The sequence below is a fragment of the Pseudomonas sp. G1002 genome (genome assembly GCF_013385455.1).
Classification (GTDB): Bacteria; Pseudomonadota; Gammaproteobacteria; order Pseudomonadales; family Pseudomonadaceae; genus Aquipseudomonas.
Window position 1 is genome coordinate 354 of the sequence record NZ_JACAPY010000029.1, and the last position, 207,255, is coordinate 207,608.

Genomic DNA, 207,255 nt, shown 5'->3' on the forward strand with positions numbered 1-207,255 from the left:
GACCTTTTGGTTACTTTTGGCTAGGCCGGCATTCCGGGCGTTTGCCAAAAGTGACCCGCTGTAAGAGCGGAACCATAAGTGGCCGTTACCGCAGCAACGGATATGTACCCAATACAGCTACCGCGCCAGCACCATGGCAAAATACCCAAACACCGTGAGCAAAATCCCCGACACCGCATACGCCACCGGAAACCCAATCCACGGCACCGTACTATCAATTTCCTTGGCCGCCTCCCGCGCCGGCCCCGAGTGACTCCGCGCCCCCGCAACACCGCCCATGAGAATCGCCGGGTTGATCTTGAACACATGAAAACCCACAGCCCAAACAATAAACGGTGGAATCGTACAAGCCACGAACCCAAGCAAAAAGATCTTCAACGCAATGATCGCGCTAATCTGCGAAACCAGGTTAGCCCCCGCATTCACCCCCACAATCGCGACAAAGAATATCAACCCCATGTCCTCGAGAATGTTGCGCGCCGCATTCGGTGTATTGCCGAAAAACCGCACCCGCGACACCAGCGACGAGACGATAATCCCCGACACCAGCAACCCGCCCGCATTGCCCAGCCCCACCGCCGCACCGAACGCCGGCACCTGAATCAGCCCGATCAACAACCCCAGCACCATACCCAGCGACAGCGTCAGCAAATCCGTCGCCGTACTCGCCCGCCCCGCCTTGCCCAGCAACGCCGTGGCCTTGTCGATGGCACTGCGCAAGCCAATCAAGTGCATCACATCCAGGCGCTGCAACCGCGTTTCCAGCCCCACCGGAATCGGCGCTCCACCTCGCTCAATCCCCACCAACTGCACCTGACCGGCAATCGGCGACTGGCTGAATTCCTTGAGCGCCCTGCCCACGGCATCCTTGTGAGTCACCAGAATCACCGCCTCATCCAGCGGTATATTCAACGCTCGGGCATCAGGTACTTCCGGCCCGATCAGGCCCATGTGATCGGTCAGCGCATCCAGGCTGCCGCCCAGGGCGACCACATCGCCCAGCTGCAACACCAGCGTCGGATCAGCCCCCAGCAACTCTTCACCACGCTCGACGTTCTCGATCTGGTACAACGCAAAGCGCTGGCGAAACTGCGCGATGCTCTGCCCCACCAGCTCCGGGTTCACCAGGCGATAGGCCCGCAGGTCAAACGGCCGATACCCACTGAGCCCGGCATCGTCGACGTTCGGCACACCGTGCTCCACCTCGAATGCCTTGGCCGCCTTGCGCGCATCCACACCCCACCAGCGCGGCAGGTATTTGCAGATCAGGATGATGCCGACCGTGCCCCAGATATAGGTGATGCCGTAAGACAGCGCGATCATCGCGGTGGCCGCCGCCGCCGTGGTGCCCGGTGGCAGCGGCACCACGCCCGAGGTAATCGCCTGTTCGGCGGAGCCAATCGCCGCCGACATGGTTTGCGAACCGGCAAGAATCCCGCCCGCCGCGCCCACCGGCAGGGATAACAGCCGAACGCCGAGCACCACGATACCCAGCCCGAGGAACGAGGACAGGATCGCCAGGAAGGTGAATTTCAGGCCATCACCCTTGAGACTGTTGATGAACGAAGGCCCGACCCGCAGCCCGACGCCGTACATGAACAGGTAATAAAACAGGCTCTTGGTAAAGTTATCGAGTTCGAAATGTACGCCGTAGTACGACGCCCACGTCGCAATCGCGCAGCCGATCACGATGGCCCCGGCCACCGCGCCCAGGCCATAACCCTTGATGGTGCCGCGCCCGACCCAGACGGACAGGCCAACCACCAGGAACAGCAGGATGTAGGGGTTGTCATGCAGGAAAGTAAAGAAGGCAGTCACGATGATTCGTACCTGGCGATGCAACGCTAAAGGCACCGGGCCTCGAGGCCCGGCGGGTGTTCAGTGCGTTCAGTCGAGGTTCGGGGTGTCGGCCGGGATGACCGGGTCGGCGATGGCGCCATGGCTGAAGCTGGGGCCCGCGTCGGAATGCTCCACCGGGTTTTTCTGCAGGTGGGCAACGGCCTTGCGCAGGTCTTCCAGCAGCAACGCCACCAGGTCACGGCTCACGCCATGCCGTACGAGGATGCGCTGTACCACGACGTTCTGCCGATCGGACGGCAACGGGTATGACGCGATCTGCCAGCCGCGCATGCGCACGCGCTCCGACAGGTCGTAGAGGCTGAAGCCGTGGTCGACGCCGTCCTTGAGCTTGTAGCAGACCGCCGGCAGCCCATCCTTGCCGTCGTACACCAGTTCCAGCGGGGCAAACTTGGTGATTTCCGAGGCCAGCCATTGCGCCGTGTCGGAGCACGCTTGTTGAATCCGCGTGTAGCCGTCGCGCCCCAGCCGCAGGAAGTTGTAGTACTGGGCAATGATTTCACCGCCGGGCCGGCTGAAGTTCAGGGCAAAGGTCGCCATGTTGCCGCCCAGGTAGTCGACGTAGAAGATCAACTCTTCCGGCAGGTCTTCGGTGGAGCGCCAGATAACCCAGCCGACGCCCAGCGGCGCCAGGCCGTACTTGTGGCCGGAAGCGTTGATCGACTTGACGCGCTCGATCACAAAATCCCATTGCAGCTCTTGCTGGATGAACGGGGCGATAAACCCGCCGCTCGCCGCGTCGACATGGATCGGGATATCCAGGCCGAGGTCACGTTGCATCGAGTCCAGCTCGGCCGCCAGGGCTGCGACCGGTTCGTAGATCCCGGTGAAGGTCACGCCCAGGGTCGCGACGACACCGATGGTGTTTTCGTCGCAATATTCCCGCAGGTCGGCCGGGCGCAGGCCCAATGCGTCACCGCGCAACGGCACTTCGCGAATTTCCACATCGAAATAACGGGCGAATTTCTTCCAGCAGATCTGCACCGGGCCGCACACGAAATTCGGTTTGTCGGTGGGCAGCCCCGCCGCTTCCCGGCGTTTCTTCCAGCTCCACTTCAGTGCCAGGCCGCCAAGCATCGCCGCCTCGCTGGAACCGGTGGTGGAGCAACCCACGGTTTGCCACGACTTCGGCGCGTGCCACAGGTCGGCAATGATGTGCACGCAACGGTTTTCGATCTCGGCCGTCTGCGGGTACTCATCCTTGTCGATCATGTTTTTGTCGAGGGCATCGGCCATCAACTGCTGCACTTCGGGCTCGACCCAAGTGGTGCAGAAGGTCGCCAGGTTTTGCCGGGAATTGCCGTCCAGCAGCAGTTCGTCGCGCACCAGGTTGTAGGCGGCCGACGGCGTGGTCGAGTGGTCCGGGAGGCGGTATTTGGGCAGTTTGTGCTGGGCGGAGCCACTCGAATAGACGTCTTCGATGGCTTGGTCCTGGGTCTCTACGGTTCTGTGAAGTGCCATGAAATCCTGCTCTTGAATGAGGGAAATGGCGTAGACGTTGATCGCGACAAATGCCGATCAGGCTGCGTCAGGAAACGAACGATGGAGCGGTGGCGCCGAATATCACACGCACGGCGGCGCAGGAACGTGACCCAGATCATTAAAGGCGTGGATAAGCAGGCAGACGTGCCGGGGGTGCCTGGCAGTGACCTACTGGCTCAGTGCTTCGTTCAATATCAGGCTGCGATAGTGCCCGGGGTTGGAGCCCGACCACTTGCGAAACGCCTTGTAGAACGAGCTGGCATCGGCAAACCCCAGGCGGGTGGCGATCTCGGCAAAGCTGATGTCGGAATCGGCCAGCCAGACGATCGCCAACTCCTTGCGCACGCTGTCCTTGAGGCCCTGGTAGGTCTGCCCTTCTTCCGCCAGGCGCCGGCGCAGGGTCGAGGCCGAAATGCACAGGGATGCGGCCAGGCCTTCGGTTTCCGGCCAGGTGTCGGCGGGCATGTGCCGCAGGTCGGTCTTGATGCGGGTGGCAAGGCTGTCCGGGTCGCGGTATTTGACCAGGATGTTGGCGGGCGCATGGGCCAGGAAGCGCTTGAGCTCCTCCGGGCTGCGCTTGATCGGCAGGTCGAGGCAGTCGGCGGAAAAGATCATCCGGGTACGCGGCCGGTCAAAGCGCAGGTTGTCGGAAAACATCACCTGGTAGTCGTCGCAGAAGTCCGGCTGCGGGCAACGCAGTTCAATCGCCAGGATCGGGATCCGGCGCCCCGCCAGCCAGCAGGCGACGCCGTGGACGATCATCCAGTAGGCGAAATAGGTGAAGGCGCGCCTGGGTGCGGGCTCCGGCTCCAACAGTACGATTTCCGCGAGGCTCTGCTGGCGCACCAGTTGCGCCGGCATGCGCTCGAGCATCAGCGACAGGAACCCCAGGCCGGTTTCCAGCGCAGTGGCCAGGCTCGGTTGTGCCATGGAGGCCCGGCAGAGGAACTCCAGGCTGCCGGATTTGAGCTTGCGCGGGTCCATGCCAAAGAATTCATCGTCCATTCGCCGTGCCAGCAAGCGCCATAAGCGTGCGTAAGCGGTTGCCGGGACGCGTGCGGTTGGCTGGCCCAGCAGTGCTGGATCAATCCCGACCTTGGTCAACACTTCATCGGTCGCCGCACCCGGCGCACAGCTCTGCAACAGGGCTTCGCGGACCAGTTGGATGGAAATCGTGTCTTTTTCCGACATGGGGAATGGCGCAATCCGGTGGCTGGGACGATGCCGCGCATTCTAGTGTCGGATGCGGTTTGCCACCACCGTTCAGTCAAGGTTCAGTAAAGGTCAATATTCCCTGTTTAGTAATGAGTATCATTATGTTACAACTTAGCATCCTATCTAGTGACGATTCGGTGCCGAATGCTTGTTCCCTTTTTAATCATGCTGCGCGAAGGCATAGAAGCCGCCTTGATCGTTGGCATTATTGCCAGCTATCTCAAGCAAACTGGCCGTGGCCAGTACATGCCCGCAGTGTGGATCGGCGTATTTCTGGCAGCGGCCCTCGCGCTGCTGGTCGGCGGTGGCCTGGAACTGGTGAGTGCCGAATTCCCGCAGAAACAACAGGAACTGTTCGAAGGCATCGTCGGCCTGGTGGCCGTGGGCATTCTCAGCTCCATGGTGTTCTGGATGCGCAAGGTCGCGCGCTCCATCAAGCATTCCCTGCATGAATCCCTCGATCATGCCCTGGCCGGCTCCAAACACCAGGTCACCGCGCTGATCGCCATGGTGTTTTTCGCCGTGGCCCGTGAAGGCCTGGAAACCGTGTTCTTCCTGCTGGCCGTGTTCCAGCAAAGCGAAGGTCCGGGCGCGCCGATTGGCGCCCTGCTCGGCCTGATCCTGGCGATCATCGTCGGCTTCCTGATCTACACCGGCAGCATGCGCCTGAACCTCGGTGCGTTCTTCCGCTGGACCGGCCTGTTCATCCTGGTGGTGGCCGCCGGCATCCTCGCCAACTCGGTACAAGCCCTGCACGAAGCCGGGGTATGGAACCACCTGCAAACCGTACTGTTCGATTTCAGCGCGACGCTGCCGATGGATGGCCCGCTGGGCTCGGTGCTGGCCGGCATGTTCGGCTATCAGGACGCCCCGACCATCAGCACCCTCGGTGCCTACCTGATTTACCTGGTGGTGGCCCTGGTGATGTTCTTCCTGCCGGCGCCGCCGAGCAAGCCGGCTACCCGCACAACCTCTTCCGTTTCCAGCCAGTAAGGACCGCCTCTTGTCCAACCAAACCCCTCAACCGGCTCCGCCCTCCCGCGCCTTGCGCTGGGCGGTGGGCGGCTCGGTGGTCGTGATGATCGCCGCCGGTGGCCTGTTCTACTACGCCTCGCAACTGGCCGCCTCCAAGCGCCAGGCCAACCACAATGAAATCGCCGTCACCATCCACGCCCACAGCTGCGAGCCGAATGCGCTGACGGTACCGGCCGGACGCGCCAGCTTCCGCATCATCAACCGCTCGGACCGTGCCGTGGAATGGGAAATCCTCGACGGCGTGCTGGTGGTCGAAGAGCGCGAAAACATCGCCCCCGGCCTGAGCCAAGTGATCAACGCCAACCTGCTGCCCGGCGACTACCAGATCACCTGCGGCCTGCTGAGCAACCCGCGTGGCACCTTGAAGGTGACACCGACTGCCGAGTCTGACGCCCAAGCCAAGGCCAAGCCGTCGATGGTCGCGTTTATCGGCCCGCTGTCGGAGTTCCGCGTGTACCTGAGCAGCCAGGGTAGCGCCCTGGTCAAGGCCGTTACCGCGCTGGACCAAGCCATCGAAGCCGGCGACCTCGCCCAGGCCCAGGCGCTTTACGTACCGGCCCGCGAGGCTTACCAGCGCCTGGCCCCGGCCTCGCAACGCCTGGCGGAACTGGACAACGCGATCAACGCCCGCGCCGACTACTTTGAAAAGCGCGAGCAGGACCCGGCCTTCAGCGGCTTCCACCGTCTCGAATACGGCCTGTTCCAGCAACGCAATCTCGACGGCCTGGCGCCGATTGCCCAGCGCCTGGTCACCGACGTCACCAGCCTCAAGCAACAGCTGCTGGCCCAGTCGCTGCCGCCGGAGCAACTGGTGAGCATCGTGGTGCGCAACCTCAACAGCCTGGCCGACGTACGTGCCGCCAGCGGTGAGGAAGAACGCTACAGCCATACCGACCTCAACGGCTTCGCCGCCAACCTGGACGCCGCCCGCAAAGTGGTCGACCTGATGCGCCCGCTGCTGACCAAATCTGCCGCGCAATTGCTGCCGGGGATCGACAGCGCGATCAACGCCCTCGATGCCGAACTCAACGGTTTGAAAGTCGATGGCCGCTACGCCTCGTATGACAGCGTTACCGCCGATCAGCGCAAGCAGATCGCCGACAAGGCCAAGGCTCTGGCCGTTGCACTCGATGGAATCGACCCCGCCCTTGGCCTTTCCGGCCTGAAGTGAAGACGACCGTAGACATGAGTGATTCAGAACAATTTTCCGCCCAGCGTCGTCGTGTATTGCTGGGTATGGCCGCCACTGGCGCGGCCATTGCCGGCAGCAGCCTGAGCTGCCCTGCAATGGCTGCCAACGCGGCGGCACAGGTGACCACCGCGCCAAGCAGTGAAAAGACCCAGGACCACCACGATTTCCATGGCAAGCACCAGACCGGCATCGTCACTCCGCGCCCGGCCTGCGGCATGTTGGTGGCATTCGACGTGTTGGCCAGCGACCGCGAGGACCTGGAGCGGCTGTTCCGCACCCTGAACGAGCGCATCGCATTCCTGATGACCGGCGGCACCGTGGTGCAAGTCGACCCGAAACTGCCCCCCACCGACTCCGGCATCCTCGGCCCGGTGGTGACACCGGACAACCTGACCATCACCGTATCGGTGGGCGAGTCGCTGTTCGACGAACGCTTCGGCCTGGCCGCGGCCAAGCCCAAGCGCCTGATCCGCATGGTCGGTTTCCCCAACGATGCACTGGAACCGGCGCAGTGCCACGGCGACCTGAGCCTGCAGTTCAGCTCCAACACCCCGGACACCAATATCCACGCCCTGCGCGATATCGTGAAAAACCTGCCGGACCTGCTGCTGGTGCGCTGGAAGCAGGAAGGCAGCGTGCCGCCCCAGGCCCCTGCCCGCCCCGGCGAGCCGGCGCAAAGCGCGCGCAACTTCCTCGGTTTTCGCGACGGTTCGGCCAACCCGAACTCCAACGACAACAAGGCGATGGATCAGATTGTGTGGGTCCAGCCAGGCAGCGACGAACCGGCCTGGGCCGCCAACGGCAGCTACCAGGCGGTGCGGATCATCCGCAACTTCGTCGAACGCTGGGACCGCACCCCGCTGCAAGAGCAAGAAAGCATCATTGGCCGGATCAAGACCAGTGGCGCGCCCATGGATGGCCAGAAAGAAACCCAGGTCCCGGACTACAGCAAGGACCCGGAAGGCAAGTTGACCAAGCTCGATGCCCACATCCGCCTGGCCAACCCGCGTACTGCACAGACCCAGGCCAACCTGATCCTGCGCCGGCCGTTCAACTACTCCAACGGCGTCAACAAAAACGGTCAGCTGGACATGGGGCTGTTGTTCATCTGCTACCAGGCTGACCTGGAGAAAGGCTTTATCAGCGTGCAAACCCGGCTCAACGGCGAGCCTCTGGAGGAATACCTGAAGCCGGTTGGCGGCGGTTACTTCTTCACCTTGCCAGGCGTCACCGGGGCCCAGGATTTCATCGGGCGCACGCTGCTTGATGCGACACATCCACAAACCACTGCCAAAACCTAAAACAAACCCCAGAGCGGAAATCGTCCCATGAAGAAGTCGTCTCTCGCATTGTCGTTGTTAATGAGCCTTTCGCCGCTGGCCGCCTTCGCCGCCACCGCGCCGCTGGACCTGGTAGGGCCGGTGTCAGACTACAAGATCTATGTCACCGAAGAAATCGGCGAGCTGGTCACCCAGACCCAGGCGTTCACCGACGCCGTGAAAAAAGGCGACCTGGCGACCGCCAAGAAGCTGTACGCGCCAACCCGCGTGCACTATGAGTCGATCGAGCCGATCGCCGAACTGTTCAGCGACCTCGACGCCTCCATCGACTCCCGCGTGGACGACCACGAGAAAGGCGTGAAAGCCGAAGACTTCACCGGCTTCCACCGCATCGAGTACAGCCTGTTCTCCGAGAACACCACCAAAGGCCTCGACGCCCTGGCGGACAAGCTCAACAGCGACGTACTGGACCTGAAAACCCGCGTGGACGGCCTGACCTTCCCGCCGGAAAAAGTCGTGGGTGGTGCTGCTGCTCTGCTGGAAGAAGTCGCCGCGACCAAGATCTCCGGTGAAGAAGACCGCTACAGCCACACCGACCTGTATGACTTCCAGGGCAACATCGACGGCGCGAAGAAAATCGTCGACCTGTTCCGTCCGCAGATCGAGAAGCAAGACAAGGCCTTCGTTGCCAAAGTCGACAAGAACTTCGCCACCGTGGACAAGATCCTGGCCAAGTACAAAACCAAGGATGGCGGTTTCGAGACCTACGACAAGGTCAAGGAAGCCGACCGCAAAGCCCTGGTTGGCCCGGTCAATACCCTGGCGGAAGACCTGTCCACACTGCGTGGCAAGCTTGGCTTGAACTGATCCAGACGCTGCATGCTCTCGCCCGGCCTGCCGGGCGAGAGCCTTCCTCAGGCTGACGCCACCTGCACTCCGTCCGAAGGCCGCAAGGCATCGCGGATAGTCCGCAGCTTCAAGCACGTTTCCTCGTACTCACTCCCGGGATCCGACTCGGCGACAATGCCGCAGCCGGCGAACAGGTGCGCCTCACAGCCTCTGATCAACGCCGAGCGCAACGCCACGGCAAATTCACCATCACCCTGCGCATTCATCCAGCCCACTGGCGCTGCGTACCAGCCACGGTCGAGCTGCTCGTGCTCTCGGATATAGGCCATCGCCTCACGTCGCGGCAAGCCACCCACCGCCGGCGTCGGGTGCAGGGCCTGCACCAGTTGCAGCAATTGCACCTGGGGATGCAAGCGGCCCATCACCGGCGTCAACAGGTGCTGCACGTTGGCCAGCCGGTGCAACTGCGGCTGGCTGGCAATGTCGAGCATCGCGCAATAGGGCTGCAATGCTTCGCGCAGGGTTTGAACCACCAGGGTGTGTTCGTGGCGGTCCTTGGGGCTGTCCATCAAGGCCTGGCCAAGTTCGGCATCGTGCTGCTCGTGACGACCACGCGGGCAAGTACCGGCCAACGCCACCGTGTTCAGCGTGCCACGAGTCACCCGCACCAGCCGCTCCGGCGTTGCGCCGAGAAAGCAGCTGTCACCACGGCTGAACGCAAACAGGTACGCCTGGGGATAGGCCGCCTTGAGGTTTTCCAGCAGCGGGCCACAGGGGATCGTCCGTGAGGTGGTCAACCGCACTTCGCGGGCCAGCACCACCTTGCGCAGGTCGCCGGCGTTGATGCGCTGCACGGCCGTCGCCACGGTGTCTTGCCATTGCTGCGCGCTGATGGTGTTTTCGTCGCTCGGTGTGCCGAGGGGAATCTCCTGGCGTGGCGCACTGGCGTAGCGGGACAGAAGCAACGTCCACTGGGTTTCCAGGCTCTGGGCGCAACGCACCGCGTCCGCCCCGGGCTCCAGCCACTGGCTGAAGATCACATGATGTTGCTCGGCTTCCCGCAGCAGCAGGATGCGCGGCAGCACCAGGGAGGTGGCGGCGAATGACTGCCATTTGAGCGAGCGTGGGCCCTTCGGGTCAAACGCAAAGCCGCCACACAGCAACGGCTGGCGCGGCCCCACCTGATGGGCCTGGCTGAGCAACGCCTGCCACGCCAGGGCACTGGCGTTGAAGCGGTCATCGGCCCCGGGGCTGATTTCCTCGGTACAACCAAAGCCGGCCATGGCCAGTGCGCCCCGGTCACTTGACCAGAACAGGCTTTGCCCGAGTACCTGGCGGTTGGCGGCAAATAACCGCAGCGGGTCCAGGCGCTCCGAGGCCAGGCTGAACACCACCAGCACTGCGCCGCCCTTCTCGCGCGCCAGGCGTTCGCCCTCGGTCAGCGCCTGAAGCAATCCCGGCAGACGTTCACTCATGCTCCGCTCCTTGATGCTGCTGGCGCCAGTGGCGCACTTGCTGGTCGATATTCCATTGGATGATCTGCGCAAACAGCGGGACCACGAACATCGGGTCCAACCCTTCGCGCTCGGCCCAGCGGCGGCGATGGGGCAGCATGGCGGCCACCCGCTCGGGGGCGGCGATGCTGGCTTCGTCAGGCTTGAACTGCGCCGCAGCTTTCACATAGGCCAACCGCTGGCCGAGAGCGCGGATGATCTGTTCGTCCAACGTGTCGATACCCAGGCGGACGTCTTCCAGCCCGCTGCACTGCTCAGGTGTTTTCATAGGATTCTCCGGTCATGGGGTCGACGGCCAGCACTGCCACGCCGGTTCGGCGGGGCTGCCCAGCAACAGTTCCAGGTGCTCGATCAGGTCGGCCTGGCTGTCGCGCAGGTAAAAATGCCCGCCGTTGAAGGTTCGAAAGTCGGTGACCTGGCGCGTCACTTCCGACCAGGCATGGGCTTCCTCCCGATCGACTTCGCGGTCGGTGCTGCCCAGGCATACGCTCACGGGCACGTCCAGCAGCTCGCTGATATCGCCGCAGTAGTTTTCGATCAGGCGGTAATCATTGCGCAATGCGGGCAGGTAAAGTGCCTGCATCTCGGGTTCGTCCAGGGGTGATGGCGCACCACCCGACAGGCGCCGCACATCCGCCAGCAGACCGGCATCCGGGCCCTGGTGCAATTGGCTGTGACGTTGCCGGTGAGGGGCCGGATGGGCGGAGACGATCAGCCGTTGCAGGTCCTTGCCCTGGCGGTTCAGGCGCCGCGTCACCTCATAGGCCAGCGCCGCACCCATGCTGTGGCCGAACAGCACCAGCGGCCGGTCGGACAGGTCCCACAGCGCCCGGGTAATAGTGCCCGCCATCCATTCCAGGCTGCCGGGCCAGGTTTCACTCAGGCGCTCTTCGCGGCCGGGGTATTGCACGCTGACCAGTTCGATGTCAGCCGGCAACAGTGCCTGCCAACCGCTGAAAAATCCCGCGCTGCCGCCGGCGTGGGGCAGGCAGACCAATCGGCAACGCGGCGTTTGATGCTGCGGGTAACGTCGCAGCCATGGGCTGGGGATTTTCTTCATAACACGCCCTCCTCCAGTTCAGTGGTGACGTGGATCCGGGTCTGCGGCAACCAGCGCAGCACCTGGCGCAAGCAGTCATCGGCGTCCATCACCTGGGCAGCGTAGTGCGTGCCTTCGGGCAGTTTGGCCAGTTGCAGGGCGCAGATTGCCGCCACTGTGCCGGTCAACGCCGAGCCGTCGGCGGCACGCAACCAGGCGGTGGCCTGCTGCGGTTCGCCGTGTTGCAGGCCTGCCATTTCGACTGCGAGCAACTGGTAAGGCGTGCGCCCTGCCAGGTCCAGCGCACTGGCCTGTACCAGGGCGGCAATGTTCTCTGCCGTGTGTCGCAGAGCCGGTGGCGAGCCCTGAATGCGCCCGAGTGCGGCCCGCAGGTGGCCGCCGTCGAACAGGTTGTAGGCCTGGGCTTCGCGCACCCGCAAGTCAGTAAACAAGCGCTGTTGCTCAGTGGTTAGATACGGGTGGGCCGTTACGGGACCGCCCACCAGCCAGGGCCGCTCGAAGTGTTCATCGACGAGTACGGCGGACTTGATTGCACGGCCATCGCACCAGCCCATCGAGGCCTGGCCATAGCCGTTGCCGAGGCTCAATAGAAAGTCCTCGGCCGCCGTTGTCGACAACCGCCCAAGTCCGACGGCATAGCAATGCACGGCATCGACGCGCTCGAACGACGCCGCAAGCACCTTGGGAAACAACCCCGACAGCCCGGGCAACATGCCGGCTGATAACACCACACGACGACCCGGCGGCAACTGAGCGGGCAGCAGCTGATGCAGCGGATCATCGCCGCCGACATCGATGTAATCGGCGCCACTGGCCAAAGCGGCCAGCGCCACCCGGTCGAGCACCTGGTAGCTGGGGCCCGCGCAATTGATCAGCAGGTCGCAGCCGCTGCAAAACGCCGCCAGGCTTTGGGCGTCCCACAGGTCCACTTCACGGATCTCGGCCTGCCCGTTCAACTCGCCGTCGTTAAAACGCTGCCCTTGCCCAGGGTCGCGACCGCCCAGGCGCAAGCGGCAATGACCGACCAGCACCCGCGCAACCTGCCGACCGACATGCCCATAGCCGCCTACAATCCCGACTCTCACGCCGCCACCTGCGCCAGCCGTTCGAACGCGCGGGCCACGGCTTCGACCTGGGGGCTCTGCATGCAGCTGAAGTGGTCGCCCGGCACGTCCACCACCTGCAATTCGCCAAGGCACAGGGCCTGCCAGTATTGGCTCATGTCGCGGTGCATGCCGGGCAGTACCTGGACTTCACCGCACTGGCGGATAAACACCATGTCACCGTCGTAAGGCGTGGCCTGATGCAAGGCGACGGCGGCCAGGCTGTGGCGCAGCACCTGCAGTTGCTCGCGCAGCCAGTCCAGGTCGCTCAGTTGCGAGCCGGCGTGGCGCATCGCGTCTGCAATTGCCTGCAAGCGCTCATCTGCCGACTTGGATGCCAGGGCCCGCAGGCAGGCCAGGGCCGTGGCACAGTCGGGCTCATCCTGCAGCGCCAGCAACGCACCTTGGGGCACGCGGCCCGGAGTTTGGCGCAGCACCTTGGCAATCGCCCGCTCCATCGCCTGTTCATCCACCGGGTAACCCAGGGTGTGCGGGTCGGCCTGCATCACGCGGGCGAACACGTACTCCGCCAGCAGGTCATCCTCGATCATGAACGGCACGCGGTAGCTGCTGATCACTGTCAGTTGCAGCACCTCGATGTCCCTCGCCGCGAGGCATGACGCCAGCTCCGTCGCCAGCAACCCGCCGAGGCAATAACCGACGATGCTCACCTGGCGCCGGCCTTCGGCGTGCAAGGTGTCGGCATAACGCTCGGCCAGTTCACGAATCGCCGTAGCCGGTGCCAGAGCCAGGTAACCCGGTACATCATTGAGCACCAGCCCCTCCAGTGGCGCTTCTTCCCCGAGTGCAGCAAACAGCGCGCGATACGGTGCCAGGGTGCCGCTGCCATCATGGACAAAGATCCGCGCCGGGCCTTGCGCCTCCTCACGAATCCGCACCAGCGGCGACAGGCTCTCGCTGCCCTGCCCCCGCAGGTAATCCGCCAGGGCCGCAACGGTGGGCTGGTTGATCAACTGGCGCAGCAAATCCCCCCAGGGCACGTTACGGGCCTGGGGCAGGCTTTCCCGCAGGCGACCAACCACCTGCGCCACCAGCAATGAATCACCGCCCAACTCAAAGAAGCCCTGTTCACGGCCCACACTGGGCACCCGCAACAGGGTTTGCCAGACCTTTGCGATACTGCGCTCCAGCGCATCCAGCGGTGCAGCCCCGCTGTTGGCCTGTTGCGTGGCCTGGGCCATGCCGAGGTTGGCCAACGCCTGGCGGTCGACTTTGCCGTTGACCGTCAGCGGCATTTCATCCAGTACCCGCCACTCGGTGGGTACCATGTAATCCGGCAGGCGCTGGCCCAGATGCGCGCGCAACGCCTCCGGCTCAAGGGTCTGGCGCTCGGTCTTGAAGCGCGTGATGAACAGGTGCTGGCCGATCTGTGACATCGCATCGTCAGCTGCCGGCATGCACAGCGGCGTCTGCGCGCCGGCTTCCTGCAACAGTTGCTGCCACTGCTCGCGGCGGATGAACGTGGTGTCCTGCTCGGCGCGGAAATCCTCGAACGCGGTCAGGCCCTCCTTGAACTCCATGGACGCCATGATCTGGTAGGTGTCGCGGGTGGCTTCGATAAAGATCAGCCAGCCGCCGGGGGCGAGCATTTCCCGCAGCCGGGCGAGTACCTGGCTGGCATGCCGCGAGTTGTGCAGCACGTTGGCACACAGAATCACATCCAGGGAGTTGGCGGCGATGCCTTGGGCCCAGTGGTCGAGGTTCAGGTCAAACAGCCCGTAGCTGACCCACGGAAACTCGACGAAATGCTCCCGCGCTTCGTTGAGGAAAAACTGCGACAGGTCGGTGAACTGGTAGTCCACCGCCAAGCCGTCCAGGGCCGGAATCAGGTCGGCACTGGTGCCGCCCACGCCTGCGCCGATTTCCAGCAACTGCAGACGCCAGCCCGCCGGTTGCAGTGCGGCGATTTCCTGCACCGCCGCACACACCGCCTGGTTCAGGTACTGGCTGATCAGGTTCTTGCGATAGGCGCCTTCGGCGGTGTCGGTACGGCCTTCGGGAAACAGCAAGTGCAACGGGTCGAGCCGGTCGCTCATCAGGGCAGGCAATTGCTCCTGGCTTTCCCGCAGGTAGCGCAGCACTTCACCGCCCCAGCCCACACTCGGTTCCAGCGCCTCGATGCGCTGCCACAGCTGACGGTATTCAGCACCCGAGACCCGCAGTGACGAATAGGCGCCGGTGCCTGGGTTGCGGTCTACCAGTTGTTCGCGATGCAGCGCTTGCAGCCAGCGGCGGATCAGCCGTTCGTTGCGTGGCGCCACTTCGCACAGGCTCATGATCTGGGCCAGGTCGTGCTCGACGCCCGGTTGATCAAACAGCCCCGGGCGTTGCAGGGCCAGGCCCATGGAGAGCAACGCGGCACGCTCGACGCAATCGGACATCTGCGTAATCAGCGCTTCCGTCAGTTGGCCTTTCACGCCGTTGGCCGCCGCCAAGGCGTTGGGTGCCAACCGGGTCGGCCAAGGCAATGGAGTATCACGCAAAGTCCCGCGCACGCAGGCCTGCAAACGCCGCTCGAACGCGCCCTCGCCCGCAGCGACCACCACGGCCGATTCGACATGAGGATGACTGAGCAAGGCACTTTCGACTTCCGCCAACTCGATGCGATGCCCGCGAACCTTGACCTGGAAATCCTCACGGCCAAGGAACTCAATCAACCCGCTTTCAAGGTAGCGCCCCAGGTCGCCGGTGCGGTACAGCCGCTCGCCGCTGTGGGCATGCTCGATAAAACGCTCGGCGGTTTTCTCCGCGTCCCCCAGGTACCCCATCGCCAACCCCGTGCCGGCGATGAACAGCTCACCGGCAACGCCTTGCGGGCGATCGCGGCCTTGTTCGTCGAGCACCATGAAGCGTTGATTGGCCAGCGGCGCGCCGTAGGGAATGCTGCGCCATTGTGCGTCCACCTCGGTGATTGGATAGGCAATCGACCAGATCGCCGCTTCTGTGGCGCCGCCCAGGCTGATCAGTTGGAGCTCAGGCAACAACGCAGCGATTTCGGCGGGCAGGTTCAGCGGGATCCAGTCGCCGGACAGCAAGGCCAGGCGCAGGCTCTGAGGTGCCGCGGCCGGCACGGCTTGCAGGTAATGGGCAAGCATCTGCAACTGCGCGGGCACCGAGTTCCACAGGGTCACACCGTGCTCGCGGGCGCATTCGGCCCAGTGGGACGGGTCGGCGCGGCGTCCGGCGTCGGGCAACACCAGGGCGCCACCTACGGCCAGCAGGCCGAAGATGTTGTACACCGAGAGGTCGAAGCCCAGGCTGGCCAAGGCGAGTACCCGGTCTTCGGCGCCGATGGCGAAGCGCTGATTGATATCCACCACCGTGTTGAGGGCCGCCTGGTGACTGATCATCACACCCTTCGGAATCCCGGTGGAGCCGGAGGTGTAGATCACGTAGGCAAGTTGTTGCGGTGTCACCTGCGGCGCCGGCAGTTCACGTCCGGCACTGGCTGCGGCCTGATCAACGGGTATGCACTGGGTCACCTGGGCGGGCCAGGCCACGTCCTCGCTCAACCACGACTGGCTGAGCACCCGGCTGACCTCGGCGTTCTCAAGAATCAACGCGCGCCGCGCCATCGGCTGATTAGTGTCCAGCGGCAGGTACGCCGCGCCGGCCCGCAAGATCCCGAGTACACCGACCACCTGGTCGATGCCTTTTTCCATGCATACCGCGACCCGCTCGCCGGGCTGGCAACCGCCATCCAGTAACTGCTCGGCAATCGCCTCGGCACGGGCGGCGAGTTGCGCGTAAGTGAGCTGTCGCGCGCCCTGGATCAGGGCGACACGTTGGGGTTGCGCCCGGGCCTGGCGAAAGAACGGTTCATGCAGCAAGCCTGGGGGAATCGGCTGCGCCGTCTGGTTGATCAACTCCCGCACCAGTCGCTGGGGTGCCGGCAGTTCAAGGCAATCGTCCAGGGTCCAGGCCGAAGGCTCCCGCGCCAAGCGCTTGAGCAGACGTTCGAAGGTGTCGAACATCGCTTCCAGCATGGCCTCATTGAACACGCCCTGGCGAATGTCCCAATTGATGAACAGGCCGTTGTCGCGCTCGCTGACCTGGCAATCAATCAACACTTGCGGGGTCTGGCTGATGCCGTGCACCAGTTCTGCGCCGGGCATAAATGCCCCGCCGCCACTTTCGCCACCGGCGCCCAGGGTGCTGGTGAAGGCATAGGGCATCAAGGCCGCATCACGGCCTTTGCGCCGCGCCAGTTCGCGCAGTACTTCAATGCCGGAACACAGGCGGTGGTCCATGTCTTGCCACAGTCGCTCCTGCAACTGCTGGCTGCGTTCACCAAAGCTGCCGCCTTGCAGGGTCTGGACTTCCAGCAATTCCACCGAGCTGAAATCCCCCACCAGCCGATCGACCTGCGGGTGCAGCGACAGGCGATTGAGCAAGGTCAGGCTCAAGCAGAAATGCCCCTTGCGGCTCCAGCGCCCCAGGGTTTCGGCATAGCAGGAAAGAATCGCCGCCGACGCACCCACGCCGGCCGCCGCTGCATTCAGGCGCAGGGCGTTGAAATCCCGGGCCTCCAGGTTCAGGGCGCGGCGCTCGAAACGCGGTCCGCTGGGAGCGCCCTGCATGGGCAATTCCGGAGCACCGGGCAGGCTGTCGACCCGCGCCCACCAGTACTGGCGGTCACGCTGGTAACGCGACTGTTCCCGCAACCGGCGCTCGCCCAGTACGTAGTCGCGAAAACTGATGGGCGCCGCCGGCGGCAAGGCTTCGCCACGATAGACCTGCTGCAACTCGGCCAACAGCATGCGCACGCTCTGGTAGTCGCACACCAGCAGATCCACTGAGAGATGCAGGCGCGCATGTTCACGGCCCTGGCTGACGCACAACTCGATCAGCGGCCACTGCTGGGGCGACGCCAGGCGAATTTCCATGCGTTCGCGCAGAGCGGCCAGTGCACGGCCGTCGTCTTCGCGCAGGTCATGCCGGGCGATCAGGTAATGCGGCACCTGGGGCAGGATTTGTTGGTAGCCGTCTTCCAGCACCACCGCCCGCAGCATGTCGTGACGCGCAATCAGATGGTTCCATGCCTGCTCCAGGCGCGCCGGGTCCAGTTCCCTGAGTTCAAATTCCAGGTAACCGTGGCACGCCACCCCGCCGTAGCTGAATGCCTGGGTGCGGCCCATCAGGTAAGCGGCCTGCACGTCGGTCAGCGGAAACGGTTCGCTGCGGGCAGCCAGGTCGGCCGAGACGGTGGGCATCACCGGTTCCATCAATTGCTGCAACAACGCGTCCTTGTGTTCGCGCAATTGTTGCAGGCGGCCTTCATCCATCACCCCGGCGGGCGCCCGGTAGCGCAGGCGGCCCTGCTCTTCCCAGAGTTCCACACCCAGTGCTTCGAGGTCCTGTTGCAGTTGCTGCAGTGTCATAGCGCACCCTCCACCATTGCGTTCCGGTTGACGTGGTCCTGTTCTCGTCGGGCGACAAGCCATTGGGCCTGGCGGGCGACGGTGGCCGCGTTGAAAAAGTCCTTCAGCGACAGTTCGACGTCGAACTGTCGGGCGATACGTTCGATCAGGCGAGCGGCCAACAGACTGTTGCCGCCGAGGGCGAAAAAGCCCTGGTTGCGTCCCACCAGGGGAATGTCGAGCAATTCGCGCCAGAGCCCGGCCAACAGTTGTTCGGCTTCGCCTTGAGGCGCGTCTTCATGCTCGGGTCTGGCGCCCTGGCGTTGCTCCTGCACCAGCCACAGCAGTGCGGCGCGGTCGACCTTGCCGTTGGCGCTCAGGGGCAGTTCGGTGAGGTTCAGCCAGTGGTCCGGCAACATGTGTTCCGGCAACCATTGGCAGAGCCACTGGCGCATGGCTTCGGCATCCGGCAGCGCGTCGCCCATCAGGGTTGCTGCCAACTGCGGGTTGGCCCCGGGCAACACCAGGGTGACGGCACGACTGACGGCCGGATGGCGTTCCAGGGCCACGTCGATCTCACTGAGTTCGATGCGGAAGCCACGGACCTTGACCTGCTGGTCCATACGCCCGAGAAATTCGAGGCTGCCGTCGGGCCAATAACGGCCCTGATCCCCGGTGCGGTACCAGCGTTGCCCGGCGTGCTCGACGAAGCGTTGGGCGCTGAGATGCGGCAGGCCACGATAGCCCTGGGCAACCCCGGCGCCGCCGATCCACAACTCCCCCGCCACCCAGTCCGGGCAATCGCGGCCCTGGCTGTCGACGACTCGAAAGCTTTGGTTATCCAGGGGTTTGCCGTAGGGAATCGAGAGCCAGTGAGCCGGCACTTCGTCGACGTCCTGGACGTTGGACCAGATGGCCGCTTCAGTGGCGCCGCCGAGAGCGGCGAACCGGGCGCTTTCGCCGGCTGCCAATCGCAGGCGGCGTGGCAGGTCCAGCCCGACCCAGTCACCCGAGACCATCGCCAGGCGTAATCCGCTCAGGGCATTCGGCTCGCGGGCCTTGAGGGTCAGCATGTCGAGCAACGCCGGTACCGAGTTCCACAGGGTCACGCGCTGCTGGCGGATCAGCCGCAACCATTCGGACGGCTCCTTGCGCCGCGCATCCGCTGGCAGCACCACGGCGCCACCGACACTCAGCAGGCCAAACAAATCGTACACCGACAGGTCGAAATCGAGGGCGGAAACCCCGAGCACACGGTCATCCGCGCCCACCTGATAACGCCGGTTGATCGCGGCGACGGTGTTCAGCGCCGCCTGGTGGGAAACCTCGACGCCCTTGGGTTCGCCGGTAGTGCCAGAGGTAAAAATCACATAGGCCAGTGCGTCCGGCGCCACCTCGATCGGTTGTTTCAGGGCCCTGGCCGAACGCGCCTGGGCCAGGTCCACCACTTGCAAGTCCGCCAGCCATACACCGCGATCACGGTGGGCCGTATCGGTGATCACCACCTTGGCTCCGGCGCGTTGATAGATCATGTCGCGACGGGCTGCCGGCTGTTCGATACCCACCGGCACATACACCGCGCCCGCCGCCAATATGCCGAGCACCGCAACGATTTGCGCCTGGCCTTTGGGCAAGGTGATCGCCACCGTATCACCCGGTTCAATCCCCCACTGGCGCAGGGCATCTGCCACTTGCAGGGCCTGGGCCGCCAGCTCGGCGTAACTCAACTCAGCGTCCTCGGTGATCAATGCCACCCGCTGCGGGTGCACCTGCGCCTGTTGGAAAAAGCCATCGTGCAGCAAGCCTTTGTCATAGGCCCAGGGCGTGTGGTTGACCGCTGCACGGACCTCTTGCTGGCCTTGGGGCAACGGCAGCGGCGCGGGTTGGCGCCAGTCACCGGTACACAGCCACGCCAGCAGGTCGCCATAGGCGGTGAACATTTCGTCCAGCAGGCCTTCGGGGAACAGCGCATCTACCCCGTCCCAGTTGAGCAACAGGCCATCGGGCAGCGGATAGCTCTGGTGGTCAAGCCACACTTGGGGCGTTTGCGACAAGGCCCAGCCCGGTTCGCCCAGGTGCTGCCGGCAAGTGGCGTCGACAAACGCTTCGCCAAGGTTGCAGGCAAACACTACGGGGGCGCCGCCTTGCCGGGTGCGGGACAACTCACGCAGCACTTCCACACCAGGCCAGGCGCTGTGGGCGATGTCGCGGTGCAGTTGGCGTTGCAGGGCTTGCGCCTGCTGCGCGAAAGAACCCGCCTGGCGCTGGTCGATCTCCAGCAGCACCAGGTTGGAAAAATCCGCCAGCAGATGCGGGACGCAGGGGTGCAGCTCCTGGCGGTTGAACAGCGGCACGTTCAACAGGAAATGCTGGCTGGCGCTCCAGCGGCCCAGCACTTGGGTATAGGCGCAGCACAGCACGCTGGCCAGGGTCAGGCCGTGTTGGCGGGCCTGGTCTTCCAGGGCTCGCAACTGCGCGCGGCCGAGGCGCATCGCCAGGCGACGAAAACGCGGCGGGCCGAGGGATTGCGGCTCGTGTGCCGAGGGGAGTTGCGGGCCGTCGGGCAGGTCATCCAGACGTTGCAGCCAGTAGTCCCGCGCGCCGGCATCGCTGGTTCGGGTGGCGCCCAGGTAGTGGGCAAAATCCCATTCCAGACGTGGCAGCTGCGCCTCTTGCCCGCTGTAGATCAGCGCCAGATCCCGCAGCAGTACGCTGATACTCAGGACGTCCGCCACCAGCAAATCGATGTTCAGGTGCACCCGGCTGCGGCCGTCGGGCAAGCGGCTGAGTTGCACATCAAACACCTCGCCCTGGCGCACATCCAGGCAGCGGTGGGCCAGGCGCTCACGCAAGGCCAACTCATCCGGCCGTTCATGCACGGTCAACCCAGGCCACGGGCTGGTCGGCAGCACGCGCTGGCAAGTGGCGTTCGGGAAACAGGCGCGCAGCATGGGATGGCGGTGAGTCAGGCGCATCACCGCGCTTTCCAGGCGTTGAGCGTCGACCTGATACCCGTCCAGCTCCTGATACAGGTGACAGCCAACGCCCCCCAGCGGCATGGCCGGGTCGCGACCAAACCAATAAGCCTGCTGCAACGGTGTGAGGGCGAAATCGTTGTCGGCGGCGACGGGCTTGAGGTGCGTCGCCTGCCCGCGACGGCGGTCGATCAGCAACCACCAGGCCTCAAGGGTCGGCTGCTCAATCAGTTCGGCAAAGCTCACCTGCACACCTTCGCGGGCGAGCAAGGCCGGCAGGCGCATCATGCTCACCGAGTCCAGGCCCTGCTCGATCAGCGAGGCATCGGGCTCCAGGTCCTGGGGGGCATAGTCGAGCAACTGCGCGACACCGGCGCACAGCGCCTCGGGGCTGTGTGCGAGGCCGCCGGGTGCAGGATGAACGCATGCCAGTGATGGGTTATCGGTCATGGGGGACGGTCCTTTGGGGAACGGTAGGGTCTGGGCGCAAGCGCCAGCGATTGATCGCTTCGCGCTCGTGGAACAACTCGCGGTAACGGCCGGGCGTGGCCATCAACGCGTCATGGCGGCCGACCTGGGCCAACTGGCCGTGGTCGAGCAGCAGAATCTGGTCGGCATGGGGCGCCAAGGTCGGTTTGTGGGTGACCAGCACCACCGTGTGCCGGCGGGCCAGTTGCAACAGGGTCCGATTGACCCGCGCCTCGCTGATGGCATCGAGGGCGGCGGTCGGCTCGTCCAGCAGGATCAGCGACGCGTCCTTGAGCAACACCCGCGACAACGCCAGGCATTGGCGCTCGCCGCCGGACAGGCTGACGCCCTGCTCGCCCAGCACGGTGTGCCAGCCCTGGGGTAGGCGCTCGGCGAGGCGGTCGAGGCCGGTGGCGCGGGCGGCGTGCTGCCATTGCTCTTCGCTGGCGTCGGGGCGGCCCAGCAGCAGGTTGTCCAGCAGGCTGCCCGGCAACAGCGGGCTGTCCTGGAACATCAAGGCGACCTGGGTATCTCGGGCCAGGGCCGACAGTTGCCGCAGGTCGACACCGCCGAGGTGAATCGCGCCACTGCTTACATCGCTGAAGCGCGCCAGCAGGCGCAACAGGCTGGACTTGCCGGAGCCGGACGCCCCCACCACCAGGTTCAGCGAACGCTCCTGCAACGTGAAGTCGATGCCTTGCAAGATCGCCTGGCCCTGGCGGACCAGTCCTACGTCCCGCACTTGCACGTCGTAACCCAGGGCAGGTTGGGGTTCGAGAGGCTCAGGCAACCCCGGCATCTGCAGCAGGTGGCGCAGGCGATTCAAGCCGTGGCGGGTCTGGCGCAACGTGGTACCGAGGTTGACCAGCGCGCCCATTGGCTCCACCAGGCAGGTGGCGAGAATCGCCAGCGCCAGGAACTTCGCCGCATCGAGGGTGCCACCCAACACGGCATACAGGCCGCATAACAGGATGGCGCTGTAGCCGGCCTGCAACACCACCGCCAAACCCAGCGCGGCGGGAAAAGTGCGCCAGTGGGCGTGACGCTGTGCCTGTTGCTGCTGGGCCAGGGCCTCGGTGAGCAGGTCGAAACCTTGCTCGGTGCGCCCGCTGGAGCGCAGCAACGGTTGCTGGCGCAGAAACTCCATCACCCGGGCCGCCGCTTCATTGGCTGCGGCTTCGCTCAGTGCTTCAGCTTGCCCGCCCCAGCGCACGCCCCAGTGGTACACCAGCACCAGCAACGGCAACGCGGCCAGTGCCGCCAACGCCATGGAGCGGTCGTAGAAAAACAGCGCCAGCAGGAGTGCCAAAGGCGTCAACAGCGCATTGGCCATTGGCTGCAAAAGGTGCGCCGGGGTGCTCATGATTTGCAGCACGGTGTGAGTCACCAGGCGATTCAGTTCAGCGCTGCGCCGCTCCACAAACCATTCCAGCGGCAGTTGCACCAGCTTGTCACCAATGCGTCGGTTCAACGCCTGGGCTGCTTCGGCACCGGCGCGATAGCCCGCCAGCTGGGCATACCGGCGCAGCCAGAGGCACAACAAGGCCATGCCGGTGAAACCGATGGCCCAGGCCCAAGGCGTGGTGTTGCCGAACCACTGGGCAAAGGCCATCGGCAACAACGCCAACGCTGCGCCCTGGGCCAACGCACTCAACGCCATCGCCATCAGCGCACGCCGCAACAAGCCGGCTTCACGGGGTTGCAGGCTGCGTAACAGCGCGCGAATCATGCCCGTGCCCTCTTCAGTGCGGCCGCCGAAAACTGCTCAGCGGCCCACAGCCCGGCGTAAGTGCCCTGCTGGTCCAGCAAGCCGTGATGCGTACCGCGCTCGACAATCCGCCCGCCTTGCAGCACGACGATCTGGTCGGCGTCCTGGATGCTGCTCAAGCGGTGGGCGATTACCAGCACCGTGCGGGCACGGGCCAGGCGAGACAGCGCCTGCTGGATCGCGGCTTCGGATTCAGGATCACTGGCGGCGGTGGCTTCATCGAGAATCAAGATCGGCGCTTCACTGAGCATCGCCCGGGCAATGCCCAGGCGTTGCACTTCACCGCCGGACAGTTGCACGCCGGCTCCGAGGACGGTGTGATACCCCTGGGGCAGCGCGAGGATGCGCTGGTGAATCTGCGCGGCCCGGGCGGCGGCTTCCACCTCGATTTGCGTGGCGTCGGGGCGCGCCAGGCGCAGGTTGTCGAGGACGCTGGTGCGCAGCAGGCGCACATCCTGGAACACAAAGGCGACCTGGCGATACAAGGTGGCGCTGTGCATGTCCCGCAGGTCGACGTCGCCGATGCGGATCGCCCCGGCACTCACATCGGCAAAGCGCGCAAGCAAAGTGGCCAGGGTGGATTTGCCGGCGCCCGAGTCGCCCACCAATGCGGTCAGCGTGCCGGGCGGTAGATCCAGGTCAATGTCATGCAGCACCTGCGTGCCGTCGGGGTAGCGAAAGTCCACGCCTTCAAAGCTCACCTGGCGGCCCTTGGGCTCGCGGGATTCGCGAGGTTGCGTCAACGTCGCGCTGTTGAGCACGGTGGCGATACGGCTGGCGGCCATGCGGCCCTGCACCAGTGCATCCGCACCATGCCCGACGGCCGCGACCGGCGCTGCCAGGGCCGGCCCCAGCAGCAGGAACGGCAGCAGTTGCACCGGCATCAGCCAACCGCCAGCCACCAGCGACGCACCGCCCAACAGCACCAGGGCCAGCACCAGCAACGGCGAAAGCAGCACCTCGACACTCGCCCCAAGCCCGGCCCAGCGTTGGGCCCAGCAGGAAAAGAAACTGGCGAAACGTTCCACCGCACCGAAGAACTTTGACTGCACCCGATCGGCCCGGCCGAATGACTTGACCATGGCGATGCTCTGCACAAACTGCTGGGTGGCCAGGGACAGGTTGCCCAGCGCGGCGCCCAGTGCCTTCTGGTCATCCCGATAAGCCTGGGAGCGCAAGGCTCGCAGTCGCCACAGCGCCAGCGCTGGAGGCAGCAGCACCACAACGGTCATCGGCACACTTACCGTCAGCAGGTACAACAGGCACGCCAGGGGCGCCACCAATGCGGCGGCGAGGTTGTTTGGCAAGTGCGCCACCAGTTGATGCAGCGCACCTACGTCGTCGAGCAAAACACGGTCGACTTTTTGCCCACCACGGGCGCTGAACCAAGCCAGCGGAACCCGCGCCAAATGCGCGGCCAGCCGTTGGCGAACCTGGCGTTGCAGGTCGCTGTCGGCCAGGTGGGTCATCTGCAAGGCGGCAGCCAGCCCGAGCATGCGCAACAGCAAAGCGCCCGCACCGGCCAACAACCACCAGAACCCATCGTGCAGATCGAGTTTTCCGTCCAGCAACGACGGCGCCAACTCCGCCACCGCGATCAACGGCAGCAGGCCGATCAGGGTCGCCAGGGCTTGCAGCAGCATGGCGCAGATCAACCGGCCACGTACAGGCGCGAGCAGTTCACGCAGCGAGTCTTGATCAGCCACGGGCGGCGCTTCCCTCAGGTTGTTTTGCCCCGAAATACAGCTGCTGGATAGCCTCCCGCAGGTGCTTGCGGCTGACCTTGCCCACGCCGGTTTGCGGGAAACCGGGGATAAATTCGAAGCGGTCCGGCAGCTTGAAGGCCGCCAACCCTTGCTCACGCAGATGGCGCAGCAGTTCCGGCGGGCGCGGTGCCGTGCCACGGGGAATCACGAAGGCGCAGGTGCGTTCGCCGAGGTAGGCGTCCGGCATCGCCACCAAGGCCACATCGGCGACGGCAGGATGGCTGAGCAGGAGGTTTTCGACTTCTTCGGCGGCGATCTTTTCGCCGCCACGGTTGATCACGTCCTTGTCGCGACCTTCGACCATCAGGTAGCCGTCGTCGGTGAGCATTACCCGGTCGCCGGTGCGGTAGAAACCGTCAGTGGTAAACGCCTGGGCGTTGTGCGCAGGGTGGCGGTAGTAACCGCGAATCGTGTACGGACCACGGGTCAGCAATTGGCCGACCTGGCCCTGTATCACGTCCTGTTCGTTGTCGTCCACCACCCGGATTTCGTCGCCCGGGGACATGGGTTTGCCCTGGGTGTGCAGGACTCGTTGCGGTGGGTCGTTGGGGTCGGTATAGCAAATCAGCCCCTCGGCCATGCCGAACACTTGCTGCAAGCGGCAGCCGAGGGTGGGTTCCACGCGGCGGGCAGCCTCGAAGCTCAGTTTGGCGCCGCCGACTTGCAGCAGTTGCAATCCTGGCAGGCCCTGCCCGCGCGCCTGGGCGGCATCCAGCCAGACCAGCACCAGTGGCGGCACCAGCGCGGTATGGGTCACGCGTTCATGCTCGATCAGGGCGAAGCAGGTTTCGGCGCTTGGCGAGCCGCTCAGCACCACACGGCCGCCCATCAGCAAGGTGCCCATGAACCCCGGGCAGCACATGGGAAAGTTATGGGCCATGGGCAGCGCGGCGAGGTACACCGTGGCGTCGGTCAGGCCGCAACGTTCGGCGCTGGTCCGCACGTTGTAGAGGTATTCATTGTGGCGACGCGGGATCAGTTTCGGCACGCCGGTGGAGCCACCGGACAACTGGAAACACGCGACGGCATCCGCGGGCGGCGCAGAAAAGGTTGGCTGCGGGTCGTCCAGATAAAGGTCTTCGAGCGCGATGAATTCTTCAGCCTCACCGGCCACGATCACCCACGCAAGGTCGCCATGGGCCGCCTTCAAGCCACGGGCCATGCCCCGATAATCAAAACCTGCCGTGACGTCAGCGCAGAGGTATGCCCTGGCCTGGGCAAACTCGCAGAAGCGGCCGATTTCCAGATGACGATGGGCCGGTAACGCAAAGATTGGCCGTACGCCGAGGCGATACAGGGCGAAGCACACTTCGACAAAACCCACGCAGTTCGGCAGTTGCACCACCACGTTGTCCCCTGCCACCAACCCCAGCCGGGAGAACCCGCCGGCCAGTTGATCGACCCGTTGATCCAGTTGGCGATAGCTCACCCGCAGCGTTCCATCGGTGATCGCTTCACGCTCGCCAAAGGTGCGGGCGGCGTTGCGCAGCAGGTCGCCAAAGGTCTCGTCGCGCCAATAGCCTGCGTCGCGATAGCGTTGGGCAAACGCTTCGGGCCAATCGGGGCAGTCGTCAATGATAGTCATGGGGTCTCCAGAGTTTTTTTCGGCAATAAGGGGCCGATGCCGTGAACAAAAGGCCTGCGGGGCAAGGGTGAAAAGGGCTAGGGAGAATGGGTCATTGAGCGGTTCATCCATGAGTCGCCAAGGGCTGCGGAAATGAGAGTGATTATTAATAGGCAAAAGCCGCAGCACGGCAACCGGCAGGACATTCGTTTGCGCGGCTTTTTCTTTTGATTGCGCTACAGCGTGAGTTTCTGCGGCCTGCAGCGATGAGGCGTGGTCCGGGCTTTCGGCTAAAGGATAATCATTCTTAATTACAGGTAAGAAATTTCCTGCTAGCGTATGCCCCTCTTTTCCGGTTCACAGGGAGTCCGCCATGCTCAGCCCACACGCTGCGCCGCTACCGACCCAAAGGGATTTCACCCTCAATTTTCCCAACGCTTTGAACACGGGTGCCGCCACCGTCGTGCCGGAAATCACCCTGTCCGCCGGGACTGTGTTGATGGACAGCCAGATGTGGATGCAAGAGCCGCTGTGGCAAGGTTTGAAGATCATCCTGGTGCTCAGCGGCCAGCTCAATTGCCGGGTCGAAGGCCAGCAGGAAGTGGAGATTCGCGGGCCGACCCTGTGCGCCGTGGCCAACCAGGGTGAACATTGTGGCGATCACCTGTTCGCCAGTGGTGTGCCGGTGCGCTACACCACCGTGCAGCTGGATTTCCCGTCGATCCGCAGCGTCGGCCTTGAGCCTGAGCGCCTGCTGGATAAACGCGGCGGCGGGCCGATGATGTTCTGCCAGCCCGCGAGCAAACCGTTGCTCGCCCTTGCCCAACAGATTTTCACCTGCCCGTTGCAGGGCCCTGCCCGCTCCTTCTATCTGGGCGGCAAGGCCCTGGAGCTGACAGCGCTGGGGGTGGAGGGAATTCTCGCGCAAACCGAGTCGCGCCCGGTGCAGGACGCCCATTGCAACTCAGCGGACATCGAACGCATTCATGCCGCCCGCGACCTGTTGCTCGGTTCGTTGCAGGCTTCGCCGTCATTGGCCGAGCTGTCTCGCGCAGTCGGCCTCAACCCGCGCAAATTGACCGCGGGCTTTCGTCAGGTATTCGGCACCAGTGTCTATGTGTACTTGCAGGAACAGCGCCTGGCCGAAGCCTATCGCCTGCTCGCCAGCGGTGAGACCAATGTGTCCAGCGCCGCGTACCGCGTGGGTTACAGCCCGGCGCATTTCTCCACGGCGTTTCGCAAGCGTTTCGGGGTTTCGCCCAAGGCGTTGCGCTGACGGGTTGTGAAAGTTCCGCCCTGCCCCGCAAACGAAAGAAATGATCGCTCGACCCAAAGCAATAGCCCTGCGTCACAACGCCTGGATGAGATACGTTTGCATTCGCATTGAACACCTCATCATGGAGTGAAGCATGGGCACCCGCGTTCTGTACCGAGACACCCCAGGTTTGCCAATCGATACCGCAGTCCCGCACTTGAAAACCAGTCGCAAGCCCTTGGCAACCCTGATCCATGGCGTTGCCCTGGGCCTGTCGCTGACCCAGATGAACCTTGTGCAGGCCGCCGAGGCGGACACCGATCACGCCCTGGTGCTCGACAGCAGCGTGGTCACCGGGACCCAAGCCGACAGCCCCACCGGACAACAGGCCGGCTACGTGGCCAAGCGTAGCCTCAGCGGGACCAAGACCGACACCGCGCTCAATGAAATCCCCCAGTCGATCTCCGTAGTGACCCGCGACCAGATGGACGCGCAGCAAGTGCAATCGGTGAGCGAAGCGTTGCGCTACACGGCCGGCGTGCAGGCCAACACTACCGCCGCCAGCCAGCGCTTCGACAACCTCTCGATTCGCGGCTTCGACGTGACCAGCACCGGCATGTTGCGCGACGGCTTACGTGGCACCACCACCCAGGCCTGGCCAAAAGCCGAAGCCTATGGCCTGGAACGCATCGACGTGCTCAAGGGCCCGGCCTCGGTGTTGTTCGGCCAGAACGCACCGGGCGGTGTGGTCAACCAGATCAGCAAGCGGCCACTGGACCAGTCGTTCCATGAAGTGCAGCTCCAGGGCGGCAGTTTCGACCGCGCCCAGGGTCAGTTCGACTTCAGCGGGCCACTGGATGACCAGAGGCAATTCCTCTATCGGCTGGTGGGCCTGGAGCGCAGCAGCGGCACCCAGTTCGATCACATCAAGGACGACAAAACCTTCATCGCGCCGTCGTTTACCTGGCGGCCGAACGACGACACCAGCCTGACCGTACTGGCCGATTACTCGGAGGATGAATTCGGCGCGCCCCGGGTGTTCCTGCCGACGGTGGGCACGCTCAAGCCGAACCCGAATGGCAAGGTCAAACACAACGTATTTCTCGACGAACCCGGCCTGGACAACGGCCGCACGCAATACTCGCTGGGCTACCTGTTGGAGCACCGGATCAACGATGTGTGGAGCCTGAATTCCAGCGCACGTTATGGCCACGTCAACCTGCTGACCAACACCGCCAGCGGCATGTCCCTGGCGCCGGACCTGCGCACCTTGAACCGGTCGGCCTACCGCTTCCGCATCGTCGGCGACGTGTACTCCCTGGACAACAATGCCCAGGCCCGCTGGAACCTTGGCGAGGTGCAGATGGTGTCGCTGCTGGGGGTCGATTACCGGCGCACCCGTGAAGACTATTACCTCAACGGCGGCGCGGCATCGTCGATCGACATCTACAACCCGGTGCACGGGGGTGTGTTCGCGCCGAACACCCCGTTCGCCAGCACCTTGCAGCGCGCCGACCAGACCGGGCTCTACGCCCAGCAGCAGATGACGTTCAACGACCGTTGGGTACTGACCGTCGGCGGTCGCCAGGATCATTCGAGTGCGCGCACCGACAACCGCCTGACCGACACCGGGCAGAAGCAGGACGACAACAAGTTCACCTACCGTGCAGGCCTCGTTTACCTGGCCGACAACGGCCTGTCGCCGTACATCAGCTACGCCACCTCGTTCGACCCGGTGCTCGGCACTGATTTCTACGGCACCAGCTTCAAACCGAGCACCGCCAAGCAGTCGGAAGTCGGCATCAAGTACCAGCCGCCCGGGATCGACAGCTACATCACCCTGTCGCTGTTCGACCTGACCCAGCAGAACGTCAAGACCACCGACCCGAGCAACCCGCTGAACAGCGTGCAGACCGGTGAGGTCAACGTGCGCGGCGTGGAGCTGGAAGGCAAGGCCAGCCTCGCCAAGGGCCTGGACCTGCTGGCAACCCTGACCTACAACGACGCCGAAGTCAGCAAGAGCAACAACCCGCTGGAAAAAGGCAACCGCCCCACCGACACCCCGGAAAAAATGGCGTCGTTGTGGGCTGACTACACCCTGCCCTTTGGCCCGCTCACCGGGCTCGGATTTGGCGTCGGCGTACGCTATATCGGTTCCACCGAGGCCGATGCTGCCAACACTGTGAGCGTGCCCTCCTACACCTTGCTCGACGCGGCGGTGCACTACGATTTCGACAAGCTGATCCCGGCGGCCAAGGGCCTGCGCCTGGCGGTGAATGCCACCAACCTGACCGACAAGCACTATTACGAAGGCTGCTCCCTCTCCAGCTGCAGTGCCGGGTATGACCGCAGTGTCATCGCCAGCCTGCGCTATCGCTGGTAACTGCCATGCGTGGGTGGTGGCTTCGTGTGCATCGATGGCTGGCGCTGAGCGTCGGCCTGCTGCTGGCGCTGATTGGCTTGAGCGGTGCGCTGCTGGAACTCAAGGGGCTGATCCTGCGCTGGGAGGTCGGCAGCCAGGCCTTGGACCTGGCTCCGGTTGAACACGGCGCACTGCTGGATGACGCGCAGTGGATCAGCGCGGCACTGGGTGCCTACCCGCAATTTCAGAAAGTCTTTGGCGCCGCAAAACCGCGCCAGGGTTTCCTGGAATCGGACAACGCGATCGTCTTCGGAGCCCTGGAGGATCGGCCCGGCATCGGCATTGCGATGATCGATCCCTACAGTGCCGAGCCACGGGCATTTTTTGTGTTCGATGACCTGTGGCTGGCGAAGCTGGTGGCGCTGCACCGGGCACTGCTGTTGCCGCCGCCCATTGGCGCCGTCGCCCTGTTTGCCTGTGGCCTGGTGCTGCTGGGCTCGGTGGGCAGCGGCCTGTACCTGTGGTGGCCGGGGCGGCGCAGCTGGTGGAAAGCCGCCAGCTTGCGCCCGGGCAGCCAGGGCCTGCGCCGCCTGCGGGAATGGCACAACGTCGCAGCCGCCTGGCTGTGCCTGCCGTTGGCGGTGATTGCCGGCAGCGGCGCCTGGCTGGCCCGGCCCGACTGGTTCTTCGCCAACCCCGCCGCGATCAAACCGCTGTTCTCCGCCGCCCACGGCCACCTGTTGCTCGGGTTGCCCGGCGCGGCCCTGGCCTTTCTTTGCGGCCTGGCATTGCCGCTGCTCTATCTCACCGGGCTGTTGTTGTGGTGGCGCAAACGCGTCCGCCACGTGCGCCCAACTGTTCAAGGAAATTGTTCATGAAACACCCTCTGTTGTTGCAACGCGGCCTGCTGCTCGGTCTTGGCCTGTTAATGAGCGGCCTGGCCTGCGCCCACACCGTCACCGACCTGGCGGGGCGCAAGGTCGACGTACCGGACAAGGTCTCGCATATCCTGCTGGGTGAAGGCCGGATGATCTACTCGCTGTCGCTCCTTGAAGGCAAGAACCCGTTTACCCGCATCGCCGGCTGGCAAGGGGATTTTCGCGGCCTGGACGTGCAGGGTTACGCCGCGTTCCAGAAGCACTTTCCCGAAGCCGACAACGTACCGTTGGTAGGCGGCACCTCCGCCGAAACCTTCAGTGTGGAAAAGGCCCTGGCGGTACACCCGGACCTGGCGATCATGGCCTTGAGCGGCGGCCATGGCCCGAGCCCCGACAGCGAGGCGGTCAAGCAGCTGGAAGCGGCCGGCGTGGCGGTGATTTTCGTCGACTTCAGCGACCATCCGCTGAGCAACACGGTGCCGAGCATGCGCCTGCTGGGCAAGGCTCTGGACCGTAATCAACAAGCCGAGGACTACATCGCGTTTTACCAGGCCTCGCTGGCCAAGGTCACCGATACCCTGGCCAAGGCCGGGACGGTAAAACGGCCGAAGATCTTCATCGACATGCTCGCCGGCCTGCAGGATTGCTGTGGTTCGCCGGGCACCGGCAACTTCGGGGAAATGATCAAGCTCGCGGGTGGCCGGAACATCGCCGACGGGCGCATTCCCGGCCCGATCGGCACATTGAACGTCGAATACATTCTGTCCAGCGATCCGGATGTGTACGTCGCCACCGGCGTATTCGGCCACGGCCAGGGCGGTGTGACCCTCGGCTATTCGGCCACGCCGCAGCAGGCCAACGACAGCCTCAAGCAAGTGTCCCAGCGCGCGCCGCTGAATGAACTGCGGGCGGTACGTGAAGGCAACGTGCATGGCCTCTGGCATATTTTCTATGACTCGCCGGAACACTTGATCGCAGTGCAGGCCCTGGCCAAGTGGCTGCATCCTGAGTTGTTCGCCGACCTGGATCCGGAACAGACCCGAGCCGAATTGTACCGGCGCTTTATGCCAATTCCGGCCAGCGGCGTATTCACCACGAGCCTTGTGCCGTGACGCAGGTGCAAGCCTGTGCGAGCGCCGATGGCGCAGGTGAGCGCTATCGCCACCGCCATGGACGACGGGTATTGCTGTTGTCGGCGCTGGCGTTGGCATTGGTGGTTTCCCTGGCGGTGGACATCACCACCGGGCCTTCCGGCATGAGCCTGACGCGCCTGTTGCAAGTGCTGTGGGACCCGGCTTCGATGCCGCGGGTGGAGGCGGTGATCGTATGGAATGTGCGCCTGCCTTACGCGTTGATGGCGGTACTGGTGGGCGCGGCACTGGCCCTGGCCGGCGCCGAAATGCAGACGGTGCTGGATAACCCGCTGGCCAGCCCGTTCACCCTCGGCGTTTCCGCCGCCGCCGCCTTCGGTGCAGCCCTGGCCATTGTGCTCGGGATGGGCATTCCTGGCGTGCCGGCGCAGTACCTGATTTCGGCCAACGCCTTTCTGTTCGCACTGGCATCGGTGGCATTGCTGTATCTGTTGGCACGCTGGCGTGGGTTTGGTGTGGAGAGCCTGGTGCTGTTCGGGATTGCCCTGGTGTTTGCGTTCAATGCGCTGGTGGCACTGCTGCAGTTTGTGGCGAGCCAGGACAGCCTTCAGCAACTGGTGTTCTGGACCCTGGGCAGCCTGGCCCGGGCGTCCTGGGAAAAGCTCGCGATCCTCGCTGCGGCGTTGCTGCTGTGCCTGCCGTTTTCCCTGCGTCAGAGTTGGGCGTTGACTGCCCTGACCCTGGGCGAGGAACGCGCCCGCAGTTTCGGGATTGATGTCGGCCGCCTGCGGGTGCTGTCGTTGCTGCGCATCAGCCTGCTGTCGGCGCTGGCGGTTTCGTTTGTCGGCACTATCGGTTTTATCGGGCTGATTGCTCCGCATATCGCGCGGCTGTTGGTGGGTGAAGATCACCGCTTGTTCCTGCCAGCGAGCGTGCTCAGCGGTGGCTTGATCCTGTCGATGGCGTCGATTGCCAGCAAGGCATTGATGCCCGGCGTGTTGATTCCGGTGGGGATTGTCACCGCACTGGTGGGAATTCCGTTTTTCATGGCGATTGTGATGCGTAACCGCCGAGGTGCTCTGTGACCGGATTAAGCACACAAGCATTGAGCATGCACTACGGCAGTCGCAGCGTGCTGCAGGACATTCATCTGCCGGCGTTGCTGCCCGGCACCATCACCGCGCTGATCGGCCCCAACGCTGCCGGCAAGTCGACCTTGTTGCGTGGCATCGCCGGACTGCACAAGGCGCACGGCCAGATCTGGCTGGAGGGTGTCGATCTCAATCGCCTGCCGCAAGTCGAGCGCGCGCAACAAGTGGTGTACCTGCCTCAGAGCCTGCCGGAGCGTACGCGCCTGTGCGCCTTCGAAGCGGTACTGAGTGCGGCCATGGCCGGCCATCGCGGCGCGGGTTTTGCGCCTGGGCGGCCGAGCCCGACGGTGCTCAAGGGCGTGGAAAAAATCCTCGCCGACCTCGACCTGACCGCCCTCGCCGACCGCCCGATCGATGCACTTTCCGGTGGCCAGCGCCAACTGGTGGGCCTGGCCCAGGCCCTGGTGCGCCAGCCTCGGGTGTTGCTGCTGGACGAACCCACCAGCGCCCTGGACCTGTATCACCAGTGCCAGGTGGTGGAAGCCATCACCCAGGCCACCCGCGAACGCAACCTGATCACCCTGGTGGTGGTGCACGACATCAACCTCGCCCTGGGCTTCAGTGATCAGGTGGTGGTGTTGCACAACGGTCAGTTGGCCGCTGCCGGGCCACCGCAAGTGGTGATCAATCAGGCGTTGCTGAAAAACGTCTATGGTGTGAGTGGCCGCCTGGAACAGGTGCATGGCCGCCCGCTGGTGATGGTGGATGCACGACTGCCCTTTTCTCCTGCCCTTGGATAACCGATGAACAGCTCCCAAGACGCTGCACTCGCGACTTTGCACACTGACCGCCCATTCAACCTGAGGCCGCTGCTGTTGGCCAACATGGCCTGCACCATGGCGATGATGGCATTTGTCTCGCTGATTGGCCCGATCGCTCGGGTGCTTGGCCTGGCCACCTGGCAGGCAGGTGCGGCGGTCACCGTGTCCGGGGTGATCTGGATGCTTCTGGCTCGTCCATGGGGCCAGGCCAGTGACCGACTGGGCCGGCGCCGTGTGCTGCTGCTGGGCACCGGTGGTTTCACCCTGGCCTACTGGGCGCTGTGCGTGTTTATCGATGCGTCCCTGCAACTGCTGCCATCGGCCATGTTGGCGTTTATCGGGCTGATTCTGGGTCGTGGCCTGATCGGCGTGTTCTACGCTGCGATACCGGTGGGCGGCTATGCGCTGGTGGCCGACAACATTGAGCCTGAGCACCGCGCCAAGGCCATGGCTTCCCTGGGCGCCGCCAACGCCTGCGGCCTGGTGCTGGGCCCGGCGATTGCTGCGCTGTTGGCGCGTCACAGCCTGAGCCTGCCGTTTTATGCGATGGCGGTGTTACCGCTGTTGGGATTCTTGTTGCTGCTGGCCAAATTGCCGCGCCAGGAGCTGCACCTCAAGCAGCCGCCCAAGCCGGTCAACCTCTCGGACCCACGCCTGCGTCGACCGTTGGTGGTGGCGTTTGTCGCGATGCTGTGTGTGTCGATCGCGCAGATAACCGTGGGTTTTTTCGCGTTGGATCGCTTGAAGATGAACCCGGCCGATGCGGCACAAACTGCCGGTATCGCCCTGACCATGGTCGGGCTGGCGTTGATCTGTTCGCAACTGGTAGTGCGCAAACTGGAGTGGCCGCCGCTGCGGATGATTCGCATCGGTGCGGTGGTGTCAGCCCTGGGATTTGCCGGCAGCATGTTCGCTGATACGGCCTGGATCCTGTGGCTGTGCTTTTTTGTGTCCGCGGCCGGCATGGGCTGGATCTTCCCGTCTTTCGCGGCGCTGGCGGCGAATGCGGTGGATGCGTCGGAGCAAGGCGCCACGGCAGGTTCGGTGGGTGCGGCCCAAGGCCTGGGCGTGGTGGTCGGGCCGTTGGCCGGGACCTTGATCTACGCGATCGAACCTCGCCTGCCCTACTTGGTGGCGGCGGCGCTGCTGCTATTGATCGCGTGCTGGCCGGCGGCACGGCAACCAGGTAACACCCCAGGTTGAGCTACCTGTTATTTCTGACAGTAGACGTCCATCCCTGAAAAGCCTCTGATAAAGCGCGTGGCCACAGCATTAGCTGAGGCCACCTACCTTTTCTGGAGACAAGCACCATGAGCGACGACCTGAATGACTTGACGACATTTACTGACAGAAATTGGAATGGCTGGCACCCGGACCGCCCAGACACCGCAAAGCTTGAGCCACGGACGCCTGGGAACGATCACGAGTTCTACCTCACCAATGCATCCGATGCGGTTCATGAGATGGGTATCTCCAAGTCCTACTCATTCATAAAGGGCACTGAATACACAGTGATCTTTGAATACCGGACCCTATCGGAAACGGACATCATCGTGTTGGCGGGAGGCTTGGAGCAAGCATACGGGCCACATCCACCGTCTCCCGGCTGGACGCGCCTGACTGTCCCTCTTCCGTACGTGAAAGAGGACGGAGGCACTCACCCAATCTCAATCAGACTCTGGTCAAGAAGTGCAGGCAGCGAACCCCATCGCTACGACTTGGACAACATTCTTGTCAGGTCGATTCCGGATTAACCTGCAAGGTCACGGGCCCTACAAAATCCGATACAGCAAACGCTCGATCCGCACCCGGCTGACCCGGCGCAAGAACTTGCCGACCGCCGCCGGGTACTCCACGAGGGTTTCCAGCTGCTGGTAGCGTTCAATACGCGAGGTGTGCTGGAAAATCTCGGCAAGCTCGGTGCGCCGTGGCCCTACCCACTCACCCTTGGGATCATCGATCAGCAAGGCGTTTTCCAGGTCGAGGCGAAACGCTCGTGGGTTGATGTTGTTGCCGGTCAGCAAGGTGTAGCGCTGGTCGACCCACATGCCCTTGAGGTGGTAGGTGTTGTCGCCGTCGCGCCACAGGTGCAGGTTCAGCTGGCCGCTGTCGATCATGCGCTGGTGGCGCTTGGCGAAGCGACGCAGGCTTATTTCGTAGAGATACGGCAGCGCGGCGATGACCTTGAACGGCTCGCTCGGCGGGATGTAGAAGTCGTTGGCAGTCTTGTCGCCAACAATGATGTCAATCTTCACCCCGCGGGCCAGGGCGCGGTTGATTTCCCGGGTCACCGGCAGCGGCAGGTTGAAGTACGGCGTACAGATAGTCAGCTGGTGCTGGGCGCTGGCAATCAGCTCGCAGATCACCCGGCTCAGGGGGTTGTTCTTGCACACGCCCAACAACGGACTGACCGTCAGGTTGCCGTTGGGCAACTGCCCCGCCGAGGTGTCATACACCGCGTGTTTGAGGCGGCTGCGCAGGTCGCCGATGTCGTTGCGCAGGCTGCGGGTGGTCGGCGGGTTGGGCAGGTCCAGGCGATGCACCGCCTTGGCGGCCACCAGGCCGTGCTCCACCAGGTGCTGCATCGAGTCGGCCAGCGCCTTGTTGTGGATCAGGTGATAACGGTCATAGCGGTACTTGTCGAACTTGTGCAGGTACACGTTATTCAGGCTGGCGCCGCTGTACAGCACGCTGTCATCGATCACGAAGCCCTTGAGGTGCAGCACGCCGAACAGTTCGCGGGTTTGCACCGGCACCCCATACACCGGCACTTCGGTGCTGTGGGACTCGGTCATGGCCTGGTACCAGGCGCTGTTGCCAGGTTGCTTGCCGGCACCGATCAAACCGCGCTGGGCCCGTAGCGAGTCGACCACCACCACGATATCCAGCCCGGGCCGGGCGGCCTTGGCAGCGTGCAACGCGTCGTAGATCTCTTGCCCCGCCTCATCCTGCTGCAGGTACAACGCTACGATGTAGATGCGCTGGGTGGCCTGGGAAATTTTCTCCAGCAGGCAACGGCGGTACTCGGCGGCGCCGGACAGCACCTCGATCGCGTCGGGCGTGAGGGGAAAACCGCGCAGCTTGGGCAACAGGGAGCGTTTGAATAACGACGGCATAGGGCTCGCAATGGGTCGAATCCGAAGGACTCCAGAGCTTACACCATGGGCTGGCTCAGGTCTTCCCGCCCAGGGTTAAAAATAATTAATTGACCAAGGAGAACGATCGTTCTACTGTAATCTCCATGAACGATATCACTCGCGACATTATCCTCGACGTTACCGAAAAGTTGATCTACCGAAATGGCATCGCTGCCACCGGCATGGATCTTCTGGTGAAAACCGCCGGCGTCTCCAGAAAGAGCGTCTACCGCTACTTCGCCAACAAGGACGAACTGGTGATTGCCGCCCTGCAACGCCGCGACGAGCGCTGGATGCAGTGGCTGCGCAGCGAAGTTGAACACCACTCCACCACGGGCGAGCGCCTGCTGGGTGTGTTCAGCGCGTTGAAAACCTGGTTCGGCTCCGATGACTTTCGCGGCTGCGCCTTCATCAACACCAGCGGCGAGACCGGCGACCCGCACAACCCGGTGCGCCAACTGGCCAAGGCCCATAAACAGAAACTGTTCGAGTACGCCCTCGAACTGTGTCAAGCACATGGCACCCCCGACCCGGAACGCCAGGCCGCGCACCTGCTGATCCTGATTGATGGCGCCATTACCGTTGCCCTGGTGATGGGCAACACCACCGCTGCCGATAATGCGCAATCCATGGCGCGAACCCTATTGCAACTTTGACCTGACTTTTAAACCTGTTAAGGAGCCGTCCCATGTCATCCAACGCAGAAATACGCCCGCCGTTGCCGCCGTTTACCCGTGAGTCGGCGATTGAGAAAGTTCGCCTGGCCGAAGACGGCTGGAACTCCCGGGACCCGCAACGGGTGTCCCTGGCCTATACCCTGGATACCCAATGGCGCAACCGTGCCGAGTTCGCCCACAACCGCGAAGAGGCCAAGGCCTTCCTGACCCGCAAATGGGCCAGAGAGCTGGATTATCGGTTGATCAAGGAGTTGTGGGCGTTTACCGGCAACCGCATTGCGGTGCGCTATGCCTATGAATGGCATGACGACTCCGGCAACTGGTTCCGCTCCTACGGCAACGAGAACTGGGAGTTTGACGAGAACGGCTTGATGGCGAACCGGTTTGCCTGCATCAATGACATGCCGATCAAGGAAAGCGAGCGCAAGTTCCACTGGCCGCTGGGGCGGCGTCCGGATGAGCATCCGGGGTTGTCGGAGCTTGGGTTGTAGGCTCGACGCTACACAACTGTGGGAGCAGGCTTTTTTGTGGGAGCTGGATTGCCTGCGATGCAGACACCTCGGTGTATCAGGCACATCCAGTTGATGCCATCGCAGGCAAGCCAGCTCCTACACAACTCCGGTGGTGTCCGTCAGTCCTGGTTCAAACCCACCCGATACAACACGCCGTTATCTTCATCCGTGAGCACATACAGGTAACCATCCGGGCCCTGGCGCACATCGCGGATTCGCGCTTTCAGGCCACCCAGCAGTCGCTCTTCGTGGATGACCTTGTCCCCATCGAACTGCAAGCGAATCAACTCCTGGCTGACCAATGCCCCGATAAACACGTTGTGCTGCCAGGCCTTGAACCGGTCAGCGTCGTAGAACGCCATGCCGCTCACACCCGGTGATTTTTCCCAGACGTGGTGCGGTGCAACGGTGCCTTCGACTGTCTTGCCCTTGGCCTCGGGAATCGGCGTCAGGGAATAGTTGATGCCATGGGTCGCCAGCGGCCAGCCGTAGTTTTTCCCTCGTTCAATGATATTGATCTCATCCCCGCCGCGCGGGCCATGTTCGTTTTCCCAGAGTGTGCCGCTCCACGGGTTGAGTGCCGCACCCTGGGGGTTACGCTGGCCGTAGGACCAGATTTCCGGCCTCACGCCTTCCTGGCCGACAAAGGGGTTGTCTTCAGGTATACGACCGTCCGGGAAGATCCGCACGACTTTGCCTTGCAGCTTGTCGAGGTCCTGGGCGGTGGGGCGGTCGTTGTTTTCCCCAAGGGTCACAAACAGGTAACCATCGCGGTCAAACACCAGCCGCGAGCCGAAGTGGTTGCCCGTGGACAGCTTGGGCTCCTGACGCAGGATCACCTTGAAGTCTTGCAGGCCGCTCAGGTCATCGCTCAAGCGCCCACGCCCGACTGCGGTGCCTGCGGTGCCATTCGTGCCGCCGCCCTCGGCGTAGGACAGGTACACCAGGCGGTCCTCCTTGAAGTCCGGCGACAGCACCACGTCCAGCAGGCCGCCCTGCCCTTTGGCAAACACTTTCGGCACGCCACTCAGGGGCGCGGACAGTTTGCCGTCCGGGCTGACAAACCGCAGGTTGCCGGGACGTTCGGTGACCAGGAAGCCTTGCTTGTCCGGCAGGAACGCCACCGCCCACGGGTGATCGAGGCCCTTGGCAATCGGGGTGACGGTGATACTCCCTTGCTCGCTGGGAAACTGTTGGGTGGCGGCCGCCGAGACAGGCAGCGCCAGGGGCAGCAAGGCGGCGGCGCAGAAGGTCGCTAGAAGGGTTTTGCGTAACAGCATACGGTGGGTTTCCTTGTCGTCTTTACACACTCAATCGCCGCGATTGCCATTGGCGTCACGGGTGGGAGCCTTGGGCTGGATAGCCGGCGGGGTCTGCGCGCCGTCACGGCGCTGGACGCTGTTGCCGATACCGCCGTTTTGCAGGGTCGGCGGCCTCTGTGCCGGCGGAATATAGGTGCCTCGCGCTGCCGGCGCGTTGGGCTGGGTGCCCTGCATGCTGTTGGGATTGGCCTGGTGGATGGGGCCGTTGTAGGGGTTGTTGCTGGTGCCGGGCAGGTTTTGCGCCTGTGCCAACGAACTCAAGGCCAGGCCCAACGCCAATACGGCAAGGTTGCGCAAACGGGTGTTCATGACAAAGCCTCTCTGGGCGCAAGTAATACGTGCTTTCGATAACACGCTACGCCTTGGGTTCGGCTTTGGTAACTAAATAGTTTCTCATCAGGTGTAACACAATCTGTCTGAAACCCTGGTGCCAGCCGGCTGGCCAGGGAAACTTTTGCCGAATCCGCCCTGTCACCTGAAGACCACACACTTCAGGAATACCGACATGCCACGGGCTATCTGGAAAGGCGCAATCAGTTTTGGCTTGGTGCACATCCCCGTGTCACTGGTCTCGGCCACGTCCTCCCAGGGCGTCGACTTCGACTGGCTGGACAAACGCAGCATGGACCCGGTGGGTTACAAGCGCATCAACAAGACCACCGGCAAGGAAGTCACCAAGGAAAATATCGTCAAGGGCGTGGCCTACGAGAAAGGTCGCTACGTGATCCTCAGCGAAGACGAAATCCGCTCGGCCCACCCCAAGTCCACCCAGACCATCGAAATCATCGCGTTTGTGGCCAGCGACCAGATCCCGTTGCAGAACATCGACACGCCCTACTTCCTGGCCCCCGACAAGCGCGGCGGCAAGGTGTATGCCCTGCTGCGCGAAACCCTGAAGAAAACCCGCAAGGTCGCCCTGGCCAACGTGGTGCTGCACACCAAGCAGCACCTGGCGGCACTGATGCCGCTGGAGTCGGCGCTGGTGCTGGTGATGCTGCGCTGGCCTGCCGAAGTGCGTGGCCTGGACGAGTTGGAATTGGGCAGCGACGTGACCAAACCGACATTGGCCAAGGGCGAACTCGACATGGCCAAGCGTCTGGTGGAAGACATGAGTGCCGACTGGCAGCCGGACGAATACCGCGACAGCTTCCAGGAAAAGATCATGGCGCTGGTGGCGAAGAAGGCCAAGGCCGGCAAGATCGAAGACGTGGAATCCAGCGAAGGTGTCGACGAGCGCAAATCTGCGGACGTGATCGACCTGACGGAGTTGCTCAAGCGCAGCCTGGCCGGCAAGCCCGCGACCAAGGCTGCAGCCAAGAAACCTGCCGCGAAAAAGACCAGCAAGGCTTCATGAGGTAGACCGCCATGGCCAAGCCCCTGAGTGAATACAACGCCAAGCGCGACTTCGACGTGACCGCCGAACCCGCCGGCAGTGCGCCTCGCGCCAGGAACCGGGCGCATGCCCTGTCGTTCGTGATTCAAAAGCACGATGCGCGCAACCTGCATTATGACTTTCGCCTGGAACTCGACGGCGTCCTCAAAAGCTGGGCGGTGCCCAAGGGCCCAAGCCTCGACCCGAGCCAGAAGCGCCTCGCGGTGCATGTGGAAGATCATCCATTGGGCTACGGCAGTTTCGAGGGCAGCATTCCGGCAGGCCAATACGGCGCTGGCGATGTGATCGTGTGGGATCGCGGTGTATGGCAGCCCCACGATGACCCGCACAAGGCCTACGCGGCCGGCAAGCTCAAGTTCAGCCTGATCGGCGAAAAACTGGCAGGCGACTGGACGCTGGTGCGCACCCGACTCAAGGGCAGCGGCGACAAGGAGCAGTGGTTGTTGATCAAGGAGAACGATCAGCAGGCACGCCCGGTGGCTGACTACGATGTGGTCCAGGCTGAACCGAAAAGCGTGCTGAGCGACGCAACGGTGGGGGCTGCGAAAAAGCCCGCAGCGCCGAAGAAAGCCAGGCGCAAGCCCTCAACCGACCTGCCCGATCAACTCGCGCCACAGCTGGCGACACTGGTGGACCGTGCACCGGAAGGCGATTGGGTGTACGAGATCAAATTCGACGGCTATCGCATCCTCGCACGGATTCGCGATGGCGAAGTTCGGCTGTTCACCCGCAATGGCCATGACTGGACCGATCGCCTGCCACGCCAGGCCAAGGCCCTGGAAGCCCTGAAGCTCAAGGACAGTTGGCTCGACGGTGAGGTGGTCAGCCTGAACGCCGACGGGCTGCCGGATTTCCAGGCGCTGCAGAACGCCTTTGATATCGGCCGCAGCCTGGACATTGTCTATTACCTGTTCGATGCGCCGTTCCTGGACGGCCGCGACCAGCGCGAAGCCGCTGTCGAAGAGCGCCGCACCGCACTGAAGGACGCGGTTAGCCGCAGCAAGAGCAAGCTGCTGCGCTTCTCCGAGTCCTTTGCTGCCAACCAGCGGGATATCTTCGAGAGTGCCTGCGACCTGGCGCTGGAGGGCGTGATCGGCAAACGTGCCGGCAGCCCGTACGTTTCCAGGCGCAGCCCGGACTGGATCAAGCTCAAGTGCCGGCTGCGCCAGGAATTCGTGATCGTAGGGTTCACTCGCCCGCAAGGTTCGCGCAGCGGGTTTGGCGCGCTGTTGCTGGCGGTCAATGATGACAGCGGCCTGGTGTATGCCGGGCGCGTAGGTACCGGATTCGATCAGGCCGCGCTGAAAAAGATCAGTGCACAGTTGAAGGCGCTGGAACGCCAGACTTCACCGCTGGCCAAGCCCCTGACCAGTGCCCAGGCAAGCGGCGTGCACTGGGTCGAGCCGCAGCTGGTGGGCGAAGTGCAATTTGCCGAATGGACCCGCGAAGGTGTGGTGCGCCAGGCGGCGTTTGTCGGGCTGCGCACCGACAAGCCGGCGGAGCAGATTGTGCATGAGCAGCCGCGGACGGCCAAATCGCTGAAGGAAAAACCCCGCAAAAAGACGGCGGGCACCGGCGCCGTGGCTGGGGTCAGGATTACCCATCCGGACCGAGTCATCGATGCCCAGAGCGCTACACAGAAACTGCAACTGGCACAGTTCTATGAGGGCATCAGCGAATGGCTCCTGCCCTTTCTGCGCAACCGGCCGGTGTCCTTGCTCAGGGCACCGGAAGGCATTGCCGGCGAACAGTTTTTCCAGAAGCACTCCGAGCGCCTGGCGATCCCGAATATCAAGCAACTGGACCAGGCCCTGGACCCGGGCCATGCGCGGCTGATGGAAATCGACAGCCCGGCCGCGCTCATCGGTGCCGTGCAGATGGGTACCGTCGAGTTGCATACCTGGGGCGCTACCGCTGACAAGATTGAAACCCCGGACCTGTTTGTGCTCGACCTCGACCCGGACCCGGCACTGCCGTGGAAAAGCATGCTTGAAGCGGCGCAACTGACCTTGTCGGTACTCGATGAACTGGGGCTTGAAGCGTTCGTCAAGACCAGCGGCGGCAAAGGCCTGCACCTGGTGGTGCCGCTGGCGCGCCGCGACGGCTGGGACTCGGTAAAAGCCTTCGCCAAGGCCATCGCCCAGTTCATGACGCTGCAGTTGCCTGAACGCTTTACCGCAACTTCGGGCCCGAAGAATCGCGTGGGCAAGATCTTCATCGACTACCTGCGCAACGCCCGGGGCGCCAGCACGGTAGCCGCCTACTCGGTGCGGGCGCGGCCCGGCCTGCCGGTATCGATACCGGTGAGTCGTGATGAGTTGAAGAGTTTGCACAGCGCCCAACAATGGACGGTGGCTAACCTGCACGAGCGTTTGCAGGGTTTGAAGAAGGACCCGTGGGCGGGTTATGCCAATCGGCAGAAGATCAGCAAGAAGATGTGGGAGAAGCTGGGGGCGCATCCGCCAGGCTGATGCGCTCCGCTGCCCGGTTCAGATGAGGATGAAGATCGCGGCCAGGCCGGCAAAGATCGCCCACTTTTCCAGGTAGTAACGGGTGCGGTTGCGTTTCTTCAACTCCTTGCCCCGCAGGCGAATCTTGTACAGGCGGGTAAACGCACGGTTCAGGCCGCCGGTCTTGTCACCGGCATCGTTGGGCGAACCGGCCGCGGCCATCACATTGCGGCTGAACCAACGGTTGAACGCGGCCGCCCAGCGGTACTTCATCGGGCGTTCGATATCGCAGAACAGAATGATCCGGTTCTGCTCGGTGGTGTTTTCGGCGTAGTGGATGAAGGTCTCGTCAAACATCACCGGTTCACCGTCGCGCCAGTAGTAGTTTTCACCGTCCACGTTGATGTAGCAGCCCGGGGAGTTGGGCGTGTCCAGGCCCAGGTGGTAACGGTAGGAACCGGCATACGGGTCACGATGGCGTACCAGCTTTGAGCCCGGTGGCAGCTCGGCAAACATCGCGGCCTTGATCGAGCCGATGCTTTGCACCAGCTCGGTGGTGCGCGGGCACAGCTTCATCGCCGAAGGATGGCTGTCGCCGTACCACTTCAAATAGAAACGCTTCCAGCCCGACTTGAAGAACGAATTGAAACCCACGTCATTGTACTGGTCGGAGCGCTTGATCTCGCCTGCGCGCAGCAGGTTCTGGCCTTCCTCGCGGATCTCTTGCCAATGCTCCTGAAGCGGGCTCAGGTCGGGAAAGTCGCTGGGGGACAGGTACGGTCGGCTGGGCAGTTTGGAAAAGAGGTAGAGAAAGCAGTTCACCGGAGCCAGGAAGGTCGAGTGATCGCTGAGCTGGCGCCCCAGCTTGTGGCGCACCCGGCCACGCAGGTGGACATACGCAATAGAGGCAACGTAGAGAGCAACAATGATGAGTTTCAAGGTATTCGTCACAAGTCAGAAGAGAACAGGCTGCTCCCGCGTGCCCACAACGGCCGAGGATTGAAGATGCAGCACCTGAAATCACAATTCACAAAACCGGCAACACGAACGGCTGGGTGACAATCCGGTCGTGGCCATTGGCAGCTATTTTAGCCACACTTTGTAACCAAAGGTTAATCAAGATTTGTGAAAAGGTGTCCAGTGAGTGTGCCAGGAAGAGCAGCAGCGGGCTTGCCGGGCGGCCTGCCCGCTGCTGAAGGCGTCAGATTTTCGGTTCATCATCCTTGCGTGTACGCAGAGAAAGCCGATATTCATCCAACTCCGAGTAGGGCACGGCTTCGCGTCGTGCCAGCAGATGGCGGCCCAGCGCAATCAGTACACCCACGGTCAACCCTGCCAGCAGGCTCAGTATCATAACCAGGGCTTTCTTGGGCTTGATCGGGCTCAGCGGCTCTTGGGCACGACGGTCAATGGTTACCAGCTTGAGGCCACTCATGTCGATATTCAGGCCTCGCAAACGCGCGACTTCCGCTCGTAACGGTTCAACATCCTGCAAGAAAATGTCTTCATTCCCGCGATTTTTCAGCACCTCCACTTCACGGTTGACCTCCAGCATCTGCAACTCTTTGCCAATCTGTGCAATGCGGCTGTTGGTAAAGTCGTCGCTCGTACGCGCCTGCAACGCGGCACGTTCCGCCTCAAGCGCCTCTGTACCGAGGAAGTACAGCGGGATTTTCTGGTTGTTGACCTCGGTGCGCATTACTTGATTCGAGCCGCTACGCGAGGCATCTGCCATGGACGAAGGAGTGGTCGGGGTCTTGATGCCCATCGACTTGGCGATGGAAATGGCCTCCGCCAGCTCTGCCAGCCGGTCCGTGCGCTCCATTTTCATCTGTAAGCGCAGGGCACCCAGTTCGTCCTCCAGCTTGGCCCGTTTGAGCCTGTCGGCTTCAAGCAGCTTGGCAATCTTCGATTCCTTGTCGGTTTCGTAATTGGAGCGCGCCGCGTCGATTTTGCCCTTGAGTTCGTTCAAGCGGTTATTGACGATCACTTTAAGGTCAGCACCGACCTGGGCACGTTCCGAATCAATTGCGTAGTCTACAAAGCCGTTGAGAATCGCTACCCCGTCGATGTCTGCCGGGTATTCCAGCTCAAGCTTGATATAGCTGCTCAGGGAGTCGGACTTCTTGGGATCGGGCAGGCTCAGGTTGATGGCGTTTCGATTGAATTCTTCAAAACTCTGCTCGAGGCTTTGCCCGGTTTTCTGGAACGCCTTGAACAGGTCCTCATGGGACTTGAAAAACCCCAGGCGCGCTTCGTATGAGTCCAGTTGCGCCCCCACTTTGTTCAGGGCGTCGGCCGGCGGCAACTTATAGACTTCGGAGCGGTTCAGAGCATCCAGCTCATTGATGGCAGCCGGGCGCAGCACACTGCTGACCTGATACTCCCGCGGGGCCAGAAAAGCGTAGCCCGCCCCCAGCACCCCCGCCAGAATCGTACACCCCAGCACCAACTTCTTTTGCCGCCAGATACCATGACACAGTTCAAACAGATCAATTTCGTCCGATGCCGCATGAGCGTGGAGCCGAGGAGTTTTATTCAAAACTGATGCACCTTAAAAAGTCGACAGTCAGCGGTCACACATATTCATCAAATACTGAATGGCCGCTTGAAAATCAGGGACAACGCCCTGTACACAAGACACGAACGGTCTACCGATGGTCATCGGACCACCTCGGTCATGGAAAAATCCCACATCACCGTAGATTGTTTTCGTTCAGATTACGCAGGAGCCCCTACCCTGGTGCTGAGCGTAGACGAACTTGTAAAGAACCGTTTCCGAATCAACGCACAAAATGGCGCTAAATACCCGTGAATACTGGGAAAATTCGTACGCAACAAAGAGAAACCAGACAATTCTCACAAAATCGATTCAGCTTATCCGTCAGGCATCTACGCACCAAGGTATTGACTGCTCGTTTTTTAACCAAAAAGGAATTTATATGACACCTGCTTCAAATGCGGATTTCCAGGCGCTCCAGGGCGCATGGGAGCAAACGGCACTGGAAGACAATGGCGCGCTCAATCCCACGGATGAACACAGCGCGCCAGGCGCGATCACGACAATCTCGGGCGATCAATTCCAGGTGGTGACGGTCGACGGCGAGGTTTTACTGGCAGGCAGCTTCACGCTCGATGCCAGCACGGCACCCAAAAGCATTACCTGGGTTGACTCGATGGGAGAGGATGCCGGCAAGCAGTTACCCGCGAGTTACCGGCTGGAAGGTGATCACTTCGTGTTTATTGCGGCAGATGAAGGCATGCCCCGCCCTACCCGCTTCAGTACCGGCCCAGGGCAAACCATGCGCACGTTCGTGCGCAAACCCTGACACGGAGATACATCCGTTCCTGCGACATGGTTTTCACATGGCCTTCACGTGTTGACCTATAGGGTGAAGGCTACCTACTCCAGTGAACACCTTGGCCCGTCTACCCCACGGGCCTTTTTTTGCCTGCACAGCAGCCAATCAGCACGGGCGCTTGATGGCGGTGGGGGTGTAGCACGGGGCAGCTGAGCGGGCTGGTTTTGATACCTGGGCTGACAGCATGTCCATTGCGTCTCCAATATGTTCCGGTCATTGCGACAAAAGAAGTCCGCCCTACACCGAAAGCCTCGCCATCCTTGAACCGGTAAAGAGCCTTCACTGTAGGGCGAACGGACGGAAAATAAGCCAGGCTTATTGGATGTTCAACTGTTAACAATAAAAAGCCCTGAAAAAGCCTCGATCAGCGCTATTTTTCGATGCAAATGGCTCCACTTTGTAAATGTTTTTGCTTGTATTGCCATACGAGTGCAACGCCGCCTTCAGAAACTATACCTTCACGCCATGGGTCACTACTGCTACCGACCTCTTGCCTGAAGACCGTGCCATGGCTACTCGCTCTGACCTGCGCAACACCCTGTCCCTGGACAGCCTGAACTTCTTCCTGGCGGACGTGCGTGACGGACTGGGGCCGTACCTGGCGATTTATCTGCTGGCCGTGCACCACTGGGACCCCGCCAGCATCGGCGTGGTCATGACCCTGGCCGGCATCGCGGCCCTGCTCACCCAGACGCCGGCCGGCGCATTGATTGACCGAACCCGCAGCAAACGGGCAGTGATCGTGATCGCCGCGCTGCTGGTGACTGCCAGTTGCCTGCTCCTGCCCTTCGTCAGCTCCTTCAGCCTGGTGGCGCTGACCCAGGCGGCCAGTGCAGCGGCGGCCTCGGTGTTTGCGCCGGCCATCTCGGCGATTTCCCTCGGGATCACCGGGCCGCGCGCTTTTACCCGGCGCACCGGCCGCAATGAAACCTTCAACCACGCCGGCAACGCGGTGGCGGCCCTGCTCGCTGGTGGGTTCGCCTACCTGTTCGGCCCGGTGGCGGTGTTCTATCTGATGGCAGTCATGGCTGCGGCGAGTGTCATCGCGGTCAGCTGCGTGTCAGCCCAGGCAATCGACCACGAAGTCGCACGGGGTTTCGACCCTGCGCATGGCACCGGCCATGAACAACCGTCGGGGTTGGCCGTGCTTCTGGCGAACAAGCCCTTGATGCTGTTTGCCATCTGCTGCGCGCTGTTTCACCTGGCCAATGCGGCCATGCTGCCGCTGGTCAGCCAGAAGCTGTCGCAGATCAACCTGCAGATGGCCACGCCGCTGACCTCGGCCTGCATCGTCGCGGCCCAGTTGGTGATGGTGCCGGTGGCCTGGCTGGTGGGCGTGAAGGCCGACGTGTGGGGGCGCAAGCCGTTGCTGCTCGCCGGTTTCATGATCCTGCCGCTGCGGGGCGTGTTGTATACGCTGTCCAGTGATCCTTATTGGCTGGTGGCGGTGCAGATGCTTGACGGGGTCGGTGCCGGGGTGTTCGGCGCGCTGTTTCCGGTGATCGTCAAAGACCTCACCCAGGGCACCGGACGCTTCAATGTCAGCCTGGGCGCGCTGTCCACGGCATTCGGCCTCGGGGCGGCCTTGAGCAGCAGCCTGGCAGGTTTTGTCGTGCAGTGGGCGGGTTACAACGCCGCGTTCCTGACCCTGGCCGGCGTGGCGGCCGTCGCATTGGGGCTGGTGTGGGTGGCAATGCCGGAGACTCGGGCGAATCCATCCGTGCAGCGCCATACAACTCCCGCCTGACATATGCGACAATGCGCGCCAAATTCCAACATGCACCCATTTTTCTGCTCAGCGACTGGGCCCCAAGCCTTGATGTCGCTGCCGACGTATGCCCGTTGGCCTGGGCCACAAAATGGGCCCGGCTCAAATTAGCGCACTCCAAGCTATTGATAGGTAAAGTAATTGATCTCCACAGCTAACATCACCATGCAGTTCGGCGCCAAGCCGCTATTTGAGAACGTTTCGGTCAAGTTCGGCGCAGGCAACCGTTATGGCCTGATCGGTGCCAACGGTTGCGGCAAGTCGACTTTCATGAAAATCCTCGGTGGCGACCTCGACCCGTCGGGCGGCCAGGTCATGCTGGAGCCGAACGTGCGCCTGGGTAAACTGCGCCAGGACCAGTTCGCCTACGAAGAATTCACCGTACTCGACACCGTGATCATGGGTCACGAAGAGCTGTGGAAGGTCAAGGCCGAGCGCGACCGCATCTACTCGCTGCCGGAAATGACCGAAGACGACGGCATGGCCGTGGCCGAGCTGGAAACCGACTTCGCCGAGATGGACGGCTACACCGCCGAATCCCGCGCCGGTGAGTTGCTGCTGGGCCTGGGTATCGGCATCGAGCAGCACAACGGCCCGATGAGTGAAGTGTCACCAGGCTGGAAGCTGCGTGTATTGCTGGCCCAGGCACTGTTTTCCGATCCGGAAGTGTTGCTGCTCGACGAGCCAACCAACCACCTGGACATCAACACCATCCGCTGGCTGGAAAACATCCTGACCCAGCGTAACAGCCTGATGATCATCATCTCTCACGACCGTCACTTCCTGAACAGCGTCTGCACCCACATGGCCGACCTGGACTACGGCGAGCTGCGCCTGTTCCCGGGCAACTACGACGAATACATGACCGTGGCGACCCAGTCCCGCGAGCAGTTGCTGTCGGACAACGCCAAGAAGAAAGCGCAGATCTCCGAGCTGCAATCCTTCGTCAGCCGCTTCTCGGCCAACGCCTCGAAAGCCAAGCAGGCCACTTCCCGTGCCAAGGCGATCGACAAGATCCAGCTGGCCGAAGTCAAGCCATCGAGCCGCGTCAGCCCGTTCATCCGCTTCGACCAGACCAAGAAGCTCCACCGTCAGGCGGTCATCGTCGATCGCATGGCCAAGGGCTTTGACGGCAAGACGCTGTTCAAGGACTTCAGCTTCCAGGTTGAAGCCGGCGAGCGCGTGGCGATCATTGGCCCGAACGGTATCGGCAAGACCACCCTGCTGCGTACCCTGGTCAACGAACTGACCCCGGATGCCGGTACGGTCAAGTGGACCGACGCGGCTGAACTGGGCTATTACGCCCAGGACCATGCTTCGGATTTCGAAGACGAGTCCAACCTGTTCGACTGGATGGGCCGCTGGACCAAGGAAGGCGAGCAAGTGGTTCGCGGTACCCTGGGCCGCATGCTGTTCTCCAACGACGAGATCCTGAAGTCGGTGAAGGTGATTTCCGGTGGCGAGCAAGGTCGCATGCTGTTCGGCAAGCTGATCCTGCAAAAGCCGAACGTGCTGATCATGGACGAGCCGACCAACCACTTGGACATGGAGTCCATCGAGGCGCTGAACCTGGCGTTGGAGAACTACCCGGGTACGCTGATCTTTGTCAGCCATGACCGGGAGTTTGTGTCGTCCCTGGCCACCCGCATCATCGAGCTGAGCCCGAGTGGGGTGATCGACTTCAGCGGGACTTATGACGATTACCTGCGTAGTCAGGGTGTGGTTTTCTAAGAGCCGCCGGTAGTTTGAAATGCGAAAGCCCCGTCCAGTGTGATGGGGCTTTTTTTTGGGATATGGCTCTGCTTTTCTGTGGGAGCCGTCGAGCTTTAGCGAGGCCGCGATAGCGGTGTGCCAGGCAACATCTTTATTGACCATGCCGCCGCCTTCGCAGCCTCGCTAAAGCTCGACAGCTCCCACACTTTACCGCGTCCGCTTTAGTCGTCCCGGGCCAGGGAGGCCCCATGGATCCAAAGCCGGATAGGCACGGGCCGCAATATCATCAAATATAGTTAGCCTGCTTCCTTTTACCCCAAGCCCTTGCCATGATGCCCTCACCGCCCGCCCGCGAACGAGTCCCCATGCCTGCCACACAGCCCGCCACCCCCAGCTCCTTGTCGATCACCCTGCAGATCGTCTCCATCGTTTTCTACACGTTTATCGCGTTTATCTGTATCGGCCTGCCGATTGCCGTCATCCCCGGCTATGTCCACGGTGAGCTGGGTTTCAGCGCGGTGGTCGCCGGGATAACCATCGGCTCGCAATACCTGGCCACGCTGCTCAGCCGCCCCATGGCGGGGCGCATGTCGGACAACGTCGGCACCAAGCGCGCTATCGTGCTGGGCCTGAGCGGGATTCTGCTGAGCGGGGTGCTGACGTTCATCGCCACGCTGGTGCAAAGCTTGCCGTTGCTGAGCCTCGGCATATTGATTGTCGGCCGGCTGTTACTCGGCGTCGCGCAGGGCCTGATCGGCGTCGGCACCATCAGTTGGTGCATGGGCGCGGTCGGTGCCGAACATACGGCACGATCGATCTCGTGGAACGGCATCGCCTCCTACGGTGCGATTGCCATTGGTGCCCCACTTGGGGTGGTGATGGTTGCCGACTACGGCTACACCAGCCTCGGAATCGCCCTCACGATACTTTCCGCCCTGGGCCTGTTGCTGATTCGCAACAAACCTTCGGTGCCCGTGGTGCGCGGCGAGCGGCTGCCCTTCTGGGCGGTATTCGGGCGTATCGCGCCGTTCGGCGCCAGCCTGTGTCTGGCATCGATTGGCTACGGCACCCTCACCACGTTTATCACCCTCTACTACTTGAGCCGGGGCTGGACCGGCGCAGCCTGGTGCCTGACGGTATTTGGCGTGTGTTTCATCCTGTCACGGCTGGTGTTTATCTCTGCCATCAACCGCTTCGGCGGCTTCACCGCGGCGATTGCCTGCATGACCATCGAAACCCTGGGCCTGACGCTGCTGTGGCTGGCACCGTCCACCGGCGTGGCCTTGATAGGCGCCGGGCTGACCGGCTTTGGTCTGTCGCTGGTGTACCCGGCGCTGGGCGTGGAGGCGATCAAGCAGGTGCCCAACAGCAGCCGGGGCGCCGGGTTGAGTGCATATGCGGTGTTTTTTGACCTGGCGCTGGCCATTGCCGGGCCGGTGATGGGTGCGGTGGCGCTGAACCTGGGCTACTCGTGGATCTTCTTCTGCGCCGCCCTGCTCTCGGTCACCGGCCTGGGCCTGACGTTGCTGCTCAAGCGCCGCGCTTACTGATCAGCCGTCTGCAAGCCCGCCCGGGTGGATTGCCCGAGGGTGTGATTAAAGAACCGCCCGGCCTCGGAAATCAGGTCGCGGTGGATGCTTTCACGGTCAACTCCGTCGGCATCGGTGCACATGGCGGGCATCGCGGCCAGTTGGCTCTCGTCGCAAGGCGCCATGAACACAAAGTGCCCTGCCCCGGCCAGCAGCTTGAAGTCCGGCGGCTCCGGCAGTTTGCGCGCCAGGGCCTCGGCGTTCTTGTCCACGGCCACCAGCTTGTCGCCGTCGCCGCTGTAGAGCAGCACCGGTACATGCACGTCCGCCAGGGTGTGGCGGCCAAACATCAGGCTCAACGGCGCCATCAACATCAAGGCATGGATACGCGGGTCGGCCTGCGGTTGCAGGTCGTCGCGGTCGACGATCAACTCGCCCTTGGTGGTGCAGGCGTCGCGATCTTCCGGGCGCTGCTGGCAGTAGCGGCGCAGGCGGTCGAGGTCCGGCTTGGCGCCGGCGAGGATCAGCGCGGTTTCGCCACCGGCCGAATAACCGATGACGCCTACCTGGTCGACGTTGACGAATGGCGACAGCATCGGGTCGCCGAGGGTGGCGGTGATCGCTTCGGAAATCTGGATCGGGCGCCCGTACAGGTTGCTCAAGGTGCCCAGCCGGCTGTGATCCTTGTAGTTGTCGCCAGGGTGCAGCACCGCCACCACCACAAACCCCTTGCGCGCCAGGGAGGTGGCGAGGTCGTGCAGGGCCAGGGGCGTGCCGGTATTGCCGTGGGACAGCATCAGCATTGGAAAGCGGCCGATGGCGATTTTCGAGTCTTCAGTGGCGGCGATGTGATAAGCGCCCACCTGGGTGGTGTGTTCCAGGCCGGTGGACGGGTAGAACGCGACGGCTTTCATCGGCTGCAGATCCAGCGGGTCGAGAAAAGTCATGCGGTGGAAGCCCACACTCCAATGGGGGTGCGGCGCGGGCGCGGCTTGCACTGAAATCAGGCCGCCGAGCAGGGAGAGAACCAAGACTGCACAAAGACGCATCATGGGGATGTCCACCTTTGTTGCGTAAGCCCGCGTAGCTGTTGAAGTATCCATGGTTCAGGCGCTCGGACTGGCAGGGTTTACCCATGCGTGCATAACCTGGGCCAAAGTAGTGACAGCGGGTAAACGAAAAAACTCCGTACTCCGATCGCTTTTCAGGCGAGCAGAATACAGAGTTTAGGCGCCTCGAATCAGATTGATATCGAGGAACAGCAAAATTTACACAAGTCTTACGCTGCGGCGAACAATTGTTCGTTGATCACTGCGTTGGCGTCGCTGATCGCCTTGCTGCGCACTTCATCGCCATAGCCCAGGCCGTGGGCGCGGACGATTTCGATGTCGGTGATGCCGAGGAAGCCCAGCAGTACTTTCAGGTAGTCTTCGTGAGCCACACCGGTAGGCTGGCCAACGTGCAGGCCGCCGGAGGTCGACACGATGATGACTTTCTTGCCACCGGCCAGGCCTTCAGGACCGTTTTCGGTGTAGCGGAATGTCTGGCCGGCGACGGCGATACGGTCGATCCAGGCCTTGAGTTGGGTCGGGATGGTGAAGTTGTACATCGGCGCAGCCAGGACGATGGCGTCGGCCGCGAGGAATTCGGCGAGGGTGTTGGCGCTCAGCTCGGCTTCATGTTTCTGTACGGCATCACGCAGCTCGGCAGCGGTGCCCAGTGCACCCAGGGTCACGCCGGAAAAGTGGTTGATGCCTTCGCTGGCCAGGTCACGGTAGGTCACTTCAACGCCTGGCTCGGCCGCCTGCCAGGTCTTGACGACACCTGCGCTCAACTGACGGGAAACCGAGTTGTCGCCGAGGATGCTGGAATCGATATGCAACAGTTTCATGGTTAATCTCCAAGTAAGCATCGCCAAGGGCGACGGAATGGAAATAAGCCTACAGATGAAACCAATCAGCGATTAGTCAGGCAATATGCGATTATTCGTCCCACTGACAGGACAATAGGCCGACCATGCAAGATCTGAATGACCTCTACTACTTCGCCAAGGTGGTGGAAGCCGGCGGTTTCGCCGCTGCCGGGCGACTGCTGGGGATTCCCAAGTCGCGGCTGTCGCGGCGCATTGCCGAGCTGGAAGAACGCCTCGGCGCCCGCTTGCTGCAACGTACCACCCGCCAACTGACCCTCACCGCCGTGGGTGAACGCTACCTGCGGCACTGCCAGGCAATGCTGCTGGAGGCGGAAATGGCCGATGAGGCAGTGGCCAGCATGTCCAGCGAACCCCGCGGTCGGCTGCGGGTCAGCAGCCCCGTGGGCCTGGCTCACCAATTCCTGCAGACCGTGGTGGCGGAGTTTCTCACCGCCAACCCGCTGGTGCAGTTGGAGATGAACCTGGTCAACCGCCGCGTCGACCTGGTGGCCGAAGGCATTGATGTGGCCTTGCGCGTGCGCGAGCTTGGGGATGAAGACCCGCTGCTGGTGACCAAGCGCCTGCGCCAGGCCCAGACCGCGATTGTCGCCAGCCCCGACTTTGTGCGTGAGCGGCAGATCGACACCCTGGAAGACCTCAAGCAACTGCCGGTGCTGGGCGCCCTGGAAGCAGACCGCATGGTGCACTTACGCATGCTCAGCCCGGAGGGCAGCAGCCACGACCTGGTGATGGAAGCGCGGCTGGGGATCGATGATTTCCTGGTACGTAAGGCCTGCGCCCTCGCCGGCCTGGGGTTTACCGTGCTGCCGATGATGTATTGCGAGGAGGAATTGGCCAACGGCCAATTGGTGCAGCTCTTGCCGCAATGGTCATTGCCGGGTGGCTGGTTGCAGGCGGTGTACCCACATCGGCGCGGCGTGTTGCCGGCCGTGCGGGCCTGGATCGACCACCTGGATAACGCCTTCAAAGGTTGCGGAGACCGTTTGCTATGAGAATGACCGAAGAACAAGTCGCCACGTTTTGCCTGGGCTTGCCCGGCGCGCGGGAAGATTACAAATGGGGCGGCGTGCGGGTGTTTTCGATTGCCGGCAACAAGATGTTTGCCTTGCAGAACCTGCGGGGTGACTCGCTGGCGTTCAAGGTCGACAAGGAGCTGTTCCTGGGCCATGTGGATCGCCCCGGCATCCACCCGGCGCCGTACCTGGCGCGGGCGCAGTGGATCATCATGGAAACGCCCTACCCGCTGGGCGCCGAGGAACTGCGTGGCCTGTTGCAGCGTTCCCACCAGTTGGTGGTGAGCAAGCTGCCCAAGCGCACGCAGGTCGGCTTGTTGCTAGAAGATCGAGAGTAGCGTGCCACCCAGGAACAGCTGATCAATCCAGAACACCTGGTGCAGCAACACGATCAGCCAGAACACCACCTGATAAGACACCTTGCGCGTCTTGTGGCGGAACACCTGCTGGGCAATCAACGCCCCCGGCCAACCGCCTGCCAGCTCCACCGCGTGCAGGACGTTTTCAGGGGTGCGCCAGCTGTCTTCGCGCGCCTTGCGCTTGTCGCTCCAGTACAGCAGGAACGCCACCACGCTGACCACGCCATAGGCCACCAGCGGGATCAGCGAAACCCCGCGGTACCCCAGCAGCGCCGCACCAAACAGCGGCGCGGCGCACAACAGTGCAAACACCAACGCCTTGAAGCGCGGATGCTGGATGATCATGGCTTGACGGCCGACCAGTCGATCCAGCCGAACTGCCAGGTGGCCAGGATCACCAGGCCGAAGGCGATCCGGTACCAGGCGAACGCCGCGTAGCTGTGGCTGGCGATGAACTTGAGCAGCGCCTTGACCGCGATCATCGCGAAGATGAACGAGGTGACAAAGCCGATGGCAAACACCGGCAGGTCATCCGGCTGGAACAGGTGACGGTACTTGTAGCCCGAATACACCGCTGCGCCGACCATGGTCGGCATCGCCAGGAAGAACGAGAACTCGGTGGCGGTCTTGCGTGACAGGCCGAACAACAGGCCGCCAATGATGGTAGCGCCCGAGCGCGAGGTGCCCGGGATCATGGCCAGGCACTGGGCGAAGCCGACTTTGATCGCGTCCTTCCAGGTGATGTCGTCGACGGTTTCGGCGTGCACTTCATGCTGGCGGCGCTCGGCCCACAACATGATGACGCCGCCCACCACCAACGCCGCCGCAACGGTGATCGGGTTGAACAGGTAGTGTTTGATCAGGTCGGAGAAAATCACCCCCAGCACCACCGCCGGCAATACGGCAATGATCAGGTTGACGGTGAAACGCTGGGCATTGCGCTGGGTCGGCAAGCCAATGACCACGTCGAGGATCTTGCGTCGAAACTCCCACACCACCGCCAGGATCGCGCCCAGCTGGATGATGATATTGAACGCTTCAAAGCGTTCGCCACCGAAGTTGATCAAGTCGGCCACGATAATCTGGTGCCCGGTACTGGAGATCGGCAAAAACTCCGTCAGCCCCTCTACAACGCCGAGTATCAGTGCCTGTACGGCGGTCCAAAGATCCATCGATTCCCCCAAAGGTCATGCCCACGGCATGCCTCGTTGATATTTTTTAGACGTTCACTAACGAAGAGTGCGCTGCAAGCACAGCGCAAATAATCAAGGCCGAACTGCGAAAATTCCGTGAAAAATCAGGCAGGACTCAGGTTTTTTGATTCTGGGCCGAAAGCCTATCAGACAAGCCGGAAATGTCGATGCAGCACCCAAAATTATAAGAACACGGAGTGACAGGACCATGAACAGTTTGCGCAATATGTCTATCAGCCGGCGCCTCTGGCTGATCCTGATCGTCGCCGTGCTGATGCTGCTAACCCTCGGCCTGCTTATGCTCAAGCAGATTCATGGCGACCTGTACCAGGCCAAGAGTGAGCAGACCCAGCGCGTGGTGCAAACCGCCAGCGGGATCCTGACTTATTATCACAGCCTCGAAACCAGCGGCGTCCTGAGCCGTGAAGCGGCGCAGAAGCAAGCCTTGAGCGCGGTACGTGGCTTGCGCTACGGAAAGGACGACTACTTCTGGATCAACGACCTCACGCCCGTGATGATCATGCACGCGGCCAACCCCAAGCTCGACGGCCAGAACCTGTCGGCCATCCGCGATCCGGACGGCTTTGCGGTGTTCAACGAGTTCGTGATCCTGGCCAAGGCCAAGGGCGCGGGGATGGTGAATTACCGCTGGCCCAAGCCCGGCGCCGATGCGCCGGTGGCCAAGACCTCCTATATCCAGCTGTTCGAACCCTGGGGCTGGATCATCGGTTCCGGCGTGTATGTCGATGACGTGCAAGGCGAGTTCCGCGGCCAGGTGTGGAAAGCCTCGGTGGTTGGCCTGGTGATCGCGCTGATCATGGCCCTGCTGGTGGTGCTGATCGCCCGCAGCATCGTGCGCCCGTTGCAGCAGGCAGTGAATGCGATGGCCAATATCGCCAGTGGCGAAAGCGACCTGACCCGCACCCTCGACACCCATGGCCAGGATGAAGTCACTCAATTGTCGCGGCACTTCAACAGCTTTACCGCCAAGCTGCGGCAGGTGGTGGGCCAGTTGCAGACCTGCGCCAACGCCTTGGGCCAGTCGTCCACCGAGCTGGGCAGCAACGCCAGCGATGCCCATGACCGCAGCCAGCAGCAATCGCAGCAGATGGAACTGGTGGCGACGGCGATCAATGAAGTCACCTATGGCGTACAGGACGTGGCCAAAAATGCCGAGCATGCCGCCAGCGAAATGCGCGACGCCCAGGTGCAGGCCGAACAGGGCCAGCTCAATATCGATGGCAGCCTGCAACGGATCGACCAGCTCTCCGGCACCATCAGCCAGGCCGTGGAGGTGATCCGTACGCTGTCGACTGAAAGCACGCAGATTGGCGGCGTGCTGGAAGTGATCCGCTCGATTGCCGACCAGACCAACTTGCTGGCCCTCAACGCCGCCATCGAAGCGGCCCGCGCCGGGGAGCAAGGCCGTGGTTTTGCGGTGGTGGCCGACGAAGTACGGCTGCTGGCCCAGCGCACGCAAAAATCTACGGCAGAGATCCAGGCGATGATCGAGCGCCTGCAAGGCCATTCGGAGGCAGCGGTCAAGGTCATCAGCGACAGCCACCAGGCCTCGCAACTGACCATCGAACAAGCAGGCCAGGCGGGCGCGAGCCTGACTGCCATCGGCCAGGCGCTGCGTAATCTCAACGGGCTGAACGCCTCGATTGCCAGTGCCACGTTGCAGCAGGCGCATGTGGTGGAAGACATCAACCAGAACGTCACCCAGGCAGCCGGCTTGTCCCACAGCACCGCGCTGGCGGCGCAGCAGTCCAGCGTCGCGAGCGCGCACTTGAAAGGCCTGAGCGAACAACTCGACAGCCTTCTGCGCCAGTTCAAGGTCTGACGCCGATGATCGTTCCCACGCTCTGCGTGGGAACGCATTCTGTGACGCTCTGCGTCACCGTTGCGCAGAGCCGGGACGCGGAGCGTCCGGAACTGCATTCCCACGCAGAGCGTGGGAACGATCTATCGTCGCACCGCCGCTCCCACATTGGTTACAATCAGCGCCCTCTTCGACTCCCCCAAGGAACCGCCATGTCCGGGCTTGAACTGTTTGCCGCCGCCCTGGGGGTGATCGCTGTCTGGTTGACGGTTAAACAGAATCCGTGGTGCTGGCCCATCGGCCTGGTGATGGTGCTGCTGTACACCTGGATCTTCTTCGATGTGAAGCTCTACTCCGACATGCTCCTGCAAGTGATCTACGCCGCCCTGCAACTCTACGGCTGGTGGCAGTGGACCCGCGCCGGTGAGGTCAAGCAAGGCCGGCAAGTCACCAGCCTGGGCCTGCAACCGATCCTGCAAGGCCTGGCTGTGGGTGCTGTGGGCAGCCTGTTGCTGGGCGCAGCCATGGCCCACTGGACCGACGCCGCCCAACCCTGGCTGGACGCGGCCCTGACCGGCTTCAGCCTGGTGGCGCAGATGTGGATGGCGCAAAAACGCGTGCAGTGCTGGCCGTTGTGGATCACCGTGGATGTGATCTTCGTCGGGCTGTTCCTCTACAAAGGCCTGTACCTCACCGCCGCGCTCTACGCCTTGTTCACCGTGATCGCCGTGCAGGGCTGGCGTGAATGGCGCGCCGACCCGGCGCTGCACGCATGAAGGTGGTGGTACTGGCCGGCCCGGAATCCAGCGGTAAAAGCTGGCTGGCCGCCCAGTTGCAGGCACATTTTGGCGGGGTGATGGTGGGCGAATACGTGCGTCATTTCATCGACCACCACCAGCGCGATACCACCCTGGCGGATATCCCGGAGATCGCCCGGGGCCAGTTGGCCTGGGAAGATGCCGCCCGCGCCGCGCAGCCGGCATTGCTGATCCTCGACACCAACCTGCTGACCAACAAGCTGTGGAGCCAGACCCTGTTTGGCGACTACCCGGCGTGGCTCGACAGCGAACTGCTTGCCCGCCACTACGACCTGCACCTGCTGCTGTCTCCGGAAGACGTGGAGTGGACCGCCGATGGCCAGCGCTGCCAGCCGGAGTTTGCCGATCGCCTGGCGTTTTTCCAGGCCAGTCGTGACTGGCTGGAGCAACATCATCTACCGCTACGGGTCATCCGTGGGGATTGGCAAGCACGCCAGGACCAGGCCTTTTCAGCTGTGGAACAACTGCTGGATTGACCGGCGGGGACGGTTTTCATGCACCGCTCGTTAGGCATGGCCCACTTTCAACGCTCTGGCGCGCAGGGCTGAAGACCGGTTATCGGGTCAACGCAGTCCTCTACCCGGGGCACAGGTCAATCCTTAAAAGGAGATTGGCCTATGAACATGCGCATCGTTGCCCGCTTGATCAACTTGCCCGAAGACCGTGGCGTTCGTGTTGAAACCGCCGCCCATCACATCCTGCTGGTGCGTTCGGGTAGCGAGGTTCGTGCCTATCAGGCGGATTGCCCCCACGCCGGGGCGCCCCTGGAGCAAGGCGTGGTCTGTGACGGGAGGATCATTTGCCCGTGGCACAAGGCGGCCTTCCGGGTGGATGACGGCCAGGTCTGCGAGCCGCCCGCGCTGGTGCAGCTCAAGCAGTACCCGGTGGAGATTCACGACGGCGTGGTCAGTGTGGGCGACGAGGCACTGCCCTCGCCCGTTGCCCCGCACACCAACGATTCGCGCTGCTTTATCGTGATTGGCGCCGGTGCAGCCGGTTCGGCGGCCGTGGCCACGCTGCGCCGCAAGGGTTTCAGCGGCCGGTTGTTGTGGATCGACCAAGAACAGGACCCCGCCTACGACCGCACCGCCCTGAGCAAATTCGTTATCTGCGGCGAGATGCCGCCGCAGGAAACACCGCCCTTGCTGGACGAGGCCACCTGCCACGCGTCGCGGATCCACGGCGAAGTGCGCCATCTCGACCCTCAAGCCAAGCGCCTCGAGCTTGCGGACGGTCGCCATTTCGACTACGACGCCGCACTGCTGGCCACCGGCGGCGAAGCCAGGCCGCTGGATATTCCGGGCACCGTACTCAACAACGTGTTCGTGTTGCGCTCCCGGGACGATGCGGCGCGTATCGTCAAGGCGGCTCAACCGGGCTCGTGCGCAGTGATCATCGGCGACAGTTTTATCGGCCTGGAAGCCGCGTCCGCGTTACGCAAGCGCGGGCTGACGGTGCAGGTGGTGGGCCGTCACGAGATTCCGCTGGCGGCCCAACTGGGCAAGCGCATCGGTGCCTCACTGCGCCAATTGCATGAAGCCAACGGCGTGATATTCCACACCGCCAGCGAGCCTGCACGCCTGGAAGGCCACATGGACGTGACGACGGTGGTGCTGAAAAACGGCCACAGATTGGCCGCAGACCTGGTACTGATAGGCGTCGGCGTCACGCCTGCCACGGGGTTTGTCGAGGGGCTGGAAAAAGCCGAGGACCAGTCGCTCAAAGCCGATGCCGGTTTGTCTGTCGCGCCCGGACTATGGGCGGCGGGCGATATGGTGACCTTTCCATGGAACGGCCAACCCGTGCGCATCGAACACTGGCGTGTGGCGCAGCAACTCGGGGTGCTGGCGGCGCGCAATATGCTGGGCGCACAACAGGTGTTTGCCGATGTGCCGTTCTTCTGGACGTATCACTTCGGCAAGACCTTTGAACTGCTGGGCCACCCCCGCCACTGGAATCAGCTCCACGTGGAAGGCGACCTGCAGCGCCACGACTTCATCGCCCTGCTCTGCCAGGGCGACGAAGTGGAAGCGGTAGTTGCCTGTGAACATCAGCGGGCCATGGCGCTGCTCTCGCAACGCCTGAAGCACCCGCTGAAGAAGGCCGAGGTGCTGGAGCTGATCCGCGGGCTTTAGTAGCCCAGGGACAACCCGGTATTGCGTCGAGGGTCGTTGGCCCCATAGAAACGGTTATTGCCCACCGGCTTGCCGTCCAGGGACGGCGCGCCTACCAGGATCGCCGCCAGGTGGTTGGCGTCCTGCGGGCCGGCAAACTTGTGGCCCCAGCCTTCGAGGATTTTCTGGGTGTCGGGGCTCAGGGCAAAGCGCTCGATATTGGTCGCCTCAGGCAGCCATTGCTGGTGGAAACGCGGGGCGTCCACGGCTTCCTGGATGTTCATCTTGTAGTCGATCACATTGAGGATAGTCAGCAAGGTGGCCGTGATGATACGGCTGCCACCCGGCGTACCCACCACCATCACCGCCTTGCCATCCTTGGTGACGATGGTCGGGCTCATGGACGACAGCGGCGTCTTGCCCGGAGCAATGGCGTTGGCTTCGCCCTGCACCAGGCCGTACATGTTCGGCACGCCGATCTTGGAGGTGAAGTCGTCCATTTCGTCGTTGAGGATCACCCCGGTCTTGCTCGCCATCACGCCCGCGCCGAACCAGTCGTTGAGGGTGTAGGTCACCGAGACCGCGTTGCCCCACTTGTCGACGATGGAGTAGTGGGTGGTGTTATTGCCTTCGTGGGGCGAAACGCCCGGCTTGATGTCCTGGGAGATCCCGGCTTTCTGCGGGTCGATGGCAGCGCGCAGTTTGGCGGCGTAATCCTTGTCCAGCAGGTGCTCGACCGGGTTCTGCACGAAGTCCGGGTCGCCGAGGTAGCTGTTGCGGTCGACGTATGCGTGGCGCATGGCTTCGATCTGGTAGTGCAGGCCCTGGGCCGAGTGATAGCCGAGGTCGGCCATCGGGTAGCCTTCGAGGATGTTCATGATTTCGCAGATGACCACCCCGCCCGAGCTCGGTGGTGGCGCGGACACCACGTGGTAGCCACGGTAGTCACACTCGATGGGCGCCAGTTCGCGGGTCTTGTATTTGTCCAGGTCGGCCTGGGTGATGATGCCTTTGCCCGATTGGCTGGAATCCACAATCGCCTTGGCTACCCAGCCTTTGTAGAAGCCATCGGTGCCCTTGGCGGAGATTTCCCGCAGGGTTTTCGCCAGGTCTTTCTGCACCAGCTTCTGGCCCACCAGCATCGGCTCGCCGCCGTGCAGGAAGATGCCGCGCAGGTCTTTGTCTTTCTTGAATTCGTCGGTGGCGGTGTGCAGCAGGTCGACATCGCCCTGCTCCAGGGCAAAACCGTCTTCGGCCAGCTTGATCGCCGGGGCGATGACCTGGGCGCGCTTGAGGGTGCCGTATTTGCTCAGCGCCAGTTCCATGCCCGACACAGTGCCGGGAACGCCGACCGCCAGGTGGCCCTTGGAGCTGAGGTCCGGGACCACGTTGCCGTCCTTGTCCAGGTACATGTCGGCGGTCGCGGCCAGCGGGGCTTTTTCGCGGAAGTCGAGGAAGGTCTTGCGGCCGTCGGCCAGTTGCACGGTCATGAACCCACCGCCGCCGAGGTTGCCGGCTGCCGGGTACACCACGGCCAGGGCGTAGCCCACCGCCACCGCCGCATCCACGGCGTTGCCGCCGGCCTTGAGCACATCCACGCCCACATGGGTCGCCAGATGCTGGGCGGTGACCACCATGCCATTTTCGCCAGCCACCGGGGCCTGGGAGGCCGCCTGCACGCCGCTGACAGTCAGCACCAGCGCGGTGGCAATCAAAGTTCGGGTAAACGGTTGGTATTTCATCCCTGGCTACTCTGTTTATTAGAAGAACTCGAAAGTAATACTTTTCCGATCCAAGCCCCAGCGTTATGCCGCGTTTGTGACAGACCCTGTCGGTAACGGAATAATGCCCATGCTATATTCCGGGCCTTTACGCCGCGCAGCAGAGGCTTTTCGATGGTGATCAAGAAGACCGGTATCCGCGCCCAGCAAGCCGACCAGACCCGCGCGCGGATTCTCCAGGCGGCGGTCAAGGTCTTCACCCGCGACGGCTATTCCGGCGGGCGTGTGGAAAGCATTTCCCGCGAGGCCGACTCCAACGACCGCATGCTGTATTACTACTTCGGCAGCAAGGAGCACCTGTTTGTGTGTGTGCTGGAGCACACCTATGAACAGTTCAACAAGGCCGAAAGCAAGCTCAAGCTCGACCTGACTGCACCGGTGCAAGCGTTGCAGGCGCTGGTGGGGTTTATCTGGAATTACTACGTCAAGCATCCCGAGTTTGTGGCGATCCTGAGCATCGAGAACCTGCACCAGGGCAAGCATGCGAAGCAGTCGGGTGAACTGCGGCGGTTGTCCGGGGAGGCGGTTGGGGTGTTGCGGCCGATCATTGAGGCGGGCCAGGCCCAGGGGCTGTTTCGTGAAGATGTGGACATCAAGCATGTGTACTTGATGATTGCTTCGTTGTGCTACTTCTATAACTCCAACCAGCACACGCTGAGTTCGTTTTTGGGGGAGGATTTGGCGGATAAGACCCAGCAGCGGGATTGGCTGGGGTTTATCAGTGATCTGGTGTTGCGCGGGGTATGCGTGACACCGCCCATCCAACGGTAGAACCTGGATCTAAATGTGGGAGCGGGCTTGCTCGCGAATGCGGTGTATCAGTCAATATACTTGGCGACTGACGAACCGCTTTCGCGAGCAAGCCCGCTCCCACATTTTTTGACCGTGTGAATCAATGGGTACCGGGATTGGCTCGCAGGTGTGCCACGGTTTGCTCCAGGCCTTCCCACTGCGGTGCATGGGGTGCGAAGCGCCCGCGCAGGTAGGCGGCCAACTCCGCCACTTGGGTGTTCGACAAACTGTCCTTGAACGCCGGCATGTAACCCAGATCCTTGGTCGCCGGAGTGCTGATCCCTTGCAAAATCACCTTGATCAGGTTGTCCGGTTGATCGCTGTGCACATTGGTATTGGTCGCCAGTGATGGGCTGACGCCGAACAGCTTCGGGCCCTGCCCGTCGGCATGGCAGGCCTTGCATGAACCTTCGAATACCCGTCGCCCATTGGCATTGGGTACCGTCGCAGCTGCCACCACCTGCGCTTCGGCGGCGCCGCTGTCGTTCAGCGAAGCCAGGTATACCGCCATCGCGCGGATGTCGGTCTTGGGCAGTTTCGCCAGTTCAGTCACGACCGGTCCCATCGGCCCCGTTGCCACGCCATGGGCATCGGAATAACCAGTGCTCAGGTAGCTGAACAATTGGTCTTCGGTCCACGGCGTCGGCGCCTTGGACAAGCCATTCAAGGCCGGCGCTTCCCAACCGTCCACCCTGCCGCCCGCGAGGAACGCCTTGCCGCCCTTCTCCGCCCCCATCAGGTTGCGCGGCGAATGGCACGCCGCGCAGTGCCCCAAACCGTTGACCAGGTAAGCGCCACGATTCCATTGCTCGCTGCGCTGGGGCTGCACGCTGATTTCCCCACGGCGCAGGAACAGCGCATTCCAGCCGGCCATCAACGGCCGGATATTGAACGGAAACTTCATCGCATTCGGCACCGGTGCCTGGCTCACCGGCGCCTGGGACATCAGGTAGGCATACAGTGCCTGCATGTCGGCATCGTTGATATTGCGAAACGCCGTATAGGGAAACGCCGGGTACAGGTTGCGCCCGTCGCGGCCAATGCCGTCGCGCATCGCCCGCTCGAACGCCGGGTAGGACCAGTTGCCAATCCCGGTTTTCTCATCCGGGGTGATGTTGCTGCTGTAAAGGGTGCCGAACGGCGTATGCATCGCCAGCCCGCCGGCATTGGTGGCACCGCCCGGTGCCGTGTGGCACACCGCGCAATCCCCCACGGCAGCCAGCAAGCGCCCGCGCTCCAGGGTGGCCTTGGACCAGGTGCCTGCACTGGGCGGTGCAATCGGGGCAATTTCGCTGTGAAACGGCCACGCGGTAGCAGCCATGCCCAGCACCGCGCCAAAGGCGGCGAACAATGAGCCGAACAACCATTTGCGGCGCTTTTCCGGGGACTTCGCCGGCTCGCCCAGGGTGCCTGCATTCAGCGCCGCCAATACCCGCTCGGGGGTAATCGGCAGCTCGCGAAAACGGATGCCGGTGGCGTCATAGATCGCATTGGCAATCGCCGCCGCGCTGGGCACCGAGGCCGACTCACCGGCGCCCATCGGGGGCTGGTCCTGGCGCGGCATCATCAGTACGTCGATCTGCGGCACTTCCGGGAAGGTCAGGATCGGATAACCGCCCCACTCCTTGCTCGCCACGGTCGACTCTTCAAAGGTCACGCGTTCCTTGAGCACACGGCTGGTGGACTGGATCACATTGCCGTGGATCTGATGCTGCACCCCTGCGGGGTTGATCATCATCCCCGAGTCATGCCCGATCACCACCCGCGTCACCGAGACATCGCCGGTCTGCTTGTCGATGGCCACGTCCGCGACCCACGCCGCCCACGCCGCACCGAAGCCGGGGAACTTGCTGTGGATGTAACGCGCGTAGGCAAAGCCCCGACCACGCAGCAGGTGGTCCTCATTCGCGGTTTGCATCGGCGCGGTACGCGGTGCCCAGTTGGCGCGTTCGGCGGTGGATTTCACCAGGTCGATGGCGCGCTCGTCCTTCAGGTAACGCAGGCGGTACTCCACCGGGTCGACCCCGGCGGCAAACGCCAGTTCGTCGATATAGGATTCATGAGCGAAGGTGTTGGGCAACGCCGACACACCGCGCATCCACGAGGCGCGAACGATCGGCGCCATGTCGTTGATGGTGACGCGCATGTTCGCGATGTCGTAGGGCGGGATCGAGGTGCGGTCGCCCATCTCGAACATCGCGGCCACCGGCTCGACCCGGCCGGTCAACAGCAGCGCCAGGGTGGGCGCGCCGTTGGACGGGTAGCTGGTTTCAAAGTCATAGGCGGCGATGCTGCCGTCGGCGTTCAGGCCGCCGTCGACATCCATCAATTGCGCGGTGCCCTTGGGCTCCCACAGGTGCTCCTGTTCGCGGGTCAGTTGCACCCGCACCGGCTTGCCCACCGCACGCGACAGCAGCAAGGCGTCGGCGCATACATCATCGGCGCAGTTGCGGCCGTAGCAGCCGGCGGCCTCCATGCGAATCACGTCGATGGACGCTTCCGGGCATTCCAGCAACCAGGCCAGGTCGGCCCGCAGCAGGTGCGGGTTCTGGCTGCCCGACCAGATGCGGCTGCCACCGGGCTGATAATCCGCCACGCCACAGGACGGGCCGATGGAGCCGTGCATCTGGTATGGCCACAGGTAGGTGCGCGGCATGCGCTGGCTGGCGGCGGCCAGGGCTGCGTCGACGTTGCCCTGGTCGAGCACGGTGCGGCGTACCCGCGGGTTGTCGCGGATTGCCTGCTCCACATCGCTCATGTCCGGCAGTGGGTGGTTCCAGGGTTTCCAGTGCACCTGCAGTTCCTGGGCGGCCTTGATTGCCTGCTCTTCGCGCACGGCCACCACGCCGACAAAATCACGGATCACCACCACCGCAACAATGCCCGGGATATGGGCGATGGAAGACTCGTCGACCTTCAGCAGGCTGTTGCCGACAAAGTCACCGCAATCCAGGCCCGCATACGGTGGGCGGATCACCCGACCGTGGAGCATGTCCGGCACGCGCATGTCGTGCACGTACGTCAGTTCGCCGGTGGCCTTGCCCGGGATATCCACCCGGGCTGCGCCCTTGCCCACCAGGCGGTAATCAGCGGTGGCCTTGAGCGGTGCATCGCCGCTGATGCGCAGTTGGTCATGCTCGCCCGTCACCAGTTCGCCATAAGTGATGGTGCGCCCGTCTTCGCCGCGGATAACGCCTGCGTCGACCTTGAGACTTTGAGCATTTACGGACCAGCGTTGCGCCGCCCGCGCCAGCAGGAAACGCCGGGCTTCGGCGGCGGCATTGCGCAGCGGAATCGCGGAGATCTGCAAGGTTGCGCTGGCAATGGTCGCGCCCTGGTTCGGCGCACGCTCGGTGTCGCCCAGCACCATGCGCACCTGGTCCATGGTCAGGTCCAGTTCTTCAGCGACGATCTGCGCCAGGGAGGTGCGAATGCCGGTGCCCAGGTCCACGTGCCCGTTGAAGGCGTACACCAGCCCGTCATCGTTCACTGCGATAAACAGCCCCAGCTCCTTGGGCTTGACCGTCGGTGTGCCGCCTTTGGCCACCGGCCCCGAAGGTGGCAGCACATCGTCGACGATCAGCAGGACGCCGGCCTTGGCCAGCCATTGGTCGCGGGAAGGGATTGCGTCAGTCATGGTCATCGATCCACGTTCAAGGCGTTTGGCGGGCGGCACGCAGCACCGCGCGGAGGATTTCGATATGGGTGCCACAGCGGCAGAGGTTGCCAGACAGTTCGCTGCGCACCTCGGCTTCGCTGGGGTTGGGATTGCGGTCGAGCAAGGCCTTGGCGGTCATGATCATGCCGTTGAGGCAGTAGCCGCACTGGGCGGCCTGTTCATCGATGAAGGCCTGCTGCACCGGGTGCGGGGTCTGGCGGGTGCCGAGGCCTTCGAGGGTGACGATGTTGCGGCCCACGGCACCCGACAGGGGGAAGACGCAGGAGCGTGCAGCCACGCCGTCGATGATCACCGTGCAGGCGCCGCACTCCCCCAGGCCGCAGCCGTATTTGGGGCCGTTGAGTTGCAGGTCATTGCGCAGGATCAACAACAGCGGGGTGTCGGCCATTGCGCTGACTTCGCTGGTGTGGCCGTTGACCTCAAGCGTTACCGTGATGTTCTGGCTGGTCATTCGCTTCGCCCGTTGGATTTGGTGAAGTGTCCACTACATCAAACAGTCAAAAAAAAGCGTCGCGTACCTGGGGTCTCGCGACACACTTGACGGGTGAAGTGGTTACTACATCAACGTAGAGCAAAAACGGTGCCAGAAGATGGATGAATAGCTGTGGCGAGGGAGCTTGCTCCCGCTGGGTTGCGAAGCGACCCCAAAAGATGGGCCTGCTGCGCAGTCCGGCGGGAGCAAGCTTCCTCACCACAGGGGATCGGGGTCAGGTTTGGGGGTCTTCGATCATTTTGCGTAGCAGGAAGAGTACGGCGACGCGTTCGGCGGGGTTGAGGTTGCTCAGGGTCAGTTCGGTGATGGTGGCGGCGCAGGGCACGGTTTGCTGCACAAGGGCGGCGCCGGAGTCGGATAGGTTGACCACGACTTTGCGTTTGTCCTGCGGGTCGGGTTCGAGGGTGATCAGTTCGCGGGCCTTGAGGCGTTCGACGATGCCACGGATGGTCGCCTGGTCGACGGCGGTGGCCTTGACCAGTTCGGTGAGCGAACTTGCACCGTGATCGCGCAGGGCGCACAGAGTGACGAACTGCACGGCGGTGAGCTGGGAGTCGCCGACGTTCTGCTGGAAGATTGCCAGGTGACGCTGGTAGGCCTTGCGCAGCAGGTGGCCGACTTGCTCGGAGAAAACGTAGGAATCAGGCACGGCGGGCTCGGGAAGGCGGTGGTCGATGGGGTGGCATGATGGCGGGGTTGTGGAAATGACTCAAGGATCTCATTGCCGGAACGCGGTTGAAATGTGGGAGCGGGCTTGCTCGCGAATGCGGTGTGTCAGGTGGCGCATGTGTGACTGACGTACCGCATTCGCGAGCAAGCCCGCTCCCACATTGGATGTTTAGTGGGCCAGGGAGGCCTTGGGGGCTACGACGTCGCCGGCGATGACTACGGCCTCATCATCGAGGTAGACGTCGCAATTGCGCAGCGGGATGTCCATGTGGCACGGCGTCTTGCGGGTGCCGCCGACTTCGGTGTTCGGGCCGGTGGAGAACAGGAAGTTGCCGTAGAACGCGCGGGCGTCCATGCACATGCCGTCGTTCTTGTCGTGCAGGCCCATGGCCGTCCATTGCGCCCGTGGCTGCAGGCCCCAGCCGATGTGGGAGATGCCATATACCTCGGGGTCGTTGAAGTATTTCATGTAGTCGCGCAGGTATTCGGCCTCGAAACCACCGTGGATTCTGGTGATGAAGCCCTTCTCGATCTCCAGGGTGATTTTCTCCCGGGTGTAGGTCTTGAACGGCAGCAGGATGTCGCCGATATCCAGCACCAGCACGCCCTCTGCAGTTTCCTCATTGGGCCAGGAGAACAGGAAGCCGCTCGGCCAGTGGTCCCAGCGCCCCGGTTCGTCGGCAAAGCCGTATTCGGTGACGGACGGGTATTGCCCCAGCGCCGCCCGGAAATCACTGCCGGCGCGGGATTTGACGTGGATCGAGCGGGCTTTTTTCAGCAGTTCTTCAGCGGCCAGCACGCGCACTTTGTCCTCTTCGGTCGGCAGCATGCGCGCCAGCACTTCCGGGGGTTCAACCGCCAGCAGGATGCGCGTGCCGGTCTTGAGGATCTGCTCCTGCTCCGGCGAGTGCAACAGCATCATGGTGTCGACGATCAGGTCGGCCGCTTCCAGCGCCCGCTGCGCCGCGATATTGCCGGTCAGGGCAGTGTCGCCACAGTAGGCGGTCATGTCATTGCCCATCGCCCGGGGATGGTTGAACGACGGCAACTCCACCGCATACACCTTGGCCCCCAGGCGCTGCGCAGCGTCCATCGCGGCGCGCACGGTGCGCGGGTCGGAGTAATGGCTCTTGAGCACGGCGACGCTCTGGGTCGGGTCGACCTTCGAGAGCTTCAACACATGCTCAAACATCTGGGTCAGTTCGCAATCACTTACCGGCATTTCCTGTCTCCTCAGCTGCTGCACCAAGATCTTGCAGGGCGCTTCACTCTAGTGCGTTTTTATAGCGTATACGCCAATTAATCACGATAAGAACTGATTTCATCATGGACTGCAAGCACCACGCCAAAACGTTACGAATCCACACAAACCCAGTGATATATGGAGATAACCGGTTACAGGGGATCGAAATGGCCAAAAAAACAATTTTTCAGGCGTGGGCTTTTCATTTGAAAAAATGAGCGTATACACTTTAAAAACCTTGCGGACAGACCCCGCCGGCCATTATTCGAAAAAGAGGACCACGCCCCATGGGAAGCACACAAAAAATCGCAATCGTCGGCGCCGGCCTTGGCGGTGCCGCCGCTGCCACCCTGCTGCAACAGGCAGGGTTCGACGTGGACATCTACGAGCAGGCGCCGGAGTTTTCCCGCCTGGGTGCCGGGATCCACATGGGCCCCAACATCATGAAAATCTTCCGCCGCATGGGCATCGAAAAACAGCTGGACCTGATGGGGTCGCACCCCGAGCACTGGTTCAGCCGCGATGGTGAAACCGGCGACTACCTGTCACGCATTCCCCTGACTGGCTACGGCGCGTCCTACATCACCGTGCACCGCGGCGATCTGCACGCGCTGCAGATGTCCACCCTCAAGCCCGGCACCCTGCACTTCAACAAGCGCCTGGAAACCCTTGAAGAAACCGATACCCAGGTGCGCCTGACTTTCGCCGACGGCGAGGTAACCTACGCCGACATCGTAATCGGTGCCGACGGCATCAACTCGCGCATTCGTGAAGAGCTGCTGGGTGCCGAAAAACCGCTGTACAGCGGCTGGGTCGCGCACCGTGCGCTGATCCGTGGCGACCAGTTGGCCAAGTACGACCTGAAGTTCGAAGACTGCATCAAGTGGTGGACCGAGGACCGGCACATGATGGTCTACTACACCACCGGCAAGCGCGACGAGTACTACTACGTCACCGGCGTGCCGCACCCGGAATGGGACTTCCAGGGCGCCTTCGTCGACAGCAGCCGGGAGGAGATGTTCGACGCCTTCAAGGGCTACCACCCGACCGTCCAGGCCCTGATCGAATCCACCGAAAGCGTGACCAAATGGCCGTTGCGCAACCGCAACCCGCTGCCGTTGTGGAGCCGTGGTCGCCTGGTATTGCTGGGCGATGCCTGCCACCCGATGAAACCCCATATGGCCCAGGGCGCCGGCATGGCCATCGAAGACGCCGCGATGCTGACGCGCTGCCTGCAGGAAACCGGGATCGGCGACTACCGCACCGCGTTCGAGCTGTATGAAGCCAACCGCAAGGAACGCGCGTCCCGGGTGCAGGCCGTGTCCAACGCCAACACCTGGCTGCGCACCCAGGAAGATCCGGACTGGGTCTACGGCTATGACCTCTACGCCCAGCAACTGAAATCGGGGGTGGCGGCGTGAGCAGCTTTCTCTATGGCGGCAATGTCCAGGCCAACGGTATCCGCCAGCATTACCTGCGTTACGGCGGCAAGGGCCCGGCACTGATCCTGATTCCCGGCATCACCAGCCCGGCGATTACGTGGGGTTTTGTCGCGGAACGCCTGGGTTTGCACTTCGACACCTACGTGCTGGACGTACGCGGTCGCGGCCTGTCGTCCACCGGACCGGAACTGGACTACAGCGCCGACACCTGCGCCGATGACATTGGCGCGTTTGCCGACGCCCTGAAGCTCGACAGCTATCACCTGGTCGGCCACTCCATGGGCGCGCGGTTTGCCGTACGCAGTGCGGTGCGCCATCCACAAGGTGTCAACCGCATGGTGTTGATCGACCCGCCGATGTCCGGCCCGGGTCGCCGCGAATACCCAAGCAAACTGCCGTGGTACGTCGATTCGATTCGTCAATCCCAGGTCGGCATGGATGCGGAGGCGATGCGCGCCTTCTGCGCCACCTGGACCGACGAACAACTGCAACTGCGCGCCGAATGGCTGCACACCTGCTACGAGCCGGCGATCGTGCGTGCGTTCAATGACTTCCATACCGTCGATTTCCATCAGGACCTGCCTCACCTGGAGGCTCCTGCCCTGCTGATTGTTGCCGGACGCGGCGGTGTAATTCAGGCCGAAGATGTCGCGGAAGTCCGACAGTTACAGCCGACCCTACAGGTCGCCCATGTGCCAAATGCAGGACACATGATCCCCTGGGACGACCTTGAAGGCTTTTTCGCTGCCTTCGGCGACTTCCTCGGCCAGCCCCTGACTGCATAACGGAGACCATCATGCTCAAGCCTTATCGCATCGGCCAGATCGTGCCGAGCTCCAACACCACCATGGAAACCGAGATCCCGGCGATGCTTAACGCGCGCCAGGCGATCCGCCCGGAACGTTTCACCTTTCACTCCAGCCGCATGCGCATGAAGCAAGTGCGCAAGGAAGAACTGGCGGCCATGGACGGTGAGTCCGACCGTTGCGCCATCGAACTGTCCGACGCCAAGGTCGACGTGCTGGGCTACGCCTGCCTGGTAGCGATCATGGCCATGGGGCTGGGTTACCACCGCAAGTCCGAGCAACGCCTGCGCAAGGCCACCGCCGACAACGACGCCAACGCCCCGGTGATCACCAGTGCCGGCGCCCTGATCGAAGGCCTTAAAGTCATGGGCGCCAAACGCATCGCCATTGTCGCGCCGTACATGAAACCGCTGACCGAACTGGTGGTGAACTACATCCGCGAAGAAGGCTTTGAAGTGGTGGACTGGCGCGCCCTGGAAATCCCCGACAACCTTGCAGTGGCCCGCCACGACCCGGCCAACCTGCCGGCGATTGTTGCCGGGATGAACCTGGAAGGTGTCGACGTAATCGTGCTGTCGGCCTGCGTACAAATGCAGTCGCTGCCCGTGGTCGCGAAGGTCGAAGCCCAGACCGGCCTGCCGGTACTCACCGCCGCCATCGCCACCACCTACGCCATGCTCAAGGCCCTGGACCTGGAACCCATCGTCCCCGGCGCCGGCGCCCTCCTGTCGGGAGCCTACTAAAAACGCTTTTGTGGCGAGGGAGCTTGCTCCCGCTGGGGTGCGAAGCGCCCCCAAAAAAACAGGCCTGCTACGCAGCCCAACGGGAGCAAGCTCCCTCGCCACAGGGTATGTGCACTGTCCATTACCGAGGACTGAAAGATGAGCGAACAATCCGCCGACGCCAACTACCAGGGCGTCTGGGGTAACCGAATCGGCTTCGGCAAAAAATCCGCCCTGCTGATGATCGACTTCATGCAAGGCTATACCACCGAAGGCGCGCCACTGTTTGCCCCCGAAGTGCGCATCGCCGTGGCCGAAAGCGTCGAGCTGCTGGCCTGCGCCAGGCGTCACGGGATCAGCGTGGTGCACACCAATATCCGTTACCATCCGGGCCATTTCGCCGACGGCGGTATCTGGGTAAAAAAGGCTCCGGTGATGAAAGACATGGTCGAGGGTAACCCCCTCGCCGCCTTCTGCACCGAAGTGCTGCCCCTGGCCAATGAAGTGGTCATCACCAAACAATACGCCAGCGCGTTTTTCGGCAGCAGCCTGGCCCCGATGCTGCACGCCCAGGGCATCGACACCGTGGTGCTCGCCGGCTGTTCCACCAGCGGCTGCATCCGGGCCACCGCAGTGGATGCGGTGCAACACGGGTTTCGTACCATCGTCGTGCGCGAATGCGTCGGCGACCGCCACCCGGCGCCCCATGAAGCCAACTTGTTCGATATCGACAGCAAGTACGGCGACGTGGTGAGCAAGCAGGAGGCGATGAGCAAGTTCAAGGAGCAATAACGCGTCAACAGGAACCACGACAAAGAGCGTGGTCCGGAAAAAACTGAGCGCCCACGCTGGAATGCAGTCGAATGTGGGAGCAAGCCCGCTCCCACACTTGATCACCTCCAACAGGGCCACCTCAGTCTTCTGTCACTGCCTTTGGAAGTCGCTTTCACAGCACTCCGAAGTGCTGAAAAAGCGGCCGTATAAAAACCATAAGTCACCGCCAGGAGACACCCCAATGCCCATTGCGAATGCAGCGCCCGCGACTACGGTCGCCGATCCGGTCCACACGCTCTACCACAAGATCACCTGGAAGCTGATTCCGTTCCTGTGTTTCTGCTACCTCGCGGCCTACCTGGACCGCATCAATATCGGCTTCGCCAAACTGCAGATGCTCGACCAACTGCACTTCAGCGAAACCGCGTTCGGCCTCGGTGCCGGGCTGTTCTTTGTCGGCTATATCATCTTCGAAGTCCCCAGCAACCTGATCCTGGAAAAGGTCGGGGCGAAGATCTGGATCGCCCGCATCATGATCACCTGGGGCCTGCTTTCGGCCTGCACCATGCTGGTCACCTCCACCACCCAGTTCTACATCCTGCGGTTCCTGCTGGGTGCGGCCGAAGCCGGGTTTCTGCCGGGCGTGCTGTATTACCTGACCACCTGGTTTCCCACCCATCGCCGGGGGCGGATCATCGCCCTGTTCATGATCGGCCTGCCGCTGTCCAGCGTGATCGGCGGCCCGTTGTCGGGCTGGATCATGGGCCACTTCGACAACATGGCCGGCCTGCGCGGCTGGCAGTGGCTGTTCCTGATCGAAGCAGTGCCCAGCGTGCTGCTCGGTGTGTGGACCTTCTGGGCGCTGCCCAATACCTATCAGCAAGCCAAGTGGCTGTCGCCGGAAGAAAAAAACCTGCTGGAAAGCGAACTGCGCAAGGACGACGCCGACGGTGCCGGCAGCAAACACAGCTTCCGCGACGGCTTCTTCAACCTCAAGGTGTGGATGCTCGGCGGTATCGACTTCTCGATCCTGCTCAGTGCCTATGCCATGGGGTTCTGGATGCCCACATTCATCCGCAACGCCGGGATTACCGACACCTTCCACATCGGCATCCTCACGGCCCTGCCCAGCGTAGCGGCACTCTTGGGCATGCTGCTGATCGGCGCCAGCTCCGACAAACACCGCGAACGCCGCTGGCACATCATCGTGCCGTTCTTCATCGGCGCGGCGGCGATGGCTACCAGCACGTTCTTCACCCATAACGTGGTCGCCACCGTGGCGCTGTTTGCGATTGCCTCGGCGGCGATCATCGGTGCGGTGCCGGTGTTTTTCAGCCTGCCGGCGACCTTCCTGAAAGGCACCGCAGCGGCCACCGGCTTTGCCCTGGCCTGCTCGCTGGCGAACATCGCGGGCCTGGTGAGCAACTCGTTGATGGGCGTGGCGATTGACGTCACCGGCAGCAGCGCAGGGGCCTTGTGGTTTTTTGCCGGCTGCCTGATTCTCAGCAGCTTCCTGGTGATCGCCTTGCCGGCGAAGCTGGTAAACCGTTAACAACAACAATTTTTCGGGTGAGTCTCCATGCAAGGTTTCATCAAGCGCTGTGCCCTGCTTGTCGCCGTGGGCCTGTGTGCCGGTACGGCGCAGGCCGCAGAAAAGGTCATCTTCGACACCGACTTCAACGTGCTCAACGATGACGGCCAGGCCTTTATCATGCTCGCCCAGCTGCACGGGCAAAAACGCATCGACCTGCTGGGCATGACTCTGGTCAGCGGCAACGCCTGGGTCGACCAGGAACAGGTCGACGCCCTCAAGGCGGTGGAACGCATGGGTGTGGAGAAGGAAGTCGGCGTGTATTCCGGCGCCGCCTACCCGCTGCTGCATGACTACGCCACCTATGAGGCGGAAAAAGCCCTGTTCGGTTCCGGCTGGCCGGGTGCGTTCAAGAACCCGCGGCCAACCAGTGCCTCACAACTGGTCGCGCCACCGGACGGTCTGGCGACCCACACCAGGCTGCGCAAGGAAACCGCCGCCCAGTTCATCGTCGACAGCGTACGGGCCAACCCCCACGAGGTAACGATCCTGGCGGTCGGCCCACTGACCAACATTGCCCTGGCGATTCGCTCGGCCCCGGACATCGTGCCGCTGATCAAGCGCATCGTGTACATGGGCGGCGCGCTGGAGATTCCGGGCAACACCACGCCGGCGGCGGAGTTCAACTGGTGGTTCGACCCGGAGGCCGCGAAGATCGTGTTGCGCTCGCCCATCGAACACGTGATTTTTCCCAACGATGTCTGTGAGAAAGTCACCTTCGACAAGTCGGTGTATGAGCGGGTGATCGCACACAAAGGCCCGATTGCCGACCTGTACAAGCACGAGTTCGGGCCACTGTTCGCCAAGGACCCGGCTTACCACAGCTTCACCTGGGACAGCCTGCCGGCACTGTTTCTCGTGAACCCCGGGATCGTCACCGAATCCCGCGAGCTGTGGGTGGACGTGGATGCCACCTTCGGCGCCGACTATGGCCGGGCACTGGGCTACAAGAAAGGCGCGCCGGTCGGCACGCAAAAGGCCAAGGTGGTCTTCGCGGTGGACCAGAAGCAGTTCTGGGACGGTTATGTAGGGTTGGTGACGCTGCCGACGCCGGTCAACATCTTCCGCTGAGTGCGCCGGAACTTGAGGGGCTGTGGTTTAATTGCGCGCCTTTGCCCAGCCCTTCAAGGAATCCGTTGTCGATGAATCAGCCCGCCACCAAAGTCCTGGTCATTGGCTACGTCTGGCCAGAGCCTCGCTCCTCGGCGGCCAGCGGGCACATGATGCAGATTCTGGAGAGTTTCCTGGCCCAAGGCTGGGACATCACCTTCAGCAGCCCGGCGGTCACCGGCGAACACAAGGCCGACCTGCCCGCCCTGGGCATTCGCGAATGCGCGATCGAGTTGAATAACAGCAGTTTCGACGCGTTTATCCAGCAATTGGCTCCGGATATCGTGCTGTTCGACCGTTTCATGATGGAAGAACAGTTCGGCTGGCGCGTGGAAAAATCCTGCCCGAATGCTCTTCGGGTGCTGGAAGCATCCGACCTGCAAAGCCTGCGGGACGCCCGCCACCAGCGCCTCAAGGATTTCCTGAAGGCGCACCCCGAAGCTGATGACTTCGACGCGCTGTTCAGCCGGGACCTGGCCGCCGAATTCGATGACATGGCCGACACCGACCTGGCCAAGCGCGAGATCGCCGCGATCTACCGCTGCGACATCAGCCTGATGATCTCCGACGTGGAAATCCAGTTGCTGACCGAACACTTCAAGGTGCCCGCTGCCCTGCTCCACTGGTGCCCGTTGATGCTGGCGCCGCCCACCGAAGCCTTTGCCCCCTTTGAGGACCGTGCCCACTTCCTGAGCATCGGCAATTTCCGCCATGCGCCGAACTGGGATGCGGTGTTGTGGATGAAGAACAGTGTGTGGCCGCTGATCCGCCAGCAATTGCCCGGCGCTCAACTTCACGTGTACGGCGCCTATACGCCACCCAAGGCCACCGCCCTGCACAACCCGGCCCAGGGCTTCCACGTGATGAATTGGGCCGAGGATGCATTGCAGGTCATGAGCGCTGCGCGTATCTGCCTGGCGCCACTGCGCTTTGGTGCCGGGATCAAGGGCAAGCTGGCCGACGCGATGCTCTGCGGCACACCCAGCGTTACCACACCGATTGGCGCCGAAGCCATGGGCGAACCGTGGCCCGGCGTGGTCGAACACAGCGCCATTGCACTGGCGGCTGCGGCGGTTGCGTTGTATCAAGACCCGCCACGCTGGACCCAGGCCCAGGAAGATGGCCGGCAGTTACTGGCCCGCCGTTACGCCCACGACCTCCACGGCCCGGCCCTGGTGGAGCGCCTGGAGCAGTGCCGCCGCCAGTTGGCCGAGCACCGTCGGAACAATTTCACCGGCAGCATGCTGCGCCACCACCTGCACAAAAGTACCCAGTACATGGCGCAGTGGATCGAGGCGAAAAACCGTACGCTGTAGACACAGACGCTGGCGAGGTGGCGCGCAAGGGGGCATTATCCTTTTCGCAACCACAATAAAGCGACTGCAGCATGACCCGAGCAGCGAGAATCACCGATCCTTCCTACGAGCTGATGGACGATCACAACGGTCTGTCCATCATCTATCGCCAACACGGCTTCCCGTGCCCGTTGGTGCGCTGGCATTTCCACAAGGAATACGAGCTGCACCTGATCGTTGCCAGCTCCGGCAAGGTGTTTATCGGCGACTACATCGGCAACTTCTACCCGGAAAGCCTGTTCCTCACCGGCCCCAACCTGCCCCACAACTGGATCAGCCAGGTGGCCGAGGACGAAGTGGTGCCCAAGCGCGACATGCTGGTGAACTTCACCGACGAGCTGTTCGACGGCGGCAGCCATGTCTTTGCCGAGCTCAAGACCCTGGCGCCACTGCTGGAACGGGCGCAATACGGCATCGAATTTCGCTGCAAGAAAACCATCGCCCAGGCCATGACCCTGATGCAGCGCATCGAGGACGCACAAGGCATGGCGCGCCTGGGGCACTTCTTCATCCTGATGGAAGTGCTGAGTGCCTGCGAGGACTACCAACTGCTCTCCGGCGTGACCACGCCGCAACTGGCGGATGAACACAGCATCGACCGCACCAACCGCGCGGTGGACTACATTTTTGCCCACTACGCGCGGGAGCTGTCCCTGGAAGAGGTGGCCGAATACCTCGGCATGAAACCCACCTATTTCTCCCGCGTATTCAAACAAGCCACCGGCCGCACCTTCATCGAATTCGTCAACCGCCTGCGCATCAGCAAGTCCTGCGAGCTGCTGGCCGATGGTGACAAAGCCGTGACCGATGTGTGCTTCGAGTCAGGCTTCAACAACATCTCCAATTTCAACCGGCGGTTCCAGCAGCTCAAGGGCATGACCCCCTCGCACTACCGGCGCCTGGCGGTGCAGCGGTTAACCGAGCAGAACCTCGCCTGAAAACGCGCGTTCCTGTGGGAACCCGCTTGTGTGGGAGCGGGCTTGCTCGCGAATGCAGTGTGTCAGGCAGCGCAAATGTCGGCTGATTCACCGCCTTCGCGAGCAAGCCCGCTCCCACATTTGCATCGCGCTCACGCAGGAAGCCGATCGCTCCCAGCGAATCGTTTCAGCAATTTTCCGATGCAGTGCAAAAAAGTATCAGTAAAAGTGCTCTCAAGGATTTGTCAGCACGTCAATTGAAGGCTGTAATCAACGCACACTCTTCCAGCTGTCGTGGAAGACACAACAACAATAACTGTCCTTCTGCAGCCCCTGGGCGCAGAAATGGAGTGCGCGATGAAGTTCACAGCCAAAGCTCTGCTTGCCTGCACCTGCATGACCCTCAGCGCCGTCAGTCTTGGCGCGCAAACCCTGACCATTGCCACCGTCAACAACAGCGACATGATCCGCATGCAAAAGCTCTCGAAAACCTTCGAGACCGAGCATCCGGAGATCAAGCTGAACTGGGTGGTACTCGAAGAAAACGTCCTGCGCCAACGCCTCACCACCGACATCGCCACCCAGGGCGGACAGTTCGACGTGTTGACCATCGGCATGTACGAAGCTGCACTCTGGGGCGCCAAAGGCTGGCTGGAACCGATGAAGGACCTGCCTGCTTCCTACGACCTGGACGACGTTTTCCCTTCCGTGCGTGACGGCCTTTCCGTCAAGGGCTCGCTGTACGCCCTGCCGTTCTACGCCGAAAGCTCCATCACCTACTACCGCACCGACCTGTTCAAGGACGCCGGGCTGACCATGCCCGAGCACCCGACCTGGACCCAGATCGGCGAATTCGCCGCCAAACTCACCAACAAGGACAAGGAACAGTACGGCCTGTGCCTGCGCGGCAAAGCCGGTTGGGGCGAGAACATGGCGCTGATCACCACCCTGGCCAACGGCTACGGTGCACGCTGGTTCGATGAGAAGTGGCAACCGGAATTCAACGGGCCAGAGTGGAAAGACGCACTGAACTTCTACGTCGACAACATGAAGAAATCCGGCCCGCCGGGCGCTTCCAGCAACGGTTTCAACGAAAACCTGGCGCTGTTCAACAGCGGCAAGTGTGCGATCTGGGTCGACGCCAGCGTCGCCGGCTCGTTCGTGACCGACAAGACCCAAAGCAAAGTGGCTGACCACGTCGGCTTCACCTTTGCCCCGCACGAGAAGACCGACAAAGGTACTTCGTGGCTGTACTCCTGGTCCCTGGGGATTCCAACCAGTTCCAAAGCCAAGGACGCTGCCAAGGTGTTCACCACCTGGGCCACTTCCAAGGAATACAGCCAGTTGGTCGCCAAGACCGACGGGATTGCCAACGTACCGCCAGGTACCCGCAAATCGACCTACAGCGACGAATACATGAAGGCCGCGCCGTTTGCCAAGGTGACGCTGGAATCGCTGAAAGTCGCCGACCCGAAAGACCCGTCGGCCAAGCCGGTGCCGTATGTGGGCATCCAGCTGGTGACCATTCCTGAATTCCAGGCGATTGGTACCCAGGTCGGCAAGTTCTTCTCCAGCGCACTGACCGGTGGCTCCACTGCCGAAAAAGCCCTGGCGGATGCACAGACCTTCACCGAACGCGAAATGAAGCGGGCCGGTTATCCCAAGTAAAGCGGTCTCACCACACTGAATGTGGGAACCCGCTTTATGTAGGAGCCGGGCTTGCCCGCGATGCAGACAACTCGGTCTGTCAGTTTCACCGAGGCGCTCTCATCGCAGGCAAGCCAGCTCCCACATTTGACCGCACTCCGACCCGCATTCCGCATGTACCTGACTGGTCCTGATCACCATGAATACCACCACTGCCCAAGTGCAAACCGCTACGCCGGACAAGCCGCGTAAAAGCCGCCTGATCAACCCCGGCTGGTTCCTCGTCAGCCCCTCGGTGGCCTTGTTGCTGCTGTGGATGATCGTGCCGCTGGGCATGACCCTGTACTTCTCGCTGATTCGCTACAACCTGCTCTACCCCGGCGAAAACCAATTCGTGGGCCTGGAGAACTTCACCTACTTCATCACCGACTCGGGCTTCCTGCCCGGCGCCACCAACACCCTGTTGCTGGTGGGCAGCGTGTTGCTGATCAGCGTGGTGTTTGGCGTATTGATCAGCGCCCTGCTGGAAGCCAGCGAGTTCTTCGGTCGCGGCCTGGTGCGGGTGTTGCTGATTTCACCGTTCTTCATCATGCCCACCGTCGGTGCGCTGATCTGGAAGAACCTGATTTTCCATCCGGTGTCGGGGATCCTCGCCTACGTGTGGAAGCTGTTCGGCGCCCAGCCGGTGGACTGGCTGGCCCATTACCCGTTGCTGTCGATCATTATCATCGTGTCCTGGCAGTGGCTGCCCTTCGCGATCCTGCTGCTGATGACCGCCATGCAGTCCCTCGACCAGGAACAGAAGGAAGCCGCCCGCCTCGACGGTGCCGGCGCCATCGCGATCTTCTGGCACCTGACCCTGCCGCACCTGGCACGTCCGATTGCCGTGGTGGTGATGATCGAAACGATCTTCCTGCTCTCGGTGTTCGCCGAAATCTTCACCACCACCAACGGTGGCCCCGGCTACGCCTCGACCAACCTCGCCTACCTGATCTACAACCAGGCGCTGGTGCAGTTCGACGTGGGCATGGCCTCGGCCGGCGGCTTGATTGCCGTGGTCATCGCCAATATCGCGGCGATCATCCTGGTGCGGATGATCGGCAAAAACCTGACTGACAAGCCTTGAGGGCCGCGCCATGACGCTTCAACAATCCCGCCGCCTGCAAAGCGTGTTGCTCGGCACCCTGGCCTGGGCCATCGCGATCCTGATTTTCTTCCCGATCTTCTGGATGGTGCTGACCAGCTTCAAGACCGAAATCGACGCGTTCGCCACGCCGCCGCAGTTCATCTTCACGCCGACGCTGGAGAACTACCTGCACATCAACGAGCGCAGCAACTACTTCAGCTACGCCTGGAACTCGGTACTGATTTCCTTCAGCGCCACCGCCCTGTGCCTGCTGATCTCGGTACCGGCCGCCTACTCCATGGCGTTCTACGAGACCAAGCGCACCAAGGGCACACTGCTGTGGATGCTCTCCACCAAGATGCTGCCGCCGGTGGGCGTACTGATGCCGATCTACCTGCTGGCCAAGAGCTTCGGCCTGCTGGATACACGCATTGCGCTGATCATCATCTACACCCTGATCAACCTGCCGATCGTGGTCTGGATGGTTTACACCTACTTCAAGGACATCCCCAAGGACATCCTCGAGGCCGCCCGCCTGGACGGCGCCACCCTGTGGCAGGAAATGGTCCGGGTGCTGCTGCCGATCGCCAAGGGCGGCCTGGCCTCCACGGTGCTGCTGTCGCTGATCCTGTGCTGGAACGAGGCGTTCTGGTCGCTGAACCTGACCTCGTCCAACGCCGCGCCGCTCACTGCATTGATCGCCTCCTACTCCAGCCCCGAAGGCTTGTTCTGGGCCAAATTGTCTGCCGTGTCGACCCTGGCCTGTGCGCCGATCCTGATCTTTGGCTGGATCAGCCAGAAACAGCTGGTCCGCGGTCTGTCCTTCGGCGCCGTGAAATAACGGCCAAACCACACCTCTGTAGGAGCCGGCTTGCCGGCGATGGCGATCTCAAGGTCGCCGCAAGGCTCAAGGGCCTCATCGCCGGCAAGCCGGCTCCTACAGCTGACGTGTTTGGCTCTAGCGAATAACAACAAGCGGAGGCCCATCATGGCCAACCTGAAAATCAAGAATCTGCAAAAAGGCTTCGAAGGCTTCTCCATCATCAAGGGCATCGACCTTGAGGTGAACGACAAGGAATTCGTGGTGTTCGTCGGCCCGTCGGGCTGCGGCAAATCCACCCTGCTGCGCTTGATTGCCGGCCTTGAAGAAGTCACCGAAGGCACCATCGAGCTGGATGGCCGCGACATCACCGAGGTCACCCCGGCCAAGCGCGACCTGGCGATGGTGTTCCAGACCTACGCCCTGTACCCACACATGAGCGTGCGCAAGAACATGTCGTTTGCCCTGGACCTGGCCGGCGTCGACAAGAAGATTGTCGAGAGCAAGGTCAACGAAGCAGCACGTATCCTGGAGCTGGGCCCTTTGCTTGAGCGCAAGCCAAAGCAGTTGTCCGGCGGCCAGCGCCAGCGTGTCGCCATTGGCCGTGCGATTGTGCGTAACCCGAAGATCTTCCTGTTCGACGAACCCCTGTCCAACCTCGATGCCGCCCTGCGGGTGCAGATGCGCCTGGAGCTGTCGCGCCTGCATAAAGAGCTGCAAGCCACGATGATCTACGTGACCCACGACCAGGTCGAAGCCATGACCCTGGCCGACAAGGTTGTCGTACTCAACAGCGGCCGCGTGGAACAGGTGGGCTCGCCGCTGGAGCTGTATCACCAGCCGGCCAACCTGTTTGTGGCGGGCTTTTTGGGCACGCCGAAAATGGGTTTCCTCAAGGGCAAGGTCACTCGCGTTGACCCACAGAGCTGCGAAGTCGAACTGGACGCCGGCGGCCGCATCAGCCTGCCCCTGAGCAGCGCGACCTTGAGCGTCGGCAGCGCCGTGACCCTGGGCATTCGCCCGGAGCACCTGGAAATCGCCGCGCCGGGGCAAGCCACCCTGACCGTCACCGCCGACGTCGGCGAGCGCCTCGGCAGCGACACCTTCTGCCACGTGATTACCGCCAGCAAGGAGCCGTTGACCCTGCGGATCCGTGGCGACATGGCCAGCCAATATGGCGAGACCCTGCAGCTGTACCTGGACCCGACCCAATGCCATCTGTTCGACGCTGAGGGTGTTGCCGTGGCCCGCCCACTGCGCGCCGCCGCCTGATTTCGCGAGAATTTCCCGATGAAACTGAACAAGCAAAACCTCACGCAACTGGCGCCCGAAGTGCAACTGCCGGCCTATGCGATTGCCAATACCAGCCAGGGCATCGCGCACATCGGCGTTGGCGGGTTTCACCGCGCCCACCAGGCGTATTACACCGATGCCTTGATGAATACCGGCGTGGGCCTGGACTGGAGCATTTGCGGCGTGGGCCTGCGGGCTGAAGACCGCAAGGCGCGGGACGACCTGGCCGGCCAGGACTACCTGTTCACCCTGTATGAACTGGGCGACACCGACGACACCGAAGTGCGCGTGATCGGCTCCATCAGCGACATGCTGCTGGCCGAAGACGGCGCCCAGGCGTTGATCGACAAGCTGGCCAGCCCGCAGATTCGCATCGTCTCGCTGACCATCACCGAAGGCGGCTACTGCATCGACGACAGCAACGGCGAGTTCATGGCCCACCTGCCGCAGATCCAGCATGACCTGGCCAACCCGGGCTCGCCGAAAACCGTGTTCGGGTTTATCTGCGCGGCGTTGACCCAGCGCCGGGCGGCCGGGGTGCCGGCGTTTACCGTGATGTCCTGCGATAACCTGCCCCACAACGGCGCCGTGACCCGCAAGGCGTTGCTGGCCTTCGCCGCGCTGCATGACGCCGACCTGCACGAGTGGATCAAGGCCAACGTGAGCTTCCCGAATGCGATGGTCGACCGCATCACGCCAATGACCAGTACCGCGCACCGCCTGCAATTGCATGACGATCACGGCATCGACGACGCCTGGCCGGTGGTCTGCGAGCCGTTTGTGCAATGGGTGCTGGAAGACAAGTTCGTCAACGGCCGCCCCGCGTGGGAGACGGTGGGCGTGCAGTTCACCGATGACGTGACACCGTATGAAGAGATGAAGATCGGCCTGCTCAACGGCAGCCACCTGGCATTGACGTACCTGGGCTTCCTGAAGGGCTATCGCTTCGTCCACGAGACCATGAACGACCCGTTGTTCGTGGCCTACATGCGCGCCTACATGGACCTGGACGTCACGCCCAACCTGGCGCCGGTTCCGGGTATCGACCTGACCGAATACAAGCAGACCCTGGTGGACCGCTTTTCCAACCAGGCGATTGCCGACCAGCTGGAGCGCGTGTGTTCCGATGGTTCGTCGAAGTTTCCCAAGTTCACCGTACCGACCATCAACCGCCTGATTGCCGATGGTCGCGAGACCGAGCGTGCTGCGCTGGTGGTGGCGGCCTGGGCGTTGTACTTGAAAGGCGTGGATGAGAATGGGGTGATCTATCGCATTCCAGACCCTCGCGCCGAGTTTTGCCAGGGGCTGGTGACGGAAGATGCGTTGATCAGCAAGCGGCTGCTGGGGGTGGAAGAGATTTTTGGTACGGCTATTCCCAACTCGCCCGAGTTTGTGGCAGCGTTTGAGCGGTGTTTCGAGAGCCTGCAGGATGTGGGTGTGAGCAAAACGCTGGAGCGGCTGCTCGCCAATCTCAACTGACGGAACCGAATCAAAAATGTGGGAGCGGGCTTGCTCGCGAAAGCGGTGGATCAGTCAATATTTGCATAACTGACACACCCTATTCGCGAGCAAGCCCGCTCCCACACTGACCGAGTTCTCCATAACAATGTGCTGAGCGACCTACCATGACCCAGCAAAACCTCTACCTCGGCATCGACTGCGGCACCCAGGGCACCAAGGCCATCGTGCTGGACGCCAGCAGCGGCAAAGTCCTGGGCCTGGGCGCCGCCAGCCACACGCTGATCAGCGGTGCCAATGGCCGCCGCGAACAGTACACCCAGGAGTGGCTGGACGCGTTTACCGAAGCCACTCACCGCGCCTTGCAACAGGCCGGGGTGGACGGCCAGGACATCCTCGCCATCGGCGTTTCCGGCCAGCAACACGGCCTGGTGTTGCTGGATGACCAAGGCCAGGTGCTGCGCCCCGCCAAGCTGTGGTGCGACACCGAAACCGCGCCGGAAAATGATCGCCTGCTGCAACACCTGGGCGGTGAAAGCGGCTCCCTGGAACGCCTCGGCGTGGCCATCGCGCCGGGCTACACCGTGTCCAAGCTGCTGTGGACCCGCGAACAGCACCCGGAGGTGTTCGCACGGATCGCGCATATCCTGCTGCCCCACGACTACCTCAACTACTGGCTCACCGGCCGCGCCTGCGCCGAATACGGCGATGCCTCCGGCACCGGCTATTTCAACGTGCGCACCCGTGAATGGGACCTGGCACTGTTGCGCCACATCGATCCCGACGGGCGCCTGGAAGCTGCGCTGCCCGAATTGATCGAGGCCAACCAGCCAGTGGGCGCCATCCTGCCAGCCATCGCCGAGCGCCTGGGCATCAACCCGAACGCCCGGGTGTCCAGCGGCGGCGGCGACAACATGATGGGCGCCATCGGCACCGGCAATATCGCCCCCGGCGTGATCACCATGAGCCTGGGTTCATCCGGTACCGTGTACGCCTTTGCCGATCAGGCCAACGTCAGCCCGCAGGCGTCGGTGGCGACTTTCTGTTCATCCAGCGGCGGCTGGCTGCCGTTGATCTGCACCATGAACCTGACCAACGCCACCGGGGTCATCCGCGAGCTGTTCGACCTGGACCTGGCGGCGTTCAACGCGCTGGTGGCCCAGGCACCGATCGGCGCCGACGGCGTGAGCATGCTGCCGTTCCTCAATGGCGAGCGGGTGCCCGCCCTGCCCCACGCCACCGGCAGCCTGCACGGCCTGACGATGACCAACCTGACCCGCGCCAACCTGTGCCGCGCCGTGGTCGAAGGCACCACCTTCGGCCTGCGCTACGGCCTGGACCTGCTGCGCCAGACCGGCCTGCAAAGCCAGAGCATCCGCCTGATCGGTGGCGGCTCGAAAAGCCCGGTGTGGCGGCAGATGGTCGCGGATATCATGAACACCGAAGTGGTCTGCACCGAACAAAGCGAAGCGGCGGCCCTGGGTGCGGCAATCCAGGCCGCGTGGTGCCAGTCCGGTGAAAGCCTGGCGCAGTTGTGCCAGCGCTGCGTGAGCGTCGACGCAGCCAGCCGCACACTGCCAAATGCCGGCAGCGTCAGCGCCTACCAGCAGGCTTATGAGCGTTATCAACAGCACGTGGCATCCCTTTAAGAGCGAACGAATATGTATTTGGTATGTGGCGAAGCGCTGTTTGATTTTTTCAGCGAGGACGATGCCAGCGGCAAGGCATCCAGGGTCAATTACAAGGCGATTGCCGGCGGCTCGCCGTTTAACGTCGCAGTAGGTTTGCGTCGACTGGGAATCGATGCGGGCTTTTTCGCCGGGATCTCCGACGACTATCTGGGCCGACGCCTGTTGCAGGTGCTCAAGGACGAAGGCGTGGGCGAGGATTACCTCGTGGAATTCTCAGCGCCCACCACCCTGGCAATGGTCGCCGTGGGCGCCAACGGTTCACCGCAATACAGCTTTCGCGGTGAAGGCTGCGCTGACCGCCAGTTGCAACTTGAGCATCTGCCCGTGTTGGGTGACGAAGTGCGTGGCGTGCACATCGGCTCGTTCTCACTGGTGGTGCAGCCGATTGCCGACACCCTGCTGGCCCTGGTCCGCCGGGAAAGCGGCAAACGCCTGATCAGCCTCGACCCCAACGTACGCCTGAACCCCGAGCCGAATATCGAGCTATGGCGCGCCCGCGTGGCCGAGTTGGTCAAGCATGCCGACCTGATCAAGGTCAGCGACGAAGACCTGCACCTGCTCTACCCCGGCCAGGCTCCGGAAAGCATTCTGCAAGGCTGGTTGCAACACCGTTGCCAACTGGTGTTCCTGACCCGTGGCGGCGACGGCGCGACGGTGTTCAGCCGCCAGCACGGCAGCTGGTCGGCGCCGGCGGCCAAGGTCGTCATGGCGGACACGGTTGGGGCTGGCGATACGTTCCAGGCCGCGTTGATTGCCTGGCTGACCGAGCAGCAACTGGACTCGGTAGAGGGCCTGCAACGGCTGACCCGCGAGCAGATCAGCAGCATGCTCACCTTCGCCATCCGCGCTGCCGCACTCACCTGCAGCAAGACCGGGCCGGACCTGCCCTACCGCCAGCAATTGAACTAGCCCCGCCTGCCCCCGCGCGCTGCGGGGGCAACTCATTTACTCCTTTCTCCTTTCCTCCACAACCTGTCAACTTTGACAGTTGTCAGTCGTGGTTTTCGGGTCAAGACTCCGGTTACGCCTCGTGCGCAAGGAAGTGGCGCTGACGTCATTGTGTTGCCGGGAGATTTTATGAAAAACATCAAGATTGGCTTGTTCGTAGGGATAGTGTTGGCCACGTCGGTTGCTCGCGCAACGCCACTGGATACCACGACAGACCTGAAGTCTATTGCATGGGAATATGTGTCCATTGAGTCTGTAGCACCCTATGCCCCATTGAAAACTTTGAGCCCAGAAAAGAGCGCCACTCAACCCGGATTCCCTCCGGGTTTCTGTAACGGCACCTCTGAAAATGGGATCAGTTGCCGCACGGGAGCGAGAAAAGCTGTCGGATATACACGCATAGGGGTGAATTTGCACTATTGAAGTGGCCAGCATGAGCCGGACACTTGGTTTGCGCAGCACGGGATCGTGTTGGCCACGTTGGTTCCAGGCGCAACGCCCGTCGACACAAAGGCAATTCTGGAAGATGTGAGGAGACCCAGTTGGACATCTATACGCTGGAGATTTCAGCGGTAATGCGCAGGTACGCATGAGCTGGTAGGCTCACGCTTCCCTAGCGCGGGTAACCGCCCGGGCAACGATGGCGCCCACCACCGCACCCGCTATCGGTGCCGCCCAGAATAGCCACAACTGCATCAGGTATTCCCCGCCGGCAAACAATGCCGGCCCGGTGCTGCGCGCCGGGTTGACCGAGGTGTTGGTGACGGGGATGGCCACCAGGTGAATCAGCGTCAGGGTCAGGCCAATGGCAATCGGCGCAAACCCGACAGCCGAACCCGGGCCGGTGACACGCATGATGATGAACACAAAAAAGAACGTCGCCACCGCCTCGACCACCAACGCGGCCAGCAGGCTGTAATGCCCGGGGCTCAATTGGCCATAGCCGTTGGCGGCGAAAGCGCCCACTTCAAACCCCGGACGACCACTGGCGATCAGCGCCAACACGGCGGCGGCGACAATCGCACCGGCGACTTGGGCAATGATGTACGGCACCACGTCAACGCCCGGCATCCGGCGCCCCACCCATAGGCCGATGGTCACCGCCGGGTTGAAGTGTGCACCAGAAATACTGCCCACCGCGTAGGCCATCGTCAGCACCGTCAAGCCAAAGGCCAGGGCGACACCGGCGAAGCCGATCCCGAGTTCCGGAAACGCCGCGGCCAGTATCGCGCTGCCGCACCCGCAGAAGGTCAACCAGAACGTCCCAAGAAACTCTGCTGCGATTTTCTTTTGCAAACCAACTCCACCCAATGCCAACGCCATCCGATTGATGGGCCTGGCGGCGACGGTAGCAAAAGCGATTAACTTGGCTGTATCAGACTTGTCCGGTAAACCGGTGAGCCTTTTTCTATGGCAGCGTTGCAACGACTGCATCGTCGGTGCCCGTGCTGTCTTCAGCACCGCCTGCCACATAAGTGCCGTTTGGGGATATCGCCGTCAGACCGCTTTCCTGACCGCCGCCGAACTGTGGAATGGCCACGGTTCCCGTCGCAGAAGTCCAGGTGGCGGCCTGGTGATGCTCGCCGGCATTTTCGCTGGTCAGTGCCACGACGTCGTTATCACTCAAATCCACGAAGCCTATATGTGTGCCGCCTGCCAACGGCGGAATCAACTGAGTGCTGCCCGACGAAGGCGTCCAGAAGGCCAACAGATGATGGCCATTGCTGTCCTGGTACGACACAACGGCATGCCCGTTATTGTTCAACCGCAAACCGGTGATTCGAGATGCCCCCGATACACCGCTGATGCTGCTCAACTGAACCGGCGTGGCGCTTGGATTGGGCCAGTAGACGGCTTGGGGCACATCCGGCGCCGAGAAGTGGCAAGTGCCCAGCAACTGCACTGCATTGTTTACGCTGCTTACGCTGCAGCCCGTGCTACCGGCAGGTGTGGTCAAGGGCGTCGTGACCAAGGTGCCCAGTAGCCCGGTTTTCTGCACGACTTTGGCGACGGTGTTGCCAGACGCAGGATTCGGGCAGTCGAGCGCAACGGTGGGCACACCGTTTATAGGCGTGTTGTTGATGTCGGCGGGAAAGCAGTTGTCGTGCAGGGCGGACACTTGAAGCGGGGCTGTACTCCCGGAAAACCACAACACTGCCGTTGCGTCACCGGTACCGCTTAAGCTCGCCCCGGCCAATACATCGCTCTGGTTGAAGGCACTAATGACAGTGCGCGCCTCAGGCAGTAATCCAGTGCCCAATACCGAGACGGCTTGCAACGCCACCGGCGCAGCGCCCGGCGTAGCGCTGTTCCAGATGACGGCGGTGGCTCGATTGTCTGCCATTTTGCATGAGCCCGCTATTTGTCCGTTATTGTCTATAGCCACGGCGGTGCAGCCTTGGCCACTCACCAATGGCGGTAGCGGAACTTCAGTGCCTGCCGTGGACGCGACCCACGCCACGGATGGCCCCGAAGTAGTGCCCGGGGTACAGGTACCCACCACAACGCCCGAGTTGTTGACCGCCAAGGAAACACATTGCTTCCCGGCAGCCGTGCCTTCACCGACGAATGTTGCTGCGCTGACAGCGCCTGTATAGGCAGTTGCACCCGCCATCGCGAGAACCAGCGTGCGGTTGATCAAATTGTTCATGGCTATTCTTTCCTTGGAGGCCAGTTTGATGGCCGGCGGGTGAGACGTTTCAAGCGCCGGGGCAACCTAGTTATGGCACAGTTCCCAGGACAGACAACTGTCAGAGTTGACAGGTTGTGAGGTGATAAAAAAAGGCGTAATAGATGCTTCCCTCACGCAGCCCACGCCCCCATGAAGATGAAGCTTTTGTCAGTAAAGCCTCACTTAATCGATGGTTAATCCCCCGGGAAGACAGTTGATTCGACCGCACTCGCACGGCTCCAACCGTTGCCCAGGGCGGCCGCGGCTCATCACGTTGTTGAGCCTGCGAACGACTTGCGGAGAAACACCATGAAACTGCGTACGTTAATGCTCGGTGCTGCACTGGCCCTGACGGCTGTAACGGGGATGGCGCAGGCTGACACCGCACCCGTCGTCACGCCTTATCACTACGGCGAGAAGATGGATGTGCAGAAGGTGCTTGCCATGCATGAAACCGATACCAATGAATGCAAGGTGATCAAGGCCGATATCAAGTTCGTGGACAGTCAAGGGAAAGTCCAGGACGTGGGCTATCGCAAACTGTCGGAAGCCTGTGATTTCCAGAATTGAACCGATCGGCTTTTTTGTAGGAGCGAGCTTGCTCGCGAAAGACTCCAGCGAAACGCGGGCATCCTGAATGTACGCGGGCCTTGCGTTCTTCGCGAGCAAGCTCGCTCCTACAGGGGTATCCTTGAGCGCTCGTTACGGCTGAAAGGATTCGCCATGCAAGTGCACTTCCGTCCCCTCGCTACCTTCACTGCCCTGCTGTGCTTTGCCCTCGCGCTGATCTGGGGTTTGCGCCCGGACCTGCTCCTGTGGGTGTGGAGTGTTGAATACTCCAGTGCCACCGGCCTGGTCGCCCGACGCAACGCCGCGCTGTTCCTGGCCATTGGCATCATGTTTTACCGCGCCCGCCATTCCCCACCTGATGCGACACGGCATGCCATGACCTCCGGCTTTGCGATCGGCTGTTTTGTGCTGGCGATGTTGGGGATCAGCGAATGGATCAGCGGCCATGCGGGCCCGGGGATTTTGCTGGCGGTGATCACGGAAACGGCGTTGGGCCTGGCGTTTCTCCAGGCCCGCAAGTCTTCACTGATTGAAGCTCAACCGTCCGTTTAATAGACGTCCGTTTAATAGAAAGGACGCGCACCGGCTCGTTTGAGGGCCGGGGCATGGGTGTGGGTGTGCTTGAGGTCTTCACGCAACTCGGTAATCAAATTGCAGATCGCCCGACTGCTGTCGAGCTTGTTCGCGCAAATGCCGGTGACCACCAAGTCGACCCGGTCATGGTCGATCTCGTGATAAACCTTCACCGTCAGCGAGGCGTCTGGCGCCTTGGTGACTTCACAGCGCTTAGGCAGAAAACTTCCTTCAATAATGCCGCGTAATTCCAGATCCGAAAGCATGGCCGACCTCTCCTTTTATGAGATTGCCAATCGATTGTTATCAATATTCTTTATTCGTACGGCTGGCGAACGCGGTGACACGCTCGCCGTTTGCGCCTGACCAGCCCTGGCAGACGGCTTTGCTTACCCAGCGTACTAGGCTCGCTCGAAATGCGTTGGATCCTTTCCTCATAAGCGACGACATTACTTATATAAGTTACGTGGCAGACCGCCATCAACCCTCCCGTTTGAGGTATGAACCGTCGTGCTTGTAGCTCATTCAGAGTTGTAACAGGATCTTATAAAGCATTAAACGTGCCGCCATACGCACTGCCCTGCGCCCCAGACAAATCGGGGCTTTCGGACAAAATTACGTGCCGTCGATTCATGCGTCTTGCAATGAGCCTCCCTTGGCATCATGCAAATTGAAAGACCGCTCGCTATAAGTGCCCGCAACAAACTTTTTGACGCCTTCATAACCACTATCCAAACGGATGAATGTAACTAAATTAAACAGTCTTTAGGTTAAACGTTTAACCTGTCTGAGCAGCCACTCGTTCAGCAACATGCCGCAAACTATCGAAGTTGATATTGGCCCCGGAGTTGATCGCCACCCATGTTTGCCCCTGGAGGCCAGTCTTCCCGACATACTTGCGGATACCGGCGACAGCCAGGGCACCTGAAGGCTCAGTGATCGAGCGCGTATCGTCGTAGATCAGCTTGATGGCACTGCACAGTTCGTCATTGCTGACGGTGATCACTTCATCCACATGGTGCCGGCAGATTTCAAAACCATAGGCGCCGATCTGGGCCACGGCCGTGCCATCGGCAAAGCTGTCGACACTCGGCAACACCACCCGGCTCCCAGCGCGCAAGGCTGCCAGCAGGCAACTGGAGCCTTCGGGCTCGACGCCGACGATGCGCACTTCGGGGCGCAGGTATTTGACGTAGGCCGCGATACCGGCGATCAATCCGCCGCCGCCCACGGGAACAAAGATCGCGTCCAGCGGGCCCTGCTGTTGGCGCAGCACTTCCATGCCCACGGTGCCCTGCCCGGCAATCACGTCCGGGTCGTCGAATGGCGAGACAAAGGTACTGCCTGTGGCCTCGGCCAGTTGCAACGCGTGGGCCAGGGCAAATGGAAAGCTCGCCCCGTGCAACACTGCCTCGCCGCCTCGGGAGCGCACGCCCAACACCTTCAGCTCCGGGGTGCTGCACGGCATGACAATCGTCGCCTTGATCCCCAACTCCCGCGCCGCCAATGCCACGCCCTGGGCATGATTACCCGCAGAAGCAGTGATCACGCCCCGCGCCTTTTGCTCGGCACTGAGCTGCATCAGTTTGTTGTAGGCGCCACGAATCTTGAAGGAAAAGGTCGGTTGCAGGTCTTCGCGCTTGAGCAGGATCTGATTGCCCAGCAATGCCGACAGCGCCGGCGCCACCTGCAACGGCGTACGCACCGCCAGGTCGTAGACCGGAGCGGCCAGGATCTTCTTCACGTAGTGCTCAAGCAATCCCGAATCCTGGGGCTGGCTCGCGGGGCGGGTACTCATGGATGTCTCCTGGGTGTTTGCAGGGCCCTGGAGACGGAAAAACAAAACCCGCCTCTAGGGCGGGTTTGGGTACAGCCGAGCGCTATCCCGCCAAATGAGGAATGGCGGTAATAATGCTTGGCTGGCAACGAAAGGTTTGAAATGTCATGAATCAAAATTAACCGGCGCCACCGGGCAAGTCAATGGCGAAACGCCAGGCTTTACGTAGAGCATACGAAACGTATACGCTTTGTATATCAACTCTGCACAGTGAAGCTCATGGGCATCGTCAAGATCACCGACCAATTGCACGAACAACTCCGTCTGGCCAGCGCCACCATGGACCGTTCCATCAACGCCCAGGCCGAGTTCTGGATCAAGATCGGCCTGCTCGCCGAACTCAATCCACACCTGGCCTATAACGACCTGATCAACAAACTGTTGCTGGACAAGCCCGACCTGATCCGGGGGCGCAGCGAATGATCAAGACCACCGAACAACTTGCCGTGATGCGCGAATCCGGCCGCCTGTTGGCCCAGGTGTTTACCATGCTCGATGGTTTTGTCGCCGCCGGCCAGTCGACCCTGGAGATCGACAGCGCGGTGGAAGCCTTCATCCGCAATGACCTGCAATCGCGACCGGCGAGCCTGGGCCAGTACGACTACCCCTTCTGCATCAATACCTCGATCAACGAGGTGGTGTGCCATGGCATGCCCAGCGCCAAGGCCGTGCTCAAGGACGGCGACATCGTCAACATCGACATCACCCTGGAGAAAGGCGGCTATATCGCCGACTCCAGCAAGATGTACATGATCGGCAATGTCTCGCCCAAGGCCCGGCGCCTGGTGGAAATGACCTTCGAAGCGATGTGGGCCGGCATCCGCCAGGTCAAGCCCGGTGCACGCCTGGGGGATATCGGCTACGCCATCCAGAACCATGCCCAGAGCAACGGCTACAGCGTGGTGCGTGAATATTGCGGGCATGGCATTGGCCGCGAGATGCACGAGGACCCGCAGGTCCTGCACTTCGGCCGCCCCGGTACCGGGCTCGAACTGCGTGAAGGCATGGTGTTTACCATTGAGCCGATGCTCAACCAGGGCAGCGCCAAGGTGCGCAGCTTGAAGGATGGCTGGACGGTGGTGACGCGGGACAACAGCTTGTCGGCACAGTGGGAACATACGGTGGCGGTGACGCAGGATGGGTTTGAGGTGCTGACGTTGCAGCCGGACGTCTGAATGGCGCACATCCCCTGTGGGAGCGGGCTTGCTCGCGAAAGCGGTGTGACAGTCGCCATCTACAGTGACTGATCCACCGCTTTCGCGAGCAAGCCCGCTCCCACATTTAGACCTCAGTGATATTCAGGATTTTAGTCATACTGCCTTGTCGCCACTCCCCGCAATCCGCTTCAACCCCAGCACCATCAACCCCGCCCCGAGTCCCATCGCGGCCATGAACAACGGGTACGAAATCCACCACGGCGTGCCCGCCGTCATCATGCTGAACTCCGACATCCCGCCCACGCTGGCGATCAGGTTCAACGGCAGGAACACCACGTTGATCAGCGTCAGCTTGCGCAGCAGGTTGTTCATGCTGTTGTTCATCAGGTTGCCCCGGGCGTCGATCAGCCCGGAGAACACGTTGGAGTAAATCTCCGCCTGCTTGTAGCACTGGTTGTTCTCGATAATCAGGTCATCGATCAGGCCCAGTGTTTCAGCGCTGAAATGTTCCTTTTCCCCATGGTTGCGCAGGCGCGTCAGCACCGCGCCGTTGCTGTGCAGGGCGTTGATGTAATAGATCAGGCTTTCGCTGAGGTTGAACATCTGCATCAGGTGGCGATTGCTCATCGATGCATTGAACTGCTGCTGCAGTTCCCGGGCGACCATCTTGATCACCTTGAGGTGGCCCAGGTAGTGATGGATGTTGTTGAGCAGCAAGTCCAGCAACACATCAAGCGGCGTGCGCAATGGCCGGCGCGCACCCAGCCCGGAGAGCTGGCTGTCGTCGGTGGCGATCACCAGGAGTTGGTCCCCGGAAAACAGCAGGCCGCAGGACGCCACTTCAAACACCAGGTTGCCGCCGCCCGAATAGTTCTCCGGGCGCTTCCAGATCAGGAACAGGTTATCGGGGTGGAACTCGATGCGCGACACTTCGTCCGGGTCCAGCGCCGAGGCCAGGGCATGTTCATCGAGCTTGTAGCAGTCGCGCAGGTACTTGCGCTCGTGGGGGTCAGGATTGCTGAACAGCAAGACATCCCCGCCGTCCCCCAGGCTGTTGTACAACTTGCCATCGGTTAATTCAAAGCGCTGGATCATCGCGCGTCACCACACCTGGCCTTGACGCTTCAACTCCAGGCGTCGCACGAACTCTTCCAGTACCAGGGAATACAAGTCGTCTTGCAGGTAGGCATCTTCGATGCCGGCGTCCATGTTGGGGTTGTCGTTGACCTCGATTACCACCACCTTGTCGCCGGACTGCTTGAGGTCTACGCCGTACAGGCCGTCGCCGATCAGGTTGGCGGTTTTTACCGCCAGTTCCACCACCGCCTTGGGGGCTTCGTGAACCGCCAGGGTGCGGCACTCGCCGTTGATGTCCTGGCCGATGGCCTTGTGGTTGTAGATCTGCCAATGCCCCTTGGACATGAAGTACTGGCAGGCAAAGATCGGTTTGCGGTTGAGGACGCCGATGCGCCAGTCGTACTCGGTGTAGAAAAATTCCTGGGCCAGCAGCAACACGGAATGCTCGAACAGTTCGGCGGTGGCGGTCAGCAGCGCTTGCTGGCTTTCGACCTTGATCACGCCGCGGGAGAAACACCCGTCGGGGATCTTCAGCACCAGCGGGAAGCCGAGGCGCTCACCCACCCGTTCGAAATCTTCGGGTCGCTCCTTGTAGAGAATTTCGGTGGCGGGCATGCCCAGTTGATGGCTTTTCAGCAGGTCCGTGAGGTAGACCTTGTTGGTACAGCGCAGGATCGAGGCCGGGTCGTCCATCACCACCAGCCCTTCGCTTTCGGCCTTTTTCGCGAAGCGATAGGTGTGGTTGTCGACACTGGTGGTCTCGCGGATCAGCAGGGCGTCGTATTCGGCCAGGCGGGCGTAGTCCTTGCGTTCGATCAGTTCCACGTCGATGCCGAGCCCCTTGCCGACCCGGACGAAATTTTCCAGGGCGCGGGCGTTGGACGGCGGCAGTTGTTCCTGCGGGTCGTGCAGGATCGCCAGGTCATAGCGGGCCAGACGGCGGGAGCGCGGTTGACGCCAGATCTTGCGGCTGAAGTTGTCCAGGGCATTCGCGAATTGGTCTTCCTGGTCATCACGCAACTTGTGCAATACGCCAGACTTGATGCCTTCGATGTGCCAGCCGTTATTCTTGCGAAACTCAACTAACAGGATCGGACAGGGAAACGCTTCAAACAATTGGCGGGCCAGATCCTGCAAGGGTTCAATATTGGTCCGGCCAAAGTAAAGTGTCAGGGTAAAGCCTTCGGTGTTGCTGTAGAGATGATGACTCAAGGCTTTATCGAGGGTTTTATCCAGGTCATCCAGGGCCAGGCCGTACAGGGACTTTTTCGTCAGTTCGCTGATGGTGCGCACCGACGGAATCACCTTGTGCCCCCGCGCCTCGGCCAGCAGCGAGCAGTAATAGCCGTGCCCCAGGTACTTGTAGCTGCGGCACAGGTTGATCACCTGCACGCGCTTGCCCGTCTCGTTTTCCCGGGTTTGCTCAAGGTATTCCTGGGCGGTGACGATGTCTTCGCTGGGGAAGTACGAGGCCCAGTCTTCCTTGCGCTCGACAATGATCACGACTTGACTTGCACTCTTGGGAGGGCTGGAAAAATAACCGTTGGAAGTTATTGTCGCCACCACTGTTTGCTCGGATACTTCACGCCAATGACCTTGTACCGCTGACATATTGATTGATCCGCTTTAGAGAACTAGACCTTTTCTATTAAGCACGATCTTTTAGAGAAGTCCCGTTTCGTTACGCAACTTTTACGGCGGTCACATGGCTCTTTCCTTTCGCGTTGCAACACCCGATGACGTGCCTGCATTGGTGGCATTGGAACAGCACTGTTTCACCACGGACCGGCTCTCCACCCGCAGCTTCCAGTGGATGGTCAGTCGCGCCCACGGGCAACTGCTGGTGGCAGAAAAACACGGTGAATTGCTGGGCTACGCCCTGGTGTTGTTCCACCGTGGCACCTCGTTGGCGCGCCTGTACTCCATCGCCATCGCCGAGTCTTCCCGGGGCCTGGGCCTGGGCAAACAACTGCTGACGCGCATCGAAGCCTGTGCGGTGGAGCATGACTGCGCCTACCTGCGCCTGGAAGTGCGTACCGACAACCCCGGCGCCATCGCCCTGTATGAGCGCAACGGCTACCGGCGCTTTGCCCTGGTCAACGACTACTACGAAGACCACGCCCCGGCCCTGCGCCTGGAGAAACGCATCCTCCAGCACCAGGACGCGCGCGCCTTGAGCGTGCCCTATTACCAGCAAACCACCGACTTCACCTGCGGCGCCGCCAGCCTGCTGATGGCCATGGGTGCCCTGGAACCTGCGCGGGTGGCCCAGCGCCGGGAAGAACTGCAGATCTGGCGCGAGGCAACCACCGTGTTCATGACCGCCGGCCATGGCGGCTGCAGCCCCCAGGGTTTGGCGCTGGCCGCCTGGCGCCGGGGCTTTCGCGTGCGCATGCAGGTCAATGTCAGCGGGCCGTTGTTTCTCGACGGGGTGCGTGATCAGCATAAAAAAGACGTCATGCGTTTGGTGCATGACGCCTTCGAGGAAGAGTTGGCCTTGAGCGACGTTGAGCAAGTGCTCGGCGGCCCGCTGGATTTACCCCAGGTGCTGCGCGAAGGCGGCCAGCCGCTGGTGTTGATCAGCAGCTACCGCCTGACCCGCTCCAAGTCGCCCCACTGGGTAATCGTCACCGACTGCGACGAAGACTTCGTGTACCTGCACGACCCGGACGTGGATCACAGCCAGCACCGCCAGCCCATGGACTGCCAGCATCTGCCGGTCAGCCATGGGGAGTTCGAGCGAATGTGCCGGTTCGGCAATAACAAATTGCGGGCAGCGGTGGTGGTGTTCAGGCGACTTGCTTGATCCCGGCCTTGGCTTCCAGTTCGCGCACCAGCGGTAATACACGCTTGCCGAAGTATTCCACTTCTTCCTGAAAGTGCAGGAAGCCGGCCAGTACCAGGTCCACGCCGACCGCCTTCAAGGCGACGATGCGCTCGGCAATCTGCTGCGGGGTGCCGATCAGGTTGGTCTTGAAGCCGTCGTTGTATTGCACCAGATCCTCGAAGGTCGACTTGGCCCAGTTGCCCTCACCTTCCGGTGACGCCTTGCCCGCCTGTTTCGCCGCATCGCCAAACGCGTTGACGGCTTCCGGGTCGGCCTGTTCGATGATTTGCGCGAGCACGGCGCGGGCTTCTTCCTCGGTGTCGCGAGCGATCACAAACGCATTCACACCGACTTTCACCGAATGGTTATTGGCCGCCGCCTTGGCGCGAATGTCATCGACCTGGGCCTTGATGCCTTCCGGGGTATTGCCGTTGGTGAAGTACCAGTCCGACACCCGTGCCGCCATGTCCCGCGCGGCCCGCGAACTGCCACCCTGGAAGATTTCCGGGTGGGGCTCGCCCAGTGGCTTGGGCTTGAGGCTGTAGTTGTCGAAGCGGTAGAAATCACCCCGGAAGGTGAAGTTGTCCTGGGTCCAGATGCCTTTCAGGGCGCGTATGAATTCCTCGGAACGGCGATAACGCTCGTCATGCTCCAGCCAGTGTTCGCCGATGGCCTGGAACTCGCCCTTGAACCAGCCGCTGACGATATTGACGGCAACGCGGCCGTTGGTGAGTTGGTCGATGGTTGCCAGTTGCTTGGCCGCCAGCGCAGGTTGCCAGGGGCCCGGCAGGATTGCCGCGATCACCTTGAGCTTGGTGGTGGCCGCCAGCAACGCGTGGCTGAACGCGACCGACTCATGCTGGTATTCGGCGCCATAACCGGCGGTGAAACGAATCTGTGTCAGGGCGTATTCAAAGCCGGCTTCTTCAGCCAACTGCGCCAGCTTGCGGTTGTAGTCGATGCCCCAGTGGGTGCGCTGTTCGATCTTGCTGACCACCAGCCCCCCGCTGACGTTGGGCACCCAGTAGGCAAATTTGACGGCTTGCTGACTCATTGGACTGTACCTCGCGGATTGGCATGTACGAGGTGTGGAGCAGCAACTGTGCCAGTGGGCGTGAGAGGCCCGCACTACCGGCCTTCGAGCGCGGAAACAGGCGAAAAGCAGCCTGTTCCGAGCTGTCATGGATTGCAGCGGTTTGTCGTTTTGCTGTTGCAGGAACAACAGTTGAATCGGCACCCGTCCCGTAAATACGTGCCTTCGCGCCCGGCATGGACCGTGCAATAGCTCACCTATCTCACTGCCCAGGAACCGTCCCCATGACCGAACATCACGTGATCAATCCACTGTCCACCGGCGTCGATTATCACGCCCTGGCCGAACGCTTCCGGCCGATTTTCCAGCGCATCGCCGAGGGTGCCCTAGAGCGCGAACAAACCCGCGCCCTGCCCTACGAGCCGATCCAATGGCTCAAGCAAGCCGGCTTTGGCGCCGTGCGCGTCCCGGTGGAATACGGCGGTGGCGGCGCCTCCCTGCCCCAGCTATTCGAACTGCTGATCGAACTGGCCGAAGCCGACTCCAACGTGCCCCAGGCCCTGCGCGGGCACTTCGCGTTTGCCGAAGACCGCCTGAATGCCGCCCCCGGCGCGGCGCGAGACCTCTGGTTCAAACGCTTTGTCGACGGTGACATCGTGGGCTGCGCCTGGACCGAAATCGGCAGCGTGGCCATCGGCGATGTCGTCACTAAAGTCAGCCCCGACGGCGACAAATGGAAACTCAACGGTGAAAAGTTCTACAGCACCGGCAGCCTGTTTTCCGACTGGATCGACGTCTATGCCCAACGCAGCGACACCGGCGGCGATGTGATTGCCGCCACCCGCACCCGCCAGCCCGGCGTGGCGCAAAGCGATGACTGGGACGGCTTTGGCCAACGCACCACCGGCAGCGGCACCTCGCGTTTTACCGATGCGGTGGTGGAGGCGGAAAACGTCATCGACTTTGCCACGCGCTTCAAATATCAGACTGCGTTCTATCAGTTGGTGCTGCTCGCCACCCTCGCCGGCATCGGCCGCGCGGCCCTCAAGGATGTGGCGCATCAGGTGCGCAGCCGCAAACGGATCTACAGCCATGGCAATGCCGCCCATGTGAGCCAGGACTCGCAGATTCAGCAGGTGGTGGGTGAAGTTGCAGCGCTGGTGTATGCGGCCGAAGCCAGCGCATTGAAAGCCGCAGTTCCAGCGCAGCGGGCTTATGTGGCGCGGTTCGGTGGGGACGATGCCGTGGAGCGCGAAGCCAATGTGGCCGCCGAAATCGAATCAGCCACGGCGCAGGTGGTGGTCTCGGAACTGATCCAGCGCGCCACCACTGAACTGTTCAACGCACTGGGGGCTTCGGATGTGCGCCAGGGCAAAGCCCTCGACCGGCACTGGCGCAACGCCCGCACCGTGTCGTCCCACAACCCGGTGATCTACAAGGCGCGGATTGTCGGCGACTGGGTGATCAACCGCACCGAGCCGCCGTTCGTGTGGCAGATCGGCAATGGGCCGGCGCGTTAAAACGCCAGCTTGAAGCCGATCATCACCAGCATGAACGCCAGGCAAGGACGCAATATCCCGTCCGGGACCTTGCCGGCCATGTGGCTGCCGACATAAATCCCCGGCAGCGAGCCCAGCAACAGGAAGCCCAACAGGGTCCAGTCCATGTTGCCCATGCTGGCGTGGCCGAGGCCGGCGACCAGGGTCAGCGGCACGGCGTGGGCGATTTCGGTACCCACCAGGCGCTTGGTGGCCAGGAACGGGTACAGGATAAACAGCGCCACCGTGCCCAGGGCACCGGCGCCGATGGAGGTCAGGGCCACCATGGTGCCGAGGACAGCGCCGGTGATGATGGTCAGCGCATTAAGGTTGCGCGGCGCCATCTTGTAGTCGTCGCCGGCATGCCGCTGGGCAAAGGCCAACAGCTTGTTCTTGAACAGGATCGCCGTGGCCGTCAGCAGCAAGACCACGCCCAGGGACTGCTTGATCACCGCGTTCAAGGCGGCGGGGTCGGTGTCCAGGCTCTTGAGAAACCACAAGGTCAGCAACACGGCGGGCACGCTGCCCAGGGTCAGCCAGCCGGTGATGGTCCAGTCGATGTTGCGATTCTTGCTGTGGACCAGCACCCCGCCGGACTTGGTGATGGCGGCGTACAACAGGTCGGTACCCACGGCGGTGGCCGGGTTGATGCCGAACCAGAGCAGGATCGGCGTCATCAACGAGCCCCCGCCTACACCGGTCATTCCCACGATAAATCCAACAATCAGGCCAGCAATCGAGAAACCAAAATTACCTGCATCCATTACCACTACCTGCGGCCTTATAAAATTCTGGCCGCAGCATAGCGATTTTTCTTATAACTACTTATATCAAAACGATCTGACTTTATGCCTTTCCGGTCAGGCGCTGGCTGCGATAAGCCTGGGTCTGGTACGGAAACGCAACCGTCTCACGGCCGCGCAAGGCCGGATGCGTGTTGATCAGCGACTGCAACTGCTCAGTCACCTGCGCCTTTTCTGCCGGTGGCAATGCGGCGATAAAGCTCACGGAAAGGAAGCGGTCCATGATCACTTCCTGGGGGCTGCCGACATGGCTGTAGGGGAAGCAGGTCATTTCGGGGGCGGAAAAATACTCGCCGGTAAAGGCCTCGCGCCAACGTCCGGTATGAAAGCGCGGTGTGTCGCCCTCGTAGGGCGTGATGATTTCGGTGATGGCCGCGACCCAGTCCACCGACTCATCCCGCACATTCCAGATCAACCCCAGGCGACCGTCCGGCTTGAGCACCCGGTGAATTTCCGCCAGGGCCGCTTCCGTGGAAAACCAATGGAACGCCTGGGCGCACACCAGGGCATCAGCGGTGGCCGCCTCCAGGGGGATGGCTTCAGCGGTGCCCGACAGCAGGCGCACCTGGGGCAGCAGTTTGTGCAACTGCGCCCCCATTGCCTCCACCGGCTCCACTGCGATCAACGTCGGCGCCACGGTGCTGAGCAAGCGGGTGAACTTGCCGGTGCCGGCGCCCAGGTCGATGACCGTGGAGTGGGGATTGATCTGCAGGGCGTCGGTGAGCCAACCCGTGAGTTGCCGTGGATAGTCCGGCCGGCCTTGGGCGTACGTGACGGCCTGAGTAGAGAAACCCTGTTGAGCAGACTTGTGAACACCGGTCATCGTCAATCTCTCCTCTGGTAGTGCGGGGGCCCACAGTGTGCGCCCTTGAAGATTTATTTTCTAATCGCTGCATCCGTTTGCGCGTGCCGTGGGTAGTACAGGTAGCAGCGCCTTGCTGCCCTTATGGAGAGACACCGATGAACGCCAAAGCCCTGTTCTGCGTGACCTGCCTGTTCACCGCTGCACCGACTGCCTTTGCCCAGACCGGTTTACCCGACAGCATCAAGGTGCCGGACGGCCACAAGGTGACCATGGAAACCACCGGAGTCGGCGAAATCACCTACGAATGCCGGGACAAGGCCAATGCTGCCGGCCAGACCGAATGGTTTTTCGTCGGGCCCAAGGCGGTGCTCAATGACCGCAGCGGCCAGCAGGTCGGTAGCTACTTCGGCCCGCCGGCCACCTGGCAGGCCAAGGATGGTTCGAAAGTCACCGGCACCCAGTTGGCCGTGGCGCCGTCCAGCCCTGGCAACCTGCCTTATCAACTGGTCAAGGCCAACCCCGCCGAAGGCAAGGGCGCGATGAGTGGCGTCGCGTATATCCAGCGGGTGGCCCTCAAGGGCGGCGTTGCGCCAGGCACGGAATGCACGGCGGCCAACAAGGGCAAGCAGGAAATGGTCAAGTACCAGGCCGACTACATCTTCTGGGCGGCCAACTGACCAGATTCGTCTACGCTGCTGCCAAAGCGCCCCGGGCTCACCGCCGGGGCCTCCACCTGGAAACCTGTCTTTGCCTGAAGCCGATTTTGACTATCAAGCCTGCCTGCTGGCCTGCGCCCGTGGCGAACAACCGGCCTTGCGCCGGCTGTATCAACAGGAAAGCAGCCGGCTGCTGGGGGTCGCGTTGCGCATCGTGCGTGACAAGGCGGTGGCCGAAGATATCGTGCATGACGCCTTCATCAAGATCTGGAACGGCGCGGCCAGTTTTGACCCGCACAGAGGCTCGGCCCGCGGCTGGGTATACAGCGTGACCCGGCACCTGGCGCTAAATGCCGTGCGCAGCAATGGACGCGAGGTGCCCCTCAGCGAAGAGCATGAAAGCGCAGAGCGCGCTGACACCTTCGACTATCAGGCGCACTCGGCGCGGATCTACAGCTGCCTCGAACAACTCGACCCGGCCCGCCGCAACTGCATCCTGCATGCGTATGTAGACGGTTATTCCCACAGCGAAATCGCGCACAAACTCGGCACCCCGCTGGGTACCGTGAAAGCGTGGATCAAACGCAGCCTCGCGGCATTGCGTGAGTGCATGGCATGAACAGCATCGACGAACTGGCCAGCGAATATGTGCTGGGCACCTTGCCCACCGAGCAACGCACCGAGGTGGAACAGCGCCTGGCCACCGATGCCGACTTGCGTGCGGCAGTGGACGCCTGGGAACAGCGCCTGCTGCCACTGACTGGACAGGCCGCCCCGGCAACGCCTTCGGTGTATTTATGGCGACGCATCGAGCGCAGCCTGGGGCATTCAGCCACCCGGGACTCGCCGGTCTCATGGTGGAACAGGCTGGCGTTGTGGCGCGGACTGGCCGGCGCCGGCATCGCGGCGAGCCTGGTATTGGCGACACTGCTGTTGACCCGTACGGCCGCCATCAACCCGACCGCGTATGTGGTGGTGCTGGTAGCCCCGCAAAACCAGGCCCCGGGCTGGGTAATCCAGGCGAGCAATACCCAGGAAATCCAGCTGATTCCCCTGGGCATCATGGAAGTACCGGCAGACAAGACGCTGCAGTTCTGGACCAAGGGCGAAGACTGGCAAGGCCCGGTGTCGCTGGGCTTGGTCAAGCCTGGGCAGACCTTGTCTGTGCCCCTGGACAAACTCCCGCCACTGGCGCCGAACCAGCTGTTTGAACTGACCCTGGAAAATCCCGGCGGGTCGAAAACCGGCAAGCCGACAGGTCCGATTCAGGCAATTGGCCGGGCCGTTAAAGTAATCTGAACGTAATGCAATGTTGTGGAAGGCCAGTTCGCGCATGTGCATTACATCTCGGGGCTATGGCGTCACCATTGCGCTATAGAATCGGGCTCGAAAACCCGGCTCCCTGGACCCTTCATGCCCTCAAAAACCCGTTCGCTGCTGATTCTCGCACTTGTCGTCATCTTCACCGGCATCGGCGCCGGCCTGGGCGGCATGCTCCTCGCCTTGCTGCTGCACGGCATCCAGCATCTGGCCTACGGCTACAGCCTCGACAGCCTGATCAGCCATGAAACCTTTTTGCTCGGCGTCACCGCCGCCGCGCCCGAACGCCGGGTGCTGGTGCTGATCACCTGTGGCCTGGTGGCCGGTGTGGGTTGGTGGTTGATCTACCGCTATGGCCGCCCGTTGGTGAGCATCAAGCAAGCGGTCTCCGCCCAGGCACCGATCATGCCGCCCAAGACCACCCTCGCCCACGCCGTGCTGCAAATCATCACTGTGGCCCTCGGCTCGCCATTGGGCCGTGAAGTGGCGCCACGGGAAGTCGGCGCGCTGGCCGCCACCTGGTTGTCACAACGGGCGCGACTGGCGCCGGACATGCACCGGCTGATCGTCGCCTGCGGTGCAGGCGCCGGGCTGGCGGCGGTGTACAACGTGCCGTTGGGCGGCGCGGTGTTTGTGCTCGAAGTGTTGGTGGGTGTGTTCAGTTGGCCGGCGGCAGTGATTGCGTTGGCCACCTCGGCCATCGGCGCGTCGGTGGCCTGGATTGGCTTGGGCGCAGAGGCGCAATACGTGGTGCCGCACTTTGTGCTCAGCCCTGGCTTGATCGCCTGGGCGCTGGGCTGCGGGCCGGTGTTTGGCCTGGCCGCCTACGGATTCACCCGGTTGACCGGCGCGGCCCGCAGCAACGCCGCCCGTGGCTGGCGGTTGCCGGTACTGTCGTTGATCAACTTCACGATCATCGGGGGCCTGGCGATTTTCCTGCCGCAGATCCTCGGCAACGGCAAAGGCCCGGCGCAACTGGGCTTTGACAATGAGCTGACCATCGGCCTTGCCGCGGTGCTGCTGGTGGTCAAGGTACTGATCACTGCGAGCAGCCTGCGCGCCGGTGCCGAAGGCGGTTTGCTGACCCCGGCGCTGGCCAACGGCGCGTTGCTCGCGATCATCCTCGGTGGCGCCTGGAACCTGCTGTGGCCCGGCGTGCCGCTGGGGGCGTTCGCGATCATTGGCGCGGCAGCGTTCCTGGCATCGAGCATGAGCATGCCGTTGACGGCGATTGTGCTGGTGGCGGAATTCACCCGCATCGACCATGACTTCCTGGTGCCGATCATTCTCGCGGTGGCGGGTTCGATGTGCATGAGCAAGCTGTGCGTGTTGTGGGAAAAGCGTTGAAGAAGCTGGATTAAAACCCCTACACGCGCCATCCTCCGCGCTTTAAGCCGCCCCATCAGCGGCGTTCTACGCACAAAGGATATGCCCATGCACGACCAACCCCTCGCCCCCGCCGATTTCGAGTTCATCGACCAAACCCTGCTCAAGTACGGCGACGACCATTCGGTGCTGAACCTGGCGGAACTCGACGGCTACTTCACCGCACTGGTTTCAAGCCCCGCGCAGGTGGAGGTTGCCGAATGGTTTCCCGGTATCTTTGGTGGGCAGAACCCGAATTGGGAAAGCCCGGAAGAAGCCGGGCAGTTCCTTGAGCTGTGCGTGCGCCATATGAACGCCATTGCCACGCAACTGGCGACCGATGCCCAGGGTTTCAAGGCACGTTTCGAGGAAACCGAGCATCAGGACCAGCCACTGACCCTGGCGGAAGAATGGTGCTTTGGTTATATCCGTGGCGCCGCTATCGGCAACTGGCCAGAGCTGCCTGCCGAACAGGCCGGGCAACTGGAAAAGATTTCCTGGTGCGCCGAGCAGGACAACTTTGAACTGCCGGCAGACCTGGATGTAAATGCCCATCAGCAACGGGTAGCCGCTATCGAACCGGCCGCCCGTGCGTTGCACGACTACTGGTTGGCCCAGCGCTGAACGCAACACCTGTGGCGAGGGAGCTTGCTCCCGCTGGGGTGCGAAGCGCCCCCGATTTTTAGGGCTGCTCCGCAGCCCAGCGGGAGCAAGCTCCCTCGCCACATTTTTTTGTTTTGCCTCCGGGTTCAGTTGCCGCTAGTTGAAATCGACGTCAAACGCCTGATAGAACGCATTGCCGGTGTTGGCCACGATCCACATCAACACCAGCACATGCCGGCCCTTCTTGCCCTTGGGCAATGTCACCTGATGTTCAACCTTGGCCTTCAGTTCAGCCGAGTGCTGGTAATACGGCACCTGGGTATAGAAGTCCTCGAAGAACGGTTTGGGCTCCAGTTGAGCGCGGCTGATGCGCTGCTTGGGGTCCCAACCGTCCTTGGTGATCAACCAGCGATAGCCACGGGTCACGTGCGCGGCGGTGTAAGCCCACTGCACCTTGAATACCTGGCCGGCTTCAACATTCAACAACGGCCAGTTAAACGGGGTGTTGAGCTTCTTACCCATTTCTTCGTCGGTGAAGTTCACGCAGTCGCGGGCATCGGTCTTGCCGCCGCTGAGGATGTGCCCGTCGGCGGGGGGCGTGACGCTCTGATCGTCAGTTTCGTAAGGTGCCGGAAACGGGCCGGCGTTGAGGGCCGGGAAGTTCTTGCCGCCTTCCATTTCGTTGACTTGCCAGTTTTCCAGCAGGCCACGCTCTACCGCCACCGAGCCACGGCTGGCGGGTGTCACGACGCGACCATGCCTGAGTTGAGTCTGGGGTTTGTTCATTTCAGTCACTCCTTGATTGAAGACTTCCCCTCATGGGAAGCGCCTTGAACTTAGCCCACCTCGCCGGGTTGTCTACCCGACGTTTCTGTCAGACAAATCGCGTCAAGTCCTTGTTTTGCAGAGTTTTCGCGCTGGTCTTGCACCAGAGTTATCGTCGGTCCTACCCTGCGACAGGCGATCGGACTACAGCCGCCGTCCATGAACGCCTGGCCTCAGGTGTTGAGGATCATCTCAAACCCGCCATAGATCATCCGTTGCCCATCAAACGGCATCGGATTGACGTCTGCCTTCAGGCGCGGGTCTTCCATCACCTTGCTCATCCCGGCGTCACGCACCTGCCGCGACGGCCAGACGATCCAGGAAAACACCACGGTTTCATCCTCCTTGAGCTTGACCGCCATGGGAAACGAGGTCACCTGCCCCTGAGGTACATCATCGCCCCAGCACTCGATGATATTCAGCGCGCCATGGTCCTTGAACACCACGGCGGCGGCCTTGGCATGCTGGATGAATTGTTCGCGGTTCGCGGTGGGCACCGCGATGACACAGCCATCTACGTAAGACATGATCACTCTCCTGATTCGACGGGTTGTTGTGCCTGTAGTCGATCCATCAGGCGCTCAATCGACATCAACGTGGGAAATGTCGACCAGTGGTGTGTTATCGATTGCGATGCCGGGCCGATTCTTGATATGACAGGCGCCTTCAACAACAAAGCCCACTCAAAGGACTGACCCGCCATGACCGCCCACGCTACCGCCTTCCACGCCCTGCACCATGCTCAACTGTTTATCCTGCCCAACGTCGCCGATGCCGGCGGCGCGCGCCTGGTGGCGCAACTGGGCAGCCAGGCCGTCGCCACCAGCAGCGCGGCCGTTGCCTGGACCCACGGCTACAAGGACGGCAATCAGCTGCCGCTGCCGCTGCTGGTCAGCACCGTGCAATCCATCGCCCGGGTGATTGACGTGCCGCTGAGCGTGGACATCGAGGCCGGTTATTCCGACGACCCGGAGCACGTGGGCCGGGTGATCAAGGCCGTAATCGACGCGGGCGCCATCGGCGTCAATATCGAGGACGGTGCCGGCACCCCTGAACTGCTGGCCCGCAAGATCGAAGTCGCCCGTCGTGTGGCGGACAGCTGTGGCGTGAAGCTGTTTATCAATGCCCGCAGCGACGTGTATTTGAAAGGATTGGCCCCGGAGCCACAGCGCCTTGAAGAACTCCTCAAGCGCGCCGCGTTGTACCAGGGCGCAGGCGCCGACGGGCTGTTTGCCGCCGGCATCCACCTGGAGCACGAAATCCAGCAGCTCTGCCAGGCGACCAACTTGCCGGTCAACGTGCTGGCCTGCGCCGGCCTGCCTGCGCCCGAGACGCTGCAAGCCTTGGGCGTACGCCGCCTCACGGCCGGGTCGAGCATCGCCGAATTCCTGTATGGCGCCATGCACAGCCTGGCCGAAGGTTTCCTGCGAACCGGGAAGCTCGATACCCATGAGCTGAAGTCGTTCACCTACGGCGACTTGAATGGCCGCATGCCGGGTTAAGACGTCCCACGTACCAACGGCATATTGGCGACAATAAATTCGATAAACACCCGCAGCTTGGGCGGCACCTGCCGCCCCGACGGCCACAGCAGGTTGAACTGGCCACCCTCCCAGGTGTAATCCCCAAGCACCTCCACCAGATGCCCGGCCGCCAGCGCCTCGCGCACCACGAAGTCGGCCGCATAAGTCAGGCCTTGGCCTTGCACCGCCAGCTCCATGCGCCCTTCCACCGAATTGCAGATCATCGAGCGCGGCAGCTCAAGCTCCAGCGCTCGCTCGTCGCGGCGCATCTGCCAGGCCTGGAGTTTGCCGGAGGCGGGAAAGCGGAAATGGATGCAGCGATGTGCGTGCAGGTCTTCCGGGCAACGCGGCGTTCCGTTCCGCGCCAGATAATCCGGGGAGCCAACGACCAACATTCGATAAGTGCCCAGCGGACGCGCCGACAGCCCGGAATCCTTCGGCGCACCGCTGCGGATCACTGCATCGAAACCTTCGGCGATCACGTCAGCCAGACGGTCGTTGAAATCCAGGTCCAGCTGGATCTGCGGGTACAGCGCCTGGAACTCGCCGAACATCGCCAGGAACGGCCGCGCAATCATCGGCAGGCCAACCCGCAGCGGGCCCTGGGGCGCGACAAGGGTTTGCGACAGCTCTTCACCCGCCACTTCCAGCTCCGCCAGTACCCGCCGGCAGCGCTCGACAAACTGCGTGCCCTGGGCCGTGAGGGTGATGCTGCGGGTGCTGCGATGAAACAGCCGCACACCAAACTTTGCTTCCAGCCGGGCGATGCTCTTGCTCACCGCCGACGCCGAGATGCCCAGCGTCCTGCCAGCGCCGACAAAACTGCGGGCTTCAGCTGCCGCGACAAACACGCCGATGGCATTCAGGCTTTCCATACGCTTACCCATTAAGGACTCTGGAGTCCATTCTAAACAGAACTAAGGCCTGTTTTTCCGCTAATTGTTCACGCCTATGGTGGTGGCTCGTTCCCCAGCCACAGGCTTTTTCCCATGAAGATTTTCCTTACCGGTGCCAATGGTTTCGTCGGCGGCAGCGTTGCCCATCACTTGATCGCCCAAGGGCACAGCGTGCGCGGCCTGCTGCGCGACCCGCAGAAAGCCGGACGCTTGCAGGCCCAGGGCATCACCCCGGTGATCGGCAGCCTGGATGACCGCCAATTACTGATCGACGAAGCACGCCAGGCCGACGCTGTGATTGATGCCGCCAACAGCGACCACGCCGGTGCCGTCGACGCGTTCATCGACGCGCTGCGTGGCTCGGGCAAACTGCTGATCCACACCAGCGGCTCCAGCATCATCGGCGATGACGCGTTGGGCAATACCTTGTCCGAACACATCTTTGACGAAGACACCCCCTTCATCATCGAGGCCCCCAAGCAAGCCCGCTACGACATTGACCTGCGCATGATGGCTGCCGCCGACCAAGGTATTCGCAGCGTGGTGATCTGCCCGAGCAACATCTATGGCGTGGGCCATGGATTGACCGATCACAGCTTCCAACTGCCGTTCCTGATGGCCCGTGCCCGGGAAACCGGGGTGATGCGTATCGTCGGGGCCGGGGTCAATCGCTGGTCCAACGTGCACATTGATGACGTCGCGCAACTGTTCCTGCTGGCCGTGGAAAAAGCCCCGGCCGGCGCGTTTTACTTTCTGGAAAACGGTGAGGCGTCGTTTATCGATATGGCCGCCGCACTGGCCAAGCGCATGAACCTGGGCGCGGTGCAGTCATGGCCAGCCGAAGAAGCCGAGCAACATTGGGACCCGATGCATGTGCATTACACCTTCGGCACCAATAGCCGGGTCAAGGCCAAGCGCGCTCGCGCCGAGCTGGGTTGGGCGCCGCGTCACGCTTCGATCCTCGACTGGATCGGCAGCGAGATGCCGCTATGAGCCGAGTCTGGATGATTACCGGCAGCGCCGGCGGCCTGGGTGCCGGCATCGCCCGCGCGGCGCTGGTTAACGGCGACCAGGTGGTAGCCACCGACCTTGACCTGGCCCGTCTGGACCAGACCTACAGCAGCGACCAGGTGATGACCGCCGCGCTGGACATCCGCGATGAGCAACAGGCCCAAACGGTGGTGACCGCAGCAGTGGCGCGATTCGGACGCATCGATGTGCTGGTCAATAACGCAGGCTACGGACAGTTCGGGCCATTCGAGGAAGTCGAGCCCGAGGCCATCGAGCGTCAGTTCGCGACCAACGTGTTCGGCACCTTCAACGTAACCCGCGCAGTGCTGCCGGTGATGCGCCGCCAGCGCAGCGGGCACCTGGTGATGATGTCGTCCAATGGCGGCTTCAAGGGCGTGCGTGGGGCCTCGATGTATTCGGCGTCGAAGTTTGCGATCGAAGGGTTTTCCGAAGCCCTGGCCGAGGAAGTCGCCGAGTTCGGCATCCGCCTGACGCTGCTGGAGCCCGGGGCGTTTCGTACCGACTTTCTTGACAGCCGCATGCTCAAGCTCGGCACTCGGGCCCTGGAGGATTACGCCGAATTTCGCGCCCGCACGCTGGCGGTCTTCGAGGCGCGTAATCACCGGCAAATCGGCGACCCGGATCGACTCGGCCTGGTGGTTGTGCAATTGGCGGCTCTGGCAGCACCGCCGTTGCGCTTCGTCGCTGGCAGCGATGCGCTGAGTGTCGTCGAAGCCAAGCTGGACCAGGTTCGCGCCGATCTTGAACGCTGGCGCTCGCTGTCCACCTCCACCGATTTCCCTCAATAAAGGCCTCTGTCATGACCGACCTCATCGCCCGCGTAGAACAGCTGGAAACCCGCTTCGCCCTGGAGCGCCTGATCAATGAGTACGCCCACGCCTTCGACGCCCGCGACGAAACGCTGCTGCGCAGCATCTGGCACGACGACGCACGGCTGGACCTCGGTGCCGCGTTCGGCTGCCATGACGGCGTCGCCGCGATCATTGCTTCCGCCCACCTCAACTGGGCAGCCATGCCGCATATGCATCACTGGATGGCCAACCCGCTGATCGACATCAGCGGCGATACCGCCAGCGCGAGGGTTGCGGTGGATTGCGTGTGCACCCATAACGAACTGGGGCAGGTGCAGATCAGCGGTCTTTATCACGACCGTTTCGAACGCCGGCAAGGGCAATGGGCGTTCAGCGAGCGGCGCTTTGAGCTGCACTTTCTGACGCCGCTGGCAGGCTGGAAGCCGGTGGCGGGGCTTGAGGCGTAGATCCATGCTCGACAAGGGTGGCGTGTTTGGCCGATTATTCGTGTCCGCCAAACGCCACCCGCCTTGAAGCAGGAGCCTTGTACCTTGAGTTCGCAGAAAACCGTGACCGTTACACCGCCCAACTTTCCATTGAACGGCAAGGTAGCGCCCCCCGGCTCCAAATCCATTACCAACCGTGCCTTGCTGCTGGCGGCCCTGGCCAAGGGCACCAGCCGCTTGAGCGGCGCGCTGAAAAGCGATGACACTCGCCACATGTCGGTGGCCCTGCGGCAGATGGGCGTGGTGATCGATGAACCGGACGACACCACGTTCGTCGTCACTAGCATAGGCAAGCTGCAATTGCCGGCGCAGCCGCTGTTCCTCGGCAACGCCGGCACGGCGATGCGCTTCCTCACCGCTGCCGTGGCCACCGTGAAAGGCACCGTGGTGCTGGACGGCGATGCCTACATGCAAAAACGCCCGATCGGCCCGCTGCTGGCGACCCTCGGCCAGAATGGCATCCAGGTCGACAGCCCAACCGGCTGCCCACCCGTGACCGTCCATGGCACTGGCCGCGTGCAAGCCAAGCGTTTCGAGATCGACGGCGGCCTGTCGAGCCAGTATGTGTCGGCGCTGCTGATGCTGGCGGCGTGCGGCGAAGCCCCGATTGAAGTGGCACTGACCGGCAAGGACATTGGCGCCCGTGGCTATGTCGACCTGACCCTGGACTGCATGCGCGCCTTCGGTGCCCAGGTGGACATCGTCGATGAAAGCACCTGGCGCGTGGCCCCCACCGGCTACACCGCCCACGATTACCTGATCGAACCTGACGCTTCCGCCGCCACCTACTTGTGGGCTGCCGAAGTGTTGACCGGCGGCCGCATCGACCTCGGTGTCGCCCCGCAGGATTTCACCCAGCCCGATGCCAAGGCCCAGGCAGTGATCGCGCAGTTCCCGCAGATGCAGCCGGTGGTTGTCGGTTCGCAGATGCAGGACGCAATCCCCACCCTCGCCGTGCTCGCCGCGTTCAACAACACCCCGGTACGCTTCACCGAACTGGCCAACCTGCGGGTCAAGGAATGTGATCGGGTGCAGGCCCTGCATGACGGCCTGAATGAAATCCGTCCGGGCCTGGCGACCATTGAAGGTGATGACTTGCTGGTAGCCAGCGATCCGGCCTTGGCGGGTACCACCTGCAACGCGCTGATCGACACCCACGCCGACCACCGCATCGCCATGTGCTTTGCCCTGGCGGGACTGAAGGTCTCGGGGATCAGGATTCAGGACCCGGACTGCGTCGGCAAGACCTATCCTGAGTACTGGAAAGAGCTGGAAAGCCTTGGGGTCCATCTGACCTGGTAAGCCGCCGGCGCCGGTAACGGGAGGGAGACTGCATGACGATTCGCCAACCCTGCCCACCCGGCGTCTGCGACTGCAATCGTGAGCAACTGCTCGACCTTCCCGGCGCCGATGCGCGCATACTGCAACTGACCCGCCAGGAAGAAAAACGCCTGCTCGAACGCCTCGAAAACCTGCAAAGCCTGCCCGACCTTGAGCGCATGCAACAGCTGATGTACCAGCAACTGGGCATTCGCGTGCATATCGCGCCGGGCCATACGGAAGTGAAGACGATGCGCGGGATTCAGATCGCTATCGATGACTTGCCGGGGTTGTGTCGCAAGACCCGGCAGTCGATTCCGGCGGCGATTCGCAAGGGCATGGAGAAGCGCCCGGAGATTGCGTATCGGTTGCTGGATGCTCATGACTTGTTTCGCGAGGGTTGAGGGCCGCCTTCCATTTGCGGCGATTTTCTCGCTTGAGTCTGCGGGCCTGTTGGTATTCGAGGCGAGCCTGGGCCATCTCCTGAGTACGCGGGGGCCGAAAACCGGCTTTGTAACGCTTGCGTTCGTGGCGAAGTAGAACGAGTTCTGCGCGCATTTGGCGGTGGCGTTTAGTATTCAGGAGGTAGAGGCCTAGAAGCGAGAACAAAAGCCCTGTCGAGAAAGTAAAAAGATCTGGTGTGTGGCTGATAGTGAACATCACCGCAGAAAAGCTCAGCACACAACAGCCAACCATTATCCAGACTCCCCACGCTCGCCCTCGCACAACAAGAGCATTTCCCACCGACAAGATCACTGACATTACGCCCATATCAAGACCCGAGTAATTGCGGTAACCAGAAATCCGATGTAGATAGGTGCTGCCCAAAAGCGCGCTCGCCATAACAAGCGCAAGAAGCGCGCAAAAAAAAGCACCAATAAAAACCGGGCCATACCGAGCCAGAAAGGCCTGACGTGAATGCCTCAATTCCATCATTCAAACTCTTCGTATAGGCCGATGGCCAATGTCCCGATATTCCCGGAGACGCCGCTGCCTATGACACTCATGGTTGCACCCACTCCTGCCCCCGCAATCGCCGGGTCAGCATCGATCGCGGCAAACAACCGGCCGAGGTCGATACTGCCTTCGATCCGTTTGCGGGTGGTGCGATAGGCAGCTGGAAAACCGTCCTTCAAGACGCTGGAAGTCATTCCTTTACTCCTGGATTCCACGAGAGCGCAAAGAGTAAGACTGAGCCGCCTGAAAGGTTGTCAGAAAGGTCCTCCTTTCCAGACTGACATTTCCCGATCACCTCTCCATACCTTGTGGGCAATCATTCCAATTGGAAAAGTACGCCCGTGCTACTAATTCCCTCTTCCCCCCGCAAACGACCACTCATCCGCCGCCGTCGTCGTAATCACCACCATCACATCCTCAGGGCTCAGCCCAATCGCAGCCTCCAGCCGCTCCACCAACACCTGGTAAAACCGCCGTTTGGTCTCGGTATCACGAGGTTTACCGCCCGTGATCGCGATAAGTACATAGTCGTGGCTGCGCGGGCCGCCCAAATAGTTGGGGTCGATGATCATCTCGCCAATTTCGTGCTGGTGGATCACGTGGAAGCGATCCGCGTCAGGAATCTTGAAGCTCTCAACCAGGGCGTCATGCAATCCCTGTGAAAGCGCTTGCAGATATTCAGGGGATTTCCCGCGATGCAGGGAGATTCGGGCGTAAGGCATGGTGGTTACTCCGCAGGATGGATGTCTGCCAACAGGTTCAGCGCCGACGCCGCTGTCGGCCAGCCGGAGTAAAACGCCAGGTGAGTGATGACTTCACCCAGTTCCTCGACGCTCAAGCCATTGCCAACCGCCCGCTGCAAGTGAAACGGTAGTTGCTCCAGACGGTACATCGCCACCAGTGCCGCCACGGTGATCAGGCTGCGCTCCCTGGGCGACAGGTCCTCGCGCTCCCAGATATCGGCGAACAGCACGTCGCGGGTCAGCTCGGTAAATTTGTTGCTCATGGACGCTCGCTCCGACAATTCAGTTGACGGGCAAAAACTAGCAAGCCAGGATCATTCCGAATATCAGATTTAATAGAATCCACCATCCCGTTTTAATGGACCATTCAATGCGCCGCCCCACCTTCGACCTTGATGTACTGCGCACCTTCGTCACCGGCGTCGAGCTGAACAGTTTTGCCAAGGCGGCGGATCGCCTGGGCCGTTCGACCTCAGCCGTCAGCGCGCAATTAAAGAAACTCGAAGAACAGGTCGGCACGCCGGTGCTGAGCAAATCCGGGCGCGGGCTGGTGCTGACGCCGGTGGGTGAAGCGCTGCTCGGCCACGCCAGGCGGTTGCTGGACCTCAATGACACTGTCTTCAGCAGCCTTAACGAAACCCAAACCGCAGGCACTTTGCGCCTCGGTTTGCAGGAGGATTTCGGCGAGCATGTGCTCAGTGACATCCTGCGGCGCTTCGCCAGGCTTTATCCGATGATCAGCCTTGAAGTGCGGATAGGCCGCAATGTCGAGCTGTTGACCCTGATCGACAGCGCGAGCCTGGACCTGGCGCTGACCTGGGAAACCGGTCAGACATCGTCCTGCCGCACCCGCCTGGGGCAAACCCCCATGCACTGGATCGGGCCCCGGGACAAACCCCAACTACCGCGCGCCGAGGACGCACCGCTGCCGCTGGTGATGTTCGAGGCACCCTGCGTATTGCGCAGCGCCGCCACCGAAGCCCTGGACCGCGCCGGCATTGCCTGGCGCATTGCCTTGACCAGCCCCAGCGTGGGTGGGATCTGGGCGGCGGTCGATGCCGGGTTGGGTGTGACCTTGCGCACCCGTATCGGTTTGCCTGCGCACCTACGTGTACTCGACGGTCTGCCGCCGGTGCCGTCCCTTGGCTATGAATTGCATTGCAGCCATCCAGCGCCAGGCGCTGCGGTCGCACAGCTGGCAGCGCTCATACAGAGCAGCCTGGTTTAGGCGGTTTCGCAGGGTTGCAGGGTGACGAACAGTTGTCGCCCCAACTTCGCCGCCGTCTCCAGATGCTGTTCGGCAGCGCCGCTTTCCGAGTCCAGCAGCAGCTCGGATGTCAGCACTTTCGCACCGCAGTAATCAAAGATCCCATGGTCGATTTGCGTGCGCATGGCGTCGGCATAGCCGTGGCGTTCAAACACCCCTTCGTCCGCCCCGCCAACGCCCAGTAAGTGCACCTGCAAGTGGCCGAGTTTTTTCACCACCTTCGTCTCAAGGCTGTAGTCGATCGCCCAACCGTTGACGAATACCCGGTCGATCCAGCCCTTGAGCAAGGCCGGCATCGACCACCAGAAGATCGGGAACACCAGCACCAAGGCATCGGCGCGGTCGAGTCGGGCCTGTTCGGCCAGTACGTCGGCCGGCGGCGTGGCGCGGGTGCGGTGCACTTTATGGTCGGCGGCGTTGTAGCGTGGGTCGAAACCTTCGGCGGCGAGGTCGGCGATCTCGAAGGTGTGCCCTGCGGCAGTGATGCCGGCAGCAGCCTGTTTGGCGAGGCTGTGGGTGAGGGATTGTGGGTCGTGATGGGCAACAACGATCAGCGCGTGCATGGCAATGACTCCTTCGGGGGGTGGCGATGAGCAGGCAAATTGAGTAGGCTTGAGCTAAGTTACCGTTGGTAAGTTACTTTTGGTATATAAGCATGTCAAGCGATCAATCCCCTGCCCCTCGCCGTCGCCTGTCCCGGGATGACCGGCTACGCCAGCTGCTCGACGTGGCCTGGCAACTGGTGCGAGAAGAAGGCACCGATGCCCTGACCCTCGGGCATCTGGCCGCGTTGGCCGGCGTTACAAAGCCGGTGGTGTATGATCATTTCGGCGATCGCGCGGGGCTGTTGGCCACGCTGTATGAAGATTTCGACGCCCGTCAGAACCAGGTATTTGCCGCCGCAATCGAGGCCAGCGAACCCACCCTGGACGACCGTGCCTGGGTGATCGCCTCGTGCTACGTCGATTGTGTGTTGCTACAAGGGCGGGAAATTCCGGGAGTGATTGCGGCCCTGGCCGGCAGCCCGGAACTGGAGACCATCAAGCGTGAGTACGACGCAATTTTCCTTGGCAAGTGTCGCGATGCCCTCTCCCCCTTTGCCGTGGACGGTGTGATTGGCCAGCCCGGTTTACGCGCAATGCTGGGCGCGGCGGACGCCTTGTCCCATGCTGCGGCCAGCGGGGAGATCAGCCCGCTGGAGGCGCAAGAGGAGCTGTTTGCGAGCATCAAGTCGATGGTGAGTCGAGGAGCGCGTTAGCCCAGCCTTGCGTGCACGAACATCCGAGCCTTGTGGGTCATCTGGTCGAAGTGACGATCACGCTGTTTTTCGGCATCGACCATCGCCCGCTTGCCGTGCTTTTGCAGGAGGTAGGTGTGGATCTGCCGCACCTCCAGCGAGCTGTAGATCGACGCCACATCCAGCAACCCCATCAAGCCGTCAGTGCTGTAGTCGCGGGTGTTCATCAACACTTGGGTACCGCGCACACCGCGCAGTTGAAAGCCCATGGACTCGAACGCCGGGACCTTCTCCACTGCGCAGGTCAGTTCGGCATGGGGGTAGCGGGCCAGCATGTCCTGCATCATCGCCCGCGCCACGCCTTTGCGCCGATGGCTGGCGTGCACCGCCATGTAAGCCACGCCGCACGCCTCGAGATCGTCCTTCACCGGCAGGTACAGCAGGAAGCCGATCACCTGCTCCTGCGCGTCCAGCGCGACGATCAATTCCACCGCAATGCCCTTGGACCCGCCCAGCGCTTCCAGGTACAGGTGCACCTCGTAGCCGATGGCGTACTGGTAGACGTTGTACAGCAGGTTGCTTGGCGGGATGGCGACCATGCTGATGTCCGTCAGGTAGTCGACCACCATCTGCAGGATCTGCGCGTTGATCGGCTCGGGGCATGGGGTTTCGTAATGGGTAAGGCTGAACATTTGAATTCCTGGTGTTTCATTTAAGGCCCGGCGGATTGTACCTGCTGAAGGGCCGCCGTGGACCCGCAAGCACCCATTGTGGCGAGGGAGCTTGCTCCCTCGCCACAGGGGGGGCTGGATGTCCGGCCTCGGCTCATTGCGCACATACCTCCCGCAGGCAACCGCGCAGCCAGCGATGGGCCAGGTCGGCGTCCAGGCGCGGGTGCCAGAGCATCGATACGGTGAAGTCCGGGAACACGAACGGCAGCGCAAAGCGGTAGAGGTCGCTGTGCAGGTTGGCGGTATGCCGCTCCGGCACGCTGGCGATCAGGTCGGTGCTGCGGGCCAGGGCCAGGGCGGTCGAGAAGCCGGCGACGATGGTCACCACGTCCCGGGTCAGCCCGAGCGCTTCAAGGGCTTGATGGATCTGGCCTTGATCACGGCCACGCCGGGACACGTAGATGTGCTGGCCTTCGGCGAAGCGCTGCGGCGTGACTTCGCCCTGGCTGAGCGGATGGCCCTTGCGCACCACGCCGATAAACCGGTCGCGGAACAGCGCCTGGGTCAGCACCTCGGGGCTGGCGCTGCTGTCGACCACGCCGGTTTCAAGGTCGACACTGCCATCGCGCAGCGGCGTGCTGCCTTTGTCCGGCTTGTGCACGAAGCGCAACCGCACGCCAGGCGCTTCCCGGGCGGTCCGCGTCAACAGCGCCGGGCCGAAGTTTTCAACAAATCCGTCGCTGGTGCGCAAGGTGAAGGTGCGTACCAGTTGGCTCACATCCAGCGTCGCAGCGGGTCGCAACACCGCTTCGGCGTCCTGCACCAACTGGCTGACCTGTTCGCGCAACGCCAAAGCGCGCGGCGTGGGTACCAGGCCGCGGCCGGCACGGACCAATAACGGATCGCCGGTGGTTTCCCGCAGTCGCGCCAGCGCCCGGCTCATCGCCGACGGGCTCAGGCGCAAGCGTTGAGCGGCACGGGCGACGCTGCCTTCGGCGAGCAACACATCCAGGGTGACCAGCAGATTGAAATCAGGTGTCGACACGGCAAACCTCATAGGGCGTTTGGCGCACGTATAAAGTGCAAATGCTGCGCCTTCCGCCATGTTAGGTGACGGCGTAGATTTCTGACAGCGGTCAAACCCAGGAGCCTCTTGATGAAATCACCTGCACCCCGTGGCGCTCTCGTCGCCCTGTCACTGTCCATGTTGCTGGCGTCCTTGGGCACCAGCATCGCCAACGTCGGCCTGCCGAGCCTGGTGCAGGCGTTTGATGCATCGTTCCAGGCGGCGCAGTGGGTGGTGCTCGCCTACTTGCTGGCGATTACTGCGGTGATCGTCAGCGTCGGGCGACTGGGTGACCTGATGGGCCGCAGCCGCCTGCTCTTGGCCGGGTTGTTGCTTTTCACCGTTGCCTCGGCCCTGTGCGGCATGGCTCCGTCCCTCGGGCTGTTGATTGCGGCCCGCGCCCTGCAAGGCCTGGGCGCGGCGATCATGATGGCGATGACCATGGCGCTGGTGGGCGAGACCGTGGCCAAGGAACGCACCGGCCGCGCCATGGGGTTGCTGGGCACGATGTCGGCCATGGGTACCGCGCTGGGGCCAAGCCTTGGCGGGGTGTTGATCGCGGGGTTTGGCTGGCGCGCGCTGTTTTTCATCACCGTGCCGCTGGGTTTGCTGACATTTGCCCTCGCCCGGCGCTATCTGCGCGTCGACCGCCATGGGCTACAGCCCGCGCAATCCGGGTTCAGTTTCTTGTCGACTTTACGGGATTCAACGCTAAGCGCTGGCCTGGCCATGAGCGCGCTGGTATCGGCGGTGATGATGGCGACCTTGGTGGTCGGGCCCTTCTACCTGACCCACGGTGCAGGCCTCGACCCCGCCTGGATGGGCCTGACAATGGCAGTCGGGCCCTGCGTTTCGGCATTCACGGGCATCCCTGCGGGACGCTTGACCGACCGTTTCGGCTGCGGCCCGATGACCATCGCCGGGCTGCTGGCGATGCTGGCGGGGTGCCTGCTGCTCTCCCTGGCGCCGCTGAACCTTGGGGTTGCCGGGTACATCGCCCCGCTGATCATCCTCACCCTCGGCTACGCCCAGTTTCAAGCCGCCAACAACACCGCCGTGATGAGCGACGTACTGGCAGACCGCCGTGGCGTGATCGCCGGCTTGCTTAATCTGTCGCGCAATCTGGGCCTGATCGCCGGGGCTTCGGCCTTGGGCGCAGTGTTTTCGCAGGTTTCAGGTGACCTCGCCACAGCCACTCCCGGCGATGTGGGAAGTGGGATGCAAGCCACGTTCGGTGTGGCGTTGGCACTGATTGGTGCAGGTCTTTTCCTGGCCCTGCGCACCCGCCTCGACACCACAGCTGCCTTGACAAGATAAAATCGTAACGACTATTGTCTGACAACCTGATTACCAAGGTTTTCCCATGCTTGAGCTCCAGCGCCCTGATTCGCTCGTTATGCGCGTTGTCAGCGCCATTCGTGCAGAAATCGATTCCGGCCAACTGGCGCCCGAAGCGCGCCTGCCCACCGAACAGCAACTGGCTGAACAACTCAATGTCAGCCGTTCGGTGGTGCGCGAAGCGATTGCCCAGCTCAAGGCCGACGGCGTACTGACTGCGCGGCGTGGCCTGGGCTCATTTATCTCGCAAACCCCGGCCGGCACCGTGTTCCGCTTCCCGGAAAAAAACGGTCGCCGCCCGGACCTGGCGCAAATGTTCGAAGTGCGCCTGTGGATCGAAACCCAGGCCGCCTCGATTGCCGCCCAACGCCGCGACGCCGCCGACCTGCAGCGCATGAAGACCGCCCTGCAGGAAATGCACGACAAACGCGCCGACTTCGACGCCGCCGCCCTGGCCGATGTGGAATTCCACCGCGCCATCGCCGAGGCCAGCAAGAACGACTATTTCGTGGCCTTCCATGACTTCCTCAGAAGCCAACTGGCCAGCGCCCGCAAGACCGCCTGGGAAAACTCCGCCACCCGCTTTGTCAGCGGCTCGGCCGATGCCACCCAGGAACACACCGCGCTCTACCAGGCCATCGTCGACGGTGATGCCCAAGGCGCCGCCGCCTGTGCCGAGGCTCACTTGCGCGCCGCAGCAAGGCGCCTGCATCTGGAACTGCCCGCTATCAATTGACCGATCCGAACCCTTTTAAAGCGTGCCGATGGCGCGCTGTTTTTTTAACAAAACCATTAGTCTGACAACCTGATAAGCAGACTGAAATGCGTAGGTACCCAAAACAATGATTTATGACTTTTGCATCATCGGCGGCGGCATCGTCGGTTTGGCCACCGCGATGGAGTTGCTCAAGCGCCAGCCCAACGCCTCGCTGGTGATCCTGGAAAAGGAAAGCCAGCTGGCCAAGCACCAGACCGGCCATAACAGCGGCGTGATCCATGCCGGCATCTACTACGCGCCGGGCAGCCTCAAGGCCGACTTGTGCAAACGTGGCGCCGAAGCGACCAAGCAGTTCTGCACCGAGCACGGGATCAAGTTCGAGGTGTGCGGCAAGTTGCTGGTGGCTTCGACTGATCTGGAAGTACAACGGATGGAAGCGCTGTACGCCCGCTCGCAGCTCAACGGCATGAAAGTCGAACGCCTGGACGCCGACCAGTTGCGCCAGCGCGAACCGAACATCGTCGGGCTGGGCGGGCTGTTTCTCGACGCCACCGGCATTGTCGATTACCGCGAAGTCTGCGAAACCATGGCCCGGGTGATTCGTCGCGCCGGCGGGGAAATCTGCCTGGAACGCACCGTCACTGCGATCGTCGAGGACACCGACAAAGTCACCGTCAGCACCCGGGGCGAAAGCTGGCAGGCCAGGCATCTGGTGGTGTGTGCAGGATTGCAATCGGACCGCCTGGCCGTGATGGCCGGCGTCAAGATCGACCACCAGATCATCCCGTTCCGTGGCGAATACTTCCGCTTGCCGGAATCGAAGAACACCATCGTCAACCACCTGATCTACCCGATTCCCGACCCGGAGCTGCCCTTCCTCGGCGTGCACCTGACCCGCATGATCGACGGCAGCGTCACCGTTGGCCCGAATGCCGTACTCGGCCTGGGTCGCGAGAACTACCGCAAATTCTCGGTGAACTGGCGCGACGTGGCGCAGTACGCGAGCTTCCCGGGCTTCTGGAAAACCATCTGGCAGAACCTCGGTTCGGGCAGCGTCGAGATGAAGAACTCGCTGTTCAAGTCCGGCTACCTGGAGCAGTGCCGCAAGTACTGCCCATCGCTCAACATCGAAGACCTGCTGCCTTATGAAGCCGGCATCCGCGCCCAGGCCGTGATGCGCGACGGCACCCTGGTGCACGACTTCCTGTTCGCCCAGACCCCGCGAATGCTCCACGTGTGCAATGCACCCTCACCCGCTGCCACCTCCGCGATTCCCATCGGCTCGATGATCGCCGACCGCATGTTCAAGCCCCACTGACGCACCGCACCACGCCTCACTTTGACAATAAATATAATGACTCATAAGGAAGTACAGAATGACGGCTACAGCCCGCACCCCGGACGTTGAAACCCCCGAGCAAACCAGGAAACGCCTGCGCAAAGTCGCGGCCGCGACGATCTTCGGTTCGATGCTGGAGTGGTATGACTTTTACCTGTACGCCACCATGGCGGCGATTGTGTTCTCGAAGATTTTCTTCGATAACAGCGACCCGAAAGCCGCTACGCTGATGGCGTTTTCCACCTTTGCCATCGGCTTCATCGCGCGCCCGTTCGGCGGCATTCTGTTTGGCTACCTGGGCGACAAGTTCGGGCGTAAACAAGTGCTGGTGCTGACCTTCTGCATGATGGGCGTGTGCACCACGTTGATCGGGCTGATCCCCAGCTACGCCTCCATCGGCATCTGGGCGCCGATCGTGCTGGTGTTTATCCGCATCATCCAGGGCCTGGGGGCCGGTGCCGAACTGTCCGGCGCGGCGGTTACCTCCTACGAGCACGCCTCAGAAGGCAAGCGCGGCAGCCAGGGTGCATGGCCGGCGCTCGGGCTGAACCTGGGCTTGCTGCTGTCTTCGCTGACCGTGTACCTGCTGACCATCAACGGCAATGAATTCCTGCTGGCCGGCGGCTGGCGGATTCCGTTCATTTGCAGCATCGCGCTGGTGGGTGTGGGCCTGTGGGTGCGCAACAGCATCCCGGAAACCCCGGAATTCAAGGAACTGAGCAAGGAAACCGCAAAGGCCAAGGCGTCGCCGCTCAAGGCGCTGTTCAAGAACGACCTCAAGGGCCTGGCCGTGGTGTTCTTCGTGGCGATTGGCTACAACGCGTTGAGCTACATCTTCAAGACCTTTTCCCTGGCTTACCTCACCCAGTTCAAGGGTGTCGATGTGCACGTCACGTCGCTGTCGGTGACCATTGCCAGCCTGATCGCCATCGTCGCCGTGCCATGCTTCGGCTGGTTGTGCGACAAGTGGAGCAGCAAGACCGTGCTGATGCTCGGCGGCCTGCTGTCGCTGCTGTTTGCCTACCCGTTCCTTGCGCTGCTCAATACCGGTGAAAGCCTGATGATCTACGTCGCCATTGGCGTGGGCACCGGCATCCTCGCGCCGATGATGTTTGCGCCGCAGGGTTCGTTCCTGAGCCGCCAGTTCCCGACCCAGACCCGCTCCTCGGGCTTTGGCACCGGGCGGGAAATCGGCACCGCGATCGCAGGTGGCCTGGCGCCATTAGGGGCGTTGTCGATGGTGGCGGCGTCGGCCACTCACTCCACTGATGGCGTTGTGATAATCCTCGCGATCTCGTCCCTGCTGGTGGTGGTGTTCGCCTTGTGCGATCAGGGCCGTAAACACTCGGCATTCAAGAACTGAGGCAAAAAGTTCGGACCAACGGGTGCATGGATGCCCCTTCATCGCGCATCATGGGCACTTTCAAGCTCAAGGGAAACGTCCATGCGCGTTCTGTCATTGATGATGGGTCTTACGACGCTGGCCGCCAGTCTGGTGTTTACCGCCCAGGCGCAGGCGGGTGAAGAAAGCCTGTTGGTCGACTCGATCAATCAATACCGCAGCCAGGTCCAGCGCTGCGGCAACCAGGGTTCCCAGGAATTGCCACCGCTGGCCAGCGACACGCGGCTGGTGTTGCCGGTCAACAGTGTCGGCGACTTGCAGCAGGCGCTGGCGAGGGCGGCGTACCCGATGGTCAACGTCCAGGCCATCAGCCTGTCCGGGCCCAGGAACGCCGAAGCCGCGATGAAAGCCGTGCGCGAAAGTTTTTGCCGGGTGGTGCTCGACCCGCAGTTCATTGATATCGGCGTGAGCAACAGCGGCCAGGACTGGCGCATCGTGCTGGCCCGCCCGCTGCTGACCAGCGGCCTGGGCGAGACCCAGACCGAAGGCAAGAAGGTGCTCGACCTGATCAACACCGCCCGCCAGCAACCACGCCAATGTGGCGCCCAGGCCTTTGCCGCCACCACACCCCTGAGCTGGAACGAAGCACTCGCCAACGCCGCCGCCGGCCACGCGCGCAACATGGCCAACGGCAACTTCTTCGATCACCTGGACCACGATGGCCGCACCCCGGGTGACCGGGCTGAACTGGCAGGCTACATCGGCCAGCAGATCGGCGAGAACATCGCCGCCGGCATGGACACCCCACGCAAGGTGGTCGACGGCTGGCTGGCCAGCCCCGGGCACTGTGCCAACCTGATGAACCCGCAGTTCCGCGAAATGGGCGCCGCCTACGCCATGGACCCGAAAAGTGATGCCGGCATCTACTGGACCGGGTTGTTTGGCGTGCAGCAGCAATAACGGTTTGTATCCCAACGTATCTTCCCGGCGAGGCGACACACTGCGAGGTGCAGGCCCCCGGCGATGACACATTGCGGATACGCCGGCGCGGTTTCCTGTGCACACCGGCCCACCCCGGGCCACTTGCGAGGAAACCGTCATGTCCCAGAACAGCACCGTGCTCTACACCGGCAGAACCCACACCACCGGCGGGCGTGAAGGCGCGTCCCACAGCGATGACCTGCACCTGGACATCAAGCTGTCGCCGCCCGGCTCCAAGGCTCCCGGCACCAACCCCGAGCAACTGTTTGGTGCCGGCTGGTCCGCCTGCTTTATCGGCGCAATGGGCAAAGCCGCACAAACCCTTCACATCCGCCTGCCCGCCGACACGGCAGTGAGTGCCGAAGTGGACCTGGTGAACAGCCCGGAAGATGGCTATTACCTGCAGGCGCGCCTGCGGGTCAGCCTGCCGGGTATCGAACACTCGGCCGCCCAGGCACTGGTGGACCGTGCCCACCAGACGTGCCCGTATTCCAAGGCCACCCGCGGCAATATCGCGGTAACGATTACGGTGGCCTGAAGGGAGCTCAGCAAAGCATTATCCGGCCGAGACACTAAAGTGCCATCTAGTGGATAATCCCGCTGAACTGGCTGAGTCCCGGGATGTCTGTAGCTTGGCATCCCTACCTCAGCGAACCGTGGCAAGAAGGCGTTCACCGAATGACAAACTGGCTGCAAGGCGGCGGCGAAATGGCCGAACGGGTCCGGCATCACGACTGGGCCAATACGCCATTGGGGCCTTTGGAACACTGGCCGGACGTACTGAAGACCACCGTCGCCCTGTGCCTTGCCTCCAGTTTCCCCCAGGCGATCGTCTGGGGGCCTGCGCTGATCACGCTTTACAACGACGGGTTTATCCCGATTCTCGGCGACAAGCCTGATGCCCTCGGGCGGCCATTCAACGAGATCTGGCAGGAAGCCTGGCCCCAGATCAGTCCGATCGCGGATGCCGCCTTCGCAGGTGAAGCCACCTTTATCGAAAACTTCCCGCTGACGATCGAACGCGGCGGCGCGCCGGAGCAGGCGTACTTCACCTTCTGCTACAGCCCGATCCGCGACGTACAGGGCAAGGTGGTCGGCATGCTCGACACCGTGACCGAAACCACCGCCACCGTGGTTTTGTCCCAGCGCCTGGCCGAGCTGAATGCAAGCCTGGAGCAGCGCGTCACCGAAAGGACCACCCTGCTGACCCAGACCGAAGCCGCCTTGCGTCAATCGCAAAAGCTTGAAGCCATCGGCCAGTTGACCGGTGGCGTGGCCCACGACTTCAACAACCTGCTGACCATCATTCGCTCATCCGTCGACTTCCTGCGGATGCCGAGCCTGTCCGAAGAGCGTCGCCAGCGCTACATGAGCGCGGTCACCGACACCGTGGACCGGGCCGGCAAATTGACCAGCCAGTTGCTCGCATTTGCCCGGCGCCAGCCGCTGAACCCGGAAGTGTTCGATGCAGGCCTGCGGGTGAAAAACATCGGCGAGATGCTCGAGACGGTGACTGGCGCGCGGATTCATGTGCACGTCGAACTGCCCGGGCAGCCATGCTACATCCGCGCCGACTCCAGCCAGTTTGAAACCGCCCTGATCAACATCGCCCTCAACGCCCGGGACGCGATGAACGGCCAGGGCAGCCTGACCCTGCGACTGGACGCCGATCAAGCACTGCCGAGCATCCGTGGTGACGCCGGTTCACGCCAGGCGTTCATCGCCATTTCACTCACCGACACCGGCAGCGGGATTCCCGGGGAGACGTTCGAGCGCATCTTCGAACCCTTCTTCACCACCAAGGAAGTCGGCAAGGGCACCGGCCTGGGACTGTCCCAGGTGTTCGGCTTCGCCAAGCAATCGGGCGGCAACGTCGATGTGGCCAGCCAGGTCGGCCAGGGCACGGTGTTTACCCTGTACTTGCCGCAAGTGGTACCTGAAGAGAGCTTCCAACGAGACACCCCGGACACCTGCGGGTTGATCACCGAATGCGCCCAGCGCCATATCCTGGTGGTGGAAGACAACCTGGAAGTGGGCCGCTTTGCCAATCAGATCCTCCAGGACCTCGGCTACCGGACCACCTGGGCAACCAATGCCGAACAGGCGCTGGAACTGGCCGGCGCAGACGCGTTGGGGTTCGATGCAGTGTTTTCAGATGTGGTGATGCCCGGCATCACCGGGGTGGCCCTGGCCAGGGAAATGCGACGGCGCCGGCCCGGCCTGCCGGTGGTACTGACCTCGGGCTACAGCGAGGAGCTGGCGGAAAGCGGCTATGAAGGCCTGGTGTTCCTGCCCAAGCCCTACTCGGCCGACCAGGTCTCACAGGTGCTGGCCAAGGCGCTGCTCAAGGGCTGAGGCCTATTCCGCGACGGCCACCTGGTTACGCCCGAGGGCCTTGGCGCGGTACAGCGCCTTGTCTGCGGTGTTCATCAGGCCGTGCAGGTCCTGGTCCACCGCGCGGGCCCAGGCCACGCCGAGGCTGGCGGTCAACCCCTGGACCGGCTCGCTGGTCAGCCCGGCGATGGCCTTGATCAACTGCTCGGCGATGTCCCGCCCGGTCTCCAGCGACGTATCCGGCAGCAGCACCGCAAACTCCTCGCCCCCCAGCCGCCCATACACATCGGCCTGGCGAAACGACGCGCTGATCACCCCGCCGATCTGACGCAGCACCTGGTCCCCGGCCTGGTGCCCGTAGGTGTCATTGATGGCCTTGAAGTGGTCCATGTCCATCATCAGCGCGCACAACGGCTGCTGGTTATGCCGGCACTGTTCGTAGAGCAACTGCGCGTGCTCGAAAAACGCCCGGCGGTTCATCAGGCCGGTGAGTTCGTCGGTTTGTGCGGCGCGGGTGGAGATGTTGTGGGCACGCTCCATTTGCCGGGTCAGGCGAAAGGCTTTTTCCAGGGCATCCGACAGCTTGCGCGTGGCGCCACCGACAAACGAAGAGAACACCAGCACCGCCAGGGCCATGCCGACTTGCATCGACGACGGTTGAAACAGCAGCCACAGGGTGCACGGCAGCAGTACCAGGCCCATGGAGACCAGGGTCATGTAGCGATAGGCCGAATAACACGAGACTGCGCTGACCGACATGCCCACGGTGAACAACATCACCAGGGCCTGGGACAGGCGATCGTCGGTGGGCATCAGGACGAATGCGCCGATGCCCCAGACCCCGGCCGACAACATCAACGTTACCCAATAGCGCCGCTCCCAGCGCGCGGGGGTGCGTTCACTGTTGGGGCAGCGAAACCAGTCCATGAACATCCACACCCGCAGCAACGACGTCCCGGCCAATACCACCAGCCAGACCAGCATTACCCGGTGATCAAAACGTTCCCAGCACAGCCAGCACAGCATGGCGGCCGCCATATAACTGCCGAACACTGCAGAGAATGACTGGCGAAACAGCTGGTGCAATCGATCTGTTCGTACCTGCTCCTCGATGAAGCAATCCTGGTCCTGCCCACGCCCAAGGCCATTCATTTGGTCCGCCTGATCTTACTGCCGCGACAAAGTGCCATTGTGGCATCCTGCCAGTAGCCCTAACAACTGAATCAAGCGTGCTAGAGCGCCGAAAGCAGGATAAATATAGGTGAACACCTTCTCGCTCGCTCCAAGGATCAGAGTCCACCCATGAATACCCACCCGATTACCACCGAACGCCTGATTCTCAGGCCCGCAGCGGCCGACGATGTGGCCAGTGTATTTGCCATTTATGGCGATCCCGAGACCAACCGCTACAACCCGGCAGGCCCCTTTACCGATCTGGGCCAAGCCGAGGCCGCCCTGGCTCGCTGGCTGCTGCACTGGGCAGAACATGGTTTTGGCCAATGGGCGATTGCCACACAAGAGGCGCCGGGCTGCGTGATCGGCTTTGGTGGCATCACCTTGTACCCCTACAACGACGTTGAGCGGATCAACCTCGGCTACCGCTATGCGGTCAGCGCCTGGGGACAGGGCTTTGCAACCGAGCTTGCCAGGGCGGCGTTGCAGTTTGCCTTTGTCGCGCTGGACCAGCCGCAGGTGTACGGCGTGGTGCGTCCGGGGCATACAGCGTCGATCAAGGTGCTGGAGAAAATCGGCATGCAGTACATCGATGAGCTGGACGATGTACCCGGTCAGGCGCCGAGCCTGGTGTATGTGGCCCGGCGGGCCCTCTGACCTTTGTATCGCAGTGTGTCCAAACACCCCTGCGATACAAAACCTTTAACCCAACCGCTTTCTCGAAACAGACGGGATACACAACTACGTTCAACTGTGAGCCAGGCACACCACCCGCCGCCGGAGACTCACCATGCACACACAGTTGAACACCCCACCCCGCCGCCTGATGGGCGCGTCGCTGCTGGCCTTTGCGCTGTTGCAGTTCGGTGCCCTCGGCGTCGCCAGTGCACAGGACGAGCAAGCACCGGCGGCTGCCAGCGCAACTGCCCACAGCGCGCTCGGCCCGTTGAAGCATGTGAAAGCCGGCTTGCTGGATGTGGCCTACGCCGAAGTCGGCCCGGCCGATGGCCCGGTGGTGATCCTGCTGCATGGCTGGCCCTACGACATTGACAGCTACTCCGAGGTAGCGCCGCTGCTGGCCGCCCAGGGCTACCGGGTGCTGGTGCCTTACGCCCGAGGCTATGGCGATACCCATTTCCTGTCGGCAAAGACCCTGCGCAACGGCCAGCCGGCCGCCCTCGCCGTCGACCTGATCGACTTCATGGACGCGCTGAAGATCAAGCAGGCCGTGCTCGGCGGCTATGACTGGGGTGCGCGCACCGCCGACATCGTCTCGGCGTTGTGGCCTGAGCGGGTCAAGGCGCTGGTATCGGTCAGCGGCTACCTGATCGGCAACCAGGCCGCCGGCAAGAACCCATTGCCGCCCAAGGCCGAGTTGCAATGGTGGTACCAGTTCTACTTCGCCACCGATCGCGGCGCCGCCGGCTATGCGAAAAACACCCACGACTTCGCCAAGTTGATCTGGCAGATCGCCTCGCCAAAATGGGCATTCGACGACGCCACCTTCGACCGCAGCGCCAAGGGCCTGGACAACCCCGACCACGTCGCCGTATCGATCTTCAACTACCGCTGGCGCCTGGGGCTGGTGCAGGGCGAGAAAAAATACGCTGCGCTGGAGCAGAAACTCGCCACCGCCCCGTCCATCAACGTGCCCACCATCACCATGGAAGGCGACGCCAACGGCGCGCCGCACCCGGCCGCAGAGGACTATGCCAAACGCTTTACCGGCAAGTACGAATACCGGCTGATCAGCGGCGGCATCGGCCACAACCTGCCGCAGGAAGCACCGCAAGCCTTTGCCAAGGCTGTGATCGATGCGGACCACCTGTGATGAAGCGCCTGCATCTTGCTGCACTCGTCGCTGCAACAGCTGCCGTGGTGGCCACCGCTACCGGGTTCGCCTTTGGCGGCCCGGCTACCAGCGAGCCTTCGCCGATCTACGGCGTGACCATTCCCGACGGCTACCGTCAATGGGAGCTGATCGCGCCGGCCCAGGAAGCCGACCCGCTGAATGAACTGCGGGTGGTGCTGGGCAATAAAGTGGCGCTCAAGGCGTACCGCGAAGGCACGCTGCCCTTCCCCGACGGCACTGTGCTGGCGAAACTGGCCTGGAAGCACGTGCAATCGCCCGAGTTCAAGACCGCGTCGATTCCCGGCGCGGCGACCACCGTGCAGTTCATGGTCAAGGACTCGAAGAAATACGCAGCGACCGGAGGCTGGGGCTTTGGACGGTTCATCAATGGCAAGCCGGTGGACCAGGCGCAGCATGAGACATGCTTTGCCTGCCATCAGGCGCTGGTGAAGAACCATGATTATGTGTTCACCCGGCTGGCGCCTTAGCGCAATAGCCTTTTTCAACAACAAACGCCGCGGCAACCGGGCATCCCGTAGCAGCTGCCTCGCTTGGGCTCGACAGCTGCTACGTTGTGTGGGGTTTTATCAGGCCGGAACGCCCAGGATGATATGGGACGCCTTGATCACCGCCGTGGCGCTCACGCCCGGCTTCAACCCCAGCTCGGCCACCGCGTCGCGGGTCACGATGGAAAACACCTTCGAACCACCCGCCAACTCGATCACCACTTCCGCATTCACCGCGCCGTCATTCACGCTCAGCACCTTGCCTTCCAGGCAGTTGCGGGCCGACAGGCGGATGTCGCTGGATTCGGTCATCAACATCACCCACGGCGCCTTGATCAGCGCGACCGCTTCCTTGCCTACGGCAATGCCCAGGTTGCGGATGCTTTCCAGGGTCACCACCGCTACCAACTGCTCGCCACCGGGCAGGGTCAACACCACTTCGGCGTTGACCGCGCCGTCCTGGACCTGGCTGACCTGGCCTTTGAATACGTTGCGTGCACTGACTTTCATGGGAACGGTCCTTTTCTTGACTTATAGGTTAGGAATTGCCGCGCATGATTAAACGTTGCGTTGTGTAAAAACAACTATAGCGCCCTGCCCTGCCTGGAACCCCACGCCAATAAAGAAGGCCGCCCAATGGGCGGCCTTCATCTGGAGCAGTTACCGACGACTGATTAAAACAGCGCGTAGGTATAGTTGAAGATCAGGCGGGTCTGATCCTGGTCGGCGGTGCCGGTGTTATGGCCGTGGTAGCTGCCGGTACGGAACGTAGTACCGAAGCCTTTCAGCGGGCCTTCCTGCACGACGTAATCAAGACGGAAATCGGTTTCGCGTTCCGACTGATCGCTGCCACCGGCAACCTTGGCCTTGATGTCGCTGCCGTTCAGGTAGGCAATCGAGGCTTTCAGGCCCGGCACCAGGGTTCTGAAGTCATACAGGTACTGACCGAAATTGACCTGCTCGCCCGCACGGGAGAACTGGCCAACCACCGCGTCGGTGAACAGGTAGAAGTCGGAACCGGCCGCGCCTTGGGCGGTTGGATCGGCGATGCTGCCCTGGTTGACCCAGACGAAGCCACCGTCATCACTCACGCCGATATGGCCGAGCATCAACTGGCTGCCGCCCAACTGATAGGTGAAGGCAGCACTGTAGGTTTTGTTGTCGACTTCACCGGCGTGCTTGGCATAGCCGCCGTTGTTGTTGAACGCATAGCCGGCCGAACCGTTTTTGCCGTCGCTGGTGCTGTCGAAATAACGCAGGTCAGTCTTGAACGACTGGTCATTGCCCAACGGCAATACGTGGACCAGGCCGAAATAGTTCTGTTTGTAGAAGTCTTCCAGGTTGGCGTAGTAGTACTGCAACGTCAGGTTTTTAGCGATGACGTTGTCAGAAGAACCAAACGGCTGGTAGTCGACACCACCGAAACGGAAGCTGTCGCTGTCGCGAGTGGCACCGGCCACGCTCAAGCCCGTGGAGTTGCTCGATGCACGACCTTCAGCCTTGTTCAGCTCGCCGCCGGTGAAGGTGACGTTGGGAATGTCCTTGGAAGTCAGGATGCCGCCGTCAAAGGTCTGCGGCGCGGCACGGCTGTCGTTGGACACCAGGATCGGCAGGATCGGCGCCAAACCACCGCCCACGTGCAATTCAGTCTGGGAAATACGGAATTTAACGTTGCCGGCTGCGCGACCGAAGCTGTCAGCAGGCTCGGTGCCATTGTTCTTCACCGGGAAGAAGCTGTTGCCGTTACCCGACAGGCCATTGCCCGCTGCGTGGCCATCGCCACCGTCCAGACGCAACGCGCCGAAAGCCATCACGTCGAAACCTACGCCGACGGTGCCCTGGGTGTAACCGGATTTATAGTCGAAACGCAGTACTTGAGCCGCTTCCCGCAGGTCGTTCGCCGTGCCGGAGTGAACGTCGGCGTTGTAGTACATGGTGCGCGAACTGATCGAAGAATGACTGTCTTCGAGGAAGCCGCTATGGCCGTCACCCGTGCCGAGTGAGCCAAGACCAAAGCCGTCTGCGCTGGCGTGTTGTGCAAGGACAGCCGCCGTGATGGCCAACGCTAATGTAGAGAGTTTCATTTACTGCGCCCCTGTGAACATTATTTTTTTACTGTCCTTCGAGCGAATACCGTTGCGGCCCTGCAAACGCTGCGGATTGTGGCATGGGGCCGATGGCGCAGATTGTGAAATTTTTGTCATGTACCGATGAAAAAACCGTCATGAAAAGGCCGTACAAGCCGGCCTTTTTCGAGGGTTGAATGGCCTGCAGTTGTACGACAACCGCTACAGCGCCGTGCGTTGATCAGGCTGGAGTCGGTGGCGAAAATGCGAGAAATGGTAGGCAACCGCCAGCCACATAAACCATGCAGGCATCACGCAAAGGGCCAGGCGGGTATCTGGGCGAAGTGCCAGTAGGCAAAGTACGAACGCCAGGAAGCCAAGTGAAACCCACGCCAACGGTACGCCTCCGGGCATTTTGTAGAGGGATTTTTCATGTAGCTCCGGGCACTTTTTCCGATAGGCGATGTAGGACGCCAGGATGGTCGACCAGGTAAAGATCACCAGGATCGCCGAAACAGTGGAGACGATGGTAAAGGCCGTCATCACTTCCGGGACTATAAACAGCAGCAACAAGCCCAGCAGCATCAGGAAGGTGGTAAACGCCAGGCTGATAAACGGCACGCTGTTTTTCGACAGTCGTCGGAATATCCCGGGTGCGTCTCCCAGGTCCGCCAGGCCGAACAACATACGACTCGCCGAAAACACCCCGCTGTTGGCCGAAGAAGCCGCTGAGGTCAGTACCACGAAATTCACAATCCCGGCGGCGGCGGGAAAGCCGGCCACCAGGAACAGCTCGACAAAGGGGCTCTTGCTGGGCGACACCTGCTCCCAGGATGTCACCGCAATGATGCAGGCCAAGGCCAGCACGTAGAACAGGATGATCCGCAGCGGAATCGAGTTGATTGCCTTGGGCAGCGTCTTCTCCGGCGAACGGGTTTCGGCCGCCGCCGTGCCGATCAACTCGGTGCCGGCAAACGAGAAGATCGCCATCTGGAACCCGGCAAAGAAGCCGAACACGCCATTGGGAAACGCCGCCTGTTTATCCAGCAAATGATTCAGGGAAGCCGTGACGCCGGTGGGCGACACAAACGAGCTGGCAATCAACACCACGCTCACACTGATCAGGGTCACCACGGCGATGATCTTGATGATCGCAAACCAGAACTCCACCTCGCCGAACAGCCGCACCGTCAGCACATTCAAGGCAAACAGGGTCAGCAGCATTGCAATCGCCGGTATCCAGGCCGGCACGTGCGGGAACCAGTACTGGAAAAAGCCCCCGACCACCACCGCATCCCCCACCACCGCCACGCTCCAGCTCAGCCAGTACGACCAGCCGAGAAAAAACGCCGCACGCGGCCCCAGGTAGGCACCTGCAAAGTCGGCGAAGCTCTTGAAGTTCAGGTTGGACAGCAGCAGCTCACCCATGGCGCGCATCACGAAATACACAAACAGCCCGATGATCATGTAGATCAGGATGATCGAGGTGCCGGACAGCGCGATGATCTTGCCCGAGCCCATGAACAGGCCGGTGCCGATCGCACCGCCCATGGCCATCAGTTGGATATGGCGGTTGTTGAGGGTGCGTTGCAAAGCGGGCTTTTCAATCAGCCCGGGCACGGTTGTTTTCATCACAAAACCTCTTGTTATGTTTTTGAGTTTTGGCAGAAAAAAGTCAGGCGTTGTTTATTGTTGGAATGGCATCGGGGTCAGGCGTGTTTGTTCTCGAAACCGTGCAGCACGTTGACCGCGTTGATGCCGATTTCATCGACCATGTAGCCGCCTTCCATCACAAACAGCGTGGGCACGCCGACGCTGGCGATGATCTCGCCGATGCCGAGGAAGTCGCGGCTTTCCAGCAGGAAATGGCTGATGGGATCGTCCTTGAAGGTGTCGACGCCGAGGGAAATCACCAGCACTTGCGGCGAGAACGTTCTGAGTTGATTGCAGGCGTCGAGCAACGCTTCTTTGTAGGTGCTCCAACCGGTGTTTTTCGCCAGCGGGTAATTCAGGTTGAACCCCTCGCCCGCCGCGGCACCGCGCTCGGCACTGAAGCCCGAATAGTAGGGATACGACACGGACGGATCGCCATGCAGCGAGACGAACATCACGTCATTGCGGTTGTAGAAGATGTTCTGCGTGCCGTTGCCGTGGTGGAAATCCACGTCCAGCACCGCGACCCGTTTGGCGCCTTGGGTGATCGCCTGTTGCGCGGCAATGGCTGCGTTATTCAGGTAGCAATAACCGCCCATGTATTCCCGCGCCGCATGGTGGCCCGGTGGCCGGCACAGGGCGAAGGCGCTGTCGTGGCCTTCATCAATCAATGCCAGGCCGGTGAGTGCGATATCGGCGCTGGTCTTCACCGCTTCCCAGGTGGTGCTGGTGATCGGTGAACCGGCATCCATCGCGAAAAACCCGAGCTTGCCGTCGATGAATTCCGGCACCTGCTCATTGGCCAGGTCCCGCACCGGCCACACCAGCGGCAAGGCGTCATGGGCACGGCCAATCGCCGTCCATTCGGCCCAGGCGGTTTCCAGGAAGGACACGTAGCGTTCGCTGTGGGCATTGACGTAACAGGCCCGGTCGAACGTGCGCGGCACGATGATATCGCCCAGCCCAACGTGCTTGACCCGATCACGCACCGTGTCGGCGCGGCTGGGTTGTTCGAAGGACGGCTTGAGCACGCCATCCTTGAGTTCGGTGCCATGGTGCAAACGATGAGAGTCGCTGAAAACAGTCAACATGAAAGACATCCACCCGTGAAAGACAGGTGATTATTTTGTTCTGGCTGCGGTGGGCTTTCTTTGCTTTTACGTGCGCCGATGCTAGCGTAATAGGGATTTTTTACCCCAAAGAGCCGCCATGAAGAAAAATAAAACCAGACAGGTCGCACTTGACGACACCGATCTCGCCATCCTCGCCTTGCTGCAGGAAGACGCGAGTATTTCCAACGCAGAACTCAGCGAGCGGCTGTCACTGAGCCTCACTCCATGCTGGCGACGGCGCAAGCGGCTGGAGGAAGAAGGCGTGATCAAGGACTACCAGGCCAACCTCGATCGCAAGATGCTGGGCCTGGAGATCATGGCGTTTGTGCATGTGCGGTTTGCCGTGCATTCCGACCATACGCCAGAGGACTTTGAGGCGGTGATCAAGGAGCTGCCACAGGTGCAGTCCTGCCACAAGATCACCGGGGATGCGGATTATCTGCTGCAGGTGCTGGCGGAGGATCTGGATGCCTACAGCGATTTTGTAGAGAGCGTGTTGCGGCGGCAATTGGGGATTGCGTCGATTCAGTCGAGCCTGGCGTTACGGGAGGTGAAGGCGACAAGTCGGGTGGCCATTCCGGGGCGGGTGGGGAAGTGATCCAATGCAAATACCATTGTGGCGAGGGAGCTTGCTCCCGTTGGACTGCGTAGCGGTCCTGTCGTTGGAGGCGCTTCGCACCCCAGCGGGAGCAAGCTCCCTCGCCACGGGTTAGTGGTTTTCTGACAGTGCAGTGGCGTTTGGCGGATTGCCGGGGCTGCTGCGCAGCCCAGCGGGAGCAAGCTCCCTCGCCACAGGCTGTGTGTTGTCCGAAGACATCTGACGGCTAGCGCAGTGACTGCTGCAGAAACTCACTGATCAAGCTGAGTACCTGCTGCTGGATCTGCGGCTTGGGACGAGCACCCTTGGCACCCAGGCAAATGAAGCCTTCGCCGGGGTCGCTCTGTTCAATCCGCTCCACCGCGCCCGGCTTGCAGATGGGCAGGAAGCTGAAGTGCGTGGCGTCGCTGATTTCCACGTAGCGCGAAGTCTTCTGCGGCAGGCGCTTGGCCAAGTCGGCCGACTCGAGTGCGGCGGGCAATTCCGGCGATGGCGTGCCCGCCGCAATCACCAGCGTGGGGCGGTTCAGCGCCGCGAGGCTGGCATCGCTGAAGCCGCGGGCGAATCCCAGGTCCAGGGAAACAATGGCCGCCACGCGCGGGTCGCTCAAGTCACCGGCCAGTCGCTGCCTCGCCTGCTCGGTGCGACCAACCTCAAGTTGTTCGTAGGCCTTGCAAGGGGCAATTTCCGGATGCAACTTGCAGTCCTCGGTAAAGCGCTGCGGATCAAAGCGGGCACCGCCGACTTCGAGTGCGGTCCAGCCACCGAGGGAGTGGCCGACGACGGCGATCTTGCGTTGGGCCACCGCGCCGAAGCGTTTCGGCTGGGCAATCACGGCATCAATCACCCGATGGATATCGAGGGGCCGTTTCCACAGCTCGGAAGCGGCCGGCTGTGTGCGGTCCTTGCTGGTGGTGCCGGGGTGGTTGGGCGAGGCGACGATATAACCCTGCCCGGCCAACGCACTGGCGAGCCAGGACTGGTTGATCCAGTTGCCGAAGATGCCGTGGGAGATCACCACCAACGGATGCTCGCCGGCGGCCGGTGCGGCGTCCTTCAAGGCCGGCGCGCCGACAAACACCGGATTGTCAGCAATCAGTTCTGGTGTGCCGGAAGCATGGGTCGGGTACCACACCGCCACCTGCAACGGCCTGCCGTGCTCCGCGTCGGGAATCACTATTTCCTGGAAGCCGATCCGAACCTCATTGGCCTGGGCCAGACCGGTTACAACCGTCAACAACAGCGCAGCACACAGCGTTTTCATCCTTGAGTTCCCTAAGTGGCTAAGCGCCATATTCTGGCATGGCCGTCATGGGAAAGCAGGTGGGAAATCAATGCGCGTATAAATCATCAGGCTATGGCAACTATCCGAATGGTACGACTACCATGTAGTCACACTCCTTTCAGATAGCCCCCAATGATCAAAGCCAGCCTGCGTAGTCACCTGACCCTCTGGTTTGCCGGTTTGTCGCTGCTCACCCTGGTGAGCGTAGGGTTCTACGTTGGGCACATCGCTACCGAGCAACTGAAACTGGCCAGTGGCAATGCCTTGTTGAGCACTGCCCGCTCCACCGCCGCGCTATTGGCGGTGCAGCTGCGTGAACGCCAGCTCGAAGTGTCGCTGCTCAGCCGCGCACCGCTGTTCAGACGGGGCAACCTGGACGATCCGGACATACTGACCTCCATGGAACAACGCACCCAGTCCCGCGCCGAGTACGCGTGGATGGGCGTCGCCGACACCGACGGGCGTGTGCGCCAGGCGGTGAATGGGCTGCTGGTCGACCAATCCGTAACGGCACGGCCCTGGTTCCAGGCCGGTTTGCAGGGCAACTACACCGGCGATCCCCACGAGGCGGTACTGCTTGCCAAGTTGCTGCCGGGCTCCAACGGTGAGCCCTGGCGCTTCATCGACTTTGCCGCACCGATTCGCAATGCCGGGGGCCAGGTGATCGGCGTACTGGGGGCTCACGCCCATTGGACGTGGGTGACACAAATTGTCGAAGCGGCCAAAGGCAATACGCCGGACATCGAGGCGCTGATCATCGACAACGACGGCAAGGTGCTCTACCCGGAACAACTGGCCGGCCAGCAACTGCCCCAGGACCGCCTGGCCAATGACACCGGCTGGTCGGTCGACAACGGCTACGTGACCAGCGCCGTGGCGGTGCCCAGCCCGTCGAATTCCAGCCTGACCTGGTACATCGTGATGCGCCAGCCGCTGGAAATCGCCCTGCACCCTGCCCGCGTACTGCTCTACAAACTGCTGCTGTTGGGCGTCATTGCCGCGGTGATTTTCGGCTTCGTGGCGTATTACCTGGCGTCGTACCTCAGCCGGCCCATCGAAGAACTCGCGCGTTCAGCCAAGCAGGTCCAAAACCAACAGCCTGGCGCGTATTTCCCTCAAGACCATTTCGTACTGGAAATCGCCCAGCTCGGGCGCTCCATCAAGGGCATGACCCAATCGCTGCTTGGCAAAGAGCGCGAACTGCAGGACACCAATGCGTCCCTGGAAGCCACCGTCGCCCAGCGTACTGCCGCCCTCACCCAGGCCAATGCCGAGCTGTTGAACCTGGCCAGCCATGACGCCCTGACCGGCGTCTACAACCGTCGGCGCTTCGATGAAAAACTGGCGGAGTACAGCCTGCTGTTCCAGCGCAGCGGGCGCGCGTTTGCCTTGCTGCTGATCGACGTTGATCATTTCAAGCGGATCAACGATACCCATGGGCATGCCGTCGGGGACGATGTACTGCGCCAGCTCGCGCAGTTGATTCAGGACGCCACCCGCGCCACTGACTTCGTCGCCCGTTACGGCGGTGAAGAGTTTGCGGTGCTGTTGCCGGAAATCGAAGCGCCGGACAGCCCGGATGTGGTGGCCGAGAAGATTCGCGCGGCAATTGCCGGAGCGCATTTCGAGACCGTTGGGCAGGTCACGGTGAGTATTGGCGTCGGGCTCGTTGAAGCTTCGGACAGCGACACCACAGTGCTGATCAAGCGTGCGGATCAGCAGTTGTATCGGGCCAAGTCGTCGGGGCGTAATCGCGTGGCGTGACGGTGTAGTGCGTCATGAGCCTTTCCAGAAAGCCACAACGCTCTTGATTAAATATCGACAGCCGCGCGCCCATGACCGTAATCTGCCCCACGAACGATGAACACAACGTATGCAGGTCATCAATGGCTGAGGTGCTGGACCGTTTCGACCAATGGCTGGCTCGGTGCGGCAAGCGTTAGGTTCATGTGGACTCGGGAGATGACGATTTCCAGGGCTTTATCATCGATGCTGAACAGGTCGCGGCAACCATCGAGCTGGCGCGTTTCGCCGGTATCAACGCCAGTCTTGAGAGTTTCTGATTTCAGGTAAATATCCATGTCCATCACCGACAACCTGCTCGCCTTCACCTTCGCCGCCACGTTGCTCACGTTGACGCCCGGACTGGACACGGCCCTGGTATTGCGCACTGCAACGGTGGAGGGCAAGCAACAAGCCTTGCGCGCCACCCTGGGTATCAATGCCGGCTGCCTGCTGTGGGGTGCAGCGGTGGCCTTTGGGCTGGGCGCGTTGATTGCCGTGTCCGAGGTGGCCTTCAACGTATTGAAGTACTGCGGCGCGGCTTACCTGGCGTGGCTGGGCTTGAACATGCTGGTGCGTCCGCGCGGTTCGCTGGCGTCCGTCGAGGCCGATGGAAAGCCCGGCGCCAACTGGTTCCTGAAAGGCATGATGGGCAACGTGCTCAACCCCAAGATCGGGATTTTCTACGTGTCTTTCCTGCCGCAGTTCATTCCCCAGGGGCATCCGCTGGTGGCGTGGACGTTCGGGCTGGTGAGCATCCACGTGGTGATCAGCCTGGCCTGGGCACTGATACTGATCGGTGCCACGCAGCCATTGGCCGGTGTGCTGCGGCGTGAAAAGGTGATCAAGTGGATGGACCGCACCACCGGCATGATATTCGTGCTGTTCGCGGCCCGGCTGGCCTTCAGCAAGCGCTGAAGTCAGCGCCGGTCCCGATGCCGTACCAGGCCTTCCAGGGTAAACCGCGCCTGCATCAGCACCACATCCCGCACCAGTTCCATTTCCTTCTGGCTCACTTCGGTCCAGTTCAAGGCGGAGAGCAGCTTGGGTTTCTGCACCCGAAACGCCAGGCCCTGGGTGAACAGCGCCATCGAGTGGATCACCGTGCGTTCGTCGTCAACGGCAAGGCCGGCAACGCGCGCGATCAGCAGGCGGATCACGTTGGCGATGCGCGCCTTGAAGCGTTCCTCGAACGCCATGGTCGCGCTTTCAGGGCAGAGCCCGGCTTGATGGCGATCAAGAAACGCTCGCCACGCGGTGGTCTGGGGACTGTCCTGGATCGTTGAAACCACCGCGCCGAGAATGCCCAGTGAGGCGTCGATCAACCTCTGATCGTCGACCCCGGGATCGGCCAGCGCACCTTCTGCGGCTTCAACGGTAGGCGCCATCTTCTGCCACAACAGCGCGATCAAGTGCTCGACGCATTCCAGGTACACGCCTTCCTTGCCATCGAAGTAGTACTGGATCGCGGGCGCATTGACGCCGGCGGCATTCGCGATGTCTCGCGTGGACGCGCCGTCGTAGCCACGCTCGCCAAATACCTCGACAGCCGCCTCGATAATGCGTGCGCGGGTTTCTTCACCCCGCTGATAACCCCCTTCGGCGGCCGGTTTGTGTCGTGCCATGTGCCACTCCATTTTTTTAACGTAACCAAAATATACCAGTTGACAAAAATTCGCGAAAAAACGAATTTATTCCAACTGATATAAAACTGGAGTGACTTGATGTCCGCTGCACCTCCCTCTCCTCAGGTCATTCCTGAAACCACCGTCAACGGCCAACGTGGCAAAGCCCGACGGATTCTACTGTCACTCGCCGGCGTGGCGCTGTTGGCCGGGCTGGCGTGGGGCGCCTGGTGGTGGCTCACCGGGCGCTTTATCGAGACCACCGACGACGCCTATCTGCAAGCCGACAGCATCAGCGTGGCGCCGAAAATCAACGGCTACGTCGCCGAGGTGCTGGTGGCCGACAACCAGAACGTGAAGCGTGGCGACGTGCTGGTGCGCCTGGATGCGCGCAAATACCAGGCAGTCAGTGACGAAGCCTCGGCGACGATTGCGGCCCGCGAGGCCGACTTTGCCAAGGCCCAGGCCGACCTCGTGCAACAGGACTCGACCATCGCCGAAGCCCGCGCCCAACTGCAAGGCGCCCAGGCCGACGCCCAGCACGCGCAAACCGAAGTCGCACGTTATGCGCCGCTGGCGCGTTCCGGGGCCGAGCCGGAAGAACGCCTGGCGCAGCTCAACAACCAGCTCGCCCAGGCCCGCAGCACCGTGGCCGCCAAGCAGGCCGCGTTGCGCTCCAGCCAGACCCGCTACGGCACCCTCGAAGCCCAGCTCAAGCAAGCCCAGGCGCAACTCGGCGTGGCCAAGGCCAGCGAAGCCCAGAGCCAGCTGGACGTGGACGACGCGGTGATTCGCAGCCCGCTCGATGGCCGCGTCGCTGATCGCGGTGTACGCGTCGGCCAATACGTGCAGCCAGGCACACGCTTGTTGACCGTGGTGCCGGTGAGCGCGATCTACCTGACCGCCAACTACAAGGAAACGCAGATCGGCGAGATGCGCGCCGGGCAGACCGTCACCGTGCATGTGGACGCACTGCCAGGCCATGATATTCAGGGCCATATCGACAGCCTGTCCCCAGGCACCGGCGCACAGTTCGCGTTGCTGCCGCCGTCCAACGCCACCGGCAACTTCACCAAGATCGTGCAGCGGGTGCCGGTGCGGATTTCCCTGGATGTACCGGATGACGACGTGCGCCAGGCACTGGTGCCCGGCTTGTCCGCCACCGTGGAAGTCGACACCCGCACCCACAAGGCAGACGCCAACCATGGCTGAAGCCATCTTGACCGAAGTGCCCGCGGACAAACCGCGCAACGCTTCGCTGACCGACTGGATCGCAGTCGCCGCCGGCTCGCTGGGCGCCTTGCTGGCGACCCTGGACATCTCGATCACCAACTCGGCGCTGCCGCAGATCCAGGGCCAGATCGGCGCGACCGGTACCGAGGGCACGTGGATCGCCACCGGTTACCTGATGTCGGAAATCGTCATGATTCCCCTCGCCGCCTGGCTGACCCGGGTATTCGGCCTGCGCCGGTTCCTGATCGGCACCGCGTTGATGTTCACGTTTTTCTCGATGTTCTGCGGGCTCTCCTCAAGCCTCGGCGCGATGATCGCCGGGCGTATCGGCCAGGGTTTTGCCGGCGGCGCGATGATCCCGACCGCGCAGACCATCGTGCGCACCCGCCTGCCTGCCCATCAGTTGGCAATCGGCACCACGATGTTCGGCATGACGGTGATCCTCGGTCCGCTGCTGGGCCCGGTGATTGGCGGCTGGCTCACGGAAAATATCAACTGGCGCTGGTGCTTCTTCATCAACCTGCCCGTCAGCATCACCTTGATCACCTTGCTGATCACCGGCCTGCCCAGCGACCGCATGAACCTCCAGCAATTCATCAAGGCCGACTGGCTGGGCATCATTGGCCTGGCCATGGGCCTGAGTTCACTCACCGTGGTGCTGGAAGAAGGCCAGCGCGAACACTGGTTCGATTCGCAGTTGATCATCTGGTTGAGCATCACGATGGTGATCGGCTTCTTCCTGATTGCCGTCGGGCAAGTCCGCTCGAGTACGCCGATCCTGCGCCTGCAACTGGTGCTCAACCGCAGCTTTGGCAGCGTGCTGCTGATCGCCACGGCGGTCGGCGCCGGGCTGTATGGCACGGCGTACCTGGTGCCGCAGTTCCTCGGCATCCTGTCGGGCTATAACGCGCAACAGTCGGGTTCGATCATGTTGCTGTCGGGGATTCCGGCGTTCCTGCTGATGCCGATCCTGCCGCGAATGCTTGGCCGCCTGGACCTGCGGATGATGGTCGGCGTGGGTTTGTTGATGTACTGGGCCAGCTGTTTTCTCGACACCCAGCTCACCGCCCAGAGTGTCGGCCATGATTTCTACTGGTCGCAGATCCTGCGGGGCTTCGGGCAGATCCTGGTGATGATGCCCCTCAGCCAACTGTCGATGCGCTCGGTGGAAACCCGCGATGCGGGTGACGCGGCCGGGCTCTACAACATGTCACGCAACCTCGGCGGTACCTTGGGGCTTGCGCTGCTCGGCGTACTGATGGACCGGCGCAGCCACTTCCAAGACGACATGTTGCGCGAAGGCATCCAGGCCAACACCCAGTTGACCCAGGATCAAATGGCGAGCGATACCGCCAGCTACCTGGCGCAAACCGGCGACCCGTCCACCGCCTCGCTGCAGGCCCTCAGTCATCTGGCCAACGACATCGCCCAACAAGCGGCGGTGATGGCCTACAACGACGCGTTCTACGTGCTGGGACTCGCCATGCTGGCGTGCCTTCCCCTGATCTTCATCCTGAAAAAGCGCGCGGCGCAGGCAGGCCAACGAACATGATTTATCGCTCACTTCCCTTGCTCTTCACCGTCGGCCTGCTGACGGCGTGTACCGTGGGGCCGGACTACCAGGGCGCGCCGGATGCCGCGCCAAAGACCCTCGCGGCCGGGCACTTGCCCCACGCCGACATAGGCCTGCCGCGTACGCCCGCGGTCGCCCAGTGGTGGCAAGCCCTGGGCGATCCGCAGCTCAACCAATTGGTGGCCCAGGCCCTGCAAAACAGTCCGGACATGGCGACCGCCCAGGCGCGTATCAAGCAGTCGCGAGCCAGCCTGAGTGGCGCCAACGCCAACGCCCTGCCCAAGATCACCGGCGATGCAGCGATGCTGAAGCTGCGCTCCCCCGACACCTCGGCGCTGGGTGGCAGCAGTGGCGGTGGTCGCGGGCCATTGAGCCTTTACCTCGCCGGCTTTGATGCCAGCTGGGAGGCCGACCTGTTCGGCGGTACCCGGCGTGCAATCGAGGCGGCCCAGGCGGAAAACGACGCCTCGCAGGCGCAACTGGCCGATGCCCAGGTGCAACTGGCAGCCGAGGTGGTGCAGACCTATGCCGACGTGCGTGACCAGCAGGCGCGACTGGCACTGGTGGACGCCAGTGTCGAGATTGAGGAACAGGCGCTGGACCTGACCCAGCAGCGACGCAGCCGTGGCGTGGCCTCGCAGTTACAGCTGGAGCAGGTCCTGACACAGGCCGAAAACACCCGGGCCCAACGCCTGCCGCTGCAAGCGTCAATCGTCGAGGCGATTGACCAGTTGAACCTGCTCTGCGGCCTGGAACCGGGCGAGTTGGACGCGAGCCTCAACACTCCTCGCGCCCTGCCCGCTATCCCTAGCCAGGTGCCATTTGCCGACCCGGCGGCGATCCTGAAAGCACGCCCGGATATCCGGGTGGCCGAGCGCCAACTGGCTTCCAGCAACGCGCAGATCGGCGAGAAAACCGCCGACTGGTTTCCCAAGCTCAGCCTGATGGGCGACTTGTCGTTCTCGGCGGCCGATCCCGGGCACCTGGCGCGCAAGGACAGCGGCACCTGGCTGCTGTTGCCGCGGCTGACCTGGAACGCATTGGATTTCGGCCGGGTGGCGGCCAGTGTCAAAGGTGCGCAAGCCGGGCGCGACGAGGCCCTGGCCCATTACAAAAGCGTGGTGTTGAGTGCGTTGCGTGATGCGGATGTGGCCCTGGCGCGGTATGGCAACCAGCGGCAGAACGTGGTGCTGCTGCGTAACGTGGAATCTTCGGCAGTACGGGCTGCGGACCTGACGCGCCAGCGTTATAAGGCAGGTACGGCGAGCACGCTGGATTGGCTGGACGCGGAACGTACGCGGTACCAGGCGCAGGAAAGCCGGATTTCCGGGGATGCGCTGTTGCTCAAGGACTTTGCGTCATTGCACAAGGCGCTGGGGTTGGGATGGACGTTGTGACAAATAACCCGAGTGACCACTGACCTGTGGCGAGGGGGCTTGTCCCCCGTTGGGCTGCGCAGCGGCCCCAAAAAAGAGGGACTGCTACGCAGTCCAACGGGGGACAAGCCCCCTCGCCACAACAAGCCCTCTCACCACAGGTACGGTGTCAGCTTTTAATTGGCCGTATTGGCCCGCGCCGCGTGCAGCTTCTTGTAGCTGTCGATCAACCGCAGGTGCCGGTCCAGCCCTTCCAGCTTCATGCTCGTCGGCGTCAAACCATAGAACCGCACACTGCCATTCACCGACCCAATCGCCGCGTCCATCCGCTCGTTGCCAAACATCCGGCGGAAATTCACTTCGTAGTCCGCCAGTTCCAGGTCTTCGTCCAGCTCCATCTCCAGCACCGCATTCACAGCCTGATAGAACAAGCCGCGCTCGACGGTGTTGTCGTTGTACTGCTGGAACATCTCCACCAGTTCCTTGGCTTCTTCGAACTGCTGCAGGGCCAGATAGATCAGCAGCTTCAATTCCAGGATGGTCAGTTGACCCCACGCCGTATTGTCATCGAACTCGATGCCGATCAAGGTGGTGATGTCGGTGTAATCGTCCAGTTCGCTTTCCACCAGACGCTCAACCAACCCCTTCAATTCCGCTTCGTCGAGACGATGCAGGTTCAGGATGTCTTCGCGGAAAAACAGCGCCTTGTTGGTGTTGTCCCAGATCAGGTCGTCGATCGGGTAGATCTCCGAATAGTCGGGCACCAGGATGCGGCAGGCGGTCGCGCCGATGTGCTCGTACACCGCCATGTAGACTTCCTTGCCCATGCCTTCGAGGATGCCGAACAAGGTGGCGGCTTCCTCGGCGTTGGAGTTTTCACCCTGGCCGGAGAAGTCCCATTCGACGAACTCGTAATCCGACTTCGAGCTGAAGAAGCGCCACGACACCACGCCGCTGGAGTCGATGAAGTGCTCGACAAAGTTGTTCGGTTCGCTCACCGCATGGCCTTCAAACGTCGGCTGCGGCAAGTCATTCAGGCCTTCGAAGCTGCGGCCTTGCAGCAGTTCGGTGAGGCTGCGTTCCAACGCCACTTCCAGGCTGGGGTGCGCGCCGAACGAGGCGAATACGCCGCCGGTGCGTGGGTTCATCAACGTCACGCACATCACCGGGAATTCACCGCCCAGGGACGCATCCTTCACCAGTACCGGAAAGCCCTGGGCTTCCAGGCCCTGGATACCGGCCAGGATACCGGGGAATTTCGCCAGCACTTCCTGCGGTACATCCGGCAGCGCGAATTCACCTTCGATGATTTCGCGTTTTACCGCGCGTTCGAAGATTTCCGACAGGCACTGCACTTGCGCTTCGGCCAGGGTGTTACCGGCACTCATGCCGTTGCTGAGGTACAGGTTCTCAATCAGGTTGGACGGGAAATACACCACCTCGCCATCGGACTGGCGCACGAACGGCAGCGAAACAATGCCGCGTTCTTCGTTGCCGGAGTTGGTGTCATAGAGGTGTGAGCCGCGCAGCTCACCGTCACGGTTGTAGATGTGCAGGCAATGCGCGTCGAGTATCTCCGGTGGCAGTTCGTCCTTGCGGCCCGGCTTGAACCAGCGCTCGTCCGGGTAATGCACAAACGCCGCGTTGGCGATGTCTTCACCCCAGAACTGGTCGTTGTAGAAGAAGTTGCAGTTCAGCCGCTCGATAAACTCGCCCAATGCCGACGCCAATGCGCCTTCCTTGGTCGCGCCCTTGCCGTTGGTAAAGCACATCGGCGAGTGCGCGTCGCGGATATGCAGCGACCATACGTTGGGCACGATATTGCGCCACGAAGCGATCTCGATCTTCATGCCCAGGCCCGCGAGAATGGCCGACATGTTGGCGATGGTTGTTTCCAGCGGCAGGTCCTTGCCCGCGATGTAGGTGCCCGCGTCGGACGCCGCGCTCGGCATCAGCAATGCCTGGGCATCGGCATCCAGGTTTTCCACTTCCTCGATGACAAACTCCGGCCCGGCCTGCACGACTTTCTTCACGGTGCAGCGGTCGATGGAACGCAGGATGCCCTGGCGGTCTTTATCGGAGATGTCCGCCGGCAATTCGACCTGGATCTTGAAGATCTGGTTGTAGCGGTTTTCCGGGTCGACAATGTTGTTCTGGGACAGGCGAATATTGTCGGTAGGGATGTTGCGGGTTTCGCAGTACAACTTCACAAAGTAAGCCGCACACAACGCCGACGACGCCAGGAAGTAATCGAACGGACCGGGGGCCGAGCCATCGCCCTTGTAGCGAATAGGCTGGTCGGCCACCACGGTGAAGTCGTCGAACTTGGCTTCAAGTCGAAGGTTGTCGAGAAAATTGACCTTGATTTCCATGCGGGATTACCAGAATAGCGAGCAAAATATGGCCGCCATTATCCGGGTTTCGAGGCGTAAGTCTTGTGCTTTCGGGCCTGGCCGATCGTTGGCGATGGGTATCAGCCGTGTTGAAAGTCCGCAATCTGCTGCCACATCGCGATCGGGTTGGAGTACATCGGGAAGTGCCCGCACCGGGCAATCGGCGCCAACCGCACGCCTTGCGCCTGGATATGCGCCAGGTACGACAAATGGGCATTCTGCTCGCCGTACATGAACATGCGCGGGCATTCCAGGCCGAGGAACTTGCCCATCAAGTCGGCGTTATCCGACAGTTCGACCATCGACTGGAAGATCCCCCGCACCGCCCCGGCACGCACCTTGTGCCGCAGGCTCGCCGAATACAGCGCGCTGGCGTAGGCCGGTGCCTGCCGGGTGCGCTCGATAAAGGCGCTGAAAAACGCCTCGGGATCATCCGCCGGGTAGTCGACGATCTGCCGGCTGAGAAAGCAGTCTTCCGGGGCGATATTGCCTTCGATATCGACAAAGCTCAGCACCCTGCCCGGGAACTGGTGCGCCAGCATCAGAGCGGTGAGCCCGCCCATGGAGTGGCCTACCAGATGGAAGCGCTCGATATTGAAGTGGTCAAGCACTTGCTTGGCGGTTTGCAGCAGGAACGGGATTGAGATCTTCGACAGGTCGCCGCACTGGCTTTCACCGCAACCGGGGGCGTCGTAGGCCACAAACGGGTGACCGTCGAATGCAGGTTGCTGGACGATGTCGGCGTAGTCTTCCTTGGTGGAACCAAAGCCATGCAGGAACACGATTGGCGCCAGGGTACCCGCGCGGTGGATCGCGGCGATGTTCAACGGTACGCCGTCGACGGTCATGGGGAGCTGGGTATGGATGAATGGCATGGTGAAGACTCCCTGAAGAAACCGGATCAGCGGCTCAAAAAACCGCTAATGTCGACGGCATTCAGCTTTCTGTAAATTCCTGATTCAAGAAGGGATTCATAGCCTGATCGTATGCATCACTGAATCACCGCCACCGCCTCGGCAAACTGCGCATCGCTGACATCAGCGTTACCGCCAGCGCTGCGAAAACTCAGCAGCGCCTGTTCGAAATACGCGCCACGAATCTCGCCGTCGGACCCTACAAACGCCAATGCGTCATTCTTGGCCGAAAGAAAGCTGCCCGGGCGCGTCGTCAGTTCCGACGTCAGCAAGGTGAAGGTGGAGAACCTCAGGCATGACCAGCCCAGCGGATCGTCGGCAAAGGAGATGCCGTCTTTGGCCTGGGCGGAGGTGGTGACGAGTAAGGCAAAGATGAACGCGAAGATTCTCAACGATCAGCCGCCAGTTCACAGACAGCCGTGCCCTTTATACCCGAGGCTTGCATGCTGACGTGCCGCACGGAAAAGCCGGGGTGCGTCACCGTTTTCTTTTCAGACCATGGCCCACCACTGGCGACCTGGTAGCTGATGGAGCCATCGGCGGCCCAAGCCAGGCGCAGTGAGTAGACCCCGTTGTGATCGGGAGTGGTCAGGACCAGGCTATCAGTGACCCGCTGTGCCTTGTTGAACAGCCGCAGTTGGAAAGCCCGTTGGTCGTCGGTACCTAGCGGGTAGCTGGAGAGAAACAGGATATTGTCCTGGGCATCGTCCTCGCCCGCTCCGAGAATGACCGAAGACACCCATTCCTCACCGAGATTGTTTTTTTCAGTGGTCACGTTGCAGGTCAACTGCCCGTGATTTCCGACTTTCTGCTTGAGGTAGTTGCCGTAATAACCGTGTGGCACATTGAACTTCAGCGTTTGCACAGGCCCGGTGCTGCAGCCGAACAGCAAGCTCAATAGCGATAGCCCGATCACTCCTTGAAAAACCTTCACACGCGCTTCCTTCCTTGAAATGGCTGATGACATCGGAGCGCAAGGCTAACCGTCTTGCCGGATGTGTACAACATCGCCAAGTACCTGGACCATGGTCCTGCCGTGTTCCAATGGAAACACGGCAGGGTTGTTGGCTTACGCCGTGGCCTCACGATGACGGCTCAAGTCGACAGCCATATCGGTATCACCTTCGCATCCGAACAGGCGCAGGTTTGGAAGCCCGGCGCTAATCAGCGGGCGTACGTTCTGGGCGAAGGCATAACCGTTACAGATATCGAAGTACAAGCTGCCGCTCCACCCTCCCGGCGGGTTGGCCAGCAATGCGTCAGCGAACTGACGAGGGGTGAAGTCGGTGAAGTTGACCCCTTCTTCGCCGAAGGCTTGCGGGGAGCCGTGCGCGGTGATGACCAGGACATCGCCATTGCGCAAGCGCCCGAGTGTCTGCGGCAGGGCGGCGCGGCGGCAGCCGCTGTAGCGATAATCAGCGCGAAAATTACGCGCGGCGGCGGTTAGCTGGCTGTCATCACGGCACCAGCAAAGCAGGGTTGTGCTCATGGTCTTGCTCCTTGCATGAGGTTGCGAACATTGAGAGAGGTTGCGTTCACATCTATTCCCCTTTTAAAGGGGATGGCGCGGTTGCGCCCTTCTCCCGCGCCTCGCAGCGCAGGAAGGCCTTAAACGGGGTTAACTCATCAGCAGCCACTTGGCTCGCTCAAGGTAGGCCATTCGATCGGCAAGGCCATTGGCGCCGCCGTTGATGAGTCGCGTGACCTCCTTCACATTGTCGGCATCGGCCTGGTCGTTGAGGTTCCTGCTGGACCAGAACCAGCCCGCAACGTCTACCGACAGGTCGGGGTCTGTGCCCACCTGCCCAGGCGCATCAGTGCCCTCGAAATCCCGGTGGCAGGCCAGGCCGTACTGGCGATAGTTGGCACGGCCCGTGAGCTGGATCAGCCCCCGGCCCTTGAACAGCTTTCCATCGCCTGGCTTCGTATTGCCAAGGTCTTTGCGCCCTTCGTAAGCAGCACCAGAAGCGATTTCTTCGGTGTAAACCAGGCAGCCACTTTCGTGGGCGATCTGCGCCAGGAAATGTGCAATGCGCAGCGGTGTATTGATCTTGTAGCGATTGAGCACATTGACAATCGGCTGGAAAAACTCGGCAACGCGCGAGGCGCTGGCGGTGGTCATGATGATGCGCAACTTTTCTACCGTCAGGCCTGGTGGCAGCCCCCTGCGCAGCGCCGCCATCGTCTGGTCACACGGCGCTACCAGAGCCCCCGGAGTAACCCCTGCACCTTGCTGGAAAGTCTTCAGCGCCCCACGGGACCCGCTCCCCCACGCCCCATCAGTGGCGAGGTTGCAGACCAGGCCATGTTGGCCGCTGTTGAGGTTGAGCAGAAACTGAAGGCCGCGTACATCTGCCGGAATATTCTTGCCGCTGTCGCCGACTGTATTGCTAATGCACATGGTTTGCTCCTTGCTGCAGGCACACGTTTCCCGTCAGGCGACGGGAAACGTGCCTTGCATCAGTGTGTTCTGAAGGTGGAACTCAGGAAGCGGGCGTTGTCGCTACTTGCCCGGGGGATCGAGCTTGACGGTGTAGAGGGGGCTCTCTTCACCGCGTTTAAACAACTCAATGACGACAGCACCACCAGCGCCGCGTCTGTGCAGATAACCATTTTCCAGTGGCGCACAACGGCCCTTTGCCGGCCCGCCCAAGGCGTAGAAATCTACTTTCTGCTCATCCGTCGTGACGAAATTGAGCGTGAGATTGCAGGCCCAGCTGCCTGCGACGCGCAGATCTCCAGCCGGGGCAGACGGTGTGGCGCTGGGGAGCGTCAGGGCAACCCGAACATAGTTGCTACCGTCGAGGATGGTCCCCGCCAATTGTTCATCGGCAGAAGCCGGCAGGATGCCTGCCAGCAACATCGCGCCAGCGAACAGGGATGCTGTTTTTTTCATTTTGACTCTCCTTGTTAAGTGACTGTCTAGAACCACAACGCCAACAAACGACTCGCCAGCTGCACAATCTCCCTCGCCAAATCGGGCTTGACCATCCCGAGCACCACCACCGCGAACAGGAAGGCAACACCCAGCCCGCATAACACGCGCCTGCGCATCAACATGCCCGCTGGCGGCTCGACGTTTGGCTTGATGATGCCTCGCAATGTCTTCGTCTCCTGTTCAGACAGGGTCAACAACATCGAACGGTCAGCGCGCCTCTTCATCGCCATGCCCCCGGTAGCGCCCAAGCAGGTTGCCATCGAGGCGAACGGTGATCGCTTCAGCCCCATCGCCCGGCACCTCGATACACAGTTCATGAGCGGTTGCCTTACCCCGCGGTGCACGCCCGATCCGCAGCGCCAGCGCCCCGCATGCAACCCGCTCCACCGTGGCGGCCACAACCACCTCCATGCCTGCCACGTAAGTACCCGGCCACAATCGACTGGAGGCCACCTGCGCCAGGTGCATTTCGCCGCCCAATGCCCGGATAAACTCCTCCAGGCGGATCATCACGACTGCCCTTCGTCATCGGGCAGCCAATACGGCTTGCGGGCAAAACCCAGGTGGTAGATAAGGGCCTGCAATACCACCTGGTGCTCGCCAATATTGAGCAGCGTGAAATTCTTTTCGATGCCGACAATCCGCCCCTTGGGGGTTTCGGTCAGGCAGCGATTGAGCAGCGCGGCTTGTGCCTGCACCACCGCTTCGGGAGTCAGCTTTTCCGGATCGGTACTGCCGACCACGATGCGCTTTACGTATCCCACGTCCGTCAGGTCGAACATGATGGGTCTCCTTTCCGGAAAAGCCTGACGACCAGCGCCGGGTTAATCCCCTATAGCCGCTGGCTGTTAAGCACTAGCGATGCCGGCTTACGCCGCCGCCTGGGTGATCGCCTTGGGCGCGACGGACTGGGCGATCATGTCGAGCACCCGGGCCAGGCCTTCAGGCATGCCGTCGTCACTGGCATGCACCTCGACGTGGTACTTGGCCGACTGGTCGCTTGATCGGGTGTTTTCCTTGTGAGAAGACACCGAGCCCGAGATGTTCACCTTGGCGCTGAACGGGCCCCAGCCGATCTTCGCCTCGGCCGACAACGCCGCTGCGGAGTCGCTGGACTCGCGGGATTGCTCGGAGTTTTTAACCTCCATGTCGAAGCTGATGTCGACCTTGTTAATGGACAAGTTCGGCACCTTCACCACGGCCAGAAGCGGCACTTCTAGCTCCACCGTTTCCATCGGGTTGGCCCCGCCCGTGCCCGGGTTGGTCTGTGAAGGTCGATCGAAACGGAACATCACTGTTCGCACGCCACCGACCGCGTTGGGATCGTCGTCGGTCGCGGGCGGCAGAAAGCCAATCACCTTGATGAAATCAGCGGTGGCATTGGCCAGGCGTACCTGGGCATCGCAAGCGGCGGTCAGGGGACCGCCGATCAAGTCACCCATGGGAAGGCCGCGGAATTGGTCACCCATCGAGAAGTTAGGCATAAGTCATCTCCATTTGTACTCAGATCAATTTATCGAGGTTTTGAACCAGCCGAGCCATCCCCTTGGACGAGGGTTGGGTTTCGACTCTGAGGGTGACGCGCGCGAGTGGCCCGCCTTCCCCATTACGGCGAGCGCCAAGATCGACGCTCAAAGGCTTGTGGGATTCAGTCGGCCATGGGGAATCGGCATCGCCTGAGTCAGGCGCTTCGCTTTGCACAGGGCTCAGTGCACCACTCTCATCCGCGTTGAGGCCAACCTCGAAAGAGATTTCCATGTCCTTCACGGCGAGCAGTCGTGAGCCTACGAGGGAAAGCAGCGGCACGGAGACCACGCGTTCCTCACCTTCCAGTGCGCCGGGGGAAGTGGATGGCAACCGGACCTCGATACTGACCGGCCGGTTATCTTCATCGAAATACTGGCGCACCGTGGACACCTGGAAACGCTGGATCTTGTCCTGCGCCTCGGCGACGGCCCCGGCGATGCTCTGGATGAGAAGGTGCAGAGATTGGTTCGCCACGTGAGACGCTCCTTGTCAGATGCCAGTGCCAATGCAGAGTGCTGTGCCTGGCAACGCCACTTGCTGATGGGTTGGTTGGTGAGTCGAGGTTAGGCCTGGAGTCCCGGTGCTGTCTGTGGACGTGCGTCCCGAAAACCTGGATGCGCGTCCCAAAAAAAGGCCGTTCGGTTAAACGGCCTCTGGCGGATTCAGCTGCTGATCAATTCCCGGACCCACTTCGCGAGCCCGGGCACGTCGCCAGCGTGTGGCACCAAGTGAGAAAAACCCGGCAGATCGCCGCGCTGCATGGCGGTTTTGGCAGCCCGTGGCGACAGGCCGAAGACCTTGCGAAACAGCCGGCTGAAATGCGCTTCATCGGCGAAGCCGTGGTCGTAGGCGAGGTCAGATATGCGCCGGGCGGCATTACCCGGGTCACCGAGTGCGAACAGGCACCGGCGCAGGCGACGTTGCTGGACGTAGTGGCGCACACCGCCAAATTTTTCAAACTCGCGGTACAGCTGGCTGCGCGAAACGCCCAGCTCCTTGGCAAGCGCACCCGGGGTGAGGTCATCGCGCTGCAGATTCTGCTCGATGTAAAGGCGTACCCTGCGGCCAAGATGGGCGGGGCCGGAACGCGGCGCCGCGGCTGTGCGGGCTGCTACCTGAGCCAGGCAAGCCGCGACCATGCCGAGTATGGGCAGCGTGAGCCTGAACGCCTCGTCCAGTGAAAGCTTCGGCACAACGAACGCCAATGAAGACAACAGTTGCGCCAGCAGTGCACCGGATGCGCTCTCCCGACGCAGCACCAGGCCATGCAACTGGTCCATGTCATACAGCAAGGGCGACAACGCCGTACGCGGAATCAGCAGGCTAACGCCCTCACCCTGCGCCATGGAAAAATCCGCCGGTTGCGACAGATCAAGCACCACCACATCCAGCCGGCGCACCCGCAAACCGTCGCCGCACACCAGGCCTCTGTGCAAGGGCAGATGAAGCAGGTAGTGATCGAGGTCACACCATTTCAATCGTGCCCGGTCCCGGCAGTAGCGGGCGCCATCCAGGCGACCACTGCAAAACAGAAAGCGGTTGAAATGGTAAACCGTCATTGAGGCTGAAAAATCATGAGTTTCGAGAGCGGTTGCATCAAACAGGAGTTCGATGGTCTGTCGCCAAATCAGGAAGCCTTGATTGCCGGGAGAGCCCACCGTTGTACTGTGGAAACTCGGAATTGCTGTGAAACCCTGTCCTTCGTTGTCGCTAGAACCCTTAGCAGAATAAAACTCCATCGTACCGACCCATCCATAGTTGAGTCGGTAAAGGGCTTAGAAGGGGAATCGGGAAGTCGCCACTAATTTGGCATCATGCTCATAGAAATAAAGTCCCATAGTCGGGCCCTGTCAATCCGTATGACCGACGCTCAACCCCCACAACACATCCAGCACGTGCTGCGTCGGCCGTTCGACGTTTCCGGCACGATGCGCGATACCCAACTGGCGCCACAACAACGGCTGCAATGGCCGCATCACAATCCGGCTGTCGGTCAACGGCGTGGACGCTTCATGGGGCAACAACGTCGCGCCATAACCGGCGGCCACCAGGCTTTTGATCGCATCGTTGTAGTTCAGTTGAATACGCGGTGTGGGCTGCAATCCTTCACTGGCAAACCATTCGGCGGTCAGGCGCGAAAGCCGGGTGGTGTTGTCATTCAGGATTAGCGGCTGGGCAGCCAGCCAGGCGGGTGTTACCACCTCGGGGCATTCCCGGCGCGCCGGCAAAAATGCCATGACCGGGTCGCGCCGCCAGGGCTCGATCCGCAAGCCCTTCACCGGTGCCTGGGGCAGCGCCACCAGGCCAATCTCCAGGGCGCCCTCGGCCAGCTTCTTCAATGTGTCCTGCGACGTGAGCACCGCCACCTGCACATCAATGGCGGGATGATGTTGGCTCAAGGTTTCCAGGGCTTGCGGCAGCAACTGTGCGATGGCTCCGGTTGAGGCTCCCAGACGCACCCGCCCCGCCAGCCCCTGCACCTGTCGCTCCACGTCTTCAAGCGCCTGCTCGGCATCCGCCAACAAGCGGCGCGCGCGCTCCACCAGGGTTTCGCCAATCGCTGAAGGCTGCACCCGCCCACGGGTACGCGATAGCAGCTTGCCGCCCACTCGCGCCTCCAGGTCGGCGATATGCAGGCTGACGGTGGGTGGCGCCAGGTTGAGCATGCGGGCTGCCTCGGCGAACGAACCGAGGTCGGCAATCGCCACCAACGTACGCAGGCGGTCCAGGCTGATTTCGCGCATGGGTCAATCCTCGTTCATAAAAACTGAACTTCATCGCTTGGAAATTCAACTTTTCCTATCCTAGCGGCTGGCCGAAGATTGGAACACCTGATTTCCTATCCGAGTGCATCCCATGGCAAATCCTCTTGTATTCATCGACGGCGACCAAGGCACCACCGGGCTACAGATCCATCAACGCCTGCGCGACCGCACCGATCTGCAACTGATCACCCTCAGCGCTGAACACCGCAAGGACCCGCAGCAGCGCGCCGAGATGATCAACGCCTGCGATATCGCGATTCTCTGCCTGCCTGACGACGCCGCACGGGACGCCGTCGCCAGCATCCACAATCCGGCCGTGCGGGTGATCGACGCGAGTTCGGCACACCGCACTCATCCCGACTGGACCTACGGTTTCGCCGAGATGACCCCGCAACAGGCGCAACGCATTGCCACGGCGCAGCGGGTGAGCAATCCCGGTTGCTATCCCACCGGTGCGATTGGGTTGCTGCGCCCGTTGCTTGAGGCCGGGCTGCTGCCCGGGGACTACCCGACGACCATTCATGCCGTCTCGGGCTATTCCGGCAAGGGCCGCGCCGGGGTGCAGGAGCACGAGGGCGCCGACGCTTCACAGGCGCCCGCGTTCCTGGTGTATGGGCTGGGACTGGCACACAAGCATGTGCCGGAGATTCAGCAGCAAAGCGGGCTGACGCAGCCGCCGCTGTTTGTGCCGGCCTACGGGGCGTTCCGCCAGGGCATCGTGCTGACCATCCCGCTGCAACTGCGGCTGTTGGCCCCGGGCGTGGACGCGGCGCGGTTGCATGCCTGCCTGACGCAGCACTACCGCGACACCCGTCACGTACAGGTGCTGTCGATGCAGGCTGCGAGGGAGTTGACCTACCTCGACCCTCAAGCGCTGAACGGCACGGACGATGTGCGTTTGATCGTGCGTGAAAACCACGAGACGGGCCAGGTCCTGCTGGCGGCGGTGTTCGACAACCTCGGCAAGGGCGCCGCAGGTGCCGCCGTGCAAAACCTGGATTTGATGATCAAGCCGAGACCGTAGCGATAAAGGCGCGCAGGTCCGCCAGCATCAACGCCGGCTGCTCCCAGGCCGCGAAGTGACCGCCGGCGGGCATCTCGCTCCAGTGCACGATGTTGAAGGTCTTTTCGGCAAATGAGCGCGGCGGCGGCACGAACACCGGATCACGAAAGGCGGCAAATCCGGTCGGCACCTGGATGCGGGTGCCGGCCGGGAATTTTGACGATCCCTCAAGGCGCTTGCCGTGATACATCCACGTCGCGGTGACCATGGAAGATGGCGCGAGATACAACATGATGTTGGTCAGCAGTTGCTCCTCGGTAAAGGTGCCCCAGAGATCCGGGCTGCCATCGGCGGTAGTGGGCAGATCGGCCCATGTGCCGATTTTTTCGAGGATCCATCCCGCGGCCCCCACCGGGCTGTCGGCCAGCGCGACACCCAGGGTCTGCGGGCGGGTTTCCTGCTGGTGGTTGTAGCCGGTTTCCCAGTCGATCAGCACGTCACGCCGGGCGACGAAAGCCTCCTCCTCCGGCGTGGTCGCAACGGTGCCCTGGGCCAGCAGGTCGGCCATGTTCAGGTGAATCCCCAGTAACGCCTCGGGCCGATCGTGGGCCATCCAACCGGCGATGCCCGAACCCCAGTCACCGCCCTGAACGATGAAGCGGGTTGGCCCGAACAGCCGGGCCATCAGCCCATGCATGAGTTCGCCCGCCCGACGTGGGCCAATCACTCCGGTGATCGGCCTGGAGAATGCAAACCCCGGAAGCGACGGCACGATCACATCGTGTCCGTCAGCCGCCAGCGGTTCCAGCAGCGCCTCGAATTCCAGGTACGAACCTGGCCAGCCATGGAGCAGCAGGATCGGCGGCCTGGAACCGTCGCCCCGCACATGGACGAAGTGCAGGTGCTCGCCCTCAATCTCGGTGATGAAGTTGGGCAGTTGGTTGAGGTGTTTTTCGACCCGGCGCCAATCATAGGATTCCAGCCAGTAAGCGACCAGGCGCTGAAGGTCGCGCACGCCAACGCCCGACTTCCACCCTCCCAAATCGGGAAGCCGGGTCCAATCGTAGGCGGCGACTTTGTCGCGGATGGCCACAAGACGTTCGTCGGGGACATTGATGGTGTAGGGCAAGATCATGGGATTCTCCTGGTGAGTTTCCGTATTACATTGCTTTACGCAATACTGAACCCGACAAAAACCGATGTGAACCCCATTACGCCGCTAAAGGCCTTTGCGAAAAACGCACAAGTGAGTTTCCCGTGGACATAACGGACGAACTGGAAATCTTTACCCTCGTGGCCGAAACCGCGAGTTTCTCGGCGGCCGCGCGTCGCTTGAACCTTGCGCCCTCCTCCATCGCGCGGGTGCTGGACCGCATGGAGGCCCGGCTGGGCGTACGCCTGTTGCTGCGAACCACGCGCTCACTGACCGTGACCCCGGAGGGTGCCGCCTACCTGTCGTGCGCCCGGCGGATCCTCACGGACCTGCGGGAAACCGAACAGCAGATTACCGACCAGAGTTCACCCCGCGGGCGCCTGCGGGTCAGCAGTTCGCTGCTGTATGGCAGGACCTTCGTGATCCCGTTGTTGGGCGAGTTCATTCAGCGTTACCCGGACATCCTGGTGGACATCAACCTGACCGACACCGTGGTCGACATCGCCGCCGGGCAAGCCGACGTCGCAGTGCGATTGGGCCCGCTGCCCGACAGCAGCCTGACGTCCCGCCGGCTGGGCGCCACCCACAAGGTCATCATTGCTGCGCCGAGCTATCTGGCACGACGCGGCACGCCGCAGGTGCCGGAAGACCTGCTAGATCACGACTGCATCGGTTTCAACTTCAAGCGTGCGGCGCCCACCTGGCCGTTTCGCAAGGATGGCCACGACTATTCACTGACGATCAAGGGCCATGTCGAAACCAATAACGGTGACACCCAGGGCCAATTGGCGGCCGAGGGCATCGGCATCGCGCGGGTCTGCGCCGAGACCGTGGCGGACGCCATTCAGGCGGGTCGGCTGGTGCCGCTGCTGGAGGCATTCAATCCAGGCGATGGCGAAGAGATCCATGCCGTGTTCCTCGGCGGTACCCACACGCCGGCGCGGGTCCGGTGTTTTGTCGACTACCTGGTTGAGCGGTTCCAGTAGGCGCGAAATTGCATGATTACTCGGCAACGAGTTCGACGTAGCTCGACTCCCCGCCTCCCGTCGCGCCCGACAACCAGCCCCAGACGAAGGCCAGGGTGGTACGCCCGGCGTCATCCACGCCTAGCGTGCCCCGGGACCAGCCGGCAAGAATCTCGCCCTCGGTGGTCAGGCACTGGTACAGCAACTCGATGGTATCGGGGCCTGTGGCGCGCCCGACTTGATTGCCCATGCGAATCCGGCCGCCCTGGTAGGTGCCCCATATGGCGTTTTCATCGACGTGGTAATGAAACACGGTGCCTGTACCGGACACACCATGGGTGTTGCCCGCGACGATAAACCGGCGGTTGTCCAGGCGTTCGCTGATTTGGCAAAAGGCATTTGGCATTGACAGGCGCTTCCTTGGTCGAGAGGGTCCATTCCGGGGCGCCCAACCTACCTCATATGGCTTTTGTCGGTCATGTAAAACCTGCACAATTGTGGGCTTTCCCGCGACAGGACGTCCCTTCATGCAACGCATCGTGATTCTCGGTAATGCGGGCAGCGGAAAATCCACCCTCGCCCGCGCCCTCGGACAACGCCTGGGCCTGCCCGTGGTGCACCTGGACACCCTGTTCTGGTCGCCCGGCTGGGTCGAGCCCGACGCCGAGCAGTTCCGTACCCGCGTGCGCGACGCCGTTGCCGCCGATGGCTGGGTGTGTGAAGGCAACTATGCGCGGCGCACGTTCGACCTGCGCCTGCCCCGTGCCGATTTGATCATCTGGCTCGACACGCCACGGCTCACCTGCTTTACCCGGGTGATCCTGCGCAGTGCGCTGAACCGCCCGCGCCCGGATATTCCCGCCGGCTGTACCGAGAAACTCGACCGGGAGTTCCTGACATTCCTGAAGTACGTGTGGACGTTTGATCGCGGCCACCGGCCAGGTATCGAGGCGGTGCGGTTGGCGGCAGGCCCGTCGGTGCCCGTGGTGCACTTGCGCGGTGGCCAGCAGATCGCCGAGTTTCTCGAGCGCTTGCCCGCAGCATCTGAAGGCTGCCTTGAATAGAGGGAGCAGGAGCGTTGGCCGCGATAGTGGGTCGTCTTGCCAGTGAAGAAATCATTGATGGCAAGACTTCCACCGCCCTCGGGCCATGCCGTCCTGACAGGTTTTTTCAACTGTAGGATCTTGTTGGCAGCCGCTCCCTCGTGCGACCCGAAGAAGCCTCTATCTGGATCTCAAGTACCGATAGAGCGTCTGCCGACTGATTTCAAAATCACGCGCCAACTTGGATTTACTTTCTCCAGCAGCGGCCCGGTCAATCAAGTTTACAACCTGATTGTCAGACAGTTTTTTCTTGCGACCTCTATAAGTCCCACGATTCTTTGCACTGGCAATTCCCGCCGCCTGTCTTTCCCTCATCGCAGCGCGCTCGAACTCTGCAATCAGCTCCATTACCGCAATGATCGACTCCACGACTTCAAGACAGTCATGCCGGAAAACCAGGTTTTCGTTCAAACACTCCAGCGTGACCTGCTTTTCAATCAACCGGCGAATGATGGCGCACAGCTGCTCCGTGCTTGAAGTCAGCGCTGCCATGCTGTCCACCACCACGGTATCCCCGCACTGCAGGTAGCGGAGTAGCCTTTCCAGGCCTGCAGGATTCGCGGCATTGTCTGCCGGCTCATCGCAAAACACGGCATCAAATACATCGTCGCTTGTTATTTTCTCTACGCCACCCTCGGGCTCTTTTAGAGCGCGCCGGAAATATTTGATGCGATGCAATCTCATGGTGCCTCCTTGGCAATACTTGTACAGCGTCATTTTATACTTGTACAAACTGTAACTAAATCATCAATTCCTTACACCGCACTTGTAACACTGAACCCACCCAAAATACACAGTTGCAAAAAGTTGAACTTCCCTTATCATTTTGAAGCATGGAATTCTAACAAGCTTTTCGCAAAAAAGTCGATTTCGTATTCCTTGAATGCCCCGTGCAATTCAAGCAACCCATATGAGTATCTACTGTTTTACAGCTCAAATAATTGACATGAGCGGCTTGACGCGACTGTTAATTTCTCGATGCAATCAGAGGATGAATGGATGAATGTCTTGGAAGGCGCCATCGAAATTGATCGCCCAACTACCGATCAGGAAAAGATTGATAAGGTAACCCGCAGTATTACCGATCATGGGAACTACCTGCGAAAGCGTTATCCGATCCTGCAGCACCAGGATGCTCTGGGCGCGAGTGTCATGGCGTTTTCCCTGATAGGGATGGTCATTACGGGAGGGCTCTATCTAAAGGGTTTTATCCCCGCATGGATGTGTATTCTGGTCAATGCGCTGCTGACTTCGTTCATTCATGAAATCGAACATGACCTGATTCATCGCCTTTATTTTAGAAAACAGCCGCTGGCCCATAATGCCATGATGCTCTTCTGCTGGCTGGCACGCCCGGGTATGCCCAGCCCGTGGCTAAGACGCAGTCTGCACTTTCATCACCATAAGGAGTCCGGAACTGATTCTGATGTTGAAGCCTGGATCACCACGAGCGGCAGTCCTTGGGGAATACTGCGATTACTGAAACTGGTGGACGGCTTTGTATTTGGTTTTCTAAATGCGGTGTTTGCCCCGGGATGGCGGCAAAAGGTAAAATTGTTAGGCAAGATCATTCGGCTCAATACACCATTCGGGCTTCTGTATTGGGGGTGCTGGTATGTGTTCCTCGGCTACCACCTGTATGTCTGGCTTGGGTCAATTACCGGGATGGAGGTTCACAGCGCTGCTACGACGCTGGAACTAATGGATATCGTCAATAGTGCAGTGGTTATTCTTATAGCGCCCAATATGATACGGCAGTTCTGCCTGTTCTTTATAAGTTCAAATATGCACTATTACGGCGATGTTGCCCCGCGTAACGCATTACAACAAACCCAGGTAATGAACCCTTGGTGGCTGTGGCCGTTCCAGTTGTTCTGTTTTAACTTTGGCAGCACTCACAGCATCCATCACTTCGTGGTGAGAGACCCGTTTTATCTGCGTCAGATGACGGCACCTTATGCTCATAAAGTCATGGCCCAGGCCGGTGTCAGGTTCAATGACTTCGGCACCTACAAACGAGCCAATCGCTTTTCCATGGAGCACTCCCAAACTCGGTCTCGTGGGTGAATTCCTCCACAACCATTATCGGTGTTCGGTAAGTATCAAGGGCCACACTTCAAATACGAGGACGTTGAGGTATGAAAGCGCAAGGGATATGTGCGAAGCAGTTTGAAGCGGTCAAGCAGGCCTTCGAGGACATGTTCGATGATCCGCAGGAACGTGGGGCCGGCCTGTGCGTGCAGGTAGGCGCAGAGATCGTTGTCGACCTGTGGGCCGGCATGGCAGACCAGGCGGGCACGAAACCCTGGACCCGCGATACGCTGGCCAATACCTTCTGCGTAATAAAACCCTATGTCGCGGTGGCCGTCCTGATGTTGGTTGAGGCGGGCAAGCTGGAGCTGGATGCACCCGTGGCCCGTTACTGGCCCGAGTTCGCCCGGAGCGGGAAAGCAAAGGTCACCCTGCGCCAGGTGATGAACCATACCGCAGGCCTGCCGGCGCTGCGGGGGCCCGACCATAACCCCATGATGTATGACTGGGAGCATATGCTGCGACTGCTGGAGGCCGAGCCGCTGTGGTGGGAACCGGGAACGGACCTGGGCTACGGCACCACCACGTTTGGCTGGATCCTCGGCGAGTTGATTCGCCGGGTGGACGGACGAGATCCCTGTGAGTTTATCCACGAAGAGATTCTCGATCCCCATGAGTTGGACGTGCACCTTGGCGTGAACGAAGAACACTTTCATCGTATCGCGCGTTTCGACAGTGCCACGGGACGAGTCGGTGACCCTTACTCGCAGGCGTTGCGAACCGTGGTGAAAAACGAGCCGTCGCATATCGCGACGCTCGCCTTCACCAACCCCGGAATGGTGCCCAGACGAACCAGTGACCCTCGCTGGTGGGCCTACCGGCAACCCGCCGTGTGTGGACACGGTTCGGCTCATGGCCTGGCCGGTTTCTACAGTGCATTGATGGCAGGAAACTTTATCGGTCCCGAGCTGCTTACTGAATTCAGCCGTGAGCACAGTCATGGCATGGATCGAGTATGGATGCGCCCCATGCGTTATGGATTGGGTTGCATGCTCGAGCAGCAACGCGACCCGACGGCTTCCCATGCAATGGGCCCGAACACCTTTGGCCATATCGGGCTTGGTGGCCCGATCAGTTTCGCTGATCCCGAAAAACAAGTGAGCTTCGGTTTTGTCACCACGACTTCGGGCAGCCATTCGATGATTGATCCACGCCCCCGCCGACTTTCATCCCTAGTCTATGCGGCGCTTTGAAGGCAAGGGGCGGATCTGTTCATCTGAGGCTTTCAAGGGGGCGCACTACTGCCGAATGCAACGCAGCAAGTTTGTGGCAAGACACAAGTGGCTGATGGCAAACCGAAACCTTCCCCTCCCGGCCAACAATGAGTCATTGGCTTATGAACGAAGGCTGGTACAACGACGACATGATTTATTTATAAATAAATTCATACGCCTCGATATAAGAACCTATATTGTTTGAATGAGCAGTCACCCACACTGCATTCATGCCTGTCTTTCTTTGATCGTTGAATTCCGACTGAGTGGTACAAAGCGCAACCCAGCGCTCAGTCTTTAAATCCTTAATCCGCAGACCCGCCTCACAACGACTGAACTTTCCAACGTAGGGCCCCGGAGTCACCAGCTCGTAAGGTGACGCATACTGAACAATGTCGCCGGGCAACAGGTACGTAATGACGTCATAACTGTGCAAGGACAAAATCAGACCCAGGCAAAAACCACCAAAAAAAGATTCTCCAACACGGTTCGGGTTTCTTACAGCCGGACGATAGTAGGTAGCCCTTGCAGCAAAAAAGAGTCCAACCAGACAACCAATGACTATATAGGTCGTCCACTCGGGAATCGATGGCATTAAAACCGTTCGCATTACAATGCGACCGGCCCAGAGCGTATAAGCAATCCATGCTCCAAATAACAGACACACCACCAACAACAAGGTTCTTTTCTTTGATTTGTTTTCAAATGAAGGATATTCCATTCCCTGCCTACTCTATTTTTAATTCCCGGGAAAAGCGCTTCGTGCTTCACGCCAACTTCCTTTACCCGATTGGCATGCCGGGCATATTAACGAATGAGCGTCATGGTGACCGATCTATTTACCCGCGACTCACAGACATGGCCAGAGCGCCATCGGTTCTACCCATTAGCGCAAATTGTTCAACCGCCTCACATCCCTTATCCTCGTGGCCTTACCTGCCAGCGCCCGCCGGAGCCCCCCCATGGACCTCGCCACCCTCACCCTCTTCCTCCCGGCCTGCTTCGCCCTGAACATGGCGCCAGGCCCGAACAACCTGCTGTCCGTGAGCAACTCCACCCGCTACGGCTACCGCACTTCGTGCCTGGCAGGCGTCGGGCGACTGCTGGCCTTTGCCGGGATGATCGCCCTCGCGTCCGCCGGGCTGGCGGTGGTGCTGCAAACCTCGGAGTTGTTGTTCTACGGGATCAAGATCCTGGGGGCGGCGTATCTATTCTATCTGGCGTATCAACTGTGGCGGTCCAATCCGCACGCGGAGGCTGAGTCGACGGCGCCCAAGGCGGGCTTGTGGGCCTTGGCGCGACAGGAGTTCCTGGTGGCCGCCGGCAATCCCAAGGCAATCCTGATTTTTACCGCCTTCCTGCCGCAATTCGTCGACCCGGCACGTCCGATCACGCCGCAATTTGCCCTGCTGGGAGCGATGTTCCTGGCGCTGGAATGGTTCGCCATCAGCGCCTACGCCTATATGGGTTTGCATATGCGCCGCTGGTTCGCGCAGCCTCGGGGCAAGCGGATTTTCAACCGCTGCTGTGCGGGGTTGTTGTCGGCCGCCGCGACGGTATTGCTGATGGCGCGCAGGGCCTGAGCACTGCGAAAAACCGGCGAAAACGCTTACAATCGCCGTCTCACCGCAACTCAGGCAGGCCAGTTCGCCCATGGCGCTCGACCCCATCACCATACTGGTCCTCACCATCGCCCTGGCAGGCGCCGCCGCGCTGTACCTGGCGGTCGAGTGGCGCAACGTTCGCGAACCGTCGCTGCTGTACTGGACCGCCGGTTTCGCCATCATCAGCGTGGGCAGCACCCTGGCGCTGTTGCGGGCCAGCGGCCTGCTGTTGATCGGCATCTGGTTCGCCAACGGGTTGCTGATCACCGCCCACTGGCTGTTCCTGCTGGGCGTTGCGCGTTTCACCCAGGTGCGCCTGTCTCGCGCCTGGTACCTGATGTTCGTGGCCTGGTTTGCCATGCTGCTGTTGCCGGAAGGACAGTCGTGGTCCAGGGCCATGCTGCTGGCCAACTCGCTGCTGGTTGCCCTGCCGACCCTGCGGGCCAGTTTCCTGTTGCGCCCCCATGGCCGATCACTCAGCGTGGGCGCGGTGCAACTGCGCTATGTGCTGCTGGCCCACGGGCTGTTCTATCTGGCCAAGTCGCTGGTGGCGATCGTGCCGGGGACACTGATCGACCTGACGGCGTTTCGTGGCGAGATCATTCAGGTGTCGCTGGTGGAAGGCGCCATGGCGATCATGCTGATTGCATTGTCGATGACCGGCACCGAGCGCTACCGCCGTGAGGAACAGATTGCACGGTTGGCCGCCCGCGACCCGTTGACCGCGCTGTACAACCGCCGCGCCCTTGAAATGCGCGCGCCAAGCCTGCTGAGCGAAGTCTCGCAGGCCCGGCCGGGTGCCCTGCTGTTGATCGACATCGACAATTTCAAGCTGATCAACGACCTGTACGGCCATACCGCGGGCGACCGGCTGCTGGTGGCCCTGAGCGAGATGATTCGCGCGCAGTTGCCCGATGATTCGCTGGCGGCGCGGTTGGGTGGCGACGAGTTCGTGATCCTGCTTAATGACACCTCGAACGCGCGCATTGTCGCGCTGGGCAGTGCCCTGCGCGAACAGTTTCATCAGGCTGCCTCGCAGGCGTTCGCCACGCCCGAGGCGGTGACATTGAGCATCGGCGCCAGCCTGTTCGACACGCCGCCCGCCAGCCTCGCGGCCTTGATCGAGCAAGGCGACGCGGCGCTGTATGAATCCAAGCGTGGCGGACGCAACCGTATTCGTCTGGTGGACCGGACTGCGGTGGGCGCCGATTGACTCAATCGGTGCATCAACCTTTGAGCGCCGCCTCAATCCCCGCTATATCAATCCTGGTCATCCCCATCATCGCATCAAACGCCCGCTTGGCCGCTGCCGGGTCGGGATGGGTGATCGCCGCGCTCAGTACACGCGGGGTAATCTGCCATCTCACCCCCCATTTATCCTGGCACCAGCCGCAGACGTTTTCCTGGCCGCCATGGCTGACAATCGCGTGCCACAAGCGGTCGGTTTCCGCCTGGTCGTCGGTGGCCACCTGGAACGAAAACGCCTCGTTGTGCTGCACGCCGGAGCCTCCGTTCAGCCCCAGGCAAGGAATACCCATGACGGTGAATTCCACGGTCAACACATCGCCCTGTTTGCCCGCCGGATAATCCCCGGGGGCGTGATGGACCGCGGTCACTGCGCTGTCCGGGAAGGTCCTGGCGTAGAAGTTGGCAGCGTCCAGTGCACTGCCGTCGTACCAAAGGCACACCGTGTTTTTGCTGAGCATGAGTGTTCTCCAGCGTGGAGGTTCGGACTTGCAGTGTAGTACCGCTACCGACAAGAATGCGTTCGCGTCCTGACATGAACCCAAACGGTGCAGAGAATGAGTAATGGTGTAAGGATCGACCCGCGAATCATCCCGGCTCCGCGGTCCATCAGCCCCGAGGCCCAGGCGATGCTGCAACGCATGGTGAACGCCGATGGCGTGCCGCTGAACAGCCTGTACACCCTGCCCGCACCCGATGACCACGCTGGCTGGCGCCGCATGCAGGCCGCAGTTGCCCAACAGTACGCGGCGTCCCAGGCGGGACAGACGGCAGACCACGTTGAGACATTCACCGTGGAAGACGCCACGGTGTACCGGGCGACGCCGGCATACGGGGCCGAGTTCGCCTATATCGACCTGCACGGCGGCGCCCTGGTGTTCGGCGGCGGCGAAAACGCCCGCCTCGCCGCCGGCAAGCACGCCGACCTGCACAACCTGACCTGCTACGGCGTGGACTACCGCATGCCGCCTGACCATCCGTACCCGGCGGCACTCGATGACTGTATGGCCACCTACCGGCATGTGCTGAAGCACCACACCCCGGACAAGATCGTGATCGGCGGACGCTCGGCCGGAGGCAACCTCGCCGCTGCCATGGTGCTGCGCGCCCGCGACGAAGGCTTGCCGCTGCCGGCCGCGCTGGTATTGCTGTCACCCGAAGTGGACCTGACCGAATCGGGCGACAGCTTCCAGGTCAACCGCACCGTCGACGTGGTGTTGCCCAACCCGCTGATGAGCACCAACCTGCTGTACGCCGCTGGCGCGGATTTGTCTCACCCGTACCTGTCGCCGCTGTTCGGGGATTTCGCACCAGGCTTCCCGCCGACGTTCGTGCAAAGCGGCACCCGCGACCTGTTCCTGTCCAACGCCGTACGCCTGCACCGGGCGCTGCGCCAGGCCGAGGTACCGGTGGAACTGCACATCTTTGAAGCAATGCCCCACGGCGGTTTCATGGGCGCGCCGGAAGACGCAGAACTGTCGGCAGAGCAGGTGCGTTTCGTGCGCCACTGGTTGAACCGCGACTGATCGCCGTGAGTTGACACACCCTGTAATAATCCATAAAGATAAGCGCCTTCTTCAGGGTGTGTCCTCAATGTCTGCAACGACCTTCAACTTTTCCGTCATTGGCTTGATTGCCAAGGCGCAAGGTTGCGTTGCGCACGCCCTCAAATCGAAGAAACAGTCGCTCATGTGACCGGGGCGCGCTGTCCCGTCAGATGAGCTGACAGGACATTGAGCGCGAAGGCCCCCTCCTCTTGCTTACTTCCCTCTGCCCTTCTGACGGTGACGAAATCGGTCAACCATCAGGAGAAAGCGCATGTCATCGTTTCAAGGTATCTGGGTTCCCGTCGTTACACCGTTTCATAACGGCGTTATCGACTTCATCGGCTTGCGCCGCCTGGTCTGCCATCTGCTGGAACAAGGCGCGGCCGGGATCATGGTCTGTACCACCACCGGCGAAGCCGCAGCACTGAGCCGCCGTGAGCAGTTGGCGATGCTGGATGCCGTACTGGAACTGGTACCGCCGCAGCAGGTGGTAATGGGCCTGGCGGGGTATAACCAGATTGAGCTGCTGCAGTTCCAGAGTGAAATCCTGCAACGCGCGGTGGCCGGTTTGCTGGTACCGCCGCCGAGCTACATCCGCCCGTCCCAGGCGGGCCTTGAGGCGTTCTTCCGCACCGTGGCCGATGCGTCCAGTGTGCCGATCATTCTGTATGACATTCCCTACCGCACCGGTATCGCCTTCGAACAGGCGACGTTGCTGAACATCGTCGCCCATGAACGGATCGTCGCGATCAAGGATTGTGGCGGCAACCTGGCCAATACCCTGGCGCTGCTGGCCAGCGGGAATGTGGATGTGTTGTGTGGCGAGGATGTGCAGATATTCAACGCGCTGTGCCTGGGAGCGACCGGCGCGATTGCCGCGTCGGCGCATGTGCGTACCGCAGATTTTGTGGCGCTGCATCGACAGGTTCGCGACAACCGGTTGCTGGCGGCTCGCGAGACGTTTTTCGGGCTGCTGCCGTTGATTCACACAATGTTCGTGGAGCCCAATCCGGCGCCGGTGAAGGCCGCGCTGGCGATGGAGGGTTTGATCGGCAGTGAGTTGCGGGCGCCGATGTTGGGGGCGAGTGAGACGGTGACAAATCGGTTGCAGCAAGTATTAGGCGTGCGGCAATAACCCGTGGCGAGGGAGCTTGCTCCCGCTGGACTGCGCAGCAGCCCCAATTCAGGCACCGCGTTTTCGCCAGGTAAAATGGGGTGACCGGTTTTGGGGGCGCTTCGCACCCCAGCGGGAGCAAGCTCCCTCGCCACAGGACACGGAGGGCTTATCCTCTCGCCACCGCCAACCGATGCAACGTGATCTTGCGCACCTCCTGCTTGCTCACCTCGATGTGAGTCTTGAGCAGTTGCTGCGCCAGATCGCGGTGCCGTGCCGAGATCGCATCGAGGATGCTTGCATGTTCCTCATAGGTCGCTGCAATACGTGATTGCTGAGTGAAATCCAGCCGCCGAATGATGCGGATTTTCTCGGTTATCTCGTAATGCATGCGCGCCATTTCAGCGTTGCCCGTGGCCTGCACCAACCCGCAGTGGAACTCCTCATCCAGCGCGCAGACGACCTGTGCGTCATCCAGCCGGGCACTTTCGTCCACCCGCCAGATCGCTTCAAGCCGTTCAAGCCCCTGCTCCGTCATGCCACACAAGCGGCTGACAGCGGCCAACTCCAGCACGATTCTTACGTCGTAAAGCTCTTCGAAATAGTTGAAGTCGAACGGCCGCACCTGCCAGCCACTCCTGAAAAACACCTCCAGGTACCCTTCCCGCTCCAGCCGATACAGCGCCTGGCGCACCGGCGTGCGGCTGGCCTGCATGCGCTCGGCCACGTCGCCTTCGCTGAAGCGATCACCCGGCAGCAGGCGAAAGCCAAAGATGTCGTCCTTCACCTGCTGGTAGACCCGTTCCGCCAGGCTGTCCGGCCGTTCGCCGGGTTTTCTCGTGGTTGAGAGCTGCATGCCTAGTTCCTGCTCGCCATGTAGGCGCGCCAGCCGCCGAATTCGGTGATGTCAGTAGCGCCTGCCAGGGCCCAGGGCTCGCAGATAAAACCCTTCACGCTGCGCCCGTCCGCCAGGGTGAGGTTGCCGATGCCCAGCGGCGCGGGAATCTCCGCGACGAACTCACCAAAGCGTGCGACAGGCATGTCCCACAGCTCGACGATGATCGAGCGGCCCGAGTCATCCCTGGCCAGCCCCGGCTTGGGCGGAACCGTGCCCGGCAGTGCATGCAGGCGGTAGTTGCCCGCTGTCAGGGTTTGCTCCACCAGCACGGCGTTGCGGCTGGTCAGCTGGAAGTTCAGCGGCATCCCGGTGAGATGCGCCCCAACCACCGCCACCCGCACGCTGCCGGGCGCCTGCCCCGCCGGTGCCGGTTGCGGCAGATTGCGTTGGGTAGCGCCGAGCGGAAGATCAAGGCCGGCCTGCCAACGCTTGCCCAGATGCGCCAGGGCGGCGTCGTGCCAGGCCGGTGCGATAAGGGTGACGCCGCACGGCAGGCCGTCGCTGCGCAGCCCGGCGGGCACGGCCAGTGCCGAGAGGTCGGCCAGGTTGGTGAAGTTGGTGTAGAAGCCAAACTGCGAGTTGTAGAGCACCGGCTCCACGGCCATTTCCGCCAGGGTGCGGATCGTCGGCGATGTCGGCACCAGCAAGGCGTCGAAACCGGCCAGGGTGTCGTTGATGCGGCGGCTCAGTTCGGCGCGCAGGTATTCGGCTTTATAGGCATCGCAGGCGCCGTACGTGTGGCCGTTTTCCACAATGCCACGTACCACCGGGTTGATCGCTTCGGCGTTGCTGGCGAGCATGCCTTCCAGTGCCACCGTGCGCTCCGCAACCCAGGAGCCGTAATAGAGCTGCTCGGCGAGTTGCTGAAACGGGCTGAAATCCACCGCCGTGATTTCGGCGCCGAGGGACTGGAACCTGAGCAGCGCCTGTTCAAATACGGCCTGGTTCTGCGCATCGCCAAAAAACTCCAGGCTGGCCGGAACCGCCAGCTTGATCGTGGCGCCGACCGCTACGGGAGCAGTGTTGGGATTGACGCGTGAATAGGCGTCGCTGGCGTCGTAAGCAGCAGCGACGCCCGCAACCGTCTCGGCATCTTCAACCGTCAGCGCAAACACCGAAATACAGTCCACGGTACGACAGGCCGGCACCAGTCCGGTGTTGGACAAGCGCCCCTTGGTCGGCTTCAACCCGACGATATTGTTGAAGCCCGCCGGCACCCGCCCGGAACCGGCGGTGTCGGTGCCCAGGGAAAACGCCACCAGCCCGCGGGCAACCACCGAGGCCGAACCCGAGCTGGAACCGCCGCTGACATAGTCCGGGTTAAAACTGTTGCCCACCGCGCCGTAGGGCGAGCGTGTACCCACCAGGCCGGTGGCAAACTGATCGAGGTTGGTCTTGCCCATCAGGATCGCCCCGGCCGCCCGCAACCGCGCCACCACCGAGGCATCCGCCGCGGCGGTATAGGCAAACTCAGGACACGCCGCCGTGGTTTCCCAACCCGCCGCATCGATGTTGTCCTTGATGGCAAACGGCACGCCATACAACGGCAACTGGTCGATATCGCCGTCGACCGCCGCAAGCCGCTCGGCCAACTGCGCCAACTGGTCACGCAATTGCTGCGGTTGCACCTGGCTGATCCAGGCGCTGTCCGCGGCGGGAAACGTGCTCGCCAGGGTCAACAGGATGTCGGGAGTCAGCGCCTGGCTGCGGTAGGCAGCTTGCCATTCACCCAGGGTCCAGCCGAGTTGTTCGTTGCGCATTGAGGATTCCATCTTGTATCCAAGTTTGGATTTCTTTTAGCAATCCCTGGGCCAATCAGCTGCAAGCCAATGAATACGTGAGGTTGACAGAAAACCCGCCGATGGATCGCCTCCAGCCGTGCTCCGTCATGAAGCAGCAATGCGCCAAAAAAAGACATTCTGGCGGCCGCGCGGTTGCGAGCGGCCCGATACCGGCCTATGTTCGAAACCATGTTGTAAACGCTGCTGTCCATCCCATACGCCCTTTCCGTAGCCAGGTGACGACATGCCCACCGCTTCCCGCCCCGCCGTGCTCGAACTGATTGGCAATACCCCGCTGGTGCGGGTCAGCCGCTTCGATACCGGCCCGTGCACGCTGTTCCTCAAGCTTGAATCCCAGAACCCCGGCGGCTCCATCAAGGACCGCATTGGCCTGGCCATGATCGACGCCGCCGAGCGGGATGGCCGCCTGCGCCCCGGCGGCACCATCATCGAAGCCACCGCCGGCAATACCGGCCTCGGCCTGGCCCTGGTGGGACGCGCCAAAGGCTACCGGGTGGTACTGGTGGTGCCGGACAAGATGTCCACCGAGAAAGTCTTGCACCTGAAAGCCATGGGCGCCGAGGTGCACATCACCCGCTCGGATGTCGGCAAGGGCCACCCCGAGTATTACCAGGATGTGGCGGCGCGACTGGCCAAGGACATTCCCGATTCGTTCTTCGCCGACCAGTTCAACAACCCGGCCAACCCCCTGGCCCATGAGACCAGCACCGCCCCGGAAATCTGGGCCCAGACCCAACATGACCTGGATGCCATCGTGGTTGGCGTCGGCTCGGCCGGCACCCTCACCGGCCTGACGCGCTTCTTCAAGCGCGTGCAACCTGACCTGGCCATGGTGCTGGCCGACCCGGTCGGCTCGGTGATGGCCGAGTACAGCCGCAGCGGCACCATGACCGAGCCCGGCTCGTGGGCCGTGGAAGGTATCGGCGAAGACTTCATCCCCTCGATCGCCGACCTCTCCAGCGTGCGCCACGCCTATTCCATCAGCGACGAAGAAAGCTTCGACCACGCCCGCCAACTGCTGCGGGCCGAAGGCATTCTCGGTGGCTCCTCCACCGGCACCCTGCTGGCCGCCGCCCTGCGTTATTGCCGCGAACAGACCGAGCCCAAGCGCGTGGTCACCTTCGTCTGCGACACCGGCACGCGCTACCTGTCGAAGGTCTACAACGACCAATGGATGAACGACGCCGGCCTGCTGCAATACAAACACTACGGCGACCTGCGCGACCTGATCGCCCGTCGTTTCGAGGACGGCCGGGTGATCAGCGTCGGCCCCGACGACAGCCTGCTCACCGCCTTCCAGCGCATGCGCCTGGCCGACGTCTCACAGCTGCCGGTGCTGGTGGACGGCAAGCAACTGGTGGGGGTGCTCGACGAGTCGGATGTATTGCTCGGCCTGCATCAGAACGCCGCGCACTTTTCCATGACCGTGGGCAGCGCCATGACCAACGCCCTTCACACCCTCGCACCCAGCGCCAGCCTTGCGCAATTGCAGGCCGAGCTGGATCGCGGGCTGGTGGCAATCATTGCCGACGCCTCGGGCTTTCACGGCCTGATCACCCGCGTCGACCTGCTCAATCACCTACGGAGATCCCTTGCATGACCCAGCACGATAAAAGCGCCTTCGCCACCCGCGTGATCCATGCCGGGCAATCCCCGGACCCGACCACCGGGGCGCTGATGCCGCCGATCTACGCCAACTCCACCTACCTGCAAGACAGCCCCGGCGTTCACAAGGGCTTCGACTACGGGCGCTCCCACAACCCGACGCGCTTCGCCCTGGAACGCTGCGTGGCCGACCTGGAAGGCGGCACCCAGGCGTTCGCGTTCGCCTCCGGGCTGGCGGCGATTTCCACCGTGCTGGAACTGCTCGACGCCGGTTCCCACGTGGTTTCCGGCAATGACTTGTACGGCGGCACCTTCCGCCTGTTCGACAAAGTGCGCCAGCGCAGCGCCGGGCATCGCTTCAGCTTCGTCGACCTGACCGACCTGTCGGCCTTCGAAGCCGCGCTGCAGGACGACACGCGGATGGTCTGGGTCGAAACCCCGAGCAATCCGCTGCTGAGCCTGACCGATCTCAGTGCCATCTCCCGCATCTGCAAGGCCCGGGGCATCATCTGCGTGGCCGACAACACCTTCGCCAGCCCGTGGATCCAGCGCCCGCTGGAGCTGGGTTTCGACATCGTGGTGCACTCCACTACCAAGTACCTCAACGGCCACTCCGATGTGATCGGCGGCATTGCGGTGGTCGGCCAGAATCCTGAACTGGCCGAGCGCCTGGGCTTCCTGCAGAACTCCGTGGGCGCGATTGCCGGGCCGTTCGACGCATTCCTGACCTTGCGCGGGGTGAAGACCCTGGCGCTGCGCATGGAGCGCCATTGCAGCAATGCGCTGGAACTGGCGACGTGGCTGGAGCAACAGCCGCAAGTGGCGCGGGTTTATTACCCAGGCCTGGCATCACACCCGCAGCATGAGCTGGCACGCCGGCAGATGCGCGGGTTTGGCGGGATGATTTCGGTGGACCTGAAAAGCGACCTGGCAGGAGCGACACGCTTCCTGGAAAACGTGAAGATCTTTGCGTTGGCTGAAAGCCTGGGGGGCGTTGAAAGCCTGATCGAGCACCCGGCGATCATGACCCATGCGAGCATCCCGGCAGCGACCCGGGCGCAGCTGGGGATTGGTGATGGGTTGGTGCGGTTGTCGGTGGGGGTTGAGGATGTGGAAGACCTGCGGGCGGATCTGGCGCAGGCGTTGGCAAAAATCTAACGCGCAATCTGCCGGAGCGAGCATGCCCGCTCCGGCAACACCTTAAATAGCGTAATTGACCTCAACCATTCGCCCGGTCTTGATGGACTCCAGCGCACAGTCCGCCAAGTGCAACGCATACAGCCCATCGCGCATGTTGGTGGGCAGCGCGCGCCCCGCGCTCAGTGCCTGGATAAACTGCCCCAACTCATTGCGGTAGGCATCCGCATAACGCTCCAGGAAGAAATGCTGCAACGGCTCCAACGCCTCGGTGTGCTCGTGGTTCCAATGGCGCAAGGTGCTGGGTCGATGGTTATCCGTGAGCAGCACCCCCTTGGCCCCGGATACCTCAAGTCGCTGGTCATACCCGTAGACCGCCTCCCGACAGCAGTTGATATGGCACTGTTTCCCGGATGCGGTGCGCAGCAGCACCATCACGCTGTCGAAGTCGTCAATCTGCGCCAGGCTCGGATCTACCAGCCGGCTGGCTATCGCGCCGACTTCAATGGGCTCTTCACCCAGCAGGTGCCGCGCCATGTCGAAGTCATGAATGGTCATGTCCCGCAGGATGCCGCCGGAATGTGCCAGGTAATCCCGTGGCGCCAACCCCGGGTCGCGGCTGGTGATGATCACCTGCCGCACAGCACCAATTTGCCCCGCGTCGATGGCCTGGCGCAGGCGCAGCGTGTCGGGATCGAAGCGGCGGTTGAAGCCCAGCATGACTTTGCCGCCCTCGCGCTCCACAGCTTGCGCCGCCGCCCGCGCCTTGGCGAAATCCAGGTCAATGGGCTTCTCGCACAGCACGGCCTTGCCCTGGGACACGGCCGCCAGCAGCAAATCGATATGAGTGTCGGTGGGTGTGCCAATCACCACCGCGTCGATATCGTCCCGACTTAGCACTGCTGCGCAGTCATAGGCCGCCTCGCAACCCAGCTGCGCAGCCAAGCCATCGACGCCCTCCCGCCAGGGGTCGGCGACCACCACCAGAGTGGCATCAGGATGGGCCGCGACATTGGCCGCGTGAATGTTGGCGATGCGCCCTGCACCAAGGACAGCGATACGTAGCATGGTCGAACTCCTGGGATTGTTATTGGGTGTGGAGATTCAGTCCGGCAGGTTGAACGGTGTGACGATCTGTACCTGTGACGGCGCAATCGGCCCAGCCTTCCACAGCCGATGAAATTGCAGGATGTGCAGAAACACATGGCGCGCATCGATCTGCAGGTTGTGATCGATAATCGCGGCGACTTTTTCTTCAGCCAACAGCTGGCGATTCTCTTCGTCGAGGTCGTGAGCAATAAACACGTCCAACGGGCGATCCAGAGCCGCAAAGGCGTCGACAATTGCCCGGTTGCCACCGCCGACGCTGTACACCGCCTTCAGTTCGGGATGCTGCTTCAACGCATCGGTGACCCGGGCAAATGTTCGGTCATACACGCCGTACCCACCGCTGATATCCAGTACCCGCAGGTGCGTCGCACGGCCGCGCAGCCACATGCGAAAGCCCATTTCGCGTTCTTCCTCGCCCCGGAACAATTCGCTGCCAATCACCACCGCCACTTCCTGGGGTTGGGGTGACAGCCAGCGGGACAGGAGGTACGCGGCGGTTTGTCCGGCGGTGCGGTTATCCATGCCTACGTAGCCGATGCGCTCGCTGTGGGGCAGATCGGTGACCAGGGTCACCACCGGAATACCTGCGGCCGCCAGGTGCTTGACCGCCAGATTCACCGCCGGCTCGTCCGCGGCCTTGAGCACCACACCCTGGCTGCCGGTCTCGAGGCAGCGCAGCAATTGGTCGTGCATCGCCTGAGGCTCGATCTCTTCGAACACATGAAACCGCGGGGCGATACGAAACGGTGCCAGGCTGCCCAGTTGGGCGGTGATGGCGGCCTGCACCGCCGCACTGAAGCGCTTGGGCGTGTGCATGATCACATCGACATGAAAGGTACGGCCTACTGCCAGGCCATTTTTTTCCTGGGATTCCAGCTCATCCAGAGCCTGTTCGATACGCCGCCGGGTTTGGGCGTGCACGCTGCCGCGCTCATGCAAGACGCGATCGACTGTCGCCTTGCTGACGCCCGCCTGGGTGGCCAGTTGCTTGATGGAAAAGTGTTTAGCGCGTTCGAGCATGCTGTTGGACCTGAGGTCTTTTTGAGGTTTTTTTGAGACTCGTTGAGGTGACCGCAATGCTAGTCTCAGTTTTGCCCGGCGTCGAGCCCGGCCTTCAAAACAACAAAAACCCAGGAGACCCCGATGCCTTCAACCGACCTCAGCCATACCTTCAAAGGCCAATACTTTGTCGTCACCGGCAGCACCCAGGGATTGGGGGCTGCCGTCGCCCATACCCTGGCGCGGCGCGGTGCTGCCGGCCTGATCATCTGCGGACGCCGTCCGGACCAGGGCCAGGAGCAAGTACGGCAGTTGGCAGCGCTCGATTGCCGCGCGGTGTTTGTCCAGGCGGACCTGGAACAGATTGGCGACTGCCGCGCCGTGATCGAGGCGGCCCGTGCCCACTTCGGCACCCTCAACGGGCTGATCAACTGCGCCGGGATGTCGGATCGCGGCACCATTCTCGACACCTCCCCCGAACTGTTTGATCGACTATTTGCGGTCAATGTGAGGGCGCCGTTTTTCCTGATGCAGGAAGCCTTGAAGCTGATGATCAGCCAGAGGGTTGAAGGTGCAGTGGTCAATATCCAGAGTGTCACCGGCCACGGCGGGCAATCGTTCTTGAGTGCCTACGCGGCGTCCAAGGGCGCTCTCGCGATTCTGACCAAAAACGTGGCGTTCAGCGCCCTGCGCAACCGGATTCGGGTCAACGGCTTGAACATCGGCTGGATGGACACACCTCACGAGGATGAAATCCAGCGGCACTACCACGGTGCCGGGGATGGCTGGTTGGAGGCCGCCGAAGCCGAGCAGCCCTTCGGCCGCCTGCTCAAACCTGAAGAGGTGGCCCAGAGCGTGGCATTTCTATTGTCACGCGAGTCGGGAATGATGACCGGCACGGTGATCGACCTGGAGCAAGGCGTCATCGGCTGTGGCGACGGCGGCACCCCACGCCCCGATCAGGCCCTGAGCCTGGTGGAGGGTGCGTGATGCCTGCCTTTGTCAGCGCCGACGCAGTGCAACTGGAAGATTTTCACTCGATCTGTGCCCAGCAGGCGGCTGCCGAGGACTACCCGCACTGCGCCGAAGTGTGCAGCAACATCCCGATCTATCAGGCCCAGGCACTGCGCAACGGCGATCGTCACGCCGTGCTGGACGAACTGCATCGCCTGTTCAGCCAGGGGCCGGGAGTGATGGTGGTGCGCCAGGGCTACGCCGACCTGGACGTGGTCGACCGTCACAGCCAGGTATTCGAAGCGATCTTTGCCCAAGAGGCTGCGCAAGGTGTGGCCGCCGACCACTTCGCCAAGGCCGGCAGTAACGGACGTATCTGGAACTCATTACAGAAGGCCGCACTGCAGTCGCCGGCATCCTTTGTCGAATATTACGCCAACCCACTGCTGGGGTTGATCGCACAAGCCTGGCTCGGCCCGGGCTACCAAGTCACGGCCCAGGTCAACGTGGTGCACCCCGGTGGCCAAGCCCAGCAACCGCACCGTGATTATCACCTCGGGTTCCAGACCATCGACGTGGTGGAGCGCTTTCCGTTGCCCCTGCACACGCTGTCCCAATACCTCACGCTGCAAGGGGCCGTGGCCCACAGCGACATGCCCCTGGAAACCGGCCCGACCCAACTGCTGCCGTTTTCCCAGCAATACCCACTGGGCTACCTGGCCTGGAGGCGCACTGAATTCATCGAGTACTTCCAGCAGCATGCCGTGCAATTGCCGCTGAACAAAGGTGACCTGCTGTTCTTCAACCCGGCCCTGTTTCACGCCGCTGGCACCAATCGCACACCGGACCGCCAGCGCATGGCCAACCTGCTGCAAATCTCCTCGGCGTTCGGCAAAACGATGGAGGCTGTGGACCGCGACCGGATGATGCTGGCGCTGTACCCCTGCCTGTTGGAGCGCCTGGCGGACAACGTCATGGATGGCGAGGCGCTGCACGCGGTGATCGCCTGCACCGCCGATGGCTATTCCTTTCCCACCAACCTGGATACCGACCCACCCTTACAGGGCCTGGCTCCGCAAACCGGGCAGCAACTGATGTTGCAGGCACTGAACGAACGCTGGCCCTGCGAGACCTTTGCCGAACGCGTTGCGCAACTACACGCCAAACGCCAAGGCTGAGGAATGTTTTCAACGTCTTTCAAAACAACAAAAAAACGGACTGACACCATGAAAAAACAGCTGCTGACCTTGCTCCTGACCCTCATCGTTACCCCGCTAGCCCTCGCCGAGACACGCATCGGCGTCAGCATCGCCCAGGTGGACGACGTGTTCCTCGCCCAGATGCGTGACTACATGGCGGCCCACGCCAGGGACCTCACCGACGTGACCCTGCAATTCGAAGACGCCCAAGGCGATGTGGTGCGCCAACTGAACCAGGTGCAGAGCTTTTCTGCCCAAGGCATGGACGCGATTATCGTCAACGCGGTCGACACCGCCGCCACCCAGAAAATGACCGTAAATGCCCAGCAGGCGGGTATCCCGTTGGTGTACGTCAACCGTCGCCCGGACATCCCGGTCCTGCCGGCCGGGGTGGGTTATGTCGGCTCGGACGAGATCAAAGCGGGCGAGATTCAGATGCGCTACCTCGCGGAAAAAATGAACGGCAAGGGCAACCTCGCAATCATGCTCGGCTTGCTCTCCAACAACGCCACCCACAACCGCACACAGGGCGTGAAAAACGTACTGAAGGATTACCCCAACATCCATATCGTCGAAGAACAAAGCGCCGACTGGCAGCGCAGCAAGGCCATGGACCTGATGAACAACTGGATCGTCTCGGGCAAGAAAATCGACGCCGTGGCGGCCAATGCCGATGAAATGGCTATCGGTGCCGCGATGGCGATTACCCAGGCCGGTATGCACCCTGGCAAGGACATCCTGGTGGGCGGCAGCGACGGCGGACCCGCCGGCCTGGATGCGATCAAAAAAGATCTATTGGTAGTCACGGCCTATCAGGACAACAAGGGCCAGGCCGTCGGCTCGATTGACCTGGCGCTGAAGATGATCAGGAAGCAGCCCTACACGGCGGAGCTGACCATTCCCTATCAACAGATCACCAAGGACAACTATCAGGCCTTTCTCACCCCTTGATTGTTATCAGCCCAGCGCCAAGCAGACCGGCCAGCCCCGACAAACAGAGCACTCCCACTCCATAAGCGAGGGTGCGCCAGGGCTGGCGGCCGCTCAGATACATCACCGTATGCATCACACGGGCAGCGGTGAACAGACAGAACAACCCCGCGGTAGCGGTGCCTGGCGTTTCCATCGCCAGGCACAGGCCACCCAAAATGAAGAACAACGGAATATTTTCCAGATCATTGGCCCAAGCCTTTTCGGCCCGGGAGACTTGCGGTAACTCCTGGGGATTCGCATCGCGATGGAAGAAAGCTGCATCCTCGTGGTTAGTGAATGCACGGAATCTGAGTCGAAAGAAACCCTGGTAACAGGAGATCGCCAGCATCTTCAAGAACAGCACCAGTACGCACAACGCATAAACCTCCATCACCGGCCCCCTGAAGGTTCGCGGAACCCGTTGACCACGATATACAGCAGCGGACCGATGGATACGAAAACCGCCGTTACCAGTAAATAGGGCAACACCGACGCCAGGGATTTGCCCCTGGCCCGCGCATCCCGGTACATCCATACGCCCGCCAAGGCCGCCATCAGATACAAGTCAATCACCACCTGGGCAGTATCCGGCCTCGATATCAATTCACGTCCGAACGCCATGAGCGATTGTTCGGCGATCAGCATCGTGATCAATGTGTACAGGGCAAAAGCCAACAGCCCGGCCAGGGCAATCCAGGGTCTGCGCATGTTCTCCTCCTTGGAGACAACGGTTCGGGAAGCTGCACATTAGTGATAACGTCGTTCCCCTCTCAATGACCTCGAAGGTCATCGACACCACCGACCCGCACGGCCAGAGTCAACCCATGAGCAGCCAACCTTTCCCCCGCGCCAACCCCGACACTACCGCCGGCACGCAACTGCGCGTGCTGCGTCGGCACGCCAGATTGAGCCAGCTGGAACTGGCGCTGATCACCGGGGTTTCCCAACGCCACCTGAGCTGCATCGAGACCGGGCGCGCCAAGCCGAGCCCGGGCACCTTGCATAATTTGCTGATGGCGCTGGAGGTTCCGCTGGAGCAATGCAACAGCGTGTTCCTCGCTGCCGGCTTCGCCCCGCGCTATGAGGCAACCCCGCTCTCCTCGCCCTCCATGGAGGCTATTCGCGAGGCAATCAGCCATGTGCTCCACGCGAACAATCCTGCACCGGCGATCGTGCTGGGCAGCCACTGGGAAGTGCTCGCCGCCAACGCCAGTACCCAGGTGCTGTTCGAGCTGGTGGGGATCAAACCGGAGGCGGCTGATGGGCTGAATTTGCTGGTCACCCTGCTACAGCCTGGCGGCCTGGGTGATCATTTGATCAACGCTGACGAAATCCGCACCATCGCCTGGCAACGGGCGACGCGCGAGGCGTTGGGCAACTCCGAACTTGCCAGGCTTCTGGACAGCCTGCCGGCCCCGCAAAGTACCGAAGCCTTGGTCAATGAACCGCCGCCACTGGTGCTGACACGCGTCAACTCCCCTGAAGGTGAGCTGAACTTCATGTCGACCTTCACCACCTTCGGCATGCCTCAGGACATCACGGTAACGTCGTTGCGCATCGAGCATTTGATTCCGGCGGATGCGCAGACGTGGCAGGTGATGACCGCGGCGTATGAGCGGTCATTGGTGAGGTAGAAAGCCGCGGCGGGGCCATTAGTTATTTGTCGTATTTTGCCCGCCATAGCTATTGGCGCGGCTCTTGGAGGAGGAGCCGTTGCTGTATTGGGTATCTTGCCCGCCGTAGCTATTGGAGCGGCTCTTGGCTGAGGTGCCGTCGCTGTATTGAGTGTCTTGCCCACCATAGCTGTTGGAACGGGTCTTGGCCGAGGTGCCGTCGCCGTATTGGATATCCTGCCCGCCATAACTATTGGAGCGGCTCTTGGAGGAAGTACCATCGCTGTATTGGGTGTCTTGCCCACCGTAGCTATTGGCGCGACTCTTGGAAGAGGTGCCATTGTCGTATTCGCAATCGGACCCACCATAACTGTTCGCCCTGCACGTCTCGGCAACCGCTTGGTAAAGCGGCGCAGCCAACAAAACCGTGCCCAGCAAAACGACCTTAAGCTTCATGTTAATTCCTTGTAGAGGTGGCGATACGCTATTACAGACTGGAAATTCTGAACTTAGTTTCCAGCGTTCTGAAATGCGCTCGCGCGAGCCGACGTGGCAACCCTTTGCCAGCCCCGGCAACTCTTGGCCTGCGCCCTGCCCCGGCAATACCACCCAGCCCGCGCCGCACAAGGCATGCAGCACATGGCCCGGGTTTTGCTCTGTTGCGGCTACCAATAAGGGAGCGGCACCATGATAGGAAGCACGACAAGTCTGTTAGCGCTGGGACAGAAGACTTTTACACAATCCATGGAAAACGGCACCCTGCGGGCCGGGAGGATTGAAGTCACCAACGCCACGCCCGAGATCAAGACCAAGCTGGAAGCCAGCTATCAGGAGCAAGTGCGCTCGACCGCGCAAACCGTTGCCACCGCCAGGGCCAACCCTTCATGGGCGACCTTCGACGATAAAGGCAACGCCGTCGAACTGCCCGATGTTCAGTCACTCAGCAAAAGCGACGCCACCCATGTGGCCAACGGTCTTCAGTACCTGCTCGATATCGGGCGCCTGGACGGCAAGACTGTCACCGCGAAAAATGGCGACCAGTCGACCGATAACATCGCGGTCTACAAAGACTGGCTCCAGGCCCACATCGGCGTTGATGTACAGGCCTGAGACGGTTCACACCATCGGCACGGCAATCAGCAAGATCGCCGTGCCATGGGTGGCCGTCGCCGCCACCACACCGTAGCGCATCCGCACCAGCCCGCAGGCCACGCCTTCAATCAGGGTAAAGGCCAGCACCGGCCAGCCCAGTTGCGTCACGCTCAGGGCCAGAAATGAATGGCACGCCGCAAACGCCAGCCCGCTGAGCAACGCCGCACGCAGCGGCGTAACGTGCTGTTCGAGATAGCCCTGCAGGAAGCCGCGAAACAGCACCTCTTCCAGCGCATTGGCGCAGTAGGCAAGCACCAGCATGCCCATCAGCCAGGCCCAGTAAACCGGCTCAATGCCTTGATACAACCGCAATGGCAGGCCGATCAGACACCCGGCCCCGAGTCCCACCGCCAGGCCCGCCCAACGATTGCCCTTGAACAGCACCGTCAGTTGCCACAACTCCGGTGCCAGGCGCGCGAGCAGCGCAATCAGCCCAAGGGATAACCCGCCCAGCGCGGCCAGCACCCACGGGTTGGCCGTGAACTCGATCTGCACCTCGCGGCTCAGCGACCACATGCCCAGTGGCGTCATCGCATCGCGCATCAGCACAAAGGCCAGCAGCAGGATAACGATGCGCAAGCCCGGCAATGTTTTTGGCGTGAGACCGAACCACAGGCCAAACAGGATCAGTCCTGGGAGCAGGTAGATTCCATAATGGACCAGTACCGCAAACGCCTCGGCGATCACCCGGTTTCAGTCCCGTGCCACGGCGATCATGTCGATTTCCACGGCCGCGCCCTTGGGCAATTGCAGCACGCCCACCGAGGTGCGCGTATGGGATCCTGCGGCCCCCAGGATCTCGTTCAACAGGTCCGACGCACCGTTGGCCACTTCGCTTTGCTGGTCGAAGTCATCCGCGCTGCGCACGTACACATTGATCTTGAGGATCGCCTTGACCTGGTCCAGCGAACCCAGCGCCTGCTTGAGCAACCCCAGGCAACGCAGTGCGCTGACGCCCGCGGCAATCTGTGCGTCGGCCAGGCTGAGGCTTTCGCCGACCTTGCCGGGCAACACGATGGCGTCACCCACCCGCGGAATCTGGCCACTGATGTAGACGTGATTGCCGTCCCTCAGCAGCGGCGTGTAGTTGCCGCCGATCTTGAACTCGTTGAGTTGATAACCCAGGCGCACCATGGCCGCCGCGTACTTTTGATCCGGTGTCATTTTTTGTTTTCCTCAGTCGTTGCGAATCCACGCCATGAAGTTGCCGGCCACAGCATAGCCATGTGCCATTTCCACGGGAAGTGCCGACCGCTATTTCGCAAGTGATACGACAACCAATACTGGCAAACAGCGCTTATCTTCTAGCCAAGAACAAATTTCACTTTCCTTGATCCCGGTAAATACGGCATGGTTGTACGACGACTTAAAAACACAGCCCGAGTCGTCCCGGTACCCACAACAACAAGGAAACACCCATGCAAAACGTCAAGGTTCTGATTGGTTTTCTGTGCCTGTTCAGCGGCTACGCGGCCGCCGCGCCCGCCGCAAGTGACAAGGATGTAGCCGCTGCGGTCGATCACCTGACCCAGGCCATGCTGCACAAGGACATCCCGCAACTGCAGGCCCTCACCGCGAACAACCTCACCTACGGCCATTCCAGCGGCAAGGTCCAGAACAAGCAGGAATTTATCGCCGACATTGAAACCGGCAGAAGCGGTTTCAAGACCCTGGAAATGCAGAAACAGACCATCACCCTCAATGGCGACACCGCCCTGGTGCGCAACCACTTTTCCGCGCAGGCGGTGAACAGTGGCGTCGAGGTGCCCACCGAAATTGAAAACTTCCAGGTCTGGCAGAAGCAGAAAGGCAAATGGCTGCTGATCGGGCGCCAGGCCTACAAGTTCTGAGTCCCGCCTGGATCGTTCCCACGCTCTGCGTGGGAATGCATCCGGTGACGCTCTGCGTCACTATCGCGCAAATCTACAGCGGGACGCGGAGCGTCCAAGGCGGCGTTCCCACGCAGAGCGTGGGAACGATCCGGCCCCCTAGCACGCCTCCACCGCCCAGCGCACTTTCACCAACGCCTCGCGCAGCACCTCCCGGTCCACCGACCCCAGCGCCACTCGCAAGGCATGGGGCACGTGGGCCGAGACGGCAAACGGCTCGGCGGTGGACACCGAGATATTTTCCCGTGCCAGCGCCATGGTGATCTGATCGGCGCGGGCATCTTCCGGCAACGGCAACCACAAGAAATACGAAGACGGATGGCGGATAACATTCAAGCCCGCCAACACCTCATCGGCCACCGCCTGGCGCGCCTGGGCGTCCTTACGTTTTTGCGCTTCAAGCTGCAGCACCGTGCCGTCATCGATCCACGCGACGGCGACGGCGGTCATCACCCCCGGGGTGTTCCAGGTGGTGGCCATGACCGTACGTTCCAGCGCCGCCATCCACGGCAACGGCGCAGCCACGTAACCCACCCGCAGGCCGGTGGCGACGCTCTTGGACAGCCCCGACACGTAAACCGTGCGTTCCGGCGCCAGTTCGGCCACGGGCGGTGGCGCGTCCTCGGCCAAAAACGCGTAGGCAGCATCCTCGATCAGGATCAGGTCATGCCCACGGGCAATCGCCACGAGGTGCTCGCGCTGCTCCATGCTCATCACCCAGCCCAACGGGTTATGCAGGGTCGGCATGCTGTACACGGCGCGTACCGGGCGCCGGGCGCAGAGTTGTTCAAGAAAGGCCAAGTCAGGGCCCGTCGCGGTCACCGGGATCGCGACGATTTCCAGGTGCAGCGTCTCGGCCAGCACCTTGAACCCGGAATAGGTCAACGCATCCACCGCCACCACATCGCCGGGCTTGAGCAGCGACATCATGGTCACCGCCAGCCCATGCTGGGCACCGCTGACGATCAGCACCTGCTCGGCCTGCACCGTCAACCCACGACTCAGCAGATGACGCGCCACCGCTGCCCGCTCATGCAGCCGACCGGCGTGAGGCTGATAGCGCAGCAGCGCCGCCAGGTCGCCGGACAACGCCAACTGGCGCAATGCGGTGCGCAGCAGGTCGGTCTGGCCCGGCAGCGACGGGTAGTTGAAGTTGAGATCGATCATGCCCGCCGCCACCGCGATCTGGCCGACGCCCTGCCCTGGCGACAACGCGATTTCCCGCACAAAGGTTCCGCGCCCGGTTTCACCACTGACCAGGCCCATGGCCTCCAGCTCGGTGTATACCCGGCTGGCCGTGACCAGCGCCAGGCCATGGCTGGCGGCCAACTGGCGGTGCGTTGGCAACCGGGTGCCCGCCGCCAGCGCGCCCGAACGGATATCCCTGGCGAAGGTGTCCACCAATGTCTTGTAGCGGGCGCGGGGCATAGGCGATGTATCCATGACAATTTTTTGATTGTCTTGATAGTGAATCATAGGATGCGCAGGACGCAACTTATCCCTATCGAGCCCTACACCCATGGAACGAACCACCCACCTCAACACCCGGGAAAACAACGCCAGCGGCTGGATCAACGGTTTGATCGGCGTGGTGATCTTCAGCGGCTCGCTGCCGGCCACGCGCCTGGCGGTGCTGGAGTTCGATCCGGTATTCCTGACCGTCGCCCGCGCCACCATCGCCGCCCTGCTCGGCCTCTGCCTGCTGTGGCTGTTCAAGGAAAAAACCCCGGCCCGCAGTCAGTTGCTGCCCCTGGCAATCGTCGCGCTGGGCGTGGTGATCGGCTTTCCTTTGCTCACCGCACTGGCCTTGCAGTACGTCACCAGTGCCCATTCCATCGTATTTGTCGGCCTGCTGCCGTTAGCCACTGCGGTCTTCGGCGTATGGCGCGGCGGCGAGCGGCCCAAGTTGGTGTTCTGGCTGTTTTCGATCCTGGGCAGCCTGCTGGTGGTGGGCTACGCGGTTGCCCAGGGCCTGAGCGCCGCGCCCGCCGGGGATTTGCTGATGCTGTTGGCAATCCTGGTGTGCGGCCTCGGTTATGCCGAAGGAGCCAGGCTCTCACGCACCCTGGGCGGCTGGCAGGTGATCTGCTGGGCGCTGGTGATCTCGCTGCCGATTGTGGCCCCGCTGACGGCGATCCTCGCCCCGGGCACTTTCGTGAGCATCAGCCTGCCGGCCTGGCTGAGCCTGGCCTATGTGTCGCTGTTCAGCATGCTGATCGGGTTTGTGTTCTGGTACCGCGGGCTGGCCCAGGGCGGCATTGCCGCCGTCGGGCAATTGCAGTTGCTGCAACCGTTTTTCGGCCTGGCACTGGCGGCCACGCTGCTGCATGAGCAGGTGAGCCTGGGCATGCTGGGGGTGACCGTCGCGGTGATTGCGTGCGTGGCGGGGGCCAAGAAGTTCGCCCGCTAGCCATCAGCGCTCAGGCGCAACCATCTTGAACTTGATGACAATCGCATTGGACACCACGCTGTCCGCCCACTCCCCCGCGCCGATCCTGAAGTCATCGCGCTTGAGCACGAATTCGCCGTCGAATATGCCAATGCCGCTCTGCTCCTTGAGGGCCACCTTGACCTCCACCGGCCGGGTCTGGCCCTTGAGGGTCAGGTTGCCGCTGAACAGGTAACGGTTGTCGCCCAGGTCAGTGATGTGGGTCGAGGTGAAGGTGCCCACCGGGTAGGTGGTCATGTCGAACCAGCCGGGCTTGGGCAGCTCGGTGTTGGCGTCGTCGCTGCCGGCATTGATGCTCGGCAGCTGGATGGTCAGTACGGTGCTGGCGGCAGCCGGGTTTTGCGTGTCGAAATTCAGGGTCGCCGAATAGGTGCCAAACGTGCCGTACACCTCTTGGCCCATCTGGTCATAGGTGAAGCTGATGGTGCTGGCCGTCGGATTCACGTCGGTGTATTCCACGGCGTACGCGTTAGACAAGGTGGCGAAGGCAAGGAAGACCGCTGGCAATCGAGATTTCATGGGATTCTCAACCGGGAATGAACACGCTGTGCACTGCTAACAGCGTAGGCGCTGGATTTATTCACGCGCCTGGCATTAGGCTCGTGCCTCGACGGAACCCAAACAACAAGGAGCCACGATGCCCGCGCTTTCCCTGCAAGACACCACCGCCCCCGAAGGCGTCTGTTATGGCTGCGGCAGCAGCAACCCCCACGGGCTGCACATCAAGAGCCGCTGGGACGCCGACGGCATCCACGTGATCGCCGAGCACCAGCCCGACGCCCGATACAGCGGCTGGCCAGACCTGGTCTATGGCGGTCTGATCGCGATGCTGGTGGACTGCCACTCGAACTGGACCGCCATGGCCTACCACTACCGGGCCGAGCAACGCGAACCCGGCAGCCTGCCGCGTATCGACTGCGTCACCGGCAACCTGGGAATCAAATTCATCAAGCCGACACCGATGGGCGTGCCGCTGACCTTGCGCGCGAAAGTCGAAGGTGACGTGGGGCGCAAAAGCCGCGTGGTGTGCGAGGTGTACGCCGATGGCGTGCTGACGGCGATTGGCGATTCGGTCTTCGTGCGGGTCGACACCGGGCAACTGGCCGCCGCGGCCCATGGCCGGGAAGCCTGATACTGGTCTACATTCAGTCCCACCGCTAATCGAGGACGCTACCGATGACTCGTCTGACCGCCAAAGACTTCGCCCCTGAACTGCTGGAGCTTTACGACGGCTACGCCCACGGCAAGATCAACCGCCGGGAATTTCTCGACCGCGCGGCGCTGTTCACCTTCGGCGGGCTGACGGCCTCCGCCCTGCTCGCCGCCCTGAGCCCCAACTACGCCCTGGCCGAGCAGGTGAAATTCACCGACCCGGAGATCGTCGCCGACTACATCACCTACCCGTCACCCAAGGGCAACGGCACGGTGCGCGGCTACCTGGTGCGCCCGGCCAAGGCCAGCGGCAAGGTACCGGCGGTGGTGGTGGTGCATGAGAACCGGGGGTTGAACCCGTATATCGAAGACGTCGCCCGTCGGTTGGCCAAGGCCGGATTCATTGCCCTGGCGCCGGATGGCCTGACCTCGGTGGGCGGCTATCCCGGCAACGATGAGAAAGGTGTGGAGTTGCAACAGAAAGTCGATCCCGAGAAGCTGATGAACGACTTTTTCGCGGCCATCGAATGGTTGATGCACCACGATGCAAGCACCGGCAAGGTGGGCATTACCGGGTTCTGTTATGGCGGCGGCGTGACGAATGCGGCGGCCGTGGCTTATCCGGAGCTGGGTGCGGCGGTGTCGTTTTATGGGCGCCAGCCGGAAGCCAAGGATGTGCCACGGGTCAAGGCACCGATCATGTTGCATTACGGTGAGCTGGATACGCGGATCAATGAGGGCTGGCCGGCGTATGAGAAAGCGTTGAAGGCGGCCGGCACGACCTATGAGGCGTTTATCTACAAGGGCGCCAATCACGGCTTCCACAACGATTCGACGCCGAGGTATGACGAGGCGGCGGCGAATCTGGCGTGGGAGCGGACGTTGGGCTGGTTCAAGAAATACCTGGTGTAACCCGCCCTCCAAAACACCACCCAACTCATGTGGGAGCGGGCTTGCTCGCGAAAGCGGTGGATCAGTCAAACATCTGCTGACTGACACACCGCTTTCGCGAGCAAGCCCGCCCCCACAGGGGACTTTCAGCTTTCTTGAGGTCAGTGCTCCAGCGCATACCGCCGGCAATGATTCAAATACCCTTCCTCATGGCTCCCCACCAACTGCACCACACTGGTCCACAGCCACGAAGGCGCATCCAGTTGCCTGGAGCGGCTCTCTTGCAACTGCGCCATCCAGTCCTTGCGCGTATCCCGGTCCATCTGCCGCGCATGGGCTACGCCGACCACCCGCGCCAGGTACCCGGCCGCGTGCATCGCATCAATCTCGCTCAGCTCATCCAGTTCCAGCTTCATGTCCTGGGGCAGCAGTTCGCGGATGAAAAACCCGTGATCCAGAAACCGCGTGGCCAACATTCGCTCCCCCAACGCCGGTGACAGGTGCCGCGCGCCCTCCACCACCCGCCGGCCGTTATCCCGAGGCATTTTTGCCCGGGCCGCACGCGGCGCCGCAGCGCCTACCGCTTCCTTGATGTCGAGCAGGCAGTATTCCTGATCAGACTTGTCCCCTACTCCCAGCAACACCGCATAACGCAGCAATCCAAGGGAGCTGCAACCCTTGACCCAATAAGCCGAGTCCAGCAGCTCAACCTCGGCGTCGTTGGAGCGGCCTTTAAGCGAAGTCACCAGCCGGTGGATTTCATCCGACGCGCACAACGTTTCAAGGGCTGATTTTTCCGCCCGCGACAACGACCAGAAATGCTTGCCCAGCGGAATCGTCGGCCGGGTGTTTTCAATACGTTCGCGAGCCAGATTCTTCCAGGTGCGCTCCACCGCACTGCGCATCCCGGCCTTGACCTGGGACGGGCGCGGTGGTGCCTCGTCGGGCTTGTCCTTAAACGCCTGCGCGTAGCCCACCATCATCTCTTCAAGCATGCGGGCGGTGGTCACCCCCGGCAGGTCCGAACCCCGCGCAGCGGTGGCCAGGGACAAGGCCAGGCGCACCAGGTCATGGGCCGGATTGCCGATCACCGCCTGGTCAAGGTCACGGATATGCATGTCGATCCGGCCCTTGGTATCGCCCGTGGGCCCAAGGTTACCGGCGTGGCAGTCGCCGCAGATCCAGATCGCCGGCCCGTGGGGCAAGCGCCGGCCGCGCTGGCTGTGCAACCACTCGTAAAACTGAACCGTACTGCCCCGCACATAGGCGTGGGCGGAGCGCGCCATCTTCAGGTTGCGCAGTTGCGTGAGGTGGGGCATTCGCGAAGAGGGACGCGGAATTTTCATAGAAGTACTCGTCGTGGAGATACGGTAGAGGCTGGCCCGCGACAAATGTTTCATTTTGTTTCAGAGGATTCTATTAATAAGCCACGCCAATCAATCCCACTGCAATCGGTCTTTCTATTCCTCCCGTCCCCGGGACTAGCATCGGGTCAACTCGATGCAGCGAGTCACAACCCTAACTGCACACATCCCCAAACACTGCCGCCCTAACAAAAGAGATAACGCAGATGAATGAAGTGATGAACACCGCACCCGCCAAGATCAACCTGGTCAAGGCCCGAGGCTCGCTGGTATGGGACGATCAGGGCAAGGAATACATCGACTGTACCGCCCAGGCCTGGTCGAACAATTTGGGGGCCAATGACCCCCGGGTGGTGGAAGCCGCCGTTGCGCAATTGCGCGAAATGACTCACATCCGCCCCAACTTTGGCTCACCGGCCCACACCCGGCTGGTGAAGAAGCTGCGGGAAGTCTCCCCGGGCGCCCTCAACCAGATGGGCTTTGCCCTGCATGGCAGCCTCGCCGGTGAAATGGCGATGAAACTGGCTTTCAAGAACCGCCCCGGCGCACAGAACCTGCTGGTGCTGCAGGACGGCTACCACGGCCGCTCCCTGGCCACCCTCGGCGCCAGTTGGCCGCACCCGAACAATCCGTTCCTGGCGATCCAGCCACGTTTCACCCGCGTCCCCCACCCCAACCCGTACCGCACGCGCCTGGGCATGGACCCGGAAACCGAGTCGCAGCTGTGCCTTGGCCTGCTGGAAGAAACCATCCTCAAGGGCGTCGACGGTGGCGTGGCAGCAGTGATGATGGAACCGATCCAGGGCAATGGCGGGCATATCGAGTTCCCCCGCTCCTACTACAAAGGCGTGCGCGAGATCTGCGACCGCCTCGGCGTGCTGCTGATTTTTGATGAAGTGCAGACCGGTTTCGGGCGCATGGGGACGATGTTCGCTGCGGACTATTACGACGTGCTGCCCGACATCATCGTGTTCGGCAAAGGCGTCGGCGGCGGCTTCCCGCTGGCCGGGATCCTCGCCGATGACAAGCTCAAGTGGTTCGACGAAGGTGAAGAAGCCCTGACCTTCGGCCACTTCCCGGTCTCGCTGGCCGCCGGCTACGCCACGGTGGAAGCGATCGTCGCCGACAACCTCTGCGAAAAGGCCCGCGACTCCGGCGACTACATCACCGCACGCCTCAAGGACATGCAAACCCGCCACCCGCTGATCGGCGACGTGCGCTGCCCCGGGCTGATGGCGTCCATCGAGCTGGTCAAGGACCGCACCACCAAGGAACCGGCCTGCCGGGAATCCCAGGAGGTGTATCGCCTTGGGGTGGAGCGCGGCGTATTGTTTGGCGAAAGCCGCTACGCCGGGCTGGGTAACCTGATCAAGGTCAAGCCTCCGCTGGATATCGAACGCCCGTTGCTGGCCAAGGCCCTCGATGTGCTGGACGAGGTGATCGGCATCATCGAGGAGCAACGGCCATGAGCACATTCGTTGAAAACACCGTAACCGCCCCGCCGAATGCCCAGGCCCCGCTGTCCAGCGACGACGCCGACCTGGCCAGCCTCGGCTACGAGCAAAAGATGCACCGCACCATGAGTTCGTTCACCTCGTTTGCCCTGGCCTTTTCCATGGTCTCGATCAACACCGGGGTGGTCACGCTGTTCGCCGACCCGTTCAACCGCGTCGGCGGTATCGGCATCCTTTTGTGGCTGCTGGTGATCCCGCTGGTGTGCTGCATCGTCATGGTCTACTGCCACCTGGCCGGGCGCATTCCGCTTACCGGCTACGCCTACCAATGGTCCAGCCGGTTGGCGGGCAATCACTTCGGCTGGTTTACCGGCTGGGTCGCGTTCACCTCGTTTGTCGCCGGTACAGCCGCCACCTCGGCGGCCATCGGCACGGTGTTCGCGCCGGAGATCTGGGCCAACCCGACACAGGGCCAGATCCAGGGCCTGAGCATCGGTGCCACGCTGGTGGTAGGCCTGCTGAACATCTGCGGGATTCGCCTGGCCACGCGGATCAACGACATCGGCGCGATCATCGAAATCATCGGCACGGTGCTGCTGGCGATTGCGTTGTTCTTCGGGGTGTTTTTCTTCTTCGAGCACACCCAGGGCGTGGCGATCCTGACCTCCGCACAACCGGTCAACGGCGGCACCCTCAGCTTCACCACCCTCGCCCTCGCCACCTTGCTGCCGGTCTCGGTGCTGCTGGGCTGGGAGGGCGCCGCCGACTTGTCCGAAGAAACCAAGGACCCACGCCGCGCCGCGCCCCGGGCGATGATTCGTGCGGTGCTGGTGTCCAGTGTATTGGGCTTCGTGGTGTTCGCCTTGCTGAGCATTGCGATCCCGGGGTCGGTCAGCGAGCTGCTCAGCCACAGCGAAAACCCGGTGATCAATATCGTGCGCCTGCAACTGGGCAACGCCGCCGGCGTGGGCATGATCGTGATCGCCTTCGCCTCGATCCTCGCCTGCCTGATCGCCAACATGGCGGTGGCCACGCGCATGACCTTCGCCCTGTCCCGGGACAACATGCTGCCGGGCTCCAAGGTGCTGGCGAAGATCAACCCGCACTTCGGTACGCCGGTCGCCGCCATCGTGCTGATCACCGCCATCGCCGTGCTGCTGAACCTGGCGAGCGGCGGGTTTGTCACGGCGATCTACTCGATGGTCGGCCTGACCTACTACTGCACCTACCTGCTGACGCTGATTGCCGCGTACCTGGCCTATAAAAATGGCCGGATGCCGGGGGCGCCTGCGGGTGTGTTCAGCCTGGGCAAGTGGTTGTTGCCGATGATCGTCCTCGGCGGCCTGTGGGCCATCGCGGTGATCCTGACCCTGAGCGTGCCCGAAGAAAGCCACACCGGCGCCATCACCACCGGGGTTACACTCGGGGTCGGCGTGCTGTGGTGGTTGTTTTCGCTGCGCACGCGCCTTAACAATGGCACCGCCGGGCCGAGCGGCAAATTGCTCGACCACTAGCCGCTGATTGCAGCCAAACAACAAAACCCCGGGCGCCGGGGTTTTGTCTTGTCACCGTCAAGGAGCTTCCCGATGTTTGAACAGGCCAGTTGGCTCAATCAACCCCAGCAATGGAGCCAAGAAGGCCAGTGCCTCAAGGTGCGCACCGATGCCAGCACCGATTTCTGGCGCGAAACCCACTATGGTTTTGTGCGCGACAACGGGTATTTCCTGTTTGTTGAAACCGACGGCGACTTTACCGCCCAAGTCAAAATCCACAGCGCGTTTACCCACCTGTATGACCAGGCCGGGTTGATGGTGCGGGTGGATGAAGCGCATTGGGTGAAGATCGGTGCAGAGCTGTCCGACGGTGTGACGCTGTTGAGCAGCGTATTGACCGATGGCGTGTCGGACTGGGCCACCGGTGTGTTCCCGGGTGATCCCGAGGCGTTCTGGATTCGCGCCACCGTGGCCAAGGGCGTGCTGCGCGTGCAGGTGTCGGTGGATGGTGTGAGCTGGCCATTGGTGCGCCTGGCGCCGTTCCCCGTGGCTGCGTCGTATCGGGTGGGACCTTATTGCTGCACGCCGGAACGTGGCGGACTGGAGGTGGAGTTTTCCGAGCTTCAGGTAAGTGCGCCCAACGGCAAATCCCTGCACGACCTGTCCTGACTAACCCCGGCTGCTCGCCACTTCCATCGCCAACTCGGCAAAGTTGCGCGCCGCCACACTCGGTTGTGGCGGCAAGGCGACCGCCACTTCACACATCGGCATATCGCTGATCACCGGGAAGGCCAGGCCGGGCCGCGCATAAAAGCGTGCAGTGGACAGCGCGGTGATACTGATCCCGCGCTCCGACGCCACCGCCTGCAACTCGGTCTCCACCGTCGAAGCTTCATGGACGATCCGCGCCGGCTGGCCATCGCGGTACGCGTCGGCGGTCCAGAAACTGCGCCACACGCCCACTCCCGGTGCAGCAATGATCGGCTCATCCAGCACATCGTAGATGCTCACGCTGCTCTCCCCGGCCAACCGGTGGCTGGACGCCAGGCACGCCACGCAGGGTTCGGTCACCAGAGTGTGCAACTCGATGTCCGGCAGGCCCAGTGGCGGGCGCAGCACCGATACGTCCATGCCCTCGTCGATCCCGGCATGGGGCGAGCCGAAGTCATACTCGCGCACCACCAGTTCGATCTCCGGGTAGCGCTTGGCGAACACGCTGAGGATTTGCGGCATCAAGTCCACACCCGCGCCGATCAGGAAGCCGATATTCAATGAGCCGCGTACGCCGCGTGCATGTTCGTGGGCGGTGCGTACCAGGCGGCTTACGCCATTGACGATTTCCCGCGCCTCTACCAGCAAGGCCAGGCCGGCTTCGGTCAGTGCTACGTTGCGGGTGTTGCGTTGGAACAGTTGTACGTCCAGCAGCGCCTCAAACTGGCGGATGGTCTGGGACAGCGCCGGTTGCGAGACATGCAGGCGGGTCGCGGCGCGCACGAAGCTGAGCTCCTCGGCCACCACCACGAAGGCCTTGAGTTGACGGATGTCTACGCCGGAAGTTTGCATTGCAGCCTCTTATGATCAGTGGCAGACCGAGTGGGAGAATAACCTGTGGCGAGGGAGCTTGCTCCCGTTGGGTTGCGCAGCGACCCTGAAACCATCCGCCGCGTTCTTGCTGAACTAACACCGTCGCTTCTTTGGGGCCGCTACGCAGCCCAGCGGGAGCAAGCTCCCTTGCCACAGCGTCGACCCAACCTCAGTGCATGGCCACTTCACGCAACCACGTCTTGAACGCCAGCATCGCCGGCGTCTCGGCCCGTGACTGCAAGCGCGTCAGCCAATAACTGCCGGTGGTGATGCCGATCTCGAACGGCTGGCGAATCACGTCCGTCGCCAACTGCCGGCTGAACATCATCGCCGGCGCCAGGGCCACCCCCGCCCCTTGCAGCGCCGCCTCCATCATCGCCAGGGACGAGTCGAAAACGATACTGCGCGGCACCAGCGTGTCGGCTGGCAATCCCGCGGCCTGGAACCATTGCGTCCACTCATCCGCACGATATGAGCGCAGCAGCGTGTGCTTCAACAGGTCCGCCGGAGTCTGCAATTGCCGAGCAAGTTGCGGCACGCACAGCACCGTCAGCGGCGCCTCCAGCAATTGGCACGCCTCGGTGCCGTGCCACGCGCCGGAACCAAACCGGATTGCGTAATCCAGGCCTTCGGCCGCCACATCGACGCGGTTGTTGTTGGTGGACAGGCGCAAGTCGATAAACGGGTAGCGCGCCTGGAAATCCGCAAGCCGCGGCAACAGCCAGCCCACCGCAAAGGTGCCCACCGCGCCTACCGTCAATACTTCGCGGTAATGCCCACCTTCAAACTGGCCTAAGGTTTGAGCTATCCGGTCGAAGGATTCGCGCAACACCGGCAGCAGGGTCTCGCCCTCGCTGGTGAGCATCAGGCCCCGGGGCAGGCGTTTGAACAGCGTGACATTGAGCTGCGCCTCCAGGCTTTTCACCTGGTGACTGACCGCCGCCTGGGTGACGCACAGTTCAATCGCCGCCCGGGTAAAACTCAAATGCCGCGCAGACGCCTCGAAGGCTCGCAGCGCGTTGAGTGGCAAATGGGAACGGAGCATGGCTTGACCCTAATTTTTCTAATGGCTGTTGCGAGATATCATCGTTTGCCGCGGGATCACAAACTGCCTAGATTTGCGGCGCCTGCGCAGGCAACGGTATTCACCCGATCACCTTCATGGAAGTCACGTCATCATGTACACATCCCTTTTTCCAACCGTGCGCAACACCGCGATATTCGCCTTATTGCTCGGCGCAGGCAACTGCATGGCGGCTACCGACATGCGCCAGGTCGTGGACAGTACGGTCCAGCCCCTGATGCAGCAACAGGACATCGCCGGCCTGTCGGTGGCGATCGTACAGAACGGCAAGGCGCAATACTTTAACTACGGCGTCGCCAACAAGGAGAGCAAGCAGCCCGTCACCGAAAACACCCTGTTTGAAATCGGCTCGGTGAGCAAGACCTTCACCGCCACCCTCGCCGGCTATGCCCTGGCCAACGGCAAGCTGAAGCTGTCGGACCCGGCCAGCCAATACCTGCCGGCATTGCGCGGCGACACGTTTGACCACATCAGCCTGCTCAACCTCGGCACCTACACCGCAGGTGGCTTGCCCCTGCAATTCCCCGATGAGTCCGATAACGCCGGCAAGATGATCAGCTACTACCAGCACTGGAAACCGGACTTCGCTCCCGGCACCCAACGCCTGTATTCCAACCCGAGCATCGGCTTGTTTGGCCACCTGGCAGCGCAAAGCCTGGGCCAGCCGTTTGACCGGTTGATGGCGCAGACCTTGCTGCCGAAACTCGGCCTCAAGCACACCTTTATCAGCGTACCCAAGTCACAAATGAACCTGTACGCCCAGGGTTACGACAAGGCCGGCAAACCGGTGCGCGTCGGGCCTGGCGCCCTGGACGCCGAGGCCTATGGCATCAAGACCAGCACCTCGGACCTGATTCAGTACGTTGAAGTGAACATGCACCCGGCGACGCTGGAGAAGCCGCTGCAACAGGCGATTGCCGCAACCCACACCGGCTACTACACGGTGGATGGCATGACCCAGGGCCTCGGCTGGGAGATGTACCCCTACCCAATCACGCTGGATGCATTGACCCAAGGCAACTCGGCACAAATGGCCTTTCAGCCCCACAAGGTCAACTGGCTGACACCACCGCAAGCGCCCCATGCCGACACGCTGGTGAACAAGACTGGCGCCACCGGTGGTTTTGGCGCCTACGTGGCGTACGTGCCGAGCAAAGGCCTGGGGGTGGTGATCCTGGCGAACAAGAACTACCCGAATGCCGAACGGGTGAAAGTGGCCCATGCGATCTTGAGTGCGATGGATAAATAAATCCCTGCACACCTCAAATGTGGGAGCGGGCAAGCCCGCTCCCACATTGTTTTGTGGCGTGATTCTAGTTGGGTTTACATCCCCAGCCAATGCGGCAAGGCCAGCGATATGAACGGCAGGTAAGTCACCATGATCAGGAACACCAGCAGGATCATCAGCCACGGCAACGCCGCGCGGATGGTCTGCCCCAGCGTCAGCCCTGTCACTGCCGAGGTCACAAACAGGTTCAACCCCACCGGCGGATGCACCAGGCCAATCTCCATGTTGACCACCATCACAATCCCCAGGTGAATCGGGTCGATCCCCAGCTTCATCGCAATCGGGAAAAAGATCGGCGCCAGGATCAGCACGATCGCCGACGGCTCCATAAAGCTGCCCGCCACCAGCAACACCACGTTGACCATGATCAGGAAACCAATCGGCGTCAGGCCCTCGGAGATCACCCACGCGGTGATTTCCTGGGGAATCTGCTCCGTGGTCAGCACGTGAGCGAAGAGCATGGCGTTGGCGATGATAAACATCAGCATGATCGCCAGGCGCCCGGACTCCAGCAGCACCTTGGGGCAATCCCTGATCTTCATGTCCTTGTAGATGAACAGCGCGACAAACGCCGAGTACACCGCCGCCACCGCCGCCGCTTCGGTCGGGGTGAACATGCCGCTGTAGATCCCGCCCAGGATGATCACCAGCAGCAACAGGCCCCAGAATGCCCGGCGGGCGCAGGTCAGCCACTCGCGAAAGGTCGCCCGTGGCTGGGCCGGCAGTTTCTTGATGCGCGCGACGATGTAGATCGCGACCATCAACATCAAGCCCAGCAGCAGGCCCGGAATCACCCCGGCCATGAACAGCTTGCCCACCGAGGTTTCCGTGGCGGCCGAGTACACCACCATCACGATCGACGGCGGAATCAGGATGCCCAGGGTACCGGCGTTGCAGATGATCCCGGCGCCGAATTCCTTCGGGTAGCCCGAGCGCACCATGCCCGCCACGGCAATCGAACCCACCGCCGCCACTGTCGCGGGCGAGGAGCCCGACAGTGCGGCAAACAGCATGCATGCCAGCACCGCCGCAATCGCCAGCCCGCCGCGGATATGCCCGACGCAGGCGTTGGCAAAGTCGATCAGCCGCTGCGCCACGCCACCGGTGGTCATGAACGCACCCGACAACAGGAAGAACGGAATCGCCAGGAAGGTATAGGCGTCCGAGGTTTCAAACAGCTTGATTGCCAGGGAACTCACCGAGTCCGGGCTGAACATCAGGATCGACACCGCGCCCGACAACCCCAGGGAAATCGCGATGGGCACACCGAGGAACATGAACACGAACAGCAGCAAAAACAGACACAGAACGGCCATCAGTGACGCTCCTCATGGCTGCCGGCCAACTTGCTGGCTTCACCGGCTTCGTCGGCCAGGCCCAGCCCGGTTTGGCGGTGGGTGAAGATGCGGTAGAAAATTTCCAGATAGCGGATGAACACCAGGGCAAAGCCGATGGGCACGATCACCACGATGTCGTCGACGTCGATGCCGAACTTGTCGAGGTCTTCGGCGCCGATGTGCGCGGTGGTGACCGCACTCAGCCATTTGTAGCTGGCAACCATGAACAACCCGGCGTAGGCCAGGCAGCACAGGCAAGCCAGCATGCCCAGCAGGCGCTGCATCCGGCGCGGCGTCAGCTTGACCAGCGCGTCCACGCCCAAGTGGCCGGCGGTGCGCACGCCGTAGGAGATGCCAAAGAAAATCAACCAGCCGAACATGGCCTTGGTCAGCGCCACGCTCCAAGTCATGTCCTGGGCCCAGCCCATGGTGTGGTCACCCAGGGCGTTGAAGAAACCGCTGCTCCACGCCCACTTGTCGGCAAGGGCAAAGAACAGGGTGTAGATGTTGTTGAGCATGACGTAGACAAAAGTCACCAGGGTCATGGCGGCCAGCAGGATGGCGATAAAGCCTTCCTCCAGGTGCTCCCAGACGCGCCTTAGCGTTTGCATGGCAAAACCTCGCGAAGCGGAGATAGGTGTGTGCAAGGCTTGGAGGCGGGAACCGGATCAACATGTGGGAGCGGGCTTGCTCGCGAATGCAGTCTTTCAGTTGATGCATTCGGTGACTGATACACCGCATTCGCGAGCAAGCCCGCTCCCACATTTGATCTCGGTGCTCTCCAAATTACTGGTTCGACGCGTCGGCCGCCTTGATCAGGTCAGCGCCGATTTCACCTTCGAACTTCTGCCACACCGGGCGCATGGCTTCGCGCCAGAGCTGGCGTTGCTCGGGCGTCAGTTCGATGATTTCGCTGGTCTTGGCGTCGATGATCTTCTGCTTGGCCGACTGGTTCAGCGCCTCGGCCTGCTTGTTCACCTCGACGGTGACTTCAACCATGACCTGGTCCAGGGTGGTGCGCACATCCGGCGGCAGGCCGTTCCAGAACTTGGCGTTGGTGATCACCATGTAGTCGATCAGGCCATGGTTGGATTCGGTGAAGTACTTCTGCACTTCGTTGACCTTCTGGCTTTCATAGTTCGACCAGGTGTTCTCGGTGCCGTTGACGGTGCCGGTCTGCAAGCCCTGGTACACCTCGGCAAAACTCATCTTGCGCGGGTTGGCGCGGATCGCCTTGAACTGCTCCTCCAGGACGCTGGAGGCCTGCACGCGGAACTTCAGGCCACGGGCATCCTTGGGCTCACGCAATGCCTTGTTCGCCGACAGTTGCTTGAGGCCGTTGTGCCAATAGGCCAGGCCGAGGATGTTCTTGTCTTGCATCGAGGTCAGCAACGCCTTGCCCTGGGCCGCCTGGAAACGGTCGACCGCCGCCAGGTCGTTGAACAGGAACGGCAGGTCGTAGATCTGTACTTGCTTGGTGTACTGCTCAAACTTGGCCAGGGACGGCGCCAGCATCTGCACGTCGCCCAGCAGCAGCGCTTCCATTTCCTTGCCGTCGCCGAACAGCGAGGAGTTGGGGTACACCTCGACTTTCACCCGGCCGGGCAGGCGTTCTTCAGCGAGCTTCTTGAACAGCAAGGCGCCCTGGCCTTTGGGGGTGTTTTCCGCGACGACGTGGGCGAACTTGATCACGATGGGGTCGCCCGCCTGGGCCAGGCCCGCGGCAAACAAGGTGGCGGCGCAGAACAGCGCCCGAGAAAGCTTGAGCATGGAAAATCACCTTCTTATTGTTGTGTTATAGGGCAAGGTGCCTGATGTCACGCGTATAGAGAATTTCGAATTTTAGATACCTGCGTTCGGCGTGGACGAACGCCGATTTTGCAAACGACAGAGATCCAATGTGGGAGCGGGCTTGCTCGCGAAAGCGGTGTGCCAGTCACCGGATGCACTGGCTGACCCGACGCTTTCGCGAGCAAGCCCGCTCCCACATTTCTACGGTTGCGCGGCTAATAATCGTTGGGCCCGCAACAACACCGGTGCATCCACCATCTGCCCGTCCAGCTGATACGCCCCGGCCCCATGGGCACCAGCGTCCACCACCCGTTTGGCCCAGGCCAGATCCTCGGCACTGGGGGCCAACGCCTGGTGAATCACCGCCACCTGCTTGGGATGGATACACAGCGCGCCGGCAAAGCCCATTTCATAGGCATGCCGAATCGAACGGCGCAGGCCTTCGGGGTCGTCGATGGCCGGGTGCACGCCGTCCAGCGGCGCCACCAGCCCGGCGGCGCGGGAATGCACGATCAAGGCAAGGCGAGCCTGGTCGAGGGCAAATTGCGCGGCCGGGGAGCCGCTGCTCAGGTTCAAGTCCAGCGCCAGGTCCAGGCCACCAAACGACAGGCGCTCCACCAGCGGCGCATGGGCGATTTCCGCCACCGCCAGCAAACCCCGCGCACTCTCGATAATCGGCCAGATAGCCTTGCCCGTTGCAGCCACCACGGCCACCTGGGCCGCACTTTCAACCTTGGGCAGCAACACCCCCGCGACCCCGGCGTGGGCCTGACAGAACGCCACATCGGCAAAATGCTCGGGATGCTCCGGCGCGTTGATCCGCACCCACACCCGCGCCGCCGGCGTCGCCTGCAAAAACACCCCGAGGTTGTCCCGGGCCTGACGCTTGAGCGGCTCTTCCACCGCGTCTTCAAAATCCACAATCACCGCATCGGCGCCACTGGCCAGGGCCTTGGCAAAACGTTCCGGTCGGCTGCCCGGTACAAACAGCGCAGAGCGCACAAGAGAGGTTGGCATCGTTCGATTCCTTGTCAGATAACGCCGCGGATACGCAGTCCGTCGATGGCTTCAGCGGAGTAACCCAGCTGGTCGAGAATCCCCTGGCTGTGCTGCCCCAGTCCCGGCACCGCATCCATCCGCGGGGTGAACGCGGCATTGCGTGCCGGTGGCAGCAACGACGGCAACTTGCCCGCCGGGCTGTCGACTTCACGCCAACTGTCCCGGGCCTTGAGCTGCGGGTGGTCCCACACGCCTTGCATGTCGTTGACTCGTGCACTGGCGATTTGCGCGTCTTCCAGGCGCTGGATCACGCCTTCGGCGCTCATCTGCGCAAAACGGTCGACGATGATCTGGCGCAGCACGTCGCGGTTTTCCGAACGCTTGAAGTTGGCCGAGAAACGCTCGTCGGTGGCCAATTCCGGGGTGAGCAGCACCTTGTCGCAGAACGCCGCCCATTCCCGCTCATTCTGCAACCCGAGCATCACCGTGCCGCCGTCGCCGGTGGGAAACGGCCCGTAGGGGTAGATCGTCGAATGCGCCGCACCCGCGCGCGGTGGCTGGGGCGCGCCGTCGAACGCGTAATACATCGGGTAGCCCATCCACTCCACCAGGCTTTCCAGCATGCTGACGTCGATGCGACTGCCCTGCCCGGTCTTGCCCCGCAGCAGCAGCGCCGAGAGGATGCCGCTGTAGGCGTACATCCCGGCGGAGATATCGGCGATGGAGCAGCCGGCCTTGGCCATCTGGTCTTCACCCGGGCCACCGGTGACCGAGAGAAAGCCGCCTTCGCTCTGGATCAGCAGGTCGTAGGCCTTTTTCTTTTCATACGGGCCACCCTCGCCATAGCCGGAGATGTCGCAGACGATCAGCCGCGGGAAGCGCTCATGCAGCGCCTCGAATGACAAACCCATGCGCGCAGCCGCGCCCGGTGCGAGGTTCTGCACCAGCACATCGGCATCGGCCAGCAGGGTTTCCAGGATGTCCCCGGCATCGTCGTGCTTGAGGTCCAGGGTCAGGCTTTCCTTGGAGCGGTTGGTCCACACGAAATGCGAGGCCAGGCCGCGCACGCGCTCGTCATAGCCCCGGGCAAAGTCGCCCGCCCCGGGACGTTCGATCTTGATCACCCGCGCGCCCAGGTCGGCCAACTGGCGGGTGCAGAACGGTGCGGCAATCGCGTGTTCCAGGCTGACAACGGTGATGCCGTCCAGCGGTCGTTGATTAGCGGTCATGACAGTTCCTTAAAGCCAGTGAGCCAGGGACGCGGCGTTGCGCAGGTCCCAGACTTTTTCGATCAGCCCGGTGGTTTGCGCGGGTGTGCGGGCACCGCTGAATTGGGTCAGGCGCTGGAACTTGTCGGCCAGCTCCGAGCGGTTCAGGGTGTTGCCCGGGTCGCCCTTGGGTTCGTCGATGGCGCCGTGCAGGGTGCGACCATCGGCGGTGGTCACGATCACCCGGCCCAGCCAGCGCTGCGGATAGGCACCGTCGACTTCGGTGTCGAGGGTCATGGAGACCTTGTCGCGAATCGCCGCCACGTCCCCGTCGCTCAGCGCCAGCTCGTGAAACTCGGTCAGCCCGGCCTTGCCATGCACGGCAATCAACCCCAGCACGGTGCCCATGGAGAACTTGGCCTGGTGCACGGTCTGCGGCAGCGTCACCCGGCCCAACACGTCGATGGCGCCCTGGTGAACGCGGGTTTCCACATGGGCGATCTGCTCATGGCCCAGCCCTTCGCGCTGCATCAGATCCAGCAGCGCATCGGCGGCCGGATGGGTATGCCGGCATGAAGCATGGAACTTGAACGACGTTTCCAGCAGCGCCCAGCGACTGCCGAGGCGATCGGACAATTTGCCTGGGTCGGCGTCGGTGGACATGCCCGCCGCCATCCCCTGATCACCTTCCAGAATATTGCGCGCACCGGTCAGCCCGTCCGCCGTCAGATACGCCGCCAGCAAACCATCGGCAGCGGCCTTGGCAGTGTGCAGTTGCTTGGAGTCGGCGGCATCCCGCAGGAACTCCCACAGCCCGGCCGCCTGAGTGCCGGCACTGCCCAGCAGGTTGATGAATTGCTCTTGGTTGAAGTCGAGCAATTTGCCCACGGCCACCGCCGCCGCGAGGGTGCCGACGGTGGCCGTGGTGTGGAAGATCCGGTAGTGGGAACGGCCCATGAACTCACCGATGCGAATCCCGGCTTCGTAACCGGCCACCGAGGCCAGCAGCAGTTCGCGACCGGACTTGCCGAGGTCTTGCGCCGCCGCCAATGCCGCCGGAAACACCACGGTCGCCGGGTGCAATACCGAGCTGTTGTGCAGGTCATCCTGCTCCACCAGGTGCGACGACGCGCCATTCACCAGCGCGGCGAAATAGGCACTGCTGCTGTCGCCGTTGACGATGATCTGCGCCGGGCCATCAGCCGGGCCCATCCTGCGGGCATAACGTTCGAACAGCGGGATCGGATGCGCGCCCTTGCTGGCCAGCGCCGAGGCGAGCCAGTCGAGGAACAGGTCTTCGGTGCGGGCGAGTACGGCGTCCGGCAATTGTGCGTAATTCAACTCGGCGAGGAACCGACACAGCGCTTGGGTATGGCTCATGGTCGGGCCCTCAGAAGCTGCGTGGCAGTTCGAGCAGATGCTCGGCCACGTAGGACAGGATCAGGTTGGTGGAGATCGGCGCAACCTGGTACAGGCGGGTCTCGCGGAACTTGCGCTCCACGTCGTATTCGCAGGCAAACCCGAAGCCGCCGTGGGTTTGCAGGCAGGCGTTGGCCGCCTCCCAGGAAGCCTTGGCCGCGAGGTACTTGGCCATGTTCGCGCTGGCCCCGGCATTGGCGCCGCTGTCGTATTCCTCACAGGCACGCCAGCGCATCAAGTCGGCCGCTTCGATCTCGATATGGGCTTCGGCAATCGGGAACTGCACGCCCTGGTTCTGCCCGATGGGCCGGCCAAATACCACGCGGTCGCGGGCATAGGCGCTGGCTTTCTCGATAAACCAGCGGCCATCGCCGATGCACTCGGCGGCAATCAGGGTGCGTTCGGCGTTGAGGCCGTCGAGGATGTAGCGAAAGCCCTTGCCCTCCTCGCCAATCAGGCTGTCCAGCGGCAACTCCAGGTTGTCGAAGAACAGTTCGTTGGTCTCGTGGTTGACCATGTTGGCGATGGGCTGCACGGTCAGGCCGTTGCCGATGGCTTCCCGCAAGTCCACCAGGAAGATCGACATGCCTTCGGATTTTTTCTTCACCTCGGCCAACGGCGTGGTGCGGGCCAGCAGGATCATCAGGTCGGAATGCTGCACCCGCGAGATCCAGACTTTCTGGCCATTGATCACGTACTTGTCGCCGCGCTTGACTGCGGTGGTCTTGATTTTGCTGGTGTCGGTGCCGGTGGTGGGCTCGGTCACGGCCATCGACTGCAGGCGCAATTCGCCGCTGGCGAGCTTGGGCAGGTAGAAGCGTTTCTGTGCTTCGCTGCCGTGACGCAGCAAGGTGAACATGTTGTACATCTGGCCGTGGACGGTGCCGGAGTTGCCGCCGCAGCGGTTCACTTCTTCCAGAATCACCGAGGCTTCCGCCAGCCCCAGGCCGGAGCCACCGTATTCTTCGGGGATCATTGCCGACAGCCAGCCGGCGTCGGTCAAGGCTTTGACGAAGGCTTCCGGGAAACCCTTTTCTTCATCGACCTTGCGCCAGTAGGCAGCGTCGAATTCGGCGCAGAGTGCGCGCACGCCTTCGCGGATGGCATTCAGTTCTTCGTTGTCATTCGGGTTCATTAACGGCTCTCCGCCTGTTGTTCTTGGAGGTTTATTCGAAATGCAGTTCGGCGCGCTGGGCCAGGCCGTCGGCGTTGCCCGCCCACAGTTCCGCGACGCCCGGCGCGGTGACGTGCCCGCCCACTTCAAAGGCTTGCGGGGCAATCAACGGACGCACGCCGCGATACGAGAAACGGCGCAACGTGGCCGCGGGGTTGGCGCGGCAAAATGCGCGCAGGCTCAAGGTGGCGATCAGCGGACCGTGCACCACCAGCCCCGAATAACCTTCGGTGCCGGTGACATAGGGGTAGTCGTAGTGAATGCGGTGGCCGTTGAAGGTCACGGCGCTGTAGCGGAACAACAGGGTTGGCGTCGGGTCGACCGCTTCACGCCAGGCGCCTTCGGGGAGCACGTCACCACTGCCCTGCTTGGGCGGCGTGGGTTCGCGGTAGACGATGTCCTGTTCTTCGCGCAGGGCCAGGCGGCCGTCCTGGGAATAGTCGTGGCGCACGGTGACGAACAACAACGAGCCGGTGCGACCGGTTTTTTCTTCCACCCGGGTGATGGTCGAAACGCGGGTGGCGGCCTCACCGGCACGCAATGCATGGAAGAACTCGATGCGCCCGCCGGCCCACATGCGGTTGCGATTATCGGCCGGCGGCAGGAAGCCGCCGCGGGCCGGATGACCGTCACCGCCCAGGGCGGACTCGGGCAGCGGGTCCTGGAAGAAGCACCATTGCCACAAGGGCGGAACCGGCTCGCCATCTGCCGGTGCCGCTTCGCCAAAGGTGGCGGCGATGCGTTTGAGCAGGTTGTGGCTCAAGTGGTCGTGGGCTGTTTCGCTACGGCCGATCCAGTCTGTGGCGCTCATCAGGTGCATGTCCTCGGGCAGGGAATCTGAACCGGATCATGCTGGGCCCTGGCCGTTCTGAGAATTTGCATTTCAATAAAGCAGCGTTCGGCTATGCTGAACGCCATCGCCCATAATAAAGATCTCAAGAACCCGGATGATAAATGTGGGAGCTGGCTTGCCTGCTCCCACATGGGTTCTTCGTCGCTGCCCCGGAGCCTTGCATGCACTTTGATCTGGCTGACTTACGCCTGTTTATCCATATCGCCGAATCCCCCAGCCTGACCCAGGGCGCCAAGCGCGCGTTCCTTTCGCCGGCCGCCGCCAGTGCGCGGATCAAGGCCCTGGAGGGCCAACTCGACACCCGCCTGTTGTACCGCGACAGCCGTGGCGTGGAGATCACCCCGGCGGGCGAACGGCTGCTGCACCATGCGCGGCTGATCATGCGCCAGGTAGATTACCTGAAAAGCGAGTTCACCCAATACGGCATCGACTCGGCCGGGCATATCCGCATTTTTGCCAACACCACCGCCGTGACCGAATTTCTCCCGGAGGTGCTGGCCGGCTTCCTGTCCCAGCGCCCCGGCGTGACGGTGGACCTGCAGGAGCGGCTGTCGCGGGATATCGTGCGGGGCGTGCTGGATGGCACCAGCGACATGGGCATCATCGCCGGGCCTGTGGAAGCGTCGGGTTTGCAGGTGCTGCACTTCAGCACCGACCACCTGGTGCTGACGGTACCGGAGGGGCATCCACTGGCGGGCCTGCCTTCGGTGACGCTGGAGCAAACCCTGGCTTATCAACATATCGGCTTGCATGACGGCAGCACGTTGCTGAGTTTCCTGCGTGAACATGTGGAGCGGCTGGGCAAGCACTTGTCGTTGCGCATTCAAATGTCGAGCTTCGAGGCGATCTGCCGGATGGTTGAGGCGGGCGTGGGGATCGGCATCATTCCCGAGTCGGCCGCCGTGCGGCACAGCCGGACCATGCAACTGGTGACGGTGAAGCTGGATGAAGTTTGGGCAGTGCGCGAGCGCAGTATTCTGGTGCGGGAACTGGAGGCGTTGCCGGGGACGATTCGGGCGTTGATCGCGACCTTGATGCCCGAGATGGAACCGCCCCGGCTGCCGGGCGCCTAAGCTAACGTTGCCCTTTTGCGAAGGAGATCTGGTCATGCAGCTTGAAGGTTCCTGCCATTGCGGCGCGGTTTCGTTCAGTCTTGAGAGTGCGCATCCCTACCCTTATCAGCGGTGTTATTGCTCGATTTGTCGCAAGACCCAGGGGGGTGGCGGGTATGCGATCAACCTTGGGGGGGATGCCAGGAGCCTCAAGGTGCGGGGGCGCAAGTTGATTTCGATTTATCACGCGCGGATGAAAGAGCCGGGGGATAGCCGGGCGCATGCGAGTACGGCTGAGCGGCATTTTTGTTCGCAGTGTGGGTCGGGGTTGTGGTTGTTCAGTCCGCAGTGGCCGGAGTTGATTCATCCGTTTGCTTCGGCGATTGATACGCCGTTGCCGGTGCCGCCGGAGCATACGCATTTGATGCTGGGGTCGAAGGCGCCGTGGGTTGAGGTGAGTGTTCGCGCGGGGGACCTGGAGTTTGAGGAGTATCCAGAGGAGTCGATTGCCGAGTGGCATGAGCGGTTGGGGCTCGGCTGATGGGTGTATATCCGTTATTTAGGTAAAGGCCGCCTATGGTTCCGCTCTTACAGCGGCTCACTTTTGAAAAGCGCAAAAGTAAGCAAAACGCTCTTGCCCCACCACTCGGCACCTCGCCTAGGCTCGGTGTGCCCTCACTCCGGCTTTGGACCGTGGGCCGCCGTCATGGGCCATCCCTGGCC

General features: G+C 62.0%; 196 protein-coding genes. 103 read left to right on the forward strand and 93 right to left on the reverse strand.

Annotated features, from left to right (window positions below; genetic code table 11):
• Window positions 1-117 precede the first annotated feature (117 nt).
• The 3 genes from HX801_RS19430 to HX801_RS19440 all read right to left on the reverse strand — a co-directional run bounded on the left by HX801_RS19430 (window position 118) and on the right by HX801_RS19440 (window position 4,530).
• Window positions 118-1,818: a transporter gene (locus tag HX801_RS19430; protein WP_177022539.1), complete on the reverse strand. Its 1,701-nt coding sequence runs from the start codon at window positions 1,816-1,818 to the stop codon at window positions 118-120.
• 69 nt (window positions 1,819-1,887) lie between these two features.
• Window positions 1,888-3,318 (reverse strand): glutamate decarboxylase, encoded by a 1,431-nt coding sequence (locus HX801_RS19435; RefSeq protein ID WP_008436222.1) that lies wholly within the window; start codon window positions 3,316-3,318, stop codon window positions 1,888-1,890.
• 189 nt (window positions 3,319-3,507) lie between these two features.
• On the reverse strand, window positions 3,508-4,530 hold the full coding sequence (locus HX801_RS19440; protein WP_102369145.1) for an AraC family transcriptional regulator: 1,023 nt from the start codon (window positions 4,528-4,530) through the stop codon (window positions 3,508-3,510).
• A 168-nt stretch (window positions 4,531-4,698) separates the two neighbouring features.
• Between HX801_RS19440 and efeU the strand changes: the two genes are divergently transcribed.
• Genes efeU through efeO (HX801_RS19460) form a run of 4 tightly spaced genes read left to right on the forward strand, consistent with a single transcriptional unit; the run spans window position 4,699 to window position 8,928 of the window.
• The gene (gene efeU, locus HX801_RS19445; protein ID WP_003218412.1) at window positions 4,699-5,547 is read left to right on the forward strand and encodes an iron uptake transporter permease EfeU; all 849 of its coding nucleotides are present in this window, start codon (window positions 4,699-4,701) and stop codon (window positions 5,545-5,547) included.
• Window positions 5,548-5,557: 10 nt separating this feature from the next.
• On the forward strand, window positions 5,558-6,760 hold the full coding sequence (efeO, locus tag HX801_RS19450; protein ID WP_102604984.1) for an iron uptake system protein EfeO: 1,203 nt from the start codon (window positions 5,558-5,560) through the stop codon (window positions 6,758-6,760).
• A 14-nt stretch (window positions 6,761-6,774) separates the two neighbouring features.
• Window positions 6,775-8,082 carry an iron uptake transporter deferrochelatase/peroxidase subunit gene (gene efeB / locus HX801_RS19455; RefSeq protein ID WP_008436218.1) on the forward strand — a complete coding sequence of 436 codons (1,308 nt, stop codon included), beginning with the start codon at window positions 6,775-6,777 and terminating at the stop codon, window positions 8,080-8,082.
• A 27-nt stretch (window positions 8,083-8,109) separates the two neighbouring features.
• The gene (efeO, locus tag HX801_RS19460) at window positions 8,110-8,928 is read left to right on the forward strand and encodes an iron uptake system protein EfeO (protein ID WP_003218415.1); all 819 of its coding nucleotides are present in this window, start codon (window positions 8,110-8,112) and stop codon (window positions 8,926-8,928) included.
• A gap of 47 nt (window positions 8,929-8,975) precedes the next feature.
• On the opposite strand, the gene HX801_RS19465 is transcribed toward efeO (HX801_RS19460), so the two are convergent.
• Genes HX801_RS19465 through HX801_RS19505 form a run of 9 tightly spaced genes read right to left on the reverse strand, consistent with a single transcriptional unit; the run spans window position 8,976 to window position 26,530 of the window.
• The gene (locus tag HX801_RS19465) at window positions 8,976-10,385 is read right to left on the reverse strand and encodes an isochorismate synthase (protein ID WP_003218416.1); all 1,410 of its coding nucleotides are present in this window, start codon (window positions 10,383-10,385) and stop codon (window positions 8,976-8,978) included.
• On the reverse strand, window positions 10,378-10,692 hold the full coding sequence (locus HX801_RS19470; protein ID WP_003218417.1) for an isochorismate lyase: 315 nt from the start codon (window positions 10,690-10,692) through the stop codon (window positions 10,378-10,380). Before HX801_RS19470 ends, HX801_RS19465 begins: the two co-directional genes overlap by 8 nt.
• 12 nt (window positions 10,693-10,704) lie before the next feature.
• Window positions 10,705-11,484, reverse strand: coding sequence for a thioesterase II family protein (locus tag HX801_RS19475; RefSeq protein ID WP_003218418.1), 780 nt, complete (start codon window positions 11,482-11,484; stop codon window positions 10,705-10,707).
• Window positions 11,481-12,569 (reverse strand): saccharopine dehydrogenase NADP-binding domain-containing protein, encoded by a 1,089-nt coding sequence (locus HX801_RS19480; protein WP_023658858.1) that lies wholly within the window; start codon window positions 12,567-12,569, stop codon window positions 11,481-11,483. The genes HX801_RS19475 and HX801_RS19480 overlap by 4 nt, the downstream gene beginning before the upstream one ends.
• Entirely contained in the window at window positions 12,566-17,989 is a 5,424-nt protein-coding gene (locus HX801_RS19485) for a non-ribosomal peptide synthetase (protein ID WP_177022540.1), read from the reverse strand. The genes HX801_RS19480 and HX801_RS19485 overlap by 4 nt, the downstream gene beginning before the upstream one ends.
• The gene (locus HX801_RS19490; RefSeq protein ID WP_177022541.1) at window positions 17,986-21,393 is read right to left on the reverse strand and encodes a non-ribosomal peptide synthetase; all 3,408 of its coding nucleotides are present in this window, start codon (window positions 21,391-21,393) and stop codon (window positions 17,986-17,988) included. The genes HX801_RS19485 and HX801_RS19490 overlap by 4 nt, the downstream gene beginning before the upstream one ends.
• On the reverse strand, window positions 21,383-23,140 hold the full coding sequence (locus tag HX801_RS19495) for an ABC transporter ATP-binding protein (RefSeq protein WP_003218423.1): 1,758 nt from the start codon (window positions 23,138-23,140) through the stop codon (window positions 21,383-21,385). The genes HX801_RS19490 and HX801_RS19495 overlap by 11 nt, the downstream gene beginning before the upstream one ends.
• Window positions 23,137-24,885: an ABC transporter ATP-binding protein gene (locus HX801_RS19500; protein ID WP_003218426.1), complete on the reverse strand. Its 1,749-nt coding sequence runs from the start codon at window positions 24,883-24,885 to the stop codon at window positions 23,137-23,139. The genes HX801_RS19495 and HX801_RS19500 overlap by 4 nt, the downstream gene beginning before the upstream one ends.
• Complete coding sequence (locus tag HX801_RS19505) at window positions 24,878-26,530, reverse strand: (2,3-dihydroxybenzoyl)adenylate synthase (protein ID WP_003218428.1); 1,653 nt, start codon at window positions 26,528-26,530, stop codon at window positions 24,878-24,880. Before HX801_RS19505 ends, HX801_RS19500 begins: the two co-directional genes overlap by 8 nt.
• Before the next feature lie 352 nt (window positions 26,531-26,882).
• Here HX801_RS19505 and HX801_RS19510 point away from each other — a divergent pair, with 352 nt between their 5' ends.
• From HX801_RS19510 to HX801_RS19545, 8 genes are all read left to right on the forward strand, one after another.
• Window positions 26,883-27,785, forward strand: a complete 903-nt coding sequence (locus HX801_RS19510; protein ID WP_177022542.1) for an AraC family transcriptional regulator — start codon at window positions 26,883-26,885, stop codon at window positions 27,783-27,785.
• Between the two features lie 133 nt (window positions 27,786-27,918).
• Window positions 27,919-30,147 carry a TonB-dependent siderophore receptor gene (locus HX801_RS19515; protein WP_003218431.1) on the forward strand — a complete coding sequence of 743 codons (2,229 nt, stop codon included), beginning with the start codon at window positions 27,919-27,921 and terminating at the stop codon, window positions 30,145-30,147.
• Window positions 30,148-30,173: 26 nt separating this feature from the next.
• Window positions 30,174-31,004, forward strand: a complete 831-nt coding sequence (locus tag HX801_RS19520; protein WP_371316572.1) for a PepSY-associated TM helix domain-containing protein — start codon at window positions 30,174-30,176, stop codon at window positions 31,002-31,004.
• Window positions 31,001-32,116: an ABC transporter substrate-binding protein gene (locus HX801_RS19525; RefSeq protein WP_003218435.1), complete on the forward strand. Its 1,116-nt coding sequence runs from the start codon at window positions 31,001-31,003 to the stop codon at window positions 32,114-32,116. Before HX801_RS19520 ends, HX801_RS19525 begins: the two co-directional genes overlap by 4 nt.
• Window positions 32,113-33,180 carry an iron ABC transporter permease gene (locus HX801_RS19530; RefSeq protein WP_023658859.1) on the forward strand — a complete coding sequence of 356 codons (1,068 nt, stop codon included), beginning with the start codon at window positions 32,113-32,115 and terminating at the stop codon, window positions 33,178-33,180. The genes HX801_RS19525 and HX801_RS19530 overlap by 4 nt, the downstream gene beginning before the upstream one ends.
• Before the next feature lie 26 nt (window positions 33,181-33,206).
• On the forward strand, window positions 33,207-33,986 hold the full coding sequence (locus HX801_RS19535; RefSeq protein WP_003218440.1) for an ABC transporter ATP-binding protein: 780 nt from the start codon (window positions 33,207-33,209) through the stop codon (window positions 33,984-33,986).
• 3 nt (window positions 33,987-33,989) lie between these two features.
• Window positions 33,990-35,210, forward strand: a complete 1,221-nt coding sequence (locus HX801_RS19540; protein WP_003218442.1) for an MFS transporter — start codon at window positions 33,990-33,992, stop codon at window positions 35,208-35,210.
• A gap of 107 nt (window positions 35,211-35,317) precedes the next feature.
• The gene (locus tag HX801_RS19545) at window positions 35,318-35,761 is read left to right on the forward strand and encodes a hypothetical protein (RefSeq protein WP_008436193.1); all 444 of its coding nucleotides are present in this window, start codon (window positions 35,318-35,320) and stop codon (window positions 35,759-35,761) included.
• 18 nt (window positions 35,762-35,779) lie between these two features.
• Here HX801_RS19545 and pssA read toward each other — a convergent pair whose 3' ends face one another.
• Complete coding sequence (gene pssA / locus HX801_RS19550; protein ID WP_102369150.1) at window positions 35,780-37,123, reverse strand: CDP-diacylglycerol--serine O-phosphatidyltransferase; 1,344 nt, start codon at window positions 37,121-37,123, stop codon at window positions 35,780-35,782.
• 125 nt (window positions 37,124-37,248) lie between these two features.
• Between pssA and HX801_RS19555 the strand changes: the two genes are divergently transcribed.
• Both HX801_RS19555 and HX801_RS19560 read left to right on the forward strand, forming a co-directional pair.
• Window positions 37,249-37,800 carry a TetR/AcrR family transcriptional regulator gene (locus tag HX801_RS19555; RefSeq protein WP_177022544.1) on the forward strand — a complete coding sequence of 184 codons (552 nt, stop codon included), beginning with the start codon at window positions 37,249-37,251 and terminating at the stop codon, window positions 37,798-37,800.
• A 32-nt stretch (window positions 37,801-37,832) separates the two neighbouring features.
• A complete protein-coding gene (locus HX801_RS19560; RefSeq protein WP_087692671.1) occupies window positions 37,833-38,312 on the forward strand; it encodes a nuclear transport factor 2 family protein in 480 nt (159 codons plus the stop codon).
• 140 nt (window positions 38,313-38,452) lie between these two features.
• Here the strand turns inward: HX801_RS19560 and HX801_RS19565 are convergent, their stop codons facing one another.
• Together HX801_RS19565 and HX801_RS19570 are read right to left on the reverse strand one after the other, a co-directional pair.
• Window positions 38,453-39,613 (reverse strand): PQQ-dependent sugar dehydrogenase, encoded by a 1,161-nt coding sequence (locus tag HX801_RS19565; protein WP_003218452.1) that lies wholly within the window; start codon window positions 39,611-39,613, stop codon window positions 38,453-38,455.
• Between the two features lie 30 nt (window positions 39,614-39,643).
• Window positions 39,644-39,964, reverse strand: a complete 321-nt coding sequence (locus HX801_RS19570; protein WP_008436188.1) for a hypothetical protein — start codon at window positions 39,962-39,964, stop codon at window positions 39,644-39,646.
• A gap of 196 nt (window positions 39,965-40,160) precedes the next feature.
• Here HX801_RS19570 and HX801_RS19575 point away from each other — a divergent pair, with 196 nt between their 5' ends.
• Both HX801_RS19575 and ligD read left to right on the forward strand, forming a co-directional pair.
• Complete coding sequence (locus HX801_RS19575; RefSeq protein ID WP_003218456.1) at window positions 40,161-41,009, forward strand: Ku protein; 849 nt, start codon at window positions 40,161-40,163, stop codon at window positions 41,007-41,009.
• Window positions 41,010-41,020: 11 nt separating this feature from the next.
• Entirely contained in the window at window positions 41,021-43,519 is a 2,499-nt protein-coding gene (ligD, locus tag HX801_RS19580; protein WP_177022545.1) for a DNA ligase D, read from the forward strand.
• An 18-nt stretch (window positions 43,520-43,537) separates the two neighbouring features.
• Here ligD and lpxO read toward each other — a convergent pair whose 3' ends face one another.
• Entirely contained in the window at window positions 43,538-44,437 is a 900-nt protein-coding gene (gene lpxO, locus HX801_RS19585) for a lipid A hydroxylase LpxO (protein WP_008436177.1), read from the reverse strand.
• A gap of 262 nt (window positions 44,438-44,699) precedes the next feature.
• Window positions 44,700-46,040: an LPS O-antigen chain length determinant protein WzzB gene (locus HX801_RS19590; protein WP_177022546.1), complete on the reverse strand. Its 1,341-nt coding sequence runs from the start codon at window positions 46,038-46,040 to the stop codon at window positions 44,700-44,702.
• A gap of 400 nt (window positions 46,041-46,440) precedes the next feature.
• Here HX801_RS19590 and HX801_RS19595 point away from each other — a divergent pair, with 400 nt between their 5' ends.
• The 4 genes from HX801_RS19595 to HX801_RS19610 all read left to right on the forward strand — a co-directional run bounded on the left by HX801_RS19595 (window position 46,441) and on the right by HX801_RS19610 (window position 51,891).
• Window positions 46,441-46,827, forward strand: coding sequence for a TIGR03067 domain-containing protein (locus HX801_RS19595; RefSeq protein WP_087692675.1), 387 nt, complete (start codon window positions 46,441-46,443; stop codon window positions 46,825-46,827).
• Window positions 46,828-47,368: 541 nt separating this feature from the next.
• The gene (locus HX801_RS19600) at window positions 47,369-48,607 is read left to right on the forward strand and encodes an MFS transporter (RefSeq protein ID WP_003218461.1); all 1,239 of its coding nucleotides are present in this window, start codon (window positions 47,369-47,371) and stop codon (window positions 48,605-48,607) included.
• A 162-nt stretch (window positions 48,608-48,769) separates the two neighbouring features.
• Window positions 48,770-50,359, forward strand: coding sequence for an ABC-F family ATPase (locus HX801_RS19605; protein WP_008436174.1), 1,590 nt, complete (start codon window positions 48,770-48,772; stop codon window positions 50,357-50,359).
• A gap of 347 nt (window positions 50,360-50,706) precedes the next feature.
• A complete protein-coding gene (locus HX801_RS19610) occupies window positions 50,707-51,891 on the forward strand; it encodes an MFS transporter (RefSeq protein WP_087692677.1) in 1,185 nt (394 codons plus the stop codon).
• Here the strand turns inward: HX801_RS19610 and HX801_RS19615 are convergent.
• Together HX801_RS19615 and HX801_RS19620 are read right to left on the reverse strand one after the other, a co-directional pair.
• Window positions 51,885-52,922: a dienelactone hydrolase gene (locus HX801_RS19615; RefSeq protein ID WP_008436172.1), complete on the reverse strand. Its 1,038-nt coding sequence runs from the start codon at window positions 52,920-52,922 to the stop codon at window positions 51,885-51,887. The genes HX801_RS19610 and HX801_RS19615 overlap by 7 nt on opposite strands.
• A gap of 227 nt (window positions 52,923-53,149) precedes the next feature.
• Entirely contained in the window at window positions 53,150-53,761 is a 612-nt protein-coding gene (locus HX801_RS19620; RefSeq protein WP_003215366.1) for an FMN-dependent NADH-azoreductase, read from the reverse strand.
• 125 nt (window positions 53,762-53,886) lie between these two features.
• On the opposite strand from HX801_RS19620, the gene HX801_RS19625 reads away from it, so the two are divergent.
• Window positions 53,887-54,795, forward strand: a complete 909-nt coding sequence (locus tag HX801_RS19625) for a LysR substrate-binding domain-containing protein (protein ID WP_177022547.1) — start codon at window positions 53,887-53,889, stop codon at window positions 54,793-54,795.
• Window positions 54,792-55,154, forward strand: coding sequence for an MmcQ/YjbR family DNA-binding protein (locus HX801_RS19630; RefSeq protein WP_032899493.1), 363 nt, complete (start codon window positions 54,792-54,794; stop codon window positions 55,152-55,154). Before HX801_RS19625 ends, HX801_RS19630 begins: the two co-directional genes overlap by 4 nt.
• On the opposite strand, the gene HX801_RS19635 is transcribed toward HX801_RS19630, so the two are convergent.
• Together HX801_RS19635 and HX801_RS19640 are read right to left on the reverse strand one after the other, a co-directional pair.
• Window positions 55,137-55,520, reverse strand: coding sequence for a DUF1294 domain-containing protein (locus HX801_RS19635; protein WP_003215359.1), 384 nt, complete (start codon window positions 55,518-55,520; stop codon window positions 55,137-55,139). The two genes, HX801_RS19630 and HX801_RS19635, sit on opposite strands and share 18 nt — an antisense overlap.
• Window positions 55,517-56,347, reverse strand: a complete 831-nt coding sequence (locus tag HX801_RS19640; RefSeq protein WP_177022548.1) for an undecaprenyl-diphosphate phosphatase — start codon at window positions 56,345-56,347, stop codon at window positions 55,517-55,519. Before HX801_RS19640 ends, HX801_RS19635 begins: the two co-directional genes overlap by 4 nt.
• Before the next feature lie 229 nt (window positions 56,348-56,576).
• Here HX801_RS19640 and HX801_RS19645 point away from each other — a divergent pair, with 229 nt between their 5' ends.
• From HX801_RS19645 to HX801_RS19660, 4 genes are all read left to right on the forward strand, one after another.
• Window positions 56,577-58,211 (forward strand): methyl-accepting chemotaxis protein, encoded by a 1,635-nt coding sequence (locus tag HX801_RS19645; RefSeq protein ID WP_177009413.1) that lies wholly within the window; start codon window positions 56,577-56,579, stop codon window positions 58,209-58,211.
• Window positions 58,212-58,402: 191 nt separating this feature from the next.
• A complete protein-coding gene (pnuC, locus tag HX801_RS19650) occupies window positions 58,403-58,966 on the forward strand; it encodes a nicotinamide riboside transporter PnuC (RefSeq protein ID WP_003215352.1) in 564 nt (187 codons plus the stop codon).
• A complete protein-coding gene (locus HX801_RS19655; protein ID WP_177022621.1) occupies window positions 58,963-59,484 on the forward strand; it encodes an AAA family ATPase in 522 nt (173 codons plus the stop codon). Before pnuC ends, HX801_RS19655 begins: the two co-directional genes overlap by 4 nt.
• Before the next feature lie 141 nt (window positions 59,485-59,625).
• The gene (locus HX801_RS19660) at window positions 59,626-61,143 is read left to right on the forward strand and encodes an FAD-dependent oxidoreductase (RefSeq protein WP_177022549.1); all 1,518 of its coding nucleotides are present in this window, start codon (window positions 59,626-59,628) and stop codon (window positions 61,141-61,143) included.
• On the opposite strand, the gene ggt is transcribed toward HX801_RS19660, so the two are convergent.
• Window positions 61,140-62,864 carry a gamma-glutamyltransferase gene (gene ggt / locus HX801_RS19665; protein ID WP_003215346.1) on the reverse strand — a complete coding sequence of 575 codons (1,725 nt, stop codon included), beginning with the start codon at window positions 62,862-62,864 and terminating at the stop codon, window positions 61,140-61,142. The two genes, HX801_RS19660 and ggt, sit on opposite strands and share 4 nt — an antisense overlap.
• A 153-nt stretch (window positions 62,865-63,017) precedes the next feature.
• On the opposite strand from ggt, the gene HX801_RS19670 reads away from it, so the two are divergent.
• Window positions 63,018-63,674, forward strand: coding sequence for a TetR/AcrR family transcriptional regulator (locus tag HX801_RS19670; protein WP_003215344.1), 657 nt, complete (start codon window positions 63,018-63,020; stop codon window positions 63,672-63,674).
• 121 nt (window positions 63,675-63,795) lie between these two features.
• Here HX801_RS19670 and HX801_RS19675 read toward each other — a convergent pair whose 3' ends face one another.
• The 4 genes from HX801_RS19675 to HX801_RS19690 form a co-directional block, all read right to left on the reverse strand.
• Window positions 63,796-67,332, reverse strand: a complete 3,537-nt coding sequence (locus HX801_RS19675; RefSeq protein WP_177022550.1) for a molybdopterin cofactor-binding domain-containing protein — start codon at window positions 67,330-67,332, stop codon at window positions 63,796-63,798.
• A gap of 16 nt (window positions 67,333-67,348) precedes the next feature.
• The gene (locus HX801_RS19680) at window positions 67,349-67,825 is read right to left on the reverse strand and encodes a (2Fe-2S)-binding protein (protein ID WP_008436149.1); all 477 of its coding nucleotides are present in this window, start codon (window positions 67,823-67,825) and stop codon (window positions 67,349-67,351) included.
• 256 nt (window positions 67,826-68,081) lie between these two features.
• A complete protein-coding gene (locus tag HX801_RS19685; protein ID WP_003215338.1) occupies window positions 68,082-68,516 on the reverse strand; it encodes a MarR family winged helix-turn-helix transcriptional regulator in 435 nt (144 codons plus the stop codon).
• Between the two features lie 189 nt (window positions 68,517-68,705).
• Window positions 68,706-69,758 carry a 2,5-dihydroxypyridine 5,6-dioxygenase gene (locus HX801_RS19690; RefSeq protein WP_003215335.1) on the reverse strand — a complete coding sequence of 351 codons (1,053 nt, stop codon included), beginning with the start codon at window positions 69,756-69,758 and terminating at the stop codon, window positions 68,706-68,708.
• 308 nt (window positions 69,759-70,066) lie between these two features.
• On the opposite strand from HX801_RS19690, the gene HX801_RS19695 reads away from it, so the two are divergent.
• From HX801_RS19695 to HX801_RS19765, 15 genes are all read left to right on the forward strand, one after another.
• On the forward strand, window positions 70,067-71,200 hold the full coding sequence (locus HX801_RS19695) for an FAD-dependent monooxygenase (protein WP_003215332.1): 1,134 nt from the start codon (window positions 70,067-70,069) through the stop codon (window positions 71,198-71,200).
• Complete coding sequence (locus tag HX801_RS19700) at window positions 71,197-72,006, forward strand: alpha/beta fold hydrolase (RefSeq protein ID WP_177022551.1); 810 nt, start codon at window positions 71,197-71,199, stop codon at window positions 72,004-72,006. The genes HX801_RS19695 and HX801_RS19700 overlap by 4 nt, the downstream gene beginning before the upstream one ends.
• An 11-nt stretch (window positions 72,007-72,017) precedes the next feature.
• The gene (locus HX801_RS19705) at window positions 72,018-72,770 is read left to right on the forward strand and encodes an Asp/Glu racemase (RefSeq protein WP_102606103.1); all 753 of its coding nucleotides are present in this window, start codon (window positions 72,018-72,020) and stop codon (window positions 72,768-72,770) included.
• A gap of 138 nt (window positions 72,771-72,908) precedes the next feature.
• Window positions 72,909-73,541 (forward strand): N-carbamoylsarcosine amidohydrolase, encoded by a 633-nt coding sequence (locus HX801_RS19710; RefSeq protein ID WP_003215327.1) that lies wholly within the window; start codon window positions 72,909-72,911, stop codon window positions 73,539-73,541.
• A gap of 223 nt (window positions 73,542-73,764) precedes the next feature.
• On the forward strand, window positions 73,765-75,075 hold the full coding sequence (locus HX801_RS19715) for an MFS transporter (protein ID WP_177022552.1): 1,311 nt from the start codon (window positions 73,765-73,767) through the stop codon (window positions 75,073-75,075).
• A 27-nt stretch (window positions 75,076-75,102) separates the two neighbouring features.
• Complete coding sequence (locus tag HX801_RS19720; protein WP_008436139.1) at window positions 75,103-76,185, forward strand: nucleoside hydrolase; 1,083 nt, start codon at window positions 75,103-75,105, stop codon at window positions 76,183-76,185.
• A 71-nt stretch (window positions 76,186-76,256) separates the two neighbouring features.
• Entirely contained in the window at window positions 76,257-77,540 is a 1,284-nt protein-coding gene (locus HX801_RS19725; RefSeq protein WP_177019831.1) for a glycosyltransferase, read from the forward strand.
• Window positions 77,541-77,611: 71 nt separating this feature from the next.
• Window positions 77,612-78,517, forward strand: coding sequence for an AraC family transcriptional regulator (locus tag HX801_RS19730; RefSeq protein WP_003215319.1), 906 nt, complete (start codon window positions 77,612-77,614; stop codon window positions 78,515-78,517).
• 336 nt (window positions 78,518-78,853) lie between these two features.
• On the forward strand, window positions 78,854-80,164 hold the full coding sequence (locus HX801_RS19735) for a sugar ABC transporter substrate-binding protein (protein ID WP_003215317.1): 1,311 nt from the start codon (window positions 78,854-78,856) through the stop codon (window positions 80,162-80,164).
• A 178-nt stretch (window positions 80,165-80,342) separates the two neighbouring features.
• The gene (locus tag HX801_RS19740) at window positions 80,343-81,269 is read left to right on the forward strand and encodes a carbohydrate ABC transporter permease (RefSeq protein ID WP_003215314.1); all 927 of its coding nucleotides are present in this window, start codon (window positions 80,343-80,345) and stop codon (window positions 81,267-81,269) included.
• A 10-nt stretch (window positions 81,270-81,279) separates the two neighbouring features.
• The gene (locus HX801_RS19745) at window positions 81,280-82,110 is read left to right on the forward strand and encodes a carbohydrate ABC transporter permease (RefSeq protein WP_003215312.1); all 831 of its coding nucleotides are present in this window, start codon (window positions 81,280-81,282) and stop codon (window positions 82,108-82,110) included.
• Between the two features lie 147 nt (window positions 82,111-82,257).
• Window positions 82,258-83,361: an ABC transporter ATP-binding protein gene (locus HX801_RS19750; RefSeq protein ID WP_003215310.1), complete on the forward strand. Its 1,104-nt coding sequence runs from the start codon at window positions 82,258-82,260 to the stop codon at window positions 83,359-83,361.
• An 18-nt stretch (window positions 83,362-83,379) separates the two neighbouring features.
• Complete coding sequence (locus HX801_RS19755; RefSeq protein ID WP_008436132.1) at window positions 83,380-84,861, forward strand: mannitol dehydrogenase family protein; 1,482 nt, start codon at window positions 83,380-83,382, stop codon at window positions 84,859-84,861.
• Window positions 84,862-85,007: 146 nt separating this feature from the next.
• Window positions 85,008-86,489, forward strand: a complete 1,482-nt coding sequence (gene xylB, locus HX801_RS19760; RefSeq protein WP_177022553.1) for a xylulokinase — start codon at window positions 85,008-85,010, stop codon at window positions 86,487-86,489.
• A gap of 12 nt (window positions 86,490-86,501) precedes the next feature.
• Window positions 86,502-87,440 carry a carbohydrate kinase gene (locus tag HX801_RS19765; RefSeq protein WP_177022554.1) on the forward strand — a complete coding sequence of 313 codons (939 nt, stop codon included), beginning with the start codon at window positions 86,502-86,504 and terminating at the stop codon, window positions 87,438-87,440.
• Window positions 87,441-88,082: 642 nt separating this feature from the next.
• Here HX801_RS19765 and aqpZ read toward each other — a convergent pair.
• Together aqpZ and HX801_RS19775 are read right to left on the reverse strand one after the other, a co-directional pair.
• On the reverse strand, window positions 88,083-88,775 hold the full coding sequence (gene aqpZ / locus HX801_RS19770; protein WP_177022555.1) for an aquaporin Z: 693 nt from the start codon (window positions 88,773-88,775) through the stop codon (window positions 88,083-88,085).
• Between the two features lie 112 nt (window positions 88,776-88,887).
• Window positions 88,888-90,129, reverse strand: a complete 1,242-nt coding sequence (locus HX801_RS19775) for a hypothetical protein (RefSeq protein ID WP_008436119.1) — start codon at window positions 90,127-90,129, stop codon at window positions 88,888-88,890.
• A gap of 330 nt (window positions 90,130-90,459) precedes the next feature.
• On the opposite strand from HX801_RS19775, the gene HX801_RS19780 reads away from it, so the two are divergent.
• Window positions 90,460-90,720: a DUF2790 domain-containing protein gene (locus tag HX801_RS19780; RefSeq protein WP_008436118.1), complete on the forward strand. Its 261-nt coding sequence runs from the start codon at window positions 90,460-90,462 to the stop codon at window positions 90,718-90,720.
• A gap of 153 nt (window positions 90,721-90,873) precedes the next feature.
• The gene (locus tag HX801_RS19785; protein WP_102369172.1) at window positions 90,874-91,272 is read left to right on the forward strand and encodes a hypothetical protein; all 399 of its coding nucleotides are present in this window, start codon (window positions 90,874-90,876) and stop codon (window positions 91,270-91,272) included.
• Window positions 91,273-91,283: 11 nt separating this feature from the next.
• Here the strand turns inward: HX801_RS19785 and HX801_RS19790 are convergent, their stop codons facing one another.
• Together HX801_RS19790 and ilvA are read right to left on the reverse strand one after the other, a co-directional pair.
• The gene (locus tag HX801_RS19790; protein ID WP_063029815.1) at window positions 91,284-91,559 is read right to left on the reverse strand and encodes a DUF1652 domain-containing protein; all 276 of its coding nucleotides are present in this window, start codon (window positions 91,557-91,559) and stop codon (window positions 91,284-91,286) included.
• Window positions 91,560-92,071: 512 nt separating this feature from the next.
• Window positions 92,072-93,091, reverse strand: coding sequence for a threonine ammonia-lyase, biosynthetic (gene ilvA / locus HX801_RS19795; protein WP_177022556.1), 1,020 nt, complete (start codon window positions 93,089-93,091; stop codon window positions 92,072-92,074).
• 258 nt (window positions 93,092-93,349) lie between these two features.
• Here ilvA and HX801_RS19800 point away from each other — a divergent pair, with 258 nt between their 5' ends.
• Window positions 93,350-93,553, forward strand: coding sequence for a ParD-like family protein (locus tag HX801_RS19800; RefSeq protein ID WP_003215288.1), 204 nt, complete (start codon window positions 93,350-93,352; stop codon window positions 93,551-93,553).
• Window positions 93,550-94,305 carry a type I methionyl aminopeptidase gene (gene map / locus HX801_RS19805; protein ID WP_177022557.1) on the forward strand — a complete coding sequence of 252 codons (756 nt, stop codon included), beginning with the start codon at window positions 93,550-93,552 and terminating at the stop codon, window positions 94,303-94,305. Before HX801_RS19800 ends, map begins: the two co-directional genes overlap by 4 nt.
• Before the next feature lie 135 nt (window positions 94,306-94,440).
• On the opposite strand, the gene HX801_RS19810 is transcribed toward map, so the two are convergent.
• Together HX801_RS19810 and HX801_RS19815 are read right to left on the reverse strand one after the other, a co-directional pair.
• Window positions 94,441-95,382 carry a magnesium transporter CorA family protein gene (locus HX801_RS19810; protein ID WP_177022558.1) on the reverse strand — a complete coding sequence of 314 codons (942 nt, stop codon included), beginning with the start codon at window positions 95,380-95,382 and terminating at the stop codon, window positions 94,441-94,443.
• Window positions 95,383-95,388: 6 nt separating this feature from the next.
• Window positions 95,389-96,975, reverse strand: coding sequence for a RimK family protein (locus tag HX801_RS19815; RefSeq protein WP_218166242.1), 1,587 nt, complete (start codon window positions 96,973-96,975; stop codon window positions 95,389-95,391).
• A 94-nt stretch (window positions 96,976-97,069) separates the two neighbouring features.
• Between HX801_RS19815 and HX801_RS19820 the strand changes: the two genes are divergently transcribed.
• Window positions 97,070-98,170 (forward strand): GNAT family N-acetyltransferase/peptidase C39 family protein, encoded by a 1,101-nt coding sequence (locus HX801_RS19820; protein WP_003215276.1) that lies wholly within the window; start codon window positions 97,070-97,072, stop codon window positions 98,168-98,170.
• On the opposite strand, the gene sfnG is transcribed toward HX801_RS19820, so the two are convergent.
• Window positions 98,154-99,245 carry a dimethylsulfone monooxygenase SfnG gene (gene sfnG / locus HX801_RS19825; RefSeq protein WP_087692696.1) on the reverse strand — a complete coding sequence of 364 codons (1,092 nt, stop codon included), beginning with the start codon at window positions 99,243-99,245 and terminating at the stop codon, window positions 98,154-98,156. The two genes, HX801_RS19820 and sfnG, sit on opposite strands and share 17 nt — an antisense overlap.
• A 263-nt stretch (window positions 99,246-99,508) precedes the next feature.
• Between sfnG and HX801_RS19830 the strand changes: the two genes are divergently transcribed.
• Window positions 99,509-100,744, forward strand: a complete 1,236-nt coding sequence (locus tag HX801_RS19830; RefSeq protein WP_177022559.1) for an acyl-CoA dehydrogenase family protein — start codon at window positions 99,509-99,511, stop codon at window positions 100,742-100,744.
• Here HX801_RS19830 and HX801_RS19835 read toward each other — a convergent pair.
• Both HX801_RS19835 and HX801_RS19840 read right to left on the reverse strand, forming a co-directional pair.
• The gene (locus tag HX801_RS19835; protein WP_177022560.1) at window positions 100,741-101,526 is read right to left on the reverse strand and encodes a sulfite exporter TauE/SafE family protein; all 786 of its coding nucleotides are present in this window, start codon (window positions 101,524-101,526) and stop codon (window positions 100,741-100,743) included. The genes HX801_RS19830 and HX801_RS19835 overlap by 4 nt on opposite strands.
• A gap of 82 nt (window positions 101,527-101,608) precedes the next feature.
• Window positions 101,609-102,388 carry a class I SAM-dependent methyltransferase gene (locus tag HX801_RS19840; RefSeq protein WP_177022561.1) on the reverse strand — a complete coding sequence of 260 codons (780 nt, stop codon included), beginning with the start codon at window positions 102,386-102,388 and terminating at the stop codon, window positions 101,609-101,611.
• A gap of 137 nt (window positions 102,389-102,525) precedes the next feature.
• On the opposite strand from HX801_RS19840, the gene HX801_RS19845 reads away from it, so the two are divergent.
• The 5 genes from HX801_RS19845 (at window position 102,526) to HX801_RS19865 (ending at window position 106,335) form a co-directional block, all read left to right on the forward strand.
• On the forward strand, window positions 102,526-103,047 hold the full coding sequence (locus tag HX801_RS19845; RefSeq protein WP_177022562.1) for a DUF3455 domain-containing protein: 522 nt from the start codon (window positions 102,526-102,528) through the stop codon (window positions 103,045-103,047).
• Window positions 103,048-103,117: 70 nt separating this feature from the next.
• Window positions 103,118-103,645, forward strand: coding sequence for a sigma-70 family RNA polymerase sigma factor (locus HX801_RS19850; RefSeq protein ID WP_087692699.1), 528 nt, complete (start codon window positions 103,118-103,120; stop codon window positions 103,643-103,645).
• Complete coding sequence (locus HX801_RS19855; RefSeq protein WP_008430808.1) at window positions 103,642-104,325, forward strand: anti-sigma factor domain-containing protein; 684 nt, start codon at window positions 103,642-103,644, stop codon at window positions 104,323-104,325. Before HX801_RS19850 ends, HX801_RS19855 begins: the two co-directional genes overlap by 4 nt.
• Before the next feature lie 114 nt (window positions 104,326-104,439).
• Window positions 104,440-105,693: a chloride channel protein gene (locus tag HX801_RS19860; RefSeq protein ID WP_177022563.1), complete on the forward strand. Its 1,254-nt coding sequence runs from the start codon at window positions 104,440-104,442 to the stop codon at window positions 105,691-105,693.
• Between the two features lie 87 nt (window positions 105,694-105,780).
• Window positions 105,781-106,335, forward strand: a complete 555-nt coding sequence (locus HX801_RS19865; RefSeq protein ID WP_177022564.1) for a UPF0149 family protein — start codon at window positions 105,781-105,783, stop codon at window positions 106,333-106,335.
• 135 nt (window positions 106,336-106,470) lie between these two features.
• Here HX801_RS19865 and HX801_RS19870 read toward each other — a convergent pair whose 3' ends face one another.
• Both HX801_RS19870 and HX801_RS19875 read right to left on the reverse strand, forming a co-directional pair.
• Window positions 106,471-107,100, reverse strand: a complete 630-nt coding sequence (locus tag HX801_RS19870) for a lytic polysaccharide monooxygenase auxiliary activity family 9 protein (protein ID WP_102369181.1) — start codon at window positions 107,098-107,100, stop codon at window positions 106,471-106,473.
• Between the two features lie 212 nt (window positions 107,101-107,312).
• Window positions 107,313-107,666 carry a DUF1428 domain-containing protein gene (locus HX801_RS19875; protein WP_003215254.1) on the reverse strand — a complete coding sequence of 118 codons (354 nt, stop codon included), beginning with the start codon at window positions 107,664-107,666 and terminating at the stop codon, window positions 107,313-107,315.
• 174 nt (window positions 107,667-107,840) lie between these two features.
• On the opposite strand from HX801_RS19875, the gene HX801_RS19880 reads away from it, so the two are divergent.
• A complete protein-coding gene (locus tag HX801_RS19880) occupies window positions 107,841-108,641 on the forward strand; it encodes an isocitrate lyase/phosphoenolpyruvate mutase family protein (protein ID WP_177022565.1) in 801 nt (266 codons plus the stop codon).
• Here HX801_RS19880 and HX801_RS19885 read toward each other — a convergent pair.
• Window positions 108,638-109,537, reverse strand: coding sequence for a LysR family transcriptional regulator (locus HX801_RS19885; protein WP_177022622.1), 900 nt, complete (start codon window positions 109,535-109,537; stop codon window positions 108,638-108,640). The two genes, HX801_RS19880 and HX801_RS19885, sit on opposite strands and share 4 nt — an antisense overlap.
• Window positions 109,538-109,651: 114 nt before the next feature.
• On the opposite strand from HX801_RS19885, the gene HX801_RS19890 reads away from it, so the two are divergent.
• The 5 genes from HX801_RS19890 (at window position 109,652) to HX801_RS19910 (ending at window position 113,611) form a co-directional block, all read left to right on the forward strand.
• Entirely contained in the window at window positions 109,652-110,551 is a 900-nt protein-coding gene (locus HX801_RS19890) for an NAD-dependent epimerase/dehydratase family protein (RefSeq protein ID WP_177022566.1), read from the forward strand.
• The gene (locus tag HX801_RS19895; RefSeq protein ID WP_177022567.1) at window positions 110,548-111,378 is read left to right on the forward strand and encodes an SDR family NAD(P)-dependent oxidoreductase; all 831 of its coding nucleotides are present in this window, start codon (window positions 110,548-110,550) and stop codon (window positions 111,376-111,378) included. Before HX801_RS19890 ends, HX801_RS19895 begins: the two co-directional genes overlap by 4 nt.
• Window positions 111,379-111,389: 11 nt before the next feature.
• Window positions 111,390-111,848: a nuclear transport factor 2 family protein gene (locus HX801_RS19900; RefSeq protein WP_177022568.1), complete on the forward strand. Its 459-nt coding sequence runs from the start codon at window positions 111,390-111,392 to the stop codon at window positions 111,846-111,848.
• Window positions 111,849-111,932: 84 nt separating this feature from the next.
• Window positions 111,933-113,189, forward strand: coding sequence for a 3-phosphoshikimate 1-carboxyvinyltransferase (gene aroA / locus HX801_RS19905; protein ID WP_177022569.1), 1,257 nt, complete (start codon window positions 111,933-111,935; stop codon window positions 113,187-113,189).
• Window positions 113,190-113,221: 32 nt separating this feature from the next.
• Window positions 113,222-113,611 (forward strand): hypothetical protein, encoded by a 390-nt coding sequence (locus HX801_RS19910; RefSeq protein WP_177022570.1) that lies wholly within the window; start codon window positions 113,222-113,224, stop codon window positions 113,609-113,611.
• A gap of 528 nt (window positions 113,612-114,139) precedes the next feature.
• Here HX801_RS19910 and HX801_RS19915 read toward each other — a convergent pair.
• The 3 genes from HX801_RS19915 to HX801_RS19925 form a co-directional block, all read right to left on the reverse strand.
• The gene (locus HX801_RS19915) at window positions 114,140-114,358 is read right to left on the reverse strand and encodes a hypothetical protein (RefSeq protein ID WP_177022571.1); all 219 of its coding nucleotides are present in this window, start codon (window positions 114,356-114,358) and stop codon (window positions 114,140-114,142) included.
• Window positions 114,359-114,511: 153 nt separating this feature from the next.
• Complete coding sequence (locus HX801_RS19920; protein ID WP_008436392.1) at window positions 114,512-114,886, reverse strand: tautomerase family protein; 375 nt, start codon at window positions 114,884-114,886, stop codon at window positions 114,512-114,514.
• A 5-nt stretch (window positions 114,887-114,891) separates the two neighbouring features.
• Window positions 114,892-115,170 (reverse strand): carboxymuconolactone decarboxylase family protein, encoded by a 279-nt coding sequence (locus HX801_RS19925; protein ID WP_177022572.1) that lies wholly within the window; start codon window positions 115,168-115,170, stop codon window positions 114,892-114,894.
• Window positions 115,171-115,277: 107 nt separating this feature from the next.
• On the opposite strand from HX801_RS19925, the gene HX801_RS19930 reads away from it, so the two are divergent.
• A complete protein-coding gene (locus HX801_RS19930; RefSeq protein ID WP_177022573.1) occupies window positions 115,278-116,135 on the forward strand; it encodes a LysR substrate-binding domain-containing protein in 858 nt (285 codons plus the stop codon).
• Here the strand turns inward: HX801_RS19930 and HX801_RS19935 are convergent.
• On the reverse strand, window positions 116,132-116,737 hold the full coding sequence (locus HX801_RS19935) for an NAD(P)H-dependent oxidoreductase (RefSeq protein ID WP_177022574.1): 606 nt from the start codon (window positions 116,735-116,737) through the stop codon (window positions 116,132-116,134). The two genes, HX801_RS19930 and HX801_RS19935, sit on opposite strands and share 4 nt — an antisense overlap.
• Window positions 116,738-116,829: 92 nt before the next feature.
• On the opposite strand from HX801_RS19935, the gene HX801_RS19940 reads away from it, so the two are divergent.
• A complete protein-coding gene (locus HX801_RS19940) occupies window positions 116,830-117,432 on the forward strand; it encodes a TetR/AcrR family transcriptional regulator (protein ID WP_177022575.1) in 603 nt (200 codons plus the stop codon).
• Here HX801_RS19940 and HX801_RS19945 read toward each other — a convergent pair.
• Together HX801_RS19945 and HX801_RS19950 are read right to left on the reverse strand one after the other, a co-directional pair.
• Entirely contained in the window at window positions 117,429-118,103 is a 675-nt protein-coding gene (locus HX801_RS19945) for a GNAT family N-acetyltransferase (protein WP_177022576.1), read from the reverse strand. The genes HX801_RS19940 and HX801_RS19945 overlap by 4 nt on opposite strands.
• A 133-nt stretch (window positions 118,104-118,236) precedes the next feature.
• The gene (locus HX801_RS19950; RefSeq protein ID WP_087695070.1) at window positions 118,237-119,127 is read right to left on the reverse strand and encodes a LysR family transcriptional regulator; all 891 of its coding nucleotides are present in this window, start codon (window positions 119,125-119,127) and stop codon (window positions 118,237-118,239) included.
• 111 nt (window positions 119,128-119,238) lie between these two features.
• Here HX801_RS19950 and HX801_RS19955 point away from each other — a divergent pair, with 111 nt between their 5' ends.
• From HX801_RS19955 to HX801_RS19985, 7 genes are all read left to right on the forward strand, one after another.
• Complete coding sequence (locus tag HX801_RS19955) at window positions 119,239-120,465, forward strand: MFS transporter (protein WP_177022577.1); 1,227 nt, start codon at window positions 119,239-119,241, stop codon at window positions 120,463-120,465.
• A gap of 46 nt (window positions 120,466-120,511) precedes the next feature.
• A complete protein-coding gene (locus tag HX801_RS19960; protein ID WP_008436372.1) occupies window positions 120,512-121,222 on the forward strand; it encodes a FadR/GntR family transcriptional regulator in 711 nt (236 codons plus the stop codon).
• 106 nt (window positions 121,223-121,328) lie between these two features.
• Window positions 121,329-122,522 (forward strand): L-2-hydroxyglutarate oxidase, encoded by a 1,194-nt coding sequence (lhgO, locus tag HX801_RS19965; protein WP_177022578.1) that lies wholly within the window; start codon window positions 121,329-121,331, stop codon window positions 122,520-122,522.
• A 58-nt stretch (window positions 122,523-122,580) separates the two neighbouring features.
• Window positions 122,581-123,906, forward strand: a complete 1,326-nt coding sequence (locus HX801_RS19970) for an MFS transporter (protein ID WP_008436370.1) — start codon at window positions 122,581-122,583, stop codon at window positions 123,904-123,906.
• An 81-nt stretch (window positions 123,907-123,987) separates the two neighbouring features.
• A complete protein-coding gene (locus HX801_RS19975) occupies window positions 123,988-124,845 on the forward strand; it encodes a CAP domain-containing protein (protein WP_003215212.1) in 858 nt (285 codons plus the stop codon).
• 139 nt (window positions 124,846-124,984) lie between these two features.
• Window positions 124,985-125,404: an organic hydroperoxide resistance protein gene (locus HX801_RS19980; protein ID WP_087695064.1), complete on the forward strand. Its 420-nt coding sequence runs from the start codon at window positions 124,985-124,987 to the stop codon at window positions 125,402-125,404.
• A gap of 140 nt (window positions 125,405-125,544) precedes the next feature.
• A complete protein-coding gene (locus tag HX801_RS19985; RefSeq protein ID WP_177022579.1) occupies window positions 125,545-127,221 on the forward strand; it encodes an ATP-binding protein in 1,677 nt (558 codons plus the stop codon).
• 3 nt (window positions 127,222-127,224) lie between these two features.
• Here HX801_RS19985 and HX801_RS19990 read toward each other — a convergent pair whose 3' ends face one another.
• Complete coding sequence (locus HX801_RS19990) at window positions 127,225-128,352, reverse strand: sensor domain-containing diguanylate cyclase (RefSeq protein WP_177022580.1); 1,128 nt, start codon at window positions 128,350-128,352, stop codon at window positions 127,225-127,227.
• A 150-nt stretch (window positions 128,353-128,502) separates the two neighbouring features.
• Between HX801_RS19990 and HX801_RS19995 the strand changes: the two genes are divergently transcribed.
• The 3 genes from HX801_RS19995 to HX801_RS20005 all read left to right on the forward strand — a co-directional run bounded on the left by HX801_RS19995 (window position 128,503) and on the right by HX801_RS20005 (window position 130,713).
• On the forward strand, window positions 128,503-129,030 hold the full coding sequence (locus tag HX801_RS19995) for a GNAT family N-acetyltransferase (protein ID WP_177022581.1): 528 nt from the start codon (window positions 128,503-128,505) through the stop codon (window positions 129,028-129,030).
• A gap of 133 nt (window positions 129,031-129,163) precedes the next feature.
• On the forward strand, window positions 129,164-130,204 hold the full coding sequence (locus tag HX801_RS20000; RefSeq protein WP_177022582.1) for an alpha/beta fold hydrolase: 1,041 nt from the start codon (window positions 129,164-129,166) through the stop codon (window positions 130,202-130,204).
• On the forward strand, window positions 130,204-130,713 hold the full coding sequence (locus tag HX801_RS20005) for a cytochrome P460 family protein (protein ID WP_177022583.1): 510 nt from the start codon (window positions 130,204-130,206) through the stop codon (window positions 130,711-130,713). The genes HX801_RS20000 and HX801_RS20005 overlap by 1 nt, the downstream gene beginning before the upstream one ends.
• Before the next feature lie 99 nt (window positions 130,714-130,812).
• On the opposite strand, the gene HX801_RS20010 is transcribed toward HX801_RS20005, so the two are convergent.
• From HX801_RS20010 to HX801_RS20025, 4 genes are all read right to left on the reverse strand, one after another.
• On the reverse strand, window positions 130,813-131,241 hold the full coding sequence (locus HX801_RS20010) for a molybdopterin-binding protein (protein ID WP_087695062.1): 429 nt from the start codon (window positions 131,239-131,241) through the stop codon (window positions 130,813-130,815).
• 164 nt (window positions 131,242-131,405) lie between these two features.
• The gene (locus HX801_RS20015) at window positions 131,406-132,815 is read right to left on the reverse strand and encodes an OprD family outer membrane porin (RefSeq protein ID WP_023658889.1); all 1,410 of its coding nucleotides are present in this window, start codon (window positions 132,813-132,815) and stop codon (window positions 131,406-131,408) included.
• A gap of 204 nt (window positions 132,816-133,019) precedes the next feature.
• Window positions 133,020-134,429 (reverse strand): amino acid permease, encoded by a 1,410-nt coding sequence (locus tag HX801_RS20020; RefSeq protein ID WP_177022584.1) that lies wholly within the window; start codon window positions 134,427-134,429, stop codon window positions 133,020-133,022.
• 77 nt (window positions 134,430-134,506) lie between these two features.
• The gene (locus HX801_RS20025; protein WP_177022585.1) at window positions 134,507-135,541 is read right to left on the reverse strand and encodes a histone deacetylase family protein; all 1,035 of its coding nucleotides are present in this window, start codon (window positions 135,539-135,541) and stop codon (window positions 134,507-134,509) included.
• Window positions 135,542-135,659: 118 nt separating this feature from the next.
• Between HX801_RS20025 and HX801_RS20030 the strand changes: the two genes are divergently transcribed.
• Complete coding sequence (locus HX801_RS20030) at window positions 135,660-136,160, forward strand: Lrp/AsnC family transcriptional regulator (protein ID WP_008436349.1); 501 nt, start codon at window positions 135,660-135,662, stop codon at window positions 136,158-136,160.
• Between the two features lie 226 nt (window positions 136,161-136,386).
• On the opposite strand, the gene HX801_RS20035 is transcribed toward HX801_RS20030, so the two are convergent.
• The gene (locus tag HX801_RS20035) at window positions 136,387-137,424 is read right to left on the reverse strand and encodes an alpha/beta fold hydrolase (protein WP_177022586.1); all 1,038 of its coding nucleotides are present in this window, start codon (window positions 137,422-137,424) and stop codon (window positions 136,387-136,389) included.
• Between the two features lie 153 nt (window positions 137,425-137,577).
• Between HX801_RS20035 and HX801_RS20040 the strand changes: the two genes are divergently transcribed.
• On the forward strand, window positions 137,578-139,209 hold the full coding sequence (locus HX801_RS20040) for a sensor domain-containing diguanylate cyclase (RefSeq protein ID WP_177022587.1): 1,632 nt from the start codon (window positions 137,578-137,580) through the stop codon (window positions 139,207-139,209).
• 119 nt (window positions 139,210-139,328) lie between these two features.
• Here the strand turns inward: HX801_RS20040 and HX801_RS20045 are convergent, their stop codons facing one another.
• Entirely contained in the window at window positions 139,329-139,526 is a 198-nt protein-coding gene (locus HX801_RS20045) for a hypothetical protein (protein ID WP_177022588.1), read from the reverse strand.
• Here HX801_RS20045 and HX801_RS20050 point away from each other — a divergent pair.
• Entirely contained in the window at window positions 139,525-140,145 is a 621-nt protein-coding gene (locus tag HX801_RS20050; protein WP_177022589.1) for a LysE family translocator, read from the forward strand. The two genes, HX801_RS20045 and HX801_RS20050, sit on opposite strands and share 2 nt — an antisense overlap.
• A 2-nt stretch (window positions 140,146-140,147) precedes the next feature.
• On the opposite strand, the gene HX801_RS20055 is transcribed toward HX801_RS20050, so the two are convergent.
• Complete coding sequence (locus tag HX801_RS20055; protein ID WP_003215166.1) at window positions 140,148-140,852, reverse strand: CerR family C-terminal domain-containing protein; 705 nt, start codon at window positions 140,850-140,852, stop codon at window positions 140,148-140,150.
• A gap of 99 nt (window positions 140,853-140,951) precedes the next feature.
• Here HX801_RS20055 and HX801_RS20060 point away from each other — a divergent pair, with 99 nt between their 5' ends.
• Genes HX801_RS20060 through HX801_RS20070 form a run of 3 tightly spaced genes read left to right on the forward strand, consistent with a single transcriptional unit; the run spans window position 140,952 to window position 145,055 of the window.
• The gene (locus HX801_RS20060) at window positions 140,952-142,064 is read left to right on the forward strand and encodes an HlyD family secretion protein (RefSeq protein ID WP_008436342.1); all 1,113 of its coding nucleotides are present in this window, start codon (window positions 140,952-140,954) and stop codon (window positions 142,062-142,064) included.
• Entirely contained in the window at window positions 142,057-143,637 is a 1,581-nt protein-coding gene (locus HX801_RS20065) for a DHA2 family efflux MFS transporter permease subunit (RefSeq protein WP_177022590.1), read from the forward strand. The genes HX801_RS20060 and HX801_RS20065 overlap by 8 nt, the downstream gene beginning before the upstream one ends.
• Window positions 143,634-145,055, forward strand: coding sequence for an efflux transporter outer membrane subunit (locus HX801_RS20070; protein ID WP_177022591.1), 1,422 nt, complete (start codon window positions 143,634-143,636; stop codon window positions 145,053-145,055). Before HX801_RS20065 ends, HX801_RS20070 begins: the two co-directional genes overlap by 4 nt.
• A gap of 155 nt (window positions 145,056-145,210) precedes the next feature.
• On the opposite strand, the gene HX801_RS20075 is transcribed toward HX801_RS20070, so the two are convergent.
• From HX801_RS20075 to HX801_RS20140, 14 genes are all read right to left on the reverse strand, one after another.
• Window positions 145,211-147,406 (reverse strand): OsmC domain/YcaO domain-containing protein, encoded by a 2,196-nt coding sequence (locus HX801_RS20075; protein ID WP_177022592.1) that lies wholly within the window; start codon window positions 147,404-147,406, stop codon window positions 145,211-145,213.
• Between the two features lie 101 nt (window positions 147,407-147,507).
• Window positions 147,508-148,302: an alpha/beta fold hydrolase gene (locus tag HX801_RS20080; RefSeq protein WP_177022593.1), complete on the reverse strand. Its 795-nt coding sequence runs from the start codon at window positions 148,300-148,302 to the stop codon at window positions 147,508-147,510.
• A 116-nt stretch (window positions 148,303-148,418) separates the two neighbouring features.
• On the reverse strand, window positions 148,419-148,733 hold the full coding sequence (locus tag HX801_RS20085; RefSeq protein WP_008436334.1) for a DUF2388 domain-containing protein: 315 nt from the start codon (window positions 148,731-148,733) through the stop codon (window positions 148,419-148,421).
• Window positions 148,730-149,275: a hypothetical protein gene (locus HX801_RS20090; RefSeq protein WP_371316575.1), complete on the reverse strand. Its 546-nt coding sequence runs from the start codon at window positions 149,273-149,275 to the stop codon at window positions 148,730-148,732. Before HX801_RS20090 ends, HX801_RS20085 begins: the two co-directional genes overlap by 4 nt.
• Before the next feature lie 135 nt (window positions 149,276-149,410).
• On the reverse strand, window positions 149,411-149,830 hold the full coding sequence (locus HX801_RS20095) for a hypothetical protein (protein ID WP_008436331.1): 420 nt from the start codon (window positions 149,828-149,830) through the stop codon (window positions 149,411-149,413).
• Between the two features lie 129 nt (window positions 149,831-149,959).
• On the reverse strand, window positions 149,960-150,742 hold the full coding sequence (locus HX801_RS20100; RefSeq protein ID WP_177022594.1) for a glycoside hydrolase family 19 protein: 783 nt from the start codon (window positions 150,740-150,742) through the stop codon (window positions 149,960-149,962).
• A gap of 102 nt (window positions 150,743-150,844) precedes the next feature.
• Window positions 150,845-151,237, reverse strand: a complete 393-nt coding sequence (locus tag HX801_RS20105) for a hypothetical protein (RefSeq protein WP_177022595.1) — start codon at window positions 151,235-151,237, stop codon at window positions 150,845-150,847.
• A gap of 26 nt (window positions 151,238-151,263) precedes the next feature.
• Window positions 151,264-151,479: a hypothetical protein gene (locus tag HX801_RS20110; protein ID WP_256344270.1), complete on the reverse strand. Its 216-nt coding sequence runs from the start codon at window positions 151,477-151,479 to the stop codon at window positions 151,264-151,266.
• 7 nt (window positions 151,480-151,486) lie between these two features.
• On the reverse strand, window positions 151,487-151,789 hold the full coding sequence (locus HX801_RS20115; RefSeq protein ID WP_008436327.1) for a hypothetical protein: 303 nt from the start codon (window positions 151,787-151,789) through the stop codon (window positions 151,487-151,489).
• Entirely contained in the window at window positions 151,789-152,061 is a 273-nt protein-coding gene (locus HX801_RS20120) for a hypothetical protein (protein ID WP_008436326.1), read from the reverse strand. Before HX801_RS20120 ends, HX801_RS20115 begins: the two co-directional genes overlap by 1 nt.
• An 87-nt stretch (window positions 152,062-152,148) precedes the next feature.
• The gene (locus HX801_RS20125; protein ID WP_008436325.1) at window positions 152,149-152,763 is read right to left on the reverse strand and encodes a DUF2589 domain-containing protein; all 615 of its coding nucleotides are present in this window, start codon (window positions 152,761-152,763) and stop codon (window positions 152,149-152,151) included.
• A gap of 19 nt (window positions 152,764-152,782) precedes the next feature.
• Window positions 152,783-153,280 carry a DUF2589 domain-containing protein gene (locus HX801_RS20130; RefSeq protein ID WP_177022597.1) on the reverse strand — a complete coding sequence of 166 codons (498 nt, stop codon included), beginning with the start codon at window positions 153,278-153,280 and terminating at the stop codon, window positions 152,783-152,785.
• Between the two features lie 188 nt (window positions 153,281-153,468).
• Window positions 153,469-154,545, reverse strand: a complete 1,077-nt coding sequence (locus HX801_RS20135) for a helix-turn-helix domain-containing protein (RefSeq protein WP_256344272.1) — start codon at window positions 154,543-154,545, stop codon at window positions 153,469-153,471.
• A 111-nt stretch (window positions 154,546-154,656) separates the two neighbouring features.
• Window positions 154,657-155,550, reverse strand: a complete 894-nt coding sequence (locus HX801_RS20140; protein ID WP_177022598.1) for a LysR family transcriptional regulator — start codon at window positions 155,548-155,550, stop codon at window positions 154,657-154,659.
• Between the two features lie 112 nt (window positions 155,551-155,662).
• Here HX801_RS20140 and argC point away from each other — a divergent pair, with 112 nt between their 5' ends.
• Complete coding sequence (gene argC / locus HX801_RS20145; protein WP_177022599.1) at window positions 155,663-156,595, forward strand: N-acetyl-gamma-glutamyl-phosphate reductase; 933 nt, start codon at window positions 155,663-155,665, stop codon at window positions 156,593-156,595.
• On the opposite strand, the gene HX801_RS20150 is transcribed toward argC, so the two are convergent.
• On the reverse strand, window positions 156,579-157,709 hold the full coding sequence (locus HX801_RS20150; RefSeq protein ID WP_177022600.1) for an epoxide hydrolase family protein: 1,131 nt from the start codon (window positions 157,707-157,709) through the stop codon (window positions 156,579-156,581). The genes argC and HX801_RS20150 overlap by 17 nt on opposite strands.
• Window positions 157,710-157,831: 122 nt before the next feature.
• On the opposite strand from HX801_RS20150, the gene HX801_RS20155 reads away from it, so the two are divergent.
• On the forward strand, window positions 157,832-158,713 hold the full coding sequence (locus tag HX801_RS20155; RefSeq protein ID WP_003215146.1) for a LysR family transcriptional regulator: 882 nt from the start codon (window positions 157,832-157,834) through the stop codon (window positions 158,711-158,713).
• 16 nt (window positions 158,714-158,729) lie between these two features.
• Here the strand turns inward: HX801_RS20155 and HX801_RS20160 are convergent, their stop codons facing one another.
• Window positions 158,730-159,098: a hypothetical protein gene (locus tag HX801_RS20160; protein WP_008436319.1), complete on the reverse strand. Its 369-nt coding sequence runs from the start codon at window positions 159,096-159,098 to the stop codon at window positions 158,730-158,732.
• Between the two features lie 121 nt (window positions 159,099-159,219).
• Here HX801_RS20160 and HX801_RS20165 point away from each other — a divergent pair, with 121 nt between their 5' ends.
• Window positions 159,220-159,756, forward strand: a complete 537-nt coding sequence (locus HX801_RS20165; RefSeq protein ID WP_008436317.1) for an ATPase AAA — start codon at window positions 159,220-159,222, stop codon at window positions 159,754-159,756.
• 159 nt (window positions 159,757-159,915) lie between these two features.
• Here HX801_RS20165 and HX801_RS20170 read toward each other — a convergent pair whose 3' ends face one another.
• Window positions 159,916-160,479: a recombinase family protein gene (locus HX801_RS20170; protein ID WP_102604935.1), complete on the reverse strand. Its 564-nt coding sequence runs from the start codon at window positions 160,477-160,479 to the stop codon at window positions 159,916-159,918.
• Window positions 160,480-160,794: 315 nt separating this feature from the next.
• Here HX801_RS20170 and HX801_RS20175 point away from each other — a divergent pair, with 315 nt between their 5' ends.
• Both HX801_RS20175 and HX801_RS20180 read left to right on the forward strand, forming a co-directional pair.
• Window positions 160,795-161,862 carry a fatty acid desaturase gene (locus HX801_RS20175; RefSeq protein WP_177022601.1) on the forward strand — a complete coding sequence of 356 codons (1,068 nt, stop codon included), beginning with the start codon at window positions 160,795-160,797 and terminating at the stop codon, window positions 161,860-161,862.
• 71 nt (window positions 161,863-161,933) lie between these two features.
• Entirely contained in the window at window positions 161,934-163,079 is a 1,146-nt protein-coding gene (locus HX801_RS20180; RefSeq protein WP_177022602.1) for a serine hydrolase domain-containing protein, read from the forward strand.
• A gap of 175 nt (window positions 163,080-163,254) precedes the next feature.
• Here the strand turns inward: HX801_RS20180 and HX801_RS20185 are convergent, their stop codons facing one another.
• Window positions 163,255-163,821: a hypothetical protein gene (locus HX801_RS20185; protein WP_177022603.1), complete on the reverse strand. Its 567-nt coding sequence runs from the start codon at window positions 163,819-163,821 to the stop codon at window positions 163,255-163,257.
• A 241-nt stretch (window positions 163,822-164,062) separates the two neighbouring features.
• On the opposite strand from HX801_RS20185, the gene HX801_RS20190 reads away from it, so the two are divergent.
• Window positions 164,063-164,683 carry a LysE family translocator gene (locus tag HX801_RS20190; protein WP_177009454.1) on the forward strand — a complete coding sequence of 207 codons (621 nt, stop codon included), beginning with the start codon at window positions 164,063-164,065 and terminating at the stop codon, window positions 164,681-164,683.
• 70 nt (window positions 164,684-164,753) lie between these two features.
• Window positions 164,754-165,917 carry a GGDEF domain-containing protein gene (locus HX801_RS20195; protein ID WP_008436297.1) on the forward strand — a complete coding sequence of 388 codons (1,164 nt, stop codon included), beginning with the start codon at window positions 164,754-164,756 and terminating at the stop codon, window positions 165,915-165,917.
• 13 nt (window positions 165,918-165,930) lie between these two features.
• On the opposite strand, the gene HX801_RS20200 is transcribed toward HX801_RS20195, so the two are convergent.
• Window positions 165,931-166,410 carry a VOC family protein gene (locus HX801_RS20200; RefSeq protein WP_087695027.1) on the reverse strand — a complete coding sequence of 160 codons (480 nt, stop codon included), beginning with the start codon at window positions 166,408-166,410 and terminating at the stop codon, window positions 165,931-165,933.
• Window positions 166,411-166,506: 96 nt separating this feature from the next.
• On the opposite strand from HX801_RS20200, the gene HX801_RS20205 reads away from it, so the two are divergent.
• Together HX801_RS20205 and dapA are read left to right on the forward strand one after the other, a co-directional pair.
• Window positions 166,507-167,475 (forward strand): alpha/beta hydrolase, encoded by a 969-nt coding sequence (locus HX801_RS20205; protein WP_177022604.1) that lies wholly within the window; start codon window positions 166,507-166,509, stop codon window positions 167,473-167,475.
• Window positions 167,476-167,767: 292 nt separating this feature from the next.
• Entirely contained in the window at window positions 167,768-168,631 is an 864-nt protein-coding gene (gene dapA, locus HX801_RS20210; protein ID WP_177022605.1) for a 4-hydroxy-tetrahydrodipicolinate synthase, read from the forward strand.
• Between the two features lie 148 nt (window positions 168,632-168,779).
• On the opposite strand, the gene HX801_RS20215 is transcribed toward dapA, so the two are convergent.
• The gene (locus HX801_RS20215) at window positions 168,780-169,466 is read right to left on the reverse strand and encodes a GntR family transcriptional regulator (RefSeq protein ID WP_177022606.1); all 687 of its coding nucleotides are present in this window, start codon (window positions 169,464-169,466) and stop codon (window positions 168,780-168,782) included.
• A gap of 2 nt (window positions 169,467-169,468) precedes the next feature.
• Entirely contained in the window at window positions 169,469-171,268 is a 1,800-nt protein-coding gene (atzF, locus tag HX801_RS20220) for an allophanate hydrolase (RefSeq protein ID WP_177022607.1), read from the reverse strand.
• Between the two features lie 265 nt (window positions 171,269-171,533).
• Between atzF and HX801_RS20225 the strand changes: the two genes are divergently transcribed.
• Window positions 171,534-172,910 (forward strand): cystathionine beta-synthase, encoded by a 1,377-nt coding sequence (locus HX801_RS20225; RefSeq protein WP_003215116.1) that lies wholly within the window; start codon window positions 171,534-171,536, stop codon window positions 172,908-172,910.
• Window positions 172,907-174,073: a cystathionine gamma-synthase gene (locus HX801_RS20230; protein ID WP_008436288.1), complete on the forward strand. Its 1,167-nt coding sequence runs from the start codon at window positions 172,907-172,909 to the stop codon at window positions 174,071-174,073. Before HX801_RS20225 ends, HX801_RS20230 begins: the two co-directional genes overlap by 4 nt.
• A gap of 42 nt (window positions 174,074-174,115) precedes the next feature.
• Here HX801_RS20230 and iolG read toward each other — a convergent pair whose 3' ends face one another.
• Together iolG and HX801_RS20240 are read right to left on the reverse strand one after the other, a co-directional pair.
• A complete protein-coding gene (gene iolG, locus HX801_RS20235; RefSeq protein WP_102369211.1) occupies window positions 174,116-175,120 on the reverse strand; it encodes an inositol 2-dehydrogenase in 1,005 nt (334 codons plus the stop codon).
• A 36-nt stretch (window positions 175,121-175,156) separates the two neighbouring features.
• The gene (locus HX801_RS20240) at window positions 175,157-176,182 is read right to left on the reverse strand and encodes a LacI family DNA-binding transcriptional regulator (RefSeq protein ID WP_003215111.1); all 1,026 of its coding nucleotides are present in this window, start codon (window positions 176,180-176,182) and stop codon (window positions 175,157-175,159) included.
• 123 nt (window positions 176,183-176,305) lie between these two features.
• On the opposite strand from HX801_RS20240, the gene HX801_RS20245 reads away from it, so the two are divergent.
• The 3 genes from HX801_RS20245 to HX801_RS20255 are packed head-to-tail and all read left to right on the forward strand — an operon-like array spanning window position 176,306 to window position 179,265.
• Complete coding sequence (locus HX801_RS20245; RefSeq protein ID WP_177022608.1) at window positions 176,306-177,151, forward strand: SDR family oxidoreductase; 846 nt, start codon at window positions 176,306-176,308, stop codon at window positions 177,149-177,151.
• The gene (locus tag HX801_RS20250; protein WP_003215107.1) at window positions 177,151-178,293 is read left to right on the forward strand and encodes a phytanoyl-CoA dioxygenase family protein; all 1,143 of its coding nucleotides are present in this window, start codon (window positions 177,151-177,153) and stop codon (window positions 178,291-178,293) included. The genes HX801_RS20245 and HX801_RS20250 overlap by 1 nt, the downstream gene beginning before the upstream one ends.
• 48 nt (window positions 178,294-178,341) lie before the next feature.
• Window positions 178,342-179,265: a substrate-binding domain-containing protein gene (locus HX801_RS20255; RefSeq protein WP_003215106.1), complete on the forward strand. Its 924-nt coding sequence runs from the start codon at window positions 178,342-178,344 to the stop codon at window positions 179,263-179,265.
• On the opposite strand, the gene HX801_RS20260 is transcribed toward HX801_RS20255, so the two are convergent.
• Window positions 179,255-179,677 carry an MAPEG family protein gene (locus tag HX801_RS20260; RefSeq protein ID WP_003215104.1) on the reverse strand — a complete coding sequence of 141 codons (423 nt, stop codon included), beginning with the start codon at window positions 179,675-179,677 and terminating at the stop codon, window positions 179,255-179,257. The genes HX801_RS20255 and HX801_RS20260 overlap by 11 nt on opposite strands.
• Entirely contained in the window at window positions 179,677-179,994 is a 318-nt protein-coding gene (locus HX801_RS20265; RefSeq protein ID WP_003215101.1) for a DUF2834 domain-containing protein, read from the reverse strand. Before HX801_RS20265 ends, HX801_RS20260 begins: the two co-directional genes overlap by 1 nt.
• A gap of 116 nt (window positions 179,995-180,110) precedes the next feature.
• Here HX801_RS20265 and HX801_RS20270 point away from each other — a divergent pair, with 116 nt between their 5' ends.
• Window positions 180,111-180,920, forward strand: coding sequence for a helix-turn-helix domain-containing protein (locus HX801_RS20270; protein ID WP_177022609.1), 810 nt, complete (start codon window positions 180,111-180,113; stop codon window positions 180,918-180,920).
• 18 nt (window positions 180,921-180,938) lie between these two features.
• Here the strand turns inward: HX801_RS20270 and HX801_RS20275 are convergent, their stop codons facing one another.
• On the reverse strand, window positions 180,939-181,355 hold the full coding sequence (locus HX801_RS20275) for a hypothetical protein (protein ID WP_003215097.1): 417 nt from the start codon (window positions 181,353-181,355) through the stop codon (window positions 180,939-180,941).
• A 288-nt stretch (window positions 181,356-181,643) separates the two neighbouring features.
• On the opposite strand from HX801_RS20275, the gene HX801_RS20280 reads away from it, so the two are divergent.
• Complete coding sequence (locus tag HX801_RS20280; protein WP_003215095.1) at window positions 181,644-182,009, forward strand: hypothetical protein; 366 nt, start codon at window positions 181,644-181,646, stop codon at window positions 182,007-182,009.
• Window positions 182,010-182,015: 6 nt separating this feature from the next.
• On the opposite strand, the gene HX801_RS20285 is transcribed toward HX801_RS20280, so the two are convergent.
• Window positions 182,016-182,738, reverse strand: coding sequence for a CPBP family intramembrane glutamic endopeptidase (locus tag HX801_RS20285; RefSeq protein ID WP_003215093.1), 723 nt, complete (start codon window positions 182,736-182,738; stop codon window positions 182,016-182,018).
• A 6-nt stretch (window positions 182,739-182,744) separates the two neighbouring features.
• Window positions 182,745-183,215: a RidA family protein gene (locus HX801_RS20290; protein WP_003215091.1), complete on the reverse strand. Its 471-nt coding sequence runs from the start codon at window positions 183,213-183,215 to the stop codon at window positions 182,745-182,747.
• Between the two features lie 254 nt (window positions 183,216-183,469).
• Here HX801_RS20290 and HX801_RS20295 point away from each other — a divergent pair, with 254 nt between their 5' ends.
• Window positions 183,470-183,901, forward strand: a complete 432-nt coding sequence (locus HX801_RS20295; RefSeq protein ID WP_003215089.1) for a nuclear transport factor 2 family protein — start codon at window positions 183,470-183,472, stop codon at window positions 183,899-183,901.
• A 138-nt stretch (window positions 183,902-184,039) separates the two neighbouring features.
• On the opposite strand, the gene HX801_RS20300 is transcribed toward HX801_RS20295, so the two are convergent.
• On the reverse strand, window positions 184,040-185,368 hold the full coding sequence (locus tag HX801_RS20300) for a PLP-dependent aminotransferase family protein (RefSeq protein WP_177022610.1): 1,329 nt from the start codon (window positions 185,366-185,368) through the stop codon (window positions 184,040-184,042).
• 91 nt (window positions 185,369-185,459) lie between these two features.
• Here HX801_RS20300 and HX801_RS20305 point away from each other — a divergent pair, with 91 nt between their 5' ends.
• Complete coding sequence (locus HX801_RS20305; protein WP_102369215.1) at window positions 185,460-186,350, forward strand: DMT family transporter; 891 nt, start codon at window positions 185,460-185,462, stop codon at window positions 186,348-186,350.
• Window positions 186,351-186,353: 3 nt separating this feature from the next.
• Here HX801_RS20305 and HX801_RS20310 read toward each other — a convergent pair whose 3' ends face one another.
• Window positions 186,354-186,908: a YceI family protein gene (locus tag HX801_RS20310; RefSeq protein WP_087695009.1), complete on the reverse strand. Its 555-nt coding sequence runs from the start codon at window positions 186,906-186,908 to the stop codon at window positions 186,354-186,356.
• Window positions 186,909-187,026: 118 nt separating this feature from the next.
• Here HX801_RS20310 and HX801_RS20315 point away from each other — a divergent pair, with 118 nt between their 5' ends.
• Both HX801_RS20315 and yghX read left to right on the forward strand, forming a co-directional pair.
• Window positions 187,027-187,521, forward strand: a complete 495-nt coding sequence (locus HX801_RS20315) for a PaaI family thioesterase (RefSeq protein ID WP_087695007.1) — start codon at window positions 187,027-187,029, stop codon at window positions 187,519-187,521.
• A gap of 44 nt (window positions 187,522-187,565) precedes the next feature.
• Window positions 187,566-188,453, forward strand: coding sequence for a YghX family hydrolase (yghX, locus tag HX801_RS20320; RefSeq protein WP_177022611.1), 888 nt, complete (start codon window positions 187,566-187,568; stop codon window positions 188,451-188,453).
• A 140-nt stretch (window positions 188,454-188,593) separates the two neighbouring features.
• Here yghX and HX801_RS20325 read toward each other — a convergent pair whose 3' ends face one another.
• Window positions 188,594-189,778: a DUF2252 family protein gene (locus HX801_RS20325; RefSeq protein ID WP_177022612.1), complete on the reverse strand. Its 1,185-nt coding sequence runs from the start codon at window positions 189,776-189,778 to the stop codon at window positions 188,594-188,596.
• Between the two features lie 224 nt (window positions 189,779-190,002).
• Here HX801_RS20325 and HX801_RS20330 point away from each other — a divergent pair, with 224 nt between their 5' ends.
• The 3 genes from HX801_RS20330 (at window position 190,003) to HX801_RS20340 (ending at window position 193,412) form a co-directional block, all read left to right on the forward strand.
• Window positions 190,003-191,265, forward strand: a complete 1,263-nt coding sequence (locus tag HX801_RS20330) for an aspartate aminotransferase family protein (protein ID WP_087695004.1) — start codon at window positions 190,003-190,005, stop codon at window positions 191,263-191,265.
• Complete coding sequence (locus HX801_RS20335) at window positions 191,262-192,764, forward strand: APC family permease (RefSeq protein ID WP_177022613.1); 1,503 nt, start codon at window positions 191,262-191,264, stop codon at window positions 192,762-192,764. Before HX801_RS20330 ends, HX801_RS20335 begins: the two co-directional genes overlap by 4 nt.
• 72 nt (window positions 192,765-192,836) lie before the next feature.
• Window positions 192,837-193,412 carry a DUF1349 domain-containing protein gene (locus tag HX801_RS20340; protein WP_177022614.1) on the forward strand — a complete coding sequence of 192 codons (576 nt, stop codon included), beginning with the start codon at window positions 192,837-192,839 and terminating at the stop codon, window positions 193,410-193,412.
• Here the strand turns inward: HX801_RS20340 and HX801_RS20345 are convergent, their stop codons facing one another.
• Entirely contained in the window at window positions 193,413-194,306 is an 894-nt protein-coding gene (locus tag HX801_RS20345) for a LysR family transcriptional regulator (RefSeq protein WP_003215068.1), read from the reverse strand.
• Window positions 194,307-194,496: 190 nt separating this feature from the next.
• Entirely contained in the window at window positions 194,497-195,372 is an 876-nt protein-coding gene (locus HX801_RS20350; protein ID WP_003215066.1) for a LysR family transcriptional regulator, read from the reverse strand.
• A 133-nt stretch (window positions 195,373-195,505) separates the two neighbouring features.
• On the opposite strand from HX801_RS20350, the gene ampC reads away from it, so the two are divergent.
• Window positions 195,506-196,660: a class C beta-lactamase gene (ampC, locus tag HX801_RS20355; protein WP_177022615.1), complete on the forward strand. Its 1,155-nt coding sequence runs from the start codon at window positions 195,506-195,508 to the stop codon at window positions 196,658-196,660.
• 74 nt (window positions 196,661-196,734) lie between these two features.
• On the opposite strand, the gene dctM is transcribed toward ampC, so the two are convergent.
• The 8 genes from dctM to HX801_RS20395 all read right to left on the reverse strand — a co-directional run bounded on the left by dctM (window position 196,735) and on the right by HX801_RS20395 (window position 205,438).
• A complete protein-coding gene (gene dctM, locus HX801_RS20360; RefSeq protein ID WP_003215062.1) occupies window positions 196,735-198,015 on the reverse strand; it encodes a C4-dicarboxylate TRAP transporter large permease protein DctM in 1,281 nt (426 codons plus the stop codon).
• The gene (locus HX801_RS20365; protein WP_177022616.1) at window positions 198,015-198,647 is read right to left on the reverse strand and encodes a TRAP transporter small permease; all 633 of its coding nucleotides are present in this window, start codon (window positions 198,645-198,647) and stop codon (window positions 198,015-198,017) included. Before HX801_RS20365 ends, dctM begins: the two co-directional genes overlap by 1 nt.
• Before the next feature lie 175 nt (window positions 198,648-198,822).
• Window positions 198,823-199,806, reverse strand: a complete 984-nt coding sequence (locus HX801_RS20370; RefSeq protein WP_177022617.1) for a TRAP transporter substrate-binding protein — start codon at window positions 199,804-199,806, stop codon at window positions 198,823-198,825.
• A gap of 222 nt (window positions 199,807-200,028) precedes the next feature.
• Window positions 200,029-200,844 (reverse strand): CoA ester lyase, encoded by an 816-nt coding sequence (locus HX801_RS20375; protein ID WP_003215055.1) that lies wholly within the window; start codon window positions 200,842-200,844, stop codon window positions 200,029-200,031.
• Between the two features lie 14 nt (window positions 200,845-200,858).
• Window positions 200,859-202,055, reverse strand: a complete 1,197-nt coding sequence (locus HX801_RS20380; RefSeq protein ID WP_087694990.1) for a CaiB/BaiF CoA-transferase family protein — start codon at window positions 202,053-202,055, stop codon at window positions 200,859-200,861.
• Window positions 202,056-202,064: 9 nt separating this feature from the next.
• Window positions 202,065-203,414, reverse strand: coding sequence for an MmgE/PrpD family protein (locus tag HX801_RS20385; RefSeq protein WP_177022618.1), 1,350 nt, complete (start codon window positions 203,412-203,414; stop codon window positions 202,065-202,067).
• Window positions 203,415-203,424: 10 nt separating this feature from the next.
• Entirely contained in the window at window positions 203,425-204,588 is a 1,164-nt protein-coding gene (locus HX801_RS20390; RefSeq protein WP_177022619.1) for an acyl-CoA dehydrogenase family protein, read from the reverse strand.
• Window positions 204,589-204,619: 31 nt separating this feature from the next.
• Window positions 204,620-205,438, reverse strand: coding sequence for a MaoC family dehydratase N-terminal domain-containing protein (locus HX801_RS20395; RefSeq protein ID WP_177022620.1), 819 nt, complete (start codon window positions 205,436-205,438; stop codon window positions 204,620-204,622).
• Window positions 205,439-205,641: 203 nt separating this feature from the next.
• Between HX801_RS20395 and HX801_RS20400 the strand changes: the two genes are divergently transcribed.
• Window positions 205,642-206,553: a LysR family transcriptional regulator gene (locus tag HX801_RS20400; RefSeq protein WP_003215044.1), complete on the forward strand. Its 912-nt coding sequence runs from the start codon at window positions 205,642-205,644 to the stop codon at window positions 206,551-206,553.
• A gap of 34 nt (window positions 206,554-206,587) precedes the next feature.
• Window positions 206,588-207,073: a GFA family protein gene (locus HX801_RS20405; RefSeq protein ID WP_087694984.1), complete on the forward strand. Its 486-nt coding sequence runs from the start codon at window positions 206,588-206,590 to the stop codon at window positions 207,071-207,073.
• The last annotated feature ends 182 nt before the right edge of the window (window positions 207,074-207,255 follow it).

Excerpts from the sequence above, each read along its gene's own strand:
- HX801_RS20260 (WP_003215104.1), bottom strand. The coding sequence starts at position 179,677 with ATGGAGGTTTATGCGTTGTGCGTACTGGTGCTGTTCTTGAAGATGCTG.
- HX801_RS20250 (WP_003215107.1), top strand. The coding sequence starts at position 177,151 with ATGCCTGCCTTTGTCAGCGCCGACGCAGTGCAACTGGAAGATTTTCAC.
- HX801_RS19675 (WP_177022550.1), bottom strand. The coding sequence starts at position 67,332 with ATGACTGACGCAATCCCTTCCCGCGACCAATGGCTGGCCAAGGCCGGC.
- ilvA (WP_177022556.1), bottom strand. The coding sequence starts at position 93,091 with ATGAGTACCCGCCCCGCGAGCCAGCCCCAGGATTCGGGATTGCTTGAG.
- atzF (WP_177022607.1), bottom strand. The coding sequence starts at position 171,268 with ATGCGCAACGAACAACTCGGCTGGACCCTGGGTGAATGGCAAGCTGCC.
- HX801_RS20255 (WP_003215106.1), top strand. The coding sequence starts at position 178,342 with ATGAAAAAACAGCTGCTGACCTTGCTCCTGACCCTCATCGTTACCCCG.
- HX801_RS19595 (WP_087692675.1), top strand. The coding sequence starts at position 46,441 with ATGACACCTGCTTCAAATGCGGATTTCCAGGCGCTCCAGGGCGCATGG.
- HX801_RS20385 (WP_177022618.1), bottom strand. The coding sequence starts at position 203,414 with ATGAGCCATACCCAAGCGCTGTGTCGGTTCCTCGCCGAGTTGAATTAC.
- HX801_RS20280 (WP_003215095.1), top strand. The coding sequence starts at position 181,644 with ATGGAAAACGGCACCCTGCGGGCCGGGAGGATTGAAGTCACCAACGCC.
- dapA (WP_177022605.1), top strand. The coding sequence starts at position 167,768 with ATGTCATCGTTTCAAGGTATCTGGGTTCCCGTCGTTACACCGTTTCAT.
- HX801_RS20345 (WP_003215068.1), bottom strand. The coding sequence starts at position 194,306 with ATGCAAACTTCCGGCGTAGACATCCGTCAACTCAAGGCCTTCGTGGTG.
- HX801_RS19690 (WP_003215335.1), bottom strand. The coding sequence starts at position 69,758 with ATGCCGGTAAGTGATTGCGAACTGACCCAGATGTTTGAGCATGTGTTG.
- HX801_RS20270 (WP_177022609.1), top strand. The coding sequence starts at position 180,111 with ATGAGCAGCCAACCTTTCCCCCGCGCCAACCCCGACACTACCGCCGGC.
- HX801_RS20195 (WP_008436297.1), top strand. The coding sequence starts at position 164,754 with ATGGCGCTCGACCCCATCACCATACTGGTCCTCACCATCGCCCTGGCA.
- HX801_RS20120 (WP_008436326.1), bottom strand. The coding sequence starts at position 152,061 with ATGTTCGACCTGACGGACGTGGGATACGTAAAGCGCATCGTGGTCGGC.
- sfnG (WP_087692696.1), bottom strand. The coding sequence starts at position 99,245 with ATGAGTCAGCAAGCCGTCAAATTTGCCTACTGGGTGCCCAACGTCAGC.
- HX801_RS20315 (WP_087695007.1), top strand. The coding sequence starts at position 187,027 with ATGCCCGCGCTTTCCCTGCAAGACACCACCGCCCCCGAAGGCGTCTGT.
- HX801_RS20105 (WP_177022595.1), bottom strand. The coding sequence starts at position 151,237 with ATGAAAAAAACAGCATCCCTGTTCGCTGGCGCGATGTTGCTGGCAGGC.
- HX801_RS20330 (WP_087695004.1), top strand. The coding sequence starts at position 190,003 with ATGAATGAAGTGATGAACACCGCACCCGCCAAGATCAACCTGGTCAAG.
- HX801_RS20100 (WP_177022594.1), bottom strand. The coding sequence starts at position 150,742 with ATGTGCATTAGCAATACAGTCGGCGACAGCGGCAAGAATATTCCGGCA.
- HX801_RS19940 (WP_177022575.1), top strand. The coding sequence starts at position 116,830 with ATGTCAAGCGATCAATCCCCTGCCCCTCGCCGTCGCCTGTCCCGGGAT.
- HX801_RS19615 (WP_008436172.1), bottom strand. The coding sequence starts at position 52,922 with ATGATGCGTCTTTGTGCAGTCTTGGTTCTCTCCCTGCTCGGCGGCCTG.
- HX801_RS20405 (WP_087694984.1), top strand. The coding sequence starts at position 206,588 with ATGCAGCTTGAAGGTTCCTGCCATTGCGGCGCGGTTTCGTTCAGTCTT.
- HX801_RS19645 (WP_177009413.1), top strand. The coding sequence starts at position 56,577 with ATGAACAGTTTGCGCAATATGTCTATCAGCCGGCGCCTCTGGCTGATC.
- HX801_RS19800 (WP_003215288.1), top strand. The coding sequence starts at position 93,350 with ATGGGCATCGTCAAGATCACCGACCAATTGCACGAACAACTCCGTCTG.
- HX801_RS20070 (WP_177022591.1), top strand. The coding sequence starts at position 143,634 with ATGATTTATCGCTCACTTCCCTTGCTCTTCACCGTCGGCCTGCTGACG.
- yghX (WP_177022611.1), top strand. The coding sequence starts at position 187,566 with ATGACTCGTCTGACCGCCAAAGACTTCGCCCCTGAACTGCTGGAGCTT.
- HX801_RS19855 (WP_008430808.1), top strand. The coding sequence starts at position 103,642 with ATGAACAGCATCGACGAACTGGCCAGCGAATATGTGCTGGGCACCTTG.
- HX801_RS20215 (WP_177022606.1), bottom strand. The coding sequence starts at position 169,466 with ATGCAGCTCTCAACCACGAGAAAACCCGGCGAACGGCCGGACAGCCTG.
- HX801_RS20055 (WP_003215166.1), bottom strand. The coding sequence starts at position 140,852 with ATGGCACGACACAAACCGGCCGCCGAAGGGGGTTATCAGCGGGGTGAA.
- HX801_RS19510 (WP_177022542.1), top strand. The coding sequence starts at position 26,883 with ATGCTCAGCCCACACGCTGCGCCGCTACCGACCCAAAGGGATTTCACC.
- HX801_RS19925 (WP_177022572.1), bottom strand. The coding sequence starts at position 115,170 with ATGAGCAACAAATTTACCGAGCTGACCCGCGACGTGCTGTTCGCCGAT.
- pnuC (WP_003215352.1), top strand. The coding sequence starts at position 58,403 with ATGTCCGGGCTTGAACTGTTTGCCGCCGCCCTGGGGGTGATCGCTGTC.
- HX801_RS19830 (WP_177022559.1), top strand. The coding sequence starts at position 99,509 with ATGACCGAACATCACGTGATCAATCCACTGTCCACCGGCGTCGATTAT.
- HX801_RS19955 (WP_177022577.1), top strand. The coding sequence starts at position 119,239 with ATGAAATCACCTGCACCCCGTGGCGCTCTCGTCGCCCTGTCACTGTCC.
- HX801_RS20030 (WP_008436349.1), top strand. The coding sequence starts at position 135,660 with ATGAAGAAAAATAAAACCAGACAGGTCGCACTTGACGACACCGATCTC.
- HX801_RS19960 (WP_008436372.1), top strand. The coding sequence starts at position 120,512 with ATGCTTGAGCTCCAGCGCCCTGATTCGCTCGTTATGCGCGTTGTCAGC.
- HX801_RS19575 (WP_003218456.1), top strand. The coding sequence starts at position 40,161 with ATGCCACGGGCTATCTGGAAAGGCGCAATCAGTTTTGGCTTGGTGCAC.
- HX801_RS19635 (WP_003215359.1), bottom strand. The coding sequence starts at position 55,520 with ATGATCATCCAGCATCCGCGCTTCAAGGCGTTGGTGTTTGCACTGTTG.
- HX801_RS19560 (WP_087692671.1), top strand. The coding sequence starts at position 37,833 with ATGTCATCCAACGCAGAAATACGCCCGCCGTTGCCGCCGTTTACCCGT.
- HX801_RS20065 (WP_177022590.1), top strand. The coding sequence starts at position 142,057 with ATGGCTGAAGCCATCTTGACCGAAGTGCCCGCGGACAAACCGCGCAAC.
- HX801_RS19725 (WP_177019831.1), top strand. The coding sequence starts at position 76,257 with ATGAATCAGCCCGCCACCAAAGTCCTGGTCATTGGCTACGTCTGGCCA.
- HX801_RS19790 (WP_063029815.1), bottom strand. The coding sequence starts at position 91,559 with ATGCTTTCGGATCTGGAATTACGCGGCATTATTGAAGGAAGTTTTCTG.
- HX801_RS19555 (WP_177022544.1), top strand. The coding sequence starts at position 37,249 with ATGAACGATATCACTCGCGACATTATCCTCGACGTTACCGAAAAGTTG.
- HX801_RS20160 (WP_008436319.1), bottom strand. The coding sequence starts at position 159,098 with ATGCCAAATGCCTTTTGCCAAATCAGCGAACGCCTGGACAACCGCCGG.
- HX801_RS19600 (WP_003218461.1), top strand. The coding sequence starts at position 47,369 with ATGGCTACTCGCTCTGACCTGCGCAACACCCTGTCCCTGGACAGCCTG.
- HX801_RS19565 (WP_003218452.1), bottom strand. The coding sequence starts at position 39,613 with ATGCTGTTACGCAAAACCCTTCTAGCGACCTTCTGCGCCGCCGCCTTG.
- HX801_RS20375 (WP_003215055.1), bottom strand. The coding sequence starts at position 200,844 with ATGCCAACCTCTCTTGTGCGCTCTGCGCTGTTTGTACCGGGCAGCCGA.
- HX801_RS20305 (WP_102369215.1), top strand. The coding sequence starts at position 185,460 with ATGGAACGAACCACCCACCTCAACACCCGGGAAAACAACGCCAGCGGC.
- ggt (WP_003215346.1), bottom strand. The coding sequence starts at position 62,864 with ATGAAATACCAACCGTTTACCCGAACTTTGATTGCCACCGCGCTGGTG.
- HX801_RS20370 (WP_177022617.1), bottom strand. The coding sequence starts at position 199,806 with ATGCTCAAGCTTTCTCGGGCGCTGTTCTGCGCCGCCACCTTGTTTGCC.
- HX801_RS19515 (WP_003218431.1), top strand. The coding sequence starts at position 27,919 with ATGGGCACCCGCGTTCTGTACCGAGACACCCCAGGTTTGCCAATCGAT.
- HX801_RS19885 (WP_177022622.1), bottom strand. The coding sequence starts at position 109,537 with ATGGAAAGCCTGAATGCCATCGGCGTGTTTGTCGCGGCAGCTGAAGCC.
- HX801_RS20290 (WP_003215091.1), bottom strand. The coding sequence starts at position 183,215 with ATGACACCGGATCAAAAGTACGCGGCGGCCATGGTGCGCCTGGGTTAT.
- HX801_RS19655 (WP_177022621.1), top strand. The coding sequence starts at position 58,963 with ATGAAGGTGGTGGTACTGGCCGGCCCGGAATCCAGCGGTAAAAGCTGG.
- HX801_RS19465 (WP_003218416.1), bottom strand. The coding sequence starts at position 10,385 with ATGAGTGAACGTCTGCCGGGATTGCTTCAGGCGCTGACCGAGGGCGAA.
- HX801_RS20170 (WP_102604935.1), bottom strand. The coding sequence starts at position 160,479 with ATGAGATTGCATCGCATCAAATATTTCCGGCGCGCTCTAAAAGAGCCC.
- HX801_RS19740 (WP_003215314.1), top strand. The coding sequence starts at position 80,343 with ATGAATACCACCACTGCCCAAGTGCAAACCGCTACGCCGGACAAGCCG.
- HX801_RS20035 (WP_177022586.1), bottom strand. The coding sequence starts at position 137,424 with ATGAAAACGCTGTGTGCTGCGCTGTTGTTGACGGTTGTAACCGGTCTG.
- HX801_RS19915 (WP_177022571.1), bottom strand. The coding sequence starts at position 114,358 with ATGACTTCCAGCGTCTTGAAGGACGGTTTTCCAGCTGCCTATCGCACC.
- HX801_RS20350 (WP_003215066.1), bottom strand. The coding sequence starts at position 195,372 with ATGCTCCGTTCCCATTTGCCACTCAACGCGCTGCGAGCCTTCGAGGCG.
- HX801_RS19785 (WP_102369172.1), top strand. The coding sequence starts at position 90,874 with ATGCAAGTGCACTTCCGTCCCCTCGCTACCTTCACTGCCCTGCTGTGC.
- HX801_RS20040 (WP_177022587.1), top strand. The coding sequence starts at position 137,578 with ATGATCAAAGCCAGCCTGCGTAGTCACCTGACCCTCTGGTTTGCCGGT.
- HX801_RS19495 (WP_003218423.1), bottom strand. The coding sequence starts at position 23,140 with ATGATTCGCGCGCTGTTACGCAGCCTGCAACCCCGTGAAGCCGGCTTG.
- HX801_RS20200 (WP_087695027.1), bottom strand. The coding sequence starts at position 166,410 with ATGCTCAGCAAAAACACGGTGTGCCTTTGGTACGACGGCAGTGCACTG.
- HX801_RS19710 (WP_003215327.1), top strand. The coding sequence starts at position 72,909 with ATGAGCGAACAATCCGCCGACGCCAACTACCAGGGCGTCTGGGGTAAC.
- HX801_RS20390 (WP_177022619.1), bottom strand. The coding sequence starts at position 204,588 with ATGAACCCGAATGACAACGAAGAACTGAATGCCATCCGCGAAGGCGTG.
- HX801_RS20325 (WP_177022612.1), bottom strand. The coding sequence starts at position 189,778 with ATGAAAATTCCGCGTCCCTCTTCGCGAATGCCCCACCTCACGCAACTG.
- HX801_RS20025 (WP_177022585.1), bottom strand. The coding sequence starts at position 135,541 with ATGTTGACTGTTTTCAGCGACTCTCATCGTTTGCACCATGGCACCGAA.
- HX801_RS19835 (WP_177022560.1), bottom strand. The coding sequence starts at position 101,526 with ATGGATGCAGGTAATTTTGGTTTCTCGATTGCTGGCCTGATTGTTGGA.
- HX801_RS19980 (WP_087695064.1), top strand. The coding sequence starts at position 124,985 with ATGTCCCAGAACAGCACCGTGCTCTACACCGGCAGAACCCACACCACC.
- HX801_RS19630 (WP_032899493.1), top strand. The coding sequence starts at position 54,792 with ATGAGAATGACCGAAGAACAAGTCGCCACGTTTTGCCTGGGCTTGCCC.
- HX801_RS19475 (WP_003218418.1), bottom strand. The coding sequence starts at position 11,484 with ATGAAGAAAATCCCCAGCCCATGGCTGCGACGTTACCCGCAGCATCAA.
- HX801_RS19535 (WP_003218440.1), top strand. The coding sequence starts at position 33,207 with ATGCACTACGGCAGTCGCAGCGTGCTGCAGGACATTCATCTGCCGGCG.
- HX801_RS19975 (WP_003215212.1), top strand. The coding sequence starts at position 123,988 with ATGCGCGTTCTGTCATTGATGATGGGTCTTACGACGCTGGCCGCCAGT.
- HX801_RS20185 (WP_177022603.1), bottom strand. The coding sequence starts at position 163,821 with ATGGAATATCCTTCATTTGAAAACAAATCAAAGAAAAGAACCTTGTTG.
- HX801_RS19900 (WP_177022568.1), top strand. The coding sequence starts at position 111,390 with ATGACCGACCTCATCGCCCGCGTAGAACAGCTGGAAACCCGCTTCGCC.
- HX801_RS19620 (WP_003215366.1), bottom strand. The coding sequence starts at position 53,761 with ATGAAACTGTTGCATATCGATTCCAGCATCCTCGGCGACAACTCGGTT.
- HX801_RS19625 (WP_177022547.1), top strand. The coding sequence starts at position 53,887 with ATGCAAGATCTGAATGACCTCTACTACTTCGCCAAGGTGGTGGAAGCC.
- HX801_RS19525 (WP_003218435.1), top strand. The coding sequence starts at position 31,001 with ATGAAACACCCTCTGTTGTTGCAACGCGGCCTGCTGCTCGGTCTTGGC.
- HX801_RS20015 (WP_023658889.1), bottom strand. The coding sequence starts at position 132,815 with ATGAAACTCTCTACATTAGCGTTGGCCATCACGGCGGCTGTCCTTGCA.
- HX801_RS19920 (WP_008436392.1), bottom strand. The coding sequence starts at position 114,886 with ATGCCTTACGCCCGAATCTCCCTGCATCGCGGGAAATCCCCTGAATAT.
- HX801_RS20045 (WP_177022588.1), bottom strand. The coding sequence starts at position 139,526 with ATGGATATTTACCTGAAATCAGAAACTCTCAAGACTGGCGTTGATACC.
- HX801_RS19880 (WP_177022565.1), top strand. The coding sequence starts at position 107,841 with ATGACCGCCCACGCTACCGCCTTCCACGCCCTGCACCATGCTCAACTG.
- HX801_RS20005 (WP_177022583.1), top strand. The coding sequence starts at position 130,204 with ATGAAGCGCCTGCATCTTGCTGCACTCGTCGCTGCAACAGCTGCCGTG.
- HX801_RS20395 (WP_177022620.1), bottom strand. The coding sequence starts at position 205,438 with ATGAGCGCCACAGACTGGATCGGCCGTAGCGAAACAGCCCACGACCAC.
- ampC (WP_177022615.1), top strand. The coding sequence starts at position 195,506 with ATGTACACATCCCTTTTTCCAACCGTGCGCAACACCGCGATATTCGCC.
- HX801_RS20225 (WP_003215116.1), top strand. The coding sequence starts at position 171,534 with ATGCCCACCGCTTCCCGCCCCGCCGTGCTCGAACTGATTGGCAATACC.
- HX801_RS20125 (WP_008436325.1), bottom strand. The coding sequence starts at position 152,763 with ATGCCTAACTTCTCGATGGGTGACCAATTCCGCGGCCTTCCCATGGGT.
- HX801_RS20060 (WP_008436342.1), top strand. The coding sequence starts at position 140,952 with ATGTCCGCTGCACCTCCCTCTCCTCAGGTCATTCCTGAAACCACCGTC.
- HX801_RS19470 (WP_003218417.1), bottom strand. The coding sequence starts at position 10,692 with ATGAAAACACCTGAGCAGTGCAGCGGGCTGGAAGACGTCCGCCTGGGT.
- HX801_RS19610 (WP_087692677.1), top strand. The coding sequence starts at position 50,707 with ATGCCTGCCACACAGCCCGCCACCCCCAGCTCCTTGTCGATCACCCTG.
- HX801_RS19705 (WP_102606103.1), top strand. The coding sequence starts at position 72,018 with ATGCTCAAGCCTTATCGCATCGGCCAGATCGTGCCGAGCTCCAACACC.
- HX801_RS20135 (WP_256344272.1), bottom strand. The coding sequence starts at position 154,545 with ATGGAGTTTTATTCTGCTAAGGGTTCTAGCGACAACGAAGGACAGGGT.
- iolG (WP_102369211.1), bottom strand. The coding sequence starts at position 175,120 with ATGCTACGTATCGCTGTCCTTGGTGCAGGGCGCATCGCCAACATTCAC.
- pssA (WP_102369150.1), bottom strand. The coding sequence starts at position 37,123 with ATGCCGTCGTTATTCAAACGCTCCCTGTTGCCCAAGCTGCGCGGTTTT.
- HX801_RS20190 (WP_177009454.1), top strand. The coding sequence starts at position 164,063 with ATGGACCTCGCCACCCTCACCCTCTTCCTCCCGGCCTGCTTCGCCCTG.
- HX801_RS19670 (WP_003215344.1), top strand. The coding sequence starts at position 63,018 with ATGGTGATCAAGAAGACCGGTATCCGCGCCCAGCAAGCCGACCAGACC.
- HX801_RS20275 (WP_003215097.1), bottom strand. The coding sequence starts at position 181,355 with ATGAAGCTTAAGGTCGTTTTGCTGGGCACGGTTTTGTTGGCTGCGCCG.
- HX801_RS19860 (WP_177022563.1), top strand. The coding sequence starts at position 104,440 with ATGCCCTCAAAAACCCGTTCGCTGCTGATTCTCGCACTTGTCGTCATC.
- HX801_RS19930 (WP_177022573.1), top strand. The coding sequence starts at position 115,278 with ATGCGCCGCCCCACCTTCGACCTTGATGTACTGCGCACCTTCGTCACC.
- HX801_RS19910 (WP_177022570.1), top strand. The coding sequence starts at position 113,222 with ATGACGATTCGCCAACCCTGCCCACCCGGCGTCTGCGACTGCAATCGT.
- HX801_RS19895 (WP_177022567.1), top strand. The coding sequence starts at position 110,548 with ATGAGCCGAGTCTGGATGATTACCGGCAGCGCCGGCGGCCTGGGTGCC.
- HX801_RS19820 (WP_003215276.1), top strand. The coding sequence starts at position 97,070 with ATGGCTCTTTCCTTTCGCGTTGCAACACCCGATGACGTGCCTGCATTG.
- HX801_RS20400 (WP_003215044.1), top strand. The coding sequence starts at position 205,642 with ATGCACTTTGATCTGGCTGACTTACGCCTGTTTATCCATATCGCCGAA.
- HX801_RS20150 (WP_177022600.1), bottom strand. The coding sequence starts at position 157,709 with ATGATCTTGCCCTACACCATCAATGTCCCCGACGAACGTCTTGTGGCC.
- HX801_RS20050 (WP_177022589.1), top strand. The coding sequence starts at position 139,525 with ATGTCCATCACCGACAACCTGCTCGCCTTCACCTTCGCCGCCACGTTG.
- HX801_RS19750 (WP_003215310.1), top strand. The coding sequence starts at position 82,258 with ATGGCCAACCTGAAAATCAAGAATCTGCAAAAAGGCTTCGAAGGCTTC.
- HX801_RS20095 (WP_008436331.1), bottom strand. The coding sequence starts at position 149,830 with ATGAGCACAACCCTGCTTTGCTGGTGCCGTGATGACAGCCAGCTAACC.
- HX801_RS19485 (WP_177022540.1), bottom strand. The coding sequence starts at position 17,989 with ATGACACTGCAGCAACTGCAACAGGACCTCGAAGCACTGGGTGTGGAA.
- ligD (WP_177022545.1), top strand. The coding sequence starts at position 41,021 with ATGGCCAAGCCCCTGAGTGAATACAACGCCAAGCGCGACTTCGACGTG.
- HX801_RS19970 (WP_008436370.1), top strand. The coding sequence starts at position 122,581 with ATGACGGCTACAGCCCGCACCCCGGACGTTGAAACCCCCGAGCAAACC.
- HX801_RS20075 (WP_177022592.1), bottom strand. The coding sequence starts at position 147,406 with ATGGAAATCAAGGTCAATTTTCTCGACAACCTTCGACTTGAAGCCAAG.
- HX801_RS19865 (WP_177022564.1), top strand. The coding sequence starts at position 105,781 with ATGCACGACCAACCCCTCGCCCCCGCCGATTTCGAGTTCATCGACCAA.
- HX801_RS19775 (WP_008436119.1), bottom strand. The coding sequence starts at position 90,129 with ATGAACAATTTGATCAACCGCACGCTGGTTCTCGCGATGGCGGGTGCA.
- HX801_RS19490 (WP_177022541.1), bottom strand. The coding sequence starts at position 21,393 with ATGACCGATAACCCATCACTGGCATGCGTTCATCCTGCACCCGGCGGC.
- HX801_RS19695 (WP_003215332.1), top strand. The coding sequence starts at position 70,067 with ATGGGAAGCACACAAAAAATCGCAATCGTCGGCGCCGGCCTTGGCGGT.
- HX801_RS19545 (WP_008436193.1), top strand. The coding sequence starts at position 35,318 with ATGAGCGACGACCTGAATGACTTGACGACATTTACTGACAGAAATTGG.
- HX801_RS19505 (WP_003218428.1), bottom strand. The coding sequence starts at position 26,530 with ATGACTATCATTGACGACTGCCCCGATTGGCCCGAAGCGTTTGCCCAA.
- HX801_RS19440 (WP_102369145.1), bottom strand. The coding sequence starts at position 4,530 with ATGTCGGAAAAAGACACGATTTCCATCCAACTGGTCCGCGAAGCCCTG.
- HX801_RS20010 (WP_087695062.1), bottom strand. The coding sequence starts at position 131,241 with ATGAAAGTCAGTGCACGCAACGTATTCAAAGGCCAGGTCAGCCAGGTC.
- HX801_RS20295 (WP_003215089.1), top strand. The coding sequence starts at position 183,470 with ATGCAAAACGTCAAGGTTCTGATTGGTTTTCTGTGCCTGTTCAGCGGC.
- HX801_RS19720 (WP_008436139.1), top strand. The coding sequence starts at position 75,103 with ATGCAAGGTTTCATCAAGCGCTGTGCCCTGCTTGTCGCCGTGGGCCTG.
- HX801_RS19570 (WP_008436188.1), bottom strand. The coding sequence starts at position 39,964 with ATGAACACCCGTTTGCGCAACCTTGCCGTATTGGCGTTGGGCCTGGCC.
- HX801_RS20180 (WP_177022602.1), top strand. The coding sequence starts at position 161,934 with ATGAAAGCGCAAGGGATATGTGCGAAGCAGTTTGAAGCGGTCAAGCAG.
- xylB (WP_177022553.1), top strand. The coding sequence starts at position 85,008 with ATGACCCAGCAAAACCTCTACCTCGGCATCGACTGCGGCACCCAGGGC.
- HX801_RS20110 (WP_256344270.1), bottom strand. The coding sequence starts at position 151,479 with ATGTTGTTGACCCTGTCTGAACAGGAGACGAAGACATTGCGAGGCATC.
- efeO (WP_003218415.1), top strand. The coding sequence starts at position 8,110 with ATGAAGAAGTCGTCTCTCGCATTGTCGTTGTTAATGAGCCTTTCGCCG.
- HX801_RS20115 (WP_008436327.1), bottom strand. The coding sequence starts at position 151,789 with ATGATCCGCCTGGAGGAGTTTATCCGGGCATTGGGCGGCGAAATGCAC.
- HX801_RS19935 (WP_177022574.1), bottom strand. The coding sequence starts at position 116,737 with ATGCACGCGCTGATCGTTGTTGCCCATCACGACCCACAATCCCTCACC.
- HX801_RS19540 (WP_003218442.1), top strand. The coding sequence starts at position 33,990 with ATGAACAGCTCCCAAGACGCTGCACTCGCGACTTTGCACACTGACCGC.
- HX801_RS19715 (WP_177022552.1), top strand. The coding sequence starts at position 73,765 with ATGCCCATTGCGAATGCAGCGCCCGCGACTACGGTCGCCGATCCGGTC.
- HX801_RS20310 (WP_087695009.1), bottom strand. The coding sequence starts at position 186,908 with ATGAAATCTCGATTGCCAGCGGTCTTCCTTGCCTTCGCCACCTTGTCT.
- HX801_RS20020 (WP_177022584.1), bottom strand. The coding sequence starts at position 134,429 with ATGAAAACAACCGTGCCCGGGCTGATTGAAAAGCCCGCTTTGCAACGC.
- HX801_RS19945 (WP_177022576.1), bottom strand. The coding sequence starts at position 118,103 with ATGTTCAGCCTTACCCATTACGAAACCCCATGCCCCGAGCCGATCAAC.
- HX801_RS19995 (WP_177022581.1), top strand. The coding sequence starts at position 128,503 with ATGAATACCCACCCGATTACCACCGAACGCCTGATTCTCAGGCCCGCA.
- argC (WP_177022599.1), top strand. The coding sequence starts at position 155,663 with ATGGCAAATCCTCTTGTATTCATCGACGGCGACCAAGGCACCACCGGG.
- HX801_RS20365 (WP_177022616.1), bottom strand. The coding sequence starts at position 198,647 with ATGCAAACGCTAAGGCGCGTCTGGGAGCACCTGGAGGAAGGCTTTATC.
- HX801_RS19985 (WP_177022579.1), top strand. The coding sequence starts at position 125,545 with ATGACAAACTGGCTGCAAGGCGGCGGCGAAATGGCCGAACGGGTCCGG.
- HX801_RS20380 (WP_087694990.1), bottom strand. The coding sequence starts at position 202,055 with ATGACCGCTAATCAACGACCGCTGGACGGCATCACCGTTGTCAGCCTG.
- HX801_RS19810 (WP_177022558.1), bottom strand. The coding sequence starts at position 95,382 with ATGATCCAGCGCTTTGAATTAACCGATGGCAAGTTGTACAACAGCCTG.
- HX801_RS19660 (WP_177022549.1), top strand. The coding sequence starts at position 59,626 with ATGAACATGCGCATCGTTGCCCGCTTGATCAACTTGCCCGAAGACCGT.
- HX801_RS20265 (WP_003215101.1), bottom strand. The coding sequence starts at position 179,994 with ATGCGCAGACCCTGGATTGCCCTGGCCGGGCTGTTGGCTTTTGCCCTG.
- HX801_RS20230 (WP_008436288.1), top strand. The coding sequence starts at position 172,907 with ATGACCCAGCACGATAAAAGCGCCTTCGCCACCCGCGTGATCCATGCC.
- HX801_RS19745 (WP_003215312.1), top strand. The coding sequence starts at position 81,280 with ATGACGCTTCAACAATCCCGCCGCCTGCAAAGCGTGTTGCTCGGCACC.
- dctM (WP_003215062.1), bottom strand. The coding sequence starts at position 198,015 with ATGGCCGTTCTGTGTCTGTTTTTGCTGCTGTTCGTGTTCATGTTCCTC.
- HX801_RS19730 (WP_003215319.1), top strand. The coding sequence starts at position 77,612 with ATGACCCGAGCAGCGAGAATCACCGATCCTTCCTACGAGCTGATGGAC.
- HX801_RS20165 (WP_008436317.1), top strand. The coding sequence starts at position 159,220 with ATGCAACGCATCGTGATTCTCGGTAATGCGGGCAGCGGAAAATCCACC.
- HX801_RS19990 (WP_177022580.1), bottom strand. The coding sequence starts at position 128,352 with ATGAATGGCCTTGGGCGTGGGCAGGACCAGGATTGCTTCATCGAGGAG.
- HX801_RS20175 (WP_177022601.1), top strand. The coding sequence starts at position 160,795 with ATGAATGTCTTGGAAGGCGCCATCGAAATTGATCGCCCAACTACCGAT.
- HX801_RS20205 (WP_177022604.1), top strand. The coding sequence starts at position 166,507 with ATGAGTAATGGTGTAAGGATCGACCCGCGAATCATCCCGGCTCCGCGG.
- HX801_RS19755 (WP_008436132.1), top strand. The coding sequence starts at position 83,380 with ATGAAACTGAACAAGCAAAACCTCACGCAACTGGCGCCCGAAGTGCAA.
- HX801_RS19680 (WP_008436149.1), bottom strand. The coding sequence starts at position 67,825 with ATGACCAGCCAGAACATCACGGTAACGCTTGAGGTCAACGGCCACACC.
- HX801_RS19765 (WP_177022554.1), top strand. The coding sequence starts at position 86,502 with ATGTATTTGGTATGTGGCGAAGCGCTGTTTGATTTTTTCAGCGAGGAC.
- HX801_RS19845 (WP_177022562.1), top strand. The coding sequence starts at position 102,526 with ATGAACGCCAAAGCCCTGTTCTGCGTGACCTGCCTGTTCACCGCTGCA.
- efeB (WP_008436218.1), top strand. The coding sequence starts at position 6,775 with ATGAGTGATTCAGAACAATTTTCCGCCCAGCGTCGTCGTGTATTGCTG.
- HX801_RS19780 (WP_008436118.1), top strand. The coding sequence starts at position 90,460 with ATGAAACTGCGTACGTTAATGCTCGGTGCTGCACTGGCCCTGACGGCT.
- HX801_RS20245 (WP_177022608.1), top strand. The coding sequence starts at position 176,306 with ATGCCTTCAACCGACCTCAGCCATACCTTCAAAGGCCAATACTTTGTC.
- HX801_RS19890 (WP_177022566.1), top strand. The coding sequence starts at position 109,652 with ATGAAGATTTTCCTTACCGGTGCCAATGGTTTCGTCGGCGGCAGCGTT.
- map (WP_177022557.1), top strand. The coding sequence starts at position 93,550 with ATGATCAAGACCACCGAACAACTTGCCGTGATGCGCGAATCCGGCCGC.
- HX801_RS19435 (WP_008436222.1), bottom strand. The coding sequence starts at position 3,318 with ATGGCACTTCACAGAACCGTAGAGACCCAGGACCAAGCCATCGAAGAC.
- HX801_RS20080 (WP_177022593.1), bottom strand. The coding sequence starts at position 148,302 with ATGCCATTCATCCATACCCAGCTCCCCATGACCGTCGACGGCGTACCG.
- HX801_RS19840 (WP_177022561.1), bottom strand. The coding sequence starts at position 102,388 with ATGACCGGTGTTCACAAGTCTGCTCAACAGGGTTTCTCTACTCAGGCC.
- HX801_RS19815 (WP_218166242.1), bottom strand. The coding sequence starts at position 96,975 with ATGTCAGCGGTACAAGGTCATTGGCGTGAAGTATCCGAGCAAACAGTG.
- HX801_RS20240 (WP_003215111.1), bottom strand. The coding sequence starts at position 176,182 with ATGCTCGAACGCGCTAAACACTTTTCCATCAAGCAACTGGCCACCCAG.
- HX801_RS20340 (WP_177022614.1), top strand. The coding sequence starts at position 192,837 with ATGTTTGAACAGGCCAGTTGGCTCAATCAACCCCAGCAATGGAGCCAA.
- HX801_RS20140 (WP_177022598.1), bottom strand. The coding sequence starts at position 155,550 with ATGCGCGAAATCAGCCTGGACCGCCTGCGTACGTTGGTGGCGATTGCC.
- HX801_RS19875 (WP_003215254.1), bottom strand. The coding sequence starts at position 107,666 with ATGTCTTACGTAGATGGCTGTGTCATCGCGGTGCCCACCGCGAACCGC.
- efeU (WP_003218412.1), top strand. The coding sequence starts at position 4,699 with ATGCTTGTTCCCTTTTTAATCATGCTGCGCGAAGGCATAGAAGCCGCC.
- HX801_RS20335 (WP_177022613.1), top strand. The coding sequence starts at position 191,262 with ATGAGCACATTCGTTGAAAACACCGTAACCGCCCCGCCGAATGCCCAG.
- HX801_RS19735 (WP_003215317.1), top strand. The coding sequence starts at position 78,854 with ATGAAGTTCACAGCCAAAGCTCTGCTTGCCTGCACCTGCATGACCCTC.
- HX801_RS19640 (WP_177022548.1), bottom strand. The coding sequence starts at position 56,347 with ATGGATCTTTGGACCGCCGTACAGGCACTGATACTCGGCGTTGTAGAG.
- HX801_RS19870 (WP_102369181.1), bottom strand. The coding sequence starts at position 107,100 with ATGAACAAACCCCAGACTCAACTCAGGCATGGTCGCGTCGTGACACCC.
- lhgO (WP_177022578.1), top strand. The coding sequence starts at position 121,329 with ATGATTTATGACTTTTGCATCATCGGCGGCGGCATCGTCGGTTTGGCC.
- HX801_RS20000 (WP_177022582.1), top strand. The coding sequence starts at position 129,164 with ATGCACACACAGTTGAACACCCCACCCCGCCGCCTGATGGGCGCGTCG.
- HX801_RS20300 (WP_177022610.1), bottom strand. The coding sequence starts at position 185,368 with ATGCCCCGCGCCCGCTACAAGACATTGGTGGACACCTTCGCCAGGGAT.